At 42.8% G+C, this 230686-nt stretch carries 210 protein-coding genes, 8 tRNA genes, 2 rRNA genes and 2 pseudogenes (1 of these 222 only partly in view); 152 read left to right on the forward strand and 70 right to left on the reverse strand.

Translation table 11 applies throughout. The annotated features are described in order from the left end of the window. The first annotated feature begins 83 nt into the window (after positions 1-83). The 6 genes from NFS34_RS08525 (at position 84) to xthA (ending at position 7622) form a co-directional block, all read left to right on the forward strand. A tRNA-Ala gene (locus tag NFS34_RS08525) sits at positions 84-159 on the forward strand. 382 nt (positions 160-541) lie between these two features. Beyond that, positions 542-3542 (forward strand): 23S ribosomal RNA (locus tag NFS34_RS08530). A 161-nt stretch (positions 3543-3703) separates the two neighbouring features. Then, positions 3704-3819, forward strand: a 5S ribosomal RNA gene (gene rrf / locus NFS34_RS08535). Between the two features lie 310 nt (positions 3820-4129). Continuing rightward, positions 4130-4870, forward strand: a complete 741-nt coding sequence (locus NFS34_RS08540; RefSeq protein WP_251359597.1) for a DUF6090 family protein — start codon at positions 4130-4132, stop codon at positions 4868-4870. Positions 4871-4998: 128 nt separating this feature from the next. Beyond that, positions 4999-6816 carry a M61 family metallopeptidase gene (locus NFS34_RS08545; protein ID WP_251359598.1) on the forward strand — a complete coding sequence of 606 codons (1818 nt, stop codon included), beginning with the start codon at positions 4999-5001 and terminating at the stop codon, positions 6814-6816. Next, the gene (xthA, locus tag NFS34_RS08550) at positions 6813-7622 is read left to right on the forward strand and encodes an exodeoxyribonuclease III (protein ID WP_251359600.1); all 810 of its coding nucleotides are present in this window, start codon (positions 6813-6815) and stop codon (positions 7620-7622) included. The genes NFS34_RS08545 and xthA overlap by 4 nt, the downstream gene beginning before the upstream one ends. Before the next feature lie 8 nt (positions 7623-7630). On the opposite strand, the gene NFS34_RS08555 is transcribed toward xthA, so the two are convergent. After that, positions 7631-8482 carry a 6-carboxytetrahydropterin synthase gene (locus NFS34_RS08555; RefSeq protein ID WP_251359602.1) on the reverse strand — a complete coding sequence of 284 codons (852 nt, stop codon included), beginning with the start codon at positions 8480-8482 and terminating at the stop codon, positions 7631-7633. Positions 8483-8570: 88 nt separating this feature from the next. Between NFS34_RS08555 and NFS34_RS08560 the strand changes: the two genes are divergently transcribed. From NFS34_RS08560 to fghA, 11 genes are all read left to right on the forward strand, one after another. Continuing rightward, positions 8571-9581 (forward strand): adenosine kinase, encoded by a 1011-nt coding sequence (locus NFS34_RS08560; RefSeq protein ID WP_251359605.1) that lies wholly within the window; start codon positions 8571-8573, stop codon positions 9579-9581. Continuing rightward, positions 9581-10039: a phosphohistidine phosphatase SixA gene (gene sixA, locus NFS34_RS08565; protein ID WP_251359607.1), complete on the forward strand. Its 459-nt coding sequence runs from the start codon at positions 9581-9583 to the stop codon at positions 10037-10039. The genes NFS34_RS08560 and sixA overlap by 1 nt, the downstream gene beginning before the upstream one ends. Positions 10040-10119: 80 nt before the next feature. Beyond that, positions 10120-10890 carry a 1-acyl-sn-glycerol-3-phosphate acyltransferase gene (locus tag NFS34_RS08570; protein WP_251359609.1) on the forward strand — a complete coding sequence of 257 codons (771 nt, stop codon included), beginning with the start codon at positions 10120-10122 and terminating at the stop codon, positions 10888-10890. An 83-nt stretch (positions 10891-10973) separates the two neighbouring features. Continuing rightward, positions 10974-11879, forward strand: a complete 906-nt coding sequence (gene prmB, locus NFS34_RS08575) for a 50S ribosomal protein L3 N(5)-glutamine methyltransferase (protein WP_251359611.1) — start codon at positions 10974-10976, stop codon at positions 11877-11879. A 60-nt stretch (positions 11880-11939) separates the two neighbouring features. Further along, positions 11940-12482, forward strand: a complete 543-nt coding sequence (locus NFS34_RS08580) for an elongation factor P hydroxylase (protein WP_251359613.1) — start codon at positions 11940-11942, stop codon at positions 12480-12482. After that, positions 12479-13642, forward strand: a complete 1164-nt coding sequence (locus NFS34_RS08585; protein WP_251359615.1) for an ATP-NAD kinase family protein — start codon at positions 12479-12481, stop codon at positions 13640-13642. The genes NFS34_RS08580 and NFS34_RS08585 overlap by 4 nt, the downstream gene beginning before the upstream one ends. A 479-nt stretch (positions 13643-14121) precedes the next feature. After that, on the forward strand, positions 14122-14685 hold the full coding sequence (locus NFS34_RS08590; RefSeq protein WP_251359617.1) for an NAD(P)H-dependent oxidoreductase: 564 nt from the start codon (positions 14122-14124) through the stop codon (positions 14683-14685). A 3-nt stretch (positions 14686-14688) separates the two neighbouring features. Next, positions 14689-16566, forward strand: a complete 1878-nt coding sequence (locus tag NFS34_RS08595; protein ID WP_251359619.1) for a monovalent cation:proton antiporter-2 (CPA2) family protein — start codon at positions 14689-14691, stop codon at positions 16564-16566. A gap of 1 nt (position 16567) precedes the next feature. Next, positions 16568-17269 carry an ABC transporter permease gene (locus NFS34_RS08600; RefSeq protein WP_251359620.1) on the forward strand — a complete coding sequence of 234 codons (702 nt, stop codon included), beginning with the start codon at positions 16568-16570 and terminating at the stop codon, positions 17267-17269. 16 nt (positions 17270-17285) lie between these two features. After that, positions 17286-18392: an S-(hydroxymethyl)glutathione dehydrogenase/class III alcohol dehydrogenase gene (locus NFS34_RS08605; protein WP_251359622.1), complete on the forward strand. Its 1107-nt coding sequence runs from the start codon at positions 17286-17288 to the stop codon at positions 18390-18392. Between the two features lie 11 nt (positions 18393-18403). After that, a complete protein-coding gene (fghA, locus tag NFS34_RS08610; RefSeq protein WP_251359624.1) occupies positions 18404-19261 on the forward strand; it encodes an S-formylglutathione hydrolase in 858 nt (285 codons plus the stop codon). Between the two features lie 11 nt (positions 19262-19272). Here fghA and mnmD read toward each other — a convergent pair whose 3' ends face one another. Both mnmD and folE read right to left on the reverse strand, forming a co-directional pair. Then, positions 19273-21162 (reverse strand): tRNA (5-methylaminomethyl-2-thiouridine)(34)-methyltransferase MnmD, encoded by a 1890-nt coding sequence (gene mnmD, locus NFS34_RS08615; RefSeq protein WP_251359626.1) that lies wholly within the window; start codon positions 21160-21162, stop codon positions 19273-19275. Positions 21163-21181: 19 nt separating this feature from the next. Beyond that, positions 21182-21736 (reverse strand): GTP cyclohydrolase I FolE, encoded by a 555-nt coding sequence (folE, locus tag NFS34_RS08620; RefSeq protein WP_251359628.1) that lies wholly within the window; start codon positions 21734-21736, stop codon positions 21182-21184. A 115-nt stretch (positions 21737-21851) separates the two neighbouring features. Between folE and NFS34_RS08625 the strand changes: the two genes are divergently transcribed. Then, positions 21852-22925: a 4-phosphoerythronate dehydrogenase gene (locus tag NFS34_RS08625; RefSeq protein WP_251359630.1), complete on the forward strand. Its 1074-nt coding sequence runs from the start codon at positions 21852-21854 to the stop codon at positions 22923-22925. Positions 22926-23017: 92 nt separating this feature from the next. Then, entirely contained in the window at positions 23018-23422 is a 405-nt protein-coding gene (locus tag NFS34_RS08630) for a hypothetical protein (protein WP_251359632.1), read from the forward strand. A 42-nt stretch (positions 23423-23464) separates the two neighbouring features. Here NFS34_RS08630 and NFS34_RS08635 read toward each other — a convergent pair whose 3' ends face one another. From NFS34_RS08635 to NFS34_RS08660, 6 genes are all read right to left on the reverse strand, one after another. Then, on the reverse strand, positions 23465-24925 hold the full coding sequence (locus NFS34_RS08635; RefSeq protein ID WP_251359634.1) for a hypothetical protein: 1461 nt from the start codon (positions 24923-24925) through the stop codon (positions 23465-23467). Between the two features lie 29 nt (positions 24926-24954). Then, the gene (locus NFS34_RS08640; RefSeq protein ID WP_251359636.1) at positions 24955-26232 is read right to left on the reverse strand and encodes a DUF6384 family protein; all 1278 of its coding nucleotides are present in this window, start codon (positions 26230-26232) and stop codon (positions 24955-24957) included. Positions 26233-26254: 22 nt separating this feature from the next. After that, entirely contained in the window at positions 26255-27442 is a 1188-nt protein-coding gene (locus tag NFS34_RS08645; protein WP_251359637.1) for a hypothetical protein, read from the reverse strand. 211 nt (positions 27443-27653) lie between these two features. Next, entirely contained in the window at positions 27654-28115 is a 462-nt protein-coding gene (locus tag NFS34_RS08650; protein ID WP_251359638.1) for a YaiI/YqxD family protein, read from the reverse strand. 37 nt (positions 28116-28152) lie between these two features. Next, positions 28153-29502: a DEAD/DEAH box helicase gene (locus tag NFS34_RS08655; RefSeq protein ID WP_376707977.1), complete on the reverse strand. Its 1350-nt coding sequence runs from the start codon at positions 29500-29502 to the stop codon at positions 28153-28155. Between the two features lie 80 nt (positions 29503-29582). Continuing rightward, a complete protein-coding gene (locus NFS34_RS08660) occupies positions 29583-29819 on the reverse strand; it encodes a DUF3820 family protein (RefSeq protein ID WP_251359640.1) in 237 nt (78 codons plus the stop codon). Positions 29820-29887: 68 nt separating this feature from the next. Here NFS34_RS08660 and NFS34_RS08665 point away from each other — a divergent pair, with 68 nt between their 5' ends. Continuing rightward, entirely contained in the window at positions 29888-31195 is a 1308-nt protein-coding gene (locus NFS34_RS08665) for a dipeptidase (RefSeq protein WP_251359641.1), read from the forward strand. A 147-nt stretch (positions 31196-31342) separates the two neighbouring features. Here NFS34_RS08665 and NFS34_RS08670 read toward each other — a convergent pair whose 3' ends face one another. From NFS34_RS08670 to NFS34_RS08685, 4 genes are all read right to left on the reverse strand, one after another. Further along, positions 31343-32818 carry a hypothetical protein gene (locus NFS34_RS08670; RefSeq protein WP_251359642.1) on the reverse strand — a complete coding sequence of 492 codons (1476 nt, stop codon included), beginning with the start codon at positions 32816-32818 and terminating at the stop codon, positions 31343-31345. Between the two features lie 284 nt (positions 32819-33102). Beyond that, on the reverse strand, positions 33103-33393 hold the full coding sequence (locus NFS34_RS08675) for a hypothetical protein (protein ID WP_251359643.1): 291 nt from the start codon (positions 33391-33393) through the stop codon (positions 33103-33105). Between the two features lie 122 nt (positions 33394-33515). Beyond that, on the reverse strand, positions 33516-34040 hold the full coding sequence (locus tag NFS34_RS08680) for an SRPBCC domain-containing protein (protein ID WP_251359644.1): 525 nt from the start codon (positions 34038-34040) through the stop codon (positions 33516-33518). A 100-nt stretch (positions 34041-34140) separates the two neighbouring features. Continuing rightward, the gene (locus tag NFS34_RS08685; RefSeq protein WP_251359645.1) at positions 34141-34998 is read right to left on the reverse strand and encodes a LysR family transcriptional regulator; all 858 of its coding nucleotides are present in this window, start codon (positions 34996-34998) and stop codon (positions 34141-34143) included. 211 nt (positions 34999-35209) lie between these two features. Here NFS34_RS08685 and leuC point away from each other — a divergent pair, with 211 nt between their 5' ends. From leuC to NFS34_RS08775, 18 genes are all read left to right on the forward strand, one after another. Further along, complete coding sequence (gene leuC, locus NFS34_RS08690) at positions 35210-36667, forward strand: 3-isopropylmalate dehydratase large subunit (RefSeq protein ID WP_251359646.1); 1458 nt, start codon at positions 35210-35212, stop codon at positions 36665-36667. After that, entirely contained in the window at positions 36667-37305 is a 639-nt protein-coding gene (gene leuD / locus NFS34_RS08695) for a 3-isopropylmalate dehydratase small subunit (protein ID WP_251359647.1), read from the forward strand. Before leuC ends, leuD begins: the two co-directional genes overlap by 1 nt. A gap of 104 nt (positions 37306-37409) precedes the next feature. Beyond that, complete coding sequence (gene leuB / locus NFS34_RS08700; RefSeq protein WP_251359648.1) at positions 37410-38483, forward strand: 3-isopropylmalate dehydrogenase; 1074 nt, start codon at positions 37410-37412, stop codon at positions 38481-38483. A gap of 159 nt (positions 38484-38642) precedes the next feature. Then, positions 38643-39299 carry a heme ABC exporter ATP-binding protein CcmA gene (ccmA, locus tag NFS34_RS08705; RefSeq protein WP_251359649.1) on the forward strand — a complete coding sequence of 219 codons (657 nt, stop codon included), beginning with the start codon at positions 38643-38645 and terminating at the stop codon, positions 39297-39299. Next, positions 39299-39982 (forward strand): heme exporter protein CcmB, encoded by a 684-nt coding sequence (ccmB, locus tag NFS34_RS08710; protein ID WP_251359650.1) that lies wholly within the window; start codon positions 39299-39301, stop codon positions 39980-39982. Before ccmA ends, ccmB begins: the two co-directional genes overlap by 1 nt. A gap of 30 nt (positions 39983-40012) precedes the next feature. Then, positions 40013-40768, forward strand: coding sequence for a heme ABC transporter permease (locus NFS34_RS08715; RefSeq protein WP_251359651.1), 756 nt, complete (start codon positions 40013-40015; stop codon positions 40766-40768). After that, positions 40768-40968, forward strand: a complete 201-nt coding sequence (gene ccmD, locus NFS34_RS08720) for a heme exporter protein CcmD (protein WP_251359652.1) — start codon at positions 40768-40770, stop codon at positions 40966-40968. Before NFS34_RS08715 ends, ccmD begins: the two co-directional genes overlap by 1 nt. Positions 40969-40995: 27 nt before the next feature. Further along, on the forward strand, positions 40996-41475 hold the full coding sequence (gene ccmE / locus NFS34_RS08725) for a cytochrome c maturation protein CcmE (protein WP_251359653.1): 480 nt from the start codon (positions 40996-40998) through the stop codon (positions 41473-41475). Continuing rightward, the gene (locus tag NFS34_RS08730) at positions 41475-43463 is read left to right on the forward strand and encodes a heme lyase CcmF/NrfE family subunit (protein ID WP_251359654.1); all 1989 of its coding nucleotides are present in this window, start codon (positions 41475-41477) and stop codon (positions 43461-43463) included. Before ccmE ends, NFS34_RS08730 begins: the two co-directional genes overlap by 1 nt. Further along, positions 43460-44020 carry a DsbE family thiol:disulfide interchange protein gene (locus NFS34_RS08735; protein WP_251359655.1) on the forward strand — a complete coding sequence of 187 codons (561 nt, stop codon included), beginning with the start codon at positions 43460-43462 and terminating at the stop codon, positions 44018-44020. The genes NFS34_RS08730 and NFS34_RS08735 overlap by 4 nt, the downstream gene beginning before the upstream one ends. Continuing rightward, a complete protein-coding gene (locus tag NFS34_RS08740; RefSeq protein ID WP_251359656.1) occupies positions 44017-44451 on the forward strand; it encodes a cytochrome c-type biogenesis protein in 435 nt (144 codons plus the stop codon). Before NFS34_RS08735 ends, NFS34_RS08740 begins: the two co-directional genes overlap by 4 nt. After that, positions 44451-45470, forward strand: coding sequence for a hypothetical protein (locus NFS34_RS08745; RefSeq protein WP_251359657.1), 1020 nt, complete (start codon positions 44451-44453; stop codon positions 45468-45470). The genes NFS34_RS08740 and NFS34_RS08745 overlap by 1 nt, the downstream gene beginning before the upstream one ends. Positions 45471-45614: 144 nt before the next feature. After that, the gene (locus NFS34_RS08750) at positions 45615-46028 is read left to right on the forward strand and encodes a hypothetical protein (RefSeq protein ID WP_251359658.1); all 414 of its coding nucleotides are present in this window, start codon (positions 45615-45617) and stop codon (positions 46026-46028) included. A gap of 105 nt (positions 46029-46133) precedes the next feature. Then, the gene (locus tag NFS34_RS08755) at positions 46134-46982 is read left to right on the forward strand and encodes a DUF692 domain-containing protein (protein ID WP_251359659.1); all 849 of its coding nucleotides are present in this window, start codon (positions 46134-46136) and stop codon (positions 46980-46982) included. Beyond that, positions 46975-47766, forward strand: a complete 792-nt coding sequence (locus NFS34_RS08760) for a DUF2063 domain-containing protein (protein ID WP_251359660.1) — start codon at positions 46975-46977, stop codon at positions 47764-47766. Before NFS34_RS08755 ends, NFS34_RS08760 begins: the two co-directional genes overlap by 8 nt. A 66-nt stretch (positions 47767-47832) precedes the next feature. Beyond that, positions 47833-48564 (forward strand): VacJ family lipoprotein, encoded by a 732-nt coding sequence (locus tag NFS34_RS08765; RefSeq protein ID WP_251359661.1) that lies wholly within the window; start codon positions 47833-47835, stop codon positions 48562-48564. Positions 48565-48661: 97 nt separating this feature from the next. Next, on the forward strand, positions 48662-49564 hold the full coding sequence (locus NFS34_RS08770; protein WP_251359662.1) for a 5'-nucleotidase: 903 nt from the start codon (positions 48662-48664) through the stop codon (positions 49562-49564). A 90-nt stretch (positions 49565-49654) separates the two neighbouring features. Next, positions 49655-51211, forward strand: coding sequence for an amidohydrolase family protein (locus NFS34_RS08775; protein ID WP_251359663.1), 1557 nt, complete (start codon positions 49655-49657; stop codon positions 51209-51211). Between the two features lie 66 nt (positions 51212-51277). Here NFS34_RS08775 and argH read toward each other — a convergent pair whose 3' ends face one another. The 8 genes from argH to NFS34_RS08815 form a co-directional block, all read right to left on the reverse strand. After that, complete coding sequence (gene argH / locus NFS34_RS08780) at positions 51278-52576, reverse strand: argininosuccinate lyase (protein WP_376707978.1); 1299 nt, start codon at positions 52574-52576, stop codon at positions 51278-51280. Next, positions 52566-53492 carry an N-acetyl-gamma-glutamyl-phosphate reductase gene (gene argC, locus NFS34_RS08785; RefSeq protein WP_251359665.1) on the reverse strand — a complete coding sequence of 309 codons (927 nt, stop codon included), beginning with the start codon at positions 53490-53492 and terminating at the stop codon, positions 52566-52568. Before argC ends, argH begins: the two co-directional genes overlap by 11 nt. Continuing rightward, positions 53482-54804, reverse strand: coding sequence for an acetylglutamate kinase (locus NFS34_RS08790; RefSeq protein WP_251359666.1), 1323 nt, complete (start codon positions 54802-54804; stop codon positions 53482-53484). The genes argC and NFS34_RS08790 overlap by 11 nt, the downstream gene beginning before the upstream one ends. Further along, on the reverse strand, positions 54794-55888 hold the full coding sequence (locus NFS34_RS08795; RefSeq protein WP_251359667.1) for an acetylornithine deacetylase: 1095 nt from the start codon (positions 55886-55888) through the stop codon (positions 54794-54796). Before NFS34_RS08795 ends, NFS34_RS08790 begins: the two co-directional genes overlap by 11 nt. Position 55889: 1 nt before the next feature. Then, the gene (locus NFS34_RS08800) at positions 55890-57101 is read right to left on the reverse strand and encodes an argininosuccinate synthase (RefSeq protein WP_376707939.1); all 1212 of its coding nucleotides are present in this window, start codon (positions 57099-57101) and stop codon (positions 55890-55892) included. Between the two features lie 8 nt (positions 57102-57109). Beyond that, entirely contained in the window at positions 57110-58114 is a 1005-nt protein-coding gene (locus tag NFS34_RS08805; protein ID WP_251359669.1) for an N-acetylornithine carbamoyltransferase, read from the reverse strand. Positions 58115-58461: 347 nt separating this feature from the next. After that, positions 58462-59361: a TIGR01777 family oxidoreductase gene (locus NFS34_RS08810; protein WP_251359670.1), complete on the reverse strand. Its 900-nt coding sequence runs from the start codon at positions 59359-59361 to the stop codon at positions 58462-58464. A 180-nt stretch (positions 59362-59541) separates the two neighbouring features. Continuing rightward, positions 59542-60918: an L-serine ammonia-lyase gene (locus tag NFS34_RS08815; RefSeq protein WP_251359671.1), complete on the reverse strand. Its 1377-nt coding sequence runs from the start codon at positions 60916-60918 to the stop codon at positions 59542-59544. Positions 60919-61003: 85 nt separating this feature from the next. Here NFS34_RS08815 and NFS34_RS08820 point away from each other — a divergent pair, with 85 nt between their 5' ends. After that, positions 61004-61417 carry a hypothetical protein gene (locus NFS34_RS08820; protein WP_251359672.1) on the forward strand — a complete coding sequence of 138 codons (414 nt, stop codon included), beginning with the start codon at positions 61004-61006 and terminating at the stop codon, positions 61415-61417. Here the strand turns inward: NFS34_RS08820 and NFS34_RS08825 are convergent. Beyond that, the gene (locus NFS34_RS08825) at positions 61406-61963 is read right to left on the reverse strand and encodes a CoA pyrophosphatase (protein ID WP_251359673.1); all 558 of its coding nucleotides are present in this window, start codon (positions 61961-61963) and stop codon (positions 61406-61408) included. The two genes, NFS34_RS08820 and NFS34_RS08825, sit on opposite strands and share 12 nt — an antisense overlap. Further along, positions 61950-63509 carry an aminodeoxychorismate synthase component I gene (pabB, locus tag NFS34_RS08830; RefSeq protein ID WP_251359674.1) on the reverse strand — a complete coding sequence of 520 codons (1560 nt, stop codon included), beginning with the start codon at positions 63507-63509 and terminating at the stop codon, positions 61950-61952. The genes NFS34_RS08825 and pabB overlap by 14 nt, the downstream gene beginning before the upstream one ends. 180 nt (positions 63510-63689) lie before the next feature. Here pabB and NFS34_RS08835 point away from each other — a divergent pair, with 180 nt between their 5' ends. The 10 genes from NFS34_RS08835 (at position 63690) to NFS34_RS08880 (ending at position 76805) form a co-directional block, all read left to right on the forward strand. After that, positions 63690-65201 (forward strand): fumarate hydratase, encoded by a 1512-nt coding sequence (locus NFS34_RS08835; protein ID WP_251359675.1) that lies wholly within the window; start codon positions 63690-63692, stop codon positions 65199-65201. Between the two features lie 277 nt (positions 65202-65478). After that, positions 65479-66357: a methylisocitrate lyase gene (gene prpB, locus NFS34_RS08840; protein ID WP_251359676.1), complete on the forward strand. Its 879-nt coding sequence runs from the start codon at positions 65479-65481 to the stop codon at positions 66355-66357. A gap of 129 nt (positions 66358-66486) precedes the next feature. Continuing rightward, a complete protein-coding gene (gene prpC, locus NFS34_RS08845; RefSeq protein WP_251359677.1) occupies positions 66487-67638 on the forward strand; it encodes a 2-methylcitrate synthase in 1152 nt (383 codons plus the stop codon). Between the two features lie 90 nt (positions 67639-67728). Beyond that, positions 67729-70335 carry a Fe/S-dependent 2-methylisocitrate dehydratase AcnD gene (gene acnD / locus NFS34_RS08850; RefSeq protein WP_251359678.1) on the forward strand — a complete coding sequence of 869 codons (2607 nt, stop codon included), beginning with the start codon at positions 67729-67731 and terminating at the stop codon, positions 70333-70335. 95 nt (positions 70336-70430) lie between these two features. Then, entirely contained in the window at positions 70431-71654 is a 1224-nt protein-coding gene (gene prpF, locus NFS34_RS08855) for a 2-methylaconitate cis-trans isomerase PrpF (protein WP_251359679.1), read from the forward strand. Positions 71655-71791: 137 nt separating this feature from the next. Beyond that, complete coding sequence (locus tag NFS34_RS08860) at positions 71792-72460, forward strand: methyltransferase (RefSeq protein ID WP_251359680.1); 669 nt, start codon at positions 71792-71794, stop codon at positions 72458-72460. 170 nt (positions 72461-72630) lie between these two features. Then, positions 72631-73947, forward strand: coding sequence for a DUF3644 domain-containing protein (locus NFS34_RS08865; protein ID WP_251359681.1), 1317 nt, complete (start codon positions 72631-72633; stop codon positions 73945-73947). Between the two features lie 37 nt (positions 73948-73984). After that, positions 73985-74401, forward strand: a complete 417-nt coding sequence (gene arfB / locus NFS34_RS08870) for an alternative ribosome rescue aminoacyl-tRNA hydrolase ArfB (protein WP_251359682.1) — start codon at positions 73985-73987, stop codon at positions 74399-74401. Between the two features lie 145 nt (positions 74402-74546). Further along, positions 74547-76232 (forward strand): hypothetical protein, encoded by a 1686-nt coding sequence (locus tag NFS34_RS08875; RefSeq protein WP_251359683.1) that lies wholly within the window; start codon positions 74547-74549, stop codon positions 76230-76232. A gap of 144 nt (positions 76233-76376) precedes the next feature. Next, entirely contained in the window at positions 76377-76805 is a 429-nt protein-coding gene (locus tag NFS34_RS08880; protein WP_251359684.1) for an organic hydroperoxide resistance protein, read from the forward strand. A 52-nt stretch (positions 76806-76857) separates the two neighbouring features. On the opposite strand, the gene NFS34_RS08885 is transcribed toward NFS34_RS08880, so the two are convergent. After that, positions 76858-78426, reverse strand: a complete 1569-nt coding sequence (locus NFS34_RS08885) for a cryptochrome/photolyase family protein (RefSeq protein WP_251359685.1) — start codon at positions 78424-78426, stop codon at positions 76858-76860. A gap of 53 nt (positions 78427-78479) precedes the next feature. Next, positions 78480-79202, reverse strand: coding sequence for an SDR family NAD(P)-dependent oxidoreductase (locus NFS34_RS08890; protein WP_251359686.1), 723 nt, complete (start codon positions 79200-79202; stop codon positions 78480-78482). A gap of 286 nt (positions 79203-79488) precedes the next feature. Between NFS34_RS08890 and NFS34_RS08895 the strand changes: the two genes are divergently transcribed. The 3 genes from NFS34_RS08895 to NFS34_RS08905 all read left to right on the forward strand — a co-directional run bounded on the left by NFS34_RS08895 (position 79489) and on the right by NFS34_RS08905 (position 83885). Then, complete coding sequence (locus NFS34_RS08895) at positions 79489-80574, forward strand: alpha/beta hydrolase (protein ID WP_251359687.1); 1086 nt, start codon at positions 79489-79491, stop codon at positions 80572-80574. 124 nt (positions 80575-80698) lie between these two features. Further along, positions 80699-82594, forward strand: coding sequence for a hypothetical protein (locus NFS34_RS08900; protein WP_251359688.1), 1896 nt, complete (start codon positions 80699-80701; stop codon positions 82592-82594). A gap of 13 nt (positions 82595-82607) precedes the next feature. Next, on the forward strand, positions 82608-83885 hold the full coding sequence (locus tag NFS34_RS08905) for a hypothetical protein (RefSeq protein ID WP_251359689.1): 1278 nt from the start codon (positions 82608-82610) through the stop codon (positions 83883-83885). A 3-nt stretch (positions 83886-83888) separates the two neighbouring features. On the opposite strand, the gene NFS34_RS08910 is transcribed toward NFS34_RS08905, so the two are convergent. Together NFS34_RS08910 and NFS34_RS08915 are read right to left on the reverse strand one after the other, a co-directional pair. Beyond that, positions 83889-85175 carry an FAD-binding oxidoreductase gene (locus NFS34_RS08910; protein ID WP_251359690.1) on the reverse strand — a complete coding sequence of 429 codons (1287 nt, stop codon included), beginning with the start codon at positions 85173-85175 and terminating at the stop codon, positions 83889-83891. A 170-nt stretch (positions 85176-85345) separates the two neighbouring features. Continuing rightward, positions 85346-85915, reverse strand: a complete 570-nt coding sequence (locus tag NFS34_RS08915; protein WP_251359691.1) for a YSC84-related protein — start codon at positions 85913-85915, stop codon at positions 85346-85348. A 370-nt stretch (positions 85916-86285) separates the two neighbouring features. Here NFS34_RS08915 and NFS34_RS08920 point away from each other — a divergent pair, with 370 nt between their 5' ends. From NFS34_RS08920 to NFS34_RS09040, 25 genes are all read left to right on the forward strand, one after another. Beyond that, a complete protein-coding gene (locus NFS34_RS08920) occupies positions 86286-87746 on the forward strand; it encodes a DUF4407 domain-containing protein (protein WP_251359692.1) in 1461 nt (486 codons plus the stop codon). Continuing rightward, on the forward strand, positions 87746-88663 hold the full coding sequence (locus NFS34_RS08925; RefSeq protein WP_251359693.1) for an aldo/keto reductase: 918 nt from the start codon (positions 87746-87748) through the stop codon (positions 88661-88663). The genes NFS34_RS08920 and NFS34_RS08925 overlap by 1 nt, the downstream gene beginning before the upstream one ends. Next, a complete protein-coding gene (locus NFS34_RS08930; protein WP_251359694.1) occupies positions 88660-89451 on the forward strand; it encodes a PhzF family phenazine biosynthesis protein in 792 nt (263 codons plus the stop codon). Before NFS34_RS08925 ends, NFS34_RS08930 begins: the two co-directional genes overlap by 4 nt. Positions 89452-89470: 19 nt before the next feature. Continuing rightward, positions 89471-90799 (forward strand): ergothioneine biosynthesis protein EgtB, encoded by a 1329-nt coding sequence (gene egtB, locus NFS34_RS08935; protein ID WP_251359695.1) that lies wholly within the window; start codon positions 89471-89473, stop codon positions 90797-90799. Next, a complete protein-coding gene (gene egtD / locus NFS34_RS08940) occupies positions 90799-91725 on the forward strand; it encodes an L-histidine N(alpha)-methyltransferase (protein WP_251359696.1) in 927 nt (308 codons plus the stop codon). Before egtB ends, egtD begins: the two co-directional genes overlap by 1 nt. A gap of 79 nt (positions 91726-91804) precedes the next feature. Next, positions 91805-93049 (forward strand): MFS transporter, encoded by a 1245-nt coding sequence (locus NFS34_RS08945; protein WP_251359697.1) that lies wholly within the window; start codon positions 91805-91807, stop codon positions 93047-93049. 184 nt (positions 93050-93233) lie between these two features. After that, on the forward strand, positions 93234-95420 hold the full coding sequence (locus NFS34_RS08950) for a M3 family metallopeptidase (protein WP_251359698.1): 2187 nt from the start codon (positions 93234-93236) through the stop codon (positions 95418-95420). 102 nt (positions 95421-95522) lie between these two features. Further along, on the forward strand, positions 95523-95756 hold the full coding sequence (locus NFS34_RS08955) for a TIGR02647 family protein (RefSeq protein WP_251359699.1): 234 nt from the start codon (positions 95523-95525) through the stop codon (positions 95754-95756). 147 nt (positions 95757-95903) lie between these two features. Then, positions 95904-96506, forward strand: a complete 603-nt coding sequence (locus tag NFS34_RS08960; protein WP_251359700.1) for a lipocalin family protein — start codon at positions 95904-95906, stop codon at positions 96504-96506. A 351-nt stretch (positions 96507-96857) separates the two neighbouring features. Then, positions 96858-97967, forward strand: coding sequence for a GNAT family N-acetyltransferase (locus NFS34_RS08965; RefSeq protein WP_251359701.1), 1110 nt, complete (start codon positions 96858-96860; stop codon positions 97965-97967). Between the two features lie 163 nt (positions 97968-98130). Then, on the forward strand, positions 98131-99675 hold the full coding sequence (locus tag NFS34_RS08970) for a SulP family inorganic anion transporter (protein ID WP_251359702.1): 1545 nt from the start codon (positions 98131-98133) through the stop codon (positions 99673-99675). Continuing rightward, positions 99659-100732 (forward strand): serine/threonine protein kinase, encoded by a 1074-nt coding sequence (locus tag NFS34_RS08975; protein WP_251359703.1) that lies wholly within the window; start codon positions 99659-99661, stop codon positions 100730-100732. Before NFS34_RS08970 ends, NFS34_RS08975 begins: the two co-directional genes overlap by 17 nt. 67 nt (positions 100733-100799) lie before the next feature. Beyond that, positions 100800-101282, forward strand: coding sequence for a C40 family peptidase (locus NFS34_RS08980; protein ID WP_251359704.1), 483 nt, complete (start codon positions 100800-100802; stop codon positions 101280-101282). Beyond that, the gene (locus NFS34_RS08985; RefSeq protein ID WP_251359705.1) at positions 101282-101620 is read left to right on the forward strand and encodes a GIY-YIG nuclease family protein; all 339 of its coding nucleotides are present in this window, start codon (positions 101282-101284) and stop codon (positions 101618-101620) included. Before NFS34_RS08980 ends, NFS34_RS08985 begins: the two co-directional genes overlap by 1 nt. Continuing rightward, positions 101617-102312 carry a M48 family metallopeptidase gene (locus tag NFS34_RS08990; RefSeq protein WP_251359706.1) on the forward strand — a complete coding sequence of 232 codons (696 nt, stop codon included), beginning with the start codon at positions 101617-101619 and terminating at the stop codon, positions 102310-102312. Before NFS34_RS08985 ends, NFS34_RS08990 begins: the two co-directional genes overlap by 4 nt. Before the next feature lie 199 nt (positions 102313-102511). Further along, on the forward strand, positions 102512-103549 hold the full coding sequence (locus NFS34_RS08995) for a rhodanese-related sulfurtransferase (RefSeq protein ID WP_251359707.1): 1038 nt from the start codon (positions 102512-102514) through the stop codon (positions 103547-103549). 243 nt (positions 103550-103792) lie between these two features. Then, complete coding sequence (locus NFS34_RS09000) at positions 103793-104143, forward strand: hypothetical protein (protein ID WP_251359708.1); 351 nt, start codon at positions 103793-103795, stop codon at positions 104141-104143. Between the two features lie 347 nt (positions 104144-104490). Continuing rightward, positions 104491-104640, forward strand: a complete 150-nt coding sequence (locus tag NFS34_RS09005; protein WP_251359709.1) for a hypothetical protein — start codon at positions 104491-104493, stop codon at positions 104638-104640. Position 104641: 1 nt separating this feature from the next. Further along, positions 104642-104977, forward strand: coding sequence for a hypothetical protein (locus tag NFS34_RS09010; RefSeq protein WP_251359710.1), 336 nt, complete (start codon positions 104642-104644; stop codon positions 104975-104977). A gap of 53 nt (positions 104978-105030) precedes the next feature. Next, on the forward strand, positions 105031-112074 hold the full coding sequence (locus tag NFS34_RS09015; protein WP_251359711.1) for an RHS repeat-associated core domain-containing protein: 7044 nt from the start codon (positions 105031-105033) through the stop codon (positions 112072-112074). A gap of 13 nt (positions 112075-112087) precedes the next feature. After that, positions 112088-112561, forward strand: coding sequence for a hypothetical protein (locus NFS34_RS09020; protein ID WP_251359712.1), 474 nt, complete (start codon positions 112088-112090; stop codon positions 112559-112561). Between the two features lie 914 nt (positions 112562-113475). Beyond that, positions 113476-115023 carry an IS21 family transposase gene (istA, locus tag NFS34_RS09025; RefSeq protein ID WP_251359713.1) on the forward strand — a complete coding sequence of 516 codons (1548 nt, stop codon included), beginning with the start codon at positions 113476-113478 and terminating at the stop codon, positions 115021-115023. Next, entirely contained in the window at positions 115020-115769 is a 750-nt protein-coding gene (gene istB / locus NFS34_RS09030) for an IS21-like element helper ATPase IstB (RefSeq protein WP_251359714.1), read from the forward strand. The genes istA and istB overlap by 4 nt, the downstream gene beginning before the upstream one ends. A gap of 11 nt (positions 115770-115780) precedes the next feature. Continuing rightward, positions 115781-116536, forward strand: coding sequence for a hypothetical protein (locus NFS34_RS09035; protein ID WP_251359715.1), 756 nt, complete (start codon positions 115781-115783; stop codon positions 116534-116536). Beyond that, positions 116523-117455 (forward strand): tyrosine-type recombinase/integrase, encoded by a 933-nt coding sequence (locus tag NFS34_RS09040; protein ID WP_251359716.1) that lies wholly within the window; start codon positions 116523-116525, stop codon positions 117453-117455. The genes NFS34_RS09035 and NFS34_RS09040 overlap by 14 nt, the downstream gene beginning before the upstream one ends. Before the next feature lie 6 nt (positions 117456-117461). On the opposite strand, the gene NFS34_RS09045 is transcribed toward NFS34_RS09040, so the two are convergent. The 3 genes from NFS34_RS09045 to NFS34_RS09055 all read right to left on the reverse strand — a co-directional run bounded on the left by NFS34_RS09045 (position 117462) and on the right by NFS34_RS09055 (position 118539). After that, positions 117462-117710 carry a hypothetical protein gene (locus NFS34_RS09045; protein WP_251359717.1) on the reverse strand — a complete coding sequence of 83 codons (249 nt, stop codon included), beginning with the start codon at positions 117708-117710 and terminating at the stop codon, positions 117462-117464. A 71-nt stretch (positions 117711-117781) separates the two neighbouring features. Beyond that, positions 117782-118285, reverse strand: coding sequence for a GNAT family N-acetyltransferase (locus NFS34_RS09050; RefSeq protein WP_251359718.1), 504 nt, complete (start codon positions 118283-118285; stop codon positions 117782-117784). Continuing rightward, the gene (locus NFS34_RS09055) at positions 118273-118539 is read right to left on the reverse strand and encodes a DUF1778 domain-containing protein (RefSeq protein WP_251359719.1); all 267 of its coding nucleotides are present in this window, start codon (positions 118537-118539) and stop codon (positions 118273-118275) included. The genes NFS34_RS09050 and NFS34_RS09055 overlap by 13 nt, the downstream gene beginning before the upstream one ends. Positions 118540-118971: 432 nt before the next feature. On the opposite strand from NFS34_RS09055, the pseudogene NFS34_RS11665 reads away from it, so the two are divergent. From NFS34_RS11665 to NFS34_RS09090, 8 genes and pseudogenes are all read left to right on the forward strand, one after another. Beyond that, positions 118972-119052: pseudogene (locus NFS34_RS11665) on the forward strand (hypothetical protein); the annotation flags it as partial. 21 nt (positions 119053-119073) lie between these two features. Then, positions 119074-120222 carry a hypothetical protein gene (locus NFS34_RS09060; RefSeq protein WP_251359720.1) on the forward strand — a complete coding sequence of 383 codons (1149 nt, stop codon included), beginning with the start codon at positions 119074-119076 and terminating at the stop codon, positions 120220-120222. Between the two features lie 10 nt (positions 120223-120232). Continuing rightward, a complete protein-coding gene (locus tag NFS34_RS09065) occupies positions 120233-120709 on the forward strand; it encodes a hypothetical protein (protein ID WP_251359721.1) in 477 nt (158 codons plus the stop codon). After that, positions 120690-120962 (forward strand): hypothetical protein, encoded by a 273-nt coding sequence (locus NFS34_RS09070; protein ID WP_251359722.1) that lies wholly within the window; start codon positions 120690-120692, stop codon positions 120960-120962. Before NFS34_RS09065 ends, NFS34_RS09070 begins: the two co-directional genes overlap by 20 nt. A gap of 119 nt (positions 120963-121081) precedes the next feature. Beyond that, on the forward strand, positions 121082-121783 hold the full coding sequence (locus NFS34_RS09075) for a transposase (protein WP_251359723.1): 702 nt from the start codon (positions 121082-121084) through the stop codon (positions 121781-121783). 30 nt (positions 121784-121813) lie between these two features. Further along, complete coding sequence (locus tag NFS34_RS09080; RefSeq protein WP_251359724.1) at positions 121814-122146, forward strand: hypothetical protein; 333 nt, start codon at positions 121814-121816, stop codon at positions 122144-122146. Positions 122147-122197: 51 nt separating this feature from the next. Continuing rightward, complete coding sequence (locus NFS34_RS09085) at positions 122198-122536, forward strand: hypothetical protein (protein WP_251359725.1); 339 nt, start codon at positions 122198-122200, stop codon at positions 122534-122536. A gap of 10 nt (positions 122537-122546) precedes the next feature. Next, on the forward strand, positions 122547-122900 hold the full coding sequence (locus NFS34_RS09090) for a hypothetical protein (RefSeq protein WP_251359726.1): 354 nt from the start codon (positions 122547-122549) through the stop codon (positions 122898-122900). Between the two features lie 183 nt (positions 122901-123083). On the opposite strand, the gene NFS34_RS09095 is transcribed toward NFS34_RS09090, so the two are convergent. Both NFS34_RS09095 and aqpZ read right to left on the reverse strand, forming a co-directional pair. Beyond that, complete coding sequence (locus tag NFS34_RS09095; RefSeq protein WP_251359727.1) at positions 123084-124856, reverse strand: DEAD/DEAH box helicase; 1773 nt, start codon at positions 124854-124856, stop codon at positions 123084-123086. Between the two features lie 215 nt (positions 124857-125071). Further along, positions 125072-125803 carry an aquaporin Z gene (aqpZ, locus tag NFS34_RS09100; protein ID WP_251359728.1) on the reverse strand — a complete coding sequence of 244 codons (732 nt, stop codon included), beginning with the start codon at positions 125801-125803 and terminating at the stop codon, positions 125072-125074. A gap of 111 nt (positions 125804-125914) precedes the next feature. On the opposite strand from aqpZ, the gene NFS34_RS09105 reads away from it, so the two are divergent. The 4 genes and pseudogenes from NFS34_RS09105 (at position 125915) to NFS34_RS09120 (ending at position 127548) form a co-directional block, all read left to right on the forward strand. Beyond that, entirely contained in the window at positions 125915-126097 is a 183-nt protein-coding gene (locus NFS34_RS09105) for a PspC domain-containing protein (RefSeq protein WP_251359729.1), read from the forward strand. A gap of 4 nt (positions 126098-126101) precedes the next feature. Beyond that, a pseudogene (locus tag NFS34_RS11670) lies at positions 126102-126420 on the forward strand (antibiotic biosynthesis monooxygenase family protein). Between the two features lie 70 nt (positions 126421-126490). Continuing rightward, the gene (locus NFS34_RS09115) at positions 126491-127012 is read left to right on the forward strand and encodes a lipocalin family protein (protein WP_251359731.1); all 522 of its coding nucleotides are present in this window, start codon (positions 126491-126493) and stop codon (positions 127010-127012) included. A 62-nt stretch (positions 127013-127074) separates the two neighbouring features. Then, the gene (locus NFS34_RS09120; RefSeq protein ID WP_251359732.1) at positions 127075-127548 is read left to right on the forward strand and encodes a peroxiredoxin; all 474 of its coding nucleotides are present in this window, start codon (positions 127075-127077) and stop codon (positions 127546-127548) included. Positions 127549-127610: 62 nt separating this feature from the next. On the opposite strand, the gene NFS34_RS09125 is transcribed toward NFS34_RS09120, so the two are convergent. The 5 genes from NFS34_RS09125 to tusD form a co-directional block, all read right to left on the reverse strand. Further along, entirely contained in the window at positions 127611-128249 is a 639-nt protein-coding gene (locus tag NFS34_RS09125; protein ID WP_251359733.1) for a phospholipid-binding protein MlaC, read from the reverse strand. A gap of 142 nt (positions 128250-128391) precedes the next feature. Then, positions 128392-128715, reverse strand: coding sequence for a TusE/DsrC/DsvC family sulfur relay protein (locus tag NFS34_RS09130; RefSeq protein ID WP_251359734.1), 324 nt, complete (start codon positions 128713-128715; stop codon positions 128392-128394). Further along, positions 128712-128978, reverse strand: a complete 267-nt coding sequence (gene tusB, locus NFS34_RS09135; protein WP_251359735.1) for a sulfurtransferase complex subunit TusB — start codon at positions 128976-128978, stop codon at positions 128712-128714. The genes NFS34_RS09130 and tusB overlap by 4 nt, the downstream gene beginning before the upstream one ends. A gap of 2 nt (positions 128979-128980) precedes the next feature. Then, complete coding sequence (gene tusC, locus NFS34_RS09140; protein WP_251359736.1) at positions 128981-129337, reverse strand: sulfurtransferase complex subunit TusC; 357 nt, start codon at positions 129335-129337, stop codon at positions 128981-128983. Positions 129338-129344: 7 nt separating this feature from the next. Then, entirely contained in the window at positions 129345-129737 is a 393-nt protein-coding gene (gene tusD / locus NFS34_RS09145) for a sulfurtransferase complex subunit TusD (RefSeq protein ID WP_251359737.1), read from the reverse strand. A gap of 106 nt (positions 129738-129843) precedes the next feature. Here tusD and NFS34_RS09150 point away from each other — a divergent pair, with 106 nt between their 5' ends. Both NFS34_RS09150 and NFS34_RS09155 read left to right on the forward strand, forming a co-directional pair. After that, positions 129844-131670, forward strand: coding sequence for a hypothetical protein (locus NFS34_RS09150; protein WP_251359738.1), 1827 nt, complete (start codon positions 129844-129846; stop codon positions 131668-131670). 65 nt (positions 131671-131735) lie between these two features. Continuing rightward, positions 131736-132707: a lamin tail domain-containing protein gene (locus NFS34_RS09155; protein WP_251359739.1), complete on the forward strand. Its 972-nt coding sequence runs from the start codon at positions 131736-131738 to the stop codon at positions 132705-132707. 230 nt (positions 132708-132937) lie between these two features. On the opposite strand, the gene NFS34_RS09160 is transcribed toward NFS34_RS09155, so the two are convergent. Then, the gene (locus NFS34_RS09160; protein WP_251359740.1) at positions 132938-134671 is read right to left on the reverse strand and encodes a Zn-dependent hydrolase; all 1734 of its coding nucleotides are present in this window, start codon (positions 134669-134671) and stop codon (positions 132938-132940) included. 102 nt (positions 134672-134773) lie between these two features. Then, the gene (locus NFS34_RS09165) at positions 134774-135517 is read right to left on the reverse strand and encodes an FAD-binding oxidoreductase (RefSeq protein WP_251359741.1); all 744 of its coding nucleotides are present in this window, start codon (positions 135515-135517) and stop codon (positions 134774-134776) included. A 190-nt stretch (positions 135518-135707) separates the two neighbouring features. Here NFS34_RS09165 and NFS34_RS09170 point away from each other — a divergent pair, with 190 nt between their 5' ends. The 3 genes from NFS34_RS09170 (at position 135708) to NFS34_RS09180 (ending at position 141795) form a co-directional block, all read left to right on the forward strand. After that, positions 135708-136970 carry a choice-of-anchor H family protein gene (locus NFS34_RS09170; protein ID WP_251359742.1) on the forward strand — a complete coding sequence of 421 codons (1263 nt, stop codon included), beginning with the start codon at positions 135708-135710 and terminating at the stop codon, positions 136968-136970. Positions 136971-137143: 173 nt separating this feature from the next. Continuing rightward, entirely contained in the window at positions 137144-139417 is a 2274-nt protein-coding gene (locus NFS34_RS09175) for a carbohydrate binding family 9 domain-containing protein (RefSeq protein WP_251359743.1), read from the forward strand. 98 nt (positions 139418-139515) lie between these two features. Next, a complete protein-coding gene (locus NFS34_RS09180; RefSeq protein ID WP_251359744.1) occupies positions 139516-141795 on the forward strand; it encodes a carbohydrate binding family 9 domain-containing protein in 2280 nt (759 codons plus the stop codon). Between the two features lie 136 nt (positions 141796-141931). On the opposite strand, the gene NFS34_RS09185 is transcribed toward NFS34_RS09180, so the two are convergent. After that, positions 141932-142936, reverse strand: coding sequence for a CoA ester lyase (locus NFS34_RS09185; RefSeq protein WP_251359745.1), 1005 nt, complete (start codon positions 142934-142936; stop codon positions 141932-141934). 171 nt (positions 142937-143107) lie between these two features. On the opposite strand from NFS34_RS09185, the gene NFS34_RS09190 reads away from it, so the two are divergent. The 5 genes from NFS34_RS09190 to NFS34_RS09210 all read left to right on the forward strand — a co-directional run bounded on the left by NFS34_RS09190 (position 143108) and on the right by NFS34_RS09210 (position 148959). Beyond that, the gene (locus NFS34_RS09190) at positions 143108-144229 is read left to right on the forward strand and encodes an HpcH/HpaI aldolase/citrate lyase family protein (protein WP_376707979.1); all 1122 of its coding nucleotides are present in this window, start codon (positions 143108-143110) and stop codon (positions 144227-144229) included. Positions 144230-144304: 75 nt separating this feature from the next. Continuing rightward, a complete protein-coding gene (locus tag NFS34_RS09195; RefSeq protein WP_251359747.1) occupies positions 144305-145954 on the forward strand; it encodes an acyl-CoA synthetase in 1650 nt (549 codons plus the stop codon). A gap of 3 nt (positions 145955-145957) precedes the next feature. Continuing rightward, on the forward strand, positions 145958-146845 hold the full coding sequence (locus NFS34_RS09200; RefSeq protein ID WP_251359748.1) for a CoA ester lyase: 888 nt from the start codon (positions 145958-145960) through the stop codon (positions 146843-146845). A 20-nt stretch (positions 146846-146865) separates the two neighbouring features. Next, complete coding sequence (locus tag NFS34_RS09205; protein ID WP_251359749.1) at positions 146866-147942, forward strand: MaoC family dehydratase; 1077 nt, start codon at positions 146866-146868, stop codon at positions 147940-147942. Positions 147943-148068: 126 nt separating this feature from the next. Next, positions 148069-148959 carry a DMT family transporter gene (locus NFS34_RS09210; protein WP_251359750.1) on the forward strand — a complete coding sequence of 297 codons (891 nt, stop codon included), beginning with the start codon at positions 148069-148071 and terminating at the stop codon, positions 148957-148959. A gap of 23 nt (positions 148960-148982) precedes the next feature. Here NFS34_RS09210 and pyk read toward each other — a convergent pair whose 3' ends face one another. The 3 genes from pyk to NFS34_RS09225 form a co-directional block, all read right to left on the reverse strand. Further along, a complete protein-coding gene (pyk, locus tag NFS34_RS09215) occupies positions 148983-150428 on the reverse strand; it encodes a pyruvate kinase (RefSeq protein ID WP_251359751.1) in 1446 nt (481 codons plus the stop codon). Positions 150429-150599: 171 nt separating this feature from the next. Further along, positions 150600-153785, reverse strand: a complete 3186-nt coding sequence (locus NFS34_RS09220; RefSeq protein WP_251359752.1) for an efflux RND transporter permease subunit — start codon at positions 153783-153785, stop codon at positions 150600-150602. A gap of 10 nt (positions 153786-153795) precedes the next feature. Next, positions 153796-155037: an efflux RND transporter periplasmic adaptor subunit gene (locus tag NFS34_RS09225; RefSeq protein WP_251359753.1), complete on the reverse strand. Its 1242-nt coding sequence runs from the start codon at positions 155035-155037 to the stop codon at positions 153796-153798. Between the two features lie 321 nt (positions 155038-155358). Between NFS34_RS09225 and NFS34_RS09230 the strand changes: the two genes are divergently transcribed. The 7 genes from NFS34_RS09230 (at position 155359) to NFS34_RS09260 (ending at position 159132) form a co-directional block, all read left to right on the forward strand. Continuing rightward, positions 155359-155434: transfer RNA gene (locus NFS34_RS09230), tRNA-Ala, on the forward strand. A 238-nt stretch (positions 155435-155672) separates the two neighbouring features. Then, the gene (locus NFS34_RS09235) at positions 155673-156278 is read left to right on the forward strand and encodes a DUF4136 domain-containing protein (protein WP_251359754.1); all 606 of its coding nucleotides are present in this window, start codon (positions 155673-155675) and stop codon (positions 156276-156278) included. Positions 156279-156379: 101 nt separating this feature from the next. Next, positions 156380-156455 (forward strand) — tRNA-Glu (locus NFS34_RS09240). Between the two features lie 191 nt (positions 156456-156646). Further along, positions 156647-157105, forward strand: coding sequence for a nuclear transport factor 2 family protein (locus NFS34_RS09245; protein WP_251359755.1), 459 nt, complete (start codon positions 156647-156649; stop codon positions 157103-157105). Between the two features lie 40 nt (positions 157106-157145). Next, positions 157146-157715 (forward strand): nitroreductase, encoded by a 570-nt coding sequence (locus NFS34_RS09250; protein ID WP_251359756.1) that lies wholly within the window; start codon positions 157146-157148, stop codon positions 157713-157715. A 5-nt stretch (positions 157716-157720) separates the two neighbouring features. Beyond that, complete coding sequence (locus NFS34_RS09255; protein WP_251359757.1) at positions 157721-158761, forward strand: 1-acyl-sn-glycerol-3-phosphate acyltransferase; 1041 nt, start codon at positions 157721-157723, stop codon at positions 158759-158761. Positions 158762-158766: 5 nt separating this feature from the next. Next, positions 158767-159132, forward strand: a complete 366-nt coding sequence (locus tag NFS34_RS09260) for a hypothetical protein (protein WP_376707980.1) — start codon at positions 158767-158769, stop codon at positions 159130-159132. Positions 159133-159176: 44 nt separating this feature from the next. On the opposite strand, the gene NFS34_RS09265 is transcribed toward NFS34_RS09260, so the two are convergent. Then, positions 159177-159542 (reverse strand): metal-binding protein, encoded by a 366-nt coding sequence (locus NFS34_RS09265; protein WP_251359759.1) that lies wholly within the window; start codon positions 159540-159542, stop codon positions 159177-159179. 125 nt (positions 159543-159667) lie between these two features. Between NFS34_RS09265 and pepN the strand changes: the two genes are divergently transcribed. From pepN to NFS34_RS09325, 12 genes are all read left to right on the forward strand, one after another. Then, entirely contained in the window at positions 159668-162361 is a 2694-nt protein-coding gene (gene pepN / locus NFS34_RS09270; protein WP_251359760.1) for an aminopeptidase N, read from the forward strand. A 75-nt stretch (positions 162362-162436) separates the two neighbouring features. Next, entirely contained in the window at positions 162437-162802 is a 366-nt protein-coding gene (locus tag NFS34_RS09275; protein WP_251359761.1) for a zinc ribbon domain-containing protein, read from the forward strand. Positions 162803-162908: 106 nt separating this feature from the next. Beyond that, positions 162909-163928, forward strand: coding sequence for an aspartate-semialdehyde dehydrogenase (locus NFS34_RS09280; protein WP_251359762.1), 1020 nt, complete (start codon positions 162909-162911; stop codon positions 163926-163928). A gap of 74 nt (positions 163929-164002) precedes the next feature. After that, positions 164003-166192 carry a FimV/HubP family polar landmark protein gene (locus NFS34_RS09285; RefSeq protein WP_251359763.1) on the forward strand — a complete coding sequence of 730 codons (2190 nt, stop codon included), beginning with the start codon at positions 164003-164005 and terminating at the stop codon, positions 166190-166192. A 78-nt stretch (positions 166193-166270) separates the two neighbouring features. Next, complete coding sequence (gene truA, locus NFS34_RS09290; RefSeq protein ID WP_251359764.1) at positions 166271-167065, forward strand: tRNA pseudouridine(38-40) synthase TruA; 795 nt, start codon at positions 166271-166273, stop codon at positions 167063-167065. 148 nt (positions 167066-167213) lie between these two features. Then, the gene (gene accD, locus NFS34_RS09295; RefSeq protein WP_251359765.1) at positions 167214-168080 is read left to right on the forward strand and encodes an acetyl-CoA carboxylase, carboxyltransferase subunit beta; all 867 of its coding nucleotides are present in this window, start codon (positions 167214-167216) and stop codon (positions 168078-168080) included. A gap of 35 nt (positions 168081-168115) precedes the next feature. After that, complete coding sequence (locus tag NFS34_RS09300) at positions 168116-169435, forward strand: folylpolyglutamate synthase/dihydrofolate synthase family protein (RefSeq protein ID WP_251359766.1); 1320 nt, start codon at positions 168116-168118, stop codon at positions 169433-169435. Next, positions 169425-170240 (forward strand): SPOR domain-containing protein, encoded by an 816-nt coding sequence (locus NFS34_RS09305; protein ID WP_251359767.1) that lies wholly within the window; start codon positions 169425-169427, stop codon positions 170238-170240. The genes NFS34_RS09300 and NFS34_RS09305 overlap by 11 nt, the downstream gene beginning before the upstream one ends. A gap of 59 nt (positions 170241-170299) precedes the next feature. Beyond that, positions 170300-170929, forward strand: a complete 630-nt coding sequence (locus tag NFS34_RS09310) for a CvpA family protein (protein WP_251359768.1) — start codon at positions 170300-170302, stop codon at positions 170927-170929. A gap of 25 nt (positions 170930-170954) precedes the next feature. Continuing rightward, the gene (gene purF / locus NFS34_RS09315) at positions 170955-172466 is read left to right on the forward strand and encodes an amidophosphoribosyltransferase (protein WP_251359769.1); all 1512 of its coding nucleotides are present in this window, start codon (positions 170955-170957) and stop codon (positions 172464-172466) included. 1 nt (position 172467) lies between these two features. Beyond that, positions 172468-173031 (forward strand): lysophospholipid acyltransferase family protein, encoded by a 564-nt coding sequence (locus NFS34_RS09320; protein ID WP_251359770.1) that lies wholly within the window; start codon positions 172468-172470, stop codon positions 173029-173031. An 82-nt stretch (positions 173032-173113) separates the two neighbouring features. Beyond that, entirely contained in the window at positions 173114-176362 is a 3249-nt protein-coding gene (locus NFS34_RS09325; RefSeq protein ID WP_251359771.1) for a two-component regulator propeller domain-containing protein, read from the forward strand. Positions 176363-176391: 29 nt separating this feature from the next. Here the strand turns inward: NFS34_RS09325 and NFS34_RS09330 are convergent, their stop codons facing one another. From NFS34_RS09330 to NFS34_RS09350, 5 genes are all read right to left on the reverse strand, one after another. After that, positions 176392-176997 carry a hypothetical protein gene (locus tag NFS34_RS09330; protein WP_251359772.1) on the reverse strand — a complete coding sequence of 202 codons (606 nt, stop codon included), beginning with the start codon at positions 176995-176997 and terminating at the stop codon, positions 176392-176394. Positions 176998-177164: 167 nt separating this feature from the next. Then, on the reverse strand, positions 177165-178520 hold the full coding sequence (locus NFS34_RS09335) for a sigma-54 dependent transcriptional regulator (RefSeq protein ID WP_251359773.1): 1356 nt from the start codon (positions 178518-178520) through the stop codon (positions 177165-177167). Beyond that, complete coding sequence (locus tag NFS34_RS09340) at positions 178520-179863, reverse strand: HAMP domain-containing sensor histidine kinase (protein WP_251359774.1); 1344 nt, start codon at positions 179861-179863, stop codon at positions 178520-178522. Before NFS34_RS09340 ends, NFS34_RS09335 begins: the two co-directional genes overlap by 1 nt. A gap of 71 nt (positions 179864-179934) precedes the next feature. Beyond that, a complete protein-coding gene (locus NFS34_RS09345) occupies positions 179935-180699 on the reverse strand; it encodes a hypothetical protein (RefSeq protein WP_251359775.1) in 765 nt (254 codons plus the stop codon). A gap of 1 nt (position 180700) precedes the next feature. Next, the gene (locus NFS34_RS09350) at positions 180701-182083 is read right to left on the reverse strand and encodes an FAD-binding oxidoreductase (RefSeq protein WP_251359776.1); all 1383 of its coding nucleotides are present in this window, start codon (positions 182081-182083) and stop codon (positions 180701-180703) included. Positions 182084-182269: 186 nt separating this feature from the next. Here NFS34_RS09350 and NFS34_RS09355 point away from each other — a divergent pair, with 186 nt between their 5' ends. Continuing rightward, a complete protein-coding gene (locus NFS34_RS09355) occupies positions 182270-182809 on the forward strand; it encodes a PleD family two-component system response regulator (protein WP_251359777.1) in 540 nt (179 codons plus the stop codon). Positions 182810-182895: 86 nt separating this feature from the next. On the opposite strand, the gene NFS34_RS09360 is transcribed toward NFS34_RS09355, so the two are convergent. After that, positions 182896-182971: transfer RNA gene (locus NFS34_RS09360), tRNA-Val, on the reverse strand. Positions 182972-183165: 194 nt separating this feature from the next. Here NFS34_RS09360 and gltX point away from each other — a divergent pair. Next, positions 183166-184584 (forward strand): glutamate--tRNA ligase, encoded by a 1419-nt coding sequence (gltX, locus tag NFS34_RS09365; RefSeq protein ID WP_251359778.1) that lies wholly within the window; start codon positions 183166-183168, stop codon positions 184582-184584. 313 nt (positions 184585-184897) lie between these two features. On the opposite strand, the gene NFS34_RS09370 is transcribed toward gltX, so the two are convergent. Continuing rightward, positions 184898-185515 carry a hypothetical protein gene (locus NFS34_RS09370; protein ID WP_251359779.1) on the reverse strand — a complete coding sequence of 206 codons (618 nt, stop codon included), beginning with the start codon at positions 185513-185515 and terminating at the stop codon, positions 184898-184900. Positions 185516-185579: 64 nt separating this feature from the next. After that, entirely contained in the window at positions 185580-186395 is an 816-nt protein-coding gene (locus NFS34_RS09375; RefSeq protein ID WP_251359780.1) for a cyanophycinase, read from the reverse strand. Between the two features lie 501 nt (positions 186396-186896). Between NFS34_RS09375 and NFS34_RS09380 the strand changes: the two genes are divergently transcribed. Together NFS34_RS09380 and NFS34_RS09385 are read left to right on the forward strand one after the other, a co-directional pair. Next, complete coding sequence (locus NFS34_RS09380; RefSeq protein WP_251359781.1) at positions 186897-188891, forward strand: M1 family metallopeptidase; 1995 nt, start codon at positions 186897-186899, stop codon at positions 188889-188891. Between the two features lie 86 nt (positions 188892-188977). Continuing rightward, entirely contained in the window at positions 188978-189568 is a 591-nt protein-coding gene (locus NFS34_RS09385; protein ID WP_251359782.1) for a carboxymuconolactone decarboxylase family protein, read from the forward strand. 239 nt (positions 189569-189807) lie between these two features. On the opposite strand, the gene NFS34_RS09390 is transcribed toward NFS34_RS09385, so the two are convergent. The 3 genes from NFS34_RS09390 to NFS34_RS09400 all read right to left on the reverse strand — a co-directional run bounded on the left by NFS34_RS09390 (position 189808) and on the right by NFS34_RS09400 (position 191695). Beyond that, positions 189808-190080 (reverse strand): hypothetical protein, encoded by a 273-nt coding sequence (locus tag NFS34_RS09390; RefSeq protein ID WP_251359783.1) that lies wholly within the window; start codon positions 190078-190080, stop codon positions 189808-189810. Then, positions 190073-190354 (reverse strand): DUF3465 domain-containing protein, encoded by a 282-nt coding sequence (locus NFS34_RS09395; RefSeq protein ID WP_251359784.1) that lies wholly within the window; start codon positions 190352-190354, stop codon positions 190073-190075. The genes NFS34_RS09390 and NFS34_RS09395 overlap by 8 nt, the downstream gene beginning before the upstream one ends. A gap of 240 nt (positions 190355-190594) precedes the next feature. Beyond that, complete coding sequence (locus tag NFS34_RS09400; RefSeq protein ID WP_251359785.1) at positions 190595-191695, reverse strand: peptidoglycan-binding domain-containing protein; 1101 nt, start codon at positions 191693-191695, stop codon at positions 190595-190597. Between the two features lie 253 nt (positions 191696-191948). Between NFS34_RS09400 and NFS34_RS09405 the strand changes: the two genes are divergently transcribed. Next, positions 191949-192278 carry a YegP family protein gene (locus tag NFS34_RS09405; protein ID WP_251359786.1) on the forward strand — a complete coding sequence of 110 codons (330 nt, stop codon included), beginning with the start codon at positions 191949-191951 and terminating at the stop codon, positions 192276-192278. A gap of 76 nt (positions 192279-192354) precedes the next feature. Here NFS34_RS09405 and NFS34_RS09410 read toward each other — a convergent pair whose 3' ends face one another. From NFS34_RS09410 to cmoA, 5 genes are all read right to left on the reverse strand, one after another. Next, positions 192355-192870 carry a TIGR00645 family protein gene (locus tag NFS34_RS09410; RefSeq protein ID WP_251359787.1) on the reverse strand — a complete coding sequence of 172 codons (516 nt, stop codon included), beginning with the start codon at positions 192868-192870 and terminating at the stop codon, positions 192355-192357. Between the two features lie 64 nt (positions 192871-192934). After that, positions 192935-193011: transfer RNA gene (locus NFS34_RS09415), tRNA-Arg, on the reverse strand. 58 nt (positions 193012-193069) lie between these two features. Next, positions 193070-193744: a pseudouridine synthase gene (locus tag NFS34_RS09420; RefSeq protein ID WP_251359788.1), complete on the reverse strand. Its 675-nt coding sequence runs from the start codon at positions 193742-193744 to the stop codon at positions 193070-193072. Positions 193745-193752: 8 nt separating this feature from the next. Beyond that, the gene (gene cmoB, locus NFS34_RS09425) at positions 193753-194754 is read right to left on the reverse strand and encodes a tRNA 5-methoxyuridine(34)/uridine 5-oxyacetic acid(34) synthase CmoB (RefSeq protein ID WP_251359789.1); all 1002 of its coding nucleotides are present in this window, start codon (positions 194752-194754) and stop codon (positions 193753-193755) included. A gap of 36 nt (positions 194755-194790) precedes the next feature. Then, entirely contained in the window at positions 194791-195519 is a 729-nt protein-coding gene (cmoA, locus tag NFS34_RS09430; protein WP_251359790.1) for a carboxy-S-adenosyl-L-methionine synthase CmoA, read from the reverse strand. A gap of 414 nt (positions 195520-195933) precedes the next feature. Between cmoA and NFS34_RS09435 the strand changes: the two genes are divergently transcribed. Continuing rightward, a complete protein-coding gene (locus NFS34_RS09435; RefSeq protein WP_251359791.1) occupies positions 195934-197958 on the forward strand; it encodes a S9 family peptidase in 2025 nt (674 codons plus the stop codon). Between the two features lie 106 nt (positions 197959-198064). Here NFS34_RS09435 and NFS34_RS09440 read toward each other — a convergent pair whose 3' ends face one another. Beyond that, positions 198065-198700 (reverse strand): alpha/beta hydrolase, encoded by a 636-nt coding sequence (locus tag NFS34_RS09440; protein ID WP_251359792.1) that lies wholly within the window; start codon positions 198698-198700, stop codon positions 198065-198067. A gap of 210 nt (positions 198701-198910) precedes the next feature. Between NFS34_RS09440 and NFS34_RS09445 the strand changes: the two genes are divergently transcribed. Then, positions 198911-199393: an Lrp/AsnC family transcriptional regulator gene (locus NFS34_RS09445; protein WP_251359793.1), complete on the forward strand. Its 483-nt coding sequence runs from the start codon at positions 198911-198913 to the stop codon at positions 199391-199393. A gap of 30 nt (positions 199394-199423) precedes the next feature. Continuing rightward, on the forward strand, positions 199424-200638 hold the full coding sequence (gene megL / locus NFS34_RS09450; protein WP_251359794.1) for a methionine gamma-lyase: 1215 nt from the start codon (positions 199424-199426) through the stop codon (positions 200636-200638). Positions 200639-200727: 89 nt separating this feature from the next. On the opposite strand, the gene NFS34_RS09455 is transcribed toward megL, so the two are convergent. Beyond that, entirely contained in the window at positions 200728-202506 is a 1779-nt protein-coding gene (locus tag NFS34_RS09455; RefSeq protein WP_251359795.1) for a hypothetical protein, read from the reverse strand. Between the two features lie 295 nt (positions 202507-202801). Here NFS34_RS09455 and NFS34_RS09460 point away from each other — a divergent pair, with 295 nt between their 5' ends. Next, on the forward strand, positions 202802-203575 hold the full coding sequence (locus NFS34_RS09460; RefSeq protein ID WP_251359796.1) for a DUF2884 family protein: 774 nt from the start codon (positions 202802-202804) through the stop codon (positions 203573-203575). 26 nt (positions 203576-203601) lie between these two features. On the opposite strand, the gene NFS34_RS09465 is transcribed toward NFS34_RS09460, so the two are convergent. Further along, positions 203602-204048 carry a hypothetical protein gene (locus tag NFS34_RS09465; RefSeq protein WP_251359797.1) on the reverse strand — a complete coding sequence of 149 codons (447 nt, stop codon included), beginning with the start codon at positions 204046-204048 and terminating at the stop codon, positions 203602-203604. Positions 204049-204200: 152 nt separating this feature from the next. Between NFS34_RS09465 and NFS34_RS09470 the strand changes: the two genes are divergently transcribed. The 4 genes from NFS34_RS09470 to NFS34_RS09485 all read left to right on the forward strand — a co-directional run bounded on the left by NFS34_RS09470 (position 204201) and on the right by NFS34_RS09485 (position 207928). Further along, a tRNA-Glu gene (locus tag NFS34_RS09470) sits at positions 204201-204276 on the forward strand. A 273-nt stretch (positions 204277-204549) separates the two neighbouring features. Then, entirely contained in the window at positions 204550-206043 is a 1494-nt protein-coding gene (locus NFS34_RS09475; RefSeq protein WP_251359798.1) for a DNA recombination protein RmuC, read from the forward strand. Beyond that, positions 206040-206876: a M23 family metallopeptidase gene (locus tag NFS34_RS09480; RefSeq protein WP_251359799.1), complete on the forward strand. Its 837-nt coding sequence runs from the start codon at positions 206040-206042 to the stop codon at positions 206874-206876. Before NFS34_RS09475 ends, NFS34_RS09480 begins: the two co-directional genes overlap by 4 nt. A gap of 20 nt (positions 206877-206896) precedes the next feature. Next, entirely contained in the window at positions 206897-207928 is a 1032-nt protein-coding gene (locus tag NFS34_RS09485; RefSeq protein ID WP_251359800.1) for a succinylglutamate desuccinylase, read from the forward strand. A gap of 69 nt (positions 207929-207997) precedes the next feature. On the opposite strand, the gene NFS34_RS09490 is transcribed toward NFS34_RS09485, so the two are convergent. Further along, complete coding sequence (locus NFS34_RS09490) at positions 207998-208819, reverse strand: pyruvate, water dikinase regulatory protein (RefSeq protein WP_251359801.1); 822 nt, start codon at positions 208817-208819, stop codon at positions 207998-208000. Between the two features lie 297 nt (positions 208820-209116). Here NFS34_RS09490 and ppsA point away from each other — a divergent pair, with 297 nt between their 5' ends. The 9 genes from ppsA to NFS34_RS09535 all read left to right on the forward strand — a co-directional run bounded on the left by ppsA (position 209117) and on the right by NFS34_RS09535 (position 217924). Next, a complete protein-coding gene (gene ppsA, locus NFS34_RS09495; protein ID WP_376707981.1) occupies positions 209117-211450 on the forward strand; it encodes a phosphoenolpyruvate synthase in 2334 nt (777 codons plus the stop codon). A 174-nt stretch (positions 211451-211624) separates the two neighbouring features. Continuing rightward, complete coding sequence (locus NFS34_RS09500; protein ID WP_251359803.1) at positions 211625-212140, forward strand: hypothetical protein; 516 nt, start codon at positions 211625-211627, stop codon at positions 212138-212140. 73 nt (positions 212141-212213) lie between these two features. Next, entirely contained in the window at positions 212214-212660 is a 447-nt protein-coding gene (locus tag NFS34_RS09505) for a GNAT family N-acetyltransferase (protein WP_251359804.1), read from the forward strand. Positions 212661-212739: 79 nt separating this feature from the next. Next, entirely contained in the window at positions 212740-214389 is a 1650-nt protein-coding gene (locus tag NFS34_RS09510) for an AMP-binding protein (protein ID WP_251359805.1), read from the forward strand. A 23-nt stretch (positions 214390-214412) separates the two neighbouring features. Beyond that, entirely contained in the window at positions 214413-214667 is a 255-nt protein-coding gene (locus NFS34_RS09515) for a GlsB/YeaQ/YmgE family stress response membrane protein (protein WP_251359806.1), read from the forward strand. Between the two features lie 119 nt (positions 214668-214786). Then, positions 214787-215455 (forward strand): glycine zipper 2TM domain-containing protein, encoded by a 669-nt coding sequence (locus NFS34_RS09520; protein WP_251359807.1) that lies wholly within the window; start codon positions 214787-214789, stop codon positions 215453-215455. 50 nt (positions 215456-215505) lie between these two features. Next, positions 215506-215805: a PepSY domain-containing protein gene (locus NFS34_RS09525; RefSeq protein ID WP_251359808.1), complete on the forward strand. Its 300-nt coding sequence runs from the start codon at positions 215506-215508 to the stop codon at positions 215803-215805. 71 nt (positions 215806-215876) lie between these two features. Then, positions 215877-216551: a response regulator transcription factor gene (locus NFS34_RS09530; protein WP_251359809.1), complete on the forward strand. Its 675-nt coding sequence runs from the start codon at positions 215877-215879 to the stop codon at positions 216549-216551. A 17-nt stretch (positions 216552-216568) separates the two neighbouring features. Next, on the forward strand, positions 216569-217924 hold the full coding sequence (locus tag NFS34_RS09535; protein ID WP_251359810.1) for an ATP-binding protein: 1356 nt from the start codon (positions 216569-216571) through the stop codon (positions 217922-217924). Here the strand turns inward: NFS34_RS09535 and NFS34_RS09540 are convergent. Then, positions 217921-218730 carry a DUF1338 domain-containing protein gene (locus NFS34_RS09540; RefSeq protein ID WP_251359811.1) on the reverse strand — a complete coding sequence of 270 codons (810 nt, stop codon included), beginning with the start codon at positions 218728-218730 and terminating at the stop codon, positions 217921-217923. The two genes, NFS34_RS09535 and NFS34_RS09540, sit on opposite strands and share 4 nt — an antisense overlap. Before the next feature lie 94 nt (positions 218731-218824). Then, positions 218825-219607, reverse strand: coding sequence for an inositol monophosphatase family protein (locus NFS34_RS09545; protein ID WP_251359812.1), 783 nt, complete (start codon positions 219605-219607; stop codon positions 218825-218827). Between the two features lie 185 nt (positions 219608-219792). On the opposite strand from NFS34_RS09545, the gene NFS34_RS09550 reads away from it, so the two are divergent. Next, positions 219793-220536, forward strand: a complete 744-nt coding sequence (locus NFS34_RS09550; protein WP_251359813.1) for an RNA methyltransferase — start codon at positions 219793-219795, stop codon at positions 220534-220536. A 59-nt stretch (positions 220537-220595) separates the two neighbouring features. Then, a complete protein-coding gene (gene cysE / locus NFS34_RS09555) occupies positions 220596-221333 on the forward strand; it encodes a serine O-acetyltransferase (RefSeq protein ID WP_251359814.1) in 738 nt (245 codons plus the stop codon). 122 nt (positions 221334-221455) lie between these two features. Here the strand turns inward: cysE and NFS34_RS09560 are convergent, their stop codons facing one another. After that, entirely contained in the window at positions 221456-221917 is a 462-nt protein-coding gene (locus NFS34_RS09560; protein ID WP_251359815.1) for a VF530 family DNA-binding protein, read from the reverse strand. A gap of 201 nt (positions 221918-222118) precedes the next feature. Here NFS34_RS09560 and NFS34_RS09565 point away from each other — a divergent pair, with 201 nt between their 5' ends. From NFS34_RS09565 to iscX, 8 genes are all read left to right on the forward strand, one after another. After that, on the forward strand, positions 222119-222610 hold the full coding sequence (locus NFS34_RS09565) for a Fe-S cluster assembly transcription factor (RefSeq protein ID WP_251359816.1): 492 nt from the start codon (positions 222119-222121) through the stop codon (positions 222608-222610). Positions 222611-222799: 189 nt separating this feature from the next. Next, positions 222800-224014: an IscS subfamily cysteine desulfurase gene (locus tag NFS34_RS09570; protein ID WP_251359817.1), complete on the forward strand. Its 1215-nt coding sequence runs from the start codon at positions 222800-222802 to the stop codon at positions 224012-224014. A 31-nt stretch (positions 224015-224045) separates the two neighbouring features. Further along, positions 224046-224429, forward strand: a complete 384-nt coding sequence (gene iscU / locus NFS34_RS09575; RefSeq protein ID WP_251359818.1) for a Fe-S cluster assembly scaffold IscU — start codon at positions 224046-224048, stop codon at positions 224427-224429. Between the two features lie 12 nt (positions 224430-224441). Beyond that, positions 224442-224765: an iron-sulfur cluster assembly protein IscA gene (gene iscA, locus NFS34_RS09580; protein WP_251359819.1), complete on the forward strand. Its 324-nt coding sequence runs from the start codon at positions 224442-224444 to the stop codon at positions 224763-224765. A gap of 176 nt (positions 224766-224941) precedes the next feature. Continuing rightward, positions 224942-225463: a Fe-S protein assembly co-chaperone HscB gene (gene hscB, locus NFS34_RS09585; RefSeq protein WP_251359820.1), complete on the forward strand. Its 522-nt coding sequence runs from the start codon at positions 224942-224944 to the stop codon at positions 225461-225463. Positions 225464-225522: 59 nt separating this feature from the next. Beyond that, entirely contained in the window at positions 225523-227397 is a 1875-nt protein-coding gene (hscA, locus tag NFS34_RS09590; RefSeq protein WP_251359821.1) for a Fe-S protein assembly chaperone HscA, read from the forward strand. 29 nt (positions 227398-227426) lie between these two features. After that, entirely contained in the window at positions 227427-227765 is a 339-nt protein-coding gene (gene fdx, locus NFS34_RS09595; RefSeq protein ID WP_251359822.1) for an ISC system 2Fe-2S type ferredoxin, read from the forward strand. A 154-nt stretch (positions 227766-227919) separates the two neighbouring features. Beyond that, positions 227920-228114, forward strand: a complete 195-nt coding sequence (gene iscX, locus NFS34_RS09600; protein ID WP_251359823.1) for a Fe-S cluster assembly protein IscX — start codon at positions 227920-227922, stop codon at positions 228112-228114. Positions 228115-228119: 5 nt separating this feature from the next. Here iscX and NFS34_RS09605 read toward each other — a convergent pair whose 3' ends face one another. Next, a complete protein-coding gene (locus NFS34_RS09605) occupies positions 228120-228557 on the reverse strand; it encodes a hypothetical protein (RefSeq protein ID WP_251359824.1) in 438 nt (145 codons plus the stop codon). Between the two features lie 170 nt (positions 228558-228727). Here NFS34_RS09605 and NFS34_RS09610 point away from each other — a divergent pair. After that, positions 228728-228803 (forward strand) — tRNA-Lys (locus NFS34_RS09610). A 69-nt stretch (positions 228804-228872) separates the two neighbouring features. Here the strand turns inward: NFS34_RS09610 and NFS34_RS09615 are convergent. After that, positions 228873-229736, reverse strand: a complete 864-nt coding sequence (locus NFS34_RS09615; RefSeq protein ID WP_251359825.1) for a pirin family protein — start codon at positions 229734-229736, stop codon at positions 228873-228875. Between the two features lie 148 nt (positions 229737-229884). Here NFS34_RS09615 and NFS34_RS09620 point away from each other — a divergent pair. Continuing rightward, positions 229885-229960: transfer RNA gene (locus NFS34_RS09620), tRNA-Lys, on the forward strand. A gap of 121 nt (positions 229961-230081) precedes the next feature. On the opposite strand, the gene NFS34_RS09625 is transcribed toward NFS34_RS09620, so the two are convergent. Then, positions 230082-230686 carry the 3' end of a prolyl oligopeptidase family protein gene (locus tag NFS34_RS09625; protein ID WP_251359826.1) on the reverse strand. It continues 1573 nt past the right edge of the window, so 605 of the gene's 2178 nt are visible here — the last part of the coding sequence; its start codon lies beyond the right edge, outside the window — the gene reads right to left on this strand; its stop codon occupies positions 230082-230084.

Below are 230686 nucleotides of genomic sequence, written 5' to 3' on the forward strand. Positions count from 1 at the left end.
GTTGAGCGAAGGAGTTACCATCAGGGTAATGACTGAGTCGAAACGCAAGAGCAACGATAATGAGCGGCAAAAGGACGAGATAAGGGGCTATAGCTCAGCTGGGAGAGCGCCTGCCTTGCACGCAGGAGGTCAGCAGTTCGATCCTGCTTAGCTCCACCATTTTTGCGTTTAGCATTGTTAGTTACTTAGTCGTTTACTAGAGTAAACTTTCTGCGTAACTGCCGCGCTAAAGCACAAAAAACGACCATTGACCGATTGTTTAAGTATTTAGAGCAAAACCAGAAGGTTTTGCTCTGGGTATTTATACCAGAGCGAGTTCTTTAACAATTAGGTAGAAGCAAAGTAAATGAGTAACAAAAGAGTTTTAATAATTTTGTAAGCGAATTTGTATTCATCATGTTGGCGTTAGCGATTCGAAGTCGGAATTGTTAACACGTAATACGGTTATTTGAAGATACCGAAGTGGTGATTGCTGAGGTTGGCTAGGGCTATACAAAAGGCCTGGTTAAGCGAAGTGATCGAAAACTATTTGGGGTTATATAGTCAAGTGACTAAGAGCATGCGGTGGATGCCTTGGCGACAGAAGGCGATGAAGGACGTGGTAGTCTGCGATAAGCCCGGGGGAGTTGACAACAAACGTGATATCCCGGGATTTCCGAATGGGGAAACCCAGTGACTGTAAGGTCATTATCTTTATCTGAATACATAGGATAAAGAGGCGAACGCGGGGAACTGAAACATCTAAGTACCCGTAGGAACAGAAATCAAACGAGATTTCCTTAGTAGCGGCGAGCGAACGGGAATTAGCCCTTAAGCTTCTTATGCGTTAGTGGAATGGTCTGGAAAGTCCAGCGATACGAGGTGATAGCCCTGTACACGAAAGCGCGTTTTAAGTGAAAACGAGTAGGTCGGGACACGTGATATCTTGACTGAACATGGGGGGACCATCCTCCAAGGCTAAATACTCTCTGTCGACCGATAGTGAACCAGTACCGTGAGGGAAAGGCGAAAAGAACCCCAGTGAGGGGAGTGAAATAGAACCTGAAACCGCATGCTTACAAGCAGTGGGAGCTAGATTTTAGTCTAGTGACTGCGTACCTTTTGTATAATGGGTCAGCGACTTACTCTTCAGTAGCAAGGTTAACCGTTTAGGGGAGCCGTAGGGAAACCGAGTCTTAATAGGGCGTTTAGTTGCTGGAGGTAGACCCGAAACCCGGTGATCTATCCATGGTCAGGTTGAAGGTGAGGTAACACTTACTGGAGGACCGAACCCACTTATGTTGCAAAATGAGGGGATGAACTGTGGATTGGAGTGAAAGGCTAATCAAACCGGGAGATAGCTGGTTCTCCTCGAAATCTATTTAGGTAGAGCCTCGCGTCTTACCCTGGGGGGTAGAGCACTGTTTCGGCTAGGGGGTCATCCCGACTTACCAACCCGATGCAAACTCCGAATACCCAGGAGTACAATCGCGGGAGACACACGGCGGGTGCTAACGTCCGTCGTGGAAAGGGAAACAACCCAGACCGCCAGCTAAGGTCCCAAAGTGTATGTTAAGTGGGAAACGATGTGGGAAGGCTTAGACAGCTAGGAGGTTGGCTTAGAAGCAGCCACCCTTTAAAGAAAGCGTAATAGCTCACTAGTCGAGTCGGCCTGCGCGGAAGATGTAACGGGGCTAAACATACCACCGAAGCTGCGGATGCGATACTTCACTTAAGTTTATTTGCTGTAGAGCAGTGAGCACGTTTTTTGTGCGAACAAAGCGCCTCCGAACGTTGAGTCGGTGAGGTGTTCTAGAGTAAGTGAGTTTAAGGAAGTATCGCATGGTAGAGGAGCGTTCTGTAAGCCGTTGAAGGTGAGCCGGGAGGTTTGCTGGAGGTATCAGAAGTGCGAATGCTGACATGAGTAACGTTAATGCGGGTGAAAAACCCGCACGCCGGAAGACCAAGGGTTCCTGTTCGACGCTAATCGGAGCAGGGTGAGTCGACCCCTAAGGCGAGGCAGAGATGCGTAGTCGATGGGAAACGGGTTAATATTCCCGTACCGGTTATTATTGTGATGGAGAGACGGAGAAGGCTAAACCAGCGCGGCGACGGTTGTCCGCGTTTAAGGTAGTAGGCTGGGTGTTTAGGCAAATCCGGACACCTAAGGCTGAGAGCTGACGACGAAGTCCCACGGGACTGAAGTGGTTGATGCCCTGCTTCCAGGAAAATCTTCTAAACTTCAGATAATAACCGATCGTACCCCAAACCAACACTGGTGGTCAGGTAGAGAATACTAAGGCGCTTGAGAGAACTCGGGTGAAGGAACTAGGCAAAATGGCACCGTAACTTCGGGAGAAGGTGCGCCGCTGATGGTGATCGGACTTGCTCCGTAAGCTGTTGGCGGTCGAAGATACCAGGTGGCTGCGACTGTTTATCAAAAACACAGCACTCTGCAAACACGAAAGTGGACGTATAGGGTGTGACGCCTGCCCGGTGCCGGAAGGTTAATTGATGGGGTTAGACTTAGGTCGAAGCTCTTGATCGAAGCCCCGGTAAACGGCGGCCGTAACTATAACGGTCCTAAGGTAGCGAAATTCCTTGTCGGGTAAGTTCCGACCTGCACGAATGGCGTAACGACGGCCACACTGTCTCCACCCGAGACTCAGTGAAATTGAAATCGCAGTGAAGATGCTGTGTACCCGCGGCTAGACGGAAAGACCCCGTGAACCTTTACTACAGCTTCACACTGGACTTAGAGCCTGCATGTGTAGGATAGCTGGGAGACTGTGAAACGTGTACGCCAGTATGCGTGGAGTCAACCTTGAAATACCAGCCTTGTATGTTTTGAGTTCTAACTCAGGTCCGTTATCCGGATCGAGGACAGTGTGTGGTGGGTAGTTTGACTGGGGCGGTCTCCTCCCAAAGAGTAACGGAGGAGCACGAAGGTTGGCTAATCCTGGTCGGAAATCAGGAGGTTAGTGCAATGGCATAAGCCAGCTTAACTGCGAGACAGACACGTCGAGCAGGTACGAAAGTAGGTCATAGTGATCCGGTGGTTCTGTATGGAAGGGCCATCGCTCAACGGATAAAAGGTACTCCGGGGATAACAGGCTGATACTACCCAAGAGTTCATATCGACGGTAGTGTTTGGCACCTCGATGTCGGCTCATCTCATCCTGGGGCTGTAGCCGGTCCCAAGGGTATGGCTGTTCGCCATTTAAAGAGGTACGCGAGCTGGGTTCAGAACGTCGTGAGACAGTTCGGTCCCTATCTGCCGTGGGCGTTGGATATTTGAAGAGAGCTGCTCCTAGTACGAGAGGACCGGAGTGGACGAACCTCTGGTGTTCCGGTTGTCACGCCAGTGGCATTGCCGGGTAGCTATGTTCGGACAGGATAACCGCTGAAAGCATCTAAGCGGGAAGCCCCCTCTAAGATTAGATATCCCTAGGACTTTAAGTCCTCCTAAGAGCCGTTGTAGACTACGACGTTGATAGGCAAGGTGTGGAAGCGCTGTGAGGCGTTGAGCTAACTTGTACTAATTGCTCGCGAGGCTTGGCTATATAACACCCAAGTGGTTTTAGCCGACCATGGAAAGTGTGAGTCAAATAACCTTATTAACGATAACAATGTGATGAACATTGCTTACGAATGTGACTCAAGCTTGTTTACTAGCTTCTACTTGATTGGACTTGTTTCAAGTATAAATACTCAACGTTTTTTGCTTGGCGACCATAGAGAGTTGGAACCACCTGATCCCTTCCCGAACTCAGAAGTGAAACGACTCATCGCCGATGGTAGTGTGGGGCTTCCCCATGTGAGAGTAGGTCATCGCCAAGCGCTTAATACAAAACCCCAGCCGTTAGGTTGGGGTTTTTTATTATCTGTTGGAAATGCACTCTCACATGGGTTCCCATGTGGAGTAGGATTTTCGAGGGAATTTGCAAAGCAAAGAGTTTTGCTTTGCACCGAGAAAATGGGTGAGGCTCTGCCGAACCCCTGGCTCAAGCGAAGCGCAGAGGTGCCAAGCGCTTATATAAAAGAAAGGCTACCCAGCGGGTGGCCTTTTTTTATGCCTATATGAAATCCATGCCAAAATAGTTTATTCTTTGAACACTTAAGTTAAGTAAGCAGTAAAAAAGGAATAAATATGCTACTAAGAAGAATCACCAAGCACGTCAAGGATCAAAACTGGTTTGCGGTTTTTGTTGATTTTGTCATTGTTGTGGTGGGTGTCTTTATTGGTATTCAAGTGGCCAATTGGAATGAGGCTAAGAAGGCAGAAAAAAATGAAATTAGCTTACTTACCACTTTGTATGATGACTTTTCTGCTCATAGGGATATATTGATTAAGCGAAAAGGGCGATCTAAGCGCTTACGAAATTATTGTGGTGAATTGCTCGAATTGATTAGGAAAAAAGAACTATCTAAAGAAGATGAAGCTAATATAGCTGATGGATATATAGAATTTCTAGCTGTGTCTTGCATGAGCACATCTTGGGGAAGAACTCCGCCAGCAACTTTCACTGAGCTGATGTCTACAGGGAGTTTATCGCAAATTTCAAGCAAATCAGTTAGAAGAGCTTTAGTTGAATATGGTCAGGCGAATGCACTATGGCGCAACATCAATGGTCGTGCTGAAGCACAAAGTAATGAACACTCAAAATTTAGGCAAGCGATAAATATCAAATTATATCCTGTTGATCTTAATCTTGCCGATCCGAATGTTAACTTAAAAGATATAATCAGTTACGATTGGGAGCTATTGCAACAGGCAGAAACATCGATTGGAACCATTATAAGTTTACACTTTAATCAGTATCAAGGGCACAAGAGAGATTTAGAAGCTGTTGAGAATATTCTAAAAGAATTAGAAAAGGATATTAATTAAATGTTACTCTGTCGGATAACCAAACACGTCAAAGACCAAAACTGGTCGCGGTTTTTTAGTTCGATTGTGTAATTTCGATTTACTCTAGTTTCCTTTATAATCAAAGGAAATATTAATTTTGATTCAGCATGCCAAATTATAAAATCCAAGCAATAAACCCTAATGCCCACTTTTTTGAAATTACTATAATTATTCAATCGCCAAATCCAAATGGCCAAATCTGCTATCTGCCTAATTGGATCCCTGGAAGTTATATGATTCGTGATTTTGCGAAGCATATTCAATGGATGAAAGCCGAGTCTAATGGCAAAGAAATTTCTGTTCAGCAACTTGATAAATCTACTTGGCAGTTCGAACCTTGTGATGGTGAGTTAACAATAACTTATCAAGTATATGCTTGGGATTTATCGGTTCGTGGTGCGCACTTAGATCAAACCCATGGTTTCTTTAATGGTACCAGTGTCTTTCTGGCGGTCAAAGGGCAAGAAGATTTATCGCATCAAGTTGAGATTTTAAGACCGGAAGGTGCAAGCTTTGCAAATTGGAAGCTGGCCACTGGTTTGCAGCCAATTCATGCTACTCAAGAGTTTGAGTTTGGTCATTACCAAGCTGCAAATTATGATGAGTTGATTGATTGTCCGGTTGAAATGGCTGATTTTAGGCTGATTAGCTTTGAAGCTTTTGGTATCCCTCATTATATGGCTTTGACTGGGCGTTTCGAAAAGCTTGATGAAGCGCGCTTAAAAAATGATCTAACAAAAATTTGTGAGCATCAATTAGAATTTTTTGGCAAGCCTTATCCAATGCAACGCTATATTTTTATGACTTATGTCTTAGGCAATGGTTTTGGTGGCTTAGAGCATCGAAACTCGACTGCGCTACACTGTAGCCGTGAAGATTTGCCATTAACCACAGATGAGTCGAATCAAGTAAAGCCTGACTATCAAAAGTTTTTGGATTTATGTTCGCATGAGTATTTTCATACCTGGAATGTTAAGCGTATTAAGCCAGCAGTTTTTTTACCCTATGATACGCAACAAGAGTCTTATACCGAGCTGTTGTGGGCGTTTGAAGGAATAACCTCTTATTACGACAGTTTGGCGTGTGTTCAATCCGGTGTTATTAGCGTCGAAAATTATTTAACGGCGCTAGCAAAAACCATGACTTCGGTTCGTCGCTCAAAAGGTCGTTTAATACAGCCAGTGACTGATTCCAGCTTTAATGCTTGGACAAAGTATTATAAGCAAGATGAAAATGCCCCTAACTCAGTTGTGAGTTATTATACCAAAGGTGCTTTGGTGGCGTTTTGTTTGGATATGCTGATCAGGCAAAAAACCGACTCAAACAAATCGCTAACAGACGTAATGCGTTATCTGTGGCAGGAGTTTGGAGCTAAAGGTATTGGTGTTAAAAAAGACACTATTCAAAACTACGTTAAAGGACTCTGTGGACATGCTACTGAGTTTGATAGCTTTTTTGCAAAAGCGCTTTACAGTACTAAAGAGCTTGATCTTGAGGTTGCTTTAACGCCTTTGGGCTTGCAGCTTGATTATGGGCATAGAGAGTCGCAATCGGATCGAGGCAATTTTTCAGAAAACTATTCAGCGGCTAAACCGAAGGCAGGCTTAGGTTTTGAGTATACTTCGAGTGCCGTGGGGATAAAAATCAAAAGCGTCTACCTTGATTCGCCAGCAAGTAAGGCTGGGATTTCCGCAGGCGATCAATTAATAAGTTTAAATGGTTATAAAATTAGCCATAAGACTTTTGAACAAAGGCTAGCAGAACTAGAAATTAATGAACAACTAGAAATTATAGGGTTTAGGCGTGATGAGCTGATGAAATTTGCAGTGACCTTGGCAGAAGCCGAAGCGGATACTGCTTATTTAAGTTATAGTAGCGATCAGCGAAATGAATTATTTAAAAATTGGTTAAATATAAAAGAATGAAAATCGTAACTTTTAACATCAATAGCGTTAGAACACGGGTCCATCAAATTGAAGCTTTGGTGCAGAAGCACGACCCGGATATTATCTGTTTGCAGGAAACTAAAGTGCATGACGATATGTTTCCGTTCGATTTGTATAAGCATTTGGGTTATCACATTGATATTCATGGCGGCAAAGCCCACTATGGCGTTGCCACATTCAGTAAGCAAAAGCCCATTGCGGTAGAAAAAGGATTTCCACACGATCCCGAAGACGCGCAGCGTCGGATGATTATTACCAGCTATCAGTATGGTGACGAAACTTTGAAAGTCTTAAATGGTTATTTTCCGCAAGGCGAAAATCGCAGCCATCCAACTAAGTTTCCTTACAAAGAAAAGTTTTACGCCGATCTGATTGAATATTTAAAAGATCACGATTTAAGCACCAGAACCATAGTGTTGGGTGATATCAATATTTCTCCGACCGATATGGATATTGGTATCGGCGAACCCAATAGAAAGCGTTGGCTAAGAGAGGGTAAGTCGAGTTTCTTACCGGAAGAAAGGGAATGGTTAGCGCAAATGCTTGATACGGGCTTGATTGATACCTACCGAACGGTTAACCCTGAAGTTGACGATAAGTTCAGTTGGTTTGATTATCGTAGCAAAGGCTTCGATCGTGAACCGAAGCGTGGTTTGCGGATCGATTCTATTTTTGCTTGCGATTGGCTAAATCAAAGAGTGGTTGCTTCGGATATTGATTATGAGATCCGAGGCATGGAAAGACCATCGGATCATGCGCCGGTTTGGACAGAATTTAAACTCTAAAAGTTGATCTAGGCGCTAGCCATGGCGCCTTTATTAACTCCTTCAAAAGCCTTAATACTAATAGCTTTTTCGGGCTCGACTAGCTTAATTTGCTTGGCGATATGGTTGGCAATGAGTTCAACGGTGGTATCGTTTTGCATCAGATGGCAATCAGCTTTCGGCAAAGTCAGCGCAAAATGACCTTGTTCGCTTTGATATTCAAAGTGGTAATAATCTTCGTCATCAATTTGCAGTTCTTTGACCAGATCTTCTTGCGTGGCGATATAAATATCTTGCCATTTTTTTGCCCATAAACTTTCTAGCGACTCACTTCGAACGTCATCAGCAAAAATTTGGATTTGCGAACGATGACCATGAGCAATCCGTTGGCAGTCACCAAGATGTTTTTTCAGCCCGTGAGCATAATGATAATAAGCTCCGGTAATGTTTTCGGTCGATAGGGTCAGCTCGATATGAGTTACGTTATCCGGAACGACTTGACGACATTCTTCGATTAACAGCGTCTTTACCGCATCCATAGTCACGTTGTCCGACTCAAGCAAAACAACTGCTTCGCTTGGGGATTGATGGCGATACCAGCGATCTTGCTCGTCTTGGATTTCCAGTAGAAGATTATTTTCTTCGAGCTGGCTATTGAGCTTATGGTAGCGCTTGGGAACCACAAATTTATGATCAACAGAGCCATCGATCGCGATTTTGATCTGTTTTTTAACATCGCCAAAATCAAATACCATACCTTGATCATCCAGATCGCCTTCTAAAACGATATCCACGATCCAGCTTTCACCCACGATCCCTCGCTTGGGATCAAAATAGGCAAAGTCGATAACGGTTAATTGGTCAACAAACAGGGCGGCCATAAGAAAATAATCGGCTGGTGATTCTATATTGGCGGCAATTATAGCATAATCACAGATAAGCAAACGATTAATCCAGCAAAGAAAATCCATGAATAAAAAGTATGATGTTTTCTCATTAGGCAATGCTCTTGTCGATGTTGAAATTGAAGTTTCAGCGCAAGAGTTGGCGCGGCTTGATATAGAAAAAGGCTTAATGACGTTAGTAGAACAAGAGCGCCACGATTATTTACTAAGTGAGCTACAAGGTAAGAGTCACCAAAGAGCTTCCGGCGGTTCGGCAGCCAACAGCATTTTTGCGCTAGCCCAATTAGGCGGCAAAGGATATCACTGTTGCAAAGTTGCTAAGGATGAAGCCGGCGATTTCTACGCCTCGGATCTGAATAGCGCTGGCGTGGATAATAATATTGCTGGCTTAACGAATAATGATGGCACTACGGGAAAATGTTTGGTCATGGTAACGCCCGATGCCGATCGAACTATGAATACCTTTTTAGGGATCAGTAGCGAGCAGCAACCAGAAGATATCGATCCTCAAGCATTAATGCAAAGCGAGTATTTGTATATCGAAGGTTATTTGGTGACCAGCGAGTCAAATCATAATACGGCATTGGCGGCGAAAAAAATGGCTGACGACAATGGTATAAAAGTCGCTTACACCTTGTCGGATCCCAATATGGTGCGTTTTTTCAGGCCGCAAATTGAGCAAATTTTAGCGGGTGGCGTTGACTTGCTTTTTTGTAATGAAGATGAGGCTCTAGAATTTACTGAACAAGGCAATTGCGATGCGGCACTTGAAAGCCTTAAAGCTCAAGCGCGCCAAGTGGTCATCACTTTAGGTGACAAGGGCGCTTTGTACTTTGATGGCGAAAAAACTCACGCCATAGCACCTTTTGAAGCGGAGGCGGTTGACAGCAATGGTGCAGGCGATATGTTCGCTGGTGCTTTTTTATTCGCACTAACTCAAGGCTATTCCGCGGATAACTGCGGCAAATTAGCCAGTTTTTGCTCATCCTATTTAGTGACCCAGTTTGGACCCAGGCTCAAGGCTTCTGCAGTGCAAACCATTCAAGATTTTAACCAAGAGTTGCAAAGCAGCTAATGATTGTTCGCATCATGCGCCATGGCGATGCACCTACCATTGAGGGGATGCGGCAACTGTCAGCCAAGGGAATTGCCGAAGCTCGTACTATGGGGCAATGGCTGTCTGAGCAAAGCTTAACCGATACCATTTTAATCAGCCCTTTGTTGCGCGCTCAACAAACGGCCACTGAAGTTATGGCGTATTTTAAGCATGATTTTAAAAAAGCGGATGAAAGTTTGCTCAAGCCTGAAGCTGATGCCAGTTTAACCATTGAGTATTTTCAGGCGCTTGAAGCAGAGTCTTTGTTATTGATCAGCCACATGCCTTTGGTGGTTAACTTGTTAGAGGCTTGGCTGCCCGGAGCAGGGCGCTATTTTCCCACGGCGGCAATTGCCGAACTTGAGATTAATGATGATTCGGTTGAGTTAGCGCAGTTTATTACTCCTGCGGATCTAAGTGAGCTTAAGCTAGGTTAGCTATAAATCCATGCTAGGGCTGGATATTTAACGCTTTTCTGGCTAGCATAGTCGCCTTGTTCGACTAATTTCAATGAATTTTGCCTGATCCCGTTTTAAACCCCTCGGCCAACCGATTTAAGATTTTCGGTATTATCTGCTATTCCTTAGCGGTAACTCTGAAATACAGTCTAAAGACTCTAGTGGTGGGTTTTCGCTATAACCGCAAAGATCCGCTGGTTGCTCGTGAAAAGATCAATGGCGTTATTTATAACTGGGCTTCGCGTCTAGTTAACAAAATTAAAATCAATTGGCAAATTGATGGCGAGCTAGAGTCACAAATCCCCGAAGATCGCTCCATTATTTTGATGTGCAACCACGCGAGTGCTTACGACATCCCGCTGGCTTATGCCGCCTTGCCTGGCTCGATTAGGATGATTGCCAAAAAGGAATTATTTAAGATCCCGATTTTATCGCAAGCCATGCGCTCGGCGGAGTTTCCTTCGATTGATCGACAAAATCGCGAACAGGCCATTAAGGATCTGGAATTTGCGCGCCAAAAAATGAAAAGTGGTATTCGCATTTGGATGTTCCCAGAAGGTACTCGTTCAGCTGATGGACGCCTAAGACCTCTAAAAAAAGGTGGGATCCGCTTAGCTATCGACACCAACGCCATCATTATCCCAATCATTATGCAGGACATTGAGCATATTTTGCCGAATAAACGTTGGTATAAAATGCGCTTGGGGCAAAAAGTGACCATCAAAATAGGGCGGGCGCTGGATTGTCGAGATTTTAATATTGATGAGCGCCATCAGGTCACGGAACTGGTGTATAATCAATTATTAGAACTCAAACAAGCCCGAGATTAAGCTTGTCTTGTTTATTGAGTGTAATTAACTCAATATTTAGCGCTAAACTGATGATAGCTAGCTGACAAAAAATCGAGTGAATTATGGACAAATATCAACAAGCCGCAGCGTCTTTAAATACCATTACTGACTATATCCGTTTTGCCGCGAGCGAATTTGAGCGGACAGGGCTTTATTATGGCCACGGCACTGACAATGCGTGGGATGAGTCGGTGGCGTTAGTTTTGCAAATGTTGGAATTGCCAAGTGACTATCCTGTGGTGATGTTTGAGGCGCGCTTGATTGACGAAGAAAAGCAACACTTATTAAGCGCTATTCGTACTCGAATAGAAGAACGTAAACCGTTGGCATACATTACTAATAAGGGCTATTTTGCAGGTATCGAGTTTTTTGTCGATGAGCGTGTGTTAGTGCCTCGTTCGCCAATTGCCGAATTGGTGGAAAATCAGTTTAATCCTTGGCTGATTTCTGACGAACCTCGGATCTTGGATTTATGTTGTGGTAGTGGCTGCATTGGTATTGCTTGTGCTGCTTACTTACCCGATTCAGAAGTTATCGTTTCCGATATTTCTGTTGAAGCGTTGCAGGTTGCTGAAATCAATATTGATCAAGCGGGTTTTTATCCTAGAGTACAAGCGGTTCAATCAGACTTGTTTTCATCTATGCGCGATATGAAATTTGATTTGATCGTTTCCAACCCGCCTTATGTAGACGCTGAAGATTTAGCAGAAATGCCTGCAGAATTTTTTCATGAACCTGAAATCGGTTTGGGTTCGGGCGATGATGGGCTGGATTTAACACGAAAAATATTACAACAAGCTGCTGAGTTTCTGACTGAGCACGGGGTTTTGATTGTCGAAGTTGGCAACAGCTGGCCAGCCTTACAGGAAGCGTATCCGGAAGTGCCTTTTAGTTGGCTTGAGTTTGAGCGTGGCGGCGATGGAGTTTTCTTATTGACCAAGCAGCAGCTCGAACAGCACTTTTCTTAATGGCGTATGTGCTTATAACTTGTTGTTGATAGTTTATTTATTGAAGACGTCAATACCATCATGACTATAGCTGAACCTTGTGTATTTGAGTTTGCAGAAACTTTCAATCTAGCTTTTAAGCAAAAAAACACCTGCCTAAAGCCTGGCGCAATGGAGCCCTTTTATCGTGCGCCAAAGGCTCAAGCGCCCGCGATTATTTATTCAAATCAGGATTTTTTCTCTAGCGCTTTGCACGAAGTTGCCCACTGGTGTATTGCTGGTGAAAAACGTCGCCAACAAGATGATTATGGCTATTGGTACGCACCTGCCGGCCGTAACCATGAGCAGCAATTGGCTTTTTACCAAGTGGAAGTTAAGCCGCAAGCCTTAGAGTGGGCTTTTCATTTAGCCGCTAATTGGTGTTTTAAACCCAGTTTGGACAACCCGGGAGTGGATATCTGTCTTGAAACCGTTACTAGTTTCAAAAGGCAACTCCATAAGCAGCTGAGCGACTATTTCGAGCAGGGTTTTCCAGTTGCAGCTTTAGAAGTCATTCAACTTCTTTGCCAACAATATCGCCACGGTCATGCGATTAGCCTTCCCAGTTTGGAGTCTATTACATGAGTCATGAGTTAGCCTTATCCAATACCCTGAAGTTAGGCCTAATTATTAATCCCTTTGCTGGGATTGGCGGCAAAGTAGGGCTTAAAGGTAGTGATGGTGAGCAGATCCGTGAGCAAGCTTTTGCCCTTGGCGCTATCCAACAAGCAGAAAATCGAGCACGAATCACCTTAGAAGCTTTGTTACCTTTTAAAGAACAAATTCACTGGTATTGTGCTTCCTCGGCGATGGGGGAGACTTTGTTGCAAGAGTTGGGTTTTACCTTCGAGCTGGTTTATCAGGCTCCGCAGCTAAGCTCTGATAGGGATACCATAGAAACTGTTGAGCGCTTCAATACTTTAGATTTGGATTTATTAGTGTTTGCTGGTGGCGACGGTACGGCTCGCAATATTTGTTCAGTGATTGATGAGACTACGCCTGTTCTTGGCGTACCAGCGGGGGTAAAAATTCACTCGGGTGTTTATGCCATTACTCCTTTAGCTGCGGCTGAAGTTCTGAGAAATATCCTGACTAACCAACTGGTTTCGTTAATCGAAGCTTCGGTTATGGATATTGATGAGGAGGCGTTTCGAGCAGGAACGGTGACAGCGAAAAAGCATGGACAACTGCTAGTACCGGCAGAGCATCAATACATTCAAGCTACCAAAGTTTCTTCGGCTCAGCTTAATCGTGAAGACGAAGCTTTAGTGCAAAAGGATATCGCCGAATTTGTGGTGGAAGACATGGATGATGAGCTGCACTATTTGATCGGAACAGGAACCAGTTGTGCGGCGGTGATGGATGCGCTGGATTTGCCGGGGAGTTTGTTAGGAATCGACTGGGTTTACCAAAATCAGTTGATGGGCTCAGATCTTAATGAAGCAGATATCTTACAATTGTTAGAACAACAGGCAGGTAAGGTTCGAATAATATTAACCGCGATTGGTGGTCAAGGACATATCATTGGTCGCGGCAATCATCAGTTTAGCGCAACAGTATTGGCACGCCTAAACAAATCCGATCTAATAATCATCGCGACCAAAACCAAACTAAAGCAACTTAACTCTAAACCCTTGTTGATCGATTCGGATCTACCCGCGATTAACAATAAGTTTGCTGGGATATATCGGGTTATTTGCGGCTATGACGACGAAGTGCTCTATCAATTAGGGGCAGAATTTTAAGATATTGACGGATTGTGTTGTGAGATATATCTCACAAGCTAAGTGGCAATGTCTTAATATTAACGCATCTATTTCAACTCTACTTTATTTAAGAGTTCTAACTTGTTGAAATATATCTAAATTATAACTTTCCAATATTAGAATTAATTAGCTGTCATCGAATTGTCATAATAAGCTGATTGATTCGTCAGTTCAGCTTGTTACATTTAGATACCGCAAACGGATACTGCACTATCTACTACAAATCAAGGATTAACAATAATAGGACATGCAAATGGCTTTGCAGTTTCTTAAGGACAAGTAAGGACAGCAATCGAAGATGGATTTGACGGTGAGCGGCTTAGGCCGCTTTTATTTTGCTCAAAACTTTTCTCCTAAGTCGCAATAAGCCGCATTAATTATTGCAATATCAAAGACTTAATTTTTATTTCTAAGAAATTTGTGTAAACTCAAAGAATACATTCTTTAAATGGATTCTTATGGCTAATCGAGTTCTTATCAATTTTGCACACCCGCGTTTTGAAGCATCCAATGCGAATAAGTTAATGGTTTCAGCGGTTAAGGAACTCGAAGGCGTAACCTTTAATGATTTATATGAGCGTTACCCTGATTTTTTGATAGATGTTGAGCGAGAGCAGCAGTTGCTATTAGAACACGACATTATCGTATTTCACCATCCTTTGTACTGGTACAGTGCGCCAGCTTTGTTAAAGGAGTGGCAAGATTTGGTGCTTGAAGCAGGTTTTGCTTATGGTACCGATGGTTATCAGCTACAACATAAATATTGGCTCAATGCGATGACTCTTGGTGGTACTTTCGAAAGTTATGATGAGTCCGGTTATAACCATTTTCCGTTAGAACTTTTGATGAAACCCTTTGAGCAAACCGCGGTTTTTTGTGGCATGAACTATCTAAAACCGTTTGCGGTGTATGATGTGCTTAGAATTTCTAAGGAAAAAATGATTGATGCCGCTGAGTCTTACCGCAAACATTTGATCCAGCTACAAAATCATCTTGATTTGGTAACAGGGGAGTTTCGCTAATTTATGGATACTGAAAGTTTCTTATTTAAAGCCTTTATCTTTTTAGTAGCCGCGGTGATTGGGGTTCCAGTTGCCAAGCGGTTAGGTTTAGGTTCGGTTTTAGGCTATTTATTAGCTGGTGTGGTGATTGGGCCTTTTGCCTTGGGGCTGGTCGGTAAAGATGCCAAAGATATTATGCATTTTGCTGAATTTGGCGTAGTCATGATGCTATTTTTAGTGGGACTGGAGCTGGAGCCGAAAAAATTGTGGCGGATGCGGATGCCAATTTTGGGCTTAGGAGGGCTGCAAGTTATCTTTACCGGTATCCTTATCAGCCTGATTGCTTTTGGATTTGACTTGAACTGGCAAAAATCGCTGACCATTGGCATGGTACTGGCGCTATCTTCTACCGCAATTGTGTTGCAAACCTTAAGCGAGAAAGGCTTGATGCGAACAGATGCAGGTCGCTCGTCATTTTCAGTGTTATTATTCCAAGATATTGCCGTGATCCCGATGCTGGCTTTGATGCCGCTGCTTGCCACTATGGCAGTGAATGGGGTTGATGATAGCCACGCCGGCAGTCATCTGCAGGGTTGGCAACAAACGTTACTGGTTATAGCTAGCATCGCTTCGATTATCTTTGCCGGGCGCTATTTAATTCAACCGCTGTTCAATTTGATTGCTCGCACTGGCTTACGCGAAATTTTCATTGCAACTTCTTTACTGTTAGTTATCGCCATTACGTTAGGCATGCAATGGGTAGGTTTGTCTCCGGCATTAGGGGCTTTTTTAGCAGGCGTAGTCTTAGCCGATAGCGAGTACCGGCATGAATTAGAAGTGGCGCTGGATACGTTCAAGAGTTTGTTGTTAGGGCTATTTTTTATCACGGTCGGCGCTAGCATTAATTTGGAGCTGCTGTGGAATGATCCTCGGCTGATTCTATTGCTAGTCTTTATGCTGATTTTAGTCAAAATCGTGGTGCTTTTCACCTTGGCAAAGTTTTTCAAGATGCCGATTTTAGACAACCTTATTTTTACCTTTGCCCTAGCTCAAGGCGGCGAGTTTGCTTTTGTACTCTTTAGTTTTGCTGGGCAAAATGGCGTTTTAGAGCAAGACATTATCGCGACCCTGACGGTAGTAGTGGCCCTAAGTATGGCGCTAACGCCAGTGCTGATGATCTTGAGTGAAAAGTTTATTCAGCCGCGCTTTGACCGCAAAGAAATTGATCGCGCTTATGATGATATTGATGATGGTGATACGCCAGTTATCGTTGCCGGTTATGGACGTTTCGGACAAGTAGTTTCCCGCCTACTGCGTTCGCAAGGATTTCAAACGACTTTGCTTGAATACGATGCGGTGCAAATTGATCTGGTAAGAAAGTTTGGTACCAAAGCCTTTTATGGTGATGTGACCAACATAGAATTGCTTAAAGCTGCTGGCGCTGAAACCGCTAAAATTTTAGTTTTGTCGGTGGATAATACGGATAAAGCGATTTTGGTCACCGAGCTGTGCAAAAAGCATTTTCCTGATTTAAAAGTCTATGCTCGAGCCAAAGGACGACGCGAGGCTTACGAAATTCGCAAAGCAGGTGCCGACTTTGTGATGCGCGAGACGTTAGGTTCGGCGTTAATTTTAGGCCGCGAAGCTTTAACTGCTCTGGGCTATCGTAAGTATCAGGCGCATCGAGCGGCGCAAACTTTCTTACATTATGATACCATGCACATGGATGAACTCACCGAACTGTGGGGTGATGAGAAACAGTATATTCTAGCGGCCACCGAAAAAGCTGAGCTGTTAGAGGCAGTTTTGAAGTCGGATATTCAAGATCGTCAGGCGATTAAAGAAGATCATGCTTGGGATTCTAATATGCGCAAAGAAGTCCAACAAGATCAAGAAGACTAAGATGCAGTTGCCGCAAATAGGCTACTTCGAGCTGTTTTTGGTACTGATCCCCGTCGCCATTATTGGTCTAGTGATGCGTCAGTGGAAGATCGCGACTAAAGATTATTGGCTGGCAAACCTGCGGATGGTACTGCAGTTATTGCTCATAGGGTTTGTGTTAATTTATATCTTTAAACACAATAACCTTTGGCTTGGTTTATTGGTTATGGCATTTATGTTGCTGGTTTCTGCTTGGATTGCCTTAAGGCCAATTCCAAATAAGGATCAACAGCACTTTACGGATATTACTATAGGTTTGTTAATTGGCTGCGGTTTGATTTTAGCCTTGATTATTGGGGCTATTTTAAATCTTTCACCTTGGTATCAAGCACAATACGTTATTCCTTTTGCGGGAATGCTATTTGCCAATACCATGAACAGTATTAGTCTTTCTGGCGAGCGTTTTGTGCATGAATACAACCGTCATAAAGACAAGCAAAAGTCTCGTAACCAAGCTTTTAACACCGCCATGATCCCGCAAATCAACAGCCTATTAGCCGTGGGTTTGGTGGCGCTACCAGGGATGATGACCGGACAAATTATCGCTGGCGTTTCGCCGCTGATTGCGGCACGTTATCAAATTGTGATTATGGCCGCCATCTTAAGTTCTAGCGCCATTTCAGTTATGGTATATCTCTATTGTCGTCTAAGACGTTTACCTTAGTTACCAGGAGCCGTTTATGAAAACTCGTGCCGCAGTTGCTTTCGAAGCAGGCAAACCACTAGAAATTGTCGAAGTGGATTTGCAAGGGCCGCAAGCTGGCGAAGTATTAGTGGAAGTCATGGCAACGGGCGTTTGTCATACGGATGCTTTTACCTTATCTGGAGATGATCCTGAAGGCGCTTTTCCGGCCATTTTAGGACATGAAGGAGCGGGTATTGTGCGTGAAGTCGGTGCGGGAGTGACTTCTTTAAAACCTGGCGATCACGTGATCCCGCTTTACACGCCAGAATGTCGCGAGTGTGACTTTTGTTTACATCCCAAAACTAATCTTTGTCAATCCATCCGCGCCACTCAAGGCCAAGGCTTGATGCCTGATGGTAGTAGCCGTTTTTCTTATCAAGGTAAGCCTATTTTGCACTATATGGGCTGTTCGACTTTTGCCAATCATACGGTGCTGCCAGAAATTGCTTTAGCCAAAATTCGCAGTGATGCACCGTTTGATAAAGTTTGTTATATCGGCTGCGGCGTCACTACCGGTATCGGCGCGGTTATCTATACCATGAAGGTAGAAATAGGCTCAACCGTTGCGGTGTTTGGTTTGGGTGGAATAGGCCTTAACGTGATCCAAGGAGCTAAGCTTGCGGGCGCTGACCGAATTATTGGGGTGGATCTGAACGAGGACAAAGTGGCTTTAGCCAAGCAATTTGGCATGACCGATTTTATCAATCCAAAGGAAGTTGATGATGTTACCAACGCTATTATTGAAATGACCAATGGCGGCGTCGATTACAGCTTTGAGTGTATTGGTAACGTTAATACCATGCGCCAAGCTTTAGAGTCTTGCCATAAAGGTTGGGGCGAGTCTTGTATCGTTGGCGTGGCTGGTGCTGGTCAGGAAATTGCTACCCGACCATTCCAGTTAGTCACCGGCAGAGTTTGGAAAGGCACTGCTTTTGGCGGCGCTAGAGGGCGAACCGATGTACCTAAAATTGTCGATTGGTATATGGAGGGTAAAATTAATATTGATGACTTAATTACCCACAAGATGCCGCTTGAAGATATTAACCAAGCCTTTGATCTGATGCATCAAGGTAAATCCATTCGCTCTGTTATAGAATTTTAGAGGTCTTTTAGATGGCGCTAGAATTAATCTCTTCGGCTAAGTGTTTTGAGGGTACTCAGCTCAGATACAGCCATTATTCGCAGGCATTAAATTGCGATATGAATTTCTCATTGTTTTTGCCACCGCAAGCTGCGCAAGAAAAGGTGCCAGTGCTTTATTGGCTATCTGGACTTACTTGTACCGATGAAAACTTTGTGACTAAGGCGGGAGCTCAACAGTACGCCAGTAAATACGGCTTGGCACTAGTTGCGCCTGATACCAGCCCACGTGGGGAAGGCGTTGCAGATGATGCAGAAGGTGCTTGGGATTTTGGTTTAGGGGCGGGTTTTTACCTGAATGCGACCCAAGAGCCTTATAAAAAGCATTACCAAATGTACGATTATATTGTGCATGAACTGTATGCGTTAATCGGTGATAATTTTTCAGTAAACCCTCAGTTGTCGTCAATTTTTGGTCATTCGATGGGTGGTCATGGCGCTATAACGATTGGGATCAAAAATCCTAATAAATTTCAGTCAATTTCCGCGTTTGCCCCGATTGTTGCGCCAATGCAAGTGCCTTGGGGGCAAAAGGCCTTTTCAAATTATTTAGGCGATGATAAGGATGCTTGGGAGGCGTACGATTCGTTGGAGCTAATTAAGCAGAGCCAAGCAAAGATCCCGCCAATATTAATCGATCAAGGTTCAGAGGATGCGTTCTTAACAGAACAACTAAAACCAGAATTACTGCAAGCTGAAATTAAACAGAAAAATCTGGATATCCAACTTAATTTACGGCTCGGTTACGATCACAGCTACTTTTTTATTAGCAGTTTTATCGAATCTCACTTTGCTTTTCATGCTGATAAGTTAGGCGTGCGCTCGGTTTAATACACTTAGCCTTAACTAATTCGTTTTGGGCTTAATCGTTGCAAAAGATTTTTTGAAAGGGGCAGAGTTTTATTTTGCAAACTGGCAGCAATAACTTCTGCACAGAGTAAGGTTAAATTTAAACCGCGAGTACCGTAACCATAGTTAAGCCAGATAGTTTGCTGCTCTGAGTTTTGGTAAAAACCGCAAAAAGGAAAGCGATCAAAAGATGAAGCGCGTATTCCAACTTTTGAACTGCATTTTTGGTTAGCCGGAAGCGCTAATCCTAATTCTTGATTGGCTAACTCAATATTTTTTTGGTTATCTGCCGGCCAAACAGACTCATCCAGGCTGTTATCAAAGCTAGCACCAAGATGCCATTGTTCGTCTTCTTGAAATAAATGCCCTTGATAATTAATCGGTAAATCTAGCCTATAGGGCGCTTTAATGCTGGTGAGTTGACCTCGCAGCGGCATCACCGCTGGCAGCTCACTTAATCCCAAGTTGTTTAATAGGCTACCATGACCGCTGGCAATAATCAGGCAATCAAATCCGCTTAATTGATCTAAAGAGGTAATTTTATGATTTAGATGAATGTGCTTTGATGGAATTGTTTTTAGCCAATATTCGCAGAGTTTTTCGCCGTTGATTTGGATCGCGGGGGATAGCAAAGCTTTTCGCTCGACGGTTGTTGGCCGAGGCGTTTTATTCTCTATGGAAGACCATCTAAGTTCCGAGTGCAGTCTATTCTGGTATAGCTCCAGATATTGCTGTAGCTGATGATCAGAGTATTTTTCGTTGGCAAGCTGTAACACCTGTTTTGCATCAACCAGTTCCGAATGCTCAGCAAAGAACTGCTGTAGCCGATAAAACCCAGAAAAAGTTAGTTGGCTAAAACTGTTGTGATCGATGGAAAAATTAGGGCTTGCCAATAGTGCCGGCATTTTTGATGCACCACTGGCTAGCTTTGAGCCTTGTTCAAAGATTTCTACCGCAAACCCAGCTTTTTGTAGCACATAAGCGCTGCTACAGCCTGCTAGGCCGGCGCCAATAATGGCAATTTTTTTGGTTGGCTTTCGCGTTTCTAAATAACTGCTGGCGAGATTAGGCTTTGGCGTGGAAAGTTCTTTTTTGACAAACTTAGCCGTAAGCATTTCGCGCTTATGGCCAAAACCTTGGCGCTTGATCACTTCAAAACCGTAGTATTGCAGCATTTTTCTAACTTGCGATGCTGCGGTAAAGGTAGCAACGCTACTGCTTTGCGTGTTGTTGGGATCAGAAGCATTAGCCGAGTGAGAGTGCAGCGCCATAAAGTGCCATAAACCCTTGTGCCACATTTGTGGGTTTTTACTTGGAGCAAAGCCATCTAAAAACCAAGCATCAACGCTAAAGCTAGCATTAACCGCAATTTCTTTTAGTGCCTGCTCTAATGGAAAAAACAGTAGATGTAGAGTGATCTTGCTGCTTATTTGAATTGGATAAACGCCGGGCAAAATAGGCGGATAATCGGTTAGTAGTTTATCAATGATATTAGCAATAAAAGGGTTTAGCAGCTCTTTAAGTTTGAGCTGCTGATAGATTTTACTAAGATCATCTGGCTTAATCGGAAACTGCTCAACCGAATAGTAATCGAGCTTGCCATTAGGGTTAGTTTGCTCCCATAAACTGGCACTGAGTAAAAAATTTAGGCCGCTACCAAAGCCCGTTTCAAAAATGGTGAATTGCTTTGGCTGCTTAGAAAACCGCTCTTCGAGTTGATTGCCTTGTAAAAAAACGTATTCAGATTCTTCAATGCCATTATGAGTATTAAAATAGATATCATCGAAAGCTGTTGAATAGGGCGCTAAATAGTTTGAACCGTTTCGTGCTATTTGGCGCCATTCGAGTTTTGCAGGTTCGACAGCTTGAAATGCATTGTGCATTGGAGAATATCAAACAAAATTATTTGCTAATAAGGCTGATAAACTCGTTGCGCGTTTTTTCCGATTTACGGAAGAGCCCGAGCATGGTGGAGCTGGTCATCACCGAGTTTTGCTTTTCGACACCGCGCATCATCATACACATATGCTTGGCTTCGACAATGACTCCAACGCCAGCTGCATCGGTTACTTGTTGAATCGCTTCGGCGATTTGCTTGGTTAGGTTTTCTTGAATTTGCAAGCGGCGAGCGAACATATCGGTAATTCTAGCCAGTTTAGATAAGCCAATGACCTTACCTGTTGGTAGGTAGCCGATATGAACTTTACCTACAAACGGTAACATGTGATGCTCGCACATAGAGTACAGTTCAATATCTTTAACAATCACCATAGAGTCGTTATCCGACTCAAAAATTGCATTATTAACCACTTCATCAAGATTTTGTTCATAACCTTTAGTTAAGAACTGCATAGCCTTAGCGGCGCGTTTTGGGGTGTCTAAAATACCGTCACGCTCTACATCTTCGCCAATCTCAACAAGGATATTATGGTATAGATCAGTTAGTTTTTTGCTCATGCGTGATCCTAAAATTATATTCCAAAAATAATTACTGGCTTAATTTTAAAGGAAGACGCTAAAATACCCAAATATTTATAGCAATTCTTATTAAGAAAATGTTGGAAACGCCAAAGTGTCTTTATTAACAGTTCTGGCTGATGAAAATATGCCCATGGTTGATGATTTATTCGGCAGCTTTTGCTGGATCGAGCGAAAATCTGGGCGTGATATATGCCGTGCTGACTTAGCCGAAGTAGATATTCTATTAGTCCGTTCAATTACTCAGGTTGATCAAGAGTTATTACAAGATACGCCTGTTAAGTTTGTTGGCAGCGCTACTATTGGGCTTGATCATGTCGATGTTGATTATCTAAAACAACAGGATATTCAATTTGCTTATGCTGCAGGTTGTAACGCTCAAGCAGTGGCTGAATATGTGTTAACGGCGATTGCCTATTGGGCGAATAAGCGAAGTGTAAATTTAGCCAATGCTACTGTAGGTATTATTGGCGCTGGCAATGTTGGCAGCCAGTTAAGCCAGTTGTTACAGCAATTAGGGATCAAATATCTACTAAATGATCCGCCGTTAGCAGCAACTTCTGACTCGAGAGACTTCGTTGAATTGCAGGACATTCAGCACTGCGATGTGGTGACTTGTCATGTTCCCTTAAAAATCGATGGCGAATATGCCACACAATACCTAATTGATAGTGACTTTTTGCAAGCTATGCAAGGGGGCTCATTGCTGGTTAATAGCTCTCGCGGTGCGGTGGTAAATAACCAGGATGCGCTCAAATTTAAAGCATGGAACCAAGGTGTTGATTACATCTTTGATGTTTGGGAGGGCGAACCCGATATCAACCAAGAGTTATTGGACGCCTGCCTGCTAGCAACGCCACATATCGCTGGTTATAGTCTTGAAGGCAAAGTCAGAGGAACTTATATGCTGTATCGCCAATTACGGGATTGGCTGGGTAAAGAAACCGGTATTAGTTTAAGCTCTAAATTGCCTCGAGTAACAAAATGGTCACCGCCTAAGTATCTAGAAGACTTGCATCAAAGCTTAATACATCATTATGATATTCTAGCGGACGACCAAGCGTTACGCGCAGCTAAAAATGGTTTGCCTGATACTTTTGACCATTTAAGAAAAAACTATAAGACTCGGCTTGAATTTTGGAAAGAGCATTTTGATGGGGCTTATTGATAACAGAGCTTTAGTGATAGAGCTACTGACAAAAATCTAGTAGAGTATTTAGAAATTATAAACGCAATAGATAATTGAGTAAGGGGATTAAAATGGTGGGTGCAGGTGGAACGAACGGTGGAGTTTGGCAATTTTTTGTAGGCTTAACCATGATGGTGGTTGGCTTTTATCTGTTATTAAATTCAATTCATATACATTCGCAATTTGGTTTTGGTACACGCCTTATTAATATTTCTGCCTTTGGCGGCTTTGGCATTACTTCCGGCATGATTATGCTCCCTTTTGTTGCAGGAGTGGTGATTCTTTTCTATAACCATCGTAACTATTTCGGCTGGTTTCTTGCGGTAGGTTCAATTTTGGCCTTAATTTTCGGTGTGATTGCTTCTTCGCAATTTAGCTTTAGACCTATGAGTGCTTTTGATTTAATCGTGATTTTAGTACTTTGTTTTGGTGGCGCCGGGCTATTTTTACGATCGCTGTTTCCGTTGAAGAAATAAGCCGAGCTTGCAATCAAAATTGCTGGTTTAAAGTTGGCTGCCCTAAAAACCACCACCAGTTTTAAAGCCACCACCGCCTGATGAACCGCTACCGCCGCCCCAGCCAGAAGGAAATTTAATGCCGCGAGGTATTTTGATTCGTGGCATATTTCGACCAATATCTCTAGGAATATTAATATCGCCAGGAATGCCGATGCCACCATGCCTTTGAGTATAACGACGACGTTGGAAGCGCTGGCTACGCTTAAAGATACGCCAAAGTTCTTTAGCATTGACTTGATCACTTACAAATTGACGTAGAATGCTCGACAATACATCGCCATCTTTAAAGCCAGAATTATAGGCATCATAATCGGCCCGTTTAAACTTGCGGCGCACTTCTTTCAGCTCTTCAAGCTTACGATTAATGCTACGATGAGTGCCTTGCAAGCTAGTCATATCGTTTTCCAGTTGCGATTTGCTGTCTCGCAATACGGCTAGCTGATTAACCAAGTGATCATCGCGCGGCGTATCGGTTAAACTGGCTTCATGTTGTAATTGCGGGATCGGATCGGCCTTAAAACTTTCTATCAATACGTCAATAGCTCTAGCAATATATTTATCGGTTCCTAAATTAAAAGCTTCCCGCTCTTTAACCAGCGCTTCAAAAGATTCTTCTTGCTGAGTAATATTTTTATCAATGTCAGCGAGCAGATTACGTTCAGTGTCTGCTTGTGATTCTAGGGTTTCTGCTCCTGCATCAAGCTCGGCCTGCCGCTCCATTTGTTGCAGTTTGGATAACTCATCTTCTGCTTGTTGCTGTAGGTTTTCAGTATGTTCGGCTAATTTCTTGGGTATATTATTAAGCGTGAAAAAGTTAATTCTAGCCTTATCAAAACGAATATGATCGGCTAACTTTTTATCAAAAAAACGAGTAATAAACCTAGCGTCATATTTACTGGTTCCGTAATGACGCTGCCATAAATACATAAAAATTTTATCGTCGCGATAGGGCTTACCTTTTTCTTCAAGCTCTTCTTGCGCCTGTTCAGTTTTAGCGCGAGCATTCGCCGCCATATCAACTAAGTCTTGCGCTTTTAATTGTTGTTTTTGGTATTTGGCCGATTCCGCCAAAGTGCTATCCACTTGCGCTAACAGGTTTTCCAGTTGCTCGATAACTTCGTCTAGTTTTATCGCCTGCTGACCACGTTGGGCGTCCAGCTGCATCTGAGTTTCTTGTGATTGACCGATTTGCTTAACAAGGTGTTGAATTTGATCGTTTCTTTGCAATAAGAGTTGTGTAGCTTGGCGCTCGGCATAATCGAGTTGTTGGGATAACTCATTCGCCTGCAGGCTATCAAGGCGCATTTTGGCTAACTGCCGATAAGTATCGGATTCCTGTTGTCGCAAGCCAAGCAGCTTTTGTCCAAAGCGCTCGAGATCATAATCCGTTTGCGATAAGTGCGAGCGAATTTTTTGTAAGCTCGAATCAATATCCGAAAGGGCTTGGCGGCCTGAATACATCTATTTTTAATTCCTCTATATTGGCTAAATTACCAACGGGTAATGGCTTTGCCGGTGGTTGGAAAACGGTAATCCACTTCCAAAACACCAACGGCTTTTGAGCCAAAGATATTATTTTGAACTATGCCATCGTCACGCTTATCACGAGCAATTTGATCAAAAACTGCGCGCTCCACTCGCAATGCCCATTTTTTCACACGACTGACTTTGCCAGTTTCTTCGTTGACTATGGGCAAAGTCAGTGCTTGACCATTTTTATCAATTGCCTCAACGATTATGTAATAGTTTCTAGCGCTCTGATTAATTTCTGGTTCGCGCCATAAGCCAGTTTGTTCGCCATGACGATAAACGATTTGTAGTTGATAACTTTGCTGTAGATTTTCAATCAAATCTTTTAGATCGCTGGTGACATTATTGGCTGCGTCAAAATCGAAACCTTTAATCGCCGCTAGGCCATTTTGATAATAGTTATTGGCAAGATTTTGCCCGCGAGGGCTGCGCGCTATATCTTTGGCTTGTGAGTAGAGGTTTTGCAGTTCGTTAGGCAATAAATTGATTTGATGCAAACGCTTGATGGCGGTTTCGGCTTTATCCAGTTGCGCTTTGGCTTGGCCTAGCTGATATTCTTGACGATCCACTTGATCCATGGCCAAAGCACCGGCTTTTTTAAATTCATCACCGTCAAAATCATCTTGTTGGCGCAGCGGTCTTGCAACATCGATATGGGTTGCCGCCGTTTTGAGAAGCTGAAAAGCATTTTGTTTTTGCCGCTGATATAAACCTTTCAGTTCGCTATCTTGCGGCTCGCTAGCGCGGTTAAGCTCTTTGACTAGGCCATCTAGACGCGACTGTAGCGATTCTTCGGAAGTATTGGCTTGGATGATACTTTGGTTTAAAGCATTGGCTTGCTTATTAAGCTCCATTTGTTTGGGTAGGGTAAAAACCGCCCATGAAATCAGCCATGCCAAACCTGTAATAGCTAAGAGGGCAGCAAACCCTTTGGCCCATTTACCACGATTGATGTAGATATGTGCTAACTTGGTGAAAAAGCTTGCTTTTGGCGCTTGGTAAGTGAAGCGTTCATCTTCAATTGCTTGAATGGCTTCTTTGATAGTGGCATCACTAACCTCAATCCCTTGGCTGGCGTAAGTTCTTTTGACCTTTTCAAAGAGTGCTTTTTCCCGTTCAGCTTCACTTAATTCTTGTTCGACGATCCGATCGCGATGGCGAATGGTATCGGCAATATCCATAGCCAACATGACATCCGACAAAGGGATGTCATGTTTATTATTGGTGTTTTCGGCCATTAACGATCGAGTAATTGAACAATTAAGCGTTAATAACTAGGGCATTACCACGGCTAGCGAGTTCGGCTAGGCGGCGTTTGCCGTCTTCCGCGGCTAGACGTACTTCCTCGGCATTGCGGGTAGCTTGCTCGCGCATCTCTGCGATAAGGTTGGTCGAGCGCTCTTGGAAATTCACTATGGAATCCACTAATCGTTTTACCGACTCTGCTTTAATGGTCGCGCCATAACCTTCTCTTAAGGCTTCTTCTTGCACTTTATCGCCAACTTCGCCTAATACTTCTAGGCTTTCATTGATGCCTTCTTTCATGTTTTTTAAGGTTTCTGTGGCTTCGTGCAAGCCGTGTAAGCCGGTAAAGGAAGCGGAAAGGGCGGTAAATACGGTTTCATTGGTTCCAAAGAAAGTCACCGACTGCGAATAAACTCGTTCTTTAGCATTGGTGGTTTGCAGTAAGCGGGCCATAACTGCTTCAGAAGTATTGTAGGAAATGGTCAAGTTGTCTGAAAGATCTTTTGCCACCTGATAGCGTTCATCAGAGTTTTGTAATTCGCGTAATCGCTCGTCACGAGCCAACTCCAAACGTGCTATGTGTTCGCGATCATCATTGGTGTTGGTTTCAATATCTTTGGCGGCATTGCTCAGATTAGTTTTTGCATCTTCAAGTTCAGCATGAGCTTTTTTCAAAACATTCAGCGCTAAGACTTCGGACTCTTTTAAAGCTCCACGAAAATCACGGTAAGCATTTAAAATAATTTGTTCACGCTCGATTTGATCTTTGGTATCGGCTGCGACTTCAAGATAAGTCTCTTTGATATCTTCGAAACGGCTAGGAATATCGCCACGTGTCACCTTCATCCATACGTTACCGATGCGTTCCATCACGTCAATTTTGCCATCTTCAAGTTGATCGACCATGCCTTTAGCATCGTCGCGAATAGAATTGAATTTTTCAGTAATACCTTCGTAACGTTCGCCAATGCGCATCGCTTGGATCTGCTCGCGAACAACTTCATTAAACAATGAAGCTTGGTTAAGAGTACGAGCAATGGCGATGGTTTTTTCTTCGTCCAAGTCGGATATTTTGTTGATCAAGCTAATAACCGGCGCTTCGTCAGTTTTTTCCGGAACCAAACCAAGATCTCGTAATTTCGACATGGCTTTATCCAGGTATTTCATAGGCATAGCACTAACTTGCTCAAGGGTGTTCGACATGGTTTCCTCCTAAGAACTTAAAGGTTCTCCTAAAATGATGACGCAAATTCCTCTAGCCACCTTTTAACGGTGGTTAAAGGATCCCTGATTGATATCTTAGATATAAAGATAATTTCTTGATAATACAAGGGTTTCGGTGAAATTAGGACAGAATTTTACTGAAATTTAATAGAATTTCACATTGAGTAGCGATCTAAACTAAAAAGTATTACTAGGCTTTGATTTTGGTTAAATAGCGATCCAATTGATTGGCAAAGGCCATGCGGTCACTTTTACCAAGCGGTGGCGGCCCGCCTTGAGATGCACCACTGGCTTGCAGTGTTTCACGCATCGAGTCCATAAAATCGCGCATATTAAGGCGAGCGCCGATATTGCCTTGGTTAAACAGTTCGCCGCGCGGACTTAGCGCTAGAGCTCCTTTTTCAATCACTTCCGCCGCCAAGGGTATATCGCTAGTAATGATTAGATCACCAGCTTGGCAGCGCAAAACGATTTCGTTATCGGCTACATCAAAGCCTTTAGCTACTTGAAAGGATTTGATATTGGCAAGAGCAGGAACCTTGATTGGATGATTGGCGATAAAGGTTAATCGAATTCCAGTTCGGATCGCGGCTTTGATTAAAATCTCTCGGATCACTAATGGACAAGCATCGGAATCGACCCAAATATTCATGCGTTACTACCCAAGTTTAATATTAACGGTATAAGCATTATTTTTTGCGTAAAGGCGCAAGACCTTCTTCGCTAACGCCACCAAACTTTTTCTTCGGTTTGTTGCTGCTCATCTGATCTTCTGGCTCTTGTTTTGCTTTTTGTTTTTTTGCCAGCTTTTTTTCTAACCGTTTTTTCTCTCGAGCGGTTAAGTTTTTGCCGCTATTTCGCTTTCCTTTGGTGGCAGCTTTGCCATTGGCCTTGAGTTGTTTCGGCCCTGTATAGCTACCAATCAAGGCTTTTACTAACCGCTTTTCAAACTTGGTTTTTAAGTATTTTTCAATGGTTGCCATTAGATTCCATTCGCGCGAACTAATCAGTGAAATGGCCAAGCCTGATTCGCCCGCACGTCCGGTACGGCCAACCCGATGAATATAATCATCGCCATTTTGCGCCATATCAAAATTAAGCACTAGATCCACGTCCTTAATGTCAATGCCGCGTGCGGCTACGTCGGAAGCGACTAGCACTTTAAATTTTCCGTCACGAAACTGCATCATAATTTGATTGCGCAATTCTTGTGAGTTATTGCCATGTAGGGTGCCAGTTTCATGCTTGTGGTACTTTAACAAACCGCCTAAACGATCCACTTGTGACTTGGTGTTGCAAAACACAATCGCTTTGCGATATTGCTCATGGCTTAGCAACCAATGGGTCAATTTTTCTTTATGCTTTAAATCGTCAGCCGGAATAATTTGTTGACGAATTTGTTGCTGTTGATCTTCAAAGCTATTGAGCTTTAGGATTTGCGGTTTATCCAATAGTTGAGTCATTATCTGCTTGAGACCATGACCATTCATGGTGGCAGAAAAGAGCAACGTTTGTCGCTTAGTAGAGCAACTATCAGTAATCGCCGTTACGTCTTCGCTAAAGCCCATATCGAGCATTTTGTCCGCTTCGTCTAGGACCAGATATTCGAGCTTATCCAGTTCGGTAGCGCCGCCTTTGATGTGATCCAAAATACGCCCTGGGGTGGCTATTAGCACTTCCGGATCTTTACGCAACATGGCTCTTTGATACTGCATTGAGGCGCCACCTGTAAGCGAGCCGGCTTTGATGCTGGTAAATTGTGCTAGCTGTTCAAATTGCTTTTCAACTTGCCGTGCCAATTCGCGAGTCGGCACCAACACCAAGGTTCGGGTTCCGCTCTGATTACTTGGATTTTCTAAGATCTGATGCAATATCGGCAAAAGGTAAGCAGCAGTTTTACCCGAGCCTGTTTCAGCGCTGGCAGCTAAATCCTGACCGCTTAAGACTAGTGGTATGGCCGCAGCTTGGATGTCAGTGGCTTGGTTGAAGTTAAGCTTGCTAAGAGTCTTTTGAAGCTTAGGGTGCAATTGTGAGAACAAAGTTTTGCCTTGGTGCAAAGATAATGGCTAATTTTATCAAGAATTTGGATAGCTGTCAGAAATACTCTGCCATTCTTCAGTCAGCTTGCAGATGAACGTGGGGTTAGGAGCGGCTTGAAAGTCGCTTCAAGTCCATTGAGTTTAATTTCATATATCAATGCTAATTGCCTTCCAAGTTTATTGTCGGGAAACCCTTGGCCGTGAAACCAAACTAAATAAGGCTCTGGTAGTTCCAGTAAGCGCCGCCCTTGGTATTTGCCAAAAGGCATCACTTGGTTAACTGCGTTGACTAATTCTTGTTGATTGTTTTTTAACATATGGCAATTGAGCACAGATGCTTTTATGATGGTTTTAAATATCAGATCTTACATAGGTACGCTTGAGTATGAAATCGATTTTTAAAACAAAAATGTTAGCCATTGCTATTTTAGCGGCGCTAACCGCCTGCCAACCGGAGCAGTCGCAAACAGCGAAACAAACGATGCCAGAGGGTGCCGAGAAACCTAAAAAGGTTATCGACAATCTTGAAGAAAAGGTGATTGCGGCAGTGGGTAAGCTGGATCTCAAGCAACAAGCTGAAACTTTAGCCAAAAAATATATTATTGCGGATTTGCATGTGGATGTGCCTTATCGCCTGGAAAATAAGTATGAAGATGTGTCTAAGGCAACCGAGTCTGGCGATTTCGATTACCCTCGTGCCAAAGCTGGCGGTTTAACGGCACCTTTCATGTCGATTTATGTGCCGGCCAAGATTGAAGCTGAAGGCGGCGATTCTACTGCAGTAGCTAATAAGCTGATTGATAGTGTTGAAGCCATTGTTAAGCAGTCGCCGGATAAGTTTGCATTGGCATACAGCGTGGCTCAGATGCAGGAAAATTTTCAAAAAGGACTAATTTCGCTACCTATGGGCATGGAAAATGGCTCGCCAATAGCTGGCGATCTAAGTAATTTAGAGCACTTCTATAAGCGCGGTATTCGTTATATCACCTTATCCCATTCGCTGAGCAATCATATTTCCGATTCATCGTATGATGAAAAGCGCCCTAATAATGGCTTGAGTGACTTTGGTAAAGAGCTGGTGATGGCCATGAACAAGGCAGGTGTGATGGTTGATGTATCACACATTTCTGACAAGGCATTTTTCGATGTGATGGAAATAAGCAAAGTGCCGGCGATAGCTTCGCATTCTTCGGCGCGTCACTTTACCCCAGGTTTCGAGCGTAATATGTCCGACGAAATGATCGAAAAGCTTGCCGAAAATGGCGGTGTCATTTTTATTAATTTTGGCTCGACTTTCGTTTCCCAGAAGTCTATTGAAAATTACAATAAATTCAAGGCAGCGCGAGATGTTTTTCTAGCGCAGCATAAACTTGAAATGGATGATCCAAAGGTTGCTGAGTTTACACAGTCCTATAGAGCCAAAACGCCTTTTGAATTTGCCAATCTAGAAGTCGTATTGGATCATTTTGACCATGTGGTTAAGTTGGTTGGAGTAGAGCATGTGGGTATAGGCTCTGACTATGATGGTGTTGGTGATTCCTTGCCAACAGGTTTAAAGGACGCTTCGACTTATCCTAACTTAATTCAAGGTTTGTTAAAAAGGGGCTACTCAGAAGCGGATATTGAGAAAATTCTATCGGGAAATTTAATTCGAGTTTGGGAGCAAACAGAAATTTTTGCTAAAAAGTATTAAATTTTAGTCACTAGTTTAATCGGAGTTGGTAATTCTATAATTAAGACTATCTGCTTGGTGGTGCTCTGACAATGACTCTTAATGTAAGCTAAGAGTCATTGTGATTGCTTATCTCAAAATTAAGTTTTCTTGTTTCATTTCTAGGACTTACTCAATTGGGTAGGGGCCTAGAGTGGATGCATTAAAGTTGATGGATACGTCCCTATAGTTATCTAAGACTCTTGCAGATAAACCACTACAACTACCGCTACCACATGGTTGTGGTCCGGTAGCTGGAATATTGCGATTACGCTGCATATCGTAGAGCCCAATGACATAGTTGGTGCTACTGCTGGTTGTTCCAGACACTGTAAATAAGCTTTTGTGTAGTAGCACCGAGTCGTCAGGGCTAAACAATATTTGCAAACTTTGCCCCAAGGTATTATCACTAAAGCGATTCCTGCCGTTAGCAAGATCTTGAACAGTCAAAACGCTGTTAGTAGTTGTGAAACTATTATGGCCTGCAACTACACCATGTAGACAATCAGGAGAAAAGGCAGCCCCTCTTATGCCTGTACTAACATTAAAGGTTTCACGGAATAGCAGTCGGCCACTTTCATAAAAAGAGGCTGTTCGGTTTTCGCCACTGCCTGAAATGACTAGACTTCGGCTTTCACCACAAGTCACGGCTGTTGGTGTGGAGATCAGCAGTTGGCTAGTGATATCAATAAATTGGCCACTTTCTCTGCCTTTGATGATGAAGTCATAACTTGGACTAGTTAAGGTATCAACTTGCGCTTCGATGCTGGCTGGTCCAGGTACGAACTCAGTCGGCAAAATGACATCTAAAGAGGTTGATGATGGACTGGGATCGCGAATTGGACCTGAGTTACGACTATTCTGTTGAATAATCAGGTTAGAATTGCTTGAGGATAGATTACTGCCTCTAGCTCTTAATCTTTCTCCAGGGTAAACGTCATCAACTGAAGTTATCAAAGGTCTTTCTTGAACATTGATCGCGAGAGTTTGGCTGACGCTCAAGCATCGGTTACGCGCGGTTAAGCGATATGTACTATCGGTTTCGGGAGATACCTCAATAGATGAACGACCTAAAACACTGAGGCTACTGCCTCCAATAGTGTTTAATGTGAGTTCTTCTGAAGGTAATGAAACTGTCCAGTTTAAGGTAACCGCTTCACCTGCTGTAATGTCTGTATCTGATGCATTAAAGGAAACGATACTAGGCCTGGTTGGCGAACCTGTTACTTCGAACATAGGATCAAGGGTTTGTGTTTTACTAAAAAAGCCTATTAAAGTGCAGCTGCCTGAATTTTGTCGAATGATTAGTGGTCCTGAACTAGCGCCAGGTGGTATTACTGCGATAATGTCTTCGGGCTCTGTTCCTGAGGCTAAGCTAACATCCGTACTCGCGACGCCATTAAAGGTAACTGAGAAGGTGCCGCAGCGATGCCAACGTTCAGGATCTCGCTGGATGTTTACTTGCTCACAAATTTCACCAGAAGTCGGAGCGACCCCTGAGAATCTAGGTACGCAAGCAGTTATCGGCAATGCTAAACAAAGTAAAAAAAAACGACAGGAATAGATTGCGGAAAAACGCTTAGATAAGTTGTCAAAATAACTCATTATTTACCCTCCGTGAATTTGAACATTCCATGGAACTTTAGATATTTAATATACTAGGATCGTTTCAGCTATCGGTTTAATAAGTGGCTTTAAAACGATATTAATGCAATCAAATTTCAACATATAAGGATACTATAGGAGGATTATTAAAGATAATTACCACTTATCAAATTGTAAATAATTTCTATCTTTGAAGGTTACATGTTTTGACGGTTTTAGGCACTAGTTGTGCATAAAAAAGCCCGCTTTACGCAGGCTTTTTTCGTTTGACGCTGCAGCGGTAATTAAGACTTTCCACCCATCATTTTTTTGATGAAGCCAATAATTGCCATAACAACACCACCACCAGCGGCACCGCCACCGATACTGCTTAGAATCCCTGTTAGGTCCATTGCGGCTGAAGTATCAATACCCATAGCGCCCAATATAAATTGACCAAATACGCCGCCACCAATGATGCCAGCTAATGAATTTCCTAAAGTGCCTAGGCTAAGATTTTTAGCCAACTTACCCACAATGTTACCGCCTAATGCGCCACTTACTAAATTTATAATTAACGGAATTAAACCTTCCATAAAAGCCCCCAAGTGTTAGTTATCTATTTGAAATTATTAGCAAAAAAATGCTAACCGAATTAATATGCCATTAATTTTAAGGAAAATCTAATAAAACGGGGCAATTTTACAAATATTAATAATCACTTTTCGAGTGCAGCTTGCAGTCCTTTGAGCTGAATCGTTTGCACTGAATCGACGATTGCTGCAAGTTTATCAAGACCATCTTTGGAATAACCCGTGACTTGGTAGCGGTGAGTCACCCGAGTATTGCCATTCTCAAGAGTATCGAATTTCCAGCTCATACCACCGTGGATCCCCATCATTTGTAATGGCCCTAGGCCACCGATCATGCGAACTTCTTTATAGGGATCGACATAAGAAACGGTCATGTGAATCGCTTGTCTTTCACCGTCAATTTCACAGAAACAACCATTCACGCTCGGCTCGATGTACATTCTGTTGGCATCACCAAACCAAGTATGATCGGAGTTCCACCAGTCGCCAACATTGAGAAATTGGTTGTAGGCGGTTTTGATATCGGCCTGAGTCTCGATACTGATTTCGATAGTAAAGCCATGTGCAGCTGCATCCAGTACTTTAGCTTCGGCAGTAGAATTGATCATGGCGATTAGGCTCAAAGCGCTAGCCAATAATAAAGTTTTCATCTTTTCTCCTTTTCCAATCTAAAACAATCGCAAGTCCCACAGGAGCGCTTACTGATTTTTAAATTAAACGATTATAGCGCCATAAAATCGACATTTAACTCTAAGTTTGTAACAAATTAATAAAAGCTTTAGCTGCATTAGAAAGACTTTTATTGCTGCGATGAATAATCCCCATTTGTCTAAAAGAGTTAGTTTCATGAGTCAGCGCTATCAGTGGCGGTTCGATTAAGGCTTCCGGCAAAATAGTCCAACCCATTTTGGAAGCTGCTAGTTTGGCGATCACTTCCAAATAGTTAGCGGTTTTCACTCGACCATGAGCTGCGCCTAATTCTTGAAGATTATGCTCAAACAGTTCCCTAGGAAAAGTATGTGCTGGAGGTAACAGGCTGGTGTAATTGGCTAGGGCGGTTATTGGATCCGGCTCATTAGTTAAGGGATGGGCTGGGTGGCAAGCGATTTGCATCCGTTCTTGCCACACTTTCAGGTGTTTCAGTCGTGGATCCTGGGTGTGTGGAAAGGTTACCATCGCCAGCTCAATATCGCCGGACAGTACTTGTTCATAAGCAAGCCCAGAATCAATAAAATCAATATTCAGATCCACTTGTGGAAATTCACTAACAAACTGTTCTAAATGCCAAGGCAAATAGTGCAGACCAATGTAGTGGCTAGTGGCAATATTCAAATGGCCCGAAGTGCGTCCTGACAGATCACGAATTTCCTGAATGGAATTATTGATGTTGTTGAGCAGTTGTGGCGCTTTTTGCGCTAAGAGCTCGCCGGCTTGCGTTAGTGCCACTTGGTTACCGACCCGATCAAATAAATTCGATCCAATAATGGTTTCCAAGCGCTTAATGCGTTTGCTTAAGGCAGGTTGGGTTAATTGCAATTCTTTAGCCGCTAGGGTAAAGGATTCTAGTCTAACCAGCGTCAAAAAGCTTTTAAGAAGTTCGGTATCCATATTGCTAGATGATTATTGCATACCATTCCATTAAGGAATGATATAGATAAAAATAATGAATTTGAGTAATTGTAAACTTGAGAGTAAAGTATTGCCATTCTTTTGTTAGCGCGCGCCTTAATTGGCCTTGATAAAACTTTAAGTTAATCCGCTAACTTTTTGATTAGCAAAGTAATATTCGATTTAGAGTATTCCAAAATAGAGATCTTACATGGGCAAAACCTTATACGATAAATTATGGGATGATCACCTAGTCGCCGAAAATCCTGATGGTTCGGCACTGATTTATATTGATCGTCAATTATTGCACGAAGTCACCTCGCCGCAGGCGTTTGAAGGCTTGAAGCTAGCCGGACGTAAGCCGCGCCGCATCGAAGCTAATTTGGCCACGCCGGATCACAATGTACCGACCACCAATAGCGAGCGCGAGCAGGGTATTTCGGGTATCGCCGATCCGATTTCATTGATTCAGGTGAAAACTTTGGATGAAAACTGCGATGAATTCGGCGTAACCCAGTTCAACATTGACGATATTCGTCAAGGCATTGTGCATGTGGTTGGCCCTGAGCAAGGCTACACGCTGCCGGGTTTGACTATGGTCTGTGGTGATTCGCACACTGCAACTCATGGTGCTTTTGGCGCTATGGCTTTTGGTGTGGGCACTTCTGAAGTGGAACACGTTTTAGCTACCCAGTGTCTGCGTCAGAAGAAGATGAAGAATATGCTGGTCAAAGTTGATGGCAAACTCGGTTATGGCGTAACCGCTAAAGATATTGTGTTGGCGGTGATTGGTGAAATCGGTACTGCCGGCGGTAACGGCCATGCGATTGAATTTGCGGGCTCGGCGATTGAAGCTTTGTCGATGGAAGGGCGCATGACCATTTGTAATATGGCGATCGAAGCTGGCGCGCGCGTTGGCTTGGTAGCAGTGGATGAAAAAACCATTGAGTACGTTAAGGGTCGTCCCTTTGCGCCGCAGGGCGAGCATTGGCAGTTGGCGGTTAATGCTTGGCAAGACTTACATTCCGACAGCGATGCGCAGTTTGACACGGTGGTGGAATTAAAAGCTGAAGATATAGCGCCGCAGGTGACTTGGGGAACTTCGCCAGAAATGGTTAAGCCTGTGACTGGAACTATTCCAAATCCTGCAAGCGAAACCAATCCTGTGAAGAAAGAAGGGATTGAGCGTGCCTTGGAATATATGGACTTGAAAGCCGAGGCAGCGATTTCCTCGATTCCTGTGGATAAAGTCTTTATTGGTTCTTGTACTAACTCGCGAATTGAAGATATGCGCGAAGCCGCAGAAGTGGCGAAAGGTCGCAAAGTCGCAGCAAGTGTTAAGCAAGCGATGGTAGTGCCAGGTTCTGGTTTAGTCAAAGAGCAAGCTGAAGCAGAAGGTCTTGATAAGATTTTCCTAGAAGCAGGATTCGAGTGGCGCGAGCCGGGATGTTCCATGTGTTTGGCGATGAATGCCGATCGTTTGGAAGCGGGGGAACATTGTGCTTCAACTTCCAACCGTAACTTCGAAGGTCGCCAAGGCCAAGGCGGACGTACTCACTTAGTTAGCCCTGCTATGGCCGCGGCTGCCGCGGTGTATGGTCATTTTACTGACGTTCGTGATATTGAAATAACCAAGCTTTCTACCCAAGAGCAGGGAGGTAATGCGTAATGGACGCTTTTACTCAACATAAAGGTTTAGTGGTGCCTCTTGACCGCGCCAATGTGGATACCGATGCGATTATTCCAAAGCAGTTTTTAAAGTCGATTAAGCGTAGTGGTTTTGGCCCTAATCTTTTCGATGAATGGCGCTATCTGGATCATGGTGAGCCGGGTATGGACAACTCCAAGCGCCCAGTGAACCCTGAGTTTGTTTTGAACTTTTCGCGCTACCAAGGTGCTTCAGTGCTATTAGCGCGTGAAAACTTTGGCTGTGGCTCTAGCCGTGAGCATGCGCCATGGGCATTAGAAGACTATGGCTTTAAGGCAGTAATCGCGCCAAGTTATGCAGATATCTTTTTCAATAACTGCTTTAAGAATGGCATCTTACCGATCGTTCTATCAAATGATGTTATGGATGTTTTGTTTAACGAAGCAGAAAGCAACGAAGGTTATCAGTTGGATATCGACTTGGATAAGCAAACCATCACTCGTCCCAACGGGGAAGTGATTAGCTTTGATGTCGAGCCCGATCGTAAGCATAGCTTATATAACGGTCTTGATGATATTGGTATTACTTTGCAACAAGAACAATCGATTACCGATTACGAAGAAGCGCGTAAGCAAAGAGCGCCTTGGTTGTTTGGTTAATGACACTATTTGGTTGTAAGGCTAAAAAACACTCGGGGACAGACCGTCAGTTCTGTCTCCTTCAGGCACAAAGCCTGAAATAAACAAGAAAGAGATTACAAGTAATGACAAAGAAAATTTTAGTATTACCGGGTGATGGTATTGGTCCAGATATCGTAGGACAAGCTACGAAGGTGCTGGATTTATTAATCGAGCAAGGCTTAGACGTATCTTATGAAAGCGCTTTAGTCGGCGGTTCATCATTTGATGCGCATGGCGTGCCATTAACCGATGAAGTGTTACAACAAGCGCGTGAAGCTGACGCACTGTTATTAGGTGCGGTTGGTGGTCCTAAGTGGGAAGGTTTTGATATTGCGGTTCGTCCGGAAAAGGCTTTATTGAAATTACGCTCTGAATTGGAGTTATTCGGTAACTTACGTCCTGCAATTCTATACCCACAATTGGCGGATGCTTCGAGTTTAAAACCTGAGCTAGTTGAGAATCTTGACCTAATGATTATCCGCGAATTAACCGGCGGTATCTATTTCGGCCAACCGCGCGGTGTTCGTACTTTAGATAATGGCGAAAGACAAGGTTTTAACACTTACGTTTATTCAGAAAGCGAAGTGGAGCGTATTGCACACGTAGCTTTCCGTACGGCCATGTTGCGCGATAAGCGATTGTGCTCAGTGGATAAAGCGAACGTTTTAGAAGCGACCGAATTATGGCGTAAAGTGATGGATCGCGTTGCTAAAGAGTATCCTGAAGTTGAATTAACTCATATGTATGTGGATAACGCGGCGATGCAACTAGTTCGTGCGCCAAAGCAGTTTGATGTGATGGTAACGGGTAATATGTTTGGCGATATTTTGTCTGACTGCGCAGCAATGTTGACTGGCTCAATTGGTATGCTGCCATCGGCCAGTTTGGACATTAATGGTAAAGGTATGTACGAGCCAATTCACGGTAGTGCGCCGGATATTGCTGGTGAAAATAAAGCCAATCCAATCGCGACAATTTTGTCGGTTTCTATGATGTTACGTCATAGCTTTGGTGAAGCTTCGGTTGCCGATAAAATTGACGCTGCAGTGAGTAAGGTTCTTGATCAAGGCCTACGGACTGCGGATATTTATACAGATGGCGATAAACTATTATCAACATCTGAGATGGGTGATGCTATAATTTCGGCACTAAAATAATTTCCCATCCTTTTACCCTTCTATGTGTGAAGAGAATGTGTCAAAAACTGGCTTAAAGTGCTCGATTATTTTTATTAACTCCGCCTTTGCGCTAGTTTTTGCCTTGCCTCGTCTTTGTCTAGAAAATTATAGGCATTGTAACGCAAAGGAGGGCTGCTAATGAGCTCTCTGGAAGTCAAAGGGCTAACCATTTCCCGCAATGAGCAGATCCTGCTAGAGCAAACCGACTTAAGTTTTAAAGCTGGTACCATTAGCCATTTATTTGGCGATAATGGCGCGGGCAAAACCAGTCTAATGCGCGCTTTGGCGGGTTTATTGCCGCTCGATAGCGGTCAGATTTTTTGGAAAGGTCATACTACCGCAACGCCAGAAGCCGAGTTCGCGCAGGACTTACTGTTTTTGGCGCATAACCTAGCCATGAAGCCGGAGCTGACGATTGCGGAAAATTTGCAGTTCTATTCGACGCTCAGAGGCGAGAGTGCAAGTAATAGTCAAATCAAGGAAGTGGCTCGTCAGCTTAATATAGGCAATTTATTAGAGCGTCATTTTGCTGAATTATCGGCGGGCCAACAGCATAAAGTGACTTTATGTCGTTTGCTGTTGGAAAGCGCTAAGCTGTGGGTTTTAGACGAGCCATTTGTCAATTTGGATGCCAAAACGCGTGATTGGCTATCAGCGCAAATGATGGCTTTTGCCGAAAACGGTGGAGTAGTGATTTTTACTTCGCATCAAGTCATCGACGGCTTAAAAATTCAACAAAAAATATCCTTGTCCTATTCAGATGCCAATGAGCCAACTGATGAGGTGGCAGCCTAATGTTTGCTACTTTACTCAAAAGGGAAGTAATGCTGGCGCGTCGAAACTGGGTCGCGATTTTAATACCCTTGTTCTTTTTTATTATGGTGGTGTCAATGTTTCCTTTTGCGGTTAGCCCAGAAGCGCAATTTTTGCAGCAAATCGCCCCCGGCGTGATTTGGGTAGCTGCTTTACTCTCGACATTATTATCACTCGATCTGTTTTATCGTAGCGACTATCAAGATGGCTCCCTCGAGCAGCTGTTGATTATGACTAGCTCGACTCAAGTGGCGCTATCAAAAATAGTGGCGCATTGGTTAGTAACGGGCTTGCCATTAGTCTTGGTTTCGCCTTTATTGGCTGGCCTGATGCACTTAAATTATGCGCCGCAAGGCATGGCAGTTGATCTAAATCATACTCCGATCATGATGTTGTCCTTATTATTGGGCACCCCGACTCTATGTTTACTTGGTGCAGTGGGTATGAGCCTGTCATTGGCAGCTTCACGCAACGGTATGTTGGTGGCGGTGATGATTCTGCCGCTGTATGTGCCGATTTTAATTTTTGGCAGTGCAGTAATTACAGCATCTTTGGCAAATAGTGGGTATAATGCGCAGCTGGCGATTTTAGGGGCTATCCTATTGTTCTGCCTAGTATTAACGCCTTTTGCGGCGGGGCGAGCTTTAAAAGTCGCAGTGAGTTAATTCATTAAGTGTTAAGAGATTAAAGGTTCAATGGCATCTTCTTCCGGAGTAGCGGGGCGCTGGTTTCATCAATTAGGCTCTCCCAAATGGTTCTACCAAAAATCGGCTAATTGGCTGCCTTGGTTATGGGCGATTACAGCTATCCTATTCGCCTTTGGTCTTTATTATTCGCTTTACGCTTCGCCAGTGGATTATCAGCAGGGCAATAGCGTCCGCATTATGTATATCCATGTGCCCGCGGCCGCCTTGTCGATGGTTGGCTATTTGGCCATGGCAATTTGCGCCATTATCGGCCTTGTTTGGAAGATGAAAATGTCTTTTATGGCGATGCGTGCAATAGCGCCTATTGGTGCGGCTTTTACCTTTATGTGTTTGTTTACCGGCGCTTTATGGGGCATTCCAACTTGGGGCACCTGGTGGGAATGGGATGCTCGTATGACTTCTGAGCTGGTATTATTATTTTTGTATTTAGGCTTTATCGCTTTGCATAGCTCCTTTGCTGATCGAAACAAGGCGGATCGCTCAGCCGCTATTTTAGCCATCGTTGGTGCCATTAATGTGCCGATTATTTATGGCTCGGTGAAATGGTGGAATACTTTGCATCAAGCCTATTCGGTGACCAAAAAAGGCGCCATTGACCCTAATATGCAAACGCCTTTGTTTATTATGATTGGTGCTTTTTATTTGCTGTTCGCCATTTTAGTTATCGTTCGTCTACGACTAGAAATTATCAATCGCGAAGCTAAGGCTAAATGGTTGCAACAAGAAGTGTTGGGAGCAAGTTGATGAATTGGCAAGCTTTTTTCGCTATGGGTAAACACGGTTTCTACGTTTGGTGGAGCTACGGCGTGACTTTTTTAAGCATCGTTTTGTTATTCGCCGGATTTGCTTGGTATAAAAAACAACTCATAAAAAAGGTTAAAACCTATCGCGGCGAAAAAGTGGTAAAAGCGCGCAAGGTAACAACTGAACAGATTTCCGATTAATTTGAGTGATTACTGTAGTTCTCGTTTATGAAAGCACATCGAAAGAAAAAATTACTGACTATTTTAACGGCACTGTTGCTGCTTAGCACCGCTGTAGCCTTATTGTTGTACGCCATTGGCGATTATGCCGATGCTTTTTACGAACCCACGCGGGTCGTGAATGGCGATGCACCGCTAAACAAAACCATTCGGGTTGGTGGCTTGGTCACTACGGGTTCGGTAAAGCGAGCTACCGATAGCTTGTATGTGGAGTTTGATATTACCGATAACCAAGAAGTAATTACCGTGACTTTTGATAAAAGTTTGCCCGATCTGTTTCGAGAAGGCCAAGGTATTATGGCCGAAGGTCAATTGCTGGACCGTAAAACCTTAAAAGCAACTAAGGTTTTAGCTAAGCACGATGAAAAATATATGCCGCCGGAAATTGCCGATACGCTTAAGAAGAGTCATAAAAAAGGTGTTGAAAAAATGCAAAAAGAGCAATCAGGAAACAAAGGCAGCTATTAATGATCCCAGAGCTAGGTCATTTCTTTTTAATTTTAGCCTTAGTCAATGCAGTTATCTTAGGCACTCTACCATTTTATGGTGCTCACACTCAGCACCAAGGTTTAATGCGGCTAGCTTCAAAAGCTTCTATCGGCCAATTTATTCTGCTGCTTGCTAGCTACCTGTGTTTAACCCTTGCCTTTGTGCAGGATGATTTCTCAGTAGCTTACGTTGCTAATCACTCCAATACCTTATTGCCGATGCGCTATAAGATCACTGCGGTTTGGGGTTCGCACGAAGGATCATTATTGCTTTGGATCTTGATTTTGGCCGCTTGGATGGCGGCGGTCACGATTTTTAGTAAGGCGCTGACCAATGTGGTTCGTACCCGAGTGCTGGTAAGTTTGGGTTTAATTTCTGTCGGCTTTATCAGTTTTGCGCTCTTTACTTCCAACCCGTTTGAGCGGGTTTTGCCTTTTATTCCCATTGACGGAGCCGATCTCAATCCGCTATTGCAAGACTTCGGCATGATAGTTCATCCGCCAATGTTGTATATGGGCTTTGTTGGCTTTTCGGTGGTGTTTGCTTTTGCTATCGCCGGGCTATTACAAGGAGAGCTGGATCAACAATGGGCTAAATGGGCACGTCCTTGGACTACCATTGCTTGGGTGTTTTTAACCATTGGCATTGCTTTGGGCAGCTGGTGGGCCTATTACGAACTGGGTTGGGGTGGCTGGTGGTTCTGGGATCCGGTTGAAAATGCCTCATTTATGCCGTGGCTTGCTGGAACCGCACTATTGCATTCATTGGCCGCAACGGAAAAGCGTGGCGCTTATAAATCTTGGACCGTGTTGCTGGCGATTTTAACCTTTTCTTTAAGCTTACTCGGGACTTTTTTGGTGCGCTCGGGGGTTTTGACTTCGGTACATGCGTTTGCTACCGATCCGGAGCGTGGCTATTTTATTCTAACCTTTTTGGCGATTGCGGTCGGCGGCGCTTTAACTTTATATGCTTGGCAGTTTGATAAATTAAAATCCAACCGCAACTACACCTTGTTTTCCAAAGAAATTGCCATCGTACTTAACAATGTGCTGTTATTTTGCAGCTTATTGGTGGTGTTCTTAGGCACCTTATATCCATTAATTGCTGAGTTTTTATGGGAAGAAAAAGTTTCCATTGGCCCACCATTTTTTGATCCTTATTTTTCCTTTTTCTTTGCCTTTATTTTATTTTTGATCCCTTTCGGGCAGCAAATGAATTGGAAGCTGCAAGCGATGAAGCCGATAATGAAACGTTATTGGGTTCTAATGCTGCTCGCGATGGCTCTAGCGTTTGGATTCTTATATTGGCTGACGCCGGCTATACAAGTATTTGCCTTATTGGGCTTAACTTTAGCCATTTGGCTATTATTATCCTGTCTTTTTTATCTGTACCAACAGTCAAGCAAAGCTAAAAGTCTATACGAGGGTGCTAAGAAAATCAGCCGCAGCTATTGGGGTATGATAGTGGCACATATTGGAGTTGCGGTGACGGTGATAGGTGTCATTATTACCAGTTTTTATTCGCTGGAAAAAGACGTTCGAATTGAGTTGCAACAAACCGTAGCTGTAGAGAATTTAAAAATTCACTTTGCCAAGTTTGAAAATTTCACTTATGAAAATTACATCAGCTCACAAGCCACTTTAAGAGTCAGTAAAAGCGATCAGTTACTAGCCGTTTTAACGCCAGAAAAGCGCCGCTATCGGGTCTCTAACCAATTGATGACAGAAGCTGCGATTAAGCCCGGCTTTTTTTCAGATTTGTATATTTCGTTAGCGCAGCCGTTAGAGAATGGCGCTTGGGCGATCAAAGTCTATTATAAGCCGTTTGTGCGTTGGATCTGGCTTGGTTGCTTGATTATGGCTTTTGGTGGCTTGCTGGCAATTTCCGATAAACGCTACCGTCAAAGGCGTAAACTTAAAAAAACAGAGTTGGTAAAGCAAGCTTCGCAAGAGGTAGTAGGCTCATGAGCAGTCGCCGCGCCAAAAGATTAGTTATAGCTCTAGCACCATTGCTTTTGTTAATAACTTTAGTGATTATTTTTAGTGCGTCACTTAAAAAAGATCCCAGAAAACTAGAAACTAAATTGCTGGGCGAAAAAATTCCTACTTTTAAATTAGCTTCCTTGACGGAGCCGGAGCGAGTTTTGACTAACGCGGATCTGCCGCAAGAGGTTTTCCTATTAAACATTTGGGCTACTTGGTGCGTGTCTTGCTATGCCGAGCATCCTTATTTAGTCAAATTTTCTCAGCAATATCCGATCAAGTGGGTTGGCGTCAACTATAAAGATCCAATCAAAGATGCGCTGGAATATTTAGACCAAGGTGGCGATCCTTACCTTTATTCAATTGCTGATAGCGATGGTCAATTAGGCATAGATTTAGGCGTTTATGGTGCGCCAGAAACCTTTATTGTTGATGCCAATGGGGTTATTCGTGATCGGCATGTTGGAGTGATCGACGATAGGGTATGGCAAAAAATTATTCTGCCCAAGTTGAAAGCGTTAGGCTGGGAGGCAAACGAATGAGCTTCTTTTTACGTGTAACACTGTTATTCTTTTTCTTTGCCGCCAGCAGCCTAGGGTTGCAAGCCAGTGAAGAGTATCAATTTGCTAGTGCTGAGCAAGAGCAGCAATACCGCGATATTATCAGCCAACTGCGCTGCCCAAAATGTCAAAATCAATCGATCGCTGATTCTGACGCGCCCTTATCAGAAGACTTACGCTATATTGTGTATCAAAAATTAAAGGCCGGAGAGTCGAAAGGACAAATCTTGCAATATATGCAAGATCGCTATGGTGACTTTGTTTTATATGATCCGCCCGTGTCTCCTAAAAATTATGTTTTATGGTTTATGCCAATATTGGTATTTTTATTGATCATTGTGGCGCTGCTAAAAAAAGTTGGAAAGCGTGAGCTTGAGCCAGAGCCGGATTCTGAACAGGAGCAACAACTTTGATGGTAATGGCTTTACTGATTTTAGTAGCACTTGCTTGGGCAGCTTGGCTTTTTAGTGGTGTTTTTAAAGGGACATCTAAGAAGTTGCTTTATATGGGTTTTGCATGTTGCTCGGTATTGGTTTCCTATGGCGTTTATCACCAATTAGGTGCTAATCAGAAAATCAGTAATCTGACCGAACTTCATCAAAGTTTAGCCAAAGATGATCTTAGAGAGCTGTTAGAAAAAACCACGCAGCAAAAAATCAGTATTGAAGACTTGTTTGCTGAAATGCGTTTACGCAGCATGCAAGCCGATAGCCAATCACAATGGATGACTTTTGGTCGGTTGTTGCTGCAATCGGAGCAAGTCGAGCTTGCAGAGCAGGCTTTTAATCGAGCGACACATTATGGTGATAGCCAAATCCAAAATCAGACCAAGCTGGAAGTCGCACAAATTTATTTAGAAAAACAACTTTATCCTAAAGCGCAAACTAAAGTGGATCTGGTGCTGCTTAATAATCCAAAACACGAAGGGGCTTTATTGCTGAAGGGCTTGGTGGGATTAAAACAGCAGGATTATCAAAGCGCGATAGACGCTTGGAGCTTTTTATTATCAAGACGCCATCCCAACAGTGATTCAGCAAAGCTGTTACAGCAACAAATCGACAAAGCTCGACAGCAGCTAGCCGAGGCGGCTAAAAACTTTGTGCAATTGGAGATAGTTAATTTTACTAACTTACCTTTACACTCATTTACAAAAGCCTTTGCGCTGGTTCGCCCGCTGGCTGGCGGCGCGCCAATAGCAGTGAAATCCGTCGATATTGACGACTTAGAACAGAGCATTACTATTACCCCAGATAACTTGATGTTGGCTGGCGCAAATTTTTGGCAAGTTACTGATTTATATATAGAAATCCGCCTTTCTCAATCCGGTTTTGCCAAACCAGAAAGTGGCGATCTGTATGGCCGAACGGCTACCCTGCAAGGGCTTACTCCCAGCAAAAGCTATCAGATAGTGATCGATAAAACTGTGAACTAGGTTTTTCATTGATAGCGACCAATACTTTGACTTAAAACTCAACTCCGATTAGTCTCAAAATTATCAGCGACTAGATGTAACAAATCGCAAAGCTTTATGTCTAACTGCTTGATTATATTGTTAAACACTACCAGGAGTAATCTCATGAAAAAAGATAAAAGTAAATTAGCCGTATTAGTTTCAGCTTCTTTGGCAGCATCAGTTGCTATGTCTACTGCTGCTGCGAGCCCTTTTGCAGTTAATGACTTATCACAAGGCTATAATCTTGCGCAATTCGACGGCGAAGGCAAATGCGGTGAAGGCAAGTGCGGCGAAAAGAAAAAAGGAAAAGAAGGTAAATGCGGCGAAGGTAAGTGCGGCGAAAAGAAAAAAGGAAAAGAAGGTAAATGCGGCGAAGGCAAGTGCGGCGAAAAGAAAAAAGGAAAAGAAGGTAAATGCGGCGAAGGCAAGTGCGGCGAAAAGAAAAAAGGAAAAGAAGGTAAATGCGGCGAAGGTAAGTGCGGCGAAAAGAAAAAAGGAAAAGAAGGTAAATGCGGCGAAGGTAAGTGCGGCGGATAATAGCCAGCTTAGCTTAAGCTATGAATCAAGTGGCAGTTTCGGCTGCCACTTTTCTTTAGCAAACTCAAGAACAATAACATAAATTATTTAGTGAAGGTTCTGTAGATGAAACCATTAGTAACGGGTGCTGGATTAGGTTTAAGGCGTGATTTTTCTGACGAGTTCGAGGCGGTCAGTCAGTCGTGCGTTGATTTTATGGAAGTGGCTCCTGAAAACTGGATACCCTTTGGCGGGAAATTTACTAAACAATTTGAACAATATGCTGAGCGCTTTCCTTTTGTAATACACGGCCTTTCTTTATCCATAGGCGGCCCAACGCCTATGGATACTGAATTTGTAAAACAAGTCGCTAGTTTTATCAAAAAGCACAAGATTCGTAGCTATAGTGAACACTTAAGTTACTGTAGCGACGATGGCCATCTATATGATTTGATGCCCATTCCTTTTACCGAAGAGGCGGTGCGCTACGTCGCTGATAGGATTAAGCAGGTGCAAGACATCATTGGTATGAAATTAGCAATGGAAAACGTTTCTTATTATGCCGCGCCCGGTCAAGAAATGAGCGAGTTAGAGTTTCTATTGGCGGTACTTGAAGAAGCAGACTGTGACTTATTACTGGATGTTAATAACATCTACGTTAACAGCATTAATCATCGCTATGATGCTAAGGAATTTTTAAAGGCCTTGCCAAAAGAACGTATTGCTTATGCGCATATTGCTGGTCATTACGACGAAGCAGATGATCTTAAGGTGGATACTCACGGAGCTGAGGTAAAAGCTGACGTTTGGTCTTTGCTGGAAACCGCTTACCAAGAATTTGGGGTTTTCCCGACTTTGTTGGAGCGTGACTTTAATATACCGCCACTTGCAGAGCTATTTTCTGAAGTGGCGCAGATCAAGGCCATTCAGCAGAAGTTTTTAGCCAAAAATCTTGAAGGAAAAGCAATTGCCTAAAGAGCAAAAACAACTGCCAGAATTTCAGCAAGTTCAATACGGTTTTGCGGGTCATTTGCGTGATCCTGATGGCGTAAAGAAACCCGAAGGTATTGAAGATAGGCGTATGAAAGTCTATCGTGATCTTTTTTACAACAATGTCGAAAATTTTTGTGCTAACAGCTTCCCAATCCTTCGCGAATTAACCGAAGATACAAAGTGGCACCAAATGGTGCGTCAGTTTTTTTCCGATTATCGAGCCCTTAGCCCTTATTTCAAGGACATTTCTAAAGCCTTCCTCGATTACTTAAGCAATCATCGACAATCCCAAGATGACGATTTCGAGTTTATGGATGAGCTTGCCCATTGGGAATGGATGGAGCTGAATGCGGTTTCCGATACGGGCGATATTTTACAGTATCCGCACGATCGCAATGGCGACTTATATAACAGCAAGGTGGTCGTATCGTCGTTAGCTTGGCCTTTGGTATACCAATATCCGGTCCATCGAATCGGAGAAGCCTTTATTCCTGAGCAAGCGCCGGAGCAACCAACTTTCTTGATCATTGCTCGTAATCGTGAACATCAGGTGGATTTTTTTGAAACGAATGCGATTACTTATCGATTATTGGAAATATTTCAGCAAGCAGAATCGCAAAATAATATGCAATTAACCGGACAGGCAGCGATTGAGCAGCTGCAACAGGAGCTCAATTTTCCTGATCCTGAGCAATTAATTGTCGGTGGTAAGCAAGTTCTTCAAGATTTGTTGGAACGCGATGTAATTTTGGGTGTCAATCTATAACTCGCAAGCAGTTGTTGATACAATATGCCTGAAATACGGAGATATAGCTCTAGGAAACCCAATTTAATGAAAGCAACAATACTCAGCGCCTTATTCATGTCTTTATTTGTCACTGGTTGTGCAACCACTGGCGATAACCCGCAAGATCCCTATGAAAGCTTTAATCGGAGCATGTGGGAGTTTAATAAGGGGCTTGATAAAGCCATTTTGCGCCCTGTAGCTAAGGGCTACAAAGCCATTACACCCGATCCGGTGGAAAAAGGCGTAACCAATTTCTTCAACAATATTGATGAAGTCCCGACTATCATCAACGATGTTTTACAATTCAAGTTTGGTAAAGCGCTCAAGGATACCGGTCGCTTTTTAATTAACTCAACGCTTGGCGTGGCGGGCCTGTTTGATCCGGCTACCGATATGGGGCTGGAACGCGAAGAAGAGGATTTCGGGCAAACTTTAGCCGTTTGGGGCTTTGACTCGGGAGCCTATTTGATGCTGCCATTCTTTGGCCCTAGTAGTGTGCGTGACGGCATTGGTAGCGGAGTGCAGGCGACTAGTTTTTATTCTTTATACGATGAGCTCAATGACAAGCAAACCGAATATATATTGAAATATGGTATTGATATAGTGCAAACGCGCGCCGCGATTTTGTCCATTGATGAGCAGCTAGAATCAGCTCCTGACGACTATACTTTCCTCAGAGACGTTTATTTACAGAATCGAAAGTTCAAAATTTATGATGGCAACCCACCAATTGAAGATGATGAGTGTGAGTTTGAAGAGGATTGTGAGGAGTTTTAACGGATAACTGATGCATTAGCTATGGATGGTAATTTAGCTGGACAAAATTCCTTTAAATGATTAAAACAGTAGAGAACAAATTTCTAATTTTAAGCTAATGCCCATTGAATTTAATGACACTCTAGTTATCGCGATTTCATCAACGGCTTTGTTTAATCTGGCCGATAGTCACCGTGTCTATCTAGAAAAGGGTGTTACTAGCTATGCCCAATATCAAATTGATCATGAGGATGAGCTTTTAAAGCCAGGCGCTGCTTTTGGGTTGGTAAAAAAATTATTAGCGCTAAATGAAGCAACTAACACACAACCGCGTGTTGAGGTTATTCTTTTGTCACGCAACAGCGCTGATACCGGCTTACGAGTCTTTAATTCGATTGAAAATCATCAGTTGCAAATTACTCGTGCAGCTTTTACTTCTGGTAACAGTCCCTATCAATATGCCTCAGCGTTTAATGCCCATTTATTTTTATCGACCAATCCGGTGGATGTTAAGCAAGCGCTGGATAATGGCATTGCTGCGGCAACCATTGTTGCTCCTATCACCGAGAGCGAACACTCAAGTGAAATTCGTTTTGCTTTTGATGGCGATGCGGTTTTATTTTCCGATGAAGCTGAGAAAATTTATCAGCAAAGTGGTTTAGAAGAGTTCACCAAGCACGAAAAAGCCTCTGCGCAAAAGCCGTTAGAGGGTGGACCTTTCAAAAACTTCTTAGCTGCTTTACATAAAATTCAGAAAGACTATGGCGAAGACTGTCCGATTCGTACCGCCTTAGTTACCGCTCGTTCAGCGCCTGCACATGAGCGGGTAATAAGAACCCTGCGCTATTGGAATATTCGGATTGATGAAGCTTTATTCTTAGGCGGTATGGATAAAACACCTTTCTTAAAAGCGTTTGCCGCGGACGTATTTTTCGATGATCAAGAAGGTCATATCGAACGCGCCCGTGATCATATTGCTAGCGCTCACGTTCCAACCGGCATAGTTAATAGTCGTAATTAATTAACGGTATTCTTCTAAATTGCCTTGAAATTATAACTTTGATCAGGCAACGTTGAATATGTACTTTTTTAACATGCCCATAATAAGTTTATGAAAAAACACCTATTTCTGCTCTCAGTCTTTTTTTGTTTGACTAGTGCCCAGCTTAATGCTGCAACACTTGATGCGCCCAAGCGAGTAGAGGGCGAAGGTCCTTTCGAGCGGTTGATCTTACGAGGCGGTATTTTAATTAATGGAGAAGGTGCGCCGCCCACTGGTCCAGTTGATATTGTGATCGAGGCAAATAAGATTGTTGCAGTACAGTCTGTCGGTGCGCCTGGAGTTGCGATTAAGGATAGCAATCGTCCTAAAGCCAATAGTGGCGACAAAGTTATTGATATTGAAGGGCATTATGTTTTACCAGGTTTTATTGATTTACATGGACACATTGCCGGTAGCGTTGACGGTTTGCCGGCGGAATATCCGTTTAAGTTATGGCTAGCACATGGCATAACCACCGTTCGTGAGCCGGGTAGTTTTAATGGCTTAGATTGGACCATAAAACACCAAGTGTTAAGCGACAAGAATCAGATTACAGCGCCTAGAATAATTCCTTATGTTGGCTTTAACATGAATTGGGATAGTCGTATTACTACTTCTGAAGAAACCAGACGTTGGGTGCGCCATGTGGCCAATAAAGGTGCTAAGGGTATTAAGTTTTTTGGTTTGCCAAAAAAAATGATGGCGGCAGCTTTGGACGAAGCGAATAAACAAGGCTTGGGCACTATGATGCACCATGCCCAACTCAATGTGGTCGGAACTAATGTGTTAGATTCTGCGCGTATGGGATTAACCACCATGGAACATTGGTATGGCTTACCTGAGGCTTTGTTTGAAGGGCAAGTGATACAAGATTATCCGCTCTATTATAATTACAACAACGAGTCCCATCGCTTTACTGAAGCCGGAAGACTATGGCAACAAGCAGCAGAAAAGGGTAGTGATAAATGGAATTCAGTCCGCGATGAATTAATTCAACTGGATTTCACTATTAATCCAACTATGACTATCTATGAAGCCAGTCGAGATGTTATGCGCGAGCGAAATGCCGAATGGCATCAAGACTATACCCATCCAAAATTAACAGCTTTTTTTGAGCCCAATCGTGAGTCGCATGGCTCTTATTTTTTCGATTGGACGACGCAAAATGAAATCGACTGGAAAGCGAATTTTAGAAAGTGGATGGATTTTTTGAATGATTATAAAAATCATGGCGGTCGGGTGACCATTGGTTCCGACGCTGGCTATATTTATAAAATTTTTGGCTTTGGTTATATTCGTGAAATGGAGTTGCTGCAAGAAGCAGGCTTTCATCCGCTGGAAGTGATTCAATCGGCAACTTTAAATGGTGCGGAAGCTTTGGGTATGGACGATCAAATCGGCTCAGTGATCCCTGGCAAATTAGCGGATCTAGTGATTGTCGAAGAAAACCCGATAGCTAACTTTAAGGTTTTATACGGCACAGGACACTATCGCTTAGGGCTTGATAATGTCGCAAAAAGAGTTGGCGGGGTTAAATACACTGTTAAAGATGGCATTGTATTTGATGCCCAGCAATTGCGAGAAGAGGTAAAACAACTAGTCAATAAGGCTAAAGCTGAACAATAAAAACTAAGCTCATAATTAAGGTCATACCCAACGGTTGGGTATGACTTCTATAATTCCAGCCTGTTTTTAACTGGCAACCAATCGTTGTTGCAACTGCTCCAGCATTAAATCTGCGCAAGCCCCAGGTGAATTTCTAGCCTTTAGCGACTGCTCAGGAGTATAGTTTGATAAATCAATGTCGTTTTGTTTAATGTTTAAATAGGCTTCGCGAAAAGGGATCCCTTGCGCGGCATACTCAATACTTAAGTCGGTCATAAACATGTCTGCTGAAATATGCTTTTTGCTATTCTCTGAATGAATCGTTAAGTCCTCAATTAGCGCTGGCAGTAGTTCTAAGCAAGCAAAAGCCTCTGAAACACCTTGGATTAAAGGTTTTTTACTAAACTGTAGATCGCGGTGATAACCGCTAGGCAGTGACAGTAAATTTTCTAATTCAGCATAAGCAGCTTGGAGCTTGGCGTAGCTGGCGCGGATCAGCTCTAACACGTCAGGGTTTCGTTTATTCGGCATAATCGATGAGCCGGTGGTATAACTATCGGATTGAGCAATAAAATTTAATTCAGCCATCGAAAATAAGCTTAGATCCCAAGCCAATTTACGAGCATCGAGCAGACTTTGTTTAAAGCTGGAAAGCACTTCCAATTCAAACTTGCCGCGGCTATTTTGGCAATAGATAGGATTGATTTGTAGCCGCGAGAACTGTAACTCGTGACTTGTTAGTGTTCGATCTAGTGGTAAATTAACCCCATAACCGGCGGCTGAACCTAGCGGGTTAGCATCAATCCAATGGGTAATTTTCTTGGCATGGTCGATATTATCAATATAACTTTCGGCAAAGGCGGCAAACCACATTCCCCAACTGGAGACTACTGCCTGTTGGAGGTGGGTATAACCTGGCATCGCGTCAAACTGATGTTGACCAGCTTTGACTAAAAGAGCAGTGGCAATAGCCTTGTTTATCTCGACTAGCTGTTGCAGCTTATCTTTACAGTAAAGTCTAGTTGCGACTAATACTTGATCATTGCGGCTTCTGCCTGTGTGAATTTTTTTGCCTAAATCACCTAATTGCTCAGTGAGATAAAATTCAATCGCAGAATGACAGTCTTCAAATTCTTGGCTTAGTTCAAACTCTTGCTCTATTACCTTATTGAGAAGCTCATCCAAACATTGTTGAATTTGTTGGTTTTCATCAGAACTTAAAATTTCAATACTCGCAAGTCCATTGGCATGTGCCTTGCTGGCCTGAATATCATAAACAATAATGTCTTTATCCAGCTCAATATCTTGTGCCGCTAGAAATTGATGTATTTTTTGCTCTAAGGGGCTGCTTTGCGTTGATGAATTACTCCAAAGTCTATTCATGATCAATACCTGTTGTTGAATCGAGATTAAAGGCTATGTTAAGGTTTTGTAGGGCTTGAGTAGCGGCGCCTTTTAATAAATTATCGAGCGTAACATTAAGCGCAATTTCTTTATCAGAAACACTAAAGCCGCCAATAACGGCATGATGTTTTTTGGCATTATCGACCACATAAGGCACTGAGTCTTTGATCTTAACCAAGGATGAATCAGCGTAAAAGTGACTAAATAACTTCAGTAGCTCTTCTTCAGATTGGACTTGTTTTAGCTTTGTTTGAATGGTCATGCTGATCCCTCTGAAAAAACTGGCAACATGAGGCGAAAAACGAATGGTATGCTGTAAAGCATGACTTACTTCTTTTTCATGCAGGTGCGCAGTGAGCTGATAGGGGATCAGGTTGTCTTGCAGTCGATCAATATCGTTCTTTTCGGACGGAGCCGTACCTGCGCCGCTATAACCAGAAACACCAAAGCAATGGACTTCACCATCAATTAAACTTAGCAAGGGCGCAATTGCCAACTGCATTGCGGTTGCGTAACAGCCGGGATTACTGATAAGTTGCAATTCGATGTGGTGATTAAGCTCTGGAATCGAATATTGCCAATTTTTATCGAAGCGCTTGTCGGCACTAAGATCGATAATCACTGCTTGAGGATGTGTAGCTACAAGCAAGCTTGCGTATTGCTCACAGAAACCGTTGGGTAGCGCCAAAATATAAGCATCTGCCTCTGTCGCGCTAACGTTTTCAGGCGTTGAGTCTTGGTACCTTAGCGGTTCATCGGCTAAAACTGGCTTGCCAGAAAGCTGTCTTGAAAAGGCCGCGATTAGTTCCATTTTAGGGTGATTTTGCAACAGCTCGATAAGTTCTTTGCCTACATAGCCACGTGCGCCAACTAAGGCGATACGGATCTTATTGTGCATTTTGATTACCTACTGTAATGTTTTTACTCGAAGCCCACTGAATGCAGTCAGCAATTTCACTGGGCTTAATATCGCCATACCAATAGACGCACCAAACTTCACCTTTTTGAAAGCCATCGGCATTGTTGCGGTAGAAGTTGTTGATCGGGTTGTTGCTACGAGCGCGCCAAAAAAATTTAGGATTGTCTTTGGTTAAACGTTTCCATAGGCTACTGCCAACGCCTTCGCCTTTAGTGCTCGGGTTAACGCAAAATTTGTCCAAGTAAGGAATAGGGAAGTCGTCGGTGACAATGGCTAAGCCCTTATCACAGTCGGTAAGGTAGAGCTTATGCAGTTTGGTTTGCACGAAATAATCCGCATGGAGTTTTTTTCCAAAACTGGAATCAACGATATTAGTTACCGTGTTTTTATCGACAGAATCCCACTCCTGATGACTATGAATGGAGTCGCCGCTGTTGATCAAGGTTCCTGAGCCGCGATGAGTGAAGAGTTCTTTTGCTAGCAATGTGGGGCTGTTAATGGATACCGAAGTGCTTTTAGGCAGCACTTGCAGAATATTATTGATTTGTTGCAATTTAAACAGCATGCCTGAATGTATCCAGTCTTTTTCGAGCAACTCTTCATAGTCATTACTTAAATTGATCACTGGAATAATTTGACCCTTTTGATCGAGCACGCCACCGGTCTCGGTTAAGAAGATAATCTTATACGGACTAATCGCTTGAGCTAGGGAAAAGGTTGCACTGTCAGCATTGATATTAACAATTTGCCCCGAATCGGTTTCCCCTAGAGGCGCAATAATTGGAATGGAGCCTCGTTTAAGAATACCTTGAATCAGATCGACGGAGATAGATTTTATGTCGCCCACGAGTCCCAGTTGATTATTCGACAGTCGGCAGTTGAATAAGCCATTGGTTAAAGGGGTTGCATTGATACCAACCGCTTGAAAGGCTGCCGCCAGTTTTTGGTTTTCACGAATAAAAACTTTGCGCGCAATATGCAGCACATCGGTAGTGGTTACCCGTTTACCGTCAATAAATTGTGTATCAATCCCATGCTCATCGAGCTTTTGATTGAGCTGTGGGCCAGCGCCATGAACGATAATAGGAGTTAGCCCAACTTCTTGAATAAAGCTAATGGCCGAAACAATATTGTCTAGATCATTTTGAATAATACTACCGCCAATTTTAATAATAGCGAAGCTTGATACATTCGGATCGGAAAACCGTTTGAGGTATTTTCTGACTTCATTTTCAGTACCTAAATTACTCAGTAACTTAATGATGGTTTTTTTTATATCTTTATTTTGCATGAGATAAAATCCTATGATAGTTCTCAATTACCGAATGTAACTGTTGTAACTTGACATATTCGTTGGGGGCATGGGCTTGTTCGATATTGCCAGGGCCATAGACAATGCTCGGGTAGCCTGCTTGATGAAACAAAGAAGCTTCGGTCCAAAAGTTGACTGGCTCTGAATGTGGTAATTGCAGTTGCTCCGCCAGTTTTTCATTGTCGGCAGCGGTTTGTTTGGATGGTAATGCCGGTGCGCTAAAACCATCGGAGAGTGACATCTTGTCAGTAAGTAATTGTGACAATTCTTGTTTCAGTTTATTAAGATCTTGACCGGGTAGCGGGCGAACCCCGAAATTTGCAGTGACTTCATCGGCGATGATATTGGGCTTAATACCGCCTTGGATCAAGCCAATATTAAAGCAAATTCCAGATAAGCCTTTATAGCTTTGGGTGAGATAAGATTCGGCCAATTTAATGGCTTTTTGCGACCAATGGCTAAATTGGTGGATGCAGTTCTCGGTTAAAGCTCGTTGCTCTGAGCTATGGCCAGATTTTCCAGCAATAGATAGCTTAAAGGTATGGATCCCTCTATGGGCTGTTACCGCTTTAGCTTGGGTCGGCTCGGCAACAATCACGCCTTGATAGGGGTGATGCTCCGATAAAAAGTTTTTAATACAGCTGCTGTTACCATGCTCTTCGTCAGAAGAAAATAACAAGGCGAAATCGCTAATGCTATGATGATAACGCTCAATCACCGCGAGCATAGCAGCGGCTGCACCTTTGATGTCACAAGCACCGAGAGCGTAAGCTTTATCTTCCTTAACGGTTAATTGGAAAGGATCGCTTTGCCAACCATCAGATACTGGAACCGTGTCCATATGGAAATTAAACAGTAGCTTCGGGTCGCCTTTAGTTACTAAAATATTGATCGAATCATTACCATGATCGGAAACCTTAATCTCGACCTCAGGTAAATCAAATTGCTGTAGCAAATAATCAATAATTCCGGATGCCGAGTAAGCTTTGGGTGGATTACAAGTATCAAAAGCCACTAGCTGCTGTAAATGGTTAAGGCAAGAATCTAATAGGAGATTGTTCATCTTAACCTGCCTTTTTTTGCGATTGGTTAACCAGCGCCCAAGTAGTGGTGCTTTGGCCATATAACTTGATAAACCCCATAGCTTCTTCAATGCCCCAAGATGCTGACTGGGCATAACTAGCTTCATCACTGGCCAGCAAATGATGACTTTGCACCGCAACGGCGATTGCTTGATGTGCATGCAGTTTAAGAGTTACTTGACCGGTAACTTGTTGCTGCATTGACTGCAAGCAAGCTAGAACATTTTGGTACAGTGGATCGAAATAAAAACCGTTGTAAACCAGCTCCGTCCATTGCTGGGCCACCAGTGGCTTAAATTGGTTTTGCTTGTTGGTCAGGCAAACTTCTTCAAGCGCCTTATGTGCTGTTTGCAACAGCTTTATGCCTGGCGCTTCAAATAAAATTCGCCCTTTCAAGCCAATCACGGTGTCACCAGTATAAATTTCACGTCCAATGCCGTATTGACCTCCGATATGGTTTAAATACTGTAAAATTTCCGCGCCAGCTAATGACTCTCCTTCGATTGCTACCGGAGTGCCGTTTTCAAAGTTCAGTTTGATCTCTGTTGGGCACTGTTTGATTTTGCTAGGTGCATTGCATAGCACATAAGTATCTTCGCTTGGCTCTTGCCACTGGTCGATTTCTGAACCTGAGATAGTTACGCCGAGTAAGTTTTCATTGACGCTATAGCGGTTTTGTTGCTCGGACACGGTAAAGCCTTTAGCCTTCAAATAATCAATTTCATATTGACGGGTTTGGGTATGGGCTTTTTGAATCTCTCTGATCGGCGAGAGAATTTTGTAATCTCCATGAGCCAAAACAGCCAAATCAAACCGCACCTGATCGTTACCCATGCCAGTGCAGCCATGAGCAATGTAAGGAGTATTAAGCTGCTGACACAGTTTTATCGCTTCTTCGACGATAAGATACCGATCAGCGCATAGAGTCGGATACTTGCCTTGATACAACTGATTGGCCCAAACTAGAGGGATTACAGTTTTATTCCATAATGCTTGTTTAGCGTCGAGGCTGTAATGGTTGGTAGCACCTAATTCATAAGCGCGTTGTTCAATCTCTTGCTCTTTTTGCTGGCTGACGCCGCCAGTATTAACGAATAGGGTGTGTACCGCAAAGCCTTGATCAATAAGGTAAGGGACGCAAAAGCTGGTATCTAAACCACCTGAAAATGCTAGGACTATAGGTTGTTTCATCAATGTATCCTCTACTGGTTTTGGTTGGCTAATTGGTTCATTAAGGCTTTTTGAACGTGCAAACGGTTCTCTGCTTCTGCGATGGCAATGCAGTTTTTAGAGTCCAAAACTTCGTCGGTGGCTTTAACGTTTCTTCTAAGGGGCAGACAATGACTAAAAAGAGCATTGTTGGTTTTAGCCATCTTGTCTTGATCAACTATAAAGTGTTTGAATTGATCACGAATGGGTTTTTCTTGTTGCCAGTTGCCATAAAAGGGTAGAGCACCCCAACTTTTAGCATAAACTATGTCCGCATCTTGATAAGCGCTGTCGATATCATGGCTGATCTGAAAATTTTGTCCGTGTTGGCTACAATTTTGTTGTGTATGATCAAGGTATTTTTGATCCAAAATATAGTCTTCAGTAGGGCACAGTAATGTCACATCCATACCAAATTTGCTGGCAATCAGTAGCGACGAATTGGCCACAGCGGTATTTAGTGGCTTGGGGTGGTAAGTCCAAGTTAGCAGGTATTTCTTCCCTTTCAGATCGCCGATTTTTTCCTGCAAGGCCATAATGTGCGCCAGCTCTTGGCAAGGGTGGGTGATAGTTTCCATGTTGATAACCGGCACGCTTGAATAGCGGGCAAACTTATTAATGACCTGATCTTGCTTGTCTTCTTGCCAATTATTAAACTTGGGAAAAGCCCGAATCGCTATCATGTCGCAATATGAGGATAAGACTTGAGCAACCTCGATAACGTGCTCTTCGGCTTCGCCATCCATCACAGATCCGAGTTCAAACTCGATCGGCCAAGCGTCTTTTCCAGGTTGTAGCACCGCTGCTTTGGCGCCTAATTGGAAGGCTCCAATTTCAAAACTGGTTCGGGTTCTTAAAGACGGATTAAAAAACAATAACGCAATGGTTTTGTTTTTCAATAGTGGCTGTACTGGGCTCTTTTTTAATTCTTTAGCAAAATCAATGATTTGCTGAAGTTCTTGCTGTTTCCAACTGGCGCTGGTTAGAAAGTGTTGCATGTCTCTTCCTCAGGTTGTCAGCCACCGGAAGAGCTTTTATTGATAATCTATGGATGCAATAAAAAACCCAGCCGATGGCTGGGTTTAATATAAATTTGGTTCGCGCTACTAATTCCCAGCCACGCTAGTACGTTGGCTGCGACGTCGTAATTGACTAATTGTTAAAGTAATATTTAAATTCATTAGCTTAGTAGCAAAGTTTGATACAACTCAAGTTGAATAAAGTCTAACCCTATTTTTTTAGCAAGTAAACCTCAAACCAATATTTTTTATATGAAAGTTTTTAATGCTTAGTTATTGGTGTTAGCAAATATGTTTATGCTAACCAGGATGGGTTTAGTAGCAATCTAATCCTTTAATAGATCCGCTAGCGCTAGTTCAAGCTCTGGAAATTGAAACTCAAATCCTGATTTTTGCAAGGCTTCGGGTAAGACTTTTTGTCCTGTTAGCAACAACTCAGAAAATTCACCTAAAGCCGCTTTTAACACAAAGGCTGGTACAGCCACTTTCGCCGGCTTGTTTACAATTTTGGCTAAAGTTTGGGTAAAGCTTAAGTTAGTTACTGGGTTAGGGGCGGTCAGATTGAAAACGCCGAACTGTTGCGAGTTGCTAATAAGATGCATAATGGCTTGGATTTGATCTTGTATGTGGATCCAAGACATCCACTGTTTGCCACTGCCGATTTTCCCACCGAGTCCTAACTTAAAAGGCTTGAGCATTTTTGCCAAAGCACCTTCTTGGCCAAGGACAATCCCAGTACGGATTATAGCGGTTCTAATGCCTTCTTGTGCCGCACGTTTGGCTGATAATTCCCAGTTATGGCAAAGTTTCGATTGGAACTGTTTAAGATCGCCATGCTTTGACATTTCATTAAGAGTTTCATCACCGCGAGCGCCATAATAACCAATGGCCGAACCAGAAATAAAGGTATGAGGCTTTTGTTCCTGTTTGATCATCCAATCTACCAGTTCGATAGTATTTTGAATTCGACTATTGTAAATGGTGATTTTTTGGTTGCGCGACCAACGTTTATCAGCCAAGTTTTCGCCGCAGAGATTAAGGACTATATCAACAGTAGGGGCTTCTTCGAGTTCCCAAATGAAATTAACATTACGAAAAAAGAAATCGTCTTGAAACTTATCGGGAGTACGGGTCTTGATGGTAATGTTGTAGTTATTTTCTTGAAGCAGAGGAATCAAATTTCTGCCGATAAAACCGGTGCCACCAGTGATTAGTATTTTTTCCATCTTTAGCTCCCTCTAAAAAGGTGACCTTATTCTATGTTATCTCCAAACTCTTTTCCAGCAGCATAAAATTATCGCAATCAATAGTTAAGATTATGATACTTTTAGCTTTCTAAGCTAAGGCTAATTGAAGCAAATACTATTTGAAGCAAACAATATATTTTGGGCGGCCTAGTCTTTTAATTAACACTCTATGATATGTACCGCAAGCCCACCTCGCGCTGTTTCTTTATACTTCTCTCGCATATCCATGCCCGTATCCCACATGGTTTTAATGACTTTATCTAACGATACTTTGTGCTCACCGTCGCCGCGTAAGGCAAGGCGGCATGCATTAATCGCCTTGACCGAAGCCATCGCATTGCGCTCAATACAAGGCACTTGCACCAAGCCGCCGACTGGATCGCAAGTTAGCCCTAAGTTATGTTCCATGCCAATTTCAGCAGCATTTTCGACCTGCTCTGGCGAGCCGCCCAAGACTTCAGTTAGAGCTCCGGCTGCCATGGAACAAGCTACGCCAACTTCACCCTGACAACCAACTTCAGCACCGGAAATTGAAGCGTTAAGTTTGTATAAGATACCAATCGCAGCGGCAGTTAATAGAAAATCAATAACGCCTTCTTCATCAGCGCCATGTTTAAATTTCATATAATAAAAAAGCACTGCCGGAATAATACCTGCTGCACCATTAGTGGGGGCGGTGACTACTTGGCCGCCAGCAGCATTTTCCTCATTCACCGCTAAGGCGTATAAATCAACCCAATCCATGGCCGACAGGGTATCGGTAGTGCTATGGGGATCGGATTTTAGCTTCATGTAAATGCCATGAGCGCGACGCTTAACTTTTAGGCCTCCAGGCAAAATGCCTTCTCGATCACAACCGCGCTTAATGCAGTTTTTCATTACTTGCCAAATACGTAAAAGTTTTTCCCGAACTTCTTGCTCACTACGCCATGCTTTTTCGTTCTCCATCATCAAGGTGCTAACTTTAAGGCCATGCTCTTTGCATAAAGCCATTAACTCGGCGGCAGTGGCGAAAGGGTATTTGACTTGAGTAGCGTCTTCCATAATTGGACTATCAGCATCCATCTCATCATTGACCACAAAACCGCCACCCACCGAGTAGTAGGTTTTGGAATTTAGCAGTTCACCTTGTTCGTCATAGGCATAAAAAATCATGCCGTTAGCATGTTTTGGCAAACTTTTTTTCTTATGTAATATTAAATCCTTTGCTTCGTTAAATTTGATCTGTTTATTGCCATTAAGGTTAATTTGATGGTTACTGCGAATCGTATCTAACCGTTCAGGAATAATATCCGGATCGACCTCATCGGGACGCTCGCCTTCTAAACCCAGCAATACCGCCTTATCCGAACCGTGTCCTTTACCCGTAGCCCCCAGAGAGCCATATAGTTCACTCTTGATGCGATGGGTCGTTGCTAATAGGCCGCTTTTTTCTAAGCCTTCGACAAAACGCCGAGCTGCACGCATAGGCCCCACGGTATGCGAACTTGAGGGGCCGATACCGATACTGAACATATCAAAAACGCTAATTGCCAAGGTGAATTTCTCTAAGAGTTTGAATTGCTAGAATTGTACTCGCTCTATACTATAATGGCTACACATAGCTAATCAGACCAGATCGATGTTATTAATAGCCTTAGAAGAAAAAAATAGTAATTTTGTTGGCACAGTATTACATAAAGCGACAAACAAGCGGGAGAAACAATCGTCCAAGTCTGCAGAAAAAGCTATAGCGACTTGTTTTACTAGAATAGACGATTTTTTGTTTAACCGACGATATATAATTTTATATTTCGAAAATGGTGTGTTAACAAAGCTGATTGTTAATGGTCTATATGAGTTTACTTTGAACAACGTAACGGTAGAAGAAATTGAGTCTATGCTCGATGAGGTAAAGCTAGATGTTTTGTCAGTACATGCCTTCAAGGAAAGCAAAACCAAGTGTTATTCCTATGACTTAGGTAGGCAAGATTTAACTAGACTGTATGAGCTTTTTATCAAGTCTGAGTCTATGGTTATAGACTCAAGTGATTAGCTTGCCAAAATCTACAATAATTTTTGCGGTTGCTCCCCAAATATTACGGCCTTGATAAGGCATTGAGTACAATGGATAAGTCACTCCTTGATGCTCAATAGAGGACTTAACTTGATTACTGGGCTGCAATAAAAAGTCCAGCGGTACTTCAAAAGCTTCGTCAACTTCGTCAGGGTTGATACTAAATCGGTAATCGGGATCGACCAAACCGACAATTGGCTGGATCATAAATTGAGTAATGGTCGATTGCAGACTGAGTTTACCCAACACCTTGATTTGTTGTTTGCTAATGCCGACTTCCTCTTCGGTTTCGCGTAATGCGGTGGCAATTAAATCCTTATCTTCTGGATCCATGCGGCCGCCGGGAAAGCTGATTTGACCTGGATGGTGTTTTAGGTGTTGCGCACGCTGAGTTAAAATCAGCTGTAACCCACTGTCGCGCTGTACAATCGGAACCAGCACTGCGCTTGGTTGTAATTTGCTAGCTTTAGGCGGCTTATGGTTAGCTTGATTTAAGGCTTGTTGAATTTGCTCAAGACTGATCATGGTTACTGTTCTTTTCAGCGCTAAGCACGGGCAAAATACGGCTGAGTTTATGATAAGTTTCTTGGTATTCACTTGCCGCTTCGGAATCAGCCACTAAACCGCCGCCACCCCAAGCGTAGATAGAGCCCTCAGCAAATAGAGAGGCTTCAGCATGTAAAGAGCCCTCAGCGAATAAAGAGCCCTCAGCAGAATTCGGTGAAGAGCTTTCGGCTACTAGGGTTCGTATGGTAATGCTGGAATCTAAAAAACCTCTAAAGTCATAGTATAAAACCGAACCGCAATAGATGCTGCGACGGTGTGGCTCTAACTCTTCGATAATTTCCATCGCACGAATTTTGGGTGCACCAGTAATCGAGCCACCCGGAAAACAATGCTCTAATAAATCCAAACCATCTTTGCCATCGGCCAAATCGGCTTCTATGGTGCTGACTAAGTGATGAACCGAAATAAAACTTTGCAACTCAAATAATTTGGTCACATCAACAGAACCGTACTCTGCGGTTCGGCCAATATCGTTGCGCAATAGATCTACGATCATCAAATTCTCGGCGCGATCTTTTTCGCTGCTCAATAACTCGTCAGAAAGTTGCTTGTCTTCTAGCGGATCTTTGCTGCGCGGTCGAGTGCCTTTGATTGGCTGGGTAACTACGTGGCTCTTGCCGTCGATTTTTTCTATTTGAATAAAGCGCTCTGGCGATAGCGATAGAATTTGTTGTTTGCCTAAATTCATGTAAGCAGAAAAAGGCGCTTGATTATGCTCAGTTAATTGCAAATAAGCATTCCAAGGATGGCCGCTAAAGCTGGCTTGAAAGCGCTGAGCTAAGTTAACCTGATAACAATCGCCCGCATGAATATAGTCATGAACTTTTTGAAATTTATCCAGATACTCTTGTTCGTCCATGTTTGATTGCCAAGCGCTACTTAAAGCAAAAGTAGGGTATTGTGACGAGTTATCAGTTTGCTGCTCTATGTCCTGCTCACCTAGATTTTGCTCTCTTAGATCCTGCTGTTCAAGCTTTTGAAATTCTTGGCTAATAGCGCTCCAACTGGAGTCGTCGATAGCGGAAAACTTTAACAAATAGCTTTTTTGATGTTGATGATCGCTAATAAAGCCCCATTGGTATAACCCAAAAGCCATTTCCGGCAGATCAATATCGTGCTTGGCGATTTGCGGCAAATCCTCAATAGCGCGTCCCAGATCGTAACTGGCAAAACCTGCAATTCCACCGTGAAACGGTAGCTCGGCGAGCTGCTCGGGCAAAGCGATAGCATCCTTAAGCCCTGCTTGGTAAAAGCGCTTTAGATCTTCAAAGGGGCGGTGACTAATAGCGATCTCTATCCCCGCAACAATGGTCTTATTGTGGTAAAACTGGATACTAGCTTTGGGGCGCAGCAAAATCAGATCAAACTTTGCTGCTTGGTGGATAGTTTTGCCGCTATCGAGCAATAGTGCCCATTCTTCATCGGCAAAATGCGAAAAAAGCTGCCGCATCTTGGCCGGATCTCGGTAGTTGAATTCAACAAATGGTGATTCGAGGTTGGGCATTTGTTACCTAATTGCTCAAAAAAACGACAAATACCGCGGATCTGGTATTAATTGGCATTCAAAATTTGGGAAACGCCTGATCCAGCAGTTATACTAATGGGCTGATTTTAGAGATTTCTCGCCAGATTGTATAGAAACAATCACTTGGCCTTTTGATTAGCGACTTGGAGCCATACTCCCATGAGTGTTATAAAAGCGGAAGATTTCATCGAAAGCGTAGCTGACGCTTTCCAATACATTTCCTATTACCACCCTAAAGATTTTGTGCAAGCCATGACCGCGGCTTACGAAAAAGAAGAAAGCCCAGCGGCAAAAGACGCCATGAAGCAGATTTTAGTGAACTCGCGAATGGCGGCGATGGGGCATAGACCAGTGTGCCAAGATACCGGTATTGCCATGGCGATTGTGGAAATCGGTATGGATGCACGCTTTGATACAGGCGCTAGAGATATGACGGTGCAAGAGATGGTGGATGAGGGGGTACGTCGTGCTTACTTGAATCCCGATAATCCGCTTCGCGCTTCGGTTTTAATGGACCCCGCGGGTAAGCGCACCAACTCCAAAGACAATACTCCAGCGGTGGTTCATATCAAAATGGTTAAGGGCGATAAAGTTGATGTGACCGTGGCGGCTAAAGGCGGCGGCTCAGAGAATAAGTCAAAATTTGTAATGCTCAATCCATCGGATTCTATCGTGGATTGGGTTGTCGAAACCGTACCTAAGATGGGGGCTGGCTGGTGTCCACCAGGCATATTGGGAATTGGTGTTGGCGGCACGGCGGAAAAAGCCATGTTATTGGCAAAAGAGTCGTTAATGGATCCCATTGATATGCAAGAGCTATTAAAGCGAGGCCCACAAAACCGAGTTGAAGAGTTGCGTATTGAAATTTATGAAGCCGTAAATAAATTAGGTATTGGCGCACAAGGTCTTGGCGGCATAACTACAGTAATGGACGTTAAGATTAACGATTGGCCAACCCACGCGGCTTCTAAACCTGTGGCCATGATCCCTAATTGCGCGGCAACACGACATATCCATTTCACATTAGATGGCACAGGTCCTGCTAAGCTAACTCCACCGTCGATCGAAGATTGGCCAAACATGGACTATGAAGCCTCAGAAGATGCCAAGCGGGTGGATATTAATAATATCAGCAAACAAGAAGTCGCCAGTTGGAAGCCGGGCGATGTGTTATTACTTAACGGTAAAATCTTAACCGGTCGCGATGCTGCGCATAAACGCATTAAGGATTTACTAGATTCGGGTAAAGGCTTACCAGATGGTTTAGATTTTAAAAATCGCTTTATTTATTACGTCGGTCCAGTAGATGCAGTGCGTGATGAAGCGGTAGGCCCAGCGGGTCCAACTACCGCTACCCGTATGGATAAGTTTACTGACATGATGTTATCCCAAACAGGATTACTAGGCATGATTGGTAAAGCGGAGCGTGGTGATGTTGCGATTGAGTCGATAAAGAAACATCAATCGACCTATTTAATGGCTGTTGGCGGCGCTGCTTACCTAGTATCGAAAGCGATTAAAGATTCAAAAGTGGTGGCTTTCCCTGAGTTAGGTATGGAGGCGGTTTACGAATTCGATGTTGAAGATATGCCGGTAACGGTAGCGGTAGATTCGCAAGGCGAGTCGGTGCATAAAACGGGGCCAGCGATTTGGAAGGTTAAGTTGTCTTAGCTACTGTGCACTAAAAATACTGCGTTAAAAATAAAATTTAAGATTCGTCGTTTAGCAAAAGTAAACTTCCTCGCTTAAATTTTATTTTATGCCTTGTCTTTTTAGTTGCTCATAACGCTAAGTGAGTGCAAATATTAAAAAGTTTAGCTCGTCACTTCCGCGCAGACGGGAGTCCATGTGAGAACGGGCAGTGTGTTTGAGATTGATTCCCGATGTTCCAAGTGAGTTCCTTTGGTCATGCGGGAATGACAACGTAAAACAATATAGAGAATTAAATATGAGTGCAGGTTTAAAATTTCGTCAAGCGGTTGCAGAAAACCATCCGCTACAATTAATGGGTACTATTACAGCTTACGCAGCGCGTATGGCTGAAGCGGTAGGGCATAAAGCGGTGTATCTTTCAGGTGGTGGCGTTGCAGCTAACTCTTTGGGTATGCCTGATTTGGGTATTTCAACCGCTGAAGATTTATTGGTGGATATTCGTCGTATTACTGACGTTTGTTCTTTGCCATTAATTGTCGATATTGATACTGGCTTTGGTGGCGCTTTTAATATTGCGCGTACTACGCGTGCTTTGATTAAGTCCGGCGCTGCGGGTTTCCATATGGAAGATCAGGTTGCGGCTAAACGTTGTGGCCATAGGCCCAACAAAGAAATCGTTTCGCAACAAGAAATGGTGGACCGGATTAAGTCAGCTGTAGATGCGCGTACCGATGAAAATTTTGTCATCATGGCACGTACTGACGCCTTAGCGGTTGAGGGTATGCAGTCAGCAATTGATCGCGCTAATGCTTGTTTAGAAGCAGGCGCCGATATGATCTTCCCCGAAGCGATGCGAACTCTAGAAGATTACCAAACCTTTAAATCACAAGTTGATGCGCCAATTTTAGCAAACATTACCGAGTTTGGCGCGACGCCATTATTCTCTTGTGAAGAGCTTGGCGATGTGGGTGTTGATATAGTTCTATATTGCTGTGGTGCATATCGGGCCATGAACAAAGCGGCTGAGACTTTTTATAAATCCGTATTAGCCAATGGTCATCAGCGCGATGTGGTCGATATTATGCAAACGCGCGAAGAGTTATATGCGCATTTAGGCTACCACGAGTATGAGCAAAAATTAGATAGCTTATTTTCGGAAGGTAAAGAGAAATAGATGTCATTGCGAGCGGCAATAGCCTCGTGGTAATCCCACAAAGATTTTGAATCTCACGAGATTGCTTGGCATTGCAATGACGCAACAAAATTTAGATTTTAGAATGTAGGATTAAGTCAGGAGTTAATAATGTCAGATCAAGAACAAAAATTACCCAAGCCAAAAAAGTCAGTAGCACTTTCTGGCGTTGCCGCGGGTAACACCGAATTATGTACCGTAGGTCGTACCGGTAACGATTTACACTATCGTGGTTACGATATTTTAGATTTAGCAGAAGCCTGTGAGTTCGAAGAAGTGGCGCACCTATTAATTCACGGTAAGTTACCAAACGCCGCGGAGTTAAAAAACTACAAGCGTAAGTTAAAAGCTTTGCGTGGTTTGCCTGCATTAGTTCAAGACGCTTTAGAATTAATTCCAGCAAACGCCCACCCAATGGATGTATTGCGCACCGGTTGTTCGATGCTAGGAACGGTTTTGCCAGAGCGCGAAAGCCAGCCCATGAACGAAGCGAAAGATATTGCCGATCGGTTAATGGCATCTTTCCCATCCATGTTATTGTATTGGTATCACTTTTCACACAACGGCGTTTGCATCGATCTAGAAACGGGCGAAGATTCAATCGCTGGCCATTTCTTACATTTATTGCATGGCGAGTCATGCCCAGATTCTTGGGTACGCGCGATGCAAATTTCATTAAACTTATACGCAGAGCATGAGTTCAACGCTTCGACTTTTACTAGCCGCGTTATTACAGGCACTGGTTCAGATATGTACTCAGCAATTTGTGGTGGTATCGGCGCCTTGCGTGGCCCTAAGCACGGTGGTGCAAACGAAGTGGCTTTAGATATCCAAATGCGTTATGACTCAGCGGATCACGCGGAAACGGATATCAAAGAGCGTTTATCGCGCAAAGAAATTGTTATCGGCTTTGGACACCCAGTGTATACGGTTTCCGATCCTCGTAATGAAGTAATTAAGAAAGTTGCTAAAGAGCTTTCTGAAGAGCAGGGCGACATGAAACTATACGATGTTGCAAAGCGTTTAGAAACTATCATGTGGGACGAAAAGAAAATGTTCCCGAACCTAGATTGGTTCTCAGCAGTGTCTTACAACAAGATGGGTATTCCTACTTCAATGTTTACCCCTATATTTGTTTGTTCACGCATCACAGGTTGGGCAGCTCACGTTATGGAGCAACGCGTTGATGGTAAAATTATTCGTCCGAGTGCGAATTATTATGGGCCAGAAAACCTTGAGTTCGTTCCAATTGAAAAAAGATAGATAAGTTTGTCATTCCCACGAAAGCGGGAATTTTCTTTTAAAAGCAATACAATAGATTCCTGCTTTCGCGGGAATGACGGAAAAGAAAGTATGAACACCAATTACCGTAAAGCATTAGCAAATAGCAATTTACAATATTTCGATACCCGTGAAGCGGTTGAAACCATTGAGCCTGACTCCTATGACAAGCTGCCATACACTTCAAAAGTTTTGGCGGAAAATTTAGTGCGTCGGTGCAGTCCTGAGACTTTAACTGATTCGCTAAAGCAAATTATTTATCGCAAAACTGATTTGGATTTTCCTTGGTTTCCAGCGCGGGTAGTTTGTCACGATATTTTAGGTCAAACGGCATTTGTAGATTTAGCTGGTTTGCGTGATGCGATTGCGGAAAAGGGCGGTGATCCTGCGCAGATTAATCCAGTGGTACCAACTCAATTGATCGTGGATCACTCGCTAGCAGTGGAGCACGCGGGTTACGAAGAAAATGCTTTCGAGAAAAATCGTGCGATTGAAGACCGTCGTAACGAAGATCGTTTCCACTTTATTAATTGGTGTAAAACTGCTTTTAAAAATGTCAACGTAGTACCGCCAGGCAACGGCATTATGCACCAAATCAATTTAGAGCGTATGTCGCCAGTGGTACAAGTTAAAGACGGCGTAGCGTTTCCAGATACTTTAGTCGGTACTGATAGCCACACGCCTATGGTTGATGCGTTAGGTGTTATCTCTGTAGGTGTTGGCGGTCTGGAAGCGGAAAGTGTGATGCTGGGTCGTGCTTCTTATATGCGTCTACCCGATATTATTGGTGTTGAACTAAAAGGTAAGCCGCAACCAGGTATAACTTCAACTGACATCGTTTTGGCCTTAACCGAATTTTTGCGCAATGAAAAAGTCGTTTCAAGCTACTTAGAATTTTATGGCGAAGGTGCTAACGCATTAACACTTGGCGATCGCGCAACCATTTCTAACATGACTCCAGAATTTGGCGCGACTGCAGCCATGTTCTATATCGATCAGCAAACCATTGATTATTTAACACTCACAGGCCGTGACGCAGAGCAAGTGAAGCTGGTTGAACACTACGCTAAAGAAACCGGCCTTTGGGCTGATAATATGGTCAATGCCGAGTACGAGCGCGTATTAACTTTTGACCTTGCTTCTGTTGGCATGAACATCGCAGGTCCATCAAACCCGCATGCACGGGTTGCAGTTAAAGAACTAGCTGACAAGGGTATTGCTCTTGAAAACGGTGGTGGTGTTTATTGCTCAGAAGATGGCTTAATGCCTGATGGTGCTTGTATTATTGCTGCGATTACCAGTTGTACTAATACTTCAAATCCGCGCAACATGATTGCCGCTGGCTTAATCGCGCGTAACGCTAACAAACTGGGTTTAACTCGCAAACCGTGGGTTAAAACCTCGTTAGCGCCAGGCTCGAAAGCGGTAACTTTGTATTTAGAAGAATCGAATTTATTGCCCGAACTTGAGCAATTAGGTTTTGGCGTTGTGGCTTATGCTTGTACTTCTTGTAATGGCATGAGTGGTGCGCTGGATCCAAAAATCAAAAAAGAAATAATCGAACGCGATTTATATTCTACCGCGGTGCTTTCCGGTAACCGCAATTTTGATGGCCGGATCCACCCGCACGCGGATCAAGCTTTCTTAGCGTCGCCGCCATTAGTTGTAGCTTACGCTATTGCAGGTTCGATTCGTTTTGATATCGAAAAAGATCCATTAGGTCATGATGCAAACGGTAACCCAATTACGCTAAAAGATATTTGGCCAACCGATGAAGAAATTAATGCTGTGATTAAACAAAGCGTTAAGCCAGAACATTTCGCCAAAGTTTATGAACCAATGTTTAACGTCGATGTTGATATGGGCGAGAAGTCTAATCCGCTTTACGACTGGCGTGAAATGAGCACCTATATTCGTCGTCCCCCTTATTGGGAAGGCGCGCTAGCAGGCGAGCGTACTATGAAAGGTATGCGTGCATTAGCCGTACTTGGCGATAACATCACTACTGACCATTTATCACCATCGAATGCAATCCAAAAATCGAGTGCCGCAGGTGCTTACTTGGATAAGATGGGCTTGCCTGAAGAAGATTATAATTCTTATGCAACCCACCGTGGAGATCACTTAACCGCGCAACGCGCAACTTTCGCGAATCCGAAATTGTTAAATGAAATGGTACTTGATGAAAATGGTGAGATTAAACAAGGCTCGCTAGCGCGTCTTGAGCCAGAAGGCACAGAAATGCGTATGTGGGAAACGATTGAGACCTATATGGAGCGCAAACAGCCGCTAATTATTGTTGCTGGCGCTGACTATGGTCAAGGCTCTTCACGCGACTGGGCGGCCAAAGGCGTTCGTCTAGCAGGTGTAGAAGTGATTGTCGCTGAAGGCTTTGAACGTATCCACCGCACTAACCTAATCGGCATGGGCGTTTTACCATTAGAATTTACTAATGGCGAAACTCGCAAAGATTATGGCATCGACGGAACAGAAACTTTCGACGTTGAAGGCGAAATCAGCCCAGGTTCAGAAATGACGGTAGTTGTAACGCGTAAAAATGGCGAACAAGTTAAGATCCCTGTGAAATCACGTTTAGATACCGCTGAAGAAGTATCAATTTACGATGCAGGCGGTGTGCTTCAGCGCTTTGCCAACGATTTCTTAAGTGCTAATTCATAAGTGGTTATTTTAATCTTTAGTTGTGTTAGAAGTGCTAACAATTAAAATTCCGCACTTCTGAATCAACATTTCGTACAAATTATTAGAGTTTATTTATGAATTATAAGCCCCAAATCAAAGTCCCAGCCACCTACATGCGAGGCGGTACTTCTAAAGGTGTTTTCTTTAAGTTAACCGATTTGCCAGAAGCGGCACAGGTCGCTGGCGAGGTACGCGATCGTTTGTTGCTTCGCGTTATAGGTAGTCCTGATCCTTATGGTAAGCAAACCGATGGTATGGGCGGGGCGACTTCGAGTACCAGTAAGACGGTGATTGTTTCTAAAGCCTCTGTTCCCGATCACGATGTGGATTATTTATTCGGTCAGGTGTCGATTGATAAACCTTTTGTGGATTGGAGCGGTAACTGCGGTAATTTAACCGCGGCGGTAGGCTCTTTTGCCATTAGTAGTGGCTTAGTCGATCCTGAGCGGGTTCCTGAGAATGGTATTTGCGTGGTGCGTATTTGGCAAGCCAATATCAAGAAAACCATTATTGCCCATGTGCCCATTACTAATGGAGAAGTTCAAGAGACCGGCGACTTTGAACTGGATGGCGTCACTTTCCCCGCAGCGGAAGTGAAAATCGAATTCGTTGAACCCGTATCTGGCGATACGCCCATGTTCCCAACGGGCAATCTAGTGGACAAATTAGAAGTACCAGAAGTGGGTACTTTTAACGCCACCATGATTACCGCAGGCATTCCAACCATCTTTCTAAACGCCGATGAGTTACCAGAAGCTTTATTTAATGGCGGCAATGGCGAAAAGGGCGCATACAATGGCACAGAGCTACAAACCAATATCAACAGTGATGCCAAAGCCTTAGCTATGTTTGAGAAGATCCGTGCCCATGGCGCGATTGCTATGGGCTTAATCACTGACATCGAACAAGCGAAAACTCGCCAACACACGCCTAAAGTCGCTTTTGTTGCACCTGCAAAATCCTATACTTCTTCTAGCGGTAAAGATATATCAGAAAGCGACATCGACTTAAACGTCCGCGCCTTATCCATGGGCTTATTGCACCACGCCATGATGGGCACAGCTGCAGTCGCAATCGCAACCGCTTCAGCAATCCCTGGAACCCTAGTCAATTTAGCTGCTGGTGGCGGAGAGCGCGATGCAGTTAGATTTGGTCATCCCTCAGGCACGCTTAAAGTTGGTGCCGAAGTCGAAGAGGATTTCTCCATAGGAACAGGCCAATGGAAAGCTAAAAAAGTCATTATGAGCCGCAGCGCTAGAGTTTTAATGGAAGGAAATATTCGAGTACCATTCGAATAAATAGCTCATTAGATTATGACGTTATAGTAGCTAGTTTTAATGGCTATCTTATTGTTAAGTCTGTAAGGTAGAACACTTTGCGTAGCGAACAGTACTTTAACTTGTTGCGTTTAATTCAAACCAACGGTTATTAGTATATGAGTAAGTTTCGAGTTCGTTACCAAACCTTCGAGATCGATGACCTCGATATCCATGTGCGCAGTTTACGGGACAGGCAGCAATTTTCCGATGATGAAAATATCGCTAAAAACTTGGGTATATCTTCCGCTCAATGGCCTCTTTTCGGTATTGTATGGTCGTCAGGCGAAGTTCTAGCTCGGTTAATGGCTCGGCAAGACATTGTTGGAAAACGTATTTTAGAAGTTGGTTGTGGTGTGGGTTTAGCTAGCTTGGTGCTTAATCAGCGCTCAGCGGATATTAGTGCCACTGATTATCATCCCGAAGTTGAGTCCTTTCTTAAAATTAACGCTTCTTTAAATTCGGGCGATGAAATTCCTTTTGAACAATCTGACTGGAATGATTTAGATACTAGTTTAGGTAAGTTTGATCTTATTATTGGTAGCGATTTACTCTACGAAGTTGAGCATATTGAATTGTTATCACAATTTATAGAGTTACACGCGAAACCTGAGTGCGAAGTGATTGTGGTAGATCCAGGCCGTGGTAACCATGCAAAGTTTAGTAATGCTATGGTTAAACTAGGTTTTCAGCACAGCCAGCGCAAACTGGATGAGGAAGAACAATCCCATACGAGTTTTAAAGGTAGGGTTTTAAATTATATTCGCTGTAAGCCCTTATCAGGCTGATTCTTATAAGCTAATAATAGGCTGTAGTGCTAAAGTTTTAATGGAAGGAAATATTTTAGTGCTTTTCGAGTAAAGTCAGCTAACACCTTGATTTTAATGCAAATTTGCATTAAAAAGCCGCTTGTTAAGCGGCTTTTTATTTGTAAGAATACTTTAAAAAAGGGACTGCTATGAAAATACCAAAATCTCACTCAGGCTTACTTGAACTTTTACAAACCAAAGAAAAACAGTCAAAAAAATTTTATATAAAAGCAATTTTGGATGCTACAAAATGGACAGAAAGCACCTTTAAAACATATTGGAATAAAGGTCAGCTTTCAGATTTCTTGAGTGAAAACAATGGATTATATGAAGCTTCAAATACTGTTAATTTAACAGAAGTTGAATTTTCTAAGCTTTTATCACAGAGTAAGCATCGAAGGGCTTTAGGTCACAATTGCAAGCACTTATTGTCTAAAGCATTATTAAAAAAATCCAAAGAAAACATGATGTTAGCTTTAGAGTTATATAATCGTCCTTCTTTGGAAAATAAGATGGACTCTTTTGTAATGTGCTTTTGTGTTGCATGGGAACAATTATTGAAAGCTCAAATAATGGAGAATAGTTGTGAAGATGCGATATATAGGAAAAGCAAAAAAGCAAAAATAAAAGAAACAATATCTTTGAGAGCTTGTTTAGACCAAGTATTTGAAAATAACAGTAAAGTTAAAGCTAACATTTTAAAAATTACAGACTTAAGGGATAGGGCCGTACACTTATTGATGCCAGAAATACAGGGCTTATTGTCAAGAATTTTTCAATCTGGAGTATTAAATTATTCAAAACATTTCGAAGACTTTACAGAACAGCCTTTTTTTAACAATATAAACGCTGGAATGATTTCATTGGTGGGAGACTTCAATCAACCTAAAATTTCAACGCTAAGAAACTTATATGGTGCCTCTGCAGAAGAGATTATAGAGTTAATTGAAGGTTTGTCTGATGATGTTAATAGTAATAACGATGTTGAGTTTGCAATTCCGTTGAATGTAAAGCTTGTCTTTGCTAAAGATTCAGAGGATGAGTCAGGGGCTTTTATAACTTTGTCAACAGCCGACAAAGGAGTTGAAGGTCTTAAAGATGCGATGATTATTGAAAAACCAGTAGATAGAGAGCGCTCACACCCATATCTTTGTGGTAAGGCTATCGAGGAAATAAACAAGAGATTAAAAGAATATGATGAAGAAAAATTAAGGCTTCACCTTCCTTTTAGAAATAAACAAACCAACCAGCCAGAGGTTAACCAGCATTGTTTTCGTTCTCTTGTATTTAAAAATTGTTGGAAAAAAGGAAACAATGAATTCCATTATAAGAACTCAAATCCTGAGCTTCATTATTACTCAGAGAAAGCTATTGTAGCTGCAGTTAAAAAAATAATGTCTAATGAAAGCTACTTGGCCGATTGCAAAAAGTCATATTCTCATTCTTTTAAAAATAACGTACGATAAGTTTGGCATTACAAGATTTGATTAAGAAGTATTAATCGTGAATTTGGTTATAAACAATAACCTTTACATCAACTCTGAAGAACTTGAGTTTACCGCTATTCGCGCGCAGGGAGCGGGCGGGCAGAATGTGAATAAGGTATCGAGTGCGATTCATTTGCGTTGGGATATTAAGAACTCCTCAATTCCTGAACACTATAAAGAAAAGCTATTGGCGGTTAAAGATAGTCGTTTAACCGCTAATGGTGAGTTTATTCTTAAGGCACAAACCCATCGGACTCAAGCCAGAAATCGTGATGATGCAATAAATCGTTTAAAAGCTTTTGTTGAAAGCGCGATTAAAACTCAAAAGAAGCGGATCAAAACCCGTCCAACCCTCGGTTCTAAAAAACGCCGCCTTGAAAGTAAGAAGCGTAATCAGCAAAAGAAATCGCTTAGAGCCAAGTTAAAGTATTAGTTTTAGCCATTGTTTAAAGCGGTTTACGCTTTTTAGTTTTTTTTCGTACTGTGACTCTATGGATAGCAATAATATTTAAATTGGATTAGTTTGGAGTTTCACTTTGTAAGGAAGCTGCGCTTGATTCGAGCGTTTGGAGGCAAAGATGCGTCGCAATATTTCTGTTATTACCTTTATTTCTTTTCTTTGCTGGTGTTTTTCGTTGGAAGCCAGCACTCAATATCAAATGCTTGAATATCAGCCGGGTGCTAAGTTAGCAGTTGGTTGGGATAGTATAAAAAATGACATCAGTGCAGGGCGAGCCACGTGTTTAGAGGCTGATAGCTATTCAGAAACGAAGACAGAGCAAAAAAATCCTAGGTATAGAGGGCGCTTTCGACTGGTTCACTCAAAAAGCGATATTGAAGATGGTTTTGGTCTTAATGCATCGGCCAGTTATCGTGGTTTGATTTATAAAGCTGAGGGTTCTGCCAAGTATGCGCAAAGTAAGACGGTAAACTTTGAAAATACCAATATTTCAGGTCATGTAGGGGTTGAGACGCGTGCTAATTCTTTGCATGGTAGCACAGATAAGGCGTTAAGTTTTACTACTTCAGATACTCAATTAGACGATGCGATTATGGCGGCTCGGTATAACGATATTCGTGTTAAGCAAGATTATATTGATTTGCTAAAAAGTGATCCAAAGGAGTTTTTTCGTCAGTGCGGGGATGGCTTTGTTGCCGATATTTATTATGGCGGCCGATTAAATGTATTGGCTGTGCTAGAGTCACACTCTGAGGAAAGTAAGAAAAAGTTAGAGTCTTCGTTAAAAGGTTCCGGTGGCGCGTTTGATGTGAGTGTCGATGGGTTTATTAGTAGTGTTGAAAGTAGCGAGAACACTCAGTTTAGCGCCAGCTATCAAGCGGTTGGGACTGATGGTAAAGAGTTAAAACTGTCTGATATTTCTAGCATGAAAAATATGGTCGATACCTTTCAGCACGAAGTTTTCAAGAATGATGCGGCGATTCGGATCCGCGTAGTTTCCTATGCTTCTTTGATTCCCAATAGCGGTAGCTATCGATTTGGAGTCGTTCAAGATGCGATTGATGCGGCACGGTTATATCGTGATTTAAACTCGGTTTGGGATACTTTGGGACAGTTTAGAGATGGTTCCCTGACCAGCAAATCTAAATGGGAAAGAGCCGTCTCGAAGCAGTGCTTAGCCGATAAGCAGGATGAAATTTTAGACTTTAATAAGAGTGTTTTTAAAGCTTTAGAAACCTGCTCTAAGCAAATGGTTTCAAGTATGAGCAACCCGCAAAGCTGTGACCAAAAGGCTTTGCGAATGAACACTAGAATAAAGTCGGGCGATGCCAATTGTCCGCAAACTACTCAGATTATCGAGAATAAACTCAGTCAATTTGATTATCGACTTTTTTATCCACTGATTAGCGATTCGAAAACTTTGGATATTTGTCAAAAACCTTCAGACGCTAGCTATAAAACTATGCTCAATGATTTATGGCTAAAGCCAGTGCTGGATGCGCAGTGTGGCGAAGATCCGAATCAGCCGCAATGTTACAACAAGGTCCGTTCCGAGTTGCATAACAATATCCATCTGGTTGATAGTGGCTTTACCCCCAAAATGCCTACAGGCGGCTATCAACGAAGCTGCGAGAAGTGTGTGACGGAGTGGAAAGCTAACGGTGGCAGTCACGTCAAATGTTCTTGCCGTAAGAAAAAAGATGGTCCATATGTAGAAACCAAATGGCGTGATATGAATCCCCAGTGTCCACAGAAAACGGCGCTTCAAAATTGCAGGGGTATCTTAAAGTATGGTGCATGCTAAAGTTTGCGGAGCGAGGTCAACAAACGCTTAAAAGTCGCGAATAGAAATTGTTAATGGACGGTTTTTATTCTTTAAATTGCTGTTATTCACAGAGTCGGTAGAATTTGCTGTTTATTACTAATTATAAAATTATAGGGAATGATTATGTCTGTTGATGTTAAATATCAAACTTCTGCGGTAGCTACTGGTGGCCGCGATGGTTCTGCGCGTACTTTGGACGATTCTTTTTCAGTAAACTTAGCGACACCAAAAGAGTTAGGCGGTGCGGGCGGCGAGGGTAATAATCCTGAACAATTGTTTGCAGCGGGTTATGCGGCTTGCTTTATTGGCGCCATGAAATTTGTGCAGTCGCAAAATCCTGAATTAAAAGTTGCGCCTGATGCTACCGTTACGGCAACTGTCGGTATTGGCCCGCGCGAGGCTGGCGGCTTTGGGTTAACGGTCGAGTTGGCTGTAAAACTGCCTGGTTTAGCAGAAGCGGAAGCACAAGAGTTAGTGGAAAAGGCGCATCAAGTTTGCCCTTATTCCAACGCTACGCGCAATAATATTGATGTTAAGCTTTCGCTAGCCTAAGCATTAGTAAGCTTTAAGCCCAATAAAATCAATTGATTTGTTTCTCTTGGGTTTAAAGCTCTTCGATGTGAAGCATCAGATCTTGGGCTTTATCGATAATATCTGTTTGCATGTCTTGATTCATCTTATTCCAATTACGGTAGGGCATGGAGAGCCGTGGGTTTTTTGCCAGTTTGTCTTTGTGTTTGTCTAAAAAATTCCAATAGAGACTGTTAAAAGGGCAAGCGTCTGCCGAGGTTCTAGCCTTAACGTCATAATGGCAATCTTTGCAGTAATCGCTCATTTTATTAATATAATTACCGCTGGAACAGTAGGGTTTGGTTGCTACCCAGCCACCATCGGCAAATTGACTCATGCCGCGGGTATTGGGCATTTCGACCCACTCGATCGCATCAATGTAAATACCAAGATACCACTCATCTACGTGAGCCGGGTCGATTCCGGTAAGCAAGCAAAAGTTACCGGTAATCATCAGGCGCTGAATATGATGAGCGTAGGCAAAGTCTAAGGATTGTTTTATAGCATGAGACATACAGTTCATCCGTGTTTTACCGTGCCAAAAATAATCAGGAAGCTTAGCCTTAGCCTTCAAAAAGTTAGCACTGGAATAGGCGTCTTGATTCTGCCAGTAAACTGCGCGGACGTATTCACGCCAGCCAAGAATTTGTCGAACAAAACCTTCTACTTGGGCAATATCAATAGTTGGATCGGCACGATATGCCTCGATGGCTCGGTTGATAACCGTTCTAGGGCTTAATATTTTGCTGTTTAAGGCAAAGGATAATCTCGAGTGGTAAAGAGTCCAAGCCGCTTCATGGTTTTGGGTCATAGCATCTTGAAAAGTACCAAAGTGGGGCAAGCAATATTTACAAAAGTGTTCGAGCAACTGATACGCTTGCTTGCGGTTACTGGGCCACAATAAGGTTTCATCAATATGCCCAAAGTAAGGGATTTTATGCTTATCAATCCGTTGTTTGATGTTTTGTATGTCGGTGGTAAAGATTTTTGGTTGAGGAATTTCTGATAAATCTTGTTGGGTTAATTTATTGCGATTTTGTGTATCAAAATTCCAACGACCACCTTCGGGCTTATCGTTTTTCATCAAAATATTAAAGCGAGCGCGCATTTTACGATAGAAGCTTTCCATTCGGTTATGGTGGTTGGGTTTGATGTAGTCTTTAAACTCATGAGGTGCGAGATAAAAATGCTCAGAGTCATAGCAGCGGATCTTGACGGGAGTTTTAGTTACTGAATTTTGAATAGTTAAATTATGTAGCTGCCGATGCAGTCGATATTCGTCCGGTTGTTGGTATTCAAGACTTTCGATTTGATATTGTTGGCACAAGCTTTCGAGTAAATTTGGTAGATTTTGGTATTGTTTAGTTTGTTCTAGATTTAGGTGCAATAATTGATGACCTGAAGCTTTTAGTGCATTAGCAAATTGCTCCATAGCGTTAAAAAAGGCACACAGTTTTTGAATATGATGTTTTACGTAAGTCGCTTCTTGTTTAAGTTCAGCAATAAGGTACAAGACATCATTAGACGATGTTCGATACCAAGAGTGGTTCGCATTGAGCTGATCGCCAAGGATCAGTCTGAGAGTTTTGTATTTTTTTGTCATCGCTTAGTTTTTATCATCATGCCATTAAAAGCTGATGCTAGCAGATACTAAGGTTACCATTCGATCGAACTGCCATCCCAAGCAATAAAGCTACCATTATCGTTATGACTACAATTCTCGATAATGCTGTAGAGTTTTTGTGCGCTAAAATCGGCACTAAACAATTTATCTTTTGGCACATTCGATTGAAACGGTTTGGACAACTCAGTATCAGTGGTGCCGGGGTGCAGTGCAATAATGGCGGTTTTCTTATGGGTTCTTTGGTATTCAATAGACAAGGTTTTGATGATCTGGTTGAGCGCTGCTTTCGAGGCGCGGTAGGAATACCAGCCACCCAGGCGATTATCGCTTATGCTGCCAACCCTTGCAGAAATAGCGGCAAAGATGTTACTTTGGCGTTTATCAAACAATGGTAATAAATGTTTAGCTATTAGCGGTGTTATGAGCGTATTAGCTTGCATTATCGATAGAAAAGCGGAGGTTTTAAAATCGGCAATGCGCTTTTCTGGCGATATGGGCGGGTTTGTACCGTGTAGTAGTCCGCAGCAATTGATGATGCGAGTTACCTTTTCGCCGGCAATATCAGTTGCCAGTTGCTGCAAGTGCTGCTCATCAAGCGGGTTGAGTAATACGGAAGTTAAGTTGGGGTTATCTTGAAATAGTGCATATTGCTTGGCTCGTTTGACTGCGACAAGTTTATTTCTTTTATTCAGACAGAGTTTGCTTAAAGCTCCGCCAATACCGCCACTGGCGCCAAAGATCAGATAACTACTCATTCACTCCCCGCTGTTGTAAATTATCGCAAATGTTTAAAAAAAAGCGCCTGGCGGCGCTATAAAGTAGTGCTTTTTTTGGGGGTATTACACAACACTAAAAAGTTAATATTAAAAAATGTAACTCACAGCGCGTGAATAAAACGTTGATATATGGGTAGTAAGCCCTTAAAGCTCAGATAAAATCGCGTTTTGATGCATATTTGCATTGATTAAGTTCACAACATGATTCGTTGATTTCTGTTAAGTTTTAACTGTGGAAATAGATTTGATTTAGAAGGATTTTAAGATGTATTTTGTAACTAATCGTGCTTTTGACGATAACCAGTCAGGCTATAAAAAGCTTACCAAACATCCCAATGCTTTAGGGCCAAATGAGCTCTCGGCGGTGTCGATAACTGGGGTGACTAAACCTAGCGTTGAGTTGCTCGATGATGTTTTGCCAAAAAGCGAAGTGGCTGCCTTAAAAGCCAAATACCATTTATCCATCGACGAGAATCAGCAGCACTTTGTTCCGTTAAGAATTGCTTGCGAAACCTTTGACCAAGCTACCAAAAACTGTAAAAACGTTTTGATTTATGTGCATGGTTACAATAATGATATCAAGGATATTTACAGCAGCGCTCGCGAGCTTGAGCGACTTTATAATGTGATAGTGACCCCTTTTAGCTGGCCAGCTAACGGTGGCGGTGCCATGTCTGGAACCTTATCGTATTTGGCCGATAAGCGTGATGCGCGGGCTTCTGAGGATGCGCTTAATCGCTTTATCGATATAGTTGGACACTATTATGCGCTGTTGACCGAGGCGATGCGCGATAGGATTGCCATTATAGCTAAAAATAAACATTCCGATAATTTAACCAAGCAGCGTGAGTTAGTTGCAAAACTATTGGAAAAAGAATGCAGTTTATCGGTGTCTTTGTTATGTCATAGCATGGGTAATTATGTATTGAAACATGCCTTGAACAGCAGCCTCGCGGAATCACGGAACCTAGTATTTGACAATGTTATTTTGGCTGCAGCAGATGCCAATAATCTAAACCATAAAGCTTGGGTAGAAAAAATTAGAGCGCGTAAAGGCGTTTATGTTTTAATCAATGCAAACGATTATGCTCTGTCATGGTCGCGCAGAAAACCTGGTGAGGAACAAAGGGCTAGGCTGGGCCATTATCTGCGTAACCTAACAGCAAAAAACACTTATTATATAGACTTTACCGGCTTAAAAGGCGTGGCCAATAGTCATTCCTATTTTGATAAAAAAACGGCTTCAAAGAATCTCGCGATCAAGCGTTTATTTAGTAAGCTTTTTGCCGCTGAAAATTTGCTGACGAATTTGGTTTATCAAAGCCATAACAACACCTACAAGCCAAAATAGCGGTTTTTTCTATAATCCTAAGAAATCAAACTTTGTTAACTAACTCAAGGACTTATAGTTACAAAGCCGCTAGGCTTAGGTAGTTTGTTCGAGTTAATCATAAATATATTACAAGGAGTAGTATATGCAAGGGGAGTCGTTAGTAGCGCCTATCAGTAAGGCCATTAAAGCCACGTTGTGGTTAGCCATCAGTTCATTTTTATTTACCGCATGCTCCAAATCTAATACGGGTGAGCCCGCTAATGGCAATGCTGCCAATGGTGATAAAGCTAACCAAGGCGATAAAGGGGCTTTTAGTACATTCGATGCGGTCGGTGCGGTCGAAATCATCGAAAGTCCGCTAACCGGCGTTGCTTTAGGCTGGGGCTGGAATCGTGGCGATTCAGAGCCCATTCCGTCGATTTGTGTGGAGTTTGTTCCTGGTGAAGAGCCAGCGCAAACCCGTTACATGACTATGAAGGAAGTCAATGATAGTTATCAATTGATGGAAAGCTTGGGTATGTCAGCGGAAGCTTCGGTAAAAACCATTGGTTTTGAGGCTTCTGGTAAAGCTGCTTTTGCCAAGTCGCAAAATATTAATAGCAAATCATCAACTTTTGTCTTAAATGCTACCGTGCTTAATGGGGTGCGTTATGCTTCGCCAGTGCCTGAGGAAGGTTCAAAAACCTCAAGCTATCAGTCGGATATTAATGAACGTGGTGGCTCCCGTGGTGCCATTCGCCTAACGCCGCATGCGCTAAAATTGGCACGCGAGAAAAATAAAGCTAATTTCCGCAGGCATTGTGGCTCTTCTTTTGTTTCCGCAATTTATGGTGGCGCTAAATTGACCGCAACCATCAGTTTTCAAAGCACTTCCAAAAGTCAAAAAGAAAAACTCAGCGCGCAAATGTCAGGTAGCGGCTGGGGTGCTCGCTTCGAAAGTAAGGTGCAAAAGGGCAAAACTGAGTCAAGTTCCAGTGATCGAATGGACATTTCGATCTTTTTAACGGGTGGTAAGGGTGACGCTATTCCATCGAGTCAGCAAGATTTAATTGATAAGCTTAAAACCTTATCGCTCGATGCTTATGTGGCGCCAAAAGATTTCCAAATTGCGATTACGCCTTATGAAATGCTTTCCAATTGGCCCGGAAATCCTTTGCCGGATAAAGAAACTGAGTTTGATCAGCTCGCTAGCTATTGGGGCGCTTACAATACCCTGTACGATGAAATCGAACAGGTCTTGGTTAATCCTAGTGGCTATGTGCATTGGACGGTCGATAGTGATGGTAACTTAACCAGCACGGTTGTAGGTTGCCAAAATGAATGGGCGGCTTATAAGCAAGCGCAAAAAGCTTATCAAGATCAGTATAATAATTTCAGCATCAATGGTTTTAATACAAAGAAAATAAATGAATGGAAAGCGGCCTTAGAGACAAAAGCTAAAGATTTAGATAGCCAAAGCGCTAATCTTAAAAGCTGCGAAGGTCAGCAGGGACAGCTTAATAAACAATTAGCTGAAGAAACCAATGAAAGTATTCAGCGCTTAAAGCGGGCTCAAGATGAAGTATTGGTCGCTTTGCGCCAATTGGAAAATGAAGCACGAACTTGTAGCGATAAAAGTGATGCTTGTGATTTCAAGGTGGAAAACTACCGTAGCCCTTACGCCTTTATGATTCAGCTGCCGACTCCTATTGGCAGTGAAATGGACTCTCGCCAAGGGGTGCTTGATTACAACGTTGGTCGGATTGCTAAAAGTCATTGTTCCGATTCGCCGAATGATTTGGGTTGTTTAACGAATCTACAAATTGAGCAGTGGGGGCAAAAATTGGGCTTAGAGTCGATCAGTCAAAAAGTTCGTGCGGATCGCTTTGCTAAGTTGGTCGTCGATGCTACTAAAAACCAAATGGAGCTAATCAAGGCAGGGCAGGCCGTTATTGAGCTGGGGCCAGAAAAGAAGGTGATTTGGTACAACACAGCCCCAGTGCTGGCGCAACCGGAATCGCCAGCGCAAGATTCTGCCGCTGCAAAATCAAGTCCTTAGGTTGACAGTGTCGATGAAACTTGCCCTTTTAATAGGCTTTTTGAGTGTTGGTTTATTGGCGACGCCAAGGGTGTCTGCCTGTAATGCCGACATTGATTGGACTAGCGGCAATGCTCTAGAGCACTATTTGGCTTCTTGCGCGCGAGCGGCTAAAAGTAGCGAAAGGGTTTTATACACTTGGGGGCATCGGGAAAAAATTGCCATGCTGGTGTCGATGAACTATCGCCAGTTCGAGATTTTTAATAACGCTCAACAGTATGCCTATGCCGGTATTCGAGCGCGAGAAAGTTTTCCTGACTTTATTAATAATAAGTCTTTCCACGATTATGTGGCTTTGGTTAAAAGCTCCTTTGGGATTGAGTCAGTATTGGAGTTATATCAGCACTCAATTGATACCGAAAATTTGCAATTGATCGAAAAACTGTTGAAGCAATTTGAAGGTATTGGGCCGCCCAACGCCAACAGCTCAGAAGAGTATGTGATGAGTAAATCGGCTTTACGTGCAATTGCTTTAGACAAGATCAACCCTGGTTTTTTAAATGATTTGCCATACGGCCTTGACCAGTTAATCAGTGACGCGAAAGAAGAGCTTAAAAATAAAGACCTATCCCAAGATCAGCGATTTAAATACCATGGCAAACTATTAGGCTATCGTCGAGCTAAAAATGCTGCTGCTGGTGATCCGGTTTCAAGTATATCTTACGGTCCGGCGGTTTATTTAGGTAAAACTCCAACCGATTATATTATGCACTTTTCCACTGCTGAGCATGCAGGTCTAGCCTGTAATCTTGATCCGCAGATTGAGGATAGGATTATTGATTTATCCACTGCACAAAAAACGCTGGTCGAGAAGGCCGTTTATTTACCGCCGACCAAGGATAATACTGGCTTTATTACCTATCCAACTGGTTATAACGAACTGAGCGAGCCGACGAGTTTTCGTATTGCGATTAATCGTAAGTTAATAAAAAAAGGTACCGTTTTTGCGGATTTTGGTTCTATTGGTTATAACCAAGCAGGTGTTTGCCGTCCGATTCAATTACAAGACTTCGCTAGCTGCGATAGTTTAAAAACCATGTTGGCTAATGATGCGGCCAGTCAGGGCGCTTTATATCAGTTTTTAATCAAAACCGACGAAAATGCTAAGCAGAAGTTTGAAAGTCGTTTCGGCAAGTGCATTAAGGAACAGCCAACAAGTTATTGCGGTAGCTTTCCAAAATCAGGTGCCACATATAAGTTACATAAAGCTTTTTTTAATAAACAACAGAAATGGTGCCAAAGCCAAAACTAAGACTTATTGAAGCTTTTCTTTTAAGTAATCTTTAAGTTGATACCACCAATAACTGAGTTGAGCTGCGGCTGGACCAAAAGGTCCGCCATTCCAAGGCAAACCCCAAGGCTCGAATTGTTTATAGCTATCGCCTTGGTCCGAAATAGCTTCGGCTAACACTTCACCGGCTGCAGTTGTCGGCGCGACACCATGACCGCCAAAACCGATACCATACCAAACCCCGGGTGCAACTTGACCAATTTGAGCCATTTGATGGCGTGCATAAGCCATCCATCCTTGCCAATCGTATTCAACCTTGAGGTTTTGCAGTTCGGGAAAAACTTTAGCTAGATCTTTCTTCAATAAATAGTCGAGGTTTTTGGGCTTGTTAGTATTGGCGTGAATATGGCCACCCCACAGGATCCGTGTATCGGTTAGTGCTCGATAATAGTCGAATGCAAAGCGGGTGTCGTAGATGGCGGCTTCGGTATTGATAAAATCCTTAAGGCGATCGCCAAGGGGTTCGGTCGCCATCACGTAAGTGGCGATGGGTAAAATAGAGCGAGCAACCGGTTTACATAAATCACCCAAATAACCGCCACCAGAAAGTACAACGTTTTTTGCGCTAATGTTTCCTTGAGCTGTTTTGACGGTTTTTTCTGCTGATTGATAATCGATATCCAACACTTCGCAATCTTCAAAAATTTGCCCACCTTGTTGAGTGATGGCTTGCGCTACACCCAGCGCATAATTTAAGGGATGAAAATGCATAGCGTTAGGCTCGAACAAACCACCATGATAGCGTTCGCTCTTGATTTGCTCTTTGAGTTGCTCTGGGGAAAGGTAAGTCCAATCCAGTCCCATTTTGTCTTGCATAAAAGCTTTTTCTTGCAGCAGGAATTGTTGGTCGTTAAACCAATTTGCCCAGATCACGCCTTTACCAACCAGATCGCAATCAATCTCATATTGCGCAACGCGATGACGAATTAAGTCAACTGCAGACTTGGTCAGTTGGTACAAATCACGCGCTTTATCTTCGCCTACTTGGTTAATCAGTGCTTTGGGTCCTAATGAATAGCCACCAAAGACAAAGCCGCCATTTCTGCCAGAACAGCCAAAGCCAACTTTGTTTTTCTCAACTATGGCAACACTTTCATGGCCACGTTCAATCAAACCCAAAGCGGTCATTAAACCGGCATAACCTGCGCCAATAATACAGGTTTCGACTTCAAGCTTTTGCGGTAGCGGGCTGTTTGTTATTTGATAACGACTGGTGGCTGCATAATAACTATTAGGGTAAGAACTAGGCATAGACTTTAATTTGCGCTTGATGCGCCTGACTGGTTTATTGCTTTAAGATTACCGCTTTTGTGAGGCGAGGTAAATTTATACTGGTTGAATTAAATCTACAGAAAAGAGGCCAAGAGCTTTAAAGACTTCAGAGGGCTTTAAAGCTCTTGCTAAGGGTTTCAATGACGATATTAATTGAGTTCGTCATCTTGCCAAAATTTAGTGCCATCAATGGTCACTTCAGCAGAAACACCAGCTTTAGTTAATTTGTAGGTTTTTACGTCAAAATCGACGGACTTAGCCGCCGCCGCGTGTCCGCCTTGTTCATCGGATTGGGCGGAAGCACCAGCTTGACCAGAAAGATCCCAACCATTGTCCACGAAGCTTCCAAAGTCATGATCCTTTTTGAAAATCATGACTAGGCGAGCATCTTTTAAACCAGCGCCAAGCCCAAGACCAAGGCTGGCCATTTTCATGTAGGTTTGTTGACCATTTTTACGGTTGGTGGCAATACCATAGCCGCCGCCAGTGCTCACAAAAATTAAGTTGGTATTAATATTACTAAACACCGCATAACCTGCCGACTGAGCTATTTCTGCACGGGCCTGAGGATGTTTGGCATAGAGCTGTTTCAGCGCATCTTGGCGCATTTCTTCCACAAAGGCTCTTTTTTCGGCTGTTGAAGAGCCCTTAGTTGTTGAGCAGGCAGTGATGCTCAAGGCTAATAACATAAGTCCTAAAAGTTTTAACTTGGTATGCATATCGAACTCCTTCGGGTGTTTGAGTAGTTAACTTTAGTCAATGCTGATTCATCCAGCAAATCCAATCTTTCAAAATGAGATCTGCTTAGAATTAAACTGAATGCTGGAAGCGATTTGCTAGCATCGGAGTAAATTTTATCGATTAGGCTTAATATCGTTTAAAGCATAAGTTAGCTAAGCAATTGATTTAACATACTTCTTTACACTTTTTATACATAGGTCAATGAACCATTTGTGTTGGATTTGTGTCAAAATGATTAATAACAGAGCAGAGAAGCTTAAATTGGCGCTGGCTCTAATAAATTGGGTGTTATAAAGTCAATGGGTGATCTGCTTGATTGGAACAATGATAATCAAGTTGGGTGCTTTTATGTCTGATACTATCCAAGAAGAAAAGGCGCTTGAGGGGCAAGAGGCTCAAGCAAAGCAAGATTCCTTATTTTTTCGTTTTATTTCCTTTTTGTCGCTAACCGATTCACAAGTACTGGCTTCATGTGGTCGATACGATCGTATGTTGGCTTATGCCATGGTTTTTCGGCAAATCGTCACGTTTGCCTTTACCTTTTTGCTCTTTTCCTACGGTGTTTCTTTATTCTTAGGAACAACTGCTGCGGTTATAGCCGGATTTATTTTTGCGTTAACCCTATTTTTTCTCGATCAGGCAATAATAGGTTCTGATTGGGCGCTCCGAAATCCCTTTAAAAATGGTTTACCCTTTCGTAGTTTGCTCGGGCTTATTCCACGAATTATTTATTCGCTAATCATCGCTATTGGTTTGGCGACTTTGGCAGAGATTAGTTTGCAGTCATCAGCTATCGATGAACAAATCCAAAAAGAGTCAAATCAAAATAATAAAGAGTATTTCTCCCGATTAGCGGCTTATGAAAAAGAGCTGGATACTTCGATTGATGTGGACAAAAAGCGGGTTGCAGATCTAGGCGTGCAAATTGATGCACTACGGAGCCAAATCAACAGCTACAAAGCCACCGAGCAATCTTCCGATCCGGACGTGGTGCAAAATAACCTTACGGTGAAGCAGACCAATTTGAGCGAGCTACAAAAATCCCAACAAGTGTTAATTGCTGAAATTGCGGGTATTAATGAGCGCATCGCGCAAGCGCGACAGGATTATAATTATTGGTTTAATGAAGCCTTATTAGAAAGAACTGGTCGAGACGGTAGAGCACCCACCGAAGGGCCTAAATATCGTCGAGCAGTTAAAACCTATACCGATCTTGAAACGCAGATTGCAGTATTAGAGCTCAGTTTGGCTGACGCTAAATCTAAACTTGCGGCACTAAACCCAGATATTGATTCAGCAACTTCTGCGGTGAATGAGGTGCAAAAGGAAAGTAATATTTTGGCAGAAGGAGTGGCTAATTTTGAGTCCAATCAAACCAGTTTGAGCCGACTAGAAGAATCTATTGCTTTGGCTAAAGTGGAGCTTGCTAACCAGATTGAGCAAAAACAGATAAAGCTCGACGAATATAGAGTAACTTTAGAAAATGATGGTTTGTTTTATGAGGTTAAAACCGGTTTTTTAAGACGCTACTTAGGTTTGCAAAGTATCCATAATGATCCAGAAATTGGTCAAGCAGCGATTCTATTTAGTTGGCTGCTAAAAATATTTTTCATTGCGATTGAGCTGATGCCGGTTATTATTAAGTTATTCTTCAGTCCTTTTAGTTTTTATTCGCTAAAAATGTATCGAAAAATGCACATAGCGTTACTAGAAGAAAAAACCAAGTTGGAAGTCGCTGAAGAAGAACACAAGCGTTCGCGCGAAGAGCGGCTAGATAAGGCGCGTGATTTCGAGACGGTATCTTTCTGATGAAAAGACGAACTTTTACACAGGCTTTGCTCGCTTTAGGCGCTAGCTCAGCTTTTGCTAAAGCAAAGACCATTAGCGATGCGGCTAGCAAGCAAATGCTGGCCAATAAAATCCCTTCAACAGGCGAGCTGATCCCTGTTATAGGTTTGGGTACCAATAAAAATCTGAATATTGATTTATCATCGAAAGAGTTACCCGAAAGACTTCAACTGGTAAAAACATTTTTTGATTTAGGCGGTGAAATGCTTGATTCGTCTCCTATGTACGGCAGCTCAGAAGAGGTTATTGGCTACTGCCTAGAACAATTAGGCTATCCCAAAAAACTCTTTTCTGCTACTAAAGTTTGGACTCGCGGCAAACAAGCAGGAATCGAGCAAATGCAAGAGTCTCTGCGTTTATGGCGATTAAAGTCATTTGATTTGATGCAAATCCACAATTTGGTGGACTGGAAACTTCACCTCAAAACTTTGCGCCAATGGAAACAAGTGGGCTTGATTAACTACTTGGGTATTACCACTTACGCAGGTCGGGAACACCAAGCACTAATCGAGATCATGAAAACCGAGCCTTTGGACTTTGTGCAAATCACCTATAACATTCGTGATCGTAAAGTTGAAAAGTATTTGTTGCCCTTAGCTTTAGACAAAGGCATTGCGATTATCGTTAACCGTCCTTTTAAGGAACTGTTTGGTTATACTAAAGGGAAGCAGTTGCCAAGCTATGCTACTGAACTCGGTTGCAATACCTGGGCACAATTTTATCTAAAGTTTGCCATTTCGCACCCAGCGGTCACTTGCGCCATTCCTGCCACCAGTAAAATTAAACACTTAAAAGATAATATGGCTGCTGGTACTGGCTTATTACCCGATGATAAACTGCGTCAAGAGATGATTAATACTTGTGAACGTTACTTGTGAAGTCTAGGGTAGAGCTACTTGCCATTGCCCGAGTGTTTTTTGATGACGAGCATCAGGGTACGCAGGCGGCAATTTTTGCAACCGAATCGAAAATTAGTGATCGTCAAGCTGTCAAACTTGTCCAAAAGCTCAAGAAGCCTGCCGCGGTTTTTGTCGAAAAACAATCCTTAAGATCCAGTCCAAAACTCAGTATTTATAATGCGCAGCAGCAGATTCAATGGTGTGGCCATGGTCTATTAGCAGCTGCTTGTTATCTAAAAAAACATAGCCACAGTCAGCACTTGCAACAGCTTGAATTAGCTGCTGGTTTGGTGGCGATCGAAGATAATAAGCAGCAACTATGGCTGGGATTTGAGCCTTTAGCGATCGAAGCCAGTGAGGTTGAGCCTGAGGTTTTTGCAATGTTTTCCCCAGCGCCTTATCAAATAGCCAAGGTAGGCGGCGATCAAGGTTATTCTATTTTAGAGTGGCATCCAGCGGATGACCTTAAGCAAGTGAGGGTTGATTTTAAGGGGTTTTCGAGAATAACCAATAGAGCTATCATCGCCACTCAAGCTGCCAATGATGGCTTTGATTTTAAATTGCGTTATTTTGCGCCGCAGCATGGCATTGATGAAGATCCTGCAACCGGATCCGCCAATCGGGTGTTAGCAACTTATTGGCAGCAAAGATTAGGCAAAAGCCACTTTGTTGCTGAGCAGCTTTCTGATTCTGGTGCCGTGATATTGAGTAAAATCGAAAAGAATAAAGTATGGATTAGTGGTAAAGTAGACTTTTTAGACGGTTAGAAACGTAACTAGGTTTAGCGTGAACTCGAAGGAAATTGCCCCAGATTTTTGTTATCAAAGCTTAATTTCTCGGTTTAGAAAATGCCGCCTGCAAACAGAACAGCTCTGCCAGCCACTGGAAGTTGAAGATTATGGGCTACAAGCTGTAGCTGAAACAAGCCCTGTCAAATGGCACTTAGCACACACCAGTTGGTTTTTTGAAACCTTTATTTTAGAAAAATACGAAGCCAATTTTACCTCATTTGATAAAAACTTCAGTTACCTATTCAATTCTTATTACAATGGCGTTGGTAAACCATTTTTGCGATCCAAGCGTGGACTCTTATCAAGGCCAACCGTAAAAGCGGTATTCGAATATCGTCGAGCAATTTCTGAGCGTATAGAAAAGCTATTTCAAGGTTTAGCCGATAGTTCACCCAAAGCGCTGTATTTATTAGAGCTGGGAATTAATCACGAGCAGCAACACCAAGAATTACTACTAACGGATTTACTCTATAACTGGTATCAAAATCCGTTATATCCGGCCTATAAAAAGCCAGCACTCCAAGAGCCAATTATGGCAAATCTTAATAGCAACCTCTCTGAGCCTGCCAAGCTTGAATGGGTAACGCAAAAAGGGGGGCTAGTGACTATTGGCAAGGCGGATGATGGAAGCTTTGCGTTTGATAATGAATATCCTCGTCACCAAGTATTTATTAAAGATTTTTTAGTTGCTGATCGGTTAGTAACGAATCGTGAATACTTGGCCTTTATTGACGATAAAGGCTATCAGCGTCCAGAATTTTGGCTTAGCGATGGCTGGGCAAAGATACAAGAAAAGCGCTGGCAAGCGCCACTTTATTGGTCGCAAGGACAACAAGGGAATTGGTTTCATTATGGCTATTACGGTTTACAACCCTTGGACTTGGCTTCGCCGGTGTCGAATATCAGTGCTTATGAAGCCGATGCCTTTGCTCGTTGGGCGCAATCTAGGCTGATGACTGAGGCAGAGTGGGAGCTGATTGCTGCTCAACAAGAGGTTCAAGGCAATTTTATCGAGTCGGATGCACTCAAGCCGCTTGCTGCCGGCGCTAATCAAATATCGGCTAATAGAGGCGACTTGGCAGTACAACAACTTTATGGCGACTTATGGGAATGGATTGCAAGTAGCTACTCTCCGTATCCGGGCTTTAAAGCTGCTGCAGGCGCAGTCGGCGAATACAATGGGAAATTTATGTGTAACCAACTGGTATTGAGAGGCGGTTCTTGTGTAACAAGCTGCGATCATATGCGTTCTAGTTACCGTAACTTTTTTTATCCGGAAGCGCGCTGGCAGTTTTCGGGAATTCGATTAGCCAAGGACCTCTAGTGTTGAATAAAGAACAAGAAGCCTTATTAGCAGGGCTTTTAGCTGAACAGAAATATATTAATCCTAAATATTTTTACGACAAAAATGGCTCGGAATTGTTTGAGAGAATCACTCAGTTAGATGAATATTATCCAACCCGTACCGAGCGGACTATTCTTATCCAGAATGCCGAAGAGATGGCCAGCTATTTTGATAAATCGGCGGTGATTATTGAACCTGGCGCTGGTGCCTGCGAGAAAATACAATTAATTTTAGAAGCCATTCATCCAGAAGCTTATTTACCGCAAGATGTTTCCAAGCGATTTTTACAGCAGGCCGCGCAGACTATAAAAGATAAATTTCCTTGGTTAAAAGTGTATCCGATTGTCAGCGACTTCGCTAAGCCTATCGAAATTCCGAAAGAATTTCGGAATAAACCCAGTTACGTCTTTTATCCTGGCTCTACTATTGGCAACTTTGAGCCTGAAAGCGCGGTTAGTTTTTTGAAAAATATGCGACAGCTTGTTGGCGATGATGGAGGTATTTTGCTGGGAGCGGATTTGCACAAAGAACCAGCGGTGATAGAAGCAGCTTACAACGACACTCATGGAGTGACTGCTAAATTTAATCTTAATATGCTCAGCAATGTGAATCGTCAATTGGGGAGCGCTATTGATGCATCAAAATTCAGCCATCGGGCTTTTTACAATGAAAAACTGCATAGAATCGAAATGCATCTGGTGAGCATGCAGCAGCAAGCTTACTTTGTTGATGGCAAGCAAATCGACTTTAAAGCTGGCGAAACCATACACACTGAAAACTCCTATAAATTTAGCTTAGAGGATATCGACAAGATGGCGCAGGGTTCAGGATTCCAACGAATTAAAACTTGGACGGATAAGGACGGATACTTCAGTTTGAACTTTTTTCGAGCGTCGCTAGCTTAAACAAAGTTTTATTAGCATTCCTTTGGCAAGCTACCTATACTCAAGACAGACATTCAAAATACCATAATTCATTAGCTTAATGACTCCTGCAAAAGCCAAACTAACGCTGTTTAGCGTGATGTTGATTTCAGTATTAGGAACTGCCGGTATTGCTTTGCCGTATCCGGTTTTAGCACCTTATTTTATTGATTATCCAGCTAACGATTTAACCCACTTTATGGGGTTTCATCCTAAGGTATTGCTAGGATTTTCTTTGGCGATTTATCCATTGGGGCTACTTATCGGTAGTATTTTTGTGGGTGCTTTATCGGATCATTACGGGCGGCGCAAAGTACTGTTGCTAACCTTAAGCGGTAGCGCTATAGGCTATTTTTTAACGGCATTGTCAGTGGTTCATGAATCCTTTATCGGTTTTACTTTGGCTAGGTTAGTCACGGGTATTTGTGAAGGTAATATTTCGATTGCTAGAGCCATTGGCGCAGAGTTACATCCGCATATCGAACGAACGAAAGCCATTTCTTTAGTCTATGCGGCGACTTATGTCGGCTGGTTGGTTGGCCCTTTAATAGGTGGCTTTTTGATGGTTTACGGCGTTGCTAATGTGTTTAACATTGCCGCTGTTGGGATCCTAATCGCTTTAGCTATGGTATTTTTTACTATTGAGCGACGTCAGCAACGACCCAAACCGGAGTATCGATTTTGGCGATTGATTAAGGAAAATAACTCCTTAACCGTGTTAAAACATAAAGAAGTGTTACCCGTTTTTTGGTTTTACTTTTTGTACTCGATGGGGCTGAATGCTTTTTACGATTTTTATCCAGTCTGGTTTGTCGATAAACTAAGCTTCGATAGTCGTGGTATCGCTTGGGCGACGGTTGCTTTGACCGCTTGCATGGTGGTGGTTAGTAGCTTTTGGGTTGATAAGATCAATCATAAATTTGGCGAAGTCGCTTCGATGATCGGTGGCGGTATTGCACTAGCACTATTAATTGCCATTCAACCCTTTTCAACAGCAGCTATGATCTATCCTCTATTTTTTGTTATTGGCGGCTGGATCGCCATTACTAATGGAATGGTGCCAACCTATTTATCCAAATATTTTGGTCATTTAGGGCAAGGTAAAGTGATGGGCTTGCAAACCAGTATTTTTTGTATCACTAACGTTATTATTGCGGTTGTTGGCGGCCCTTTGAGTGTTATTAGTTCGACTTTAGTAATATTAATCGGTGCTGTCCTGATCGCCGCGTCGGTACTGGTAATGTTCATTACGCGACAACAACAAGCGAGCATGATTTCGAAAGTGTTAGCGCAACAAGGTCATTAATTTAGGGCCTTTCTTAATAAGTTGTAACAATTAAATAACCCGTAAAAACAATGAGTTAAGATAAGTTGAGCAGTTTTTACTGTAATTGGTAGCCATTTATGGTATCAAACGGTCTGAAAAAACTATTCGCAAAATCTCGAAATTCTCATTCGAAGTATTTTATTAGATATACAGGAGTCAATGAATGCAAAAACTTACCTTAAGTTTAGCCGTGGCCGCAGCTCTAGCGGCAACAACCAGCGGCTGTGTACATAATGCAGAGCAAGATACGATGGATAAGGCTGCGTTAAAGGTTGCCGATGCTAAAGATGCTGAGTCAATGAAAGTCGACGCAGCTAATCCTTTTTTTGTCCAGTGGGATACGCCTTTTGGCATGCCGCCGTTTGAGCAGATCAAAAACGAACATTATCGTCCTGCCTTTGACTATGCAATCAAACAAGCGCGAAATGAAATCGAGCTAGTGGCTAATAACCCAGAAGCACCAAGTTTTAACAATACGATTGAAGCCTTGGAATACAACGGTAAAGATCTTACCAAGGTCGCTAATGTCTTTTTCAACTTAACTTCGGCCAATACCAATAAAGAATTACAAGCCATTTCGCGCGAAATTGGTCCTAAGCTATCGGCCTTAAGAGATGATGTAAATTTAAATCCAAAATTGTTTGCGCGAGTAAAAGCGGTCTATGAGCAGCGCAACGAGCTTGGCTTACGTCCGGATCAAATGAAACTATTGGAAGATCGTTATAAAGGCTTTGTACGTGGTGGTGCAGAGTTAAACGATGCTGAAAAGAGCAAATTACGGGAACTGAATAAACAACTGACCGAACTGTCCATCAAGTTTGGCGATAATGTGCTAGCAGAAAATAATAACTGGGAAATGGTTATTGATGATAAAGCCGATTTAGCTGGCTTGCCGCAGAATATTATTGATGCCGCTGCGGAAACGGCTAAAAAGCGTGGTCATGAAGGTAAATGGGTCTTTACTACTCATCGTCCTTCGAAAAATCCTTTCCTGATTTATTCGACTAACCGCGAGTTGCGCGAAAAAATTTATCAGGCCTATACCCATCGTGGCGATAACGATAATGCAAATGATAATAAAAAAATCGCTGCAAAAATTGCCGCGCTACGCTCCCAAAAAGCGCAATTGCTTGGCTATCAAAATCACGCAGATTTTGTTTTGGAGAACCGTGTTGCCAAGAACGCTGAAAACGTAACCAAGTTACTGGATCAGATCTGGCCAGCAGCAATCAAGCAGGCTAAGAAAGAAGTGGCTGCGATGCAAAAAATGATTGATGAAGAAGGTGGTGATTTTAAGTTCCGCGCTTCTGACTGGCGCCATTATTCGGAAAAAATTCGCAAAGCCAAATATGATTTAGATGAAGAAGCCACCAAGCCTTATTTTTCCTTGGAAGATACTTTAAATGGCGTTTTTTATATTGCTAACAAGCTTTACGGAATGAACTTTAAAGAGCGTTTTGATTTACCAAAATACCATGAAGACGTTCGTACTTTCGAGGTTAATGATGCCAATGGTGACTTGATTGGAATTTACATCACCGATCACTATGTCCGTGGTGGTAAACGTGGCGGCGCTTGGATGAACTCTTATCGTAAGCAGTTTGTTGATGAGAATGGTAAGTTCCAAAAGCCGATTATTGTTAATGTCTTAAACTACCCACGTCCTGTTGGCGATGAACCAACCTTGTTAACCTTTGATCAGGCCAGTACCTTGTTTCATGAGTTTGGTCATGCCGCGCACGGTTTCTTGTCGGACGGTGTTTACCCATCGCAAACCGGAACTTCTGTCCCGCGTGATTTTGTAGAGTTTCCATCGCAAGTCCATGAAAATTGGATGATGGAGCCGGAAGTGCTGGCGCAATTTGCTAAACACTATAAAACGGGCGAAGTGATCCCGCAGCAAATGATCGAGAAAATTCAAGCTGCTAGCAAGTTTAATCAAGGTTTTGCTACCACCGAATATATGGCGGCTACTCTGCTGGATCTTGCATGGCACACCATTGAAGATGGTCAAGAGCGAGATGCGGATGAATTTGAAGCGAAAGTTCTAGATGAGTATGGATTGATTGATGAAATTGCGCCTCGCTACCGAACCACCTATTTCTCGCATATTTTCTCAGGTGGCTACTCGGCGGGTTACTACAGCTACATCTGGTCAGATATTTTCGGTGCTGATGCTTACCAAGCCTTCCGTGAAAATGGTATTTTTGATGAAAAAACGGCAAAAGCCTTTGTCGATAATGTATTGTCAAAAGGTGGTACAGAAGATCCTTTAAAGCTTTATAAACAATTTAGAGGAAAAGAGGCCGATCCACAATACTTGCTGAAAAGTCGTGGTTTGATCAATTAATCATTGCTCGAACTCTTTTTAATAAAAAAGTCGCTTTATGCGGCTTTTTTATTGTCGCCAGTTTCTTCTTTGGGTATAACGGTAGCTAAAAGAGGAAAAACTATGCCTATTAGCCAAGAACTACTCGAAGAAATTAAGCTCCTGTCGTTGTTTAACCTGGAAACGACGCAGCAGGGGATTAAGATCCATTCTGATGCGACCAAAAGTAGTATCAGCGCTGCCCAGCGGCTTTATGACAAAGGCATTGTCACTTTGCCCGACGGCGGCTATCTAACGGATATGGGGCATGAGGCTGCGGAACACGCCCAATTACTATTATCACTGCTAAAACAATAGCTTACATAAAGCTAAAAGAGGACTAGTTTGAGCCGCTCAAGCTTTAAGTTGCGGCTATTGCAAACTGCTATTAAGAGTTTTCATTGACCTAAACTTCACGCCGCGTTTGTTAAGTTGCAGCTAATAAACGTAAGTAATGTTAGTTTTATGTCCTTAAACACAGGCTCCAATTGCCGTAGCAAAAACTCCTATCTAAACCAATTTCGATGGTTCTTACCGCTATTGCTCTGCAGTTTCTTACTATCTGCCTGCAGCAATTTGCCGCCCATTCGTACTGAGGCTCAGGTTGATCTCAATAGATTTATGGGCGATTGGTATGTCATCGCAAACATTCCGACCTTTATTGAAAAGGGTGCACACAATGCGGTTGAGTCCTATCAACTTGATGATGAAGGCAATATCTTGACTCAATTTCAGTTCAATCAAGATGGGTTTAATGGAAAAATAAAAACCTACAACCCCAAAGGTTTTGTCTGGGATAAAACCAGTAATGCGGTTTGGGGAATGCAGTTTATCTGGCCGATTGAAATGGAGTATCGAATTGTCTATCTAAATCAAGACTACAGCCAAACCATTATCGGTCGAAGCGATAGGGACTATGTCTGGATCATGGCGCGCACCCCGCAGATTAGCGAACAAACGTATCGAAAGCTGGTATCTATAGTGCGTGATCAAGGTTACGATACCTCGCAATTAGTCAAGGTTCCTCAACAACCACTATCCATTAGAAAAAATAATAAAAGCCATTAAAAAGTATCTTGTGAATTTATCTTAATATTGTGACAAATCTCGCGTAAAATTCGCTCCATCTTAAATTGACACAGGCAATGGCTGGTTAGCCGAAGGAGACTGTTATGAGCGAACGTATTGAAGATGCATTAGAGATGTTGATTGCTTCAGTTATCGTAGTAACTATGTTAGTTACATTTATCTAATTGTTATTAAAAGATTTTTTCATACCCCTGTTATTGTTAGTTTTTAACAACTTTTAGTTTAGCCAAGCTTTTGCTTGGCTTTTTTTTGCTTGTTATTTGTCCATTAAGGCTCTAATCTTGAGATCTTAATGTAAATTGTTAGCTTAATGGCGGCTTAGTAGCATTGATGGAGATCCAGCTCAAGACAAGTATAAGCGAAATTGATGCAAGTGACTGGCCGCAAGGGTCAAACATTTTAGCATCCTACGAATTGTTATCCCTGCTTGAAGAGTCGGCAGCGATTAGCGCTAAGTCTGGCTGGCAACCGCTGTATTTTTGCCTTTATCGCGAGCAAGCTTTAGTCGCCGTGATCCCCAGCTATATCAAAAGCCACTCTTATGGCGAATATGTGTTTGATTGGGCGTGGGCAAGTGCTTATCAGCAGTCGGGGTTGGATTATTATCCTAAGTTACTTACGGCGACACCACTCACTCCTTGCTTAGCACCAAAGTGGTTGGGTGATGTAGCGCCAGAAGAGTTAGCAACGGCGCTTGAGTCCATCAAGTCTTGGTGTCGCCAGCAGCATTTGAGCAGTTGGCATATTAACTTCACCACGCCACAGCAGGCGGAAACTCTGACGCAAAGTGACTTGTACAAAAGGCTCGATATCCAGTTTCATTGGACTAACCGCAATTATCACAGTTTTGATGACTTTCTAGCGCAGCTTAAGCCCAAGAAACGGCGCAATATTAAGCAGGAAAGAGCCAAGCTTGTTAAGGCCGATTGGCAGTTTGAACGCAAGTGGGCAGGGGATATGGGCGCTGATGAATGGCAACTGTTTTATGAACTCTATAGCCATACCTTTGACAAAAAGGGCGGCTGGGCTCAGTTAAATCTGGACTTTTTTTTAGGGCTTAGCAGAAAACTTCCGAATAACTGCTTGGTGCTTTTCGCCAGAAAGCAAAATACTACTTTAGCGGCGGCGTTATTTTTTACTTCCGATACTCATCTTTACGGCCGCTATTGGGGCTGCTTTGAGGATCACGCTGGCTTGCACTTTGAAACTTGTTATTACCAAGGGATTGAGTTTGCCATCGAACAAGGCTTGCAGGTTTTTGAACCGGGTGCGCAGGGCGAACATAAACTCGCACGGGGCTTTGATCCGGTGCTTACCACTTCATTTCATTATATCGCTCAGCCGCAGTTCGCAAAAGCTATTGGCGCTTGGATCGAAGAAGAAAAACATTGTATAAAACAAAGATATAAAGGGCATCAGCAGCATACGGCTTATCGCTGATTTGAAACTTCAGATTCGCTGGATTGAGAATAAAAATGAGCTTATCTTGAGCTTGTTAGCAAGCTTCAGTAGAATGCGCCACCAACCATAAGTATAAAAAGGCTGACCCTCTGTCAGCCTTTGTTTTAGTTGCTAGCCGACTTTTTACGATAAAGAGAACAGCATGATTGATTTAATTCGAAATACTACCGCCAGCGCCAAGAATGATATTTTATCGGGGCTAACGGTTGCTTTAGCTTTAGTCCCTGAGGCGGTAGCTTTCGCCTTTGTCGCCGGTGTTGAGCCGTTAGTGGGGCTTTATGCTGCTTTTATGGTTGGGCTTATTACTTCAATATTTGGTGGCCGTCCGGGCATGATTTCCGGTGCCACTGGCGCTTTGGCGGTGGTGATGGTGGCGCTGGTAGCACAGCACGGTGTTGAGTATTTATTCGCTACCGTGGTTTTGATGGGACTTATTCAGATGCTGGCGGGCTGGTTAAAACTCGGTAAATTTATTCGCATGGTGCCACATTCCGTGATGATGGGCTTTGTTAATGGCTTGGCAATTGTGATCTTTTTGGCACAAATTCCAAGCCTGCAATCATCAACTCCAGAAGGTAAGTGGGGCTGGCTAGAGGGCACTTGGCTGCAAGGCGAAAGCTTATGGTTAATGCTTGGCTTGATTGTTTTGACGATGATGATTATCCAGTTTCTACCAAAGCTGACGAAAGCCATTCCATCCTCGCTTGCGGCGATTTTAATCGTTTCCTTACTTGCCATTGGTTTTAGCTTGCCAAGTAAAACCGTTGGCGATGTGGCTTCGATTGCCGGTGGTTTTCCGCAGTTTCATATCCCTAGCGTACCTTTGAATTTTGAAACCTTAAAAATCATTTTTCCCTATGCTTTTATCTTAGCGGCGATTGGCTTGATTGAGTCTTTGCTGACCTTGCGTCTGATTGATGAAATCACCGAAACCCGTGGTCAAAGTAACAAAGAATGTTTTGCTCAAGGCCTAGCCAATACCACCACAGGCTTTTTTGGCGGCATGGGCGGTTGTGCCATGATTGGTCAATCGATGATTAACGTTAACTCTGGTGGGCGTGGCCGTTTATCGGGTATCACAGCGGCAATTGCCTTGTTGATCTTTATTTTGTTTGCATCACCCTTAATCGAAAAAATTCCAGTAGCCGCTTTGGTTGGCGTTATGTTTATTGTGGTCATTGGAACCTTCGAGTGGTCAAGTTTCCGTATTATGCGCAAAATTCCGGGCGCCGATGCTTTTGTCTTAATCACTGTTTCTATCGTGACGGTGTTAACCGATCTGGCGGTAGCGGTGTTTGTCGGGGTGATTCTTTCAGCCTTAGTCTTTGCTTGGCAGAGCGCAAAGCGAGTACGAGTTCGGCGCCAAGAAAAAAATGGTAAGGCTTACTACACCGTAAGAGGGCCTCTATTTTTTGGTTCTACAACGCACTTTTCCGAGCAGTTTTCAGCGCGTAATGATTTGGATGAAGTCTATATAGACTTTGCAGATTCGCGAGTTTGGGACCATTCTGGGATCGAAGCGATCGATGCTTTGGCGGTGCGTTATGAAAGCGCCGGCAAGAAATTGCATCTTTTGCATTTAAGCCCTGATTGTCAACGCTTGCTCACTAAAGCTGGCGCGGCGATTGAAGTAGATACCAAGCGCGATCCTAAATACTTTGTAGCGGACGATGAGCTCGCGGGATAGTCAAAGCGATTTTTTTGGAGGGGTTTCGCAAGAAGCCTCTTCTGTCGATAGCGATCCAGCAAAAAAAGCGCCGCACGTCTTCGAGCGGCTAACGCCAGATTTTATTTTAGATGCGGTGGAGAATCAGGGTTATATCACCGATGGCCGTATCTTAACCCTAAACAGCTATGAAAATCGGGTGTATCAAATTGGCCTGGAAGAGGCCGCGCCCATTATCGCCAAGTTTTACCGTCCGCAGCGCTGGTCGACCGCGCAAATTCTCGAAGAACACCAATTCTGTTTGGAGCTATCAGAAGCTGAACTACCCGTAGTGCCGCCACTGATTTCTAGTCATGATAATCAGAGCCTAGCGCAATATGCAGGCTTTGATGTGGCCTTATTTGAGCGCAAGGGCGGCCATGCGCCAGAGTTAGATAATCTCAATAATCTATTTACCCTAGGTCGCTTTCTAGGCCGTATCCATGCCGTTGGTCGCGCCAAAAATTTTTCCGAACGTCCACAACTTAATCCGCAAACTTTTGGCTATGATAAGGCGCAGTTTGTAATCGAGAAAGCTGTTCCGTTTGAGCTAAAAAATGCCTATTCGACTTTAGTTGAAGATTTGCTAAGTCTGATTGAGCAACAGTGGGCTCAAGTAAAGTCGCTGAATTTTATCCGAACCCAGGGTGACTGCCACCCCGGAAATATTTTATGGCGTGATGAAAATCCGCATTTTATTGACTTTGATGATGCGCGGATGGCTCCTGCGATCCAAGATCTTTGGATGCTGCTATCAGGAGATCGCAGTCAACGTATTGCGCAGTTATCGGAAATTTTAGAAGGCTATCAAGAATTTTGTGAATTTGATTATGCCGAAATTGCGCTTATCGAACCTTTAAGAGCTTTGCGTATGATCCAACATACCGCTTGGATCGCCAAACGTTGGGCAGATCCAGCTTTCCCACAAGCCTTTCCGCAGTTCGCTAAGGTGCAGTATTGGGAGCAACATATTCTCGACCTACGAGCACAATTTTCTGAGCTGCAAGAAATTCAAGAAAATCCGCTTAAACTCTTCTAATCAGTTTAATCTAAAATTGAGAAAAGGGTTTAGTGTAAATTCAGATCCGGCATGTTAATCTTTAGCCATGAATTTATTGTTATCCATCACTCGGCTCTTATTAGTCTTTAGCTTTGCCGCTTTCTTGGCAGCCTGTTCTTCCGGCTCGCGCCAAGCGCTTAGCGAGCGTCAGTATAACCCAGAAAAAGCGCAGAAGATTGTTAGCCTCGCCAAGCGAATGATTGGTATGCCGTATCGCTACGGCGGCTCTAGTCCTTTGGAAGGCTTTGATTGCAGCGGGCTAGTGCAGTTTACGCACAGCCAAGTCTCAAACGGTATTCCTAGAGTTTCTAAACAGCAATACCAACAATCGGCTACTGTCAGTCTGACTGACCTAAAAGCAGGGGATTTGCTATTTTATCGAACAGGTTCGACGCCGACTCACGTCACTATTTATATTGGTAACCGACAGTTTATTCACGCCCCATCCAGTGGCAAAAAAGTTATGATCGCGAGCATGGATAATCCTTACTTTAAAAAACGTTTGGTCAAAGCGGGAAGGCTCTACTAATGGCCAAAAAGCCAATGCCAAAAGACTTACCGTCAAAAGAGCCAATGGACAAGGATGCTGCAAAAGAATGGCATCTGTATATTCTGCGTTGTCGTGAAGGCGAGCTGTACACTGGCATTACCTTAGATTTGCACCGTCGCTTTGAAGAGCATCAATCTAACGGCCCTAAATGTGCTAAATACCTTAGAGGAAAACAGCCTCTTACCATGATTTATCATCATGCATTTGACGATAAATCGAGCGCGTTGAAAGCAGAGATTAAAGTAAAAAAACTTACCGCTGAGCAGAAAAAGTTGCTAGCTTGTGGTCAATTGGTGATTAACGAAATTACCTCATGAATTTATCCGTTAAGGACCAAATCGATTTTACAATCAAGCGCTCCGGTCGTAAAAGTGTGGCTATCCATGTGAGTCACAACTTGGTAGAGGTGCGCGCACCTTATACTACTTCCAAAGCTTTTATTGATAAGTTCGTTGCTGAAAAACGTAGCTGGATAGTCAAGCAACTTATTGAACAAGAGCATAAACGTACGAAAATCTATGCAATAGAAGAGAGCGCTAAATTACCGTTTATGGGCTATGAAATTAGCCTTAGTATCGAGCAGGCTAAGCGTAACGGTGCTCGTTATGTGGATAATCATTTAACCTTAAAAGTTTCCAAGGACACACCAGCAAACAGGGTTAAGCAAATGGATCTTTGGTTGCTCAAACAAGCCAAGCAGCAACTGCCGGAGTTGGTTAGGTTATTTGCACAGGAAATGGGCTTAGAAGATCGTATTAAAACGTTAAAATTCCGCAAAACAAAAACCAAATGGGGGCACTGCACTCATGATGGAGTAGTGCAGTTTAATCCGCTTATCTTATTGGCCCCAGAGCGCGTCTTACATTACCTAATCGTGCATGAACTGTGCCATTTGATTCACCAAAACCATTCGAAAGACTATTGGCAACTGGTTGCAGATTATGAGCCCAACTATCGCGAGGCCGAAGACTGGCTAAAGCGCAACGGACATAAACTTTGGTATCAATAATGCTTATCTTGAGTGGAACTTGAATGCAGCTTGAATATAACTTGATACGGCAATTTCCTAAAACCGAACGCGTCACTGCAAGGAGCTGTTTAGCGAGCCCATCTGGTAAAACTTGACCATTCGCCCGCTAATGCCTAAAATCCGCTTGAATTTTAATCGAATAAGCACTGGTTTTACGTTCCAGTAGGCGAGGATATTAATGACTAAATCTGTTTTAGATACAGAAAATTCTGCTGTACTCAATAAAAATCACCAATCAAATCAACAAGTTGTCGTTTGCGCACTTTATAAATTTGTAAGTCTTGAAGACTATGAAGCCATTCGTCAGCCACTATTAGATACAATGTTAAAACATCAGGTCAAAGGGACTTTGCTATTGGCCAAAGAGGGTATTAATGGCACTGTGGCCGGCTCGCGCCAAGCTATTGATAGTCTTTTAGATTGGCTGAAACAAGACGAGCGTTTAGCCGATTTGGATCACAAAGAATCTTTTGATGAAAGCATGCCGTTTTACCGTACCAAGGTCAAACTTAAAAAAGAAATTGTGACTATGGGAGTTGAAGGTATCGATCCCAAAGAGGTGGTTGGAACCTATGTAAAACCCAGTCAATGGAATGAATTAATTTCTGATCCAGAAGTGGTGTTGGTGGATACTCGTAACGATTACGAAGTTGCGATTGGCACTTTTAAAAATGCCCTTGATCCGAAAACGGAAACCTTTAGAGAATTTCCTGAGTACGTTGAAAAAAATCTGGATAAGAACAAACACAAAAAAGTTGCCATGTTTTGTACGGGCGGTATTCGCTGCGAAAAATCTACCGCCTATCTAAAAGAGCAAGGTTTCGAAGAAGTTTATCATCTCGAAGGCGGGATCTTAAAATATTTAGAAGAAGTGCCAAAAGAAGAAAGTTTGTGGCAAGGCGAATGCTTTGTATTTGATAATCGGGTTGCAGTGGATCATGAGCTAAACAAAGGCCAATACGATCAATGCCACGCCTGTCGCATGCCAATTTTAGAAGCAGATAAAGACCATGCAAAATACGAAAAAGGTGTAAGCTGTCACCATTGTTACGACAAACAAACCCCAGAGCAACGCCAGCGCTATTCAGAACGCGAGCGCCAAATGCAACTGGCCAAGCAACGCGGCGAAAGCCATTTAGGTTCAGAAGTAAAAACCGCTATCGCTTACCGTAAGCAAAAAAAGAAATTGCTTAAAGAAGCGCAGAAAGTAAAATAATGGCCTCATAAGCATTAAGTTTAATGCAAATATGACTTATCCAAGTCATATTTGCATTGTATGCATTTCTAGTAAATTTTCCTAAGTCTTTGATTAAATACTTTTTTAATAAATAAAGAGTTAATTTGTTGACATTGCTTTACGCTTCTTATAATTTTTTGAAATTAATAACAACAGGGAATAATAAAAGCGATTAAAAAAATAAGCTTTTGGATATTACTCTGTGCACCGTATGAGGGATATATGAAAACAATAACACAAGGACTTCTTGTCTATTTATTAATGCCTTTTTTTGGATCAACTGTTATTGCATCAACACCAACTTGGCATAGCTCCAAAATTAAAAGGGTCTATCCACTTGCAAATGGCGATATAGTGATTACTTTCCAAGAACAAAGCTCTGCTTGTACAAATGGAAACTCACCAAAATACCACTATCTGGCAGTAGCTCAAAATGGCGTAACGGCTGAAGGCCTGAATAATATGTTAAGTGTCGTCTTGACAGCGGCAACTACTCAAAAAGCAGTTAACATTAACTTTGATGCTGATACATCGGCTTGTTATATAAATCGCCTTTACGTAAATTTTGAATAGAGTGCATATGTTAAACAAGTATATGGTAAGTTAAGAGGTCTCAGCGAAAATTTAAAATCGATACGAGACATTAGGATATTAAACTAAAAACAAAATTGGAACTTTCATGAAAAAAAATATATTTAACCATCACATTTGGTTTTTTGCTATTTCCCCAGGTTTTAATCGCTGAAGCGCCCACGTGCCACCAGCATAGTGGTGGCTCTTATTGCTCATATACCGGTTTGGTGGATAGGCTGTATATCAATAAATATAACCGAATTTTGCTATATTTTGATGCAAGCCTCGACTTAAATCAGCCTCAATCTGTCGGTATTAGCGGAGTTACGCAGAGGTCGGCTTTAGTTGTGTCGCTTGATGACAACCCTGAGTTTGCCAAACTGTTTTACTCCACTGCACTTTCTGCTAACGCGCAAAACAAAAAAGTTAGTATTCAAATGCGCGGTACTTATGATGGCTATTTAAAAGCTGATCGAATTTGGTTGTTAGGGGAGTGATATGAAAAAAATCTTTTCAGTAGCTATTTTATCCTTGTTCTCTTTACCGTCTTTCGCGGTATTTACTACCGCAAAAATAGACAGAATATTATTTTATGAACAATCAAATTTAATATATATCTTTCCAGAAGGAGGGGTACAGAATCCTCCAGCTTGTCACGGAAGCAATGGCGACTATTATTCTTATAAATTAAGTCGACCAATGGCTAAAGAGTATGTGAGTGCTTTAATGTCAGCTATGTATGCGAAAAAAACAGTAACTTTTCGTCACTATAACGACTGTATTGATCAAAGTGTTTCTGTGACATTAAGATATTTTATCATTAAAGCAGGTTGAGCAAGTTACTCAAGAGTAATAAATATAATTAAGGAAAACTGGAGAAAATAAAAATGAAAAAGCTAATGGCTTCATTGGTCATAATGTCGAGTCTATTTCTGTCTGCTATTGTGCATGCGGCAGTGCCGGGGCAAGTGCAGAACCTAGAGCTTGACACGGAATTTGAAAGTACTTTTGTGCTTATTCATACCGATGTTTCATTTTTAGTGCCCGTTAACGCTCGAGATGAAAATGGTAGCTTAACCGCGAGCTGGGACCCAATATCCGAAGCATCTGAATACCAATATCGGATTTGCCAAGGAGGTAGTTGCGGAGACTGGGTAGCGGTAAATTCAAACAGTGCGCAAATAGACTTTCCTTTAAGCGGAAACTATATTCTTGAAGTTAGAGCTTGTAACAACGATGGTTGCGGTGCAAGCACAACTTCAGAAGTGATAGAAATTACAGGCTGGCAATCGGCAAGTCTTCCAGAACCAGCACCCGTAGCGCATGTAGAGCCAATCCCTTCAGTAAATCTTACGGAGCTCATAAACTCGGATGCAGTTGGTGCAATTGCCGGCGAGTTTAGAGTTAATGAATCTGGTCAAGCGACTTATAATATTCCAATTTTTACGCCTACAGGACGGGCGGGCGTAGCCCCGCAAGTGGCGCTAAGTTATTCCTCGCAGGGTGGCAAGGGAATCTTAGGTTTAGGCTGGAACCTGTCTGCCGGTTCGGCCATAAGTCGCTGTCGACAAACTGCAGAACTCGATGGCCAGGATTTGCCGGTCTCACTAAGCTTGGATGATCGTTTTTGTTTAGATGGTCAAAGGTTGATTCTACAATCAGGTACTTACGGGGCTAATGGCTCAAAGTATCGAACAGAGCTTGCTTCGCAAACTAGGGTTACTGCATTAGGCTCTGCTGGTAATGGCCCCGAATATTTTAAGGTTGAGCGTAAAGATGGCTCGGTTAGCTATTATGGTAATTCTGAAAATTCAAGACTCTATGCAAATAGAGTAAATTCTATTTCGGGTAGCACCGTAAATACGAGTGTTTTACCAACAGTATTAACTTGGGCGCAACATGAATTTATTGATAATCCATACTTAGATCACCCTAATAAGATTACCTATCACTACCAAAAAAATGATAATTACGGTGAACAATACCTCGACTCGATTAGTTACGCGCCAAACAATAGCATTGAGTTTATCTACAGCAACCGCCCTTTTATCAATAGCGGTATGGGTGCAGGTGGTTATCACAAAATTGGTAAATTCCTTGAAGAAATTTTGGTTAAGGACTCGGGAAATGATGTTCGAAAATATGAACTAGCTTATAAGCAAAAAGAAGTAACTATTTATGATGAAATTGATGATGGCGTTTTTGGTAATCCTGTAGCAACTTATAATACTAACGATTACCCTTTGAGAATAGTGTCAATTACCGAGTCAGGTAAAAACAAGAATAATAACTGGGTCAGCAAAACGCCTAAAGTTTTTGATTGGCTGGATAGTATTTCAGGTTATGAAGAAGCAGATAACTACACCACTTTGAACAACAGTTATTGGGGCTATACATCAGGTGATAAGATTTACGATGGTAATTATCAAGTTGCTGATGTTAACGGCGATAATAAACAAGATATTGTATATGCCAGTAAATATGGCTCTAGAGGAGTCAAATTTAATATTGCTCTGTCAAAAGGTACTAACGCTGATGTAGCTGGTGGTAGCTTTCATTCTCAATCGTGTGTTGTCAATATTGGCGATCAGTATCCAAAGCGCAAAGACTTTACCTGGTCGATGATAGATTATAATGCTGATGGTAGAAGTGATTTATATACGACTGATTATGTAAGTAATGATAATTACGAAATCAAAGTTTTCTTGGGCCAAACCAATGGTTGTTTTTCAACCACCTCGGTTGTTAGCGGAATTTTTACCGATGACCATGAAACTGCAAAGCCCGTTGACTATACCGGTGACGGTCTTCCCGATCTAATAGCTGGAAATGATGTCTATATTATGGAAAGAGAAGGTAATAATGCTTCGTTACCTTACAGTTGGACTAACAAATATTCGCTTAGTTATATTAACTTCCCCAGTACACCAGGATTCGATGCTCAAGGTCACTGGTACAGCGTAGAATATGATTTAAACAAGCTAAATGTAGCTGATTTTGATGGCGATGGTAGGGCGGATATATTAGTCACTCGGATAGTAACCCAACATTGTGAAAGCGAAGCATTTCCATCCTGCACTATAACTGAACCAGTCAACAAGCAAGACTATATCGCCTTATCTAAAGGTAATGGGGAGTTTTCTAACTCCAACCGAGTCATCGCAACTTATAATGTTAAGTTGGATGATGATGACAACCCTATTCGCCAGTTTATGGATATTAATGGGGACGGGTTAGCTGACTATCTTTATAAAAATAAAAACGATAAATATTGGTACTACCTGTTAAATACTGGCCGAAACTTTACAGGAAGCCAGAAATTAGTAGCTTTAGGTACAGATGATGCGCCAAGCTTTACTGATTATAATCATGATGGACGAATAGATATCACTTTCTCCAGAAGCCGCGACTTACATGTAATTGCTGCACTTGAAACGGGCTTTTCCAGCTCCGCGACTAATACAGGTATCGACGCAGGTGGTAACCTCCATAGTTCCATTTTTGTCGACGTTAATGGAGATGGCATTCAAGAACATGTGCGAGTGGATATGGATGGCACTCATACTTTGAGAGTTGACAAACCTAAGCACGACAATAGTAAACATCGCTATGTTATCAGTGAAATAGATAATGGCATGGGTAATAAAACTAGCATTAGCTACCAACCGTTAACGACCGCAGGGCTTTATACTAAAAGTACGGGCTCTGCTATGTTGAATTGGGGGGCTGGTACTGGCTGTTCTGGTACGAGTAAGTCTAGTATGGCTAAATGCTCCCCAGTTTTTGATATGAACGGCCCCATGTATGTGGTATCACAAGTTAACAGTTCATCACCACATAAAGCCTCGCCCAGTAGCACAGTCGGAGTGTCCTATCGCTACGGCGAAGCTCGAATGCAAGCCAAAGGTCGCGGCTTCTTGGGCTTCGAGTGGTTAGAGACTAAAGATTTACAAACCAATATCATTACCAAGACGGAATACCGTCAAGACTATCCCTTTATTGGCAGCCCGAAAAAGACCACCACTACTTATAATGGGCAGCTATTAAGCGAAGCGGTAAATCAGTGGAGCTTTAAACTTATAGGCTCAGGGGCGAGCAAGATTCGCTTCCCTTACATCAGTGAAAGTTCAGAAGCTTCTTGGGATCTAAGAACCCTTGGTGGTACAAAATTCAACTCGCAGACTTTTACCAAAAATCAGTATGACGATTACGCTAATCTAACTGATATGACTGTGTTGACGAGGGGGAGCTATCAGTCACCAACCAGTGCTTTTCCGTATATTGACTCAATGACAGGGGTATCGAAAAAAGTAACTAGTAACAACTATCAAGACAATGTGTCTAGGTGGCATCTCGGGCGCTTAACCAGCTCGCAGGTTATTCATTCACGAGTCGGAAGCACTGTATCAATAACCCGTAACTCTACTTTTGAGTATGATCCTTATACAGGCATGCTAGTAAAGGAGATTATTGAGCCCAATGGCGATGACAAAGAATACTTAAAAACCATCCATAAATACGATGGCTATGGCAATAAAACCTTAAAACGTACCTGCTCTAAGTTAGTAGGCAATTGTGATAATTCCACTGAGGTTGTTGATGGTGATGCTTATCATATCAATCGCTGGTCACAAACGGTCTATGATGACCAAGGCCGCTATCCCATCAAAACCTTAAACGCTTTTGGTCAGGTCACTTCCGAAATTTTGGATCGTAATAACTTAGGACAGCCGACTAAAGTTGAATCTTTATCGGGCGAGGTGGTCGATACTGTCTATGGAGCTTTTGGTGCGAAATACTTTACTCGATCAAAATCAGGCGCTTGGAGTCGCACTACTAAAACCAAATGTGGTGGAGTCTATTCTTGCCCTTCGCCTGCGGTCTATTTTGTAAAATCGTGGGCGGCAGGCGGGAGCTTGAGTTACACCTACTTTGATGCGCTGGGGCGCGAGATACAAAAAGCGGGGCGCAGTTTTAATGGTGATTTCAGCGTTACCTCGACGGAATATAACCAGCGCGGCCTAGCCATTTCAGCGACAGAGCCAGTATTACAAGAGCATCCTTATTCGGTGCCCAATACAACTCATGTCACGAGCTCTGAGTACGATGTTTTAGGTCGCCCGTGGCGAGTTACTAACCCCGATGGTGGCGTGACTAGCATAACCTTTAATGGCCTAACCACAACCACCAACAATCCTTTAGGTCAGAATAAAACTGAGGTTAAAGACGCTTCCGGCAAAACCGTTTCCGTCACGGATAATTTAAACGGCGTATTAAGCTACGACTACGATGCTACCGGTAACTTGTTGGAATTAAAATTTAACGGGGTCAAGCAGTCAAGCATGACCTACGACACCTTGGGTCGCAAGAAAACCATGTGGGATGCCGATAAAGGCGGCGCTAATAATAAACTTTGGGTGTATGACTATAACGCTTTAGGTGAGTTAGTCGAGCAAACCGATGCTAAAGGCCAAAAAATTCAAACCTGGAGTGATCGTCTTGGTCGTCCTATAAAACGTTTAAGTCTAACCACGGGCGGCGCTACTGAATCCCATCAGGTTTGGGCCTACGACAACGGAGTAGGCTCTGGCTACTCCAAAGGCCAGTTGGTTCGTGAGCATGACTTGACCTCTGGCTATAAAGTAGAACCAAGTTATGATCACCTAGGGCGGCTTTCGCTGTCTGAAAGCTGGATTGACGGTCAATATTTCTTTGCGGAAACGGTCTATGACCAATATGGTCGCGTATTCCAATCCTTTGATGCCGCTGGTTCCGAGTTCAGCAATGCAGGGGTGCGTAACGTCTATAATCAATTTGGTTTCCTAGAAAAGGTCCGAGACGCACGTAATGGAGTGAACGGCAAAGTCTACAAAACCATTGTGGCGATGGACGCTCGCGGTAACGTTACCCATGAGCTTAGTGGTAATGGCGTCGAAACGATTCGCAGTTATTTCCCAAAAACAGGACGTTTAAGCGACATTGAAAGCTACAAGGGTGGAAATAAAGTTCAAGATCTAGAATACAAATGGGATCTGTTAGGCAATTTAGAATACCGTAAAGAGCTCGATCCCGTATCAAACCAACTGCTGCATGAAAGCTTCCAATACGACGGCCTAAATCGCTTATTAAACGCTAACCATCCCAATGAAACCATGGTCTTGACTTATGATGCTAATGGTAACATTAACTCCAAAACTGGCGTTGGTTCCTATAGTTATGGTGAAGCCCAGTGTGGCGTGAAAGCCGGTCCGCATGCCGTAACCAGCACCAGCGTGGGCAATAAATCTTACTGTTATGACTATAACGGTAATATGGTTAGCGACAGCTCTGGCTCGCAACAAACGCGCCAGATGCAATACAGCAGCTTCGATAAACTGACCCAAGTGACTAAAGACGGCCATACCACGCGCTTTAGCTACGCGCCTTCGCGTAGCCGCTATAAGCGAGTGGATATTAAAGGTTCGAAAACCACCACCAGTTATTATGTGGGTAATGTGGAGGTGATAAAAACGTCTAACGAAAGCTTTACGACCTATCGTCGAAACCTAGGTGGCCTAATCATTGACGAAAAAACCAATGGCGTAAAAACCACCAGCTATCTGCATACCGATCACTTAGGCTCAACTGACGTAATAACCGATAGCACTGGTAATATCGAACAAGAGTTTAGCTTTAACGCCTTTGGCGCGCGGCGTGATGCGCGCGATTGGCAAACTTATGCCCAAGATGAGTGGGCAATGGCGCTCAGCCCCGCGGACGATCAGGCTAAAACCAGCAAAGGTTTCACCGGCCATGAACAAATGGACGAAACAGGCCTAATTCATATGAATGGTCGGGTTTATGATCCGACACTGGGCAGGTTTATTCAGGCCGATCCGCATATTCAAGCGCCATCAGACTCTCAAAGTTTGAATCGCTATAGTTATGTAAAGAATAATCCGCTGAGTTATACCGATCCTACGGGGTATTTCTTTAAGAAGTTAATTAAAAAGATTAAGCAGTTTGCTACTGTTATTGTAGGTGCAATTTTAGCAGTTTATTGTCAAGTTTGTTTTGCATCATTCTGGGCATCAGTCGGTACTGGAGCTGCATTAGGTGGTTTTGGAGCCGCTGTGAATGGTGGTAACATACTGAAAGGAGCGCTTATGGGAGCCTTTAGTGCTGCCGCATTCTTTGGGGTCGGAGAGTTTTTTGGACATCAAACAGTTTCATTTGGGAGTGTTGTTTCTCACGGTGTTGTTGGAGGTGTCATGAATGTACTACAAGGTGGAAAGTTTGGTCACGGATTCTTATCGGCTGGTTTTACTAAGGGATTCTCAAAGCAAATAGGAACTATTAAAACAATAGGCGGACGTGCTATTGCGGCTGCTATAGTTGGCGGTACGGCTTCAAAGTTGGGCGGTGGAAAATTTGCTAATGGAGCTGTTGCAGGCGCATTTAGTAGACTTTTCAACGATGAATTCCAAAGAGAAAAAGTTAAAGAGGTTAAAACAGCGGCGCCTGGCGAGTCAGAAGAGATGTTTATAGATGCTCTTGGTGATGAGTTAGATAGATTAACTGAAGAAAACCAAGTTGAATACTGCGCTAATATTTGTAAAAGAGAAGGTAGTGATGGAAATGATTATTTTTCAGCAGAAATCATGACAGACAACGATCCTCTATCATGTGGAGTGGCTACAAATTCATGTGCTGATGGTTATTCACCAGCTAAAAAGGCAATTCATAGTCATCCAAAACGTTTTCGTATCACTAGAGAGCTAAGAAGAAAATACCCTGAACATGGGTGGTCTGCTAGAACTAGAACGGGCTCTGCTGATCACAATAGCTTTTCAACAACAGACCAAAGTTTTGTTGACCAAACGGGATATGATTTGTACTTAAGTGGGGGCTCTGATCAAGATAACTTGATACTTAGAGCTAACGGAAATTAAGAGAGTGTATATTATGCATTTAAAGAAAATATCGATAAACTTTTTGATGAGCTTAGTTGCCTTAACTAGTGTGATAGTGCCTACAGGGACTCCCGATACTTTTGTAGATGTAACAAGAGTAGTTTATGAAACTAGCAATTTTAAAGTAGGGATTCAGTATAATGTAAATTATGATAGATTAAACGCTATTAATATTTGCCTATCTAATAATAAAATTATTGATTTAGATGCCTCTTTATTAAAAGGAATCTTATCACCTAGTATTCAAGAAACTAAAATCCTTCGTTCTATGCAAGCTGATAAGTCTTATCTTACTTTAATAAAAGTTCCTTTTTCATACTATAGTCCTAATTATATTGATGGTGAAGATGACGATTTAGATAAGCCTAGGGATTATTCGCTTGAAGTTTATTTAGATGAGGACTCTGTTGTGAAAATTTTAGTTCGAGATAACAACAACTATTCAGTGATTAAAAAGATAAAATAGTCATTCAATCAATAGAGTTAAGTTCGATTGAAAAGTTTAAACAGTTAACCGAAAGGTTAGCTGTTTTTTTATGGGTTCGATTTATAGTTGGTTGGGTCAAAAGTTAAGCGGTTGGGTTAGGGCTAATCAGCCCACTGGGGCAGTTTCGATTGTTGGGCTGGTCAAATCGGATTGTTCCATACAAGTGTATAGGCTAATGGAAATGAACCGCATCAATTATTTTCTCTGACATGGCGCGCTAATTTGCTATATCCCTTTGACTTAACAATTGCACCCTAGAACTATTTGCTATGACCAGATCGATTGGTTCACAAACTGGGTCAAAAATTTTCATAAACATTTTTAAAACTGCTGCAAAAAAGCCTTAAAAATTTGCAATCAAAAATACAGAGTAACGTGTTTGAAAAGTTCGTAAAAAAAGAAAAGAGTTGAATAAATTGTTTACGGAAAAATTGGCGTCATCAAAAATAAATTCAGCAACATCAATTACTTAAAACAACGGCCTTCTTATATAGAAGTGGTTGCGATATAACTCATTGTTTTATATAGAGTAATATATTCTTTACCTTCGTAGAAAATTTTTTCTGTTAACTTGAAATGCTTGTCCACTATTTGGGAATTTTGAGCATTTTTGTGGACAAGTTTTGCGTCTTTACAGCCTCAATAAAAAAGAGTATTGATTAAGTATCCCTTTGTTTTAAGGAGCTTTTTCAATGCGGAATTTTTTACTCAGTTTCCTAAACGAAAAAACCTCACTGCGATAATGCTTAAGTGAGGTTCTTCAGATATCAATGGTTGGTCGCCTTGATGTCTTTAGCTTCCTCTTCTTTATCCAGTAAATCAACAATTACCCTTTAATTAAGTCGCAAAATGTGACTCAGGACACTTTTTGCCTAACGAAAATAGGAGGCTCTATGGCTCTTAATGCTGATCAAATTAGGAAGCTCTTGATCAAAACCCATAAAAGCGGTCTGTCGAAGCGACAAATTGCGCTATCCGAAGGATACTCTAAAAACACCGTCTTTAAATATTCACGAATAGCTAATCGCTCAGGACTGAGCTTAGCTGAATTATTAGAACTCGAAGACGATAGCTTGCTTGGTATTTTTCAACAATATCGAGGCACTACCCAAGGTAAACGCCAACCCGATTTAATTTATATCCATAAACAGATGGGCATTAAAGGCGTAACTCTTGCGCTTCTATATATGGAGTATGTGGAAATCGATCCAAAGACAGCTTATTCACAATCCCAGTTTAATAACCTTTATCGCAGTTATACTAAGGTGCTAAGTCCTACGATGCGATTGAGTCATCCACCTGGCGAATGCGTGTATGTGGATCATGCTGGACGTAAAGCTTATTACAAAGATGTCACTACGGGTAAGGATGTTGCCTGTGAAATCTTTGTAGCGGTTTTGGGCTGCTCTAAACTGATATTTGCGTATGCCGCTCATACGCAAAATATCCAAGATTGGGTGTTGGTGCATAAAGAACTCTACGATTATCTTGGGGGCGTGTTGGAAGTCGAAGTCACCGATAATCTTAAATCCTCGGTCAAAACACCAGGCAAAGAATGGGTACTCAACCCTGTCAATGCCGAGCTAGCGGCTCACTATGGTTATTGCGTTATTCCCGCTAGAGTTTATCGTCCCAAAGATAAAGCCATTGTCGAGCGAGCGGTACGCCAGATCTATAACTGGGTACTAGCTGCGCTTCGCCACCGTTACTTCTTTTCTTTGGATGAGCTTAATGCTGCGATCCGAGAGCGGATTGATTTTCTTAATCGCATGCCCTTTAAGGAACTGCCAGGTTGTCGCTTATCGGCCTTTGAAGAAAACGAGAAGCTATTGCTTAAGCCTTTGCCAAGAACATCCTTTGAACTGGGCTCGTTATTAGCGCCTCGTTTGGTGCCTAAAGATTATCACTTACCTGTTGAGCGTCATTACTACTCAGTACCTTGTGCCTATATTCAAGAAAAAGTGGTTACGAAAGTCTTTGAGCGGCGAGTAGAGTTCTACTTTAAGAACCGCCGTATTGCCAGCCACAAGCGTAGCTTTAAGAAAGGCTTGCATACAACGGATTTAAACCATATGCCACCGAATCACCGTCAGTATGCGCAGCAAACCAAAGATGATTATTTAGCATGGGCTGATGGTATCGGTCAGTATTGCGTCAAGCTGGTGGAATTGAAGTATGAAAACCTGCCTGAGTATTCTTATGTTGCCCGTGAATATTGCAATCGCCTCAAAGGCTTTTACAAGGACATGAAGCCGCAAAGTGAGTTTGAGTGGGCGTGCCAATACGCGGTACATGAAGGCATGACGGGGCTCGATAATCTGAAAAATATCATCCGTCATAAACGCTACCGCTTGCTGGATAAAATTCCTGAGCAACTGTGCATTCCTTTGCACGACAATACGCGCGATCCCGCTTACTACGCTAAAGGAGGTTTAGCATGAGTTTCCAACAAAATCACGATGATTTAATCCAACTGCGCTTGCCCGCTATGGCCGAGTATTACCAGTTAGATCAAGATAACCCCGATATTAGCCGATTAAGTTTTGATGAGCGCTTTGGGCTCTATTTGTCAGCACAAATCAGCTATCAGTATCAGAAGCGCTTTGAGCGTAACTTGCGAGTTTCTAAAATCAAAATGACCACGGCTTGTGTGGAAAATATTTTGTATAACACTGAGCGTAATTTACAGCGCTCGGTTATGCAGCCTTTGACTTTATGCGATTGGGTGAAGCGTAAGCAAAATATTGTTTTTATTGGTGCTACAGGACTTGGTAAAAGTTATCTAGCTTCGGCGCTTGGTATTGAAGCACTGCGTAAAGATTACCGCGTGTTTTATCAGCGATTGCCAAGGCTATTGGAAATGATGGAGTCCGCTCGATTAGAAGGCACCTTATCACGGCTGCGAACCCGAATCTCAAAGTTTCATGTGCTTATCTTAGACGATTGGGGTGTAGCCCCAATTGAGCCACAAGGGCGTCAAGATTTATTGGAAGTGGTGGAAGATAAAACTGGAGTGGGCTCGCTAATTATCACCAGTCAATTACCCATTGAAAAGTGGCATGAGTATTTGGGTGAACCAACCATTGCCGATGCGATTGTCGATCGAATTGTTCATCGCGCACACCGCATTACATTAGAGGGCGAATCTTTGCGTAAACTGCGTAAAGACGAGCCATTAGACGATTAAGGAGTATTATAATGAATTACCCAATACAACAGTTAGGTTGGAGCCAGGAGCAGGCTCAGCAGCTTGTTAAAACTTACAGTGCCGATATTCCTTCGAGTCATTATTACTTGGATGTTGATGATGAATATCTGGTGGAAGCGCTGCTCAATTATTTTCAGCTCACCCTGCAAACCAATCTCAAATTTCAAGATGCTTTGAGGCCATTAGGGATTAACTCCTTGGAGGCTATTAAGGCTTTTGAAATGGGATATGCCAATCGAAGCCTTAATCGTTTTATTCCTGATGATGATTTAGCCATTCGTGGCGTATTACAGCGTTGCGGTTGGTTAAAGGCGTCAGGGCATGAGCGGTTTCGTTATGCTTATATTTATCCGCTTTACGATATTGATGGCAACTTAGTGGGTGCTTGGGGCTATTGGTTAGGCTCAGGCTTGCTGGATAGCGAAGCGCAGCTTTTGCTATGGAATAGTGCCTCTTATGGTTTAAGTCATCCTGAGCCGCTTTGTCGGGCTAAAGAAGTCCTGATAAGGGCAACGCCATTGCAAGCCTGCCAGAGCTATGCCTTGGGTTATACAAACGCTTTAGCACTTGTTATGGAGTCACTGAGCCGTTCTCGTATTAACAGCTTATTTGCATCATTAGGCTTTGATAAGGTCTTTTTACATGGCGAAGATAGGTTGTCTCATCCTAGTTGGTTTGAGCTGTTGAGCGAGGCTTTGTTCGAGCTGGATATTCCGTTTGAGGTGCTGCCTGTTGCCAGGGCCTAATTCACTATTGGTTTTGGTCGAGGATTATTTGGCCGACTGCTTATCCCTTGGGCAAACCGAGCGGACGGTAGCGGCCAAAAGAACCAATTTGAAACTCTTCATGCAGTGGTCATTTTCTTGTGGAATTACTCAAATTGACCAGTTGACTTTAAAAGTGACCAAAGCCTATCGGTTATCGCTTAATGATTACCGTAAGAAAGGTACTGATTTACCGATTGATGTGAGCACCAAGCGGAACCGTATGACGGCTTTAAAAGTCTTCTTGGCGTACTTGTATCAAGAAGAGTTGATACAAGACGATATCGCCTCAGGGGTTCAACTGCCTAAAGTTCCTAGACGATTACCTAAAGGCTATTTATCAGTAACGGAAGTTACTGCCATCTTTAAGTTAACGGAATACCGTGGCAGTCGCGGATTGCGAGATAGAGCGATCTTTGAAACCTTTTACGCCACAGGCATACGGCGAATGGAATTGGCACGGTTGGAACTCAGCGACATTGACTTTGATAAGCGACTGCTGACGGTCAATAACGGCAAAGGCGGTAAAGATAGACGAGTCCCCATATCAAGGCGAGCTTGCGATATTATTGAGTTGTATATAGTGCAGTATCGCGCTCAGCACTGTCGCTTAGAATCTGGCAAAAGTTTGTTCTTAAATAATGCCCATAAGCCTTTCACTGAGCGACAGCTCAGTTCCTTAGTGTCTGAATACGCCAAGCGAGCGGGCATTACTAAACCTGGAGCTTGTAACTTGTTTCGCCACAGCGCCGCAACTACCATGCACGAAAATGGTGCTGATATTCGGCACATCCAAGAATTTCTAGGACATGCCGATATTTCGACCACTCAGATTTACACCAAAGTTGCACTCAATAAACTACGTGCCGTTTATGACGAAACGCATCCGTCAGCACTTTAAGAGTTGTTAAGCTTCTTGTTTTTCTAAGCCAAGCTTACCCACAAATAAGAAACTGCCTTTTATGCCAAAGAGGAAAGACAAAGCATCTTGTGGCGGACAAAGTTGCCAGATGGTTAAGCAAAACCATGCAAGTAACATGCTGCCAGTAGCAATTGCCCAACTCGTTTGAATTCTTAGATAGGCGCAAATGATTGAGCCAAAAAAGCCCCAAGCGATAGAGGCTAAAAATAATTCTGTAAATTGAAATATCATCATTGTGTAGATCCCTTTGTTTATTCTTAATTACTATATGGAAAAAATGAAAAAATCAGAACGGTGTAAATTAATTATTTTAAGTGAGCTTCAATACTCGGCAGAGTGATATACAACGTCATTGGATCTTTAGGATATTCCTGAAAGCCAAAATTTAGATAAAAGCGTTTTACATCCTCAGTCAATGCGTGAACGAAAACCGCACGAAAGCCGACATGCTTGGATGCGCGCAGTGTTCTAAGCAAAGCTTCTTTTAACAAGCCACGACCGATCCCAGAACCTTGAAACTCTTTATCAATGGCTAACTGTCCTAAAACCATAATCGGAATAGGATCGGGCATATTTCTAGATAATGAACTAGGAGCGCCAGTGCGCTCAATGGCTCCTGTGGCTAATGAAAAGTAACCAGCAATTTTCTGAGAATCTTTTTCACATACGACAAAGGTGCGACTAGCGCCACTTTTTTGATTTTTTAAACTTCGCTTATTGAGCCATTCATTTAATAATTCTTGGCCACAATCGAAATCAGCAACTTTATGAGCTTTTGTAAGTAGCTCGGGAGGATTTAAGCCTCCCAAGGCGATGGCTCACTCAGTAATTGCTTTAACTTTTTATTGTGTGGGATAGGGGCATCTAGGGCTTTTTCAAAAGCCGTAAATTCTTCCTCATCCAAGTGGAATAACCGTTGCTCAATTAAAACTTTTTCAGCCTCACGACAAGCCACATCCAAGATAAAAGAGGTTCTATCTTTATTCAGTATTTCTGCTGCTTTAGTCAGCAAGCTATGTTGTGTGGGCTCAACCCGCATATTGATAGGCGCTGTTTTAGCCATAATTAACACCTCAAATAATGTGTATCTATTTGATATACATTTTAGTGTATTTAATAGCTATACGCAAGGTTTGATCATAAAATCAACCAAAGAGTGCTTATCTGTATGTAAATCAATTGCTTAAAGGCATATTGTGGAGGATATTAAAAACTCCCGATTTAGAGTCGGGGGTTTTCAGACGCTGATTATAAGAAAACGGTAAGCTTCGAGAAATATCAATTATGGGTAGAAAAGTGGTGCAGTAAGTGGAGTTTGAGTTAAAAATAACAGTAAAAGGCAAGCTTAAAAAATTGCACAAAAAGTTAATAACTTTGTTCTTTTTTGGTTTTATAATAGCGCTACATGTAGCCGTATGGTTGCTAGTAAAAATAGCTCTTTAAAAATTATCATCTCCTAAGTTCAAATAGTTTAAAACTTTGCCCGCATGTTCATATGAATGGTCGGGTTTACGATCCAACGCTAGGTAGGTTTATCCAAGCTGACCCACACATTCAAGCACCGAGTGACTCGCAGAGTTTGAATCGATACAGTTATGTGAAGAATAATCCGTTGTCTTATACAGATCCGACAGGGTATTTCTTTAAGAAGTTGGCCAAAGGACTGAAGAAACTCTGGAATGAAGTTAGGCCTTTTGTGGGTATGATTGTCGGAACAATTCTGTCAATCTATTGTCCTCCTTGCACAGCTTCTGTTTGGGGCGCTATAGGAGCGGGGGCAGCTGCAGGAGCTGCTGGCGCAGCAGCCACAGGAGGGAATATACTTAAAGGGGCTGCTATAGGTGCTTTTTCAGGGGCGCTAACCTATAAGATAGGTGAATATGGCCGCTGGGCACAAGATAATGGGTATGGAGGATCTTGGAAAGTTGGTGTCGATGCCAGCGGAGCTGCGGTTAAGGTAAACGGAGGGATTTATGCCCAAATGACTTTGGCGCATGCTATGGTTGGCGGCGTACAGTCAGAATTGCAAGGTGGTAAGTTTGGTCATGGTTTTATGAGCGCAGGTTTAGGCAAGTCGGTTGCGCCTTTCACACCTGACGACCATATGGGAGCCTTTGCAGTGACTGCTATTGTCGGCGGGACTGGTTCTGTTATAAGTGGTGGCAAGTTTGCTAATGGTGCGAATAGCGCTGCTATGGGCTTCTTGTTTAATTATTTAGGAACTGAGTTTACTGAGGCAATGAAAAATTTCTGGAATGGTACTGAGAGTCGGGTTGCTGAGCGGGTAAATGCGGCAGCGCCAAGATTGAAAGAAGCTGCAAAAGATGGTGTAAAACAAATTGGGCGTGATGGTGCTATTATTGTTTCTGGAGCAGCGAATGGGGCGACTTTCGGAGGATTGGAAAAAGTTTTAAATGCCGCAGGATATGAATTTGATCTAAGAAGTTATGATGAACGGAAACTGTTTAATATATCTGAGGGGGTTTCTGGAATTCCCACTAGAGTAGGAGCAACTATCGCAGGGACAAAAACCATAGTTTATGGTGGTTATAAAATGATAACTAGTCGTAATGTTCAAAACTTAACTGTAGATGTCATAGGGGAGATTCATAGTTTGGATGGCGCATATAATGCTAATAAGGTAGGTGCTAATATATTAGAATCGGCGGCTCAATCAGGGTATGTTATAAAACAGCCAGTAGCCAACCCCCCATTGTTAATTCAAAATACTACTATTATCAAATAAGATATAAACTATGAGTAAATATAAAAGCTTCATTCTTACCCATTCAATTTATATTGTAGCGATAGTCGGTTTTGCTATTATCAATTTATTGGGTGAAGATCATTTGTGGAAAGCTATTATTGCTATTGGCATATACAATCTGATGCTTTCTATAGCTGTGTGTTTTTATACTAAAGATTTTCAGTTTTTTAGAGTAAACGTAGCTACCTTGCTTATCTTTTTATTATGGCTTTCTTTTTATTGGAGTCAAAATGATGGATTTAGTCGATTTGGCTTGGGCATTATGCTTTTAGCTATTAGTTTTTCTTTGCTGTATCTTGTGTGGGGGAAATTTGACTTGGATGTGCTTCTTGACAGATTTTCAATGTCAACTGGTTACGAGTTTATGCTTTCTATTATTTGTAGGCTTATACTTTTATTTGGCCTTTTTTTAACTGGCTATGAGTTAATAAGAATTGGAGTAACTGGTGAACTATCCCCAAAATGAAAATTGGCAAAAAGAAAATAAAGACACAAAAAAATTCTGGGACACTCACGAATTAGCTTCCAGCGTAGGCAATAAATCCTATTGCTACGACTACAACGGCAATATGGTGAGCGACAGCTCTGGCGCGCAACAGTCTCGGCAGATGCAATACAGCACCTTCGATAAGCTGACGCAGGTGACTAAAGGCGGCCATACCACTCGATTTAGCTATGCGCCGTCGAAAAAAATAAAAGGGGACAGATCTATTTTATGAATAAATAGAAAAGGGGACAGATCTATTTTTTAGGTTCAGTTATATCGGTAGTGAGTTCAAGATATTAGCTATCGGCTTTAGGTGCTTATCAGGTTAGGCTTTCTTGTAAGGAGGAAGCTATGCCAAGGAAAGCGCGGTTGTTGGTGCCGAACTGTCCGCATCATATTGTGCAGAGAGGTCATAATCGGAGCACGGTATTTGCGGCTGATGAAGATTATAAGTTTTATTTAGAGAATTTGAACGAGTGGAAAACTAAGCTCGGCGTAAAGGTGTATGCCTATTGTTTGATGACCAATCATGTTCATTTGGTTGTCGAACCCGAAGATGATCCTTCGGTTGTTTCTGAATTGATGAAACGCTTGGCAGGGAGGCAGTCTGCTTATGTGAATAAGCTGGAAAAGCGAACAGGGAGTTTATGGGAGGGGCGCTTCAAAGCTAGTCCAATACAACGTAATCGGTATTTGTTAGGCTGTTGCCGGTATGTTGATTTAAACCCTGTGGCTGCGAAAATGGTGGTGCAGGCGCAAGATTACCGCTGGTCAAGTTATCGTTTTCGGGTTGGCTTGGCGGATTCTGATTTTTTAGATCGGGATAGGTGCTTTTTAAAGTTGGGTAACTCATTAGCTGAGTGTCAGCAGCGCTATAAAGAGTTCGTTGAAGTGGGTTGCTCGAAAGAGCAGGTAAAGCTGTTTCATAATACAATACAAAGAAATCAGCTTTCTGGAACGGAAAGGTTTGCGCGAGAAATCGAAGCAAAAATAGGGCGAAGAATAAAAAATCGTGGTCGGGGCAGGCCTAGAAAAATAGATCTGTCCCCTTAAAATTAAACTTTTAAAGCGAGGAACAAAAGAGTGCCATTAAAAATAATACTAGGCTTAAGCCTCTTAATCGTGTCGACCACAGTGTTAGCTACCAAAAATACAAGTACTGGTACAATTACTAAAATATATGCTTACGATGACTATGGAAATGGTGATGTTTTAATTGAGTTTTCCACAAATCTGGATGAGTGCCCGACTGGTGTTTATTTAGATGCTGAATCCCCAGGCTTTAAAACTTTAACATCTTTTGCTTTGACAGCTTACACTTCAGGTAAGAACGTTTCTTTTCAGGTTTATGAAGAACGTATCTGGGGAGGATCCTCAATGCCAAGATGTGAAGTTGATACCATAATATTAAATTAATATTGTTCAAACAAAGAGTTTTTAAAACTAACAGAAGGAAAAAATATTTTTATGAAAGCTATTATATTTGTAATTTTGTTATTAGCTTCTTCATGGTCCATTGGAGATACTTGGTGTACAGGGGAGTTAAACCAATTGGCGGTAGGTAGATCCGGAACTGTGTTTGTTCAAGGGCCTGGTGGATTAAAGGGTGTTTATCTTTGTAATTTAAACTTAAAAAATAATAATGTAGAGCCTGAGGCATGTAAGGCAATGTATAGCGTTTTATTAGCGGCGAAGTCGCAGAGTCGAGAAGTGTCAATAACTTTTAATCCAAATATTGAGTCTTGCCAATCAATACCTTCTTGGACGTGGGCTACAAATTTTAACTGGGCATTTATGAAGGATTAGAGAGGGAAATATGAAAATCAAAATTCTAATAATGATATTGTTAATGGTAAATCCTAGTACTATTTTTGCGGACAACCAAATTAATATGAACATGCAGATTAAGTTTATTCGTGCTGTCGGTGATTATGCAGGTACAACATATGATAATACCATTGAGCTTCATTTTACTACTCCACTTAGTTGGCCAGCAGGATCAGCGTGTACTAATACTAAACGAGTTATGATTGATAGTAAGCACACCCACCTAATAAGTGCAGCTTATGCGGCATTTACTACAGATAGAAAAGTTAATATAAATACTGATACAACCCTGCCAAATAGAAACGGGGCTTGTGAAGTCTCGTACTTAGATATCTTGGAATAGCGAAACAAATAAACAATTAAAGAAAGGGACTTAAGGAAAAAGCAAGCGCAGCTCGTAGCCAAGAGGCAGACTTGGGTAAAGCAAAACCCCAACAACTTTTATGTTGGTTGTTAGGGCTTGCCGGTTCACCGTTGACCTAGCAATACTAGCGATAGATTTTTTAGACTATTGTATTAAATAGATCTATTGTTTTTTAGCTTTGCGTTTATGAGTATTGGATTTCTTGCCTTTGGGTTTCTTTGCGCCAGATTTGCTGGGCTTGGCTTCTTTATCCATATCACTAATTTTAGTCAAACTCATGGCGCGGCCAGCGACGCGGGCACTTTTTAGGATATTCAAAATTTCATCCGGCATATCGGCTGGCAAATCGACGGTCGAAAACTCTTCGTATAACTCGATTTGGCCAATATATTGGCTTTCGATATCCGCTTCGTTGGCAATAGCGCCGACGATATTGCCAACTTTGACTTTGTGGTTATGGCCCGCTTCAATTCGGTAGCGTTCCATTTTTATTTCGGGGTGCTCTTTTAGCGGTAAGGCTTTGGCGGAAAAGACCTTATCTTTGATACGGCGTTTGGGTTTGTCGTCATAATCGTCTTTATCCCATTCGCGCGATTTCTGCTTTTTCTTTTGGTTTTCTTTTAATAACAGTTCTTCTTCGCCTTGCACCATTTTCGCAAGCGCCGCTGCTAAAAGTTGCGGATCATGCTCGTTTTGCTCTTGGTAACTTTTTATTAACTGTAAATAAAATTCCAAATCGCCATTGGCAATGGTGTCGCTGATTTGGTTTTTAAAGCGATTAACCCTTTGCTCATTGATATAGTTGATGGTTGGCATTTCCATCTTTTCGATCGGCTGTTTGGTGGCGCGCTCGATGGCATTTAGCATTCGTCTTTCGCGATGAGCCACGAATAAAATTGCATGGCCTGAGCGACCTGCGCGACCAGTTCTGCCAATCCGATGAACATAAGATTCGGTGTCGTAAGGAATGTCGTAGTTAATCACATGGCTAATACGATCCACGTCTAAGCCGCGCGCAGCAACGTCAGTGGCGAGCAGAATATCAATACTACCTTTCTTCAGCTTGCTTACGATGCGTTCCCGTGCCGATTGTTGGATATCACCATTCAGGGCTTCGGCGTTAAAACCGCGAGCATTGAGTTTATCGGCAATTTCGATGGTCGCCATTTTGGTGCGCACAAAAATGATTACCCCATCGTAAGTTTCGCTTTCCAAAATTCGCGTTAACGCGTCCAGTTTATGCAATCCACTAACTGGCCAGTAGCGTTGATGAATGGTAGTGGCGGTTGAGGTTTTGGATTCGATCTTAATGTGTTCAGGGTTATCCAAATGTTTCTGAGCTACTTTTTTAATTTCTTTTGGCATGGTCGCCGAAAATAGCGCTATTTGGCGATCTTGAGGCGTATGTTCTAATACCCATTCGACATCATCAATAAAACCCATGCGCAACATTTCATCGGCTTCATCCAATACTAAGGTCGTTAGATTGTCGAGTTTCAGGGTTTTACGGCGAATATGATCCATGACGCGGCCAGGCGTGCCAACCACTAGCTGTGCGCCACGTTTGAGTTGGCGCAGCTGTATGTCATAGCTTTGGCCACCATAAATCGGCAAGACGTTAAAACCTTTAAGGTGTTTGGCATAGCTTTGGCAGGCTTCGGCGACCTGAATGGCCAGCTCGCGAGTAGGTGCTAAGACCAACACTTGGGTGTTTTTTGAATTAAGGTCGATTTTCGACAATAGGGGCAGGGCGAAGGCTGCAGTTTTACCGGTTCCGGTTTGTGCTTGGCCGATAATGTCTTTGCCAGTCATCAATACTGGAATACTGGCTTGTTGAATAGGCGAGGCTTGCTCGTAGCCGATGTCTTGAATCGCTTTTAAAATAGGCGCGGCAAGGCCTAAGTCATCAAAAGATACTTGATCTGGGGTAGTCATATTGTAGTTCACCGTTAGGGATCTTATCCCTATAAATTTAGCAATCGGTCAACACACAATCACGACAATTAATAAGACCAGCTGCTTTGGAAGGCGCATTATACACGTCAGAGCAGTTAAAACCTAAGTATTTAACTGTTAATGCGAAATAAGCCTAAAACGACAAACTCCTAAGCAATTGCTATAGGAGTTTGTGGTTTGCTGTCGCTGTATGCCTATTCAGCCGCTGCTTGTGCTTCCTCTGCGGCTGGTTCTGCGCCAATCAACTTATAGATCATGGCCCCCAGCGCTCCACCAAGGATCGGTGCCAGCCAGAATAGCCATAACTGACTGATGGCCCAGTCGCCAACGTATAAGGCTACACCAGTACTACGGGCAGGATTTACCGAAGTATTGGTTACGGGGATACTAATTAGATGGATCAGGGTTAAACATAAACCAATGGCAATCGGCGCAAAGCCTGCTGGCGCCCGTTTATCGGTGGCACCAAGAATAACTATTAGGAAAAAGGCGGTCATTACCACTTCACAAATCAATGCTGCCGTTAGCGTAAAACTGCCAGGAGAGTGTTCGCCATAACCATTGGCGGCGAAACCTTCGCTGAGGATAAATTCGGTGTTGCCCGAAGCGATCAGATACAAAATACCACCAGCAGCGATACCGCCTGCTACTTGCGCGGCAATGTAAGGGCCGAGTTCTTTCGCCTCGAACCGGCCTCCTAGCCATAAGCCAACTGAAACGGCGGGGTTTAAATGGCAACCGGAAATATGACCAATGGCATAGGCCATGGTCAATACGGTTAAACCGAAAGCGAGCGACACGCCGAGTAATCCGATACCAATTTCTGGAAAACCCGCGGCCAATACGGCACTACCGCAACCGCCTAAAACCAGCCAAAAGGTACCAAAAAATTCAGCCAATAATTTGTTTTGCATATTTTTTTGCATTGAGAACCCCCATGTTTTTATAATCAAGTATGTGCATATAACTATATCAAGTTACCAGCTTTTTATAGCGCTAAATGTAAAAAATTGTAGGAATTACTCTAGGAAATACTCATGTCGGGTTTAAAACGTTCTAAAACTAACAAGATGATTGCTGGTGTTTGTGGTGGTTTGGCCAAACGCTTTGAGGTGGATCCAAGCTTAATGCGGATTATTTATTTGGTAGCATCGGTGTTGACCGCAACCGTGGGCTTTTGGTTGTATTTGGTGCTATGGTTAGTGATTCCTGAAGACTAGCCTTTTGATTGCGCAAACTCCAGAGCCGCCTTATTATGCGGTGATTTTTAGTTCTTTGCTGAGTGATGATATTGCAGGCTATCAAGCCATGTCGGAACAAATGTTGGAACTGGCCTCGCGGCAGCAGGGGTTTTTAGGGGTTGAATCGGTTCGTGAGCAGCTTGGGATCACCGTGTCTTATTTGGCAAGACTTAGCTTCTATTAAAGCTTGGAAGGCGGATCTAAAGCATTTGGTAGCGCAAAGGTACGGCAAAGAAAAGTGGTATGCCGACTATAGAGTTCGGATCGCGCGAGTGGAAAAAAGCTATGGCCACAACCAATAGGTTAACGCTAATTTCACAAAAGTTTAGTTACAACTAGCGGCTAACCGAGTTTTACTTTTAGGGAAATCTTATGCGATACCTATTACTTACTAGTGTTTTCATTAGTGTGATTTTTTTAGTTTCTTGTAGCGTTAAACCTACCGATATTGCTGTGGAGCAAAACTTTGTACTTGAACGTTATTTAGGCACTTGGTACGAGGTGGCTCGCTTGCCTAATCGATTTGAGCAAAACTTAAATAAAGTTACCGCTAACTACAGCCTCAAAAAAGACGGCGGCGTTAGAGTTATCAATCGTGGTTTTAATAGCAAAACTCAGCAATGGGAAGAGGCCGAAGGCAAAGCCTATTTTGTCGGAGAGCCGAATGTTGCGGCTTTAAAAGTCAGTTTCTTTGGCCCTTTTTATGGCGGTTATAATGTAATCAGTCTGGATAATGAGGGCTATCAGTATGCATTGGTAGCCGGTCCGGCTAGGGATTATTTATGGATTTTGGCGCGAACGCCTAACTTAGATCAGGCGATTGTGGCTAAGCTAGTAGCGAAAGCTAAAAAAGAAGGCTTTGCCACGCAAAAATTGAAATGGATAGAGCATTGATAGTTAAGCTCACTTTATAGTCCTTTTGAAGGGTTAAATACCGTTATTATTGGAGAAAGCAAATGATTCAAATTGGTGAAGAAATACCGAATGTTACGTTGAAATTTATGGCAGAAAAAGGTCCTGAGGATATTCACACTCAAGATATTTTCTCAGGAAAAAAAGTGGTGCTGTTTGCCGTTCCGGGCGCTTTTACTCCAACCTGTTCCGCAGCACATTTGCCAGGTTTTGTGGTGCAGGCGGATGCGATTAAAGCCAAAGGCGTGGACACCATCGCTTGTATGTCGGTCAATGATATATTTGTGGTGGATGCTTGGGGCAAAGCATCGAACGCTGAAGAGCTTTTAATGCTAGCCGATGGCAATGCGGATTTTGCTGAAGCGCTTGGCCTCGAAATGGATGGCACTGGCTGGGGTATGGGCGTTCGCTCTAAACGGTTCGCCATGATCGTTGATGATGGCAAGGTCGAAGCGTTGGAAGTTGACGAGAGCGGTTTTGAGAAAAGTTCAGCGGAAAATATACTGAGCTTATTGTAAGTGAAAATGTATTCGCTAGCAGGGCGCTTATTAGCTAGCGAATATTAGTTAACGAATAGAAATTAGGCTTCGGTATCGGTAATTTTAGTAGCTTCAGCTGCGCGAGCATTTTCTTCGGCCAATTTTTCCAAGGTGGCCTCTAAGCCAACTTGTTTAATCTGATCGCGGTATTGGCTAGCATAGCTTTTTGCCATGCTGACGCCTTCGATAATTACATCGGTAATTAGCCAAGAATCATCCGATTGCACTTTCAAACGATAATCAATCAAAATAGGTTGATCGTCAGTCTCAATGGTTGAGCGAACATTGGCGGTTTTGCCTGATGTGGAGTAGGCGGTTTTATCGTAGGTTACTTTTTGTCCGCTGTAGCTGCCAAGTCCTTTTGCATAACTGTTTAGTAACAAGCCAATAAATTCGTTGGTAAAGGTTTTGCGCTGGGTTTCGGTTGCTTCAGTCCAGTAAGTTTTTCCTAAAATTCTTTTGGTCATATAGTCAGTATCTACTTCAGGTAATAAATACTGTTCGATAAGACTTTTCGCATATTCAGAATCGGCCTTGATTTTATCCTTATTGGCAAGGATTTCTTGGCTAATTTGATTCGTTACTAGCTCTAAACGCTCTTTGGGATCTGCCGAAAATGATGGTGCAGATAGCCCTAGCGTAATTATTAATATTAGAATTTTAGATAACGGGTTTGTCATAATGTTTCCTTAGGATAAATAAACTGTCCACAGTAGAATTGTACCTTTGGCAGAATTATCTAACAACAAAACTGAATATTAACTTAACTGGAATTTGTAACAGTTCGTAACTAACAGTGCCAACGGGTGCGCAGTTTGACAGTTAAATGCATCTTGCCGGTTTGGGTAGGCCAGCAATTTTGGTAGCTTGCTTTGCTGGGCCTTCTGGAAATAATAAGGCTAGATAGATGCTGTTTCCTTTTTCTTTGGACCATTCTTGCTGCAAATACTTTATCAAAGGCCGGATCGAGGGGCTGGTGTTAAACTCTTCGTAGAATTTTCGAACATATTCGATCACCGTCCAATGATCCGAGCTTAAGTCTAAATCTTCATCATCGGCAATGGCTTTGGCAACTTCTAGACTCCATAGGCTTGAATCCAGTAAATAGCCTTCTTTGTCTCGTTCTAACTCGCTTAATAGGCTCATAACCAAGATACGCACTTATCATAGTTGAGGGTTTTGTTAACAAAGTCTGCATAGTCGATGGGTTGCCAATTAGGTTGCACTTTGCCGGTTAGCGCTCTCGCCTCAAGATCGGGTGATAGCACCATGGCTTTACAGGGTAGCTCGGTGATTTTTGTTGCGAGAATCACGGCGTTCTCGATTAGCAGTAGGCCATCGTGCGCTTGCAGTTGCGGCAGACAGGCTTGGAAATTATCTGGGTTATTGAGTAAATATAAACTTTTCATACTTAAAGCATCATCACAAAATCGGCGTTTTTAATAACTTGTTTTATGGTTTCAGGCGGAGTTAACGCCGCGCTTTCGATAAGATCATTTGTTTGAATCTGATAATCGCGAACGCTGAGGGTATCCACTAGTACTTGCTCAATACCGTAAAGCTCTAGCGCTTTAAAAGTCGCAATATGATTTTTTATGCCAAGCATTTCGGGGCTTTGCGCAGCGACAAGTTGCAATACCCCTGCATCTTGAAAGACCGCGGTTATGGGTAGGTCAAAGGCAGAAGCCATCAAACAAATATCCAGCAGTTCGCGACCACGATGATTACCAATGGGGGCTTTATTGAAAAGAAAACAAACTGATTTCATGACTGCTTTATCCGAAGGTGATAAGGCGATCGGATTCGAGCAAGGCTTCGCTTAACTGGCCTAGACCGGATAATTCAAAAGCTGGATCAAGGTTGTCGCCGGTTAAAGCATTTCGCTCAGCTTCTGCTTGGTTCACGATACCTCTGACAAGGGCTGCGGTAACGCAAACGGTTAGCTCAACATCTTGTTCGATGGCCAGAGTCGCCCAAGCTTTGGTCAGGTTGATTTCATCGGAAGGCGGGCAGTTTAGTCTGCTCGCCACCAAGACGCCGTCAGAATAAAAAAACACTCGCTTAAGATTATGCCCCAGTTGCAATAGACTGCGTGCGAATGCCAAGGCGCTGTATTGGCCTTGCTGGCTATAAGGGTTAGCAGTAACTAACAATGAAAAAATGGCCATAAATTTTACAAAAATCTACAAATTACAACTAGTTGTATGTTATTTTATAGGATAATAATAATTATTGTTAGTCTTTATCTTTTATAGCTGACTCAAGTGGACTTTTGTGAAGTATTGTTTTTATAGCTTAATAGCGCTTCTTTCTCTGACTTTCGCTCAAAGCATTCAAGCTGGAGCTTTTTTTGAAACCGGCCAAGCAACCTTAACCGACACTATTGATAACGGTTCTTGGGTAACGGTGACTACTCAAAAAACCTATATTAATCCTGTGGTTATTGCTGGCCCTATAAGCCATAACAATGACAACTCGCTCAGTGTTCGGGTGCGAAATGCTGCCGGTAATAGTTTTCAGATCGGAATGCAAAGTCCGTGCGAGAGTAATGATGCCGATCCAGCTCCGGCACCAGCTCCGCAAACTCCTGCCATTACTTGTCCATCTTCTTGGTCGGCAGAAACCGTTTCTTGGCTAGTGGTGGAAAAAGGTACTTGGGTATTTCCTGATGGCACAAAAATCGAAGCCTATTTACACGATACCAGTATTGTTCGCTCAGGTTGGAATACGCAAAATAATATCGCCAATATTAACTACTCACATAATTACTCCGTCGCTCCAGCTGTGTTACATACGGTTAATAGTTTCAATGACTCTCGGTGGATTTCCAGTACGGTTTGGAGTCCGTCTAACAGTAAAAGTGTTCCGCCGTCTACCGCTGCCTTTAGATTGACTTTAGAAGGAGCTGAGGTTGCTGCGGTACATGCTTTGGAAACGATAGGCTGGGTGGCTATCGAACGAGGTAGCGGAACTAACAATTCGCAAGTTTATGCTGCAGGACGAACCGGCGGTTTGGATGTGGATAGACACTCGGATGAATGCCAGAACTTAAGTTATGGAGCCTCTTTTTCCACTAATCCAAACCTTCTTGCCAAACACAATACTATGTCTGGTGGTAATGGCGCTTGGGTCCGTTTATGTAATGCAGAAATAGGCACTTCGAGCTTTAATGTGCATGTGGATGAAGATCAAGTAAGGGATACGGAAAGAACCGGAATACCTGAATATGTATCTTGGTTCGCCTTTGACAGTGGTGCGGTTGGCGCTTTGGAGTTTTTAACCGCGACTAAAACCTTTACTGATGCTGATGCTGATAATCAGGTTGGCCCTGGTGAGTTGGTAACCTTTAACATTACCATCACTAATTTACAGGATGATTTTGTACAAGCGAATAATCCCAGCGATGAGTTTGTTGATGTCCTCGATGCTAATTTGGTTCCTGAGCCGTCAAGCTTAACCGCTTCTAGCGGAACTATCAGTGCTAGCGGACAAACTGTTACCTGGAATGGCTCGGTCGCTGCTTCTGGAACCGTTACTTTAAGCTATCAAGCTCGAGTCGCTGATAATGCTGCGGTTTGTTCTTTAACCAATATCGCTAATCAAGCTGAATTGCGGATGGATCCAATTGATAACAGCATACAGACGGGTGACATTGATAACCTTAATAATATTGTTGAATTAAGCGATGATCCTGCTGCTGATGATGGTGCGGATTCCGATATGGATAGCTTGACCAATGATGATGATCTTACCTTAGTACCGGTGGCCTGCTTGTCAGATATTGAGGTGAGTAAAATCGATCCTAATACGAACTATATCCCCGGTAGCAATACTAGTTACACCATTACCATTACTAACAACGGTCCGCATAATCTGATTGGCGCTAATATTGTTGATAATCTGCCAGCCAATGTTTCGAGTAATGGAAACTGGAGCTGTGATCCGGCACTACCGCCTGGTGATAATAGCGCATCTTGTATTACTGGTAGCGCAGCCGGAACAACTCAGGCTGGAAGTGGGAACATTAACTTGACGGTGGATATACCCTCGGGCAAGTCTTTAGTCATCACACTGCCGGTCTCTTACTCGGCAACCCCTTAAATGGCTTTTTGCACTTCTTATATTAACTCGGTAAGCTAATCTAGTCGTGATACTAGAGATCTATGATGTTAAATAAAACTATCATTGCAGCGATCATCGGGACGGTTGTTTCATTGCCCGCGGGAGCCGCTGTAGTGATTAATGAAGTGTTATTTCGTCAGTCAATTGGTGGTGTGAATAACAATGAATTTGTTGAGCTTTATAATAACGGTAGTGTTAGTGTTGATATTTCGAATTGGCGCTTAACCGATGAAGAGCTTGGCGGCGTTACGCCTTTTAACTATACTTTTCCTGCTGGAACCGTTTTAGATCCGAATCAGTATGCGGTGATCTGGATTGGTGCTATTGCTGCGCCTTCTGGCGCTCAATTTGAAGTGGCGTTGGGGATTACTCCCAAGCTACGAAACGGTGGCGATAATGTCACTTTATATGACAACACCGGTGTTGGCGTTGATTATATGGCCTATGGCACAGGTGCGGCGGCGGTTGACCCACCGCCAGCGGGTGTTAGTTGGGATGCAAGTTTTAACGCGGATCTAACTCCTAGCGCTAGAGGCCGTAGCGTTAGTTTGGTACCGAATGGTGTCGATTCCAACACCAGTGCTTGTTGGGAGCAAACTGCAGATGCCACTAATCCAAACAGCGGTTTTTGCCCAGGTTATCTATTGTCGGTCGATAGGGATCCAGTTTTAACCGCTAGCCCTGCGCAGAGCAATAATTTTAGTGCTGATATCAGCGTGGTGAAAACTGAAAACATCGCCAGTAATTCTTATACGCCAGGAGCTACTACTAACTACAGCATCACGGTTACGAACGATGGTCCGGATGATGTTAATGGCGCTACGTTTACGGATCAACTGCCGAACGGTGTTAGTTTTAACGGTGCTGTTGCTTGCTTGCCGGCTAGTGGTTGCAGTTTGCCAGCACCTAACCCACCAGCGGGTCAAACCCTCAATATGCAGATTGATATAGCCGCCGGCACAAGTCTTGTAGTTACCATTCCGGTGCTTTATTCCAGCGATCCTGCGGATTATTAACCAAAAGAAGTTTCCGATATATTTAGGCTTACGACTGCCTTCGTAAAGCCAAAGTCACTTAATGCATCATGAACAACAGTGCTTCCTTGTGCTGTTGTTCTTTATCCAAATCGTCCAGATTTGCTATTCCTTTGGCTTTGTTTAGCTCAATATAAAGGAATTATCGGTGCTTATTACACAGTCAATAAACCTTCACTATGAACTTGTTGAGATTGAATATTAATTCCATCTTAAAGTCCTAAAACTTCTTTACCCTGTTTGAAGGTAACGTCTACTGGAATTTGCTTTTCTTCGAGTAGTTGTAAGTCGGCGGCCAGTTGCGGGCTAATAACGCCTTGGGTATCGAGCAGGGTTTTTACGCCTTGGTAGTCGCCATTACCTTGTAGGGTCAATATCTTTTCGGAAAGGGCGTTCATGGCTTTGGTCATTTGTTCAAAATTAACACTATAGTAGCCCGTTTCTGGGTCGTGATTAAAAGCCCCGATCTCTTTAAAGAAGTTAAAGCGTACCATATTGGCTTTGCCGTGAGCGCTGCTAGCGCCGAAGCGTACTGAGCGGAAAATGCCGGCGAGGAAAGTCACGTAATTATCCATCACTTCGCCTTCTGCTATTTCACCTTTTTTAAACAGCTCGCTGATCATGTAAAGCCCTAAAATATCAGCTTTGCCTTCTTCTAAAGCTGAAGCGGTTTCTTTTAATGCAGCTCGTACCGTGCCTTTGCCATCAATGGTATTTTTGATCCCTAGGCCGTGAGCAACTTCATGGAACATGGTGTTACCAAAAAAGGCATCAAAAGTAATGTGCTTGCGTTGCTCGGGAGCGATTAATTGCTCAGCAATGGGTACCAAAATTTTATCGAATTTGGCACGCATAGCGTTTTTGAGCTGCAGGCGACGGGTACCTTTGGCTAATTGTACTTCTTCGTCATTGGGTAAGTTAATGGCGATGGTCTTTGAACCTGCGTTGCTGTCACCGGCATAGAAAACCACATCGTATGCGTTGAGATCGCTGTCAGTACCAGGCATTTCCTGTTTGTATTCTTCAGCAACCGGCAAGCCTTTTTGTAGCTCGGGTAAAAAAGATGCAAATTTAGCCAATTTTTCACTCCACTCTAAGTCCTTAATTAAGACGTAGGTTGAGAAAGCAGCGCGATAACCAAATAACTGATCTTCATAGGTTTCAATAGGGCCAATCACCACTTCAATAGGATTATTTTTCATATCCATCCAAGCCATGTCCGAAGGCTGATAATTATCCGTTACTAGCGCTTCGGCGCGTAACTCTAGGTATTTTTTGAAGTCAGGATCGTCCGCAAGTTTTGCCGCTTCTTGCAATAGATGGCTAGCTTCGGTTAACTCGGCTTTAAATGCTTCGGAGTAGGCTTCCAAATAGAGTTCACCTTGCTCATTACGTTTAACTATTGAATAAAGACCATCTTTTCCTGCTTGCTGCCAAGCTTCGAATTCTTCTTTGCTCATATCGGCTGGATAGTATTGAGCACCCGCACTTTTAGCCACAACGCCATCGATAAAAGGTTTATTGCCGTCTAGTCGATCCCAAGGACCATAGTTGATAACCGCGAATTGGCGAGCTTTGGGATCGTCAATGGAATTAAGTAATGTATCTTTATCGCCATAGGCAACTTTCCAAAATAAACCATCCATTATTTTGCCGGCATCAATTAACAAGCCAATCATTTGTTTCTGGTTATCCGATAGGTGGCTTAAATCGCTGGTTAGGGTGAAAGGTGCGTAAATATCAAAGCGACTATATTCAGCTGCTTTTTCTGCCTCCTGTTGTTTTTTGCGCTCTGCAATCAGCTCACTAGCATCGAGCAGCTCTTGATTAGGCGTTGCTGATGGCGTTTCTTTAACTTCTTGTGATGCTTTTTTCGAATCATCATTGCTACAAGCAGTTAAAGCTAGAGCAATGGATAGAGATACAATAGAAAGACTCTTGTTCATAGTATTTCCTAAAGGTTAGGTTGCTAAAATAATGCACAGACTATAGCAAATAGCCAGTTTTTGTGCAGAGTTTTCATACAAAATTGTGGGCAAGGTTTACCGCTAAAATTTACTAAAAACGTATTTTTCGCGCTTCACTTGTTTTACTCCAAAGCCCTTATCTTTAAGCATTGCAAAGACCTCATCGACCATATTGGGATTGCCACACAAATACACCAGATCGGTTTCAGGATCTGGCTTGAGCTCGACAAGTTGCTGTTGCACATAGCCTTGATAACAATCAAAACTGAAATTATCAATTTGACGACTTAAGCAGGGGTGAAACTGAATGTTTTTTGCTTGATGAGCTTGCCAAAAGTCATCCAAGTAAAACATATCTTGCTGTTTTTGCGCACCAAATAAAATATGAAACTGCTGCTCTGTTAGCTTGGGCAGTTGGTTTAACATCGCGCGATAGGGCGCCATGCCGGTTCCTGTGCCGATTAAAAAGATTCGCTTGGGTAGTTCCGCGCCTAACACTAATAAACCCACGGGGCCTGAGATTTCAAAACTATCACCAGCTTTTGCCTCGAAGAAAATTTTAGTGGCACGACCATTTGCCACATGCGAAATCACAATTTCCAGATAGTCGGTGGTGACCAAGCCTTGCTCATCAGGAGTCTCAAGATTGGCAATGGAATAGCTGCGTTTTAGCGGCTTTTCGCCATAGGGCAAGCTAAAAGAGACAAACTGGCCTGGGCGGTAACTAAAGCTTTGTGGCTTAGAAAATTCAAATGTGAGCTTGCGAACATTCGGGCTGATGAGCTCGTTAGAGGCTAAAACGATTTGATAACTGGGTAATGGCATTTGCTAATTAGCCGCTCTTTTAAAGGACAACAGCAAGCATTATAAGCGGCTGTTTGAAAAAATTCATTAGGTTCAGGATCGGTTCAGATAGATTTTGCTTTACTGTACTCATGCCTACTAAGCTCAATGAATATGTATTGAATTTGTCGAAACGGCTTGAGCCTTTACTGACAGATCTAAGGAGAAACCTATGAAATTTCAAAAGCGTCTTTTATCAGTTGCGGTCATAAGTGCGCTGGCACTGAGCACACCAGTGGCGGTTGATGCTTCTGAAACGCAAGTACAAGAGCCTAACAAGGTTCGTATAGGCCAAAAGTTGATCACCTCGAACAAAGCTGGTCAAGAGGGCAAGCAAAACAGCACTGCGACTAAGCTTGAAGATAGCAGCCAATCGCGCCAAGCGGAATATAAAAACCAGCAGTCGGGCGAGGATCTGGTTGGTCAGTTCAAAGCGCAACAGCTCAGCAAAGGGCTTATGGTCAATGGCAAGCTAGTACCATCTAAACAACGTAACAGCGAAAAATCGACCAAAGCTGGCCATTTGTATATTTACGATTCGGCGGTTTTGCTAAAAACCGATGAAGATTCCGATGGTTATTATAGCGAGATCCGAGTGGATTTTGATGTCGACGCCAGTTACAACGATTACTATGACGTTTATGCCGAGCTGTTTATTCGTGAAGAGGGTAGCAGCCAGTGGACTCACTACTACACAACTGAAGTCTTTGAAATATATGGTGCCGATAATGATGACGATTACCATGTGACCACCACTTTTAATGATGGTTTTCCCTCGGGATATTATGAAGTGGCGATCGATTTATTCGAGCATGGTTATTCTGGAATCGTCGATTCCACTGATGCCATAGAAGATCCAGATTTGGGCAACTTGCCAATTGAAGATACGAGTTATGAATACTTTACTCCAGAAACGGATGTTTCTATCAGCACCGTGAAAACTGAGATATTTACTGACGATGACAACGACGGTTATTACCGTGATTTTAAAATCAGCTTTGATGCTGATACCACATTAACCTCGCGCGATGTGGTGGCGAAACTTTACCAAAAATCGGCTGCTGGCGATTGGCAATATGAAACCGAGTCAGAGGTTTATACCATTAACGGCACCAGCACTGACGACACCATTGCTTTTGAAGCCACTTGGCAGGCAGGTTACGCCACAAACTATTATGATTTTAAAATCGAAATAGTTGACCCTGCGACCAATGAGCTACTGGCAGAAGCATCGAATGACTTTGGCCCTTTAGTTGATGTGCCGCTAGAAGATGCAGGTAAAGATACGGCTTCTGGCGGTTCGGGCTCTGGTGGTTCCGGTTCGGGCTCTGGTGGCGGCGTTAGCACTAGCAGCTCAGGCTCAGGTGGCGGTAGCTGGGGCTTGCTCGGAGTCTTGTTACTCGGCGCTTTTGGTTGGTTGAGACGTAAAACTTAATCCCATCCTAACTACTTTACAGTTTTAACCTAAAGCCTGCTGTGTGTGGGCTTTTTTGATTTATTGACACATTTTGTAACATCAGCTATGTGAAATATGACACAGTTGTTAATCCCTTTTCCTTATAATCACATCTTATCCAAAACACTTATAAGATTATGGGTTAGTCACCAATGGGCAAGATAGCTTTAATCACTATAGTAAGTTCTTTAGGATTATTGGCACTTTCGACCGCAACTGCTAAACAGGATCCGTTGAAGATACCAAAAGTAGATGCTCAAATTGAAGTCGATGGTGAGCTAAATGAAGCCTTTTGGCAGCAAGCGACTCAAGTTAATTTAGGTGTCGAAACTCGCCCTGGTGAAAATGTCGAGGCTAAAGTCAAAACCACTGCCTATATAGCCGAAAACGGTACATCTCTTTTAATAGCACTAGTTGCCGATGATCCAGATCCCAGTCAAATCCTAGCGTCATTAAAAGATCGTGACACCATTTGGGCTGATGACTCAGCTGGCTTTAAAGTCGATACTTTTAATGATGAGCGAAAAGCCTATATTTTCTTCGTTAATCCTCTTGGGATTCAGATGGATTCTATAGAGGACGATGTTACTGGTAATCTAGACAGTTCTTGGGACGCTATCTGGTATAGCGAAGGCAAAATTACCGACACAGGCTATCAAGTTGAAATCGAAATTCCTTTTAAAGTTTTACGCTTTCCCAACACCAGCGGTGAGAAAACTTGGGGTATCGACTTTGTGCGGTTTTACCCGCGCGATTACCAGTATCGCTTAGCATTCAATCAAGTCGCTCGTGATCAAAGTTGCTCAGTATGCCAAATTAGTAAAATTAGCGGTTTTGAATCTATCGAAAGTGGCCAGAATTTAGAGGTCACGCCTTATATTTCAGCGCAGCGCATTGATGATCGGAACCCGCCTAGCCAAAGCGAATGGCAAAATGGTGATTTTGATTTTGATGGTGGTTTGGATGTGCGCTGGGGAGTAACCGACAACTCAGTATTGAATGCAACCATTAACCCCGATTTTTCACAAGTGGAATCGGATGCGGTGCAATTGGATGTGAATAGAACTTTTGCATTATTTTTCGAGGAAAAACGTCCGTTCTTTCTGGAAGGTGCGGATTACTTTAATACCAGTTTTCTAAATTTGCTGCATACTCGAAATATTGCTGATCCTGACTTTGGGCTCAAATATACGGGCAAAAGCGGTAAGCACTCGTATGGAGTTTTAGCTGCACGCGACAATAGCACTAGTTTTTTACAACCCGCGGCTCAGTCTTCAGGTTTAGCGACTTTTGATGATCTAGAGTCGGATGCTTTTGCTGCTCGTTACAGTTACGACATGGGCGATAAATCACAAATTGGCGCTATGCTGACTTATCGCTCTGGCGATGACTATGAAAATACTATGGTCAGTCTTGATGGTAAATATTATTTTACTGATGAAGATGTTTTGCGTTATCAAGCGGTCTATTCTGACTCGGAAGATCCTGAAAGTTTGCGTAATGAAACCGACTACCAAGACTACAATTCTGGCAGCGGTTATGCACTGGCCTATAATCATAATGGCCGTAATTGGAACTGGCGCGCTTCACGAGTAGATTTTGAAGAAGGTTTTCGCGCAGATCTAGGTTTTATCAATCAGGTGGGTTTTAGCCGCGATCTGGTTGGCCTTGGCTACACTTGGCAGGGAGAAGAGGGCGATACTTTTGATCGGATCGCTTTAGGCGGGGATGTGGATCGAACCGAAGACTTTACTGGACAAAAATTAGAAGAAGAAGCTGAGTTTTGGCTTAATGTGAATGGTCCTTATCAATCATGGTTTGGTTTTGGCGCTGGCGTTCGCGACGTTTGGCGCCAAGATGAGCGCATTCCTTTAGCGGTCGATATGCCTAGGATTTGCGTCGCTGGCTGTTGGTTTGATCAAGATTTCTATTGGATTGAAGGCAACTTTCGCCCCATAACCAGTTTGCAAATTGGTAGTTATTATAATGGCGGCGATGCTTTAGATTTTGAAGAAACTCGCGCTGCTACTCGTAAAAACTATGGTCTTTGGTTTAACTGGCAGGCGACACGTCATTGGTATTTGTCCACTAATTTAAGGAAATCCCAATTGGATATTGATGAGGGAAGTTTGTTCGACGCCAATATTCTAAACCTAAACTCTACTTACCAGTTCGATAAAAAGCAGTATATTCGACTGACCGTACGCTACCGCGACATTGATTTTAACCCCTCTTTATATGAAGAACCTAAAGACTCCAATAGGAAGAGTATGGCTAGGCAGCTACTTTATGCCTATAAAGTGAATCCAAGAACCGTATTTTTTCTCGGCTATTCCGATGGTGGCTTTGAAGATGATTCGGTAGACGATTTTGAGAAAACTAGCCGTTCGGTTTTCAGTAAATTTAGCTACGCATTCCAACTTTAACCGTTATTCATAATCCCGTTTAAACAAGGCTTAGCACCAACTAAGTCTTTATTTTATTGACTCTTTTTGCTATAAACGGTCTAGCTGAAGGAGAAAAGATGCATTATAAAAATAATTTGATAGGAATAGGGTTTTTATTCCTAGCAACGGCTGCCTGTGATTTAGGGAAAGTCGCTGCGGCGCAAATGGATGGGAAAACTACTAACCAAAATATTGAAATCCCCCAAGATATTCCAAAAATAAAAACCAATCTTGAACTCGATGGTCGTTTGTCGGAAGCCGTATGGCAACAAGCTAAACGCGTTGATCTGGCCTATGAGACCGATCCTGGCGAAAATATTCCAGCTAAGGTGAGCACTCAAGCTTATGTCTTTGAAGATGGCGATTTCTTGTATATAGGCTTTAAAGCCGAAGATCCAAACAAAGAAAGTCTGCGAGCTTCGTTTCGTGATCGTGATGATATTGCGGATGAAGATCTAGTTGGGATAAAAATTGATACCTTTAATGATCAACGAAGAACCTATAACTTTTTTGTTAATCCTCTGGGGATCCAAGAAGACTCGATTTCTGATGACGTGCTTGATCGTGAAGATTATTCTTGGAATGCCATTTGGTATTCGGCAGGACAAGTCACTGAACAAGGCTACAGTGTCGAAATTAAAATACCTTTTAAAATTTTAAGGTTTGCTAAGACAGAGCAACAAAAGCGTTGGGCGATAGATTTTGTGCGCTTGATGCCTAAGGAATACGAGTATCGTTTTGCGGCGGCGCCGGTGGATAGAAATATCAATTGTACCATTTGCCAGTATCAAAAAGTTGCAGGTTTTAGCGAGATTAGCAGCGGTCAAAATTTGGAGCTGATACCTTATGTGGTGGCCAATAAAACCGAGCAACGTGATTTGCAACAGAATCAGGATTGGCAAGATGATGGGGTGGATACCGAAGCGGGACTCGATCTACGTTGGGCCATTAGTGACAATTCGATTCTAAACGCCACCGTCAATCCAGACTTTTCGCAAGTAGAGTCTGACTCTGCGCAGCTGGACGTGAACACTCGTTTTGCGCTGTTTTTTGAGGAAAAGCGACCTTTTTTCTTGGAAGGTGCGGATTACTTCAACACTATGCTGACGATCTTTTATAGTCGCAATATTGCTGATCCGGATGCTGGGGTGAAATACACGGCTAAGGATGAGCATGGCTCGCTAGGGGTTCTGGTTACGCGCGATAACAACACCAATATTATCCTTCCCTATAGCCAAAGTTCGCGCTTGGTGGCTTTAGAGGATGAAAGCAACTCAGCTGCGGTTCGATATGCTTATGATTTATCCGAGTCTTCTTTGCTTGGCGTGACCATGACCCATCGTGATGCTGGAGATTACTCTAACGATTTAATTAGCTTTGATGGCAAACATCAGCTTACCGATACGGATGTATTTCGTTACCAGTTGATTCATACCGAGACCGATAATCCTGAAAATTTGCAAACTGATTTTGATCGTGATGCAAGCGAGTCGGGCAGCGCCTATCGCTTAAATTACAGTCACAACGATCGCGATTGGAGTTGGTTTGTTTCGCACAATGATTTTGATAAAGAGTTTCGCGCGGATCTGGGCTTTTTAACCCGCTCCGGTTATCGTAAAACCATTATTGGTGCAGGGCGTCGCTGGTACGGTGAGAAAGATGATTTCTTCTCTCGAATCCAGTTTAGCGGCGATTGGGATACCACCGTTGAATACACCGGACAGCGCCTTGAAACCGAAACCGATCTAGCCTTAAGCCTGCTCGGGCGAGCACAATCGCAGATTGACCTACGGGCTGGTACTCGAAACTTGTATTTTGATGATCGCTGGTTTGATCAAGATTACTACAGCATCAGCGCCTCTTATAAGCCGCTGGCGAATTTACGAACCGGCATAGTGGCCAGTTTTACTGATGATATCGATTTTCTGAGCGCGAGCAGTCGTGCCGGTGAAGTGGATGGTTACGGCGCTTATGTGGATTGGCAGGCAACCAAGCACTTTAACTTATATCTGGAATACGAAAAGCAAAGTTTTGACGTTGCCCAGGGGAATTTCTTTGATGCTGAAGTTGCCAATGCTAAATTGGTTTATCAATTTAACGAGAAGAGTTTTTTACGTTTTTTACTGCGTTATACAAACTCTGACTTTAGCCAAGATCCTAACGTGTTACAGGGCTTGAATGTGTCTTCGATCAATAAAAACTTGGTTCGACAATTGTTGTACGCTTATAAATTGGATGCGAAAAGCGTTTTGTACCTCGGATACTCTGATAATGGCATTGAAAATGATCAAATTTCTTCGCTTACAGAAAACCAACGAACCTTGTTCGCTAAGTTTAGCTACGCTTTTCAGCTATAAAACTTAATCCTTGAACAAAAAGTAGTTAAACCTTAAGAGGTCCGCCTAAAGAGGACTTTCTATTAAACAGAAACATGAAAGCCCTTATATTAAGGGCTTTTTTAATTTTATATTCTAAAATGAATAATTTTAGAGCTTAAAAGAAGCGCTGCTTGGCTTGCTCTGGCAGCTCTAAACCGGATAAATGGGCTCTTTGCAAAAGCTGCCAATAGTAGCGATAAGTAGCTCTATCGTGCAGTTCGCCTTCGTACTGGATTGGCCCCCAATGGTTATCTTGCGCCGCCATTAAAATATTGATCCCGTCTTCAACTTCTGAATAATCCGGTTTCATGGCATCAACAATCGCTTGGATCTGAGTGGGATAAATTGACCACATGCGCAAGAAACCAAATTCGCTGCGAGCACATTTTGCATCCGACTGAGTTTGTTCAGGATTTTTCAGATCCAAAGTTACATTATGCGAAGGAATAACACCGTTGGCCAAAGCTGCTGCCACCATTTCAGTTTTAGCTCTTGCAAGCAAAGGGTGATCGAATTGGCCGGGGCTGCGCATGCATTGAGCAGGAATAGCACCATTATGACCAGAAACGAAATCCATCATGCCGAAGTCTAATACTTGAACCCAGTCGATTTTGGCAATTTTCCAGACTTCTTTTAAGGCTCCGTGGGTTTCGATCAGCACATGAATGGGTATTTCCCGCTTGATATTGTGCGCTTTAGCAAGCTTTTTAACGTAACGTACCATCTTTTTAATTTGCTTGGCTTTGGTACATTTGGGCAGCGTAAAATAAGCTACTTTATCGCCTATTGCTGGCACTAAAATATCCAAATCAGCTTTCCAGTGGGGGTGGCTGTAATCGTGAATGCGAACGCCAGCCATCATATGCTTATTAGCATCACTTGCTAATACTTCAGCCACCATTTGCGCGTGCTCTTTTTCTTTACCAGCTTGAGCACCATCTTCGCAGTCGCAAGTAATGTCGAAAACTGGACCAATGCTGTCCTGCATCTCGAGCGCTTTACGGATCAGTTTCTCGCTTCCAGCAAAGTGTTCGCAAGAGGGGGTAATGGGAAATGGCTTTTCCGCATCGAATAAAGCAGTATCTGGATGGACTCTTTCTAATTGGTTGTTTTCGCTCACAAAAATCCCCTTAAAACAAATGGTTAGCTCAGCTATTTAGAATAAATTCTAGATCAGATTTTCACCCTTTGGAAGCTGGCTAAATAAATTCTTTAAAAAATTAAACAAACATTTGAAATGTTTGTTCGTATAAGGCATATTTATATTACTCAACTGGTCGGATTAGTCAAGATGATGCAAGAACATTCTTTTTTGGAAAAGGTCGATGAACAGGTGGTACTCGGTGGCTATTGGCCGGGGATCCAACTTTATTATCCTCCGGTTAAATATTCTCCCGCGGAAGGGGTTTATGAAAGCATGGAACAAGCTTCTGCACGAATGCGCAAATATGCTCATAACACCAAAGCACACACCTTATTGTTTGATTTAGAAGATGGTTGTCGTCAGAAAATTTTAAGTCGTGAGCTGTTACGCCAAGAATTACCCTTGTTTGAAGATCGTAAATTTCAAATTGCGCTACGGATTAACCCTTTCCGAACCGATGAATACGAGGAAGACTTAAAGCTTATTCGCGATATGCATCCCTTTATTGATGCGATTATTTTGGCAAAAGCGGGCGAGGTTTATGGCGCGGCTGAAATTCGTGATTTATCTGCTTGGCTGGTAGGAGTCGATCCAACCATTGAAATTCAGCCGATTATTGAACATCCGCGCTCTTTAAAGCTGGCTCCTGAACTAATGCAGTATTCGACTGTGCGTCATGTAGTTTTTGGGATTCATGATTTTTCTAAAGCAATGGCCATTCATTTAACTCCTGAAGGTTGGATTGATGAGCTAAAAACTTACTTGAGAATGCTATTGATGGAAGCGCGAATTGCCGGAAAAGGGGTGATCGGTGGGGTAGAGGTTCTGATCAACAAAACGCCGATGCCTGAAAACTGTATTGAGCCACACGAAGTGCGTCGCTGGTTAGATTTGCATGGTGAGCATGAGTCGCATGTGGTTCACCAACATGCATTAGTTGAGGCGCAAATGGGTTTAACGGGCAAGCAGGTGATTCATCCGTTTCATATTCATTTATGCAAAATGGCCTTTACCCCATCACCTTTACAAATTGAGCGCAACGTCAATATTTTGCAAGCGGCGATTGATGCTGATGCGCTATTGGGTGGCGCTATTAAATTTGAAGGCGAAATGCTCGATCCGCCGATGTTCGGTAAAGCCTTGCAGACGCTACTGCGAGCTTATGCTTTACATTCGCTTCAAGACAAAGACAAAGAGTTTGCGATGGACGTGATAAAGCGTCTGCCAGTGCATGTGATCCGCGAAAACTGGCCTTATGGCATGATCTAATGAGAGTCCTAGTGAGAGCTTTAATGAAAAATCTTAAGCAGAAAATCAATGCCTATAAATAAAGCGGATTGTTGAATGAAATATTCTTTTGATACAATTTTACGCCAGCACGGATCTGGCTGGCAGTGGCAAATTCCAGAGTTTTTTAATATTGCTGAAGCATGCGTGGATCAACATTTAGGCACGCCAAGAGCCGACCAAAAAGCGCTTATTATTGAAGATGATATTCTTGGTGAATCGGCTATTAGCTATCAACAATTATCCGAGCAAAGTTCCCAATTTGCTCATTGCTTAGCTGCTTTAGGTCTCGAACAGGGTGAGCGAGTATTGATTCGTTTGCCGAATCAACTCGAATATCCTGTGGCATTTTTTGGTAGCATCAAATACGGTGCTATTGCGGTGCCTACCTCGACTCTGTTGGCTGCATCTGAAGTTGCTTATTTGGCAAAAGACTCGGCTGCTAAGGTGTTAGTGACGGCCAAGAGTATGTGGCCGGAATTATCCAAAGCAATCCTCGAAACTTCCGTTGAAACAGTAATTTTAACCGGTGATTCTGAAGTAGAAGCAGAGACAGATGATTCAAATAAACTGCAAGTTTTAGATTTCACACAAGGCATAACAAGCAAGCCAAAATCTTTTGATAGTCACCAAAGTAAAGCCGATGATGCTGCTTATCTGGTCTATACCTCTGGAACTACTGGCTATCCTAAAGGTGTCTTGCATGCTCATAGGGCATTGCTAGGCCGCTTGCCTGCTAGTCGTTATTGGTTCGATCTTAATGACGATACGGTCGAGCGGATTATGCATTCGGGAAAATTCAACTGGACCTATGTGCTAGGCTCAGCGCTGATGGATCCGCTGTTGCATGGGCATACGGTAATTGCTTATGAAGGAAAAAACGACGCCAATACCTGGCCACATTTAATCCAAAAGCATCAATGCTCTATTTTTATTGGGGTGCCAACCATATATCGGCAAATTATTCAGAAAGCCAATTTCAAGCAGCAAGATTTACCATCGCTAAAACATTGTATGAGCGCGGGTGAACATTTATCTGATGAGATGCAGCAAGCATGGGAGCAGCGTTTTGGCAAACCTATTTATGAAGCCATTGGTATGTCGGAAGTGTCTTATTATATTTCGCAGCATAAGTCAGCCAAAGTGAAACCGGGCGCGGCAGGTTTTGTCCAGCCCGGTCATTTGGTGCAATTGTTGGATGAGAATTTAGAAGTGGTGCAAGCAATGGATGAAGGCATGATTTGTATCGGGCAAGATGATCCTGGTTTGTTTTTGGAGTATTGGCAATTACCCGAAGAAACTGCCAAAGCCAAGCGACAAGGTTGGTTTTTTACTGGTGATTATGCCAAGCAGGATAGCGAAGGTTACATTTGGTTTCTGGGCCGTAAAGATGACATTATCAATAGTTTTGGCTATCGAATTTCGCCTCACGAAATCGAAAGGGTGATTAAAACTCACCCCGCAGTAGCAGATTGTGTGGCTTTGGGTGAAGATATAGCCGGCGGCAAGACTTTAGTGGTGGTTTGCGTGATCCCCACTGACGACGCAGAGACTAATGAAGAAGAAATATTAACCTTTGGTCAGCATCATTTGGCTAAATATAAGGCACCGAAAAAAGCCTATTTAATGCAGGATTTTCCGCGAACCAAGAACGGTAAAGTTTTGCGCAAACAATTAATTCAACAATTATCAGAGCAGCAGGAATAAATCATGAGTTACCGTCCACGCCGTACCGTTTTGTATGTGCCTAATCACGTCGCTAAGTTTTTACACAAGGCGCGTAAGCTCGATGCGGATACCATCATATTTGATATGCAGGAATCGGTTCCTCCTGAGTTCAAGCAAACTGCTAGAGATTTGTTAGTACAAGAGTTTTTGCAATCGAGCGATTTTGGTCATTCTGAAAAAGTGATTCGAATCAATTCGCTAGAGAGTCAGTGGGGCAAAGAAGATCTGGCAGCGATTGCCAATTTAGAGTTTGATGCCATTTTATTACCAAGAGTGGAGTCTGCGCAGCAACTGCTAGAGTCGATTGCGATTATTGATCAAGCGCGCGGCGATCAATTGCCGATTATGGTGAATATCGAAAGCCCGCTTGGAGTTTTAAATGCGCAGGGAATTTGTGCTGCGACCGAACGTTTGCAGGCGGTGGTGATGGGTACTACCGATTTATCCAACGAACTTAAAATTACTCCAACCTATGATAGAGCAGGGCTCTTGACTAGCTTATCTTTAGTTATGTTAGCCGCCAGAGCTTATAAAAAATGTGTTATCGATGGTCCTCATTTTGATCTAAAAAATGTTGAAGCGTGTGAATTTTCTTGTCGTCAGGCGCGCGACTTAGGCTTTGATGGTAAGGCGGTGGTGCACCCGGTGCAGCTTGACTATACCAACGATGCCTTTACTCCTAAATTAAATGATATCCAAAGAGCGCAATCGATTATCGAAGCGATTGAAGAAGCTAATAAAGCTGGCCGAAATGTGGCTGTGCTTGATGACCGGCTGATTGAGCCTTCGTTAAAAGAGTGGGCAGAAAGAGTGATTAGTCTATATAATCGAGTCAAAGACTTAGGCCAAAACGAACTGATAGGTTCTTAAACTAAAGCATTGATAGCACTATGAACAATAAAGCTTCGAATAATAAAGCATCGGCAGGACGATTTTTTGAAGATTTTTCCTTGGGGGAGCAAATTTATCATGCAACTCCAAGAACCATTACCGAATCCGATGCAGCTTTATATCTAGCTTTAACCGGTAGCCGTTTTAGCCTCTATTGCAATCAAGAATTTGCCAAACGATTAGGCTTTAAAGCAAGCCCGATTGATAATTTTTTAGTATTTCATATCGCTTTTGGTAAAACCGTTAATGATATTTCACTTAATGCGGTAGCTAATTTAGGCTATGCCGAATTGCAGTTTTACATACCAACTTTTGCTGGTGATACCTTAAGCGTGATGTCGGAAGTGATTGGACTTAAGGAAAATAGCAACGGTAAAACGGGCATTGTTTATGTGCAATCCAAAGCTTTAAACCAAAATGGCCATACGGTGTTAAGTTGGAAGCGCTGGGTGATGGTGCATAAGCGAGAGCAGCAAATGCTCAATAGCTTTGAGGTTAAACCGCAGTTAGATCCGAAGATAGCGCTAGACTCTTTGTCGGTTCCGCTGGGTTATTCGTCACAAAATTACGACCCGCAAGTTAGTGGCGAAAAATACGTCTTAAATGATTATCAGTTGGGCGAATGGATTGATCATATTGACGGGATCAGTATTGATGATACCCAACATACAATGGCCACTAATCTTTATCAAAACAATGCTAAGGTTCATTTTAATCAACATCAAATGAGCAATAGTCGGCATGGCCAACGCTTAGTTTATGGTGGTCATGTGATTTCTTTATGCCGCACCGTATCGCACAATGGTCTAGCCAATGCCCAATGGCTTTCTGCGATTAATGCCGGCTCACACCTTAACCCAACTTATGCGGGCGATACTATTTATGCTGCCAGTCAGGTGCTGGAAAAGCAGAATCTGGGTAGCGGTGTTGGTGTTTTACAACTGAGAACTTTAGGCTTTAAAAATATTCAGTGGCAAGCAATGCAGTCGCAATTTGAAATGGAATTGGATGGTAAAAAATCATTTCATCCGCAGTTGGTTTTGGATCTTAATTATTCTGTCCTGATCCCTGCTTAATAGTCGAGCAGATCCAGGTTGCTGCAAGCTCACTCTAAAGATTCTTAACTTAATCATTAGTCTTTCGTTCGTGCGCTAGTTTGTGGTAGCGTATCCTTTCTGAATTTATAGAGTAAACCAATCTAGATGGGATTAGGTGAGATTTTAGCTCTAGCCTGCGCCGTATGCTGGGCGATTGGCATTGTTTTATTTAAACACTCGGGCGAAACGCTAACAGCCAATAGCTTAAACCTATTGAAAAATTGCATAGGCCTGTTGCTGATCGTGCCCACGGCCATGGTCTTTGAAGGCCTAAAGATCCCCAACTTGAGCGTGACGGATTGGCTCATCGTGATTGCCAGTGGCTATTTTGGCATTGCTATTGCCGATAGCTGGTATTTTCAGGCATTAAGACGTCTCGGTGCTGGTCGAACGGCGATAGTAGCTAGTTTGTATAGCCCTTTTGTCATCATACTTTCCATCATATTACTCGGTGAGCGTCTGCAATCATGGCAATGGTTGGGTTTGGTGCTGGTGTTAGTTGGTATTTTATTGGTGATTTATCAAAAGCACTATCAATATATCGACAAACAAGAGCTATACAGGGGTAGTGCTTTTGCTTGCGCTGCGGTGTTTTTAACCGCCCTTGGAGTGGTCGCAGTAAAGCCTATTTTTGATAATGATAGCAATGGCTTTTTCTGGATAGTAGCATTTCGTTTAATTGCGGGAGTTGTTGGGGCTTTAATTTTCTTGATATTAAAAGGAAAACTATCCGCGATACGTAAAGAAGTTGTTGAGCAGCAGCATAATTGGCCAATATTAGTTACCGCTAGTGTCTTTGCAACTTATTTTGCCATGCTATTTTGGCTTGGTGGTTTTAAATACACTGACGCCTCTATTGCCTCAGTCTTAAACGAAACCTCAAATATTTTTATAGTGTTATTAGCATGGCTATTCTTAAAAGAAGCTTTTGATAAACGAAAGTTTTTTGGCGTGACTTTAGCATTCGCTGGAGTGATGGTTTTTCTAGGATTTTAAGTCAATCGTGGTGATGATGTATATTAATTAACTTCACCAACCGTAACAATTTTCATGGCATTTGTGCCGCCAAGTTTGCCCATAGAATCACCTTTGGTGATGATGACTAAATCTCCATCTTGCACGTGGCCGCGAGTTCGTAATTCTTCAACCGCCAGTCGATTGACATCATGACGAGCGAGGGCAGTCGGGTCAAAATGGATCGCTTCGACGCCGCGATAAAGGGCAACTTTTCTCAGAGTTTCAATGCTGCGGCTCAAAGCATAAATCGGCATACCTGAGCGAATACGCGACAACCAAAGCGCGGTTGAGCCCGATTCGGTAAGTGAAATGATCGCTTTAACCCTGTTTAAATGGTTCGCAGTGTACATGGTGGCCATGGCAATGGCCTCATCTATCACTTCAAAATTAATATCAATGCGGTGGTTTGAAGTTTTAGCGAGACTTTGTCCTTCGGCGCCAACACAAACATTTGCCATGGCTTGCACTGTTTTTGCTGGATTGTCGCCTGTGGCTGTTTCCGCACTGAGCATCACTGCATCAGTGCCATCTAAAATAGCATTAGCTACATCAAAAATTTCCGCACGGGTTGGAATGGGGTTATGGATCATGGATTCCATCATTTGGGTTGCGGTAATAACCACACGATTAAGTTCACGAGTTCGGTTGATAATATGTTTTTGCACCCCAATCAATTGAGCATCACCAATTTCAACACCTAGATCACCTCGAGCCACCATAACCGCATCAGATGCTAAAATAATCGAATCTAAAATATCATGATCATTAACCGTTTCAGCGCGCTCAATTTTTGCTACTAAAGCACAATTACCGCCAGCTTGTTGCAGCAATTCACGAGCTTGATTGATATCGTCAGCACTGCGGGGGAAGGATACTGCTAGATAATCAATGCCAATTTTGGCAGCAGTTTTAATATCCTCTTTATCTTTACCGGTTAAGGCTGGCGCAGAAAGGCCGCCGCCGCGAAGGTTAATCCCTTTATTGTTACTGAGTTCGCCACCAACCAACACCTTAGTGATGACTTTGGTATCTGTTACTTGACTAATTTGCAGCTGGATCCGTCCGTCATCTAGCATCAATTGATCGCCAGCTTTGACCTCTTGTGGCAAGCTGGTGTAGCTGGTGCCTACTTGCTGTTTATCGCCTGACTCTCGATTAAGAGCGGTATCAATAGTGAACTCTTGATCGGCATCTAAATAAATTTTTCCCTCTTGAAAACGAGCCACACGAATTTTTGGTCCTTGTAAGTCACCTAGAATCGCAATGTAAGTATTAAGCTCACGAGCGATATCACGAATACGCTCAGCCCGACGAATATGATCTTCTGCTTCGCCATGGGAAAAGTTTAATCGAAAAACATTGGCGCCAGCGTCAATTAATGATTGGATGGATTCGCGAGAGTCAGTGGCAGGGCCTAAAGTAGCTACAATTTTAGTACGTTTTAGCATAGTGGAATTTTTAAAAGGTATATGGATATAGTCTAAAACGATTGCATAAGATTACAACTACAATTTTATGAAACCGAGTCTGGTATGACCAAGTTTGGCGATGGTTTTGTATTGACGCTTAGTAAAGAAAAGGAGCCTTGCGACTCCTTTCTTATAACTATCACTAAAAATTTAAGAGCTTTCCAAAGCAGCTTGCTGTTTGGCTAAGCTTTTGGGATCACGCTTTAAGAACCAATCTTTAGCATTACCCATCATCACATAAAGACAAGGGATCCAAACTAGAGTAATCAGCGTTGCAAAGACAATACCAAAACCTAGCGAGACAGCCATTGGTATCACCAGTTGTGCTTGTAAACTAGTTTCTAAAGTAATTGGCAATAAACCAAAGAAGGTAGTTAAAGAGGTTAAAATAATAGCTCTAAAACGACGAGTTCCAGCATTGATTGCAGCTTCTGTACGGCTCATTCCTTCAGCTCTACCTCGATTGATAAAATCAACCATTAATAGGCTGTCGTTCACTACCACTCCTGAAAGGGCTATGATGCCAAAGAAAGAGAACATGCTTAGAGAAATCCCCATCAGTAAATGTCCTACCATGGCACCAATCATACCAAAGGGGATTGCAGACATAACCACTAGAGGCTTTACATAAGACTTCAAAGGAATTGCTAATAAGATAAAGATCAAGGCCATACCTATTAAGAAGCCACCAACTAACTCACCAACTAAGGTTTGTTGATTTTTGCTAGGACCGCCTGGTACCAGTTTGACGCTTGGATATTTGGCCAATAGGTTAGGCAAAAAATCTTTTTTAATCGCTGCGTCAATATCATTAGAGGATATTGGCGCCTCAGGACTCACATCCGCAGATAAGCGGTTCGCTCTAACACCATCGATTCGTGAAATACCAGAGAAACCTTCTGCGATAGTAAAAGTGGCTACATCGTTGAAGGTTACATAGTCACCGTTTTGCGTTCTTACAGGCATATTTTCCAAATTACCTAAAGAACGACGCTCGGAAAGAGGGTAACGAACAAATACTTTGATTTCTTCATTATCACGCTGGAAACGCTGCGCTTCGGCGCCATAAAAAGCATTCCTAACTTGACGGGATAAATCAGATACCGTTAAGCCTAAGTTTGTAGCAGCAGGTTTTAACTTAATGATAATTTCTTCTTTACCACCCGAAAGACTATCGCTAATGTCGTAGACGCCTTCATAGGTGGATAGCTTGGTCTTAATTTCCTCGGAAACTAGGCGCAGTTCTTCCATATTATCACCGATCAAGCGGTAACCAACGCCGCCACCACCGGGGCCACCGCCACCGCCAAAGCTGACTTCTTTAACTCCAGGGACTTGACCAATTTTGTCGCGCCATAAATCGTTAATTTTAAACTGATTGATAGGCAGGTTTTCAGATTTATGAAACTCAACCCACATGTAGGCCGCAGTATTATTATTGGTCCAAGAGATAGAGTGAGCCTTGATCGGTTTACCGTACTCTTCGGTAACTTCTTTGTCTAACTCAATCAGCTTACTTTCCACAAACTCTACTGCCTCTATGGTTTTTTCGGCAGTTGAACCTTCGGCCATTTTAATTTCAACAAAGGTGCCATCGTTTGGAATGTTAGGGAAAAGTTCAGCTTTTACCCAGCCAGCACCAATAAAACCAGCAGTAGAAATTAAAAATAGACAAATGAAACTTAAAATAACTAAACCACGAACACCAATTAAACTCTTGAGTTTGGGTGCATATACATTTTTAACAAACCTATCAAGAAAAGCTGCAACTTTGCGACGAATGCCGGCAAAAAAGAGTTTGGCTTTTCGAAGACTAGGGTTTTTAGTATCTTCCGGTTTGTTTAATTTCATATGAGCCAAGTGAGCAGGCAAGATAAGCTTGGACTCAATTAACGAGAAGATTAAGCAGAACATCACGATTAAGCCAATTGACGCCATGGCGTTACTAAAAGCGCCAGAAACGTTAAGCATGGGATAAAATGCTGCTATGGTGGTTAGGACGCCAAAAGTAGCGGGTAATGCAACTCTTCTAGCGCCTTCGATGACACTATCGACAGTATGTCCTTTTTCCTCAATGCTAGCCCAAGAACTCTCGGCAATAATAATCGCATCGTCAACTACGATCCCTAAGACTAGGATAAAAGCAAACAGGGTGATCATATTGATGGTCATGGCGAAGCCAGGATAAATAAGCATTAAGGCAAAGGCGCCGGCGAAACAAATTGGGATGCCGATAGCAACCCAGAAAGCCAGCTTAAACCTTAAAAACAATGCCAATACAATAAATACCAAAGCTAATCCAGCCAGCATATTATTCTGCATTAACTCCAAACGGCCTTTCAAATAATAGGTTCCATCTCCCCAAGCATCCACTTGGATAGAAGAGGGCAGGTTTGGGCGCTTTTCATCAAGATATTTATAGACCGCCGCAGATGACGCTAGATCATCGGACTCTAAGCTGGATTTAACTCGAAGATTGACGGCATTTTTGCCATCAAAGCGCGAAATGAACTGATATTCAGCAAAGCCATCATCAATAGTGGCAATATCCGATAAAAATAGTCTGGTTCCATCAGTACGAGTTAATAAAGGTATTTGCGCAAAATCATATCCGTTGTAGGCTTGTTCTTTGGTTCGAACTAAAATATCTCCGCCTGTGGTTTTGATCGTACCGCTTGGCAAATCTAAAGATGATTTGCGTATGGCTTGAGATACCTCTTCAATGGTGAGGCCATATTCGCGCAACTTGTGATCGGTAACTTGAATGCCTATTTCGTAGGGTCGAACGCCATTGACTTCTACGGTGCTGATAGCATCTTTTGCGACCAACTCATCTTTGATTTCGTTAGCCAGTTCCTTTAAGGTCCTTTCATCTGCGTCACCATAAACGCTGACCCACATCACATCACGTTGAAATTTCCGCTCATAAATAACCGGTCGTTCAGCGGAGTCTGGAAGTTGCGGAACAACGGTATCTACTTGAACCTTAACTTCATCCATGACCTCAGAAACTTCGTAACCTTGCTTAATTTCGATAGTAATGTTCGCGGAGCCTTCGCGGGCATAAGAGGTTATTTTTTCAATCCCATCAATTTCCTTAATATTCTCTTCTATCTTTACGACAATCCCTTCTTCGACTTCTTGCGGTGCTGCGCTGGGGTAAGATACTCGTACTGAAATAGAATTAGTAATAAGGTCTGGAAACACCTGTTGACGCAGTTTGCTAATGCCGATAAAGCCAGCAATGAATATAGCTATCATCAATAAATTTGCAGCTACCGTATTGCGCGTAAACCAAGCGATGATGCCGGAGTTTGTATCGTATTCTTTGACCATTAGTTAGCTCCTATTGACTAACGGCTATGTTCTTTGCCGACGACGGGTTTTTATCATCACTTGCGTCTTCGGAATCTACTTTTTCAGCAGTTTCAGGAGTGTCTTCTTCGCCAATTTTTTTGACTAACATGTCGTTTATAGGGTTTTCAATAGGTGTTATAACAACTTCAGTGCCATCTTCGATACCGCCGTTAATGTAGATGAAGTCTTTTTCGCCCCTAACTACATCAACCTTGGTCAGTTTAATTTTACTTTCATCTGAAATAGTTAAGATTTGAGTTGTATTAATGAATGCTAAGCGCGGCAGCTTGATCAAGTTGCTCTGAGTGATGCCTTCAATTTTAGCATCAACAAAAGTACCAAAGCGAAGTGGTACATCAATATTGCGTTGTTGCGTAAGGTTGTAGGGATCAGTAATTTCAGCAACCAGATAGGTTAGTCGATTGTTTTCTTCAACAACTCCTTCGGTTCTGACTAGTTTGCCATACCACTGATGTTCACTCCCGGCATAAATACCGGTCAACAAAACATTGGGATAACTGCTTTCATCTCCTTGTTTGGGTAGTTCAAGAAAGGCGAGTTCACGATCGGGTAATGGAAGACGAATTTCTGCGGTTTGTGTACCGAATAGGTTTGCTACAGAGCTTCCCGTGTTTACATATTGTCCTAGATCTACTTGTTTACTCTTAATAAGGGCATCATAAGGTGCTTTCACTTTAGTGCGAGCAAGATCCCTTTGCGCCTTTAATAAAGTCGCTTCTGCAGATTGTACCGAAGCCTTTGCTTGTTCTAGTTGGGGGATTTTTAAAACTAAATCATTCGGCTCACCTTTGCCGATTTTCGCCCAGTCTTTGCGCGCTTGATCGCTTCTTGCTTTGGCATCATGAAAGCTGGCTTTAGCTTGGGCAAGGCCTGCCTCTGCTGAGCGTAAGTTTGCTACGTAATTGGCCGGATCAATGGTTAACAGCAAATCTCCTTTATTGACAAATGCGCCAACTCGAAACTTGGGAGACACCTGGCTGATGCGTCCACTGACTTCAGCTACTATATTACTTGAAAGCTTAGGAGTAACAGGCCCTTGGCTGTCGACTAAGAATTGTTGAGACTCTACGCTAGCGAAAACCGTTTCAACAAGTGGAGCAGGGGGTACTTGCACCCTTTGAGGTGGTTGTTTTTTAGTGGCAATTCCCACTGCAATAACTGCAACAGTAATCCCCAAGATTAATAAACCGATTAATATTCTCTTAGTCATAGCCCTTCTCGAAAGTGTGAACCCTTTTATTTATTTCTGCTGACATTATAAAGACTATAGTTGCTAGCACCTAATGTTTAGTGGTGACAAAGCGTTAACAAATGTTTCAGAAGTTACAACTGTTTAATTATCAATAAGATAGGCGCTGCATCTTTATCTAGTACAATTATCATTCTGTTGATGTGAATGAATCGTAAATATTTGATTTTTTACTGCCAATCTTCATCGTTTTTTAGCTTCTAAATCGATAATTTCGTATTGACAGAGTTAGACTCCATGCTAAAATGCGCGCCACTGATTTGCACTAACGTGTGTCTGATTGGGGCTATAGCTCAGCTGGGAGAGCGCTACACTGGCAGTGTAGAGGTCAGCGGTTCGATCCCGCTTAGCTCCACCATTTCTTTTTCTCGTACTTCTTCTTCTAAAACCTATCTCTAAACTTGTGGTTACTTACGGCGCTTTACAAGTTCCTCAAGGCTTAACCGTGACCATTGCGTTATGAGATCCGGTGTTATCCAAATTAAGCCAATTTAACTGTTAAGAATTATATTCGGAAAAAGGATCACTGGCGTATCTTTAGCGGCTAAGTTAATCTAGTTGTTAAGAGAAAAGTTATTGGTAATATGGAGTGCGCTATGAAATTAATAAACTCAAAGCTAATCGGTGTGTCATTGATAGGTTTAAGCCTATTGATAGGTTGTGCATCAGTTCCTGATATTTATACCGATCAGGATCCTTCTCAAGATTTTTCTAGTTACAAGAGCTTTGCTTGGGCGCATGGTGAACCAGCGGCAGTGGCTGGTGATTACACCATATCGCCGCTTGTCTTAAGTCGTATTAATACTGCGATAAAAAACAGTTTGCTTGCCAAAGGCTACCGTTTTAATGAGGAGTTGGCTACGGCGGACTTCGCGGTAGCTTATACGGTGGGAGCTCGCGATAAGATTAGAGTGAATTCCTACCCGTCATCATTTTATGGCTATTACGATAGTTGGTCATGGGGTTATCCTTATTATCCAGGGCCGGCTTACGCAGCTCCTGTGACTGAAACTCGTACCTCGACCATAATCCAAGGTGAGTTGGCCATTGATGTGTACGATGTAAAAACCAAACGACCAGTATGGCATGGTCGTGCTAGCCAGCGGATCACCAAGAAAAGCGAGCAAGAGCAGCAAGCAGCTATTGATAATGTGGTGGTCAGTATTTTAAAGTCCTTTGGCTCTGCTCCTGTTGCTGAGTAGAGATAATAATTTTTTATAGTTATCTTTGACAAAAGTGGGCGAGGGCATTAATATTGCGCCCGCGTTTGAGGGAAAGGCCTAATTCCCCAAACTTAAACAGTGTCCCGTTCGTCTAGAGGCCTAGGACACCGCCCTTTCACGGCGGTAACAGGGGTTCGACTCCCCTACGGGATGCCATATACCAAAAAGCCCAGCCGCAAGGTTGGGCTTTTTTTATATTGGCGCTCTAGTAAGCGCTGGGCAATCCTACGAAAACGAAAATATCAATGAAGCATGGGTAAAGTGATCAGATCCTTACTCTCATAACTTTGCTATGCTATTCTTTTATTCAAATAACTGATTATCGAGCTGATAAGGGTCATTTATCCATGAAACTTAAAGCTGTTTTATTATCTTTATCAATAGGTTTATTGATCTCTAGTTGTAGTGAACCGGACAACAAGACAAGCCTTAGTAACAAACAGTTGGTGCGTAACTATATTGAGGCTTTTGCGGCTCAACAGCCGGAAAAAATGCTTACTATGGTTAGTGACGATATTCGTTGGCACTATCTTGATTTAAATGGAATTAGTTATAGCGGTAGTGGTAAGAAGCAGTTGACTAAAGAGTTGGTGAGTTATTTCGCATCCACCGATCTCCAAGCAGTTGAGGTGTTAAAAATTCAATCAGAGGGCGATTGGCTGACCGTTTTTGAAGCGCCGACATGGTTAAAAGATAAGCAAAAGTATACCCAAAAAGGAGTTGCCGTCTATTACATTGAAGACGCAAAAATCAGCCAGGTTTGGTATTATCCGGCTTTCGAAAAGCAAGAATTGTCTTCTCAATAGCCAAAAATAAAGAAAACCAAAAAGAGAGCCAACCCATATCATGTTAGAAAAAATTACCGAGCGAGTTTCTTGTGGTCGTTTACAAGCGCCCGCACCATCTAAAGCACAAATGCAGAAATTGTTTCAAGCGGCTTTAAGAGCGCCGGATCATAAAAGCCTAAAGCCATGGGAGTATATTGTTTTTGAAGGTGAGCAAGCTTTAAATCAGTTAGCGCAGGCTTACCTTGAAGCCAGTCTCAAAGAAAATTCGGATTTGGATGAGGCGAAAAAAGCACGCATCTTGTCATTACCCCATCGAGCTCCAATGGTGATAGTGGCGGTAGCTAAACACCGCCATCATCAAAAAGTACCGCACCTTGAAGAGATTCTCTCGACAGGGGCCGGGGTACAAAATTTGATCCTCGGTGCATACGATTTAGGCTTTGGTGCCTATTGGCGCTCAGGTCCATTATGTTTCAATCCCCATCTTAAAGCTTTATTGCAGGTTTCTCAGGAAGATACCATCGTTGGTTTTATTTATCTTGGCACGCCCAGTGTCGAATTAAAAGCCAAGCCTATTCCAGAAATTGGTGATTTTGTGCGCTATGGGCTTGATGGAATAGACGGTTAAACGGGATGTTTTCTAGCACCATCGAATTGCCGCTATGGCTATTAATTATTATTGTAGCTTTTGCGTTGGTGATGGTGCTTGATAGAATTTTGATGCCGAGTATGCGCTGGTTTTTAAGGCGCAAAGTTAACAATATTTTAACGGAATTTAGCGATAAACTGTCGATAGAAATTCGTCCTTTCCAGTTAACTCGCAAGCGAACTTTAGTGGATCGTTTGGTGTTTGATGAGCAAGTATTAACTGCGATTAAAGCGTATGCCGTAGAAAATGATATGCCGGCTGAGGTTGCGCAAGAAAAAGCCTATCATTATGCGCGCGAGATAGTTCCAAAGTTTAATGCTTATATTTATTTTAAGTTCGGCCACTGGTTAGCGAAAAGTATTACCCGCTTGATTTATCGAATGAAGGTGGGTTTTTACGATAAGGGGAAACTGGCCAAGATTAATCCAGAATCAAGCGTGGTTTTTGTGATGAATCATCGCTCTAATATGGATTATATGGTGGTTTCTTTTCTGGTAATGAAACAAACCGCGCTGTCTTATGCCGTCGGCGAATGGGCTCGAGTTTGGCCACTGGCGCCTTTGATCCGTTCGATGGGCGCCTTTTTTGTACGGCGCAACTCTAACAATCCTCTCTACCGAAAAATACTGGAAAGGTACGTGCATTATTCTTCGCGCGCTGGCGTCAGCCAAGCAGTCTATCCGGAAGGTGGTTTAACTAAAGACGGTTGCCTAAAAACACCTAAACTGGGCTTTTTAGACTATATTTTACGTGATTATGACAGAGCTACGGATCGCGATATAGTCTTTATTCCTGTAGGGCTAAACTATGATCGGGTAATCGAAGACAAGAGTCTAGAGCGCTCGCTACATGCAGAGTTGCCAAAACGAAGTAAGTGGTTTGTGCTGAAAACCGCGACTCGATTTATACTGAAAACCTTATTTATGAAACGCAAAGATCGTTGGCGTAAATTTGGCTATGCAGGGGTAAACTTTGGTGAGCCAATTTCTGCTCAAGAGTATTTTAAAAACCTTGATAAGCCATAAAAAAACTGCCCAAAGCTAACCGCTTTGAACAAGTACAACGCTTAGCGGACGATTTGATGGACTCCATTTCGAAGGTGGTGCCGATTTTGCCAGTTGCTCTAGTGTCAGTTATTTATCAGCGGCATCAGTTTTTACCGCTTAGTCAAACGGCTATATTGGCCGAAGCTAAAGAGTTGATGCTTGAGTTAAAAGCAAAAGGGGCGCCAGTAAAACTTAGTGAAACTGCTTACGAAGGAGCCTTAATCAAAGCTCTGGATTTACTAACCGGGCGAAAATTAGTAAGCCTAAAAAATGATCAATATCAGATCACCGATAAAAGTGTGCCGATTTTAAAATATTACGCTAACTCGATTGAACAATGGTTCTCTTGAGTGCTTAAAGTTAAGATCTTAAGCCAAGAATTTAAGCCAAGAACTTAGGCTTTAATATCCATCTCAAAATAAGCGTGATGTGGACAGAAAGCTAAGCCTTTAACGCAGTTGCTTTGGCAATCTTTCCAGCGGCAGATATCGAAACTTAAGCCGCCACGGTTATTCACCATCAGCTGCACCTTGGCTTGCGTCATATCAAGGCTATCCCAAGCTTGGCGATTAGTGAGTTTTACACATAAACCAACTTCATTGGCTTTAGCAATATCAATATGCCATAACTGACCACAATCGGCACATTGATTTAAAGTAGCCCATTTATCTGGTTGCCATTCAAGCTCTTGTAACGGGCTTAAAGGGTTATTTTCGTCATTTCCAACCAAAAATTCTGGTTGTTGTTGGCAATTACACATGAGATTTGTTTTGCAAAATTTGCTCACTTATAACCAATCCCGTTGCGGATTGCTAGCAATAATCTGGGTTTAGGTTATGATTTAGCATTAATTCCAGAGTCTTATATTAAAGTATCCTAAAGCCTATGAATCAAGTAGAAGCCATCGATAACCAAACAAAAAAGATGCCAATCAAATACCGCAAAGATTACCAAGCCAGTAACTTTGTCATCGATAGTGTCGAGCTTAAAGTGGAGCTTTTGGACGGTTATAGCTTGGTCAGTGCTACTTTAGCTATTCGCGAAAATCTTGAAAGGGCGGAAAACCAATTCAAAGAAAAATCCTCGAATAGCGACTTGCAGCTTAATGGAGAGCAGCTCGAGTTGCTAAAAGTTGCAGTTGATGGGGGTGAGCTTGAGAGTGACGATTATCAAGTAAGCGATAAACATCTTATTATTAAAAATTGTCCTCAAGCCTTTAGTCTGACGACTCAAGTTAAGATTTATCCAGACCAAAACACTTCACTGGAAGGCTTATATCGATCTTCTGAAAAATACTGTACTCAGTGCGAGGCAGAAGGTTTTCGCAAAATCACCTATTATTTGGATCGCCCTGATATTATGGCGGTTTTTACGGTTCGTATTGAAGCTAAGAAAGCCCTGTATCCGCATTTATTATCCAATGGTAATAAAATTGATTCTGGTGATTTGGCTGATGGAAGGCATTATGCGGTATGGCATGATCCCTTTAAAAAGCCGGCTTACTTGTTTGCCTTGTGTGCGGGTGATTACGATTTACTTGAAGACCAGTTTATAACTTGCTCAAATCGCCAAATCGCTCTGCAGATTTTTGTTGATAAGGGTAAGTTAGGGCAGTGCCAGCATGCGATGGCTTCGTTAAAAAAGTCGATGCAATGGGATCAAGACGTATATGGGCTAGAGTATGATTTAGACACTTATATGGTAGTCGCGGTTGGCGACTTTAATATGGGTGCGATGGAAAATAAAGGCCTAAATATATTCAATACTAAATACGTATTAGCCTCGCAAGTTACTGCCACCGATCAGGATTTTGAAGATGTTGAAGCGGTTATTGCCCACGAATACTTTCACAATTGGACTGGCAACAGAGTAACGTGTCGCGATTGGTTCCAACTAAGTCTAAAGGAAGGTTTGACGGTTTTCAGAGATCAACAATTTACTGCCGACCAAACCGATCCGGCAGTGAAGCGCATTTCAGACGTTAAAATTATCCGTTCTCATCAGTTTGCCGAAGATGCCGGTCCTATGGCGCACCCGATCAGGCCTGACTCTTACATCGAAATGAACAATTTTTATACCGTAACGGTATATAACAAGGGCGCGGAAATTATTCGTATGTATCATACTTTGCTAGGCGAAGAGGGATTTAGTAAAGGCATGAACTTGTATTTTCAACGTCATGATGGCCAGGCGGTAACCTGCGAAGATTTTGTCAAAGCCATGGAGGATGCCAATGATTATCCGCTTGCTCAGTTTCGGCGCTGGTATGCGCAAGCAGGCACTCCTTATGTCAAGGTTGCTAGCGCTTATCATCCCGAACAGAAAACCTTAACACTGACCATTAAACAGTCGTGTCCGGACACTCCTGGACAAAAAGCCAGTGATAAAAAAGCGTTTCATATCCCTATCAAAATTGGCCTTTTAGATAATTTGGGGCGGGATATGCCGTTGCAGTTGGAGAAGGGTTCGAGTTGGCTTGATGGTGATATTTTGCAACTTACAGAGTCTGAGCAAACCTTTGTGTTTAAAAACCTAGGTGAAAAGCCGGTCTTGTCATTGCTGCGTAATTTTTCGGCGCCAGTACGTTTAGACTATGATTATAGTGATGAAGATTTGTGCTTTTTATTTGCCAAGGATAGCGATGCTTTTAACCGTTGGGATGCTGGCCAGCGTTTATTAACCAACATTATCTGGTCATTATATGAAGATAGTTTGGGTGGCAAAGCGCTAACTCTACCGGCTTATTTAGTTTCGGCAATTAAAGATATTTTAGATAATGCTGAACTCAATGGTCAGTTCAAAGCTTTGGCCTTGGCGCTTCCAGATATCAAAACTTTAATTGAAACTCGTGCCCGTTTAGAGCTTGATCATTTGCTAAGAGCTCATCAATTCGTGAAAATTCAGATTGCTCAGCAACTGGAAATGGAGTGGTTGCTGCATTATCAGGCCAATCACCATATTGGTGACTTTAAGCACGATCAAAAAGCGGTATCGCAAAGGGCTTTTGCTAATCGATGCTTATCCTATTTACTGGTGCTTAATAAAGCAAAACCTTACCAGCTAGCTCTTAAACAATTGGCCGGCGCGAATAATATGACCGACGCTATCGCTGCCTTTAAAGCCCTGATGCACTCTGATTTTGAGAATAAATCGGAAGTTGCTGAGCAGTTTTATCAAAAGTGGAAGGACGAAGACTTGGTTATAGATAAATGGTTATCCGTATTAGCAACCGCGCCGAGTGATGATACAATTGCCCAGGTGCAGCAGTTGGTACAACATCCTGCTTTCAGTTTGACTAATCCAAATAAGGTTAGGGCTTTGATTGGTGCTTTTGCTGGAGCTAATTTGCCACAATTTCATCGCAAAGACGGTGCTGGCTATAAAATGCTCACCAAGCAGATTAAAGCGCTCTATGAGGTCAATCCGCAAGTGGCGGCGCGCCTAACCGGCGCTTTTAATCGTTGGAAAAAGTTTGACGATGAACGTCAATTGCTAATGAAGCAGCAGTTGGAGCAAATTCTAGCGCTACCAGAACTGTCGCGAGACGTTTACGAAATTGCTAGCAAGGCGCTGAATTAACATTTCAGGCATTTAGAATTAGATAAGACTTACATCAAGTATTAAAAAAGTTTAAGGCACAATTTAGGTATTAATATGTCGATTATCAATTGTCGAGTTTGTGGTAAGAAAATTTCAAGTAGGGCTAAATCTTGTAGTCACTGTGGCGCGGTTTTCAGCGATGAGGGTAAGGTAGAAAATTTAGAAAATGCGCAGGTGATGCAAAAATTAAAAAAATCCAGTCGCTTACAAACCCTGTCTTTTATCTCGGTGATAGTGTTTCTTCTAGGCATTTTACTCTGGTACTTTGAGATTAATATTACTGCCTACTTAAACAAAAGCTTCGATTTGAAATTACAGTTTGGTAATCAGGTGTTAAACGTTGCTCGTTATGTCCTAGCCTTAGGCTTTGTGGGTTATATAGCTTCGAGGTTTATGATTTTTTATAATAAAAAGAAATAGTTATGGTTGTTATTTAAAGTTATTAGTTAATTTAATGCCCAGTTTAAAAGCAGGTTTTTAAAGAAAGTATTGTTTTCAAAGAAAGTATTTATATAGAGAGTATTAAGTGAAAAAAGTTAATTTAGCCATTGTTGGCGCGACAGGTGCGGTAGGCGTGACCATGCGCGAAATTCTGGAAGAACGCAATTTCCCGGTAGACAAGATTTTTTTATTGGCAAGTGAGCGCTCGGCTGGTGAGCGGGTTACTTTTCAAGGTAAGTCGACAATGGTGCAAAAACTGGATGATTTTGATTTTGCTCAAGTCGACATAGCACTATTTTCTGCTGGCGGTGCCATTTCTAAACAGTATGCGCCAATCGCCGCACAGGCCGGCGCAGCGGTGATCGACAATACCTCTGAGTTTCGTTATCAAGATGATATTCCGTTGGTGGTTAGCGAGGTTAATCCTGAAAAAATTGCTGATTATAAAAATCATGGAATTATCGCTAATCCTAACTGCTCGACTATGCAAATGATGGTCGCTTTAAAGCCTATTCAAGATGCCGTGGGGATTAGGCATATAAACGTTTCAACCTATCAGGCAGTTTCTGGCTCGGGTCAAAAAGCGGTGGAAGAACTTGCCAAGCAAACGGCACAACTGTTGAATGCTCGCGAAGTAAAAAGTGAGGCTTATGATAAGCAAATTGCTTTTAATGTGTTGCCGAATATCGACGTTATACAAGACAACGGCTATACCAAAGAAGAAATGAAAATGGTTTGGGAAACCCAGAAAATTCTTGCCGATGTGGATATTAAAGTCAGCCCTACAGCGGTGAGAGTGCCTGTGTTTTATGGCCATTCGGAAGCTATTCACTTGCAAACCAAAGCACCGATTGAGGTTTCTGCAGTGCGCCAGCTGTTGCAAGATGCCCAAGGAGTCGAGCTGGTGGATAACATGCAGCAGCTTGATTATGCCACGCCGGTAACCCACGCCAGCGGCAAAGATGGCGTCTTTGTCAGTCGTATTCGCAAAGATATAGGGTTGGAAAACGGTATCGCGATGTGGGTAGTGTCGGATAATGTACGCAAGGGCGCGGCATTAAACTCGGTGCAAATAGCTGAAATACTTGTAAAAAATTACCTATAACCGCAAAATAGGGGATAAATCTTATTAGTGTTAACACACCAGTCCACACAAGGAACAGTGTTTAGGGGTATTCAATGGGTCAAAACAAGATGCAACAAAATAATAAATTTCGTCGGTTAATGTTGCCGATGGCAGTGGCTACGGCGATGGCATCGCCAAGCCTTTGGGGATTGGGGTTGGGTGAGATCAGTTCCAAAACTAAGCTTAACCAGCCGTTAAGTGCCGAAATTCGCTTACTCTCCTCGAAAGAGTTTGAGCAGACCGATCTAAAAGCGAAAATTGCTTCCTACGAGGCCTACAGCAAGTTTGGTGTTACCAAAGATCCGGTTCACAATAAATTTGTTTTCGACATTATCGAACAAGACGATGGCTCAAAATTCATTAAAGTGATGTCAAAGGATGCCATTCGCGAACCTTACATTAATTTTTTGGTTGAGCTGACTTGGCCACAAGGGCGTTTATTAAGAGAATATACGGTATTACTCGATCCGCCAGCGCTTGATAATCAATCTTCGCAGCTGGTGACTCCAAGCGAAACACAAGCTCCTGTGAGCTCAGCTACAAGTAGCCTCGACACAGCTAGCCAAACTAGCCCCAGCTCTAACTCTACCGCAAGGCCAAAAGAAAGCAGTGCTACAACTAATACGAATCAAACTCGAATAGCCTTTACTGGCGATAGCTATCAAGTGCAAAGGGGTAATACATTATGGAGTATTGCCAGACGAGTGAAGCCTGAAGGAGCAAGCGTCAACCAAACTTTGGCCGCTTTATACCGCAATAATCCTTCGGCATTTATTAATAATGACATTGATCGTTTAAAAGCGGGCGCTGTGTTAAAAGTGCCAACTGCAAGTTCGGCGCAAGCGGTTTCGCGCGCCGTCAGTTATCAAGATCTAAAATCGGATACCGCCTCTGCAGCGCCGCTAGATGTGCGCAAAGAGGTTAGCGAAAAAGCTGAAGCCAGTTCGCAGCCGCAAGCAGGTAGTTTGACCATTAGTAGCGTCACTGAATCAGACACTAGCGATACTTCAGGTTCGGATATTCTTGATAGCGCTGCAGGCGAAGGGGTGTCGGGATCTAACCAAGAATTAGTGGCGACGATCGAATCGCTCAAGTTGGAAAATGAGCAGCTTAAACAGCAATTAGCCGCGGTAAATAGTGGTAGCGAACAAGGATTGGCAGTGGAAGATGAAACCTTGTCGGTACTTGCTGGTTCGGCTACCGCCAAAGATGATGCTGATGAAGCTTTGGAAACTTTATCATTAGAAACTGCTAGTAATGAAAACAGTAACCAAGCACAAAACCTTGATAGTGCTAATACCGATACAGTCGGTACCGCGGTTGGCGAAGCTAGCCAGCCGGAAGCGGTAAAAAGCAGCCCAAAGCAGGCGTCATTTTGGCAAAAGACTAGTTTCTGGGGTTGGCTGGGGGCAGCGCTAGCGGCCTTATTGGCCTTGTTTGGTTTGACCGCTTTCTGGAAAAAGCGGCAGCAAGAGTTGGAAGAAGAACTGGTGGATCCAAGCTTTAGCTATAAAGCCAATAGCGAACATCAACCAGCTTTTACTGACACTCCAATGGATTCCCCTGAAGTTGAAACCGATCCAGTAGAAGAAGCGGATATTTTAATTGCTCAGGGCAAACTTGAAGAAGCTGAAAGCAAATTACTACAAACATTGGAGCAAGAGCCGTCGAATCATGGCGCGCGAATCAAATTAATGGAAGTTTATAGCTCTAACCAAGATGCGGCTAGCATCAAAAAGGTCTACAGCGATTTTACTGAAGATTTTGATCATGACTCCAGATTGGGTCTAAAAGCTGCCAGTTTGCTTGGTTTGTTTGCTGCCAATGATGCGGTTTCACCTGCTGAGGTTCAAATAAAAGAAGTGGAACTTCCCAACGAATCGCAAGTGTTTGGTGATGAAACTGAAGCGAATGAGTTGGACTTAAGTGAGGAACTCGAAGCTGCGGTTGATGAGGCAGTGGAAGAGGCCAGTAATGTGGCTGAAGAAGCCCAGTCAGAAGCTGCTGAAAAAATAGAAGATAATGTTATTGAGTTTAATGCTGAAAAAGCTTCCGAGGATTCTGCCGAGCCTGATATTGAAACGGTGCTTTCTGAAGATGAGGCCGAAACCAAAATGGAGCTGGCAAAGGCTTACTTAGATATGGGCGACGAAGAGTCTGCTAGGGAAATTTTAGAAGAAATAGCCAAAGAAGGAAGCGAGCAGCAACGACAAGCTGCAGCTGATTTCTTAGCAGAACTTTAAGTTTCGTAACTCAAAAGCACCGGCGGACTAGCCGGTGTTTTTTATTGGATAACGGATGCTTAAGCCATCATTGAAACTATGAAAACAACAGCACTTGGTATTGAATACAATGGCGAACACTATTGCGGTTGGCAGCGTCAATCTCACTCGCCATCGGTTCAGGCCAGTTTAGAGCAAGTCTTATCAAGTATCGCAGATGAACCAATCCAAGTGTTTTGTGCAGGTAGAACCGATACTGGGGTGCATGCTACGGGGCAAGTGGTGCATTTTCAGAGCAATAAACCAAGACCTGACAAGGCTTGGATCTTAGGCGCTAATACTCAATTGCCAAATGACATCGCTGTACGTTGGGTTAAAGAGGTAGACTCAGACTTTCATGCACGTTTTTCGGCAACCGCTCGACGTTATCGCTACATTATCAGTAACACTCGTGCTCGACCGGCGATTGGTGGCGCTGGTCTAACTTGGGTTCGTCAGCCATTGGATGTTGATAGGATGAATCAGGCCTGCCAATATTTTCCAGGCGAGCAAGATTTTAGTGCTTTTCAGGCTGCTTCGTGCCAATCGCCAACGGCCATGCGCAATGTGCATCATTTGTTCGTTAAACGCCACGGCGTCTATGTGATTATCGATATTAAGGCTAATGCCTTTTTGCACCATATGGTCAGAAATATCGCTGGCAGCTTGATAGAAATTGGCCGTGGCCAGCAAGAACCAGCATGGGCGCAAAGCTTATTAGAATCTAAAGATCGTACCCAAGCGGCTGCTACTGCCAGCCCGAAAGGCTTATATCTAGTGGACGTTGACTACCCCGAAGCCTATCAGCTACCGCGATTGCCAATAGGCCCTTTGTTTTTACAGGACAAGTTTTAGCGAATGAAATAAAGTGTTGAAATCTAAAACTACACTTGAATGCTTAGTTGCTGGTTTTACCAGCCAAGACGCAGAGGATTTAAACTATACCTCTTGAGGTTAAAGCTGTTAAAATATCCTTAATTAACTTATTGATTTATACCTACTTATGAGCTGGTTAGAGAGATTATTACCGAAAAGAAATCCCGAAGGCGCTAAGAAAAAGTCGATCCCTGAAGGTGTTTGGAGCAAATGTACTAACTGTGAAGCCGTGCTTTATTACGCTGAATTGAGTCGTAACCAAGGGGTTTGTCCCAAGTGCGAACATCACATGCGAATTGATGCGCGTGAACGTCTTGAGTTGTTTTTAGATCAAGAAGGGCGTATTGAAATTGCTCCGGATATGAAGCCAGTGGATCTGCTGAAGTTTAAGGATTCAAAAAAATATAAAGATAGAATTTATGCTGCCCAGAAAACAACCAATGAAAATGATGCGTTAATTGCTTTTCGTGGCACCGTTCACCAAGTTCCTGTCATTGCCTGTGCTTTTAATTTTAAATTTATGGGCGGCTCGATGGGCTCGGTGGTTGGTGAAAAGTTTGTCCGTGCAGTGGAGATGGCGATCAAAACCAACTCAGTATTGATTTGTTTTTCAGCCAGCGGTGGGGCTCGTATGCAAGAAGCGCTGGTCTCTTTAATGCAAATGGCAAAAACCAGTGCGGCTTTAGCAAAATTGTCGGAAAAAGGCCTACCTTTCATTTCGGTCTTAACCGATCCTACCATGGGTGGTGTTACCGCCAGTTTGTCGATGTTAGGTGACGTGCATATAGCTGAGCCAAAAGCACTTATTGGCTTTGCCGGTCAGCGAGTGATAGAACAAACCATTCGTGAGAAATTACCGGAAGGATTCCGCTTGAGCGAGTTTTGGTTAGAGCATGGCGCTGTTGATATGATCGTGGATCGTCGTAATATGCGCGAGACAGTAGCAAAACTTTCGGCCAAGTTGCTAAAACTTCCAGAGCCAGTTATTTCCTAGCGTCTGCTACGATTTTAGCTTCTTAAGTTAGAGTTTTGTCACAGCCAGAAACCTTAGTAGAGTGGTTGGAGTGGTTAGAGTTTAACCATCCAACCGATAAGATCGAATTAGGCTTAGAACGGCTAGCGGCAGTCGCTGCAAAGTTGCAGCTCGCTTCACCAAAAGCGCCAGTCATTACGGTTGCTGGTACCAATGGCAAAGGCTCAGTAATTGCTACACTAGAGTCCTTAGCCGAACAGCATAATTTAAACGTTGGCAGCTATACCTCGCCGCACCTTATCCAATTTAACGAACGAGTTAAGCTTAATGGCGAGCCAGTAAGTGATACTTTGTTAGTGCAGGCTTTTGCGCGGATTGCTAAAGCGCAAGAGGCGACGCCATTAACCTATTTTGAGTTCACTACTTTGGTGGCGCTTTACATCTTTTCGCAGCAACAACTCGATTTTATCGCGCTTGAGGTGGGACTGGGTGGTCGTTTAGATGCGGTCAATATTGTTGATGCTGATATTGCGGTTATTACTTCTATTGGACTCGATCATACCGATTGGCTTGGTGATGATTTATTCTCTATTGCCCAAGAAAAGGCTGGAGTTACGCGACAGGGACGCCCTGTTATTTTGGCCTCGGAGACGCTTGAGCCTTTGTTTGAAGAAGCTTTTGCACGAATAAAGCCACAAGTGTTATTGGAAAATAAAGATTACCAAATAATTGCTTCGCAAGACCATTGGTCATTAAAAATCAACGAGTTAAAGTTCGAAAGTCTTGCCAATTCTAGTCTTTATATTCCGAATATGGCTGCGGCGATAGTTGCCTTCCATCAGTTATTTGCGGAGAAAGTGCAGTCGGCAGAGGTTCAGCAGGCGATTGCGCAAGCGACATTGATGGGGCGCTTTTATCGCTTATCCAACTTTCCACCCATTATTGTGGATGTAGCGCACAACCCTGATTCGGCCAAGTTGCTTAATACTAAGCTAGCACAATTGGATAAAGATGCTGGAGCTAAAATTTGGGCGATTTGTGGCATGCTTAAAGATAAGGATATTGCCAATAGTTTGGCGCAAATGGTGCTGGTTGATCATTGGCTGTTAATAGACTTAGCTACCGCCCGCGGCGCTGACGGTAACCTATTGCAGCAAGAGCTTAATTTCTTAATGGATCAACAGGCATTACCCGTTGCGCGTATCAATAACTTTGGCAAGCTCGAGGCCGCTTATCGTTATTTCAGTGAAAATGCTGATAATAGCGACTATTTGGTGGTATTTGGTTCTTTCGTAACGGTTGGGCAAATGCTAGAGTATTGGCAACAAAGCTTGGCTGATATTCAGAAACGGGAAAAAGCGGAAAATGGAAGATAAGTTAAAATATCGTTTAGTGGGTGCTGCGGTGATCATCGCCATCGCTGCCTTCTTTTTGCCATTAATCCTGGATAGCGAGAAATACCGTAAAGAGATTGTCTCGCAAATCCCGCCGATGCCAGAAGTTAAAACAGAGCCTGCGCAACCGTTGCAAGAGTCGGCGACGACTGAAGTTAGTGGCCAAAGGAATGAAAAACCTCAAGAAAAAGGCTCATTGGTTATAAACTTGGATGAAAAATTTGAACCACAAGTTGATAATACAAAAGACAGCGCTACCGACGCATCCGATGTGAATTCTCAAGTTAAAGTCGCTGAAAACAGCCAAGAGAACAAAACTCAAGCGAGCAAATCGGTAGCCAATCAAGAGTCAAGCAAAAAGCCTGAAACAGCAACAAACCAAGCCGTCAAAGTCGATAACAAGTCAGAGACCAATAAAACAGCAGCTACAGAAGATAAGATCAAAGAAGCGGCCAAGCAAGCCACTAAAGTCGCTCAAAAAGTTGAGCCGCCAAAAGCCAAGCCAGAAACCAAGACTAAGCCAATAGTAGCCAAAGCGCCTACATTTAAAGAAAAGGCTTATGTTATCCAAATTGGTACTTTTTCCAATAAAGACAATGCTAAAAAGTTGGTTTCGGATCTTCGAAAGCAAGAATTTAGAGCTTATCAACGGGTGGATAAGGATTATGCTCGAGTTTACGTCGGCCCTTATCCAGAGAAAAAATTAGCCGAGTCTCGCAGCGATAAACTGGCTGATATTGTTGGTAATAGCGTTAAAGTGATTGAGTTTGATCCAATCGCACATTAATGTTTCCGTTATTGGGTAGCTCTGTTAAAATATGCCCAACTTCACAAAAATAGATTGCTATGGTTTGGGTTGATTGGGCCATTTTGGCCATTATTGGGCTCTCTGCCTTAATCAGTTTGATGCGCGGCTTTGTGCGTGAAGCCTTATCTCTTGCTGGCTGGATTGCAGCTTTTCTTTTAGCCAAAACTTTTTACGAACCCGTTGCACAAATGTTGGTTGAGCATATTGAAACCAACAGCTTGCGGCTTGGCGTGGCCTGGGTCAGTATCTTCATCATTACCCTATTTATTGCTGGTGTGATTAATTACATGATTGGGAAAATGATCGATAAAGCAGGCTTAAGCGGCACCGATCGTTTTTTGGGTATGGGTTTTGGGGCATTGCGAGGAGTTTTGATCGTTGCTTTGATCATCTTAGGCTTAAGACAGTTTACTCCTGTACCGAAAGATGATTGGTGGGGCGAATCAAAGCTAATTCCGCACATGGAAGTGGTTGCAGAATGGTTTTACGATAAGTTAGGAGATGTGGTTGATATCCCAGAGTTGGAGAAAAACCAATCTAACAAGTCGCCTGAAGATCAACCGATGCCTTTAGATCCCATTCAAGCTAAAGCGCAAAAGGCTTTATTAGAGCAGGGGTTAGAGCAGCTTCAAGATTCAACAGTAGAGCAAGACGATTCAGATCAGTAAAGATTAAGCAAAGGTTAAACAAAATATGTGCGGTATAGTTGGTATTGTAGGAAAATCTCCTGTTAACCAAAGTATCTATGATGCTTTGACCGTGTTACAACACCGAGGGCAGGATGCGGCAGGTATTGTAACCAGCGACGATGGACGTCTTTATTTACGCAAAGATAATGGTCTGGTGCGCGATGTATTTCATACTCGCCATATGCGCCGTTTGACCGGTAATACTGGTATTGGTCATGTGCGTTACCCAACGGCAGGCAGTTCCACCAGTGCCGAAGCGCAACCGCTGTATGTGAACTCACCCTACGGTATAACCTTAGCACATAATGGTAATTTAACTAACGATGAGCAACTCAAAAAAGAATTGTATTTGACCGATCGCCGTCATTTAAATACTAACTCAGATTCTGAAGTGTTGCTTAATGTGTTGGCGCACGAATTACAAATTAAAGATAAAAACAAGTTGTCTGCTGATGAGATTTTCGCTGCGGTTGCGCGGGTTTTCGAGCGTTGCCAAGGCGCTTATGCAGCTGTTGCACTGATCAGTGGACACGGCCTTTTGTGTTTCCGAGATCCCCATGGTATTCGTCCGGCGGTTTATGGTAAGCGAGTTACCGACGCTGGAACCGAGTATATGGTCGCTTCCGAGTCAGTGGCTTTGGATGCACTGGGTTTCGAGTTGATTGGCGATATTGGCGCTGGCGAAGCGGTGTTTATCAATGAAGAAGGCGAGCTTTTCAGAAAGCAATGTGTTGCGAATCAACAGTTGACGCCTTGTATTTTTGAGCATGTCTATTTAGCGCGTCCGGATTCCTTGATTGACAATGTGTCGGTTTATAAAGCTCGTTTGCGTATGGGCGAGCAATTGGCCGAAAAGATTAATCGCGTTTGGCCGGATCACGATATTGATGTGGTGATCCCGATCCCAGACACTTCGTTAACTTCGGCCGTGCAATTAGCGCATGAATTAGGCGTTAAAATGCGTCATGGTTTCATCAAAAATCGTTATATTGGTCGCACTTTTATTATGCCCGGTCAGCAGATGCGCAAGAAAAGCGTGCGGCAAAAACTCAATGCTATCGATTTGGAATTTAAGGGCAAAAATGTTTTGCTAGTGGACGACTCAATTGTTCGAGGCACCACATCGGGTCAAATCATTGAGATGGCTCGCGAAGCGGGTGCTAATAAAGTGTATTTTGCTTCCGCAGCGCCGCCAGTACGCTATCCAAACGTTTACGGTATTGATATGCCTGCTGCTAATGAATTGATTGCTCACGGTCGAACAGAAGACGAAGTTGGTGACCTGATTGGCGCGGATCGAATTTTTTACCAAGATATTGAGGATATGGTGGAAGCGGTACGCGAAGGTAATCCAAATATTGAAAAGTTTGATTTGTCCGTATTTGATGGAAATTATATTACCGGCGGTATCAACGAAGATTACTTGAAGCGGCTTGAAGATTTGCGCAATGACAGTGCAAAAAAAGAGACCGACATCGAAGATGTTGCCATGGTTATGGACCTGCATAATCAATAATATGCGTTATTTCTTTAAGTATCTTTTGCGATTGTTGGGCTGGAAGCTGGTTGGCGAAATGCCAGAGCAGAAAAAGGTAGTTTTTATTTTTGCGCCGCATACTTCCAATTGGGATTTTGTGATCATGATGATGGCACGTTTCTGTTATCGTATGAAACCTGCTTACCTTGGTAAACATACTTTATTTAAGCCACCTTTTGGTTGGTTTTTTAAGTGGCTTGGTGGCATTCCTGTGGAGCGTTCTAGCTCGCACAATGTTGTCGATCAAGTGGTCGCGATTATCAATGAACGAGACGAAATCGCTCTTGCGTTGGCGCCAGAAGGGACTCGTAGCAAAACCGATAAGTGGAAAAGTGGCTTTTACCATATCGCCTTGAAAGCACAAGTTCCGCTAGTGATGGCTTTTTTAGATAAAAGTACCAAGACCTTAGGTATTGGTGCTACTATTTATCTAACTGGGGATAAAGAACAGGATATGGATACCATCCGTGATTTTTACCAAGATAAAGTAGGAATTAAACCAGAATTAGCGAGCGATATAAGACTTGAGGTTAAGGATAGCTAGGAGACTCATCTCATCACAATTTTTTAATGGCTTTTGTGCCATTAGTCTGCTTGTTTTTTCAATTTCTTTTTGTGCCAGTTTGTTGGCTAGCAATGACAATGCCCGCTTTACTCGGATCAATATTCAAGAGGGCTTAAGCCAAACTAGCATTACTGATATGGTGCAAGATGCGCAAGGTTTTATGTGGGTTGCAACCCAATCAGGGCTGAACCGATACGATGGCCATCAGTTTGAAATTTTCTCCAAACAAGTTGGGGATAAAGCTTCCTTATCGGCTAATTACATAACCCGTTTAGCATTGGATAAGTCCGATAACGTCTGGGTACAGACACTGCAGGGTTTGGATAGTATTAACTCAAACGATCTCAGGATCATCAATTGGCAACCTGTCATTGACAACTATCTGCAACAAGAAGCAACTGCCGATAATACTTATGATAATACCCAAGTTACGGATTTTCGAGTAGCGGCTGATGGTACTCTCTTATTATTGATTAATTTCGAAACACTTTTAAGGCTCGATCCAAGAACTAAAAAGTTAGAAAACATCAGCAGCTTTTATCAAGCTCAAGTCAAACAAAGCATAACAGGTTTTCTAATATTAGAACACGGACGTTTATTGTTAAACTCGAATAGCTGTTTCTACTTTTACAGCTCAGACTTACAGTTCGAGCGCAGTCGTTGTTTTAGCGATGATTTGTATGGAATTATTTTTCACAGCTCAACCTTGCAAAACAACTTGGTGCTGATTAATGGCATGAATGGGTTTTATCAGTATGATTTAACAACTGATCAGCTACAATTTTACAAGGTAAGAAGTAGCAAGACTCAGTCAGAAGTGGCAGTTTCTGACGTGCTGATTGAAGGTGATTCCTACTGGATCGCTACGAGTTCAGGTTTAAAACAGTTTAAGCCCAAAGAGGGCAAAAATAGTAAAGAGTACTTTTACGATTCGAGCGACATAACTTCGCTAAGCAACAATCAGGTTACACGCTTGGTAAGAACCAAAGATGGAGTGCTTTGGATTGGTACTAGCCTTGGTTTGAGCTTGTTAAAACCTTATCAGCAATTTGAGCATTTACTGCAACAGCGTGAAGTTAAGACATTCGAATTGGCAAATTTAGCTACCAGTATATTGGTCGATCATGCTGGCTATCTTTGGATCGGTACTTCAAGTTCCGGTGTTTATCGCTATAGCCCTGATAGGGCACTATTAAATAATTTCTTACGTTTCCAGCATACACCGCAAGAGCGTCATTTAGGCTTTGTAAGAACTATTCTAGAAGATGCCCATCACAATATTTGGGTATTAGCTGAAAATGGTATCTCAATAAAGCGAAATAATAGCGATCAATTCCAAACCTACCCATTTTTTAAATTCAAAGATTTGAAATTGGATTTAGGTTTTATGTATGACTTGTTGCAAGATCGTCATGGCAACTTTTGGCTTGGTGGCGAAGAAGGTTTCTATAAACTAAAAATTCCCATAGATGCTGCTGGTGTTCCGCTATTGAAGCAAATAGAGATAGAGGATTTTACCCATAAATTACCTCGAGACTACCTAAACACAGAATACGGTATTTATAGCCTGTATGAGGATCTGCAAGGTTTTATTTGGGTTGGCGGCAGCAACGGTTTATTGCGGGTAAATCCAATAAACCTAGCGGTAGAATATTATTATTATCAATCTAACGACTCCACCACTATTTCGTCTTCAGATATCAACGTCATTTATGAAGATCTAAATGGTGTTTTATGGATTGGTACCAGCGAAGGTTTGAATCGGGTTTATTATAATGATGATGGTAAAATCCGTTTTAAACGAATCGGAATTAAAGACGGTTTTTCCAGTGATTATATTAGTTCTATAGAGTCTGATGAAAAAGGGTTTTTATGGATAAGCACCCACCGTGGTTTGGTTCGCTACCATCCTAATAACCTAGTTCCGATCATCAATTATTCCTACGAAGATGGTTTACAACACAATGAATTTTACGTTAATTCATCATTTCACGATGATGAGGACGTTTTATATTTTGGTGGAAGTAATGGTGTCAGCAGTTTTAAACCTGAAGAAATAGTCGCAAAAGAAAGGGTCAACAAGTTACAGATTACTAAAGTAAATCAGGGTGACTTGATTTACCCGCTAACCTCATTAACCAATGGCATTAAACTCGAAAAAGAACAGCCATTAGACATTAAAATTTCTAACTTTGACTTCAAGTCGAGTAAAAAATTAACCGCAAGATACAAGATTTCAAGTTACGGTAATGAGTGGCAGCTGCTTGCTAATAATCAGTTTCGTATTCATCAGATAGAGCGTCCGATTAGCATAACAATCCAACAAAAAGATGTTAACGGGCAGTGGGTAATGCCAGGCATTAGTCTTGATATCGAGCCAAAATTTTCACTCTATAAACTAGAAACTTTAAAATGGTTATTAATAACATTGCTGTTTATTGTAATGGCGCTGATGGTATTTTTCTTGGTACAAAAACTAAGACGCGAAAGAAAGGTTGTTGATTTAAGGCTAAAAAGAGAAAAAGCTAAGCAAACCTTATTAATGGAAGAAAAGCTAAGTCTTTTGCATCAAGTGGAAGACTTGCAATACTCACTGTCTGAGCAACGGTTTTTAGCGGATAAAATTAAAAGTGAGTTAGAGCAGAAAGAGTCGAAAGATGATCTTACTGGATTGTTTAGTAAAGCTTATATTCGTAGAAATATTCAGCATGAGCTAAAAACTATCGATAATTCGTGGCAAGACACTAAGCAAAAAGGAATTTACTTAGGGGTTTTTAGTGTTGAGATTGATAGTTTTCATTCGATTAAAGAACAAAATGGTCACTTGAGCGCCAATGAAATTCTAAAGCAATTGGCTGATTGTCTGCGCTCAATTTGTTATGGCACTGACATTATTGTGCGTTGGGAAGGGGCTGCTATTTTAATTTTAAGTCGCGGTATTTCTAAGCGTGAACAGATGGTCTTGTCAGAAAAGATTAGAAATATTGTTGCTGCGCGAAAATTCGATATCTCTAATGGTAAAAAAGTCGATATTACCGTCAGTATTGGTTTTACCCGCTATCCTTTTGTGGATACTAAATTTAATAGCAAGCAATTAAACTGGTCAAAAGTTAACTTTATTGCTGAAACGGCCTTAAGCGTTGCCCAGTCTAACAGCATGAATGCTTGGGTTGGTGTCTTCTCGAATCAGTTTACCGATCCGTCTAATCTTGATAAAAAATTGCTAAGCGAGCTACCCACTTTAGTTAATAATGGGCAACTCGATTATGTTTCTTCCATTCCGAAATCTAAAAAGATTCAATGGGATTAGTCTAAGCCAAATAAAAACTAAAGCCGCACCTAGTTGGAGCGCTTGCGTTTTATAATCTTGGCTTCTTTTTGTCCATTTTGTCCTTGGCTTTCACTAACTTCTTCAATGTCAGTTTTAAACATAAAGACGTTAGCATCGGATCCGTCACCAGCGAAGATTATTTCTTTCTCTAGGTTATAAGATTGCAGAGTAGCCTTTAAAGCAGCTTTGACATCGTCAGATAGGTTGCCGCCAATAATCATGATTTTGTCGTCCATGTTGAAATCTGTAGAGTCATGATCGGCACTAATAAAGCTAAAATTTGAGCCATGAGCGTCGTGAGGATTAAACAACTGAATATCTTTTCCGTCAAGAGTGATAATAGTGTTACCGTCTTGATCTTTGTTCGCAACAACAGAATTGCCAGACTCAGTGATAATAGTGCGCGATTCACCTTTAGCCAAGTCGGCTAAGATAAATTTCTCTGCTTGACCATTAACCACTAGTTCAACTAAAGCATCCTTATCATTTTCTTGCTCGATATGAATTTCAACCGTTTCAGTTTTTTCTTCAGCATTAAGGTTCAGCGCCGCTAGGCTTAAACCAAAAATTGCTGGGGTAAGGGCGATGTAGGTTGCTAGTTTCGAAAGTTTCATTTTTAACTTCTCCTGTAATGTAAAAGGGTAACGCAACATAATCATTGCTGTTGTTATGCTGTCACTAAATTAATAAGCAAGAAGTGTGCCAACTTTTATTGCTTGTCGGTCATGCCGTGAGGCGTCAGTTGGACTTTTTGGACACCCCAAGTCCCGATATCAGGATTTTATTCCGAAATCAGGAACTTTTCGAGTCGATAAAGAAAACTTTTGTAGCTTAAACCCAATAACTCGGCGGCTTTTTTCTTATTGCCCTTGCTGTACTTTAAGGCTTGTTGATAAAAATCTTGTTCCATCATTGCCCAATCTACGCCTTGTTTCGGCAAAACCAAACTAGAGGTTTTACTTTGTTGTTGGTTAAGAAACTCCAAGTCGCCACGCTTAACTTTACCGCTATCACTTAATAGCATTAAGCGTTCAATAACGTGGCTTAGTTCTCGAATGTTACCCGGCCATAAATAGTGTTCGAGCTGTTGTAATGCACCATCGGTAAACTGGATGGGGCGGCTTTGGTGATTCTTGGCATGTTTTTCGTTGAAAAAAGTAATTAAAGCGGGCAGGTCTTCAATTCGATCTTTCAAGGCGGGCATTTTGATCGGCACCACATTCAGCCGATACCACAAGTCTTCCCTGAAGTCGCCAGCGGCAACCAATGCTTCCAATGATTTATGAGTGGCAGAAATCACTCTAACATCAATGTTAATTGGAGAGGTTGCGCCAACTCGAGTGACGGTTTTTTCCTGTAACACTCGCAGTAATTTAGTTTGAATCGCGGGGGAGAGCTCAGCCACTTCGTCCAAAAATAAAGTGCCGCCATCGGCCGCTTCGAAGCAACCGATTTTTCTAGCATGTGAGCCAGTAAAGGCACCTTTTTCAGCGCCAAATAATTCAGCTTCAGCTAGGCCTTCGGGAATGGCGCCACAGTTAATGACAATAAAGGGTTGCTTGGTTCGTGGCGAAAGCTGGTGTAGTGCTCGCGCTGCAAGCTCCTTACCAGTTCCGCTAGCACCGGCGATATGGATGGTTGCATTGGTTGGTGCGAGCTTTTCCACTTGGTTAAAAATGGTTTGCATCGGTTTGGAACTGCCAACCATATCTACTAGCTGTTGCCGCTCTTTTAGCTCGCTTTTTAGTTGTTGATTTTGCTGACTTAACTGTAAAGTGTCCACTGCGCGGTCGATACAAAAAAACAGCTGATCTCGACTATAAGGCTTGGTCAGATAGTCGCTAGCTCCCGCCTTAATGGCTTCGATGGCATGCTGAATACTGCCGTAAGCAGTGGCTAAGATAAAGTAAAGCTGTGGAGCTACTTTTTGCGTTTGCTGTAGTAGCCAAAGTCCATCTTTTTCAGGTAAACGCCAATCCGATAACACTATGGAAAAATTTTCAGAAGTTATTTTTTGATAAGCTGCTTCTGCAGACTCGACCCAATCAACAGCATAATCTCGCTGTTGTAGAATACTTTGAATAAGCTTACCTTGGGCTTCTTCATCTTCGACTACTAAAACTTTAAATGTATCCATTAGAGGTGTTTATCCTGTACTTTCAATTGATCTTCTGCGTTATAGGGAATTTTTATAGTTGCAATGCAACCCTGTGGTTCATTAGTTGTAAGTTCAATATTAGCTTGATAGCGATGACGCATTAAGCGCTGCGCAATATAAAGTCCCATGCCAGTACCGTAAGTTTTATTGGTGGTATAAGGCTTAAATAGACGTTGTTTAAGTTTAGTATCGAGCCCAAGCCCTTGATCGGCAATGCTAATCAGGATGTGGCTTTTATTATGAAGGTAGCTGACGTCTATCGGCAACGATGAGCTTTCCTCTGGCTGCTTTTGCGTCATTTGAAGCGAGGAATCGACCGCATTTTGCAGCAAAATATGCAATATCATTACCATTTCAGTTTCAACACAAGCAATTTGTATTGATTCATCACCGTTGAGAGTGAAATTGCGGTAGTCGATTTGTTCAAGGGCTTGTTCTAGCAAATGTTTCACCTTTTGAAATGATTTATCAATACCTTGTTCCATCAAGAGGGTAAAGCTTTTTAGCCAATGTTCGATTCGTTGTACTTGAACTTTAGCAACTTCGGTTAGTTGATTTCGCTGAGACTGATCATCGCCATGTTTTTCGCGGTTATCGAGTTGATCCAAGCTTAGTTGTAGAGTGTTGAGCGGGTTGCGTAAATTATGAGCGAGTCCTCGAGAAATATCGCTGAGTTCCTTAAAATGTTCTAATTCTCGTTTTTGATCTTGTTGTTGACTTAAGCTGACCAGATCGCTGGACATTTTATTGAACTGCTCGATAGTTGCTTTGATATCATCGCCATAGTTTTTATCATTAAACTTTACTTGGGTGCCAAATTTGCCACGGCCGACAGCTTTTGCTGCTTGATTTAAAGCCATTAGCGGTTTGGTGATGCTGTAGGTCAAAACGATAATTACGACAATGGCGAGGCTAAATAGCACAAAGGTAAGCCACAAATTTCTACTTTTAAGCTCATTAATGGTGGCTTGAACCTTGGTTCGAGGAATATCAATGGTGAATTCTTTATCAGGACTAATAACTTTAATTTCTTCATCACGTAAGTTATCGCCGAGTCGGATCTGGATATCTTTATGGATAGGCTTAAAGATAATTTGCCCGGGCTGGCTGGATTCTGGTTCTAGTGTCAGCTTTTTGCTTTCATAGAAGGCATCTTGGTTATAAATAAAAACGCTAGCGGTTTGCTTGGAGACTTGGAAGGCCGCTTGTCCTAAGTTTTCGGAAACTTTGTCGGTGTATTGATAGTACAAGAAAGCCTGGATCACCAATAGGATGGCGAGTAGGGCGACAAATAAGCTGATGAGTTTGGTTCTAATGTTCATTCTGTGCAAAACAAGGGGGACTCCACAACAATGTATGTTATAGAGTTTTATTTAGCAAGAAGTATGCCAGTTTAATGAAGTTGGTGTAAAAAGCTGATGAGTAGCAAAGCGCAAATGGCGCCGGTAACGAATAGGCTCTTGTGTTTTATCACGATCCCATGACTGTGCTTATGACTAGGATCATGCTCTAGCGCGTGAGAATGGTCGTGGTGATGGCCATCTTCATCAATATGAGGGCGGTGAATAATAACGTGCAATAAAGTGCCGGCAATCAGTGCTTGGAAATAATCGAGCCAAACGGCGTTGCTAACTTTATGTGGCTCCAAATTAACAGAATCAAAGAAAATGCCGCTGCCAAAACCATAGCCAATCAGGGTAGCGAGAATCAGCAAAGCAAAAACGCTATAAGTTCTAAACTTTCCCCAAATCGGCTCAACCAGCCACCAGATACTTAACCCCACCACTAAACGATGCAACACAACTGCATAGGGCACCATCGCATTATGTTGATCTTCGATAATCGCCAGTCCATCCAAGATAGAGTGTAGCGCTAAACCTAAAATACCAAGTGCTAATGCGAGCTTGTGTGCTTTGTCGGCGGCCTTGCGAAAGCTGCTTTCAATTAAAGAAGGACCCCAAAAACCCAGCAAAGCAAAGGGTAACAGCTGCCAACCAATTTGTTGCCAAAGCGCTGGAAAAATATCCAACAACAAAATGCCACCAATAGAGATCAGCACGAAAGAGAATAAAAAATTGTCTAAACGGCGGCTGTGTGGAAACCAGCTTAAAGCGATCGGCCCCACTAAAATGGCTAAAATGCTTAAGATCAACAGCATGTTAAAGTAGCTTCCCTGGATTCATAATCCCATTCGGATCGAAGCTGTTTTTGATCGCTTTCATTAGCGCGATTTCTGCCTCGCTGCGCGAATAACCTAGGTAAGGCTTTTTCAGTAAGCCAACGCCGTGTTCAGCAGAAATGGTACCGTCCAACTCTTGCAGCACGGCAAAGATTTTAGGACTAACTTGTTCACACTGCTTTACAAAATCGGCAGAATCAAGTTGCTCAGGCTTTAGGATATTGAGGTGTAAGTTGCCATCGCCAATATGACCAAACCAAATTACTTCAAACTCAGGATAATCTTTGGCAACAATGGCATCGACTCGCGTTAAAAACTCGGTGATTTTTTCCGGCGTTACCGCAATATCGTTTTTATAGGGCTGGTAGTGAGCAATGGTTTCGGAAATATACTCGCGGTACTTCCACAGATCTTCAGCTTGTTGCTGACTTTGGCTAATGGCGCCGTCAAGGATATGTCCTAATTCCATATTGCGCTCAAAAATCTCAAGTGCGGTTTCTAGCTCCTTGTCCGAGACCGCATCGAACTCTAATAAGCAGTAGTAAGAACTCGGCTCAGAAACTGGTGCTGGCATTTGGTGAGCCGTCATTACCTTGTCTAAGGCTTGCTGCGAAAAGAACTCGTAAGCGGTCAGATCCAGTTGCTTTTGAAACGCTGCTAAAAGTGGCATCAAGCTTTCCAGGCTTGGAATGGCGAGTAACAAAACCGTTAAGTTTTGCGGCGGACGACACAAGCCAAGAGTCGCTTCGGTGATAATGCCTAGTGTTCCCTCACTACCAATAAATAAATGCCGCAGATCATAACCGGTAGCGTTTTTAACTAAACCTTTATTAAGCTTTAACACTTCACCAGCGCCGGTCACTACGGTTAACCCTTGAACCCAATTACGAGTCATACCGTATTTAATAACTTTTATACCGCCTGCGTTAGTAGCAATATTGCCACCAATCTGGCTGGAGCCACTTGATGCAAAATCAACGGGGTAATATAAGCCTTGCTCTTGGGCGAATTGCTGGATCTGCTCGGTAATGACCCCAGCTTGGCAATCAAGGCTTTTGGTGGCGGCGTTAAAGTCTAAAATCTTGTTCATTTTATCCAAGCCCAAGACTATCTCGCCATTAGTAGCGGTCGCGCCGCCGCTTAAACCGGTACGGCCGCCAGAAGGCACTATGGCTACTTGATTTTGCTTGGCCCACAAAACAACGGCTTGCACTTGCTCGGTAGTTTTTGGAAAAACGATAGCCAGCGGTGCAACTGGATAATAATTGGTCCAGTCTTTACCATAGTGCTGAAGCGAATCGTGATCCGTGAGCAAACAATTGGTATCGACCAAGTTTGCCAAGCCTGATAAATTAATAGGCACCTAAGGAATCCTGTAAATAGCGCTGGAAATAGGGTGATATTTTGCCAGAGCGGGCGACTAAATGAAATAAAATGTTAAACCAGCAAAATAAGTGAATGGTTTGAAGCTTAATTATTAGACAGTTGCTAATGGCAAACTTATAATTAGACAAGTTAATGATGTTAAATCTTGGTTGCTGGGGGGCGCGTGAGTTTTTTTTCTAAAATGAAATCCTTATGGGATAAACCATCAAATAGTTCGCTGGAATCTGGTTCCAGCCAGCCCCAAGCGCAAGAAGCCGCTTTAAGTGTTCCAATAGATGAGCGTCGTAAAAAACCTCGCTTGAATGCGGTTGCGGGCTCTAAAATATTAATTATTGACGACTCTAAGACCGTATGCAGCATGCTGGAAAAAATGCTGCAACAAAACAAGTACGTCACCAGCTCAGCCTATTCCGCAGAAGAAGGTTTAGTTAAGGCTCAGGCAGATAGGCCTGATTTGATTTTTTTGGATATCGTTTTGCCGGAAATGGATGGCTTTGCTGCTTTGCGGGCTTTTCGGAAAAATCCAGAAACTGAAAATATTCCAATCATGATGATGAGTGGTAATGATCAAGCCACGGAAATCTTTTATGCTTCTAGGATTGGCGCCGATGATTTTTTGAAAAAGCCTTTTTCGCGCTACGAGCTTTTTTTCAGAATTGAAAAGTTGCTTGACGATGAGCGCCGTCTAGTTCGTAAACAATGATTTCGCGAAAGCCTGATATAAATGATAGATACAAAAAAGCCTTAGCAATGCTAAGGCTTTTTATTGTCTAGCTGTACTAGAGAATCTGGTGGGTGGTACTGGGCTCGAACCAGTGACCCTCGCCTTGTAAGGGCGATGCTCTCCCAACTGAGCTAACCACCCAGATAGTCACTTCTCTTATAGGATATTGTCTAACTTCCCTTGAGAACGGCGCGCATTTTAAGGCGCATATTTTGTTAGGTCAAGCATTTGTTCTAAAAATATCAAAGATAATTCAACAGAAGGGCTTTAGTAATAAATAGCCCCTTGTTAAAATAGCGCCAACTTCAGCTTATGTCAGAAAAACTGGTTACATTATGACGGTTAAAACACGCTTTGCACCGAGTCCTACGGGCTATCTTCACGTTGGTGGCGCCAGAACTGCGCTTTATTGTTGGCTTTATGCAAAAAAGCAGCATGGCACTTTTGTTTTGCGGATCGAAGATACCGATCGTGAGCGCTCTTCTGATGCGTCGGTGCAGGCAATTTTAGACGGTATGCAGTGGCTAGGACTTGAGCATGACGAAGGACCTTATTACCAAACCAAACGTTTTGAACGCTATGCGGAAGTTAAAGAGCAGTTACTAGCACAGGGCAAAGCTTATCGTTGTTATTGCTCTAAAGAGCGACTTGATGCTTTGCGTGAGCAACAAATGGTGAATAAAGACAATATTGGTTATGACGGTCACTGCCGTAATTTGTCTGAGGATGAGCAAGATGTATCCAAGCCGCACGTGATCCGTTTCAAAAATCCGCTTGAAGGTGCTGTGGTTTTTGAGGACTTAATCAAAGGTGAAATTTCTGTTAACAATTCTGAACTTGACGATCTAATCATCGCGCGCACCGATGGCACTCCAACGTATAATTTTACCGTGGTAGTGGATGATCTGGATATGGGTATAAGCCATGTGATCCGAGGTGATGATCATGTCAATAATACGCCGCGACAGATCAATATGATGTCTGCTTTAAACGCTCAGACGCCGTTATTTGCGCATGTGCCGATGATTCTCGGTGATGATGGTAAGCGTTTATCCAAACGCCATGGTGCGGTTAGCGTGATGCAATATCGCGATGATGGTTACTTACCACAAGCATTATTAAATTACTTGGTGCGTTTGGGCTGGTCGCATGGCGATCAAGAAGTCTTTTCGCGTGATGAAATGGTTGAATTATTCGATATAAAAGATGTGAATCGGGCGCCATCAGCGTTTAATACCGACAAGCTCAATTGGCTTAATCAATATTACATGAAGAATTTGCCAGCCGAAGAAGTCGCACGGCATCTGCAGTGGCATCTGAACGAGCAGGAGCTAGAGGTTTCTCATGGTGTTGACGTCAAGTTGTTAATTCCGGAAATGGCAGAAAGGGTAAAAACCCTAAAAGAATTAGCTTCGGCTATTCGTTATTTTTACCAAGATTATGATTCTTTTGATGAAAAAGCGGCTAAAAAGCATCTGCGTCCGGTAGCGCGACAACCGCTAGAGTTGGCGAAAGAAAAATTAGCAGCGACCAGCGATTGGAGTGCTGATCATTTACACAGCTTGGTTAGCCAAACCGCTGAGCAGCTTGAACTTGGCATGGGTAAAGTGGGAATGCCATTGCGCGTTGCTGTGACTGGGGCAGGCATGTCACCGGATTTAGGAGTAACTCTTGAATGGATCGGTAAAGATGCTGTGTTAAGACGAATTGATAAGGCGCTTGAGTTTATCGCACAAAGAGAAGCTAATGGCTAAGTTCAATTTTTTTTAAATCTCAAAGTAAATAAAAGCCTGCAAATGCCAAGAGGTTAACCAGTTCTGGACTTTTTAAATTTATAGAAAGATAAAAGCCCTTAATTTTAAGGGCTTTTTTTAATTTTCAATCAACTACATTTTAAATGAATATTTACTTACTCAATACGTCATTCCCGCGAAAGCGGGAATCTATTGCAATGCTTGTATGATAGTTTAAGGTGGATTCCCGCTTTCGCGGGAATGACAGAAAGGTCCAGTTTGGGTTAGTGTCTTGTGCAAATGTAGGCTTTTTTATTGTTTGACGGATAGTTAATTAAAGTGATTGCACTTTAATACTGCGCACTGCTTGAATCAACTCTTTGGCGTGCGGTCCTAGTAAATCATCCACACCAGCGGTGATATTGTATTTCATATCGTTAACGTGCAACTCGGTGGCGACCACTGATTGCCAGTGCGATAACGGGAACACTTGGTAGCATTTAGAGCGACTTTTACAGCTATATTCCACATATTCACCAGACTTATGCTCATCATCCAATGCTTTGTAGTTTTTTTGCCGATCGGTTGAGCCTGACCAATAGAGTAGGGTTTTGGAGTCTAGTTCTTTACGATTTTTAGTTTTACTAAAAGCGTGCTTGGGCGATTTAAAACCGGTTAATACAAAGTGGAAGTGTGGATTTTGAATGCTGTAGCGCACAAAACCTTTAGGCATTAGCCCTTTTTTGAGCTGCCAATGACTTGGGATCATCATGTAGTTTTTTGAGCCAATATTAACCGTCTTGTAGGTTTTTGCTGGCTTCGGCGGCGGTGCTACCACGACCGGTTTTTCTTCAACTACTGGCGCAGATTTACAAGAAATTAACAAAATTAAAGAGGATGTTACTAGCCCCAGAGCTTTTAGTAGCCCCTTAATGTTTAAACGGTTACTCATAGTTTTCTCACTTAAAAAAGTTTAACGGTTATATTTGTTGGATTATCTTTTATAACATTAGGTGTTACGCCCAATGTTCATCATAGGCCTTTTGTTCACAAGTAAAGCGCGCTCCTTGGGCTAGAATGTGCATTTGTAGGCCAAATAATGATATGGGATCACCGCTTCCAGCGGAGCCCATCGAGGAGTATTGTAAATTACTTGGGTCGATCAATGTTGCGGCACCTGTCCCAAAAACCTCTAATTCTTCGCGTGGACTGATAAAAAGTGCCGTTCCATCGTCAATTCCAATGCCTAAGGTAAAAGGGTTGTAGGACAGGGCGGTTAATAACCGCCCTAAACGGCCTTGCTGTTCAAAATGATAATCCACCATAAAGCGGTTGGTTAAACCTAACCCCGGAGCCATAGTGACGCCGTTTTGAGTAGGGGTAGTGCCTTCTTGGCCACCAGCGATCATATGCTCGCTAAGCAGCGCCGCGGCGCCATAGGTACCGACAATATGAACACCATCAGCGTTAAGTTTTCTGAGTTGTTTGGCTATGGGGGTGCCGCCGATGAGGGTAGAGATCTGTAAGGGGCGTTCACCTGCTATCACCAGTAAATCAATATTCATCATTTGCGCTAGCAGCTGCGGATTTTGTGCATCTTGACGGCTTTTAATTTCAATGGTTGAGCATTCAACAAAACCGTTATCGCTTAATACGGTTGCAATATGATGCTCTATTTGTTGTTCAGAAATGTTTAATATCAATGCTTTAGATTCAGAACTTAAACAAATGCTTCGTAATTTCTCGCAAACATCGGGGCTGACCCAGTTTTCACACCCGCCGATGGCAATGATATAGCCACGCTCAAAATCCCCACTTCCTTTAGATGGCATCTTCTACCTCTGTTTATTTGATTTATTCAATTTTTGTAATGCTTGCTTACTTGTGTAAGCTCAAAGTTATAGCGACAGTGCCGTAAATGGCATCACTGACAGCACTATAAAAGTTAGGCAACAAAATTGCCAGTAATAAGCCACAAGTGCCAGCGATACTCTTAACCAACCACCTGGGCTTATAGAGCTGAGTTTAGAGCTGATCCTAGTGATTTAAACCCATGAGGAGAAGTCTTAATAAAAGCTTAGATGCAAAACAATAAAAACACCTATTTTGAATAGGAATAAGAAAACCATCTTGAGCTTGAAATGAAATTAATTTTTGTTTTTAAATGCATGATTTTATTGGTTAATCTTTGTGGTCGTAGTAATGTTTTTCGGAATCTTAGCCAAGCAAGCTGCAACCAAGAATCGCGACTTTTGTCAAAGTCAAAAATATGCTCTAATGTGCGCTTTCAACGCTATTAATGATTAAATTAATACTTATCAATTAGGCAAGATATGAATTACTCCATGTTAAAAACTCTTATTCCTATAATCGTAGTTGGAAGCCTAGTGGCTTGCCAAGATGGTGAATCTGAACAATCGCCAACAGCCGAGTCGCAAACTTCCGTTAGCTCTGCAGCCGAAGTTAAGGCTGAGGCTATGCCTATAGAAAAGCCTGTAGCTGAAAATACAAGCGCAAAAGCTGATCTGTCATACCTTAATGACGAACATTCTTATGCCAATAAAGATGAAGTACTACTCAAACACCTAGATTTAAATCTTGAGGTTTTATTCGATAAAAAGCAGCTTAAAGGTTACGTGGACTTGAAGTTCGAGCGCTTACAAGCCGATGCTAAAAAGCTAGTGCTGGACACGCGTGATTTAACTATCGAAAAAGTGAGTTCGATTGATGGACAAGCTAATGAATCTGCGGCTGAATTCGAGCTGGCGGAGAAAGATCCAGTGTTAGGCTCGAAGCTGACCATTAAATTAAAAGATGGCGAAGATACGGTTCGCGTTTATTACCATTCGAACCCAGAAGCCTCAGGTTTGCAATGGTTAACTCCTGAACAAACCGCCGGCAAAAAAGAACCTTTTATGTTTAGCCAAGCCCAAGCCATTCACGCCCGCAGCTTTATACCGGTTCAAGATTCGCCGGATGTTAGGGTGACTTATAAAGCTAATATTCGCACGCCTAAGCAATTGCTGGCCGTGATGAGTGCTTTTAATGAACCGGACACCGAACTTGATGGCGATTACCATTTCGATATGCCGCAAGCCATCCCGCCTTACTTAATTGCCATTGGCGTTGGTGATTTGCGCTTTAAAGCAATGGGCGAGCGAACCGGTGTTTATTCCGAAGTGGCTTATTTAGACGCTGCGGTTAAGGAATTTGAAGATACCGAGCAGATGATCGACATTACGGAAAAAATGTATGGTCCTTACCTTTGGGGGCGCTATGACTTACTGATTTTGCCGCCGAGTTTCCCATTCGGTGGTATGGAGAATCCGCGTTTATCTTTTATTACGCCTACCGTGATTGCGGGCGACAAAAGCTTGGTCAATTTGATTGCGCATGAGTTAGCCCACTCTTGGTCTGGCAATTTAGTAACCAACGCCACTTGGCGTGACTTATGGTTAAACGAAGGTTTCACTTCCTATGTCGAAAACCGCATTATGGAAGAGTTGTTCGGAGTTGAGCGCGCCAATATGGAGAATGCCTTATCGGTTCAAGGTCTGCGTGAGCAGGTTAAAACTCTGCCAGTAGGAGATACTATTTTACATATCACTCTCGATGGGCGCGATCCCGATGATACGTTTTCAGGAGTGCCATACACAAAAGGGCAAATGTTCTTAGTCTTTTTAGAGCAGCGTTTTGGGCGTGAAGTGTTTGATCAATTCTTAAACCAATATTTTGGTGACCATGCGTTTAAAAGTTTGACCACGCCAGAATTTGAAGTCTATCTACAAAAACATCTAATCGATAAATACCCCGGTAAAGTTACTCAAGCAGAACTGAACGAATGGCTGCATGCTCCTATGTTGCCTGAATTTATGCCAAACCCACAATCTGATGCTTTTGCCAATGTAGACAAGGCTCGTCAAAATTGGCTTGATAAAAATGTTGAACTGGCAGATTTACCAACGGATAAATGGTCAATTCATGAGTGGCTACATTTCATTAATAATTTGCCAAAAGACATTAGCCTTGAACAAATGGCGCAACTAGACAAAGCCTACAACCTCACCGCTTCGAGCAATAATGAAGTCGCTCATGCTTGGCTAAAATTGGCTATTCAGCGCGACTACCAAGTGGTCAACCAGCGTTTGGAAGATTACCTTATTTCAATTGGTCGTCGTAAACTGATCGTGCCGCTGTATAAAGAGTTGATGACCTCGGATAAGGGTGAAAGCTTTGCTAAGCGTGTTTATCAAATCGCGCGTCCAGGCTACCATCCTTTAGCGCAAGGTACGGTTGATGCGATAGTTAATGCAGAAAATACAGAGTAGCTTTTTAGTGAAGCAAGACTTTGAGCAAAGGCTTTCTACGGAAGGCCTTTTTTATATTATGGTAACTTTGAAAAGAGGAGTGGTAGATGGCATTTTTAGAACCATTAGATAAAAATTTACACCCTGACTTAGCCGATGATTTTCAGATTTTTGAAGAAATTCTAGGGTTTGTGCCGAACAGTTTACTGACCATGCAGCGTAGACCCGACATTGTTAAAGGTTTTGGTGAGCTAACAAAAGCTGTGATGCCAAAAGATGGTGAGGTACATTTAGGTTTCAAACGGCTTATTGCCCATTTTGCCAGTCGCGCCGTGGGTTGTCAGTATTGCGAAGCTCATTCTTTAGTGGCTGCAAAAATTCACGGTATTAGCCAAGAAAAACTCGATCAGATTTGGGAGTATCAAACCTCAGAGGTGTATACCGATGCAGAAAGAGTTGCCCTGGATTATGCGCTAGCGGCGGGCTCAGTTCCAAATGCCGTGGATCAAGAGTTGGTTGATCGGATGAAACAACATTGGACCGAGAATCAGATAGTAGAAATTCTAGGTGTGGTTTGCTTGTATGGTTTCTTAAATCGCTGGAATGACTCGATGGCTACAGATTTGGAAGAGTCGCCGAAGGCGATGGGGGAGCGGGTGCTTTCTAGTGGCGGTTGGACCGGCGGCAAACATCTTTAAAATTATCTTTTTTGCGTAATACTAGGTTATAAATGCGTTTTTTGTTTGTCATTTACGGATTGTAAAATCCGGCGCAAAAAACGTTTTACGTCTTGTCTTACGCAAAAAATCTTAATTTTAAGCTAATCGTTTTAGATTAATATTTTATTGGAGAAAAATTTAAAAGTTGCTCATTTACTTTGTATAAAATCCCAATTTAAAATTGTTCTTCGCCGCGTCTTTAGCTAAAAATCCTGTGCTTAAATTAGATTGTTAACAAATTGTTTTTTATGCTTTCGGTATTTTCTAAATAATTGATTCCAGTTCAGTATGCCGAAAAGAAATCCAAAAATTGGCCAAATAAAGGCTCCAATCATAACCGCAGTCCAAATAGGTGCTTTACTGCCAAGAAGATAACTGACAATGGGGTTTATCGCTATTAACGGCAAGGATTTCAAGACGCTTTTGATGATAAACCTGTCTTTTCCTGCATCGACAACTTTTTCCAGTTTCTCAAACTGTTTCTTATTCATATTTTTTCCCATTATGGATAATCCAACCGCCTTGGCGTCGGCCTTTGGGATCATGGTGAGTCCAGTGGAGTAGGCCGCCTTGGTGATTCCATTCGTATTGCCCATAAATCTCGATCAGATCACCTTCGCTTAGGCTATTAATTCTTGGCGCTAAGTCGATATTATGAGTCACCAAAACCGTCATGTCTTCGATTTGTAGAATGAATTTTTGATGTCGTGGTTCGATTAGGTCGTCGGCTAGTAATTTTTTGGTTACGCCAGAGAGTTTGATCATCTTTTTTGATATTTGTTGCTGGTAATAGCTTTTTAGGAGTTCAACCTGATTAGCTGGATTATTTGATGATAGTCCATTTTGTGCTTGATTAAAATACCAATAAAGCCCCGCTAGGACTACTAATATTAGTGCTTGAAATAGTTTGCTTTTGACGGATTTCATAGCGAAATTATATTTGCGATAGTTTTTTTAGATAAAAAAAGAAGCCCCGAAGGGCTTCTTTTCTAGCTTAAGAAAGTATTAAAGCGATACGCCTAATTTTTCTAAAGTCGCAATGGTTAATTGACCTGATGCCAAGCCATTATCCAATTGATACTTGTTAACCGCACGCATAGTCGCTGAACCTAAAACGCCATCGACTGAACCTGCGTCATAACCCGCTTCGTTCAAAGCACGTTGTAAGCGAGACACTAAACCAGGTGTGGTGTTAGTTTCACACAAGATTGGTCTCCACTCTAAGTAAGAGTCAGTAACTAACTGGCGCTTAGAAACCGTAGTGTACTCTTCAGGAATTGGGATACGGTTTTCAGATGCTGGGTTAACTAGCTTACGAACTTTAACTGTGTCGTATTTCGCAGGAATTACCACTTCGCGAGTGCTTGCCGGTTGGTCAATCACGGTGCGAGTAACGGTTTGGTATTTTGCTGGAATTACATCAGAAACCGTAGACGCAGGTTTTACTACCACGCGCTTAGTCACTGTGCGATATTCCGCTGGAACTTCAACCAAACACATGATTTCGCCAGTCGAAGAATCGACTTTTTCAATCGGCCCACGACCTTTTTTCCAAGTAGTGTAAGCTGGTTTTATCAAAATTTGCTCAGTTTCAGTGCCATACTCGGCTGGAACTTCGCGTAAAATGGTTTTTTCTGGCTCTACCATGATTTCTTCAGTAACCGTTTTGTAGGTGGCTGGAATCACTTCTAACTTAGTAGATTCTTCACGAACAAGAACCGTTTCTTCGACCATCTCGTAGCTTGCTGGAATCACTTCAACGCGCTCAGAAGCAGCTTTTGCTAATACTTGCTCAGAGGTGGTTTCATACACCGCAGGTACTAACACACGCGAGTAACACTCACCTGGCTTAGCGTTAGGTGGTAACAAGTCGCCAGAAGCTGTGTAGGCTGTTTGAACACTAGAGCCGCTTTGTGCTGCTGCCAGTTCTTGGCGTAAGCGCTCGGCTTCAGCCGCTTGACGAGCTTTTTCAGCGTTAGCGCGATCGAGCTCTGCTTGCAATTGAGCTGAGTTATCAGACGTTGCAGGAGCAGATTGTTGGGACGCACAGCCGCCTAATAGTGCTAATGTACTGGCTACAGCTAATGCTAAGGGAAGTTTTTTCATGGTTGTCCTCCTTCAGGTTTCCATGCAGATTAATAAAGCTGATTAATAGTAGCACTTCCATCATAGATCCAAACGTCTCAATTGTAAAAGATCGGTAAAATGTGAAGTAAATTCATGGGCTTATGCTAAATGTAAAAAAGTGAATAATGAGTGAAATTTGCCCATTCTGACTTGAATTTTAGGGCGAAATGAGTGAGTATTTCTGATGAATGGGCGGACATAGCCTTACAATTAACTAACGAGGTATAAAATAATGGCGGGTAAATTCGTAGTATCCAAAGGAAAAGATGGCAAAGACTATTTTGTGTTAAAGGCTGGTAATGGCGAAGTCATTATGCAATCACAAGGCTATTCATCGCGTTCTGGCTGTGAAAATGGCATCGAATCAGTTCGTAAAAACTCTCAAGATGAAACTAACTTCGAAAAGAAAACGGCTAAAGATGGCCGCTTCTATTGGGGTTTAAACGCATCCAACGGTCAGCAAATTGGCAAGAGTCAAATGTATAAGTCAGAAAGTGGCCGCAATAACGGTATCAAGTCAGTGATGAAAAATGCTGCTGATGCTCCAGTTGTGGAAGAGTAATCAACACCTAATTCTTAGGGATAAAAAAACCGCCAATTGGCGGTTTTTTTATATCTGCGCTAGTGAACCCAAGCTTCTAGTGGCTATGGTTACTTTTGCTGGTGAGGTAGTCCATAATCGCAAAAAGCAATCCTGAAATCACAAACACGGAATGAATCGAGAGTTTTGCCCAAACAATGCTTAAGTCATCACCGCCTGCCAATTGCATATAAGTTCTGAGTAAATCGATCGCGGAAATAGCCACGATAGAGCTAATCAGTTTTACTTTTAGGGTAGAAAAGCCTACTTTTCCCATCCAGCCTGGGCGGTCTTCGTGCTCAGCAACATCTATTTTCGAGACAAAACTTTCATAGCCACTAAAAATAATGATGATCAGCAAGTTCGCTAGTAGCGTGATATCCACCAAGGCCAAAATGCCTAAAATGGTACTCATTTCATCAAGCTCGGAGAAATGGCTAACCAGATGCCAAAGCTCTTTGCCAAAGGTGGTTAACAGGATGATAATCCCAAAAATCAGGCCTACAAAAAATGGTGCTAAAAGCCAGCGACTAACAAAAATACCTTTTTCAAAGGTGTGTTCGAGTTTTTTCATGGGCATGTTTTTACCCCAAATGGAGTGAGTTAGCTAATATTAACTGAATAAGTGATGTTGTAAATGGCGCACCCGACAGGAGTCGAACCTGTGACCTTCGCCTCCGGAGGGCGACGCTCTATCCAGCTGAGCTACGGGTGCGTAAAACCTAAAGCGCGCGTATTGTGGCAATTCTTATGGCGCTTATCAAGAGTAAAATCTAAAAAGGGCAAGCCGCTGTGGCGGTTATTGCTTTGGTGCTTTTAGGATCCTGGATGGTTAACTGTTCGGCGTGCAGTAATAGTCTTGCAGATTTTTTTTGCGAGTCATTGCCGTGATAAAGCTGGCAGCCAAGGATTGGGTGACCAAGCTCTAGACAGTGTAGCCGCAATTGGTGACTACGACCGGTGATTGGCTTGAGTTTTAGACGAGTTTGATTTTTGCGTTCATCGCGCTGCATAACTTGCCATTCGGTCACGGCTTTTTTGCCTAGCTCAAAGTCGATTTTCTGCTTGGGGCGATTTGGCCAATCGGCGATCATGGGCTTGTCTATAACTCCTGAATCTTCTTTAACTAGGCCATCGACTATGGCGATATAGTGCTTTTCAGTGTGTCGAAGTTCAAATTGTTTGCTGATCTCGCGATGGGCGAATTTGCTTAAAGCGACCACCATGATTCCCGAAGTCGCCATATCCAATCGATGAACCACGCTGGCAGTTTTCGATTTTGGATGGCTCTGCAAACGGCTGATCATGCAGTCTTTGTTTTCTTCGTGGCGGCCTGGAATGGTCAGCAATCCAGCGGGTTTATTGACCATTAAAAAGTGCTTGTTCGGTTTGATGATCTGCACCGGCTGTGGGCAAAAGGGCACTATGTGATAATCTTTATCGGACATAAATTTGGCTACTTTCTTTTGGCGATCATAATCGCTCGTTTGGGCGCGGGATAGCCTTCGATGGTTTTGTTGCGATCATCAGGATCGAGATAATCGGTTAGCGATTGAAAATTCATCCAATCAGTTGCTCTTTGCTCGTCTAGCGAGGTTTGATTGATATCGGCAACTCGAATATCGGTTAGGTTACAACGCTGCATCCACTTAGTTAGCATTTGTGTTGTCGGGATAAACCAGACATTATTCATCTGCGCATAACGTTCCGATGGAATAAGCACCTGATCAGGATGTTCTACATCGTCACCATCGATCACCAAGGTTTCTAAAATCAACTCACCGCCATGTTTAAGTAGCTTTTTCAGATGCATTATATGGTCAATCGGCGAGCGTCGATGATATAAAACGCCCATCGAGAATATGCTGTCGAAGCCTTGCTGAGGGATTTCTGGTGGCAAATATTCGATACCAATAGGCAAAAAATGTACTGGTGTTTGCGGTAAGTATTTTTTTATTACCGCAAATTGCATTAAAAATAATTGAGAGGGATCGATGCCTAATACTAGCTTTGGATTCTGAGCCGCCATTCGCCAGCAATGATAACCATTGCCGCAGCCGACATCCAATACGATTTTATTCTCCAAGCTCGATATTTGATCTTTTAAACGATCCCATTTCCAATCGGAGCGCCATTCGGTGTCAATGTGTGTACCAAATAATTCAAAAGGCCCTTTACGCCAAGGGTGAAACTGTTTCAGGGTATTTTCCAGTTCAAGCGATTGCTCAGAATTTAATTGGCCTTTATCGCCAATAGCGACTTTGCTCAGTAAATCGATTGGTGCAGCTTCTAGCTCTGGAAGCTTGTTAAGTTGCAGCGCCCAGTCGTTGATTTTGCCGTGGGTATAGTCGCTCATGCGCGCATCAATACCTTGTTTAAAGCCTGCTAACCAAGGTTTTAGTCGAGTGTCGGCAATGGCCTCGTAACTGGGGGCTAAAAATTGATGAATATCAAACATGGGATTGAATACTGATGATTTTAAGCTCTTTAAGAATTATTTTACCGCTAAGAAGGATACGAAATTATAGTGTTGAAACCAAGTATCATACTGGCTAAAGCCAGTAGCTTTAAAGCGTGCCATGTGTTGTTCACAACTTTCAGGGATCAAAACGTTTTCCAAAGCAGCGCGTTTTTGCGCTATTTCCATATCGCTATAGCCATTGTGTTTTTTAAAGCGATGATGCAGTTCGATAATTTTATTGTTCAGTGCAGGTTGCGCCATTTGGATTTTTTCTGACAGGATCAAAGCGCCGCCAGGTTCCAGTCCTTGATAAATGGTATCCAATAAAGTTTGGCGCTGCGCAATGGGTAGAAACTGCAAGGTAAAGTTTAAAACCACCAGACTGGCCTTGCGGATCGGAATTTGCGTGATATCGGCTTCCATAACCTCGATGGGCAGTGAAAATTTATAGCCGTCTTGAATTAAACGGCAGCGTTCCACCATAGCCTTGGAATTATCAACGGCGATAATTTTGCTATTTTCTACCGAAACGCCTTGTCGAATGCTAAAGGATGCGGCGCCAAGCGAACAGCCTAAATCGTAAATTTGGCTGTTTTCTTGAACATACTGTTTGGCGATCTGCCCAATCCCTTCAATGATGCTTTTGTAACCAGGCACAGAGCGTTCGATCATATCCGGAAACACTTCCACTACCTGCTGATTAAACTCAAAGGCTTTTAGGTTTTCCTGCGGTTTTAGAAAAATATCGTCTTTAGCGCTCATGGTCGTTTTTGCAGCTTGCTCATTGTTACCGCATGCGGTTCATGGTTAACAGGACTTGGTTTGCGTCTTATCTAAGTCCCACAAAAGGTGGGGCAATTTTACACTAGATAGCGGAAGTTACCAAAGAAGCTTGGCAATTAAAAAGGCTTCCAGCTAAGTAACTGGAAGCCTTGCACTCTCAAAATTGAGAAGGAGGTATTTTGAGAATAGGATCCAAACTCATACAAGTCACACTAGGAAGATTTTGAATCCATCCTTACTGTAGCAAAACTCTTGTTGCAGGCTATTGGCTAAATGTAACAAAGCGTTACACTTTTAACGCTTAATCTTTGACGGATTATGTGGACTGACACTAGAAGTCAGTAACTAATTTTATTATCCTTGTTAGCCTTAAATTCTAAAAAGAGATACTAAATGAATAAGTTATTGATATTTTTGGTTTTTATCACTATGCCGCTGGCATCGATAAGCGCCAAAGAGGGTATGACGCTTGAAGATATCGCCAAAATTAGCTCAGTTAACCAGGTTGAAGTTTCGCCAAATGGTGATTGGATCGCCTTTACAAAAAGTAAAGCTCGCATGCCTTACAAAGACGATGACGGTGGCGCTTGGATTGAGCTTTATTTAATGGCAACTGCCGATAGGGATACGGTAAGACCATTTATCACTGGCAAGGTTAATATTGGCAATATTAGCTGGTCTAAAGACAGTAAAAAAATCTATTACACCGCTAAGCGCCACGATGATAAAAAAACATCGCTTTACGCCATTCCTGTTGATGGCGGTGAATCGCAAAAAGTAGCTAGTCATAAATCAGGGGTTGGCGCCTACAGCATCAACCACGATGGCTCCAAAGCGGTCTTTATTGCCAAACCGGAAAAGCCCAAACATTTAGAAAAGCTAAAGAAAAAGGGTTTTAAAGCCAAAGTTTACGAAGAAGATATCCAGCAAAATCATTTGTGGTCATTGGATCTAACTAAAGAAGATGCCAAACCGAAAAAAGTGAACTTTAAACAACACCTGATCAGCGCTCGATTTAATCCTGTTAATGATCAGTTGTTAGTGCAATCTGCGCCGACATCCTTGATCGATGACGTTATTATGAAAACGACGCTGCAAGTGATTGACTTAAAAGGTAAAGTTAAAACTACTTTCAAGACGCAAGGCAAGCAGGGTAAAGCCATTTGGTCAAGCGATGGTAAGTTGGTTGCATTTTTAGGCGCCAATGACTTTAACGATCCTACCGCTGGTGCTTTGTATGTGGCGAATGCGCGAACCGGAAAAATGGCTAAGCGCAAAAATAATTTCGATAGCCACATTATGGATTTAGCGTGGCATGCTAATGACGTTTACTATATCGAGCACAAAGACGCCGAGTCACGAGTAGTGAAATCTGATGGTAATAGCGTATCGCCGATTGTTCGTTACGGTAATGGAATTCAAGTTGCGATCTCGATCGCCGATAATGGTCAAGTAGCCCTAAAAACCAATAGTGCGACGCACCCTAATGAAGTCTATCTGGCTAATCAGCGCATGACCGACTCCAATCCTTGGTTGAAAGAAATCGAGTTGGGTAAGCAGGAAGTTTTCAACTACAAAGCACAAGATGGCTTGGATATACAGGGCATTGTGGTGTATCCGGTTAACTACAAAAAAGGCAAAGCCTATCCGATGATTGCTTTTGTTCACGGCGGCCCAGAAGCACACCGCTCGAACGGCTGGAACACGCGTTATGCGGATCCCTTGCAAGTAGCAGCGGCGCAAGGCTACGTGTCTTTCGTGCCGAATTACCGTGGTTCTACAGGGCGTGGTGATGAATTTGCTCGCGCTGATCAACATGCTTACGCCGATCCAGAATTTACTGATATTGTTGATGGTAAAAATGCGCTGGTTGAAAAGGGTATTGTAAACAAAGATAAGGTAGGTATTACTGGCGGTTCTTACGGCGGTTTTGCCACAGCTTGGTCAGCTACGGCACTTTCTGAACATTATGCCGCTGGCGTGATGTTTGTGGGAATATCGAATCAATTGTCTAAATTTGGTACTACCGATATACCTAATGAGATGCACGCAGTACACGCACGTGCTTGGCCGTGGGACGATTTTCAGTGGATGCTGGAGCGAAGTCCGATTTATCACGTTAAAAAGGCAAAAACGCCACTGTTGATCATGCACGGTGAAAATGACACCCGCGTTCATCCCTCACAGTCGATGGAAATGTACCGTTATCTAAAGACTTTAGGGCAGGCGCCAGTACGTTTAGTGCTTTATCCTGGCGAAGGCCATGGCAATCGCAAAGCTGCCGCTCAACTGGACTATTCAATGCGCTTAATGCGTTGGATGGATCATTACTTAAAAGGCAAAGGCGGTAAGCCACCTAAATATGATCTTGAGCATGAGAAAAAGCTTGATGATGACAAGGATAAAAAGGATAAGTAAGACTAGACCGTTTATCGCTAAAAAGGCTTCTTCGGAAGCCTTTTTGGTTTTCTAGGAGCGCTATTGATAGTCTTGAGGAAAAGCAATGCCAGTAAGTAATTTCTGACTAAAAACATCCTTGCTGTAAAAAACTAATAATAGCGTTCATAACGTCTTTATTTTCCATCAACAGGGTGTGACCACAATTGACCACCTTAAGTTGATGCTCTTCTTCGAGTTTTGCGCTTTTTACCGAAACTTTGCCATCATGCTGTCCTTCGAATAAGTGGTTAAACCAAGGATCAGAAGAGCGTTTGCCGATAATGATCCCAACATCGGTTTGTAGCGGCTTTAGTTGTTGGTAGAGCGGGCTGGATTCGGTAAGCTGCTGGCCGGTTGGGCCGGTAGCGAGCTTGAACCACCACTTGTCTTTGAAATTATCCGCGATTTCGCTGCCATGATTGGGCGGTGCCAGCATAATGATTTTGCCTAAATTGGTGATTGAATGATTGGAAAGGTAGTAACGCACTAAAATCCCGCCCAAAGAGTGGGTGACAAAATGAATTTTATCGAATTTTTTAGCGCTTAAGCTTTCTAGCGCCTTGCCAATATAGGATTCTGCCGATTGGTCAATTGTCTGTTTAGTCGAGGGATAGGACTGGTTATAGGTGGTAAAGCCTTGTTTTTGAATGTTTTTTTCCAAACGCTTGAGTGACCATTGGGTGCGCCCCAAGCCGTGGATCATAATTACTGCTTCAGCCATTGAATTAAATACTAAGTCGCTTGGTTGCTTTAATGGCACTAGTGTAACTAAATTTTGGTCAGACCAGAAACCTTATGCTTAAGATCCTTCAAAAAAGTTAGTGAATTAACCAAGTTAAAATAATTTATGATAGTATATGGTTGTCTTTATGAGTAATTATTTTGAATTATTCCGTTTTGAATTAATTATATTCTGATTCTAAGGTGTTAAATGCTAAAATCTTCTAGAGAAAATGATTTGGATGCGATGGATCGTAAGATTTTATATATCTTGCAACAAGAAGGGCGCATCAGTAACGCGGATTTGGCTAAAAAAATCCACTTGTCAGCACCGGCCACTCATGGCCGGGTTAAGCGACTTGAACAAGAGGGTTTTATCAAAGGTTATGTGGCGTTACTTGATCGACATCAGGTAGGTTACGACAACTTATGCTTTATTGAGCTAAGTTTGCAGCTCCATCGCCATCACCAGATCCAGTCTATCCTCGAAACGATTATGTCATGGCCTGAGGTATTAGAGTGCCATAACGTAACCGGAGAGTATGATTATTTGCTCAAAGTGGCGGTTAAAAATACCCGCGCATTAGAACAATTTAATTCAAAAAAACTGATCCCCCTGGAAGGGGTTGCCAAAATTCACACCAGTTTAGTGTTGAAGGAGGTAAAAGCCACGACGGCTATCGACGTTAATTAAATGCATTGATACAGATAACCGAGAAGCCGCATGTCTAATAGAAACCAAAAACATCAGTTCCAACATCTTGAAACCAAAGCGATTCATGCAGGCCGAGTCGGCGATCCTAGCTTTGGATCTTTAGCTACCCCAATTCACCAGACCTCTACTTTTGTGTTTGATAACGTGCAACAAGGCGCGAATCGATTTGCCGGCGAAGAGGGCGGTTTTATTTATTCCCGCTTAGGCAATCCGACTGTGATGGAGCTTGAGCAGCGCATGGCGGCGCTGGAAAATACTGAAGCGGCGGCAGCATTTGGCTCTGGTATGGGGGCAGTTTCAGCCACTTTATTGGCGAACCTTAAGAAAGGCGACCATCTTGTGGCTTCAGCAGCTTTGTATGGCTGCTCTTTTGCGCTTATTAATCATAAGTTTGCTGAACTTGGGATCGAAGCCTCTTTTGTCGATATTACCAATTCAGCCGAAATTGAAGCTGCCATTAACGAAAATACCAAGTTGATTTTCTTTGAAACACCAATTAACCCAAATTTAGTGTGCGCGGATCTAAACGAAATTAGTCGTATTGCCAAGCAGCATCAACTATTAACTGTGATCGACAATACTTTTATGTCGCCCGTGCTGCAACAGCCAAGTGACTATGGTATGGATCTGATTATTCACAGCGCCACCAAGTACCTTAATGGGCATGGCGATGTAGTTGCCGGTATCTGTTGTGGCAGTGCCGAGCAGATTGAACATATTAAAATGACCACATTAAAAGATATGGGCGCGGTCATGAGTCCTAACGATGCTTGGTTAATTTCACGCGGTTTAAAAACTTTATCGGTGCGGGTTGAGCGTCATTGCGATAACGCGGAAAAAGTTGCTGGCTATTTAGATCAGCATGCTAGCGTAAAAGCGGTTTACTATCCGGGCCTCAAGCATCATCCAGCAAATCACTTAGTTGGTAATCAAATGAAGCGCGCCGGCGGCGTTATCGCTTTTGAAGTGGATGGTGCTTTTGAAGATGCCGTACGTTTTATGAACCAGCTTAAAATGTGCCATATCGCAGTTAGCTTAGGCGATGCAGAAACCTTAATTCAACATCCTGCCTCGATGACCCATTCGCCTTATACGCCAGAAGAGCGCGCCGCAGCCGGCATTAGCGAAAGCCTGATTCGGATCTCCGTTGGCCTTGAGCATGTGGATGATATTATTGGCGACTTAGAGCAAGCCTTACAAGCGTTACGGATCAAAGCGGCTTAGTTTAGAGTGTTAAACCTTTTATATTGCGCTGATAAAAACGCATAAAAAAGCCCCGCATTTGCAGGGCTTTTTGTATCCAACGGTTGCGATTAGTCAACCATCATATCCACATCAATGGCTAAACCTTGATCGGTGAAGTTAATTTTTTCACTCACCTGACCTTTGATGTTTTTGAACATTTCAAGAGCTTTCTTATCGCCGCTTGATAAGCCGTCGATACCACCCTGTGGTTCGGCCATACCCATAGCTTGATCAATCATGCCGAAGTATTTGCCCATATCGATGCTGAAGCTCATTAACCCATTCATATCCAAAGACGAGTTAGATTTTAAGGCGCCAGCCATAGCATTGGCTTTTTCACCAAAAGAAAGCACTAGATCATGTCCGCGCAAGGTGCCTTTAACTTCAACTGGAAGGGGCAATGGTAAGTTTTGTGGTTCGCCACCATCTTCAAGTTTAATGTTAGCTAGCATTGGCTGGAATTGACCTACCATTTGTACTAACGACATAGGATCATCAGCACTCAAGGTTACGAACATACTCATGGAATCAGCAACCGCCATTGGGTTGTTTTGTGCTTGAGAAAGCCCATCAATATCCATATCTACTACCGCGAAGCCAAAGCCTTTAACGCCACCAAACATACCGGTCATCATGCCCAATTGCATAACAGGGTTGCTTCGTTTCATTTCAGCTTGCATTTGCGCTAAAGGTTCACAGTTAAACGGCTCCTTAGTCATGCGCTTCCATAGATCCGTGACTACTGGAGTAAGTTCAGCCATGTTAAGGCCCATGCCCATGCTAAATACAAAATCTTTATCGTCTAGCATTGGCGATAGGTGACCTTGAAGTTTTTGCAAGGTTTCTAAAAGCCCAGCGTTAGTGCCCTCAAGCATCATTTTATACTTAGCGGATTTGGCGTTGATTTCGGTATAACCCGCAGAAAGAGTTGGCCAGTTGCCAGCTAAAGCCGTGTATTCAGCTTTGCAAGCAGGTGTTTGTAGCTCAGATAAAGCATTGGCATCGCCATAAGCTGCTAGCAAGTCATTCAGCATGCTACCAAAGCTGTTAGCAGTAGGGTCAGTTACCCCTTTAACGGCGCCTAGGTTATCGACAAAGAAAATATTATGTCCTTCGTAGCCATACTTGCTCATTAAGCCAGAGAGTAACTTAGAGTCTTTGATCGATTGAGCAGGCTTTTCCAGACCTAATGCCAGTTTTAAATCTTTAGCATCTTCTAGCAAGGTATTAATGGTTACTACCGCTTGGTTATCTTGAGTAGCAATGATAAGGGTTACTGGAGCCTGGTCGCCCAACGAATATTCGCGATATTCTTGGCCGTCGATATTACCAACTTTGGCCGTGACGTTATTCTCTTTTTCAACTTTAGCAATTAAGTCAGAAAAGGTTGAACTGCCATCAAGCGCCATACGCATAACAGGCAAAGCACCAACGGTATAGATCGCTGCGTCCAAGTTTTTGTCAAAACCCATAGATTTAGGTAAATCGCTGGCTAATGCTTTGAGGTATTCACGATAGAAGCCTAAAGCAAATTTGGCAGCATCAGGAGCATCAGCGTCAGTTTGCAGATCTTGTTCATCGGCTAGAGCCATAAAAGCGTTGAAATCAAAACCCATATTACGAGTGAGTTCCATAGCTTTTTCGTAGTCCATTGGCTCTAGGTTACCGCCGAACAATACGGTATCCGCTGGCACATAGTCTAAAACGGCGCTGTTAGAGCTGCCGCCCAAAGCACTCGAAATGTTGGCCATAACGCCTGATTCGCCGTCAGCGGACTTGTTTTTATAGAAATAAACGCCAACTGCAACTGCAATCAAAGCTAGCGCTATGATGATAAATTTTTTCATAGTTTCCTTCTCTTAATTTTAAGATTCACGTGCAAGCGACAGACAAAGTCTGCCAACTTGCTGCAGATTATATGCAAAATAAGATGTCAGACCAATGAATTTGATGTTACTAAGTCCATAAAAGTGTGAATAAATGTTTCTTTTGTTGCCCTTTGCGTCATTGAACACCGTGCTAATCATGAGTCGAGTACACAGTTTGTTACTGTTAGCAGCCAATAATTACACATAAACACTAAACCTTTTGCTCGCTTTGTTACATCCTAAAAGTGCATTCTTAATGATGAAGGAGTTTACGATGAAATTGAAAGCTATGAATTTGCTATTGAGTACGGCGCTGATGCTGTCTATATCAGGCCCCGCAGCAGCTCATGAAGTTTCGTGTAGCGTTGATATGGACTACAACATTGATATTGATGAACAGACGATACGCCTGTCAGACGAAGAGCGTGAAATCGTGCTGATTGATGACGATGCGGATCTATTTATCAAAGGACAAAAACAATCGCTTAATGCCGAGCAGCGGCGTTTGTTGGATGACTATGCGGACGAGATACGCGAACTGCTACCAGCAATCGATGAACTGGCGATGGAAGCGACCCATCTGGCTTTGGATGCGGTAACTGATGTTTCTAAACTGCTATTAAACGAATCACCTGCTAAGGCGGAAAAGCTAAAAAGCCGAGTCGAAGTTATCACCTCTAAAGTGCGTGAAAACATCAGTAATCGCCATTTACACCCCAAAAATCTAGAAGCCTACTTAGAAGATCGTCAGTTTGAGAAAGAATTTGAAGCGATTGTCGAAGAAGTGGTGGCGGATGTGCTGCAAGCGAATATTGGTGACATAATTTCTGCGGCTATGCGTGGCGATGAAGAAACGGTTAAGGCCTTTGAGCAGCGGATGGAGAGCTTTGGCGAGCAAATGGAGCAAAAGTACGAGAAAAAAGCCGAAGTGCTAGGAGAAAGAGCCGAGGAGCTATGCCAACTGGTTGAAAAGATTGATGAAAAGGAAGAGTCTTTTATTCAATCATTCAATGATTACAAGTCGTATCAGCTGATTAAAGCGGGTTAATGTTAGCGGCTTGACTGCTAAGGGCTTTATTCCAATGAGTGGAGTAAGGCTCTTACTTTTTGTCGAGTGTTGCTAATCGCAAGGCTTATCTGAGTTTCGGCATTTTGTTGCTGACCCAGCTGCTGGTGATGAGTTTGCCATTGTGTTTTCAAGTCTAGGGCTTGGCTTTCAATATCTTGCGGTAACAGAGCAGATAAATCCTCAATCAAAGCCACATGCCCCCAGCCTTGAATAAATTGCTCTTGAGTGAGCGCTGCATTTTGGCTTTGTGCATAATGCAGTTGATTGGTGGTGTTCTGCAATTTACCAAGCTCTCGAATCAGCTCAAAACTGGCGGTGCGTAAGTTGCGGTTGGTTTCCGTGGTATCAGTGCGCCAGGTGTTGTAGGTGAGGGCGACAATAGCGACCAATAAACTAATAATCGACAAGCTGTGATGGCTTAATTGCTCTTTAAAACTGCTTTTATCGTTCATAAAATGCCCACCTCGGGTTTTAGTCTCTCACTAACACTCTAAAAAGCTAAAAATTTACTAAAAAGTGTAATATTCTTTTGACAAAGCCTCAATCTGCCATTAATATTGCGCCCGCGTTTGAGGGAAAGGCCTAATTCCCCAAACTTTACAGTGTCCCGTTCGTCTAGAGGCCTAGGACACCGCCCTTTCACGGCGGTAACAGGGGTTCGACTCCCCTACGGGATGCCATACATCTAAAAGCCCAGCCGCAAGGTTGGGCTTTTTTTATATTGGCGTTTTGTTCAGAGCAGGTGAGCAACTTTCGACTGCCTGCTTAGTGCTGTTTTCTGTCTCCACGAATGGCCTTAGATAATCGCAATTTTCCGCTTTCATCAATTAGTTGGCTCACAAGCCGAGCCAGCGCAAAACTTATTAGCAAAAACCACCGAAATCTCTACTTATCAGAGCGACCAGCTGATATTTTTGTTACACTGTGTTTAGACAACCAAAAACATATTTACATTGCTAGAACTTATTCAAACATATCCTTTTGAGGCGGTGCTGTTAGTGCTGTTGGGCGGGATTTTTATCCTGTTACTTTTGAACAGTTGGCGTAGTCGTCAAGGCTTTCGTGGCTATCAGCAGCACTTTTCGGACTCTAAGCAGCAGCTTGCGCAGCTTGACTCCAAGCAAGAAACCATTGCTCAGCAACAACAGGCTGAGTTTGTGCGTTTGGGTGAGCAACAACATAAAGTCTCGGAAAATTTGGTGGAAAAACTGGCGGGCAATCAGGCTAAATTGGCTGAGTCTTTCGGTCAGTTTGAAAATAAGGTTCAGTCGGGTTTTAACCTCTTTAGTGAGCAGCTCGGCGGTAAAGTTACCGATGGCACTCAACGCCAACAAAAAGAACTGTTTCAGTTTAAAGAACAACTGCAAAACACTATTGTGCAACTAAAAGAGCAAATTGCACATAATCAAAAAGAGTCGCAAGAGTTATTACACAGCCAATTTAGACGTGGTATTAAGGATGTTCGTGAAGAGCTGACGGTTTCTTTGAAAACCCAAGCGGAATCTTTTGATAAAAATATGTCCGGTTTAACCCAAGCTACTGACGAGCGACTCAAAGAAATCAGCGGTCAAGTCGAAAAGCGTTTAGCTGATGGCTTTGAGAAAACTACCCAGACTTTCCAAGATGTACTCAAACGCCTAGCCTTGATTGACGATGCGCAAAAGAAGATCACCGAGTTGTCGAGTAATGTGGTGAGTTTGCAGGAAATTCTAGCGGACAAACGCTCGCGGGGTGCTTTTGGCGAAGTTCAGTTGGAATCTTTGGTGTCGAATGTGATGCCCAGCAATAATTATAAATTCCAACATACATTTAGTAATAATAAAGTGGTGGATTGTGCTTTATTTTTGCCAGAGCCGACAGGCGTGATTGGCGTTGATTCTAAATTTCCTTTAGAAAATTTCCAAAAGATGATGGATCACGATTTATCCGAAATCGAGCGCCGCCAATCGCAGAATCAGTTTGTTAAGGATGTCAAAAAGCATATTAATGATATAGCGTCGAAATACATTATCGAGCGTGAAACTGCGCCGGGTGCGGTGATGTTTATTCCTGCAGAGGCAATTTTTGCGGAAATTCACGCCCATCATCCGGACATTGTTGAGTATGCCCAAAAATCTAAAGTGTGGATGGTTTCACCAACCACCATGATGGCGTTATTAACAACTGCCAGCGCGGTGCTCAAAGACGAAGCGACTCGCAAGCAGGTGCATATTATTCAAGAGCACTTGGCCATGTTATCAAAAGATTTTGGGCGTTTTAAAACGCGCATGACCAATCTTTCGCGACATATTGATAATGTGACTAAAGATGTTAAAGAAATCACAACTTCTGCCGACAAAATTAGTAGCCGCTTTGATAAAATCGAAAAGGTGCAGTTGCCAGAAGAAGAGTTAGAAGCACTTGAGCCAAAAAAAGTTAAAACCAAACAGTTAGAGTCTAAATCATGAAGAAGTTTGTGAATTATTTAATAAGCCTCATCGTTTTATTCAGCACGGCAGTTTATGGCAAGGAGCCTCTGTTAGAGTCGCTAAACGGCGATTTCGCCCAAGGTGGCTTAGTGATTGGTAAAACCCAGCCTGGAACGCAGGTTGAATTTGGCGGTAAAAAACTCAAGCTTACCGACGAAGGTTACTTTGTGTTTGGTTTTCATCGCGATCACGAAGCAAAAGCGACCTTAACATTAAGCAAAGGCAAACAAAAAGAAGTGCAACCGCTGGCCATTCGTAAGCGTGACTACAATATCGAGCGAGTCGATGGCCTGCCGCCAAATAAGGTCAATCCGATGAAACCGGAGGTATTGGCTCGGATCAAAAAAGAGGGTGCTATGGTGGGCTCGGCGAGAGCTAAAACCTCAGACATTAAAGCCTTCTTGCAAAGCTTTATTTGGCCAGCAAAAGGCCGTTTAAGTGGTTTTTATGGTAGTCAACGGGTGCTTAATGGGGTTCCTAAGCGACCGCACTACGGAGTCGATGTCGCAGCACCAACAGGAACCGAAGTGGTGGCGCCAGCCGACGGTATTGTGCGCTTGGTGCATAAGGATATGTTTTATTCTGGCGGAACTTTGATTGTCGATCATGGTTTTGGCGTTAGCTCGACTTTTATCCACCTAAACAGTATCGAAGTTGCAGATGGCCAAGAAGTAAAACAAGGCGATTTGATTGCTACCATTGGCGCTACTGGCAGAGCCACTGGCCCGCATTTGGACTGGCGTATTAACTGGTTTAAATCACGCCTAGATCCGCAATTATTGGTGCCGCCTTTTAAAGAAACTAAATTTTAAGTGATTGTAAGTTAGCAAAAATGAATCCCTCTGACTATTGCAAGCATTTTGATCTGATTGAATTTGTTCGAGAAAACCCTGAGCGAATCTCGCCTTTTAGTCTCGATCTGGAAAAAATTAGCATTAACTTTCGACAAGCGGGCATTATCGAATTTTTGCCAAAGCAAAGCTGCAATGTGGATATGATCTTATCTGCTGGAGTGCATGGCAACGAAACAGCACCGATTGAGATCGTCAATGATTTAGTGAAAAAAATTATGCGTGGCGAATTGGAATTAAAGGTCAATTTGTTGGTGATGATTGGCAATCCTAAAGCCATGTTAATTCAGGAGCGCTTTACCGGCTTTAATCTTAACCGTTTATTTAACGGTGAATGGAAAAACTATTTGGATAATCCCGAAGCGCAATACGAAGCTAAAAGAGCCGCTTTGTTAGAGCAAGAAGTCAAACGTTTTTATACCCAATCGCAACAAGAGGGTTTAGGCCATATTCGGATCCACTACGATCTGCACACCGCCATTAAGCCTTCGCTGCACCAGAAATTTGCGATCTACCCCTATTTGCATGAGCGTAAACACTCCGCATCACAGATTAAATTTTTACTCTCAGCGGGAGTCGATACCGTGCTGCTATACCATAAACCTAGCACCACTTTTTCTTATCATTCCAGCTTTAACTATCAGGCACATGCTTTTACATTAGAGCTTGGCAAAGTGCGTCCCTTTGGTGAAAATAATCGCGAAGATTTTGCTTTGTTTGAACAAAAACTAGAGCAACAGTTGGCGGGACAATACATTTTTGAAGCCGAACCAGATATTAGCCAAGCGCATCTGTACCAAGTTAAAAAAGAGCTGATTAAAAATTCGGAAATGGACGAGTTAGCCTTTGATTCGGCCAATACCGCCAATTTTACCCAGTTTAACCAAGACGAATTATTGCTCGACGCAGGTAAACACTCTTATCTAACCGAACAAGACGGCGAAGCCATCGTTTTTTCTAATAATAAAGTGCCTGTTGGACAAAGAATGGGATTAGTGGTTGTTAAGCAGTAAATAGCTAATAGCTCGAAAGGAGCTTCGATTATTGTAGTTCTTGGTTAACTCCATAATTGTTACTTAGGTCTAATAAATCCTTCTTTCTATTTCCGTATCCGCCATAATTTTTACGGCGAGTTCTTCTACTGAACGAGAAGTCGTATTGATAAAAGGGATATTCTCGCGACGGTAGAGGGCTTCTACTTCACGCACTTCGAGCATACATTGGGGCATGGATGAGTATTTTGAATTAGGGCGGCGTTCGTTGCGAATTTCGTGCAGGCGCATTGGATCAATGGTTAGGCCATAGATCTTTTGTTTGTTTTGGGCCAAGCCCTGATTGAGTTTAATGTTAGGAATATCTTCATCGGTAAAAGGATAATTGGCGGCGAAAATACCAAATTGCATCGCCATATAAAGCGAAGTAGGGGTTTTGCCGCAGCGCGAAGCGCCGACCAGAATAATATCGGCTTTGTCATACTGCTGCGTGGTCATGCCGTCATCATTGTTGAGCGCAAAATTAATGGCGCTCATGCGGGTGTCATAGGCTTGCAAATCATCCGTTGAGTGAGACTTACCAACGCGAAAGGAACTATCAACGCCGAGTTCTTCTTCAAGCGGATCGATATAGGTGTGGAAGAAATCAAGCAACATGGCTTTCGCATTACGAATAATTTGTCTGATTTCTGGTCGCACTATAGTTTCAAAGACAATGGGTTTGGTGCCGTCTCGTAATGCGGTTTGGTTGATTCGAGTGACAGCGTTATTTGCTTTTTCCTGATCGTCCACAAAAGGAATCGTGTGATATTCAAAATCTACATCATCTTCAAATTGTGCCATCAAGGAATGGCCAAGCATTTCGGCGGTAATACCGGTGCGATCTGAAATAAAAAAAACGCTGCGTTTCATATTTAACCAATTATTGAGTAGAATAGCGCCACTAACGGCGAAAATGTTAGTAAATTTAAGCATTTAGTAAGCAGTTGGGCAAGTTGTCATTTGATTTAGTTTTGCCGTTAACGCTGAAGTTTTTCAGTATCGTTAAAACATAACTTAAAGCATGACTTCAATTGCTGGGCTTAACTAATTGATGAATAGCTAATCAGGAGAGAAATTTTGGAAACTACACCACAAGAACAACCGAAAGCCCCCACTTTTATTAATAGCCATTCCAACGAGTACGTCATTTGGTATGAAGAGCTTGGTATGAACGATGTTGAACGAGTCGGCGGTAAGAATGCTTCGCTGGGCGAGATGATCAGTAATTTAAGTAACGTTGGCGTTAGCGTTCCTGGCGGCTTTGCCACGACCGCCGATGCGTTCCGCTCTTTTTTAGAGCAATCGGGTTTAAACACAAAAATTAATGATGAGTTAAAAGAGTTAGACGTTGATGACGTTGAAAAGCTAATGGAAGCGGGCGCTAAAATCCGTAGCTGGGTCATGGATACGCCATTTTTACCCGAAATGGAGCAAGCGATCCGCCAAGCCTATGCGCGGCTAAAAGCTGATGCCAATGAAGAGTTTGCGGTTGCCGTTCGCTCATCTGCCACCGCAGAAGATTTGCCGGATGCATCTTTTGCTGGCCAGCAGGAAACTTTCCTGAATGTTCGCGGCATCGATAACGTCATGAAAGCGCTCAAAGAAGTGTTTGCTTCTTTATTTAACGATAGAGCCATTGCTTATCGGGTACACCAAGGTTTCGAACATTCTTTGGTAGCGCTATCTGCCGGTGTGCAAAAAATGGTGCGCTCGGATATCGCCGCGTCCGGCGTCATGTTCACCATGGATACCGAGTCAGGTTTTAATGATGTGGTCTTTATTACTGGCGCTTACGGTTTGGGCGAAACGGTAGTGCAAGGCGCGGTCAATCCTGATGAGTTTTATGTACATAAACCAACCCTAGAGCAAGGTCGTCAAGCGATTGTGCGCAAAACTTTGGGCGGCAAAGCGATCAAAATGGTATACACCGATGAAACCGATCACGATAAAAGTATCGAAACGGTTAAGGTCGATCCTAAAGAGCGCATGAACTTTTGTATTTCCAATGCCGAAATACAAGAGTTGGCGAAACAAGCCTTAATTATCGAAAAGCATTACAAGCGCCCGATGGATATTGAGTGGGCTAAAGATGGCGCTGACGGCAAGATTTATATTGTGCAAGCACGCCCAGAAACGGTGCAAAGTCGTGCAGATAAAAACGTGATTGAGCGATACCAATTACAGGGTAAATCTGAAGTGATTGCCACCGGCCGCGCTATTGGTCAGCGCATCGGTAAGGGTAAAGCGAAAGTCATTAGCTCGATCGATGAAATGGCTTCGGTTAAGCCTGGCGATGTGTTAGTCACTGACATGACCGATCCTGACTGGGAGCCGATAATGAAGCGAGCGGCAGCGATTGTGACCAATCGTGGTGGCCGTACTTGCCATGCAGCGATTATCGCTCGTGAGCTGGGTATTCCTGCAGTGGTTGGCTGCGGTAATGCGACCGATTTAATTGCTAACGATGTGGAAGTGACGGTTTCTTGCGCCGAGGGTGAAACGGGCAATATTTATAAAGGCCTTTTGGATTTCGAGATCAGCAAAGATTCAGTTTCTGATATGCCGAAATTACCGTTTAAAATCATGATGAACGTGGGTAATCCTGATCGTGCCTTTGATTTTGCGCGTTTGCCGCATGCCGGTGTGGGTTTGGCACGTTTAGAGTTTATTATTAATCGCATGATTGGGGTACATCCCAAAGCCTTATTGGATTACAACAATCTTGAAGATGAATCGCTCAAGAAAACCATTGCTATGCAAATGGCCGGTTATGCCAATCCAAAAGAATTTTATATCAGCAAATTGGTGGAAGGCATTTCAACCATTGCTTGCTCGTTCGCGCCAGAGAAAGTCATTGTGCGGATGTCTGATTTCAAGTCGAATGAATATGCCAATCTGATTGGCGGACATCTATACGAGCCAAACGAAGAAAACCCGATGATCGGTTTCCGCGGAGCTTCGCGCTATATCTCGAAAGAATTCCGCGAATGCTTTGAAATGGAATGTGAAGCTATTAAACGAGTGCGCAACAAAATGGGCCTGACCAATGTGGAGGTGATGATTCCTTTTGTACGCACTTTGCAAGAAGCGAAAAAAGTTACAGAACTGCTCGAGCGGAATGGCTTAAAACGTGGGGACAATGGTTTGCGCGTGATCATGATGTGCGAACTGCCGTCCAACGCTATTTTAGCAGATGCCTTCTTGAAGTATTTTGATGGCTTCTCGGTGGGCTCGAATGACTTAACCCAATTATCATTAGGTCTTGATCGCGACTCAGGCATTATTTCGCACTTGTTTGACGAGCGGGATCCGACCGTAAAAGTGCTTTTAGCCAATGCCATTAAGGCCTGTAAAAAAGCCGGCAAATACATCGGTATTTGTGGTCAGGGACCTTCTGATCATCCTGATTTTGCTAAATGGTTGATGGAGCAGGGGATCGATAGCGTCTCGCTAAATCCTGATACGGTGTTGGAAACTTGGTTATTTCTTGGCAAGAAATGATAGAAAGCGGGCAAAAAATAATTAAAAGCGAGTAAAAAGTAGACAAAAGTCACTAAAGTTAGCTTAAAATTTGGCTAAAAATAGAGAAAAGTCACTAATTTTACAATTTAGGGTTTAAAGCCTTTAGAGTGTGATGCATACTCTAAGGGCTTTTTTTATGAGGAGGATAAGATAATGAAAAAACTAGCAATAGCCTTATTGGCAACAACTTTGGTAGCTGCTTGTAGCGAAGATAAAAAAGAAGCTGCAGCCAAAGAAACTAAAGAAGCGGTTGAAGCGGTAAAAGACGCCACTAAAGACGCTATGGATAATACGGTAGAAGGTGCTAAGCAAATGGCCTCGGATGCTGCGGATGCGACTAGCGATGCTTATGATGCGAGTAAAGAAGCGGTTTCAGACGCTGCCGACGCTACTGCGGATATGGCTTCTGACGCGGCTGATAGCGCGAAAGCAATGGCTTCGGATGCGGTTGATGCTACTAAAAAGGCAGCGAGTGATGTTGCTGATTCAGCATCTGCAAAAGCTAATGAGATGATGGATAAAGCCAAGGGTGAAGCAAAAGATGCTGAAGCTTTAGCAAAAAAGGCTGAGGACAAAGCCAAAAGCGCAGAAGATTTGGCTAAGAAAGCTAAAGAAGAAGCCGAAGATATTAGTGAAGAAGTTACTGAAGAAGATGATGGTGGCCAATAAGCCCCTAGGTAACAATTGTTAATTGTGTTAGAAAAGCCGTATCCTAGGATGCGGCTTTTTTTAACTATTGATTATGCACAATCTTGATATTCAAACCGTTAGTGTGGATAAAGTTTACCCATTGAGAAGTAAGGTACTTCGTCCTAATTTGCCCATCGAGTCTTGTTATTACCCCGAAGATAACCATCAAGGGGCTTTTCATTTAGCCGCTTATCTTGAACAGGAACTTGTAGGAATAGCATCTTTTTATCCAGAAAAACATCAAACTTTATCTGCTGAAAATCAACATCGTTTGCGCGGTATGGCTGTCGAGCCAGAATTTCAAGCTCAGGGTGTTGGGCAAAAACTGTTAGCGAGTAGCTTTGATATTTGTCAGCAAGCTGGCTCTGATCTATTATGGTGTAATGCTCGGGTCAAGGCCGTGAAATTCTATAAAAAGCAAGGATTTCAACAGTTTGGTAATGCTTTTGATATTGCCGGAATTGGCGAGCACTTTATAATGTATAAAAGATTAACGTAAAAAATTAACGGCTATAAAATTATAACTAACCATCGAATACAGGCCGTTTCGATACAACCTTATATAAGAGATCAAAATTATGAGTCAAGAAGTTCCCTTAGAGTCAACCTTATCGGCATTTTACCGTTGGGAGCAACAAAGGGCGGATGAGGTTTTTCTGCGCCAACCTTTTGATAACGATTGGAAAGAATACAATTGGTCCGAAGTTGGGCAGCAGGTCAGGAAAATGGCGACCCATCTAAAGCAAAGCCTGCCAGAAAACTCTAAGGTTGCTATCTTGTCGCTAAATTGTGCGCATTGGTTTATGGCTGATTTGGCTATCATGATGGCAGGGCATATCTCGGTGCCGATTTATCCAACTGCGGGCAAGGATACAATTGCCACCATTCTTGAGCATAGCGAAGCGGAATTGTTGTTTGTGGGCAAGCTTTGGGACTGGCCTGCGAAACAAGAAGCTATCGATGACTCACTTAAGAAAATTGGCTTTTTCCATCAATACGAAGAATTTGCTAGCTGGGATCAAGTGGTTGCGCAAAGCGAGCCCATGAGTGAAAGCCCCGTCCCTGACTTATCTGAAATTGCTAGCATTATCTACACATCGGGCACAACCGGTATGCCCAAAGGGGTTATGATCGATTATATGGCTTTTGCCAACGGCGCTAAGGCGGCAATTGAATATGTGGATATGCAAAAAGAGCACTTCTTTTCTTACTTACCTTTGGCTCATTGTGCCGAACGCGAGCTGGTCGAAATTATTAGTATCCACAGCGGTAGCGTGGTTTCTTTTACAGAGTCATTAGATACCTTCCAACAAAATATACTCGACGTAAAGCCGACCATTTTCTTAGGTGTGCCAAGGATCTGGCTGAAGTTTCAGCAAGGTATTGAGGCGAAGGTGGGCAAAGTTAAACTTGCGATTTTGCTGAAAATACCCCTTATCGGAAAGTTACTCAAGAAAAAGATTATCGCTGGACTTGGACTGGATAAGGTGAAAGTTGCTCTGTCGGGAGCGGCCGCTTTGCCTGCCGGAACCTTGGCTTTTTTTGAAAAGTTGGGTCTTAATATCTGTGAAGCCTATGGTCTTACCGAGTCAATGGCTTTTGGTACGGCGAATATTCCACAGGCGCGAGCCGCGGGCTCGGTCGGTTTGGCAATCAAGTCGGGCGAAGTCAAAATCGCCGAAGCCTCCGGCGAAGTCTTGTTGAAAAGCCCTTGTATTATGCAAGGCTATTACAAAGAGCCGCTAAAAACTGAAAAAGTTCTAACCGAAGAGGGTTATCTAAAAACTGGCGACTTAGGTACTTTTGATGAGCAAGGCTTTTTGAACATCACTGGCCGTGTTAAGGATATATTCAAGACCTCTAAAGGAAAATACGTTTCGCCCATTCCGATAGAAGCAAAGTTAGAGCCAGAGTTAGGGGTTGATAATTTATGCGTCATTGGCGATGGTTTGCCATCACCTGTGGCGGTTGCTTCGGTTTATGGAAAAACCCTTAACGACCAAACGGCTTATGTTAAAGAAGCCGAGGTATTGCTGCAAAAAATTAACGGTTGTCTCGAAAAACACGAAAAGCTGTCGCACATTTTATTGGTAGGCGATGAATGGTCACCGGATAATGGGCTGATAACGCCCACGCTAAAAATCCGCCGTCCTCAGCTCGAAGAGCGATATAAGGACTTGATCGAGAAACACCGCAAATCACCGCAAAAAGTGATTTGGGTAAGCTAATGGTTAAGCTAGCAGGTTAAATAATGGGGATTTTAAGCTGGGTTTTAGTGGGTTTGTTAGCAGGCTTTCTTGCCAAATGGATTATTCCAAGCAAACGCCACAAAGGTGTGATTCGAACCCTAATATTGGGCGTAATTGGCGGCCTGTTAGGTGGTTTTGTCGGTAAATGGCTGGGTTTTGGCGGTGATATGACCGGTTTCGATGCTAATTCAGTGGTTACCGCCACTTTCGGGGCTTTGTTTATTTTAATTTTACAGCGGTTGTTTGCAGAAAAGTAACGCTGATTGTTTGCAGAAAATAAGGTTTTTCAGGGATGTGAGTTCAGATAGGGTTCAGTTAATTTCGGCTAGACTGGCTTCATAGTGAAAATTTTCGGATAAACCGAATGGAGCAAGCTATGAAAACTATGACTAAAACCGTTGCGAAAAAACGCACTACAACTCATCTGACTGCCGCTAGCTTAGCTATTGCATTGGCTTTTAGCGGTGGCTTGCTAGCTGATGACAAAAAATCCAAGCATTATTATGATGGCTATGGTGACCGTAATTTTAATGGTCAATATCAAGAACGCTATAGCAACTACAGTGACTATCAGGAATCTTACCGCGATCGTCACCAGCCAATTTATAGTCGTATAAAACGCGCTAAAGTGCTAGCGGTTGATCCGGTTTATCAAAGCGTGCGTTCGCAGCCGCGTCGCCACCAAGAATGTTGGAGCGAAACACGTCGTGGTTCGCGCTCTGATCGTGCCGCAGGGTCCTTGTTAGGTGCTGTGGTGGGCGGTGTTATTGGCTACAAAGTGGGTGGCAACCATCGTCATAATAAACGCTCCGGTGCAGCCGTTGGTGCGGTGGTAGGTTCGGTTATCGGTTCGGAAGCGGCAAAGAATAAACAGCGTCGAGAGCGTCATTGTGAAACGGTTTATTCTGGCGGCTATGATCGTCAGGAGTTAATTGGCTATAATGTCACCTATAAATACAAAGGTGAGCGCTATACCACCTTTAGTGATTACGATCCGGGGCGCTATATCGATATTCGGGTAACCGCTGAGCCGGTTCGCCGTTAAAATCGGAACAAAGCAGAGTTTTAGTAAAAATCATTCAATTTAGGTAAGCAATGAAAAAAGTAATTGGTTTGTTAATGATGGTGTTGTTGGGCATGAGTCTGAGCATAAGTTCACTTTCGCTGGAAGCTGCCAGCAAAAGAGAGCCACGCAAAGATGATGACCGCCAGCAGTGCCGCCTGATTAGCAAATCGAGCGCTATGCGCGCGGTGGCAGCTAGAATTGACGGTAAAGTTATTTCTGCTTTTTTAACCCGTAGTCGCCCGCCTGTGTATCGGGTAAAAACCTTATCCAAATCAGGACGAGTACGAAGCGTTAGTGTTAATGCTTGTAATGGTCAAGTCTATGGCTAATGATTCATGCGAAAACTACCAAAACTTACGACAAGAGTTGCACCATAAGTGATTAATAATAGGGGATTGGAATGAAGTTATTGCTGGTTGAAGACGATCAAGAATTGCGCGATCAATTGGTTGAGGCTTTAAAAAAGCAAAATTACGCGGTAGAAGCTGCTCCTGATGGCGAAGAAGCCTTGTACTTTGCGCGTGAATTTGAGTTTGATTTGGGCATTTTTGATCTTGGTTTACCTGGTATTTCAGGAATTGAAGCTATCCAAACCTTACGCAAAGAGAATGTTAACTTTCCGATCTTGATTCTAACGGCTCGTGGTCATTGGCAGGATAAGGTTGATGGTTTGGCCGCTGGCGCCGATGATTATTTAACTAAACCCTTTCAAAACGAAGAACTGTTTGCGCGAGTGAACGCTTTATTGCGCCGCTCTTCTGGTTATGCCAGTCCTGAAATTGTCAAAGGCCCAATCGTGCTTAATAGTATGAAGCAGGAAGTGCGGGTCAATGATCAGGTAATGGATTTGACCGCTTACGAATATATGGTTTTAGAATATTTAATGCTGAATCCGGATAAGGTAGTTTCTAAAACCGAACTGACTGAACATCTTTATGCGCAAGATTATGACCGCGATTCCAACGTATTAGAAGTATTCGTTGGACGCTTGCGCAAGAAAATTGATCCCGATGGTGAAATCAAGCCCATCGAAACCCTGCGCGGTCGTGGTTACCGTTTGCGCTCGGATCTTTAGTTAGGCGCTAATTTCTTTTGATTAAGTCTTATTCACTTCAAAAACGGCTCTTATTAAACACCAGTTTAGTGCTGGTGTTTTTTATGGTGGCCATGAGTGTGGTCTTGTTAAATGCTTATAAATCTGGAATACAACAAGCCACTTTTGAGCGGTTAACGGCGCAGTTTTATGGGCTTTTATCAGCAGCTGATTTGCATGAAAAAGACCAACTGTTTATCCCAGAAGAACCGCAAGTAGATCAACGTTTTAATCAATACGCCAGCGGTTTATCAGCCTTGGTATTTGACGAAACGGAAACTTTAGTTTGGAACTCTGTGTCAGCGCAAGAAACTGAAGTTAAACTCCCGCTGAGCTTACCAGGCGAGCCGACTTTGTATGATATTGAGATTAAACAGGATCAATATTTCCAATTTCATTTTGTGACTGAATGGGAATCTGAGCAGGGCGATGTGGCACTTTATCATTTTGTTATTTTGGAAAATAAACGCGCCTTTAATCAAGTAGTGGAAGCCTATCGCAACAAGCTTTTAATGTGGCTTGGGATCCTCGCTGCTTCGCTATTACTGGTTATGTTTCTAGTTCTACGCTGGACTTTTAAGCCGATTCGAAAGATGAGCCAAGAGCTAAGCTTAGTCAAACAAGGCTTAGCCGATAAGCTTGATGAAGCTTATCCTAGAGAAATTCAACTGCTTACCGAAAGCATTAACCGCTTTATTAGCAACGAACGTGAGCAATCCAAACGCTACAAAGAAACCTTGGCGAATCTAGCGCACAGTCTAAAAACTCCTTTGGCGGTAATGCAGTCGGCTCTGCAAAATCGAGTTGGCGAAGATGAACTGATGCGGATCAGTAGCGAGCAACTGGAGCGGATGAATCAAATAGTCGGTTACCAGCTACAACGAGCAACGGCTGGGCCAAAGGTGATGGCGCAACGTATCGAAGTCGAAGCAGCTATCGAAAAGCTAGTGGCGGGCTTGCAAAAGGTTTATGCCGACAAGGGCATTAATATTACCAGCAAGCTGGAAAAAGGCTTGTCCGTAACCTTAAGCGAAGGCGATCTCTACGAAGTTTGTGGCAACTTATTGGACAATGCTTGTAAATGGGCCAAATCGCAAGTATTGATCTCTACCCAAAGCAAAGATCACAAAACATTTATTGCTATCGAAGATGATGGTCCAGGGATCCCGCAACTGGTTCAAGATGCTGTATTAAGTCGAGGCAAACGATTGGACGAAACGGTAGAAGGGCAAGGGATTGGTATGTCAGTTGTAAAAGAAATTATGGAAGCTTACAAAGCCAAAATCGAGATAAAAAAAAGCGCCACTTTAGGCGGCGCTCAAATCAATTTGGTGTTTAAAGGACTCAAGCCTTAAGCGGCTACGTTTGTCGATTCAAAAATCTTATCAGCGCTGGCCGCAACGAACCCTTGATACAGCTCGCCATTCGCCATTGGAAAGCGCTCAGCAAATTCATAGAAGCAAGAGCGAATAGGGTAGTTGCCATCTTCAAATGCCCAGTCAAGGCTATTCGCCATAGTCGAGCTTTGTTTTAAACCTACCTTTTGCGAGCCTTTTATTTCTGAGCCACTGGTATTCAGTTTAAAACCAGCAGTTTTGACGAATTGGTTAACCGACTCGATGTCTTTCAAGCTTTCTAAATGGTTAATCGAAACGGTAAAGTGGTTAGCTCTCAGACCAAACGCTGCCAACCAAGCGGCATATTCAGACTCTTCGAGCAAACGTTCATAAGCATTGCGGCTGATCTTACCCCAATGACGGTTAGGAATTTGCAGGCCTTCTTGTGAGATCTGCCAATTAGCTTGGGCAATCAAACCGCGACAGAACATCTGTAGCTCTGCGGAAAACTCTTCCAGCAATAATTCACTGACAAAAACCTTAGGTGCCATAGCATCGGATTGGTGTGCAAAGTGCTTCGCGTAGAGCTTTTTCTCTTCGAAATGGTATTCTCCAGCTTCTGCATAACCGTGCTGGGCTAGAAATTTGCCAATGTGTTTAAGGTTGATTAGTCCATCATTAAAGGTTCGCAGTGCAATATGATCATTTACAATAGGATTGCTAGATAAACTACTGAATTCATTATGAACTTTTAAAGCATCCGGGGTAATGGCAACGTAATCATCCCACAGCTTGTGGAATAGTTCGGTATATAGATTTTGCATACTCAATTTCTCTCAAACGAGACTGGTAAGAGGACAAACCAATTATCTCAAAGGCTTGTCCTATTGACTAGGCCTTTTATGACCTTAAATTGAATTAAAAGTTTTTGACGGTCTGCACAAATTGCTTAAAAACGTGTGGATTAGCAGCGAGGATACTCTTAGCGCGACTGCTAAAAGGGTTGCCTTTAACGTCGCCAACAAGACCGCCGGCTTCTTTTACGATTAGGGTACCTGCGGCGGTATCCCAATCGGATAGGCCAAACTCCCAAAAGCCATTAACACGGCCAGCAGCTACGTAAGCCAAGTCCAAAGCGGCAGAACCCGCGCGACGCATATCGCTACAAGCAGGTAACAGAGCTGAGAAGTAATTTAGGTATTCCTCGACATTGGAACTGGAGCGGAAAGGAAAGCCCGTGGCTAAAATGGACTTTTCTAACTTCTTTTCCGCTGCCACCCGAATACGGGTTTGGTTCAATTGGGCACCATCACCGTTGGATGCACTGAACATCTCATCGCGCATAGGATCGAAAATAACCGCGGCTACGGTTTTGCCTTTTTGCTTAACCGCAATGGAAATGGCGAAGTGCGGGTTACCATCGATGAAATTACGAGTACCGTCCAAGGGATCGATAACCCAGATGGTATCTTTGTCGCTGCCTTCTTTTAGGCCAGACTCTTCGGCCAGAATGGAGTGTTCGGGGTAACTTGCCTTGATGGTATCAATGATTAACCATTCTGCTTGCTGATCGACGTTAGTGACGAAGTCGTTCAGATCTTTCATCTTAGCAATGATTCGATCGCGGTCGTTAAACGCTTTAACAATATAATCACCGGCACGGTTAGCCGCGCGGATCGCAATAGTACGGTACGCATTCATAGTTAATCACCAATTATCAAAGAACGGGGCGCTACCAAATCCGGTTGCTACCAATTGCGCGCATTCTATCAAAAATTCATAACAACTTAAAAGCCTTAATTTCTCTGAACCTTTTCTGCTAGGGTTATTTGCTGCGCTTTGATATGATCGGCTTAACTTATTGATAAATAGCAATTATTAGATAAATGCTCGATCAAATTAAAATTGTCCTTTGCCATACCAGCCATCCAGGTAATATTGGCGCAGCAGCGCGCGCCATGAAAACCATGGGCTTGTACCAATTGGTTTTGGTGAACCCTAAAGATTTTCCTTGTGAAGAGGCCTTGGTGCGCTCTTCCGGCGCTTTAGATATCTTGGACAGTGCGCTCGTGGTCGAGACCGTAGAAGAAGCGATTAAAGACTGCAAATTGGTGATTGGCACTAGCTCGCGTAACCGAGCCTTACCTTGGCCTTTGATAGAGCCGCGTGAAATGGCGCAACTGATTGATACCAAGCCAGAGTCGCATCCTGTGGCGATTTTATTTGGCCGTGAAAGTGTGGGCTTGTTAAACGAAGAGCTGCAATTGTGTCATTATCATGTGAATATTCCTGCCAACCCTGACTATATGTCGTTAAATTTAGCTTCAGCGGTGCAGATTATTAGCTATGAATTGCGCTTAAAACATTTAACGCAAAATCCAATAACTGAAGCGCCACTAGAATTAAAAGATAGCGAGTTGGTTGCAACATCTGAGCAAGTGGAAGGTCTTTATCAACATTTGGAGCAAACCATGGTCAAGACTGAGTTTTTCGATCCAGAAAACCCTAAATTATTATCTGCTAGAATACGAAGACTCTTTGCTAAAAGTCAGCTTAACCAAGGCGAAGTAAATATTCTGCGTGGATTTTTGTCCTCGATAGAAAAATATATAAAACGCAAGACTAAGTAATCATTAGCGTCATTCCCGCGCTGGCGGGGATCTATTAAATATAGGAATGACTATAATTAATGTTTGAACGAATCAAAGAAGATATAAAAAGCGTTTATCACCGCGATCCATCGGCGCGTAACAACTTTGAGGTTTTGACCTTATATCCGGGCTTACACGCCATCTGGTGGTATCGGCTGACCAATAAACTTTGGCGCAATAACTGGAAATGGTTGGCGCGCGCGATTATGACCTTTGCACGCTTTTTAACCGGTATCGAAATTCACCCCGGCGCCACCATTGGTCGTCGCTTCTTTATCGATCATGGTCTTGGCGTAGTGATTGGCGAAACTGCGGAAATTGGCGACGACTGTATGCTCTATCATGGCGTCACCCTTGGCGGCACTAGCTTAGAAAAAGGTAAACGCCACCCAACCTTAAAAAATAATGTAGTGATTGGCGCGGGTGCTAAAATCCTTGGGCCAATAACGCTAAATGATAACGCCAAAGTTGGCGGCAATGCAGTGGTAGTTAAAGATGTGCCCGTTGATGCCACCGTGATCGGAATTCCTGCGCGCGAGGCTTCCGAAACCGATCCCAAAGGTAAGCACAACTACCAAGCCTTTGGCGTAACTTCCGATCAAATCGACCCATTAGTGGTTGCTTTGCAAAATATGTATGAACATTCCAATGCCCTAGAAGCGCAGCTCAAAGCTTTAAAAGCGCAGCTCAAAGAAAAGGGTATAGAAAGCGAGGACCTAGAAATCCCAGAGCTGGATTGTTCGAGTGTCCTAAATGGCGATTCGGGTAAAAATTAAATCCGAGCAGTGCATCTAAGCATAGACTTTAGCCGTCATTCCCGCGAACGACCATCACGGATGATGGAAGTTAGAATAATGCAGGAGCAATTATCGAGCGGGAATCCATATAGTGAGCAATCTTACTTATTTCGGTATTTTGTCCAAGGATTGTTCTTAGTGCTTGGACTTGCTTTTTTCCGATTAGAGCTTTTACTTTTTAAATCCTTACTGAACTCCAATGATTTCTTAGCGCTTTGTTCGCGCAAGAGTTCTGCACTTTCTAAAGTTAACTCCGCGGGTTCGCTGGGTATTTGATCCTCGGGAATAATGCGATCTCGTGGCGGCACTTGCTGATGCTTGTAAGAAGGAGAGGGCAGGTTCTTATATTGGTACAAATAAAAGCCTTCCACCTTTTCTCGCGCCCACCCGGTCTTTTTGAGAAAATTCACGCTCGAAGGAATGCTTGGATTGGATTTAAAGCAATTCAGGTTCAAATAAGCATACAAAATCTCATAGCCATAATGTTCCACTATCTCAGTCACTAGCTTTTTCAGGCTAACGCCATTAAGTGGATTGCTTTTGTAGTTTAGTTCGTTATTCAAGGACGCTACCTGAGTTTAGAGCTTACATGGTTGAGTGCGCCATTGTAACAAAGTAAAGCTGGATAGTATTGGTAATGGCGAAAAGTAACTCTCAAGATTACTAGGAGCGTATAAATCTTGACTAATTTAGTCGGAATTGAGATAATTTCACTATCGAAATCCGCTTTATTTTAGATTTTCTAACCCGAACGACTTCTAATCATGAAATTAAGTACAAAAGGCCGCTATGCGGTGACAGCGATGCTTGATTTGGCGCTTCATTCTGGAAGCGGGCCTATTAGTTTGTCTGAAATTTCGGGACGTCAGGATATTTCCTTATCTTACCTAGAACAGCTGTTTTCTAAGTTGCGTAAAGCCAATTTAGTCGATAGTATTCGCGGCCCGGGTGGCGGTTATGAATTGCAGCGCCCGAGCAATCGCATTACGATCGCAGACGTGGTTTTGGCGGTAAATGAGCCGATTGATGCCACTCGCTGTAAGGGTAAGGGTGGCTGTCAAGATGGTGAGCATTGTTTGTCGCATCAGTTATGGGCGGAATTATCCGACCAAATTTATCAGTTTTTAAGCGGTATTAGTTTAGAGCAGGTGGTTGAGCGCCGTTTTGTTAAGAAAGTGGCTGGTCGCCAAGACGCTGCAAATGAGACTATTTCTACAGGCAAGATCGGTGAAGATGAACTGATCTTCCTTAGTTGATATCGAAGCTGTGATCCTGATGCCCCTAAAGGAGTTCCCTTAGGTCAAAAATCAGGATCTCGTATCGGCTATCTAAGGTGTTGATACGTGATTGCCGCGGACTTAAAGAGCAACTCCTCGCAATGACGGATGATTTGAAAGTTTTAGTGTATTTGTAAATTGTATTTGAATTTAAGTGAAGAGAAGAAAATGAAGTTACCCATCTATTTTGATTATGCTGCGACTACGCCAGTTGATCCGCGCGTGGTAGAGAAGATGATTCAGTACATGGGCGTTGAGGGGATTTATGGTAATCCTGCTTCGCGTTCACATAAATTTGGCTGGGCGGCTGAAGAAGCTGTGGACGAAGCGCGTGCTAATGTCGCCGAGCTTATTCATGCCGATCCGCGTGAAATTGTTTGGACTTCTGGTGCAACCGAGTCTGATAATCTTGCGATTAAGGGCGTTGCCCATTTTTACCAAAAGAAAGGTAAGCACATCATTACCGTTAAAACTGAGCATAAAGCAGTTTTAGATACGGCGCGTCAGCTTGAGCGTGAAGGTTATGACGTGACTTATATGGACGTGCAAGAAGATGGCCTATTGAATTTGGCTGCGTTAGAAGCCGCCATGCGCGAGGATACGGTTTTAGTGAGCGTGATGCACGTCAACAATGAAACTGGCGTGGTTCAGGATATTGATGCGATTGGTGAAATGTGCCGTGCGCGTAAAATTATGTTCCACGTTGATGCTGCGCAATCGGTGGGTAAAATGCCGATTGATGTGACTAAGACTAAAGTCGATTTAATGTCGATTTCGGGTCACAAAATGTATGGTCCAAAGGGTATTGGCGCTTTATACGTTCGTCGTAAGCCGCGCGTGCGGATCGAAGCGCAAATGCACGGCGGCGGGCATGAGCGTGGTATGCGTTCAGGTACTTTAGCTACTCACCAAATCGTGGGTATGGGCGAAGCGGCGCGTATTGCAGCAGAAGATATGGCGACGGATAATGAGCGTATTATTAAATTACGCGAGCGTTTATGGGATGGCGTTAAAGGGATGGAAGAAGTCTATCTGAATGGTCATGAAACCCAGCGCGTTGCTGGTATTTTAAACGTCAGCTTTAACTTTGTTGAAGGTGAATCATTGATTATGGCGCTTAAAGATTTGGCGGTTTCTTCTGGTTCGGCTTGTACTTCGGCCAGTTTGGAACCATCTTATGTTTTAAGAGCTTTAGGTCGAGACGACGAATTGGCGCACAGTTCGATCCGTTTCACCATTGGACGTTTTACCACCGAAGAAGAAGTGGATTACGCCTTAGCACAAATTAACGACGGCATTGGCCGTTTGCGTGAGTTGTCGCCACTTTGGGATATGTACAAAGAAGGCATCGACTTGTCACAGGTTGAGTGGACAGCTCATTAATCGGTTCTTGTGAAAGAACAGGAGAAATAGTATGGCTTATAGTGAAAAAGTAATTGACCATTATGAAAACCCGCGCAACGTTGGTTCGTTTGAAAAAGACGAAGAGGGCGTTGGCACCGGTATGGTTGGCGCACCAGCTTGTGGTGACGTGATGAAACTGCAAATCAAAGTTAGCGAAGACGGTATTATCGAAGATGCCAAATTTAAAACTTATGGCTGTGGTTCGGCGATTGCTTCTAGCTCGTTAATTACTGAATGGGTAAAAGGCAAGAGCATCGACGAAGCTCAAGAAATTAAAAATACCGATATTGCGGAAGAGTTAGCATTGCCTCCAGTGAAAATCCACTGCTCGGTGTTGGCCGAAGATGCGATTAAAGCTGCAGTAACGGACTACAAAACCAAACAGGCTAAATAAAGGTTAGCGTTCATGGCAATTACCTTATCAGAAGCCGCCGCTGAGCGGGTTAAAAGCTTTTTGGCCAATCGCGGCAAAGGGCTTGGCTTGCGTCTGGGTGTAACCACCACAGGTTGTTCAGGTTTGGCCTACGTTCTCGAGTTCGTCGATGAGATGAACGAGGACGATGAAATGTTTGAAGATAAAGGTATCAAAATTATTGTTGATGCCAAGAGCAAGGTGTATTTGGAAGGTACTCACCTAGAGTTTAAGAAAGAAGGTTTGAATGAAGGCTTCGAATTTACTAACCCTAACGTAAAGGGTGAGTGCGGTTGCGGCGAGTCCTTTACCGTCTGATTGTTAAAATGCTCGATAGCTTCGTTAAAGTTCAAAATAAAATACTCAGGTATTATTTATACATTCCGTTTTTCTTTTTGAACTCCGCCTCGCTCTCAAACATTTTATCTAATCATGCGAAGCGCTATTAAATAAAGCTATTCCCGTGTAAACGTGGATCTAAATTGAGAAGACAATTGAAAAATCCATTTGAGTTATTCGGCCTTGAGCCGAATTTTTTATTAAATGAGCGAGAGCTTTCGCAGAAGCTACGCTCCATGTTGCAGGCGGTGCATCCGGATCGGTTTGCCTCAGCTGGTGATCAGGAGCAATTGGCAGCTATGCAAAAAACGACTCAAATAAACGATGCTTATGGGATTTTGAAAAGTCCTGTGCGTCGCGCTCAAGCGCTGTTAAAACTGAAAACGGGGATGGACGGAGCTGCTGAGATTACGGTTAAGGATCCTATGTTTCTAATGCAACAGCTAGAGCTGCGAGAAGAGCTAGAAAAGCTATCGGATGACAAAGATATGAATGGACTTTTGGACTTTTCTGAGCAGATAGAAGCGATGCAGTCTGAGCAAATTACGGCGATAGATAGTTTGTTTAACCAAGACGCGCTCGATTCTGATAAAATTTTGGCAGAAATTCATAAGCTTCAATTTTTGCGTAAGACTTTAATGGATACTGAAGCGGCAGAAGACAAGCTTTTAGATTAGTGCTTAATTAATTCGCAGGGCAAAGCTCACAGGATAAAGAGTTCTAAAGAGAAGAATCTATGGCCTTACTACAAATTGCAGAGCCGGGACAATCAACTAAGCCGCACGAGCATAAATATGCGGCAGGAATTGATCTGGGAACCACCAACTCTTTGATCGCCACGGTTCGTAGCGGCGTTGCACAAACCTTGCCCGATCTTAAAGGTAATCACCTCTTACCCTCGATTGTTCACTACGCCAAAGATGGTGAAGTGTCGGTTGGTCATTCGGCAAAGCTTTTTCAATGTTCGGACGCCGAAAACACCGTTAGTTCGGTTAAACGCTTAATGGGTCGCGGCCTTGGTGATGTTCAGGCGATTAAAGAATTTAGTGCTAACCGCTTAACGGCTTCTGGCATTGGCGAAAAAGGGATGCCTGCAGTACAGATTTACGATCAGATCAAAAATCCTGTAGAAATTTCTGCAGAAATTTTAAAGGTGTTGGCTCATAGAGCCGAAGATGCGCTAGGTGTGCCAGAGGGTGAAAGCTTAGGTGGTGTGGTGATCACGGTTCCTGCCTATTTTGATGATGCACAGCGTCAAGCCACCAAAGACGCGGCGCAAATTGCGGGCTTAAATGTTTTACGCTTATTAAACGAGCCTACCGCGGCGGCAGTTGCTTATGGTTTAGATACTGGTAATGAAGGAATACATGCGATTTACGATTTAGGCGGTGGTACTTTCGACATTTCGATTTTACGCTTAGAAAAAGGTGTTTATGAAGTGCTCGCCACGGGCGGTGATTCGGCCTTGGGCGGCGACGATTTTGATCGGGCTATTGCAGGTTTGTTAGTTAAAGAAGCTCAGATTGAGCTTGATGATCGTCAGTCGTATCAAATGGCGATGCTAAAAGCGCGCGAAATCAAAGAAGCCTTAACCGACACAGAGTCACTCGAGCTGCATTTTATGGGCTGGGATGGAACTGTTAGCCGCGAGCAGATTAATGAGTTGATGACACCAATAGTCGATAAAACCCTATTGGCATGCCGTAGAACCATTAAAGATGCTGGCCTTAAGGCTAGCGACATTAAAGAAATTGTAATGGTCGGTGGTTCGACTCGAGTACCCTTGGTACAACAAAAAGTAGCGGCTTATTTCAAGCAAGAACCCTTAACGACAATTGATCCGGATCGAGTGGTAGCCATCGGCGCGGCGATTCAGGCGGATGTTTTGATTGGTAATAAAGCCAATGATCAGTTGTTATTGTTAGACGTTTTGCCCTTATCTTTAGGGGTTGAAACCATGGGCGGCTTGGTCGAGAAAATTATTCCACGCAATACACCAATTCCCATTGCGCGGGCGCAAGAATTTACCACTTTTAAAGATGGCCAGACGGCTATGGCGATCCATGTGGTGCAGGGCGAGCGCGAACTGGTGGACGATTGCCGTTCGTTAGCGCGTTTTGAATTGCGTGGTATACCGCCAATGGTGGCGGGTGCCGCACGAATTAAAGTAACTTATCAGGTTGATGCTGATGGTTTGTTAAATGTTACAGCGCTCGAAGCTACCTCTGGAGTACAGGCAGAAATTCAGGTTAAGCCATCTTATGGCTTGACTGATAGCCAAGTGACCCAAATGCTGAAAAGCTCGATTGATAAAGCCGAAGAAGATATGCAGCTTCGGATGTTGCGTGAAGAACAGGTTGAAGCGAGCCGAGTCATTGAAGCTGTTCGAGCCGCGCTAGAGGATAACGGTCAAGCTTTGCTATCTGACGATGAGTTTGAAGCTATCCAATCAGCAGTAAAACAACTTGAAATAGTCGCTCAAGGCACCGATATAGAAGTTATTAAGGCAGCTATAAAAGTGGTTGATGCCAATAGCCAAGAGTTTGCTTCAAGACGTATGGACGCCAGTATTGCTAAAGCTTTAGTGGGCAGTGAAGTTGATGAATTATAGCGGATAAGAAAAGTTACCAGGTTGAATGAATGCCAAAAATTGTATTTTTACCCAATGAAGAATTATGTCCTGAAGGTTCTGTGGTCGAAGCGGAAGAGGGGCAAACCATTTTAGAAGTCGCCAAGCAGAATGATATTGATATCGAGCATGCTTGTGAGATGTCTTGCGCCTGTACAACTTGTCATGTGATCGTGCGTGAAGGGTTTGATTCGCTAGAAGAAAGCGATGAGCTGGAAGATGATATGCTAGATAAAGCTTGGGGCTTAGAGCCAGAATCGCGCTTAAGCTGTCAGGCAATGGTTGCGGATGAGGATCTGGTGGTTGATATTCCAAAGTATACCCTCAACCATGCTAAGGAAAACCACTAAGAGCTGATAATCGTCAACTATACTTCGTCATCATTTATTTTGGTGCTCGTCATTTGCACAAGCAAACTCCAACGCAACAAAATAAATGCTTCCTCGTCTAATTTTAGCTTATGAACTCTTAAATCGAGCTGGAACTAACTATTAAGGTGAAGTTATGAAATGGACTGATTCTTTAGATATAGCGATTGAGTTGTATGAAGCCAATCCGGAGCTAGATCCTAAAACCATCAATTTTGTTGATTTACGGCAAATGGTACTGGATTTAGAAGGATTTGCGGATGACCCTAATCGCTGCGGAGAGCGGATTTTAGAGGCCATCCAAATGGCATGGATAGAAGAAGCGGAGTAAGGCTACTATTTGGTGTAGTGATTTATCCGGCTTTTCATCGAGACTCGAGGAATGTAGCTATGATACATTCTTGAGCTGCTGCTATGGCCAGAATAATAAGATGGATAATAGCTATCTTGCCGACTCTTTTTGAAGTTAGTCTTGGCCTGTGTATCAGTTAAGATACATTCATCTTTATATTTGGCGTAACAGCTTGCGATTGATTTAGAAGTTTTTTCACTTAGTGCCTGGTTGTAATTGTTAAGCGCTTGTTGATAACTTAAAACGCATACGTTTCCTTGTGCAAAAATAATGCAATCATCGGCTTTAGGAGCTTCAGCTCTTTCACTATTTTGGTTTTCTGCAAAGCCGTTGTAACTAATAATATTAATGAGATGATGATTTTTGTTGTTTTCATGATTAACTCCTTGGTAATTCCAACCTGTAAATCCTATCAATGACATACATCTGATGTCAAACGTCACCTATCAAGCTATAATCAATATTAAAAGCATAAACGATGTAATAAACTAATAAATAGGCTTGTATTTTTCGCGAAAAACAGTATTATACACGCCTCACCAAGACTGAGTCTTGGAAGCAGAAAAGCTTTAAAAATCGCATTTAAAACAATGGGTTGCTAGCTCAGTCGGTAGAGCATCTGACTTTTAATCAGGTGGTCACAGGTTCGATTCCTGTGCAACCCACCATTTTCAAGGCGTTAAGCCTAAAAAACCGCATCAGAAGATGCGGTTTTTTTATGCCTTGGGTTTAGTAGGTTAGCTGATACTACCGAAATCACCATTCTTAAAATCGCGAAGTGTGGCTTCGATTTCTTCTCTGCTGTTCATGACAAAAGGCCCATAACCTACAATCGGTTCATTTAAGGGTTCACCGCTTAAAATCAGCAATTTGGCATCATTATTGGCTTCGATACTAACGCCTGTACCTTCTGTGCTTAGTACTGCCATTTGGCGTTCTCTGACCAGCCGCTCCGAGTTGATTTCTACAGTTCCTGACAAGACTACCACAGCGCCCGTCCAACCCTGATTAAGTTCTAGCTCAATTTTCTTGCCCGCATTTATTCGAGTATCCATAACTTGCAATGGCGAGAAGGTGCTCGCTGGGCCATGGCTGTCTTGATAATCGCCAGCAATCAGGCGTAACTGACCGGCATTATCGCCGAGCTGTAAGGTTGGGATCTGACTAGCTTGTATATCTTGGTACTTTGGAGTCGTCATTTTATGCTTAGCGGGCAAATTGACCCAAAGTTGCGCCATCTCCATTTCGCCACCGGTTTGGGTAAAGTCAGTCGAAAGAAATTCTTCGTGCATAATTCCACTGCCAGCGGTCATCCACTGCACATCACCAGTTCCGATAACGCCACCTGCGCCGGTCGAATCTCTATGTTCGACTTCGCCTTGATAAACGATGGTTACGGTTTCAAAACCTCGATGCGGGTGCTCTCCAACGCCACGCTTGTTGGCTGATGGCTCGAAAACCTTAGGTGCCGCATGATCGAGTAGTAAAAAGGGGCTTAAAGTTTCGCCATGACTTTGATAGCTGAACATGGAACTCACATGAAAGGCATTTCCAACCCAATGTTTGGCTGGCGCTGAATTTATAGCGATAACATTTTTCATAAAATTACCTATAAAAAGGTTTAGCAATAGCTTGTAAATGGTGGTTTTTTATGCAAAATCAAGTCTACTAAAAAATGCTGCGGAAAATGCTTGTTTTTTCTTAATTTATCGGTATTATACGCGCCGTTGAGTCTTCTAGACTCGTTATGGGTTGCTAGCTCAGTCGGTAGAGCATCTGACTTTTAATCAGGTGGTCACAGGTTCGATTCCTGTGCAACCCACCATATTTTATCTCCCTCTTGTGTAAAGAGCGGAGCACAAAGCCGCTTCAGGAATGTTGCGGCTTTTTTATTGGCTGCTCATTAAAAAAGGGCGCTTAAAGCGCCCTTGATTTAACTTTTAATTTTACTTTAGCTGATCTGCTAAGTAGGTATAAATGAGTGCATTCAAACTAGCACTTTGTTTGTTATTTGAAGCGCCGCCGTGGCCACCTTCGGTATTTTCGTAATACAGCACATCGTGTCCTTGAGCTTGCATCTTAGCGACCATTTTACGCGCGTGACCAGGGTGAACTCTGTCGTCGCGAGTTGAGGTCGTAAAGAATATTTTAGGGTATTCGGTATCCTTATCCACATTATGGTACGGCGAGTAGGTTTTGATGTATTCCCACTCATCTTCATTATCTGGATTGCCGTATTCACCCATCCAGCTGGCTCCAGCTAGCAGCTGATTAAAGCGCTTCATATCCAATAATGGAACCTGACAAACCACCGCGTTAAACAGATCCGGCCGCATAGTGGCAACCGTACCTACCAGCAAACCACCGTTTGAGCCACCTCGTATCCCTAAATGGCGAGGAGAAGTGATTTTATTAGCGACTAGATCTTCGCCAACGGTAATAAAGTCGGTAAAGGCTATGTGGCGATTTTTTTTCAGTGCCGCCTGATGCCATCTTGGGCCATACTCACCGCCGCCACGAATGTTCGCTAGCGCGTAAACACCGCCTTGCT

Origin of the sequence: Kangiella sp. TOML190 (assembly GCF_023706045.1) — a bacterium.
In the GTDB taxonomy this organism is placed as follows: domain Bacteria; phylum Pseudomonadota; class Gammaproteobacteria; order Enterobacterales; family Kangiellaceae; genus Kangiella.

Coding starts and splice junctions, on each gene's coding strand:
- NFS34_RS09175 (WP_251359743.1), top strand. CDS start 137,144: ATGGGCAAGATAGCTTTAATCACTATAGTAAGTTCTTTAGGATTATTG.
- NFS34_RS08650 (WP_251359638.1), bottom strand. CDS start 28,115: ATGAATATTTGGGTCGATTCCGATGCTTGTCCATTAGTGATCCGAGAG.
- NFS34_RS08645 (WP_251359637.1), bottom strand. CDS start 27,442: ATGTCGAACACCCTTGAGCAAGTTAGTGCTATGCCTATGAAATACCTG.
- NFS34_RS09500 (WP_251359803.1), top strand. CDS start 211,625: ATGAAAAAACTAGCAATAGCCTTATTGGCAACAACTTTGGTAGCTGCT.
- NFS34_RS08640 (WP_251359636.1), bottom strand. CDS start 26,232: ATGGCCGAAAACACCAATAATAAACATGACATCCCTTTGTCGGATGTC.
- NFS34_RS09570 (WP_251359817.1), top strand. CDS start 222,800: ATGAAGTTACCCATCTATTTTGATTATGCTGCGACTACGCCAGTTGAT.
- tusC (WP_251359736.1), bottom strand. CDS start 129,337: ATGAAATCAGTTTGTTTTCTTTTCAATAAAGCCCCCATTGGTAATCAT.
- NFS34_RS09400 (WP_251359785.1), bottom strand. CDS start 191,695: ATGAAAAAACTTCCCTTAGCATTAGCTGTAGCCAGTACATTAGCACTA.
- NFS34_RS08595 (WP_251359619.1), top strand. CDS start 14,689: ATGGATACTGAAAGTTTCTTATTTAAAGCCTTTATCTTTTTAGTAGCC.
- NFS34_RS08555 (WP_251359602.1), bottom strand. CDS start 8,482: ATGGCCGCCCTGTTTGTTGACCAATTAACCGTTATCGACTTTGCCTAT.
- NFS34_RS08605 (WP_251359622.1), top strand. CDS start 17,286: ATGAAAACTCGTGCCGCAGTTGCTTTCGAAGCAGGCAAACCACTAGAA.
- NFS34_RS08975 (WP_251359703.1), top strand. CDS start 99,659: ATGAGCTCGCGGGATAGTCAAAGCGATTTTTTTGGAGGGGTTTCGCAA.
- NFS34_RS09395 (WP_251359784.1), bottom strand. CDS start 190,354: ATGATCAAACTCTCTGGCGTAACCAAAAAATTACTAGCCGACGACCTA.
- NFS34_RS09015 (WP_251359711.1), top strand. CDS start 105,031: ATGAAAAAGCTAATGGCTTCATTGGTCATAATGTCGAGTCTATTTCTG.
- NFS34_RS09250 (WP_251359756.1), top strand. CDS start 157,146: ATGTTAGAAAAAATTACCGAGCGAGTTTCTTGTGGTCGTTTACAAGCG.
- NFS34_RS09180 (WP_251359744.1), top strand. CDS start 139,516: ATGCATTATAAAAATAATTTGATAGGAATAGGGTTTTTATTCCTAGCA.
- NFS34_RS08920 (WP_251359692.1), top strand. CDS start 86,286: ATGTCTGATACTATCCAAGAAGAAAAGGCGCTTGAGGGGCAAGAGGCT.
- NFS34_RS09130 (WP_251359734.1), bottom strand. CDS start 128,715: ATGAGCCTATTAAGCGAGTTAGAACGAGACAAAGAAGGCTATTTACTG.
- NFS34_RS09565 (WP_251359816.1), top strand. CDS start 222,119: ATGAAATTAAGTACAAAAGGCCGCTATGCGGTGACAGCGATGCTTGAT.
- NFS34_RS08665 (WP_251359641.1), top strand. CDS start 29,888: ATGAAATCGATTTTTAAAACAAAAATGTTAGCCATTGCTATTTTAGCG.
- NFS34_RS08670 (WP_251359642.1), bottom strand. CDS start 32,818: ATGAGTTATTTTGACAACTTATCTAAGCGTTTTTCCGCAATCTATTCC.
- NFS34_RS09485 (WP_251359800.1), top strand. CDS start 206,897: ATGAATCCCTCTGACTATTGCAAGCATTTTGATCTGATTGAATTTGTT.
- NFS34_RS09330 (WP_251359772.1), bottom strand. CDS start 176,997: ATGAAACTTTCGAAACTAGCAACCTACATCGCCCTTACCCCAGCAATT.
- NFS34_RS09065 (WP_251359721.1), top strand. CDS start 120,233: ATGAGTAAATATAAAAGCTTCATTCTTACCCATTCAATTTATATTGTA.
- NFS34_RS09265 (WP_251359759.1), bottom strand. CDS start 159,542: ATGTGTAATTGCCAACAACAACCAGAATTTTTGGTTGGAAATGACGAA.
- megL (WP_251359794.1), top strand. CDS start 199,424: ATGTCTAATAGAAACCAAAAACATCAGTTCCAACATCTTGAAACCAAA.
- NFS34_RS08775 (WP_251359663.1), top strand. CDS start 49,655: ATGAAAAAACACCTATTTCTGCTCTCAGTCTTTTTTTGTTTGACTAGT.
- istB (WP_251359714.1), top strand. CDS start 115,020: ATGAGTTTCCAACAAAATCACGATGATTTAATCCAACTGCGCTTGCCC.
- NFS34_RS08965 (WP_251359701.1), top strand. CDS start 96,858: ATGGAGATCCAGCTCAAGACAAGTATAAGCGAAATTGATGCAAGTGAC.
- NFS34_RS08765 (WP_251359661.1), top strand. CDS start 47,833: ATGAAAGCAACAATACTCAGCGCCTTATTCATGTCTTTATTTGTCACT.
- prpB (WP_251359676.1), top strand. CDS start 65,479: ATGAGTGCAGGTTTAAAATTTCGTCAAGCGGTTGCAGAAAACCATCCG.
- cmoB (WP_251359789.1), bottom strand. CDS start 194,754: ATGTTTGATATTCATCAATTTTTAGCCCCCAGTTACGAGGCCATTGCC.
- ccmD (WP_251359652.1), top strand. CDS start 40,768: ATGAATTGGCAAGCTTTTTTCGCTATGGGTAAACACGGTTTCTACGTT.
- NFS34_RS09380 (WP_251359781.1), top strand. CDS start 186,897: ATGAATTACTCCATGTTAAAAACTCTTATTCCTATAATCGTAGTTGGA.
- leuD (WP_251359647.1), top strand. CDS start 36,667: ATGGACGCTTTTACTCAACATAAAGGTTTAGTGGTGCCTCTTGACCGC.
- NFS34_RS09435 (WP_251359791.1), top strand. CDS start 195,934: ATGAATAAGTTATTGATATTTTTGGTTTTTATCACTATGCCGCTGGCA.
- NFS34_RS09160 (WP_251359740.1), bottom strand. CDS start 134,671: ATGAACAAGAGTCTTTCTATTGTATCTCTATCCATTGCTCTAGCTTTA.
- NFS34_RS09530 (WP_251359809.1), top strand. CDS start 215,877: ATGAAGTTATTGCTGGTTGAAGACGATCAAGAATTGCGCGATCAATTG.
- NFS34_RS09095 (WP_251359727.1), bottom strand. CDS start 124,856: ATGACTACCCCAGATCAAGTATCTTTTGATGACTTAGGCCTTGCCGCG.
- NFS34_RS09205 (WP_251359749.1), top strand. CDS start 146,866: ATGAACAATAAAGCTTCGAATAATAAAGCATCGGCAGGACGATTTTTT.
- NFS34_RS09090 (WP_251359726.1), top strand. CDS start 122,547: ATGAAAATCAAAATTCTAATAATGATATTGTTAATGGTAAATCCTAGT.
- NFS34_RS08580 (WP_251359613.1), top strand. CDS start 11,940: ATGACTATAGCTGAACCTTGTGTATTTGAGTTTGCAGAAACTTTCAAT.
- NFS34_RS08630 (WP_251359632.1), top strand. CDS start 23,018: ATGGTGGGTGCAGGTGGAACGAACGGTGGAGTTTGGCAATTTTTTGTA.
- pyk (WP_251359751.1), bottom strand. CDS start 150,428: ATGCTAAAACGTACTAAAATTGTAGCTACTTTAGGCCCTGCCACTGAC.
- NFS34_RS09085 (WP_251359725.1), top strand. CDS start 122,198: ATGAAAGCTATTATATTTGTAATTTTGTTATTAGCTTCTTCATGGTCC.
- NFS34_RS09285 (WP_251359763.1), top strand. CDS start 164,003: ATGGGTCAAAACAAGATGCAACAAAATAATAAATTTCGTCGGTTAATG.
- fdx (WP_251359822.1), top strand. CDS start 227,427: ATGCCAAAAATTGTATTTTTACCCAATGAAGAATTATGTCCTGAAGGT.
- ppsA (WP_376707981.1), top strand. CDS start 209,117: ATGAACGATGTTGAACGAGTCGGCGGTAAGAATGCTTCGCTGGGCGAG.
- tusD (WP_251359737.1), bottom strand. CDS start 129,737: ATGGCCATTTTTTCATTGTTAGTTACTGCTAACCCTTATAGCCAGCAA.
- NFS34_RS08750 (WP_251359658.1), top strand. CDS start 45,615: ATGAAAAAAGATAAAAGTAAATTAGCCGTATTAGTTTCAGCTTCTTTG.
- iscA (WP_251359819.1), top strand. CDS start 224,442: ATGGCAATTACCTTATCAGAAGCCGCCGCTGAGCGGGTTAAAAGCTTT.
- NFS34_RS08675 (WP_251359643.1), bottom strand. CDS start 33,393: ATGGAAGGTTTAATTCCGTTAATTATAAATTTAGTAAGTGGCGCATTA.
- NFS34_RS08880 (WP_251359684.1), top strand. CDS start 76,377: ATGTCTGTTGATGTTAAATATCAAACTTCTGCGGTAGCTACTGGTGGC.
- NFS34_RS09510 (WP_251359805.1), top strand. CDS start 212,740: ATGAGTCAAGAAGTTCCCTTAGAGTCAACCTTATCGGCATTTTACCGT.
- NFS34_RS09010 (WP_251359710.1), top strand. CDS start 104,642: ATGAAAAAAATCTTTTCAGTAGCTATTTTATCCTTGTTCTCTTTACCG.
- NFS34_RS08685 (WP_251359645.1), bottom strand. CDS start 34,998: ATGGATACCGAACTTCTTAAAAGCTTTTTGACGCTGGTTAGACTAGAA.
- xthA (WP_251359600.1), top strand. CDS start 6,813: ATGAAAATCGTAACTTTTAACATCAATAGCGTTAGAACACGGGTCCAT.
- NFS34_RS09055 (WP_251359719.1), bottom strand. CDS start 118,539: ATGGCTAAAACAGCGCCTATCAATATGCGGGTTGAGCCCACACAACAT.
- NFS34_RS09340 (WP_251359774.1), bottom strand. CDS start 179,863: ATGAACATTAGAACCAAACTCATCAGCTTATTTGTCGCCCTACTCGCC.
- NFS34_RS08945 (WP_251359697.1), top strand. CDS start 91,805: ATGACTCCTGCAAAAGCCAAACTAACGCTGTTTAGCGTGATGTTGATT.
- NFS34_RS08660 (WP_251359640.1), bottom strand. CDS start 29,819: ATGTTAAAAAACAATCAACAAGAATTAGTCAACGCAGTTAACCAAGTG.
- NFS34_RS08990 (WP_251359706.1), top strand. CDS start 101,617: ATGAATTTATCCGTTAAGGACCAAATCGATTTTACAATCAAGCGCTCC.
- NFS34_RS08960 (WP_251359700.1), top strand. CDS start 95,904: ATGTCCTTAAACACAGGCTCCAATTGCCGTAGCAAAAACTCCTATCTA.
- NFS34_RS09200 (WP_251359748.1), top strand. CDS start 145,958: ATGAGTTACCGTCCACGCCGTACCGTTTTGTATGTGCCTAATCACGTC.
- NFS34_RS08985 (WP_251359705.1), top strand. CDS start 101,282: ATGGCCAAAAAGCCAATGCCAAAAGACTTACCGTCAAAAGAGCCAATG.
- NFS34_RS09190 (WP_376707979.1), top strand. CDS start 143,108: ATGATGCAAGAACATTCTTTTTTGGAAAAGGTCGATGAACAGGTGGTA.
- NFS34_RS08900 (WP_251359688.1), top strand. CDS start 80,699: ATGCAAGGGGAGTCGTTAGTAGCGCCTATCAGTAAGGCCATTAAAGCC.
- NFS34_RS09385 (WP_251359782.1), top strand. CDS start 188,978: ATGGCATTTTTAGAACCATTAGATAAAAATTTACACCCTGACTTAGCC.
- truA (WP_251359764.1), top strand. CDS start 166,271: ATGAAAACAACAGCACTTGGTATTGAATACAATGGCGAACACTATTGC.
- NFS34_RS08925 (WP_251359693.1), top strand. CDS start 87,746: ATGAAAAGACGAACTTTTACACAGGCTTTGCTCGCTTTAGGCGCTAGC.
- NFS34_RS09490 (WP_251359801.1), bottom strand. CDS start 208,819: ATGAAACGCAGCGTTTTTTTTATTTCAGATCGCACCGGTATTACCGCC.
- NFS34_RS08860 (WP_251359680.1), top strand. CDS start 71,792: ATGAGTAAGTTTCGAGTTCGTTACCAAACCTTCGAGATCGATGACCTC.
- NFS34_RS09305 (WP_251359767.1), top strand. CDS start 169,425: ATGGAAGATAAGTTAAAATATCGTTTAGTGGGTGCTGCGGTGATCATC.
- aqpZ (WP_251359728.1), bottom strand. CDS start 125,803: ATGCAAAAAAATATGCAAAACAAATTATTGGCTGAATTTTTTGGTACC.
- NFS34_RS09440 (WP_251359792.1), bottom strand. CDS start 198,700: ATGGCTGAAGCAGTAATTATGATCCACGGCTTGGGGCGCACCCAATGG.
- NFS34_RS08915 (WP_251359691.1), bottom strand. CDS start 85,915: ATGCATACCAAGTTAAAACTTTTAGGACTTATGTTATTAGCCTTGAGC.
- NFS34_RS08545 (WP_251359598.1), top strand. CDS start 4,999: ATGCCAAATTATAAAATCCAAGCAATAAACCCTAATGCCCACTTTTTT.
- NFS34_RS09075 (WP_251359723.1), top strand. CDS start 121,082: ATGCCAAGGAAAGCGCGGTTGTTGGTGCCGAACTGTCCGCATCATATT.
- NFS34_RS08730 (WP_251359654.1), top strand. CDS start 41,475: ATGATCCCAGAGCTAGGTCATTTCTTTTTAATTTTAGCCTTAGTCAAT.
- iscX (WP_251359823.1), top strand. CDS start 227,920: ATGAAATGGACTGATTCTTTAGATATAGCGATTGAGTTGTATGAAGCC.
- pabB (WP_251359674.1), bottom strand. CDS start 63,509: ATGCCCAACCTCGAATCACCATTTGTTGAATTCAACTACCGAGATCCG.
- NFS34_RS08825 (WP_251359673.1), bottom strand. CDS start 61,963: ATGATCAGTCTTGAGCAAATTCAACAAGCCTTAAATCAAGCTAACCAT.
- NFS34_RS08770 (WP_251359662.1), top strand. CDS start 48,662: ATGCCCATTGAATTTAATGACACTCTAGTTATCGCGATTTCATCAACG.
- NFS34_RS08740 (WP_251359656.1), top strand. CDS start 44,017: ATGAGCTTCTTTTTACGTGTAACACTGTTATTCTTTTTCTTTGCCGCC.
- sixA (WP_251359607.1), top strand. CDS start 9,581: ATGATTGTTCGCATCATGCGCCATGGCGATGCACCTACCATTGAGGGG.
- ccmE (WP_251359653.1), top strand. CDS start 40,996: ATGAAAGCACATCGAAAGAAAAAATTACTGACTATTTTAACGGCACTG.
- NFS34_RS09235 (WP_251359754.1), top strand. CDS start 155,673: ATGAAATTAATAAACTCAAAGCTAATCGGTGTGTCATTGATAGGTTTA.
- NFS34_RS08950 (WP_251359698.1), top strand. CDS start 93,234: ATGCAAAAACTTACCTTAAGTTTAGCCGTGGCCGCAGCTCTAGCGGCA.
- NFS34_RS08805 (WP_251359669.1), bottom strand. CDS start 58,114: ATGCAACACTTTCTAACCAGCGCCAGTTGGAAACAGCAAGAACTTCAG.
- argC (WP_251359665.1), bottom strand. CDS start 53,492: ATGCACAATAAGATCCGTATCGCCTTAGTTGGCGCACGTGGCTATGTA.
- NFS34_RS08715 (WP_251359651.1), top strand. CDS start 40,013: ATGGCATCTTCTTCCGGAGTAGCGGGGCGCTGGTTTCATCAATTAGGC.
- NFS34_RS09525 (WP_251359808.1), top strand. CDS start 215,506: ATGAAAAAAGTAATTGGTTTGTTAATGATGGTGTTGTTGGGCATGAGT.
- NFS34_RS08865 (WP_251359681.1), top strand. CDS start 72,631: ATGAAAATACCAAAATCTCACTCAGGCTTACTTGAACTTTTACAAACC.
- NFS34_RS08590 (WP_251359617.1), top strand. CDS start 14,122: ATGGCTAATCGAGTTCTTATCAATTTTGCACACCCGCGTTTTGAAGCA.
- NFS34_RS08540 (WP_251359597.1), top strand. CDS start 4,130: ATGCTACTAAGAAGAATCACCAAGCACGTCAAGGATCAAAACTGGTTT.
- NFS34_RS09390 (WP_251359783.1), bottom strand. CDS start 190,080: ATGAATAAGAAACAGTTTGAGAAACTGGAAAAAGTTGTCGATGCAGGA.
- fghA (WP_251359624.1), top strand. CDS start 18,404: ATGGCGCTAGAATTAATCTCTTCGGCTAAGTGTTTTGAGGGTACTCAG.
- NFS34_RS09245 (WP_251359755.1), top strand. CDS start 156,647: ATGAAACTTAAAGCTGTTTTATTATCTTTATCAATAGGTTTATTGATC.
- NFS34_RS09220 (WP_251359752.1), bottom strand. CDS start 153,785: ATGGTCAAAGAATACGATACAAACTCCGGCATCATCGCTTGGTTTACG.
- NFS34_RS08560 (WP_251359605.1), top strand. CDS start 8,571: ATGAATAAAAAGTATGATGTTTTCTCATTAGGCAATGCTCTTGTCGAT.
- NFS34_RS09480 (WP_251359799.1), top strand. CDS start 206,040: ATGAAGAAGTTTGTGAATTATTTAATAAGCCTCATCGTTTTATTCAGC.
- NFS34_RS09405 (WP_251359786.1), top strand. CDS start 191,949: ATGGCGGGTAAATTCGTAGTATCCAAAGGAAAAGATGGCAAAGACTAT.
- gltX (WP_251359778.1), top strand. CDS start 183,166: ATGACGGTTAAAACACGCTTTGCACCGAGTCCTACGGGCTATCTTCAC.
- NFS34_RS08745 (WP_251359657.1), top strand. CDS start 44,451: ATGGTAATGGCTTTACTGATTTTAGTAGCACTTGCTTGGGCAGCTTGG.
- leuC (WP_251359646.1), top strand. CDS start 35,210: ATGGGCAAAACCTTATACGATAAATTATGGGATGATCACCTAGTCGCC.
- purF (WP_251359769.1), top strand. CDS start 170,955: ATGTGCGGTATAGTTGGTATTGTAGGAAAATCTCCTGTTAACCAAAGT.
- NFS34_RS09170 (WP_251359742.1), top strand. CDS start 135,708: ATGAAATTTCAAAAGCGTCTTTTATCAGTTGCGGTCATAAGTGCGCTG.
- NFS34_RS09105 (WP_251359729.1), top strand. CDS start 125,915: ATGTCGGGTTTAAAACGTTCTAAAACTAACAAGATGATTGCTGGTGTT.
- NFS34_RS09540 (WP_251359811.1), bottom strand. CDS start 218,730: ATGCAAAATCTATATACCGAACTATTCCACAAGCTGTGGGATGATTAC.
- NFS34_RS09335 (WP_251359773.1), bottom strand. CDS start 178,520: ATGGATACATTTAAAGTTTTAGTAGTCGAAGATGAAGAAGCCCAAGGT.
- istA (WP_251359713.1), top strand. CDS start 113,476: ATGGCTCTTAATGCTGATCAAATTAGGAAGCTCTTGATCAAAACCCAT.
- NFS34_RS09195 (WP_251359747.1), top strand. CDS start 144,305: ATGAAATATTCTTTTGATACAATTTTACGCCAGCACGGATCTGGCTGG.
- NFS34_RS08890 (WP_251359686.1), bottom strand. CDS start 79,202: ATGAGTAGTTATCTGATCTTTGGCGCCAGTGGCGGTATTGGCGGAGCT.
- NFS34_RS08585 (WP_251359615.1), top strand. CDS start 12,479: ATGAGTCATGAGTTAGCCTTATCCAATACCCTGAAGTTAGGCCTAATT.
- NFS34_RS08955 (WP_251359699.1), top strand. CDS start 95,523: ATGCCTATTAGCCAAGAACTACTCGAAGAAATTAAGCTCCTGTCGTTG.
- prpC (WP_251359677.1), top strand. CDS start 66,487: ATGTCAGATCAAGAACAAAAATTACCCAAGCCAAAAAAGTCAGTAGCA.
- NFS34_RS08755 (WP_251359659.1), top strand. CDS start 46,134: ATGAAACCATTAGTAACGGGTGCTGGATTAGGTTTAAGGCGTGATTTT.
- NFS34_RS08680 (WP_251359644.1), bottom strand. CDS start 34,040: ATGAAAACTTTATTATTGGCTAGCGCTTTGAGCCTAATCGCCATGATC.
- NFS34_RS08905 (WP_251359689.1), top strand. CDS start 82,608: ATGAAACTTGCCCTTTTAATAGGCTTTTTGAGTGTTGGTTTATTGGCG.
- NFS34_RS09345 (WP_251359775.1), bottom strand. CDS start 180,699: ATGCTGTTGATCTTAAGCATTTTAGCCATTTTAGTGGGGCCGATCGCT.
- NFS34_RS09615 (WP_251359825.1), bottom strand. CDS start 229,736: ATGAAAAATGTTATCGCTATAAATTCAGCGCCAGCCAAACATTGGGTT.
- NFS34_RS09550 (WP_251359813.1), top strand. CDS start 219,793: ATGCTCGATCAAATTAAAATTGTCCTTTGCCATACCAGCCATCCAGGT.
- leuB (WP_251359648.1), top strand. CDS start 37,410: ATGACAAAGAAAATTTTAGTATTACCGGGTGATGGTATTGGTCCAGAT.
- NFS34_RS09045 (WP_251359717.1), bottom strand. CDS start 117,710: ATGATGATATTTCAATTTACAGAATTATTTTTAGCCTCTATCGCTTGG.
- cmoA (WP_251359790.1), bottom strand. CDS start 195,519: ATGAGCGCTAAAGACGATATTTTTCTAAAACCGCAGGAAAACCTAAAA.
- NFS34_RS09115 (WP_251359731.1), top strand. CDS start 126,491: ATGCGATACCTATTACTTACTAGTGTTTTCATTAGTGTGATTTTTTTA.
- ccmA (WP_251359649.1), top strand. CDS start 38,643: ATGAGCTCTCTGGAAGTCAAAGGGCTAACCATTTCCCGCAATGAGCAG.
- prpF (WP_251359679.1), top strand. CDS start 70,431: ATGAATTATAAGCCCCAAATCAAAGTCCCAGCCACCTACATGCGAGGC.
- iscU (WP_251359818.1), top strand. CDS start 224,046: ATGGCTTATAGTGAAAAAGTAATTGACCATTATGAAAACCCGCGCAAC.
- NFS34_RS09165 (WP_251359741.1), bottom strand. CDS start 135,517: ATGCCATTACCCAGTTATCAAATCGTTTTAGCCTCTAACGAGCTCATC.
- NFS34_RS09125 (WP_251359733.1), bottom strand. CDS start 128,249: ATGACAAACCCGTTATCTAAAATTCTAATATTAATAATTACGCTAGGG.
- NFS34_RS09035 (WP_251359715.1), top strand. CDS start 115,781: ATGAATTACCCAATACAACAGTTAGGTTGGAGCCAGGAGCAGGCTCAG.
- NFS34_RS09465 (WP_251359797.1), bottom strand. CDS start 204,048: ATGAACGATAAAAGCAGTTTTAAAGAGCAATTAAGCCATCACAGCTTG.
- NFS34_RS08635 (WP_251359634.1), bottom strand. CDS start 24,925: ATGTATTCAGGCCGCCAAGCCCTTTCGGATATTGATTCGAGCTTACAA.
- NFS34_RS08970 (WP_251359702.1), top strand. CDS start 98,131: ATGATTGATTTAATTCGAAATACTACCGCCAGCGCCAAGAATGATATT.
- NFS34_RS09320 (WP_251359770.1), top strand. CDS start 172,468: ATGCGTTATTTCTTTAAGTATCTTTTGCGATTGTTGGGCTGGAAGCTG.
- NFS34_RS08835 (WP_251359675.1), top strand. CDS start 63,690: ATGAGTGTTATAAAAGCGGAAGATTTCATCGAAAGCGTAGCTGACGCT.
- ccmB (WP_251359650.1), top strand. CDS start 39,299: ATGTTTGCTACTTTACTCAAAAGGGAAGTAATGCTGGCGCGTCGAAAC.
- NFS34_RS08795 (WP_251359667.1), bottom strand. CDS start 55,888: ATGAACAATCTCCTATTAGATTCTTGCCTTAACCATTTACAGCAGCTA.
- NFS34_RS09225 (WP_251359753.1), bottom strand. CDS start 155,037: ATGACTAAGAGAATATTAATCGGTTTATTAATCTTGGGGATTACTGTT.
- pepN (WP_251359760.1), top strand. CDS start 159,668: ATGAATCAAGTAGAAGCCATCGATAACCAAACAAAAAAGATGCCAATC.
- acnD (WP_251359678.1), top strand. CDS start 67,729: ATGAACACCAATTACCGTAAAGCATTAGCAAATAGCAATTTACAATAT.
- NFS34_RS09520 (WP_251359807.1), top strand. CDS start 214,787: ATGAAAACTATGACTAAAACCGTTGCGAAAAAACGCACTACAACTCAT.
- NFS34_RS09420 (WP_251359788.1), bottom strand. CDS start 193,744: ATGTCCGATAAAGATTATCACATAGTGCCCTTTTGCCCACAGCCGGTG.
- NFS34_RS09515 (WP_251359806.1), top strand. CDS start 214,413: ATGGGGATTTTAAGCTGGGTTTTAGTGGGTTTGTTAGCAGGCTTTCTT.
- NFS34_RS08875 (WP_251359683.1), top strand. CDS start 74,547: ATGCGTCGCAATATTTCTGTTATTACCTTTATTTCTTTTCTTTGCTGG.
- NFS34_RS09370 (WP_251359779.1), bottom strand. CDS start 185,515: ATGAGTAACCGTTTAAACATTAAGGGGCTACTAAAAGCTCTGGGGCTA.
- NFS34_RS09545 (WP_251359812.1), bottom strand. CDS start 219,607: ATGAATGCGTACCGTACTATTGCGATCCGCGCGGCTAACCGTGCCGGT.
- NFS34_RS08885 (WP_251359685.1), bottom strand. CDS start 78,426: ATGACAAAAAAATACAAAACTCTCAGACTGATCCTTGGCGATCAGCTC.
- cysE (WP_251359814.1), top strand. CDS start 220,596: ATGTTTGAACGAATCAAAGAAGATATAAAAAGCGTTTATCACCGCGAT.
- NFS34_RS09605 (WP_251359824.1), bottom strand. CDS start 228,557: ATGTCATTGATAGGATTTACAGGTTGGAATTACCAAGGAGTTAATCAT.
- prmB (WP_251359611.1), top strand. CDS start 10,974: ATGGACAAATATCAACAAGCCGCAGCGTCTTTAAATACCATTACTGAC.
- NFS34_RS08790 (WP_251359666.1), bottom strand. CDS start 54,804: ATGCAAAATAAAGATATAAAAAAAACCATCATTAAGTTACTGAGTAAT.
- NFS34_RS08735 (WP_251359655.1), top strand. CDS start 43,460: ATGAGCAGTCGCCGCGCCAAAAGATTAGTTATAGCTCTAGCACCATTG.
- NFS34_RS09375 (WP_251359780.1), bottom strand. CDS start 186,395: ATGCCATCTAAAGGAAGTGGGGATTTTGAGCGTGGCTATATCATTGCC.
- NFS34_RS09460 (WP_251359796.1), top strand. CDS start 202,802: ATGAAATTGAAAGCTATGAATTTGCTATTGAGTACGGCGCTGATGCTG.
- NFS34_RS08810 (WP_251359670.1), bottom strand. CDS start 59,361: ATGGAAAAAATACTAATCACTGGTGGCACCGGTTTTATCGGCAGAAAT.
- hscA (WP_251359821.1), top strand. CDS start 225,523: ATGGCCTTACTACAAATTGCAGAGCCGGGACAATCAACTAAGCCGCAC.
- mnmD (WP_251359626.1), bottom strand. CDS start 21,162: ATGCACAATGCATTTCAAGCTGTCGAACCTGCAAAACTCGAATGGCGC.
- NFS34_RS09310 (WP_251359768.1), top strand. CDS start 170,300: ATGGTTTGGGTTGATTGGGCCATTTTGGCCATTATTGGGCTCTCTGCC.
- NFS34_RS09000 (WP_251359708.1), top strand. CDS start 103,793: ATGAAAACAATAACACAAGGACTTCTTGTCTATTTATTAATGCCTTTT.
- NFS34_RS09445 (WP_251359793.1), top strand. CDS start 198,911: ATGCTAAAATCTTCTAGAGAAAATGATTTGGATGCGATGGATCGTAAG.
- NFS34_RS09505 (WP_251359804.1), top strand. CDS start 212,214: ATGCACAATCTTGATATTCAAACCGTTAGTGTGGATAAAGTTTACCCA.
- NFS34_RS08980 (WP_251359704.1), top strand. CDS start 100,800: ATGAATTTATTGTTATCCATCACTCGGCTCTTATTAGTCTTTAGCTTT.
- NFS34_RS09275 (WP_251359761.1), top strand. CDS start 162,437: ATGTCGATTATCAATTGTCGAGTTTGTGGTAAGAAAATTTCAAGTAGG.
- folE (WP_251359628.1), bottom strand. CDS start 21,736: ATGAGCAAAAAACTAACTGATCTATACCATAATATCCTTGTTGAGATT.
- NFS34_RS08895 (WP_251359687.1), top strand. CDS start 79,489: ATGTATTTTGTAACTAATCGTGCTTTTGACGATAACCAGTCAGGCTAT.
- NFS34_RS09210 (WP_251359750.1), top strand. CDS start 148,069: ATGGGATTAGGTGAGATTTTAGCTCTAGCCTGCGCCGTATGCTGGGCG.
- NFS34_RS08910 (WP_251359690.1), bottom strand. CDS start 85,175: ATGCCTAGTTCTTACCCTAATAGTTATTATGCAGCCACCAGTCGTTAT.
- NFS34_RS08995 (WP_251359707.1), top strand. CDS start 102,512: ATGACTAAATCTGTTTTAGATACAGAAAATTCTGCTGTACTCAATAAA.
- accD (WP_251359765.1), top strand. CDS start 167,214: ATGAGCTGGTTAGAGAGATTATTACCGAAAAGAAATCCCGAAGGCGCT.
- NFS34_RS08820 (WP_251359672.1), top strand. CDS start 61,004: ATGTTATTAATAGCCTTAGAAGAAAAAAATAGTAATTTTGTTGGCACA.
- NFS34_RS09455 (WP_251359795.1), bottom strand. CDS start 202,506: ATGAAAAAATTTATCATCATAGCGCTAGCTTTGATTGCAGTTGCAGTT.
- NFS34_RS09155 (WP_251359739.1), top strand. CDS start 131,736: ATGTTAAATAAAACTATCATTGCAGCGATCATCGGGACGGTTGTTTCA.
- tusB (WP_251359735.1), bottom strand. CDS start 128,978: ATGAAAAGTTTATATTTACTCAATAACCCAGATAATTTCCAAGCCTGT.
- NFS34_RS09410 (WP_251359787.1), bottom strand. CDS start 192,870: ATGAAAAAACTCGAACACACCTTTGAAAAAGGTATTTTTGTTAGTCGC.
- NFS34_RS09120 (WP_251359732.1), top strand. CDS start 127,075: ATGATTCAAATTGGTGAAGAAATACCGAATGTTACGTTGAAATTTATG.
- NFS34_RS08600 (WP_251359620.1), top strand. CDS start 16,568: ATGCAGTTGCCGCAAATAGGCTACTTCGAGCTGTTTTTGGTACTGATC.
- NFS34_RS09255 (WP_251359757.1), top strand. CDS start 157,721: ATGTTTTCTAGCACCATCGAATTGCCGCTATGGCTATTAATTATTATT.
- NFS34_RS09020 (WP_251359712.1), top strand. CDS start 112,088: ATGCATTTAAAGAAAATATCGATAAACTTTTTGATGAGCTTAGTTGCC.